This window comes from Microbulbifer sp. HZ11, assembly GCF_000708675.1.
Classification (GTDB): domain Bacteria; phylum Pseudomonadota; class Gammaproteobacteria; order Pseudomonadales; family Cellvibrionaceae; genus Microbulbifer.
In genome coordinates this window covers 1,614,806-1,845,491 of record NZ_JELR01000001.1, presented here as the reverse complement: position 1 = coordinate 1,845,491, position 230,686 = coordinate 1,614,806, and the positions used below count along the sequence as shown (strand labels likewise).

At 57.4% G+C, this 230,686-nt stretch carries 200 protein-coding genes, 2 tRNA genes and 1 riboswitch (1 of these 203 only partly in view); of the genes, 106 read left to right on the top strand and 96 right to left on the bottom strand.

All coding sequences use genetic code 11. The features are described 5' to 3' along the window. The first annotated feature begins 203 nt into the window (after positions 1 to 203). From AU11_RS07915 to AU11_RS07895, 5 genes are read left to right on the top strand one after another with little or no spacing between them, the layout of a single operon-like run. Positions 204 to 1,739: a 2-isopropylmalate synthase gene (locus AU11_RS07915; protein WP_043317736.1), complete on the top strand. Its 1,536-nt coding sequence runs from the start codon at positions 204 to 206 to the stop codon at positions 1,737 to 1,739. A 24-nt stretch (positions 1,740 to 1,763) separates the two neighbouring features. Then, positions 1,764 to 2,561 carry a hypothetical protein gene (locus AU11_RS07910; RefSeq protein WP_043317735.1) on the top strand — a complete coding sequence of 266 codons (798 nt, stop codon included), beginning with the start codon at positions 1,764 to 1,766 and terminating at the stop codon, positions 2,559 to 2,561. 43 nt (positions 2,562 to 2,604) lie between these two features. Further along, complete coding sequence (gene rimI / locus AU11_RS07905) at positions 2,605 to 3,117, top strand: ribosomal protein S18-alanine N-acetyltransferase (protein ID WP_081847987.1); 513 nt, start codon at positions 2,605 to 2,607, stop codon at positions 3,115 to 3,117. A 57-nt stretch (positions 3,118 to 3,174) separates the two neighbouring features. Then, positions 3,175 to 4,548 carry an MATE family efflux transporter gene (locus tag AU11_RS07900; RefSeq protein WP_051687032.1) on the top strand — a complete coding sequence of 458 codons (1,374 nt, stop codon included), beginning with the start codon at positions 3,175 to 3,177 and terminating at the stop codon, positions 4,546 to 4,548. A 16-nt stretch (positions 4,549 to 4,564) separates the two neighbouring features. Next, a complete protein-coding gene (locus tag AU11_RS07895) occupies positions 4,565 to 5,614 on the top strand; it encodes an alpha/beta fold hydrolase (protein ID WP_051687031.1) in 1,050 nt (349 codons plus the stop codon). Between the two features lie 13 nt (positions 5,615 to 5,627). Here the strand turns inward: AU11_RS07895 and AU11_RS07890 are convergent, their stop codons facing one another. After that, positions 5,628 to 7,403, bottom strand: coding sequence for an aminopeptidase P family protein (locus AU11_RS07890; protein WP_043317731.1), 1,776 nt, complete (start codon positions 7,401 to 7,403; stop codon positions 5,628 to 5,630). A gap of 108 nt (positions 7,404 to 7,511) precedes the next feature. Here AU11_RS07890 and prfC point away from each other — a divergent pair, with 108 nt between their 5' ends. The 5 genes from prfC (at position 7,512) to tpx (ending at position 12,489) form a co-directional block, all read left to right on the top strand. After that, a complete protein-coding gene (gene prfC / locus AU11_RS07885) occupies positions 7,512 to 9,095 on the top strand; it encodes a peptide chain release factor 3 (RefSeq protein ID WP_051687094.1) in 1,584 nt (527 codons plus the stop codon). Between the two features lie 41 nt (positions 9,096 to 9,136). Next, on the top strand, positions 9,137 to 9,763 hold the full coding sequence (locus AU11_RS07880) for a lysophospholipid acyltransferase family protein (RefSeq protein WP_231491704.1): 627 nt from the start codon (positions 9,137 to 9,139) through the stop codon (positions 9,761 to 9,763). Positions 9,764 to 9,966: 203 nt separating this feature from the next. Continuing rightward, positions 9,967 to 10,308 carry a hypothetical protein gene (locus tag AU11_RS07875; RefSeq protein WP_043317729.1) on the top strand — a complete coding sequence of 114 codons (342 nt, stop codon included), beginning with the start codon at positions 9,967 to 9,969 and terminating at the stop codon, positions 10,306 to 10,308. A gap of 129 nt (positions 10,309 to 10,437) precedes the next feature. Then, positions 10,438 to 11,808, top strand: a complete 1,371-nt coding sequence (locus tag AU11_RS07870; RefSeq protein WP_231491702.1) for a M20/M25/M40 family metallo-hydrolase — start codon at positions 10,438 to 10,440, stop codon at positions 11,806 to 11,808. A 186-nt stretch (positions 11,809 to 11,994) separates the two neighbouring features. Next, positions 11,995 to 12,489: a thiol peroxidase gene (gene tpx / locus AU11_RS07865; RefSeq protein WP_043317725.1), complete on the top strand. Its 495-nt coding sequence runs from the start codon at positions 11,995 to 11,997 to the stop codon at positions 12,487 to 12,489. 92 nt (positions 12,490 to 12,581) lie between these two features. Here the strand turns inward: tpx and AU11_RS07860 are convergent, their stop codons facing one another. The 3 genes from AU11_RS07860 to AU11_RS07850 form a co-directional block, all read right to left on the bottom strand. After that, complete coding sequence (locus tag AU11_RS07860; protein ID WP_043317723.1) at positions 12,582 to 14,468, bottom strand: MFS transporter; 1,887 nt, start codon at positions 14,466 to 14,468, stop codon at positions 12,582 to 12,584. A 120-nt stretch (positions 14,469 to 14,588) separates the two neighbouring features. Next, entirely contained in the window at positions 14,589 to 16,664 is a 2,076-nt protein-coding gene (locus AU11_RS07855) for a M13 family metallopeptidase (protein ID WP_043317721.1), read from the bottom strand. Between the two features lie 202 nt (positions 16,665 to 16,866). After that, the gene (locus AU11_RS07850) at positions 16,867 to 18,108 is read right to left on the bottom strand and encodes a TonB family protein (protein ID WP_043317720.1); all 1,242 of its coding nucleotides are present in this window, start codon (positions 18,106 to 18,108) and stop codon (positions 16,867 to 16,869) included. Between the two features lie 364 nt (positions 18,109 to 18,472). On the opposite strand from AU11_RS07850, the gene AU11_RS07845 reads away from it, so the two are divergent. The 3 genes from AU11_RS07845 to AU11_RS07835 all read left to right on the top strand — a co-directional run bounded on the left by AU11_RS07845 (position 18,473) and on the right by AU11_RS07835 (position 23,909). After that, the gene (locus tag AU11_RS07845) at positions 18,473 to 19,243 is read left to right on the top strand and encodes a cyclic nucleotide-binding domain-containing protein (protein WP_231491681.1); all 771 of its coding nucleotides are present in this window, start codon (positions 18,473 to 18,475) and stop codon (positions 19,241 to 19,243) included. Positions 19,244 to 19,530: 287 nt separating this feature from the next. Next, positions 19,531 to 20,745, top strand: a complete 1,215-nt coding sequence (locus tag AU11_RS07840; protein WP_081847985.1) for an efflux RND transporter periplasmic adaptor subunit — start codon at positions 19,531 to 19,533, stop codon at positions 20,743 to 20,745. Beyond that, a complete protein-coding gene (locus AU11_RS07835; protein ID WP_043317718.1) occupies positions 20,742 to 23,909 on the top strand; it encodes an efflux RND transporter permease subunit in 3,168 nt (1,055 codons plus the stop codon). Before AU11_RS07840 ends, AU11_RS07835 begins: the two co-directional genes overlap by 4 nt. Positions 23,910 to 23,983: 74 nt before the next feature. On the opposite strand, the gene AU11_RS07830 is transcribed toward AU11_RS07835, so the two are convergent. Continuing rightward, on the bottom strand, positions 23,984 to 24,841 hold the full coding sequence (locus tag AU11_RS07830; protein WP_043317716.1) for a hypothetical protein: 858 nt from the start codon (positions 24,839 to 24,841) through the stop codon (positions 23,984 to 23,986). 123 nt (positions 24,842 to 24,964) lie between these two features. Here AU11_RS07830 and AU11_RS07825 point away from each other — a divergent pair, with 123 nt between their 5' ends. Continuing rightward, positions 24,965 to 25,810: a redoxin domain-containing protein gene (locus AU11_RS07825; RefSeq protein ID WP_043317713.1), complete on the top strand. Its 846-nt coding sequence runs from the start codon at positions 24,965 to 24,967 to the stop codon at positions 25,808 to 25,810. A 119-nt stretch (positions 25,811 to 25,929) separates the two neighbouring features. On the opposite strand, the gene AU11_RS07820 is transcribed toward AU11_RS07825, so the two are convergent. Continuing rightward, entirely contained in the window at positions 25,930 to 26,388 is a 459-nt protein-coding gene (locus AU11_RS07820; RefSeq protein ID WP_043317711.1) for a hypothetical protein, read from the bottom strand. Positions 26,389 to 26,603: 215 nt separating this feature from the next. Between AU11_RS07820 and AU11_RS07815 the strand changes: the two genes are divergently transcribed. After that, positions 26,604 to 27,074, top strand: a complete 471-nt coding sequence (locus tag AU11_RS07815) for a methylglyoxal synthase (protein WP_043317709.1) — start codon at positions 26,604 to 26,606, stop codon at positions 27,072 to 27,074. Between the two features lie 166 nt (positions 27,075 to 27,240). Next, positions 27,241 to 27,663, top strand: coding sequence for a biopolymer transporter ExbD (locus AU11_RS07810; RefSeq protein WP_043317707.1), 423 nt, complete (start codon positions 27,241 to 27,243; stop codon positions 27,661 to 27,663). Positions 27,664 to 27,787: 124 nt separating this feature from the next. On the opposite strand, the gene AU11_RS07805 is transcribed toward AU11_RS07810, so the two are convergent. Then, the gene (locus AU11_RS07805) at positions 27,788 to 28,570 is read right to left on the bottom strand and encodes a tryptophan 2,3-dioxygenase (RefSeq protein WP_043317704.1); all 783 of its coding nucleotides are present in this window, start codon (positions 28,568 to 28,570) and stop codon (positions 27,788 to 27,790) included. Between the two features lie 297 nt (positions 28,571 to 28,867). On the opposite strand from AU11_RS07805, the gene AU11_RS07800 reads away from it, so the two are divergent. Beyond that, positions 28,868 to 29,659: an enoyl-CoA hydratase gene (locus tag AU11_RS07800; RefSeq protein WP_051687030.1), complete on the top strand. Its 792-nt coding sequence runs from the start codon at positions 28,868 to 28,870 to the stop codon at positions 29,657 to 29,659. A 490-nt stretch (positions 29,660 to 30,149) separates the two neighbouring features. Then, on the top strand, positions 30,150 to 31,967 hold the full coding sequence (locus tag AU11_RS07795) for a diguanylate cyclase (RefSeq protein ID WP_231491679.1): 1,818 nt from the start codon (positions 30,150 to 30,152) through the stop codon (positions 31,965 to 31,967). A gap of 9 nt (positions 31,968 to 31,976) precedes the next feature. Here AU11_RS07795 and glpQ read toward each other — a convergent pair whose 3' ends face one another. From glpQ to AU11_RS18570, 15 genes are all read right to left on the bottom strand, one after another. Further along, positions 31,977 to 33,047, bottom strand: a complete 1,071-nt coding sequence (gene glpQ, locus AU11_RS07790; RefSeq protein WP_043317702.1) for a glycerophosphodiester phosphodiesterase — start codon at positions 33,045 to 33,047, stop codon at positions 31,977 to 31,979. A gap of 184 nt (positions 33,048 to 33,231) precedes the next feature. Next, on the bottom strand, positions 33,232 to 34,677 hold the full coding sequence (locus AU11_RS07785; protein ID WP_043318469.1) for a M48 family metalloprotease: 1,446 nt from the start codon (positions 34,675 to 34,677) through the stop codon (positions 33,232 to 33,234). Positions 34,678 to 34,736: 59 nt separating this feature from the next. After that, positions 34,737 to 35,399, bottom strand: a complete 663-nt coding sequence (locus tag AU11_RS07780) for a hypothetical protein (protein ID WP_043317700.1) — start codon at positions 35,397 to 35,399, stop codon at positions 34,737 to 34,739. Positions 35,400 to 35,507: 108 nt separating this feature from the next. Further along, positions 35,508 to 36,164 carry a hypothetical protein gene (locus AU11_RS07775; protein WP_051687028.1) on the bottom strand — a complete coding sequence of 219 codons (657 nt, stop codon included), beginning with the start codon at positions 36,162 to 36,164 and terminating at the stop codon, positions 35,508 to 35,510. Between the two features lie 78 nt (positions 36,165 to 36,242). Next, positions 36,243 to 37,244 carry a vWA domain-containing protein gene (locus tag AU11_RS07770; protein WP_043317698.1) on the bottom strand — a complete coding sequence of 334 codons (1,002 nt, stop codon included), beginning with the start codon at positions 37,242 to 37,244 and terminating at the stop codon, positions 36,243 to 36,245. Continuing rightward, positions 37,241 to 38,323 (bottom strand): vWA domain-containing protein, encoded by a 1,083-nt coding sequence (locus AU11_RS07765; RefSeq protein ID WP_043317696.1) that lies wholly within the window; start codon positions 38,321 to 38,323, stop codon positions 37,241 to 37,243. Before AU11_RS07765 ends, AU11_RS07770 begins: the two co-directional genes overlap by 4 nt. Next, positions 38,313 to 39,617: a hypothetical protein gene (locus AU11_RS07760; RefSeq protein ID WP_043317694.1), complete on the bottom strand. Its 1,305-nt coding sequence runs from the start codon at positions 39,615 to 39,617 to the stop codon at positions 38,313 to 38,315. The genes AU11_RS07765 and AU11_RS07760 overlap by 11 nt, the downstream gene beginning before the upstream one ends. 79 nt (positions 39,618 to 39,696) lie before the next feature. Then, positions 39,697 to 40,491: a MotA/TolQ/ExbB proton channel family protein gene (locus tag AU11_RS07755; protein WP_043317691.1), complete on the bottom strand. Its 795-nt coding sequence runs from the start codon at positions 40,489 to 40,491 to the stop codon at positions 39,697 to 39,699. Positions 40,492 to 40,590: 99 nt separating this feature from the next. Continuing rightward, positions 40,591 to 40,959, bottom strand: coding sequence for a hypothetical protein (locus AU11_RS07750; protein ID WP_043317689.1), 369 nt, complete (start codon positions 40,957 to 40,959; stop codon positions 40,591 to 40,593). 10 nt (positions 40,960 to 40,969) lie between these two features. Further along, positions 40,970 to 43,060: an SUMF1/EgtB/PvdO family nonheme iron enzyme gene (locus tag AU11_RS07745; RefSeq protein ID WP_043317687.1), complete on the bottom strand. Its 2,091-nt coding sequence runs from the start codon at positions 43,058 to 43,060 to the stop codon at positions 40,970 to 40,972. 344 nt (positions 43,061 to 43,404) lie between these two features. Continuing rightward, positions 43,405 to 44,979: a lipopolysaccharide assembly protein LapB gene (locus AU11_RS07740; RefSeq protein ID WP_043317685.1), complete on the bottom strand. Its 1,575-nt coding sequence runs from the start codon at positions 44,977 to 44,979 to the stop codon at positions 43,405 to 43,407. 108 nt (positions 44,980 to 45,087) lie between these two features. Further along, entirely contained in the window at positions 45,088 to 46,284 is a 1,197-nt protein-coding gene (locus tag AU11_RS07735; protein ID WP_051687027.1) for a hypothetical protein, read from the bottom strand. 50 nt (positions 46,285 to 46,334) lie between these two features. Then, positions 46,335 to 47,678, bottom strand: a complete 1,344-nt coding sequence (locus AU11_RS18285; protein WP_156035187.1) for a hypothetical protein — start codon at positions 47,676 to 47,678, stop codon at positions 46,335 to 46,337. Positions 47,679 to 47,870: 192 nt separating this feature from the next. Next, complete coding sequence (locus AU11_RS07720) at positions 47,871 to 49,166, bottom strand: hypothetical protein (RefSeq protein WP_043317679.1); 1,296 nt, start codon at positions 49,164 to 49,166, stop codon at positions 47,871 to 47,873. Beyond that, the gene (locus AU11_RS18570) at positions 49,163 to 49,471 is read right to left on the bottom strand and encodes a hypothetical protein (protein ID WP_156035185.1); all 309 of its coding nucleotides are present in this window, start codon (positions 49,469 to 49,471) and stop codon (positions 49,163 to 49,165) included. Before AU11_RS18570 ends, AU11_RS07720 begins: the two co-directional genes overlap by 4 nt. Positions 49,472 to 50,030: 559 nt before the next feature. Between AU11_RS18570 and AU11_RS07710 the strand changes: the two genes are divergently transcribed. The 4 genes from AU11_RS07710 to AU11_RS07695 all read left to right on the top strand — a co-directional run bounded on the left by AU11_RS07710 (position 50,031) and on the right by AU11_RS07695 (position 55,023). Further along, positions 50,031 to 51,095: a branched-chain amino acid aminotransferase gene (locus AU11_RS07710; RefSeq protein WP_043318463.1), complete on the top strand. Its 1,065-nt coding sequence runs from the start codon at positions 50,031 to 50,033 to the stop codon at positions 51,093 to 51,095. A 496-nt stretch (positions 51,096 to 51,591) separates the two neighbouring features. Continuing rightward, positions 51,592 to 52,194 carry a Yip1 family protein gene (locus AU11_RS07705; protein ID WP_043317675.1) on the top strand — a complete coding sequence of 201 codons (603 nt, stop codon included), beginning with the start codon at positions 51,592 to 51,594 and terminating at the stop codon, positions 52,192 to 52,194. Positions 52,195 to 52,574: 380 nt separating this feature from the next. Then, positions 52,575 to 53,882 carry a parallel beta-helix domain-containing protein gene (locus tag AU11_RS07700; protein ID WP_043318462.1) on the top strand — a complete coding sequence of 436 codons (1,308 nt, stop codon included), beginning with the start codon at positions 52,575 to 52,577 and terminating at the stop codon, positions 53,880 to 53,882. Further along, positions 53,875 to 55,023, top strand: coding sequence for an SO2930 family diheme c-type cytochrome (locus tag AU11_RS07695; protein ID WP_043317673.1), 1,149 nt, complete (start codon positions 53,875 to 53,877; stop codon positions 55,021 to 55,023). The genes AU11_RS07700 and AU11_RS07695 overlap by 8 nt, the downstream gene beginning before the upstream one ends. 43 nt (positions 55,024 to 55,066) lie before the next feature. Here AU11_RS07695 and AU11_RS07690 read toward each other — a convergent pair whose 3' ends face one another. From AU11_RS07690 to rsxA, 8 genes are all read right to left on the bottom strand, one after another. After that, complete coding sequence (locus AU11_RS07690; protein WP_043317671.1) at positions 55,067 to 57,445, bottom strand: transporter substrate-binding domain-containing protein; 2,379 nt, start codon at positions 57,443 to 57,445, stop codon at positions 55,067 to 55,069. 259 nt (positions 57,446 to 57,704) lie between these two features. Next, positions 57,705 to 58,319 (bottom strand): TetR/AcrR family transcriptional regulator, encoded by a 615-nt coding sequence (locus tag AU11_RS07685; RefSeq protein ID WP_231491676.1) that lies wholly within the window; start codon positions 58,317 to 58,319, stop codon positions 57,705 to 57,707. 642 nt (positions 58,320 to 58,961) lie between these two features. Continuing rightward, a complete protein-coding gene (locus tag AU11_RS07680; RefSeq protein WP_043317670.1) occupies positions 58,962 to 59,687 on the bottom strand; it encodes an electron transport complex subunit E in 726 nt (241 codons plus the stop codon). Then, complete coding sequence (gene rsxG / locus AU11_RS07675) at positions 59,687 to 60,370, bottom strand: electron transport complex subunit RsxG (RefSeq protein WP_043317668.1); 684 nt, start codon at positions 60,368 to 60,370, stop codon at positions 59,687 to 59,689. Before rsxG ends, AU11_RS07680 begins: the two co-directional genes overlap by 1 nt. Then, the gene (rsxD, locus tag AU11_RS07670; protein WP_043317666.1) at positions 60,370 to 61,422 is read right to left on the bottom strand and encodes an electron transport complex subunit RsxD; all 1,053 of its coding nucleotides are present in this window, start codon (positions 61,420 to 61,422) and stop codon (positions 60,370 to 60,372) included. Before rsxD ends, rsxG begins: the two co-directional genes overlap by 1 nt. A 4-nt stretch (positions 61,423 to 61,426) precedes the next feature. After that, positions 61,427 to 63,607: an electron transport complex subunit RsxC gene (gene rsxC / locus AU11_RS07665; protein ID WP_081847983.1), complete on the bottom strand. Its 2,181-nt coding sequence runs from the start codon at positions 63,605 to 63,607 to the stop codon at positions 61,427 to 61,429. Next, complete coding sequence (gene rsxB, locus AU11_RS07660; RefSeq protein WP_043317663.1) at positions 63,604 to 64,212, bottom strand: electron transport complex subunit RsxB; 609 nt, start codon at positions 64,210 to 64,212, stop codon at positions 63,604 to 63,606. The genes rsxC and rsxB overlap by 4 nt, the downstream gene beginning before the upstream one ends. A gap of 12 nt (positions 64,213 to 64,224) precedes the next feature. Continuing rightward, the gene (rsxA, locus tag AU11_RS07655) at positions 64,225 to 64,800 is read right to left on the bottom strand and encodes an electron transport complex subunit RsxA (RefSeq protein WP_043317662.1); all 576 of its coding nucleotides are present in this window, start codon (positions 64,798 to 64,800) and stop codon (positions 64,225 to 64,227) included. A 292-nt stretch (positions 64,801 to 65,092) separates the two neighbouring features. On the opposite strand from rsxA, the gene AU11_RS07645 reads away from it, so the two are divergent. The 3 genes from AU11_RS07645 to yghU are packed head-to-tail and all read left to right on the top strand — an operon-like array spanning position 65,093 to position 67,084. Next, a complete protein-coding gene (locus tag AU11_RS07645; RefSeq protein ID WP_043317659.1) occupies positions 65,093 to 65,548 on the top strand; it encodes a GNAT family N-acetyltransferase in 456 nt (151 codons plus the stop codon). A 27-nt stretch (positions 65,549 to 65,575) separates the two neighbouring features. After that, positions 65,576 to 66,148 carry a transglutaminase family protein gene (locus tag AU11_RS07640; protein WP_043317658.1) on the top strand — a complete coding sequence of 191 codons (573 nt, stop codon included), beginning with the start codon at positions 65,576 to 65,578 and terminating at the stop codon, positions 66,146 to 66,148. Between the two features lie 57 nt (positions 66,149 to 66,205). Next, positions 66,206 to 67,084 (top strand): glutathione-dependent disulfide-bond oxidoreductase, encoded by an 879-nt coding sequence (yghU, locus tag AU11_RS07635; protein WP_043317657.1) that lies wholly within the window; start codon positions 66,206 to 66,208, stop codon positions 67,082 to 67,084. A 143-nt stretch (positions 67,085 to 67,227) separates the two neighbouring features. Here yghU and AU11_RS07630 read toward each other — a convergent pair whose 3' ends face one another. The 4 genes from AU11_RS07630 to AU11_RS07615 all read right to left on the bottom strand — a co-directional run bounded on the left by AU11_RS07630 (position 67,228) and on the right by AU11_RS07615 (position 71,399). After that, entirely contained in the window at positions 67,228 to 68,139 is a 912-nt protein-coding gene (locus AU11_RS07630) for an NAD-dependent protein deacetylase (protein WP_051687026.1), read from the bottom strand. Positions 68,140 to 68,270: 131 nt separating this feature from the next. After that, positions 68,271 to 68,720 carry a cyanase gene (gene cynS, locus AU11_RS07625; RefSeq protein ID WP_043317656.1) on the bottom strand — a complete coding sequence of 150 codons (450 nt, stop codon included), beginning with the start codon at positions 68,718 to 68,720 and terminating at the stop codon, positions 68,271 to 68,273. A 39-nt stretch (positions 68,721 to 68,759) separates the two neighbouring features. Then, positions 68,760 to 70,502 (bottom strand): bifunctional protein-serine/threonine kinase/phosphatase, encoded by a 1,743-nt coding sequence (locus AU11_RS07620; RefSeq protein ID WP_156035183.1) that lies wholly within the window; start codon positions 70,500 to 70,502, stop codon positions 68,760 to 68,762. A 48-nt stretch (positions 70,503 to 70,550) separates the two neighbouring features. Next, complete coding sequence (locus tag AU11_RS07615) at positions 70,551 to 71,399, bottom strand: formate/nitrite transporter family protein (RefSeq protein ID WP_043318451.1); 849 nt, start codon at positions 71,397 to 71,399, stop codon at positions 70,551 to 70,553. Between the two features lie 498 nt (positions 71,400 to 71,897). Between AU11_RS07615 and AU11_RS07610 the strand changes: the two genes are divergently transcribed. Continuing rightward, positions 71,898 to 73,256: a nitrate regulatory protein gene (locus AU11_RS07610; protein WP_051687025.1), complete on the top strand. Its 1,359-nt coding sequence runs from the start codon at positions 71,898 to 71,900 to the stop codon at positions 73,254 to 73,256. A 57-nt stretch (positions 73,257 to 73,313) separates the two neighbouring features. Here AU11_RS07610 and AU11_RS18565 read toward each other — a convergent pair whose 3' ends face one another. The 5 genes from AU11_RS18565 to metG all read right to left on the bottom strand — a co-directional run bounded on the left by AU11_RS18565 (position 73,314) and on the right by metG (position 77,765). Next, positions 73,314 to 73,556, bottom strand: coding sequence for a hypothetical protein (locus tag AU11_RS18565; RefSeq protein WP_156035181.1), 243 nt, complete (start codon positions 73,554 to 73,556; stop codon positions 73,314 to 73,316). Beyond that, positions 73,525 to 73,926 (bottom strand): hypothetical protein, encoded by a 402-nt coding sequence (locus AU11_RS07605; protein WP_197023784.1) that lies wholly within the window; start codon positions 73,924 to 73,926, stop codon positions 73,525 to 73,527. Before AU11_RS07605 ends, AU11_RS18565 begins: the two co-directional genes overlap by 32 nt. Positions 73,927 to 74,136: 210 nt before the next feature. After that, positions 74,137 to 74,436, bottom strand: coding sequence for a YqjD family protein (locus AU11_RS07600; protein WP_043317654.1), 300 nt, complete (start codon positions 74,434 to 74,436; stop codon positions 74,137 to 74,139). 184 nt (positions 74,437 to 74,620) lie between these two features. Next, positions 74,621 to 75,553: a D-2-hydroxyacid dehydrogenase gene (locus AU11_RS07595; RefSeq protein ID WP_043317653.1), complete on the bottom strand. Its 933-nt coding sequence runs from the start codon at positions 75,551 to 75,553 to the stop codon at positions 74,621 to 74,623. A gap of 157 nt (positions 75,554 to 75,710) precedes the next feature. After that, the gene (metG, locus tag AU11_RS07590; protein WP_043317651.1) at positions 75,711 to 77,765 is read right to left on the bottom strand and encodes a methionine--tRNA ligase; all 2,055 of its coding nucleotides are present in this window, start codon (positions 77,763 to 77,765) and stop codon (positions 75,711 to 75,713) included. Between the two features lie 183 nt (positions 77,766 to 77,948). Here metG and apbC point away from each other — a divergent pair, with 183 nt between their 5' ends. From apbC to AU11_RS07575, 3 genes are all read left to right on the top strand, one after another. Next, positions 77,949 to 79,130 carry an iron-sulfur cluster carrier protein ApbC gene (apbC, locus tag AU11_RS07585; RefSeq protein ID WP_197023783.1) on the top strand — a complete coding sequence of 394 codons (1,182 nt, stop codon included), beginning with the start codon at positions 77,949 to 77,951 and terminating at the stop codon, positions 79,128 to 79,130. 183 nt (positions 79,131 to 79,313) lie between these two features. Further along, a complete protein-coding gene (locus AU11_RS07580) occupies positions 79,314 to 79,712 on the top strand; it encodes a hypothetical protein (protein WP_043317649.1) in 399 nt (132 codons plus the stop codon). A gap of 421 nt (positions 79,713 to 80,133) precedes the next feature. Continuing rightward, positions 80,134 to 80,517: a hypothetical protein gene (locus tag AU11_RS07575; RefSeq protein WP_043317647.1), complete on the top strand. Its 384-nt coding sequence runs from the start codon at positions 80,134 to 80,136 to the stop codon at positions 80,515 to 80,517. A gap of 30 nt (positions 80,518 to 80,547) precedes the next feature. Here the strand turns inward: AU11_RS07575 and AU11_RS07570 are convergent, their stop codons facing one another. Next, on the bottom strand, positions 80,548 to 81,558 hold the full coding sequence (locus tag AU11_RS07570; RefSeq protein ID WP_043317645.1) for a rhodanese-related sulfurtransferase: 1,011 nt from the start codon (positions 81,556 to 81,558) through the stop codon (positions 80,548 to 80,550). Between the two features lie 208 nt (positions 81,559 to 81,766). On the opposite strand from AU11_RS07570, the gene AU11_RS07565 reads away from it, so the two are divergent. Continuing rightward, positions 81,767 to 82,033, top strand: a complete 267-nt coding sequence (locus AU11_RS07565) for a hypothetical protein (protein ID WP_043317643.1) — start codon at positions 81,767 to 81,769, stop codon at positions 82,031 to 82,033. Positions 82,034 to 82,245: 212 nt separating this feature from the next. Continuing rightward, positions 82,246 to 82,920, top strand: coding sequence for a hypothetical protein (locus tag AU11_RS07560; protein ID WP_156035177.1), 675 nt, complete (start codon positions 82,246 to 82,248; stop codon positions 82,918 to 82,920). A 93-nt stretch (positions 82,921 to 83,013) separates the two neighbouring features. On the opposite strand, the gene AU11_RS07555 is transcribed toward AU11_RS07560, so the two are convergent. Further along, on the bottom strand, positions 83,014 to 83,436 hold the full coding sequence (locus AU11_RS07555; RefSeq protein ID WP_043317640.1) for a 3D domain-containing protein: 423 nt from the start codon (positions 83,434 to 83,436) through the stop codon (positions 83,014 to 83,016). A 320-nt stretch (positions 83,437 to 83,756) separates the two neighbouring features. Between AU11_RS07555 and AU11_RS07550 the strand changes: the two genes are divergently transcribed. Then, a complete protein-coding gene (locus AU11_RS07550; protein ID WP_043317638.1) occupies positions 83,757 to 83,942 on the top strand; it encodes a hypothetical protein in 186 nt (61 codons plus the stop codon). Positions 83,943 to 84,075: 133 nt separating this feature from the next. On the opposite strand, the gene AU11_RS07545 is transcribed toward AU11_RS07550, so the two are convergent. Both AU11_RS07545 and AU11_RS07540 read right to left on the bottom strand, forming a co-directional pair. Further along, complete coding sequence (locus AU11_RS07545; protein WP_051687024.1) at positions 84,076 to 84,807, bottom strand: tetratricopeptide repeat protein; 732 nt, start codon at positions 84,805 to 84,807, stop codon at positions 84,076 to 84,078. A gap of 53 nt (positions 84,808 to 84,860) precedes the next feature. Then, a complete protein-coding gene (locus tag AU11_RS07540) occupies positions 84,861 to 87,938 on the bottom strand; it encodes an FAD-binding and (Fe-S)-binding domain-containing protein (RefSeq protein WP_043317637.1) in 3,078 nt (1,025 codons plus the stop codon). Positions 87,939 to 88,165: 227 nt separating this feature from the next. Between AU11_RS07540 and AU11_RS07535 the strand changes: the two genes are divergently transcribed. The 6 genes from AU11_RS07535 to AU11_RS07510 all read left to right on the top strand — a co-directional run bounded on the left by AU11_RS07535 (position 88,166) and on the right by AU11_RS07510 (position 95,590). After that, positions 88,166 to 89,224 carry a DUF523 and DUF1722 domain-containing protein gene (locus AU11_RS07535; protein ID WP_043317634.1) on the top strand — a complete coding sequence of 353 codons (1,059 nt, stop codon included), beginning with the start codon at positions 88,166 to 88,168 and terminating at the stop codon, positions 89,222 to 89,224. Between the two features lie 24 nt (positions 89,225 to 89,248). Then, on the top strand, positions 89,249 to 90,736 hold the full coding sequence (gene phrB, locus AU11_RS07530) for a deoxyribodipyrimidine photo-lyase (protein WP_043317633.1): 1,488 nt from the start codon (positions 89,249 to 89,251) through the stop codon (positions 90,734 to 90,736). Between the two features lie 92 nt (positions 90,737 to 90,828). Beyond that, the gene (locus AU11_RS07525) at positions 90,829 to 91,341 is read left to right on the top strand and encodes a DUF2878 domain-containing protein (RefSeq protein WP_043317631.1); all 513 of its coding nucleotides are present in this window, start codon (positions 90,829 to 90,831) and stop codon (positions 91,339 to 91,341) included. 81 nt (positions 91,342 to 91,422) lie between these two features. Further along, the gene (locus AU11_RS07520) at positions 91,423 to 93,624 is read left to right on the top strand and encodes an autotransporter outer membrane beta-barrel domain-containing protein (protein ID WP_156035175.1); all 2,202 of its coding nucleotides are present in this window, start codon (positions 91,423 to 91,425) and stop codon (positions 93,622 to 93,624) included. Between the two features lie 196 nt (positions 93,625 to 93,820). Then, positions 93,821 to 95,014: a pyridoxal phosphate-dependent aminotransferase gene (locus AU11_RS07515; protein ID WP_043317626.1), complete on the top strand. Its 1,194-nt coding sequence runs from the start codon at positions 93,821 to 93,823 to the stop codon at positions 95,012 to 95,014. Between the two features lie 99 nt (positions 95,015 to 95,113). Next, complete coding sequence (locus tag AU11_RS07510; protein WP_043317624.1) at positions 95,114 to 95,590, top strand: Lrp/AsnC family transcriptional regulator; 477 nt, start codon at positions 95,114 to 95,116, stop codon at positions 95,588 to 95,590. 43 nt (positions 95,591 to 95,633) lie between these two features. Here AU11_RS07510 and AU11_RS07505 read toward each other — a convergent pair whose 3' ends face one another. Together AU11_RS07505 and AU11_RS07500 are read right to left on the bottom strand one after the other, a co-directional pair. Beyond that, positions 95,634 to 96,647 carry a HupE/UreJ family protein gene (locus AU11_RS07505; protein WP_051687023.1) on the bottom strand — a complete coding sequence of 338 codons (1,014 nt, stop codon included), beginning with the start codon at positions 96,645 to 96,647 and terminating at the stop codon, positions 95,634 to 95,636. Between the two features lie 2 nt (positions 96,648 to 96,649). Continuing rightward, positions 96,650 to 97,546, bottom strand: a complete 897-nt coding sequence (locus AU11_RS07500) for a peptidyl-prolyl cis-trans isomerase (protein ID WP_043317621.1) — start codon at positions 97,544 to 97,546, stop codon at positions 96,650 to 96,652. Positions 97,547 to 97,809: 263 nt separating this feature from the next. Between AU11_RS07500 and AU11_RS07495 the strand changes: the two genes are divergently transcribed. Beyond that, entirely contained in the window at positions 97,810 to 98,115 is a 306-nt protein-coding gene (locus tag AU11_RS07495; protein WP_043317619.1) for a cytochrome c5 family protein, read from the top strand. A gap of 316 nt (positions 98,116 to 98,431) precedes the next feature. Here AU11_RS07495 and AU11_RS07490 read toward each other — a convergent pair whose 3' ends face one another. The 4 genes from AU11_RS07490 to AU11_RS07475 form a co-directional block, all read right to left on the bottom strand. Continuing rightward, positions 98,432 to 99,469, bottom strand: coding sequence for an AraC family transcriptional regulator (locus AU11_RS07490; protein ID WP_043317617.1), 1,038 nt, complete (start codon positions 99,467 to 99,469; stop codon positions 98,432 to 98,434). Positions 99,470 to 99,517: 48 nt separating this feature from the next. After that, positions 99,518 to 100,078 (bottom strand): transglycosylase SLT domain-containing protein, encoded by a 561-nt coding sequence (locus tag AU11_RS07485; RefSeq protein ID WP_043317615.1) that lies wholly within the window; start codon positions 100,076 to 100,078, stop codon positions 99,518 to 99,520. After that, positions 100,075 to 101,805 (bottom strand): proline--tRNA ligase, encoded by a 1,731-nt coding sequence (locus tag AU11_RS07480; protein WP_043317614.1) that lies wholly within the window; start codon positions 101,803 to 101,805, stop codon positions 100,075 to 100,077. Before AU11_RS07480 ends, AU11_RS07485 begins: the two co-directional genes overlap by 4 nt. Positions 101,806 to 101,974: 169 nt before the next feature. Next, positions 101,975 to 102,400 carry an HU family DNA-binding protein gene (locus tag AU11_RS07475; RefSeq protein WP_043317612.1) on the bottom strand — a complete coding sequence of 142 codons (426 nt, stop codon included), beginning with the start codon at positions 102,398 to 102,400 and terminating at the stop codon, positions 101,975 to 101,977. A gap of 302 nt (positions 102,401 to 102,702) precedes the next feature. Between AU11_RS07475 and AU11_RS07470 the strand changes: the two genes are divergently transcribed. The 18 genes from AU11_RS07470 (at position 102,703) to nadA (ending at position 116,937) form a co-directional block, all read left to right on the top strand. Continuing rightward, the gene (locus AU11_RS07470; RefSeq protein WP_043317610.1) at positions 102,703 to 102,960 is read left to right on the top strand and encodes an FmdB family zinc ribbon protein; all 258 of its coding nucleotides are present in this window, start codon (positions 102,703 to 102,705) and stop codon (positions 102,958 to 102,960) included. Between the two features lie 47 nt (positions 102,961 to 103,007). Continuing rightward, on the top strand, positions 103,008 to 104,786 hold the full coding sequence (gene aspS / locus AU11_RS07465) for an aspartate--tRNA ligase (protein ID WP_043317608.1): 1,779 nt from the start codon (positions 103,008 to 103,010) through the stop codon (positions 104,784 to 104,786). Positions 104,787 to 104,934: 148 nt separating this feature from the next. Further along, positions 104,935 to 105,678 (top strand): YebC/PmpR family DNA-binding transcriptional regulator, encoded by a 744-nt coding sequence (locus AU11_RS07460; protein WP_043317606.1) that lies wholly within the window; start codon positions 104,935 to 104,937, stop codon positions 105,676 to 105,678. Between the two features lie 149 nt (positions 105,679 to 105,827). Then, complete coding sequence (gene ruvC / locus AU11_RS07455) at positions 105,828 to 106,358, top strand: crossover junction endodeoxyribonuclease RuvC (RefSeq protein WP_156035173.1); 531 nt, start codon at positions 105,828 to 105,830, stop codon at positions 106,356 to 106,358. A 323-nt stretch (positions 106,359 to 106,681) separates the two neighbouring features. Beyond that, positions 106,682 to 107,293 (top strand): Holliday junction branch migration protein RuvA, encoded by a 612-nt coding sequence (gene ruvA / locus AU11_RS07445; RefSeq protein WP_043317600.1) that lies wholly within the window; start codon positions 106,682 to 106,684, stop codon positions 107,291 to 107,293. 34 nt (positions 107,294 to 107,327) lie between these two features. Then, a complete protein-coding gene (gene ruvB / locus AU11_RS07440; protein ID WP_043317598.1) occupies positions 107,328 to 108,347 on the top strand; it encodes a Holliday junction branch migration DNA helicase RuvB in 1,020 nt (339 codons plus the stop codon). 165 nt (positions 108,348 to 108,512) lie between these two features. Continuing rightward, positions 108,513 to 108,926 carry a tol-pal system-associated acyl-CoA thioesterase gene (gene ybgC / locus AU11_RS07435; protein ID WP_043317597.1) on the top strand — a complete coding sequence of 138 codons (414 nt, stop codon included), beginning with the start codon at positions 108,513 to 108,515 and terminating at the stop codon, positions 108,924 to 108,926. Next, on the top strand, positions 108,923 to 109,615 hold the full coding sequence (tolQ, locus tag AU11_RS07430; RefSeq protein ID WP_043317595.1) for a protein TolQ: 693 nt from the start codon (positions 108,923 to 108,925) through the stop codon (positions 109,613 to 109,615). Before ybgC ends, tolQ begins: the two co-directional genes overlap by 4 nt. A 35-nt stretch (positions 109,616 to 109,650) precedes the next feature. Further along, on the top strand, positions 109,651 to 110,082 hold the full coding sequence (gene tolR / locus AU11_RS07425) for a protein TolR (protein ID WP_043317593.1): 432 nt from the start codon (positions 109,651 to 109,653) through the stop codon (positions 110,080 to 110,082). 19 nt (positions 110,083 to 110,101) lie between these two features. Next, on the top strand, positions 110,102 to 110,848 hold the full coding sequence (tolA, locus tag AU11_RS07420) for a cell envelope integrity protein TolA (RefSeq protein WP_043317591.1): 747 nt from the start codon (positions 110,102 to 110,104) through the stop codon (positions 110,846 to 110,848). Further along, complete coding sequence (gene tolB / locus AU11_RS07415) at positions 110,848 to 112,143, top strand: Tol-Pal system beta propeller repeat protein TolB (protein ID WP_369797801.1); 1,296 nt, start codon at positions 110,848 to 110,850, stop codon at positions 112,141 to 112,143. Before tolA ends, tolB begins: the two co-directional genes overlap by 1 nt. A 134-nt stretch (positions 112,144 to 112,277) precedes the next feature. Beyond that, positions 112,278 to 112,757: an OmpA family protein gene (locus tag AU11_RS07410; protein WP_043317587.1), complete on the top strand. Its 480-nt coding sequence runs from the start codon at positions 112,278 to 112,280 to the stop codon at positions 112,755 to 112,757. A 15-nt stretch (positions 112,758 to 112,772) separates the two neighbouring features. Then, a complete protein-coding gene (gene ybgF, locus AU11_RS07405) occupies positions 112,773 to 113,600 on the top strand; it encodes a tol-pal system protein YbgF (RefSeq protein ID WP_231491673.1) in 828 nt (275 codons plus the stop codon). A 183-nt stretch (positions 113,601 to 113,783) separates the two neighbouring features. Continuing rightward, positions 113,784 to 114,482 carry a 7-carboxy-7-deazaguanine synthase QueE gene (gene queE / locus AU11_RS07400; RefSeq protein WP_081847981.1) on the top strand — a complete coding sequence of 233 codons (699 nt, stop codon included), beginning with the start codon at positions 113,784 to 113,786 and terminating at the stop codon, positions 114,480 to 114,482. Between the two features lie 49 nt (positions 114,483 to 114,531). Then, a complete protein-coding gene (gene queC / locus AU11_RS07395; protein WP_043317585.1) occupies positions 114,532 to 115,206 on the top strand; it encodes a 7-cyano-7-deazaguanine synthase QueC in 675 nt (224 codons plus the stop codon). Positions 115,207 to 115,357: 151 nt separating this feature from the next. Further along, positions 115,358 to 115,433 (top strand) — tRNA-Lys (locus AU11_RS07390). 126 nt (positions 115,434 to 115,559) lie between these two features. After that, a tRNA-Lys gene (locus AU11_RS07385) sits at positions 115,560 to 115,635 on the top strand. A 222-nt stretch (positions 115,636 to 115,857) separates the two neighbouring features. Further along, positions 115,858 to 116,937, top strand: a complete 1,080-nt coding sequence (nadA, locus tag AU11_RS07380; RefSeq protein WP_043317583.1) for a quinolinate synthase NadA — start codon at positions 115,858 to 115,860, stop codon at positions 116,935 to 116,937. Between the two features lie 174 nt (positions 116,938 to 117,111). Here the strand turns inward: nadA and AU11_RS07375 are convergent, their stop codons facing one another. Next, on the bottom strand, positions 117,112 to 118,629 hold the full coding sequence (locus AU11_RS07375; protein WP_051687021.1) for a M48 family metalloprotease: 1,518 nt from the start codon (positions 118,627 to 118,629) through the stop codon (positions 117,112 to 117,114). 164 nt (positions 118,630 to 118,793) lie between these two features. Here AU11_RS07375 and AU11_RS07370 point away from each other — a divergent pair, with 164 nt between their 5' ends. The 5 genes from AU11_RS07370 (at position 118,794) to AU11_RS07350 (ending at position 124,702) form a co-directional block, all read left to right on the top strand. Then, positions 118,794 to 119,066 (top strand): sulfurtransferase TusA family protein, encoded by a 273-nt coding sequence (locus tag AU11_RS07370; protein ID WP_043317581.1) that lies wholly within the window; start codon positions 118,794 to 118,796, stop codon positions 119,064 to 119,066. A gap of 101 nt (positions 119,067 to 119,167) precedes the next feature. Further along, the gene (locus AU11_RS07365) at positions 119,168 to 120,268 is read left to right on the top strand and encodes an AI-2E family transporter (protein WP_043317579.1); all 1,101 of its coding nucleotides are present in this window, start codon (positions 119,168 to 119,170) and stop codon (positions 120,266 to 120,268) included. A gap of 129 nt (positions 120,269 to 120,397) precedes the next feature. Next, on the top strand, positions 120,398 to 121,501 hold the full coding sequence (locus tag AU11_RS07360; RefSeq protein ID WP_043317577.1) for a phosphoribosylaminoimidazolesuccinocarboxamide synthase: 1,104 nt from the start codon (positions 120,398 to 120,400) through the stop codon (positions 121,499 to 121,501). 179 nt (positions 121,502 to 121,680) lie between these two features. After that, complete coding sequence (locus tag AU11_RS07355; protein ID WP_043317575.1) at positions 121,681 to 124,092, top strand: marine proteobacterial sortase target protein; 2,412 nt, start codon at positions 121,681 to 121,683, stop codon at positions 124,090 to 124,092. A gap of 1 nt (position 124,093) precedes the next feature. Continuing rightward, positions 124,094 to 124,702, top strand: a complete 609-nt coding sequence (locus tag AU11_RS07350; RefSeq protein WP_051687020.1) for a class GN sortase — start codon at positions 124,094 to 124,096, stop codon at positions 124,700 to 124,702. A 320-nt stretch (positions 124,703 to 125,022) separates the two neighbouring features. On the opposite strand, the gene AU11_RS07345 is transcribed toward AU11_RS07350, so the two are convergent. Next, positions 125,023 to 130,185 carry a S8 family serine peptidase gene (locus AU11_RS07345; protein WP_043317573.1) on the bottom strand — a complete coding sequence of 1,721 codons (5,163 nt, stop codon included), beginning with the start codon at positions 130,183 to 130,185 and terminating at the stop codon, positions 125,023 to 125,025. A 260-nt stretch (positions 130,186 to 130,445) separates the two neighbouring features. On the opposite strand from AU11_RS07345, the gene AU11_RS07340 reads away from it, so the two are divergent. Further along, positions 130,446 to 131,135: a response regulator transcription factor gene (locus tag AU11_RS07340; protein ID WP_043318434.1), complete on the top strand. Its 690-nt coding sequence runs from the start codon at positions 130,446 to 130,448 to the stop codon at positions 131,133 to 131,135. Between the two features lie 469 nt (positions 131,136 to 131,604). Beyond that, positions 131,605 to 134,355: a LuxR C-terminal-related transcriptional regulator gene (locus AU11_RS07335; protein WP_081847979.1), complete on the top strand. Its 2,751-nt coding sequence runs from the start codon at positions 131,605 to 131,607 to the stop codon at positions 134,353 to 134,355. An 80-nt stretch (positions 134,356 to 134,435) separates the two neighbouring features. Here the strand turns inward: AU11_RS07335 and AU11_RS07330 are convergent, their stop codons facing one another. From AU11_RS07330 to AU11_RS07320, 3 genes are all read right to left on the bottom strand, one after another. Further along, positions 134,436 to 135,380 (bottom strand): transporter, encoded by a 945-nt coding sequence (locus AU11_RS07330; RefSeq protein ID WP_051687018.1) that lies wholly within the window; start codon positions 135,378 to 135,380, stop codon positions 134,436 to 134,438. Between the two features lie 237 nt (positions 135,381 to 135,617). Then, a complete protein-coding gene (locus AU11_RS07325) occupies positions 135,618 to 137,051 on the bottom strand; it encodes a DUF1254 domain-containing protein (RefSeq protein WP_043317570.1) in 1,434 nt (477 codons plus the stop codon). A 211-nt stretch (positions 137,052 to 137,262) separates the two neighbouring features. Beyond that, on the bottom strand, positions 137,263 to 142,404 hold the full coding sequence (locus AU11_RS07320; protein ID WP_197023782.1) for a S8 family serine peptidase: 5,142 nt from the start codon (positions 142,402 to 142,404) through the stop codon (positions 137,263 to 137,265). 289 nt (positions 142,405 to 142,693) lie between these two features. On the opposite strand from AU11_RS07320, the gene AU11_RS07315 reads away from it, so the two are divergent. From AU11_RS07315 to AU11_RS07275, 10 genes are all read left to right on the top strand, one after another. Continuing rightward, positions 142,694 to 143,569, top strand: coding sequence for a MipA/OmpV family protein (locus AU11_RS07315; RefSeq protein ID WP_043317568.1), 876 nt, complete (start codon positions 142,694 to 142,696; stop codon positions 143,567 to 143,569). Between the two features lie 7 nt (positions 143,570 to 143,576). After that, the gene (locus tag AU11_RS18045; protein ID WP_197023781.1) at positions 143,577 to 143,996 is read left to right on the top strand and encodes a DUF3019 domain-containing protein; all 420 of its coding nucleotides are present in this window, start codon (positions 143,577 to 143,579) and stop codon (positions 143,994 to 143,996) included. Continuing rightward, the gene (locus AU11_RS07310; protein ID WP_043317566.1) at positions 143,996 to 144,685 is read left to right on the top strand and encodes a response regulator transcription factor; all 690 of its coding nucleotides are present in this window, start codon (positions 143,996 to 143,998) and stop codon (positions 144,683 to 144,685) included. The genes AU11_RS18045 and AU11_RS07310 overlap by 1 nt, the downstream gene beginning before the upstream one ends. Beyond that, positions 144,682 to 145,962 (top strand): sensor histidine kinase KdpD, encoded by a 1,281-nt coding sequence (locus AU11_RS07305; protein WP_043317564.1) that lies wholly within the window; start codon positions 144,682 to 144,684, stop codon positions 145,960 to 145,962. The genes AU11_RS07310 and AU11_RS07305 overlap by 4 nt, the downstream gene beginning before the upstream one ends. 385 nt (positions 145,963 to 146,347) lie before the next feature. After that, positions 146,348 to 146,542, top strand: coding sequence for a hypothetical protein (locus AU11_RS07300; RefSeq protein ID WP_043317562.1), 195 nt, complete (start codon positions 146,348 to 146,350; stop codon positions 146,540 to 146,542). 48 nt (positions 146,543 to 146,590) lie between these two features. Beyond that, the gene (aceE, locus tag AU11_RS07295; RefSeq protein WP_043317560.1) at positions 146,591 to 149,260 is read left to right on the top strand and encodes a pyruvate dehydrogenase (acetyl-transferring), homodimeric type; all 2,670 of its coding nucleotides are present in this window, start codon (positions 146,591 to 146,593) and stop codon (positions 149,258 to 149,260) included. Between the two features lie 27 nt (positions 149,261 to 149,287). Further along, a complete protein-coding gene (aceF, locus tag AU11_RS07290; protein ID WP_043317559.1) occupies positions 149,288 to 150,946 on the top strand; it encodes a dihydrolipoyllysine-residue acetyltransferase in 1,659 nt (552 codons plus the stop codon). Positions 150,947 to 151,322: 376 nt separating this feature from the next. Then, a complete protein-coding gene (locus AU11_RS07285; protein ID WP_156035171.1) occupies positions 151,323 to 151,532 on the top strand; it encodes a hypothetical protein in 210 nt (69 codons plus the stop codon). Between the two features lie 58 nt (positions 151,533 to 151,590). Continuing rightward, positions 151,591 to 151,851, top strand: coding sequence for a hypothetical protein (locus AU11_RS07280; RefSeq protein ID WP_043317554.1), 261 nt, complete (start codon positions 151,591 to 151,593; stop codon positions 151,849 to 151,851). 64 nt (positions 151,852 to 151,915) lie between these two features. Continuing rightward, positions 151,916 to 152,311 (top strand): hypothetical protein, encoded by a 396-nt coding sequence (locus AU11_RS07275; RefSeq protein ID WP_043317552.1) that lies wholly within the window; start codon positions 151,916 to 151,918, stop codon positions 152,309 to 152,311. A 7-nt stretch (positions 152,312 to 152,318) separates the two neighbouring features. Here AU11_RS07275 and AU11_RS07270 read toward each other — a convergent pair whose 3' ends face one another. Both AU11_RS07270 and AU11_RS07265 read right to left on the bottom strand, forming a co-directional pair. Continuing rightward, a complete protein-coding gene (locus tag AU11_RS07270) occupies positions 152,319 to 155,522 on the bottom strand; it encodes an efflux RND transporter permease subunit (RefSeq protein ID WP_051687016.1) in 3,204 nt (1,067 codons plus the stop codon). A gap of 95 nt (positions 155,523 to 155,617) precedes the next feature. Then, on the bottom strand, positions 155,618 to 156,751 hold the full coding sequence (locus AU11_RS07265; protein WP_043317550.1) for an efflux RND transporter periplasmic adaptor subunit: 1,134 nt from the start codon (positions 156,749 to 156,751) through the stop codon (positions 155,618 to 155,620). 343 nt (positions 156,752 to 157,094) lie between these two features. Between AU11_RS07265 and AU11_RS07260 the strand changes: the two genes are divergently transcribed. Beyond that, positions 157,095 to 158,057 (top strand): AraC family transcriptional regulator, encoded by a 963-nt coding sequence (locus AU11_RS07260; protein ID WP_043317549.1) that lies wholly within the window; start codon positions 157,095 to 157,097, stop codon positions 158,055 to 158,057. A gap of 93 nt (positions 158,058 to 158,150) precedes the next feature. Here AU11_RS07260 and AU11_RS07255 read toward each other — a convergent pair whose 3' ends face one another. The 6 genes from AU11_RS07255 to AU11_RS07230 all read right to left on the bottom strand — a co-directional run bounded on the left by AU11_RS07255 (position 158,151) and on the right by AU11_RS07230 (position 165,694). Continuing rightward, positions 158,151 to 159,494: a PAS domain-containing sensor histidine kinase gene (locus AU11_RS07255; RefSeq protein WP_043317547.1), complete on the bottom strand. Its 1,344-nt coding sequence runs from the start codon at positions 159,492 to 159,494 to the stop codon at positions 158,151 to 158,153. After that, the gene (locus AU11_RS07250) at positions 159,494 to 160,840 is read right to left on the bottom strand and encodes a sigma-54 dependent transcriptional regulator (RefSeq protein ID WP_043317545.1); all 1,347 of its coding nucleotides are present in this window, start codon (positions 160,838 to 160,840) and stop codon (positions 159,494 to 159,496) included. Before AU11_RS07250 ends, AU11_RS07255 begins: the two co-directional genes overlap by 1 nt. An 83-nt stretch (positions 160,841 to 160,923) precedes the next feature. After that, positions 160,924 to 162,132 carry an ABC transporter permease gene (locus tag AU11_RS07245; protein ID WP_043317543.1) on the bottom strand — a complete coding sequence of 403 codons (1,209 nt, stop codon included), beginning with the start codon at positions 162,130 to 162,132 and terminating at the stop codon, positions 160,924 to 160,926. Between the two features lie 21 nt (positions 162,133 to 162,153). Continuing rightward, complete coding sequence (locus AU11_RS07240) at positions 162,154 to 163,476, bottom strand: ABC transporter permease (RefSeq protein WP_043317541.1); 1,323 nt, start codon at positions 163,474 to 163,476, stop codon at positions 162,154 to 162,156. A 40-nt stretch (positions 163,477 to 163,516) separates the two neighbouring features. Next, positions 163,517 to 164,218, bottom strand: a complete 702-nt coding sequence (locus AU11_RS07235; protein ID WP_043317539.1) for an ABC transporter ATP-binding protein — start codon at positions 164,216 to 164,218, stop codon at positions 163,517 to 163,519. 195 nt (positions 164,219 to 164,413) lie between these two features. Continuing rightward, positions 164,414 to 165,694: an efflux RND transporter periplasmic adaptor subunit gene (locus AU11_RS07230; RefSeq protein ID WP_043317537.1), complete on the bottom strand. Its 1,281-nt coding sequence runs from the start codon at positions 165,692 to 165,694 to the stop codon at positions 164,414 to 164,416. Positions 165,695 to 166,261: 567 nt separating this feature from the next. Between AU11_RS07230 and AU11_RS07225 the strand changes: the two genes are divergently transcribed. Then, positions 166,262 to 167,770 (top strand): SulP family inorganic anion transporter, encoded by a 1,509-nt coding sequence (locus tag AU11_RS07225; RefSeq protein WP_043317535.1) that lies wholly within the window; start codon positions 166,262 to 166,264, stop codon positions 167,768 to 167,770. A gap of 235 nt (positions 167,771 to 168,005) precedes the next feature. Next, a complete protein-coding gene (locus AU11_RS07220; RefSeq protein WP_043317533.1) occupies positions 168,006 to 168,863 on the top strand; it encodes a universal stress protein in 858 nt (285 codons plus the stop codon). 78 nt (positions 168,864 to 168,941) lie between these two features. Here AU11_RS07220 and AU11_RS07215 read toward each other — a convergent pair whose 3' ends face one another. After that, a complete protein-coding gene (locus AU11_RS07215) occupies positions 168,942 to 169,355 on the bottom strand; it encodes an acyl-CoA thioesterase (RefSeq protein ID WP_043317531.1) in 414 nt (137 codons plus the stop codon). A gap of 519 nt (positions 169,356 to 169,874) precedes the next feature. Here AU11_RS07215 and fabV point away from each other — a divergent pair. The 9 genes from fabV (at position 169,875) to zntB (ending at position 178,811) form a co-directional block, all read left to right on the top strand. Further along, entirely contained in the window at positions 169,875 to 171,053 is a 1,179-nt protein-coding gene (gene fabV, locus AU11_RS07210) for an enoyl-ACP reductase FabV (protein WP_043317530.1), read from the top strand. A 110-nt stretch (positions 171,054 to 171,163) separates the two neighbouring features. After that, positions 171,164 to 172,207: an NADP(H)-dependent aldo-keto reductase gene (locus tag AU11_RS07205; protein WP_043317528.1), complete on the top strand. Its 1,044-nt coding sequence runs from the start codon at positions 171,164 to 171,166 to the stop codon at positions 172,205 to 172,207. Positions 172,208 to 172,398: 191 nt separating this feature from the next. Next, positions 172,399 to 172,629 carry a DUF2789 domain-containing protein gene (locus AU11_RS07200; RefSeq protein ID WP_043317526.1) on the top strand — a complete coding sequence of 77 codons (231 nt, stop codon included), beginning with the start codon at positions 172,399 to 172,401 and terminating at the stop codon, positions 172,627 to 172,629. A gap of 114 nt (positions 172,630 to 172,743) precedes the next feature. After that, complete coding sequence (lpxL, locus tag AU11_RS07195) at positions 172,744 to 173,769, top strand: LpxL/LpxP family Kdo(2)-lipid IV(A) lauroyl/palmitoleoyl acyltransferase (RefSeq protein ID WP_231491670.1); 1,026 nt, start codon at positions 172,744 to 172,746, stop codon at positions 173,767 to 173,769. 137 nt (positions 173,770 to 173,906) lie between these two features. After that, positions 173,907 to 174,782, top strand: coding sequence for a 4-hydroxy-tetrahydrodipicolinate synthase (gene dapA / locus AU11_RS07190; RefSeq protein WP_043317524.1), 876 nt, complete (start codon positions 173,907 to 173,909; stop codon positions 174,780 to 174,782). 89 nt (positions 174,783 to 174,871) lie between these two features. Further along, complete coding sequence (gene bamC / locus AU11_RS07185) at positions 174,872 to 176,047, top strand: outer membrane protein assembly factor BamC (RefSeq protein ID WP_043317522.1); 1,176 nt, start codon at positions 174,872 to 174,874, stop codon at positions 176,045 to 176,047. Between the two features lie 18 nt (positions 176,048 to 176,065). Further along, positions 176,066 to 176,899 (top strand): MBL fold metallo-hydrolase, encoded by an 834-nt coding sequence (locus AU11_RS07180; protein WP_081847976.1) that lies wholly within the window; start codon positions 176,066 to 176,068, stop codon positions 176,897 to 176,899. Between the two features lie 64 nt (positions 176,900 to 176,963). Then, positions 176,964 to 177,827: a D-hexose-6-phosphate mutarotase gene (locus AU11_RS07175; RefSeq protein WP_051687015.1), complete on the top strand. Its 864-nt coding sequence runs from the start codon at positions 176,964 to 176,966 to the stop codon at positions 177,825 to 177,827. A 15-nt stretch (positions 177,828 to 177,842) separates the two neighbouring features. Then, entirely contained in the window at positions 177,843 to 178,811 is a 969-nt protein-coding gene (gene zntB, locus AU11_RS07170) for a zinc transporter ZntB (RefSeq protein ID WP_043317518.1), read from the top strand. 68 nt (positions 178,812 to 178,879) lie between these two features. Here the strand turns inward: zntB and AU11_RS07165 are convergent, their stop codons facing one another. The 5 genes from AU11_RS07165 to pcnB all read right to left on the bottom strand — a co-directional run bounded on the left by AU11_RS07165 (position 178,880) and on the right by pcnB (position 183,394). Next, positions 178,880 to 179,707 (bottom strand): thioesterase family protein, encoded by an 828-nt coding sequence (locus tag AU11_RS07165; protein WP_043317517.1) that lies wholly within the window; start codon positions 179,705 to 179,707, stop codon positions 178,880 to 178,882. A 30-nt stretch (positions 179,708 to 179,737) separates the two neighbouring features. Beyond that, on the bottom strand, positions 179,738 to 180,553 hold the full coding sequence (gene panB / locus AU11_RS07160; protein ID WP_043317515.1) for a 3-methyl-2-oxobutanoate hydroxymethyltransferase: 816 nt from the start codon (positions 180,551 to 180,553) through the stop codon (positions 179,738 to 179,740). Between the two features lie 98 nt (positions 180,554 to 180,651). After that, positions 180,652 to 181,302, bottom strand: coding sequence for a deoxynucleoside kinase (locus AU11_RS07155; RefSeq protein WP_043318423.1), 651 nt, complete (start codon positions 181,300 to 181,302; stop codon positions 180,652 to 180,654). Between the two features lie 108 nt (positions 181,303 to 181,410). Beyond that, a complete protein-coding gene (folK, locus tag AU11_RS07150; protein ID WP_231491733.1) occupies positions 181,411 to 181,884 on the bottom strand; it encodes a 2-amino-4-hydroxy-6-hydroxymethyldihydropteridine diphosphokinase in 474 nt (157 codons plus the stop codon). A gap of 16 nt (positions 181,885 to 181,900) precedes the next feature. Then, a complete protein-coding gene (gene pcnB / locus AU11_RS07145; RefSeq protein WP_043317511.1) occupies positions 181,901 to 183,394 on the bottom strand; it encodes a polynucleotide adenylyltransferase PcnB in 1,494 nt (497 codons plus the stop codon). A gap of 251 nt (positions 183,395 to 183,645) precedes the next feature. Between pcnB and AU11_RS18275 the strand changes: the two genes are divergently transcribed. Continuing rightward, entirely contained in the window at positions 183,646 to 184,110 is a 465-nt protein-coding gene (locus tag AU11_RS18275; RefSeq protein WP_156035167.1) for a hypothetical protein, read from the top strand. A gap of 270 nt (positions 184,111 to 184,380) precedes the next feature. Here AU11_RS18275 and AU11_RS07140 read toward each other — a convergent pair whose 3' ends face one another. The 5 genes from AU11_RS07140 to dksA form a co-directional block, all read right to left on the bottom strand. Beyond that, positions 184,381 to 185,775, bottom strand: a complete 1,395-nt coding sequence (locus tag AU11_RS07140) for a sigma-54 dependent transcriptional regulator (protein ID WP_043317509.1) — start codon at positions 185,773 to 185,775, stop codon at positions 184,381 to 184,383. Between the two features lie 167 nt (positions 185,776 to 185,942). After that, the gene (locus tag AU11_RS07135) at positions 185,943 to 188,936 is read right to left on the bottom strand and encodes an ATP-binding protein (protein WP_043317507.1); all 2,994 of its coding nucleotides are present in this window, start codon (positions 188,934 to 188,936) and stop codon (positions 185,943 to 185,945) included. Next, the gene (locus AU11_RS18460; protein ID WP_197023780.1) at positions 188,926 to 189,102 is read right to left on the bottom strand and encodes a hypothetical protein; all 177 of its coding nucleotides are present in this window, start codon (positions 189,100 to 189,102) and stop codon (positions 188,926 to 188,928) included. Before AU11_RS18460 ends, AU11_RS07135 begins: the two co-directional genes overlap by 11 nt. A 263-nt stretch (positions 189,103 to 189,365) precedes the next feature. Beyond that, entirely contained in the window at positions 189,366 to 190,238 is an 873-nt protein-coding gene (gene gluQRS, locus AU11_RS07130; RefSeq protein ID WP_043317505.1) for a tRNA glutamyl-Q(34) synthetase GluQRS, read from the bottom strand. A gap of 77 nt (positions 190,239 to 190,315) precedes the next feature. Next, positions 190,316 to 190,753, bottom strand: coding sequence for an RNA polymerase-binding protein DksA (dksA, locus tag AU11_RS07125; protein WP_043317502.1), 438 nt, complete (start codon positions 190,751 to 190,753; stop codon positions 190,316 to 190,318). A gap of 296 nt (positions 190,754 to 191,049) precedes the next feature. On the opposite strand from dksA, the gene sfsA reads away from it, so the two are divergent. After that, positions 191,050 to 191,757: a DNA/RNA nuclease SfsA gene (gene sfsA / locus AU11_RS07120; protein WP_043317500.1), complete on the top strand. Its 708-nt coding sequence runs from the start codon at positions 191,050 to 191,052 to the stop codon at positions 191,755 to 191,757. Between the two features lie 13 nt (positions 191,758 to 191,770). Here sfsA and AU11_RS07115 read toward each other — a convergent pair whose 3' ends face one another. The 4 genes from AU11_RS07115 to AU11_RS07100 form a co-directional block, all read right to left on the bottom strand. Then, a complete protein-coding gene (locus AU11_RS07115) occupies positions 191,771 to 192,115 on the bottom strand; it encodes a Rieske (2Fe-2S) protein (protein ID WP_043317498.1) in 345 nt (114 codons plus the stop codon). A 292-nt stretch (positions 192,116 to 192,407) separates the two neighbouring features. Further along, positions 192,408 to 193,469, bottom strand: coding sequence for a S1C family serine protease (locus AU11_RS07110; RefSeq protein WP_043317496.1), 1,062 nt, complete (start codon positions 193,467 to 193,469; stop codon positions 192,408 to 192,410). 108 nt (positions 193,470 to 193,577) lie between these two features. Then, a complete protein-coding gene (htpX, locus tag AU11_RS07105) occupies positions 193,578 to 194,465 on the bottom strand; it encodes a protease HtpX (RefSeq protein ID WP_043317494.1) in 888 nt (295 codons plus the stop codon). 195 nt (positions 194,466 to 194,660) lie between these two features. Continuing rightward, on the bottom strand, positions 194,661 to 194,945 hold the full coding sequence (locus tag AU11_RS07100; RefSeq protein WP_043317492.1) for a TfoX/Sxy family protein: 285 nt from the start codon (positions 194,943 to 194,945) through the stop codon (positions 194,661 to 194,663). Positions 194,946 to 195,356: 411 nt separating this feature from the next. Here AU11_RS07100 and AU11_RS07095 point away from each other — a divergent pair, with 411 nt between their 5' ends. The 3 genes from AU11_RS07095 to AU11_RS07085 all read left to right on the top strand — a co-directional run bounded on the left by AU11_RS07095 (position 195,357) and on the right by AU11_RS07085 (position 197,568). Continuing rightward, the gene (locus AU11_RS07095; protein ID WP_043317490.1) at positions 195,357 to 196,085 is read left to right on the top strand and encodes a M15 family metallopeptidase; all 729 of its coding nucleotides are present in this window, start codon (positions 195,357 to 195,359) and stop codon (positions 196,083 to 196,085) included. Positions 196,086 to 196,169: 84 nt separating this feature from the next. Continuing rightward, positions 196,170 to 196,928, top strand: a complete 759-nt coding sequence (gene cysE / locus AU11_RS07090) for a serine O-acetyltransferase (RefSeq protein WP_051687088.1) — start codon at positions 196,170 to 196,172, stop codon at positions 196,926 to 196,928. A 100-nt stretch (positions 196,929 to 197,028) separates the two neighbouring features. After that, positions 197,029 to 197,568 (top strand): hypothetical protein, encoded by a 540-nt coding sequence (locus AU11_RS07085; RefSeq protein WP_043317486.1) that lies wholly within the window; start codon positions 197,029 to 197,031, stop codon positions 197,566 to 197,568. On the opposite strand, the gene AU11_RS07080 is transcribed toward AU11_RS07085, so the two are convergent. Beyond that, the gene (locus AU11_RS07080) at positions 197,557 to 198,171 is read right to left on the bottom strand and encodes a DNA-3-methyladenine glycosylase I (protein WP_043317484.1); all 615 of its coding nucleotides are present in this window, start codon (positions 198,169 to 198,171) and stop codon (positions 197,557 to 197,559) included. The genes AU11_RS07085 and AU11_RS07080 overlap by 12 nt on opposite strands. A 228-nt stretch (positions 198,172 to 198,399) precedes the next feature. Continuing rightward, a complete protein-coding gene (gene ppa / locus AU11_RS07075) occupies positions 198,400 to 198,936 on the bottom strand; it encodes an inorganic diphosphatase (protein ID WP_043317483.1) in 537 nt (178 codons plus the stop codon). A gap of 304 nt (positions 198,937 to 199,240) precedes the next feature. On the opposite strand from ppa, the gene AU11_RS07070 reads away from it, so the two are divergent. Genes AU11_RS07070 through AU11_RS07060 form a run of 3 tightly spaced genes read left to right on the top strand, consistent with a single transcriptional unit; the run spans position 199,241 to position 203,317 of the window. After that, a complete protein-coding gene (locus AU11_RS07070) occupies positions 199,241 to 200,707 on the top strand; it encodes a glutamine synthetase family protein (RefSeq protein ID WP_081847975.1) in 1,467 nt (488 codons plus the stop codon). 34 nt (positions 200,708 to 200,741) lie between these two features. Then, positions 200,742 to 202,139 carry an aldehyde dehydrogenase family protein gene (locus tag AU11_RS07065; protein WP_043317481.1) on the top strand — a complete coding sequence of 466 codons (1,398 nt, stop codon included), beginning with the start codon at positions 200,742 to 200,744 and terminating at the stop codon, positions 202,137 to 202,139. Positions 202,140 to 202,147: 8 nt separating this feature from the next. Further along, complete coding sequence (locus tag AU11_RS07060; RefSeq protein ID WP_043317479.1) at positions 202,148 to 203,317, top strand: iron-containing alcohol dehydrogenase; 1,170 nt, start codon at positions 202,148 to 202,150, stop codon at positions 203,315 to 203,317. A 13-nt stretch (positions 203,318 to 203,330) separates the two neighbouring features. Here the strand turns inward: AU11_RS07060 and AU11_RS07055 are convergent, their stop codons facing one another. From AU11_RS07055 to AU11_RS07040, 4 genes are read right to left on the bottom strand one after another with little or no spacing between them, the layout of a single operon-like run. Next, positions 203,331 to 204,194, bottom strand: coding sequence for a choline kinase family protein (locus tag AU11_RS07055; protein ID WP_043317477.1), 864 nt, complete (start codon positions 204,192 to 204,194; stop codon positions 203,331 to 203,333). Next, the gene (pnuC, locus tag AU11_RS07050; protein WP_043317475.1) at positions 204,191 to 204,829 is read right to left on the bottom strand and encodes a nicotinamide riboside transporter PnuC; all 639 of its coding nucleotides are present in this window, start codon (positions 204,827 to 204,829) and stop codon (positions 204,191 to 204,193) included. The genes AU11_RS07055 and pnuC overlap by 4 nt, the downstream gene beginning before the upstream one ends. A 3-nt stretch (positions 204,830 to 204,832) precedes the next feature. Beyond that, complete coding sequence (locus AU11_RS07045) at positions 204,833 to 205,093, bottom strand: YkoF family thiamine/hydroxymethylpyrimidine-binding protein (protein WP_043317474.1); 261 nt, start codon at positions 205,091 to 205,093, stop codon at positions 204,833 to 204,835. Positions 205,094 to 205,107: 14 nt separating this feature from the next. Beyond that, on the bottom strand, positions 205,108 to 207,237 hold the full coding sequence (locus tag AU11_RS07040) for a TonB-dependent receptor (protein ID WP_043317472.1): 2,130 nt from the start codon (positions 207,235 to 207,237) through the stop codon (positions 205,108 to 205,110). Positions 207,238 to 207,288: 51 nt separating this feature from the next. Then, positions 207,289 to 207,419: riboswitch (TPP riboswitch) on the bottom strand. 145 nt (positions 207,420 to 207,564) lie between these two features. Here AU11_RS07040 and AU11_RS07035 point away from each other — a divergent pair. The 8 genes from AU11_RS07035 (at position 207,565) to AU11_RS07000 (ending at position 215,062) form a co-directional block, all read left to right on the top strand. Beyond that, positions 207,565 to 208,563, top strand: a complete 999-nt coding sequence (locus AU11_RS07035) for an LLM class flavin-dependent oxidoreductase (RefSeq protein ID WP_043317470.1) — start codon at positions 207,565 to 207,567, stop codon at positions 208,561 to 208,563. Next, positions 208,556 to 208,969: a hypothetical protein gene (locus AU11_RS07030; RefSeq protein WP_043317468.1), complete on the top strand. Its 414-nt coding sequence runs from the start codon at positions 208,556 to 208,558 to the stop codon at positions 208,967 to 208,969. The genes AU11_RS07035 and AU11_RS07030 overlap by 8 nt, the downstream gene beginning before the upstream one ends. A 15-nt stretch (positions 208,970 to 208,984) precedes the next feature. Beyond that, complete coding sequence (locus AU11_RS07025) at positions 208,985 to 209,917, top strand: aldo/keto reductase (protein WP_043318419.1); 933 nt, start codon at positions 208,985 to 208,987, stop codon at positions 209,915 to 209,917. 41 nt (positions 209,918 to 209,958) lie between these two features. Beyond that, entirely contained in the window at positions 209,959 to 210,642 is a 684-nt protein-coding gene (locus tag AU11_RS07020) for a DUF6064 family protein (RefSeq protein WP_043317466.1), read from the top strand. 170 nt (positions 210,643 to 210,812) lie between these two features. After that, positions 210,813 to 211,451 (top strand): RpiB/LacA/LacB family sugar-phosphate isomerase, encoded by a 639-nt coding sequence (locus AU11_RS07015; protein ID WP_043317464.1) that lies wholly within the window; start codon positions 210,813 to 210,815, stop codon positions 211,449 to 211,451. Positions 211,452 to 211,565: 114 nt separating this feature from the next. Beyond that, positions 211,566 to 212,510, top strand: a complete 945-nt coding sequence (locus tag AU11_RS18040; protein WP_081847974.1) for a GNAT family N-acetyltransferase — start codon at positions 211,566 to 211,568, stop codon at positions 212,508 to 212,510. A gap of 202 nt (positions 212,511 to 212,712) precedes the next feature. After that, on the top strand, positions 212,713 to 213,522 hold the full coding sequence (locus AU11_RS07005; RefSeq protein WP_043317462.1) for a hypothetical protein: 810 nt from the start codon (positions 212,713 to 212,715) through the stop codon (positions 213,520 to 213,522). Between the two features lie 151 nt (positions 213,523 to 213,673). Then, positions 213,674 to 215,062 carry a glutamine synthetase family protein gene (locus AU11_RS07000; RefSeq protein WP_081847973.1) on the top strand — a complete coding sequence of 463 codons (1,389 nt, stop codon included), beginning with the start codon at positions 213,674 to 213,676 and terminating at the stop codon, positions 215,060 to 215,062. Positions 215,063 to 215,158: 96 nt separating this feature from the next. On the opposite strand, the gene AU11_RS06995 is transcribed toward AU11_RS07000, so the two are convergent. Then, positions 215,159 to 216,427, bottom strand: a complete 1,269-nt coding sequence (locus AU11_RS06995; RefSeq protein WP_043317460.1) for a 6-phosphofructokinase — start codon at positions 216,425 to 216,427, stop codon at positions 215,159 to 215,161. Positions 216,428 to 216,801: 374 nt separating this feature from the next. Here AU11_RS06995 and mpl point away from each other — a divergent pair, with 374 nt between their 5' ends. From mpl to AU11_RS06975, 4 genes are all read left to right on the top strand, one after another. Next, positions 216,802 to 218,184, top strand: coding sequence for a UDP-N-acetylmuramate:L-alanyl-gamma-D-glutamyl-meso-diaminopimelate ligase (mpl, locus tag AU11_RS06990; protein ID WP_043317458.1), 1,383 nt, complete (start codon positions 216,802 to 216,804; stop codon positions 218,182 to 218,184). Between the two features lie 30 nt (positions 218,185 to 218,214). Beyond that, complete coding sequence (locus AU11_RS06985) at positions 218,215 to 218,835, top strand: flavin prenyltransferase UbiX (protein ID WP_043317456.1); 621 nt, start codon at positions 218,215 to 218,217, stop codon at positions 218,833 to 218,835. Positions 218,836 to 218,847: 12 nt separating this feature from the next. Then, the gene (locus tag AU11_RS06980) at positions 218,848 to 219,120 is read left to right on the top strand and encodes a SelT/SelW/SelH family protein (RefSeq protein ID WP_043317455.1); all 273 of its coding nucleotides are present in this window, start codon (positions 218,848 to 218,850) and stop codon (positions 219,118 to 219,120) included. 93 nt (positions 219,121 to 219,213) lie between these two features. Beyond that, positions 219,214 to 221,844 carry an RND family transporter gene (locus tag AU11_RS06975; RefSeq protein WP_043317453.1) on the top strand — a complete coding sequence of 877 codons (2,631 nt, stop codon included), beginning with the start codon at positions 219,214 to 219,216 and terminating at the stop codon, positions 221,842 to 221,844. A 212-nt stretch (positions 221,845 to 222,056) separates the two neighbouring features. Here the strand turns inward: AU11_RS06975 and yjgA are convergent, their stop codons facing one another. The 12 genes from yjgA to AU11_RS06915 all read right to left on the bottom strand — a co-directional run. After that, positions 222,057 to 222,587 carry a ribosome biogenesis factor YjgA gene (gene yjgA, locus AU11_RS06970; protein WP_043317451.1) on the bottom strand — a complete coding sequence of 177 codons (531 nt, stop codon included), beginning with the start codon at positions 222,585 to 222,587 and terminating at the stop codon, positions 222,057 to 222,059. A 64-nt stretch (positions 222,588 to 222,651) separates the two neighbouring features. Beyond that, positions 222,652 to 223,995 (bottom strand): magnesium transporter, encoded by a 1,344-nt coding sequence (gene mgtE, locus AU11_RS06965; RefSeq protein WP_043318414.1) that lies wholly within the window; start codon positions 223,993 to 223,995, stop codon positions 222,652 to 222,654. Positions 223,996 to 224,122: 127 nt separating this feature from the next. After that, the gene (locus AU11_RS06960; protein ID WP_043317449.1) at positions 224,123 to 224,392 is read right to left on the bottom strand and encodes an HPr family phosphocarrier protein; all 270 of its coding nucleotides are present in this window, start codon (positions 224,390 to 224,392) and stop codon (positions 224,123 to 224,125) included. Between the two features lie 48 nt (positions 224,393 to 224,440). After that, positions 224,441 to 225,319 carry an RNase adapter RapZ gene (gene rapZ / locus AU11_RS06955; RefSeq protein WP_043317447.1) on the bottom strand — a complete coding sequence of 293 codons (879 nt, stop codon included), beginning with the start codon at positions 225,317 to 225,319 and terminating at the stop codon, positions 224,441 to 224,443. Positions 225,320 to 225,436: 117 nt separating this feature from the next. Continuing rightward, the gene (ptsN, locus tag AU11_RS06950; RefSeq protein ID WP_043317446.1) at positions 225,437 to 225,898 is read right to left on the bottom strand and encodes a PTS IIA-like nitrogen regulatory protein PtsN; all 462 of its coding nucleotides are present in this window, start codon (positions 225,896 to 225,898) and stop codon (positions 225,437 to 225,439) included. 55 nt (positions 225,899 to 225,953) lie between these two features. Beyond that, positions 225,954 to 226,247 carry a ribosome hibernation-promoting factor, HPF/YfiA family gene (hpf, locus tag AU11_RS06945; RefSeq protein WP_043317444.1) on the bottom strand — a complete coding sequence of 98 codons (294 nt, stop codon included), beginning with the start codon at positions 226,245 to 226,247 and terminating at the stop codon, positions 225,954 to 225,956. Positions 226,248 to 226,453: 206 nt separating this feature from the next. Further along, positions 226,454 to 227,914 (bottom strand): RNA polymerase factor sigma-54, encoded by a 1,461-nt coding sequence (locus AU11_RS06940; RefSeq protein WP_043317442.1) that lies wholly within the window; start codon positions 227,912 to 227,914, stop codon positions 226,454 to 226,456. Positions 227,915 to 228,144: 230 nt separating this feature from the next. Next, entirely contained in the window at positions 228,145 to 228,870 is a 726-nt protein-coding gene (gene lptB / locus AU11_RS06935) for an LPS export ABC transporter ATP-binding protein (protein WP_043317440.1), read from the bottom strand. A gap of 85 nt (positions 228,871 to 228,955) precedes the next feature. Further along, positions 228,956 to 229,489: a lipopolysaccharide transport periplasmic protein LptA gene (lptA, locus tag AU11_RS06930; protein WP_043317438.1), complete on the bottom strand. Its 534-nt coding sequence runs from the start codon at positions 229,487 to 229,489 to the stop codon at positions 228,956 to 228,958. Further along, positions 229,476 to 230,039: an LPS export ABC transporter periplasmic protein LptC gene (gene lptC, locus AU11_RS06925; protein WP_043317436.1), complete on the bottom strand. Its 564-nt coding sequence runs from the start codon at positions 230,037 to 230,039 to the stop codon at positions 229,476 to 229,478. Before lptC ends, lptA begins: the two co-directional genes overlap by 14 nt. A 48-nt stretch (positions 230,040 to 230,087) precedes the next feature. Continuing rightward, complete coding sequence (locus AU11_RS06920; RefSeq protein ID WP_043317434.1) at positions 230,088 to 230,636, bottom strand: HAD family hydrolase; 549 nt, start codon at positions 230,634 to 230,636, stop codon at positions 230,088 to 230,090. 42 nt (positions 230,637 to 230,678) lie between these two features. Next, positions 230,679 to 230,686, bottom strand: the 3' portion of a protein-coding gene (locus AU11_RS06915) for a KpsF/GutQ family sugar-phosphate isomerase (RefSeq protein ID WP_043317432.1). The gene runs 964 nt beyond the window's last position; 8 of the gene's 972 nt are visible here — the last part of the coding sequence; its start codon lies off the right edge, out of view — the gene reads right to left on this strand; it ends in the stop codon at positions 230,679 to 230,681.

The window sequence follows — 230,686 nt, the reverse complement described above, 5'->3', positions numbered from 1 at the left end:
GGCGCCATTTACCACCTATTCACGCCATCGCGCTGCGAACTTCACTGCCCTCCTACTACTAGCACGCCTGCTACGACTGCCGCGTCGCGGCATATAATTTTATCCCCATACCTCTCTACAGAATTCCGTACTTAATTTGAGCAGTGCGTAGACAGCGGCGTTACCGCTGTTTAGCCTCGGGCCAGACTAGGAGAAGAGCCCTGATGAACGCTAAAAAAGATAAATTAGTCATTTTCGATACCACCTTGCGGGACGGCGAGCAAAGCCCCGGCGCTTCCATGACCAAGGACGAAAAAATCCGTATTGCCTCCATGCTGGAGCGTATGCGGGTCGACGTCATAGAGGCTGGCTTCGCGATTGCCAGTCAGGGCGATTTTGAAGCTGTGCAGGCGGTGGCTGAAACCGTAAAAGATTCCCGTGTATGTAGCCTGGCCCGCGCCGTGGGGCCCGATATTCTGCGCGCCGGTGAAGCGCTCAAAAAGGCCAATGCGTCCCGTATTCACACCTTTATTGCCACCTCACCCATCCATATGAAGTACAAGCTTCAGATGGAGCCGGAAGATGTATTGCGCCAGGCGGTAGAGGCGGTAAAAACTGCGCGCCAGTTTACCGACGATGTGGAGTTCTCTCTGGAGGACGGCAGCCGCTCTGAGCCAGAATTCATGTATCGGATTATCGAAGCGGTCATCAACGCCGGCGCCGGCACCATCAATATCCCTGATACCGTGGGTTACGGTGAACCGGGAGAGTACGGTGCCATGTTCAAACGGGTCATCGAGAATGTACCCAATTCCGACATGGCCATATTCTCTACCCACTGCCATAACGATTTGGGCCTGGCCGTGGCCAACTCCCTTTCTGCGGTGATGAATGGTGTTCGCCAGGTAGAGTGCACCATCAATGGTCTGGGCGAGCGTGCGGGTAATGCTTCACTGGAAGAAATCGTCATGGCCGTGCGTACCCGTCAGGATCTGTATCCAGTGGAAACTGGTATCGATGCCTCGCATATTGTGCCCACTTCGCGCCTGGTTTCCTCTATCACCGGCTTCCCGGTTCAGCCGAATAAGGCGATTGTGGGGGCTAATGCCTTCGCGCACGAATCCGGTATTCACCAGGACGGCGTGCTCAAGCATCGCGAAACCTACGAAATCATGCGTGCAGAGGATGTGGGTTGGGGGCAGAACCGACTGGTTCTCGGTAAGCATTCCGGCCGCGCCGCGGTGAAGGCACGCTATGAAGAGCTGGGCGTGACCTTCGCCGACCCTGCGGAGTTCAATGTGCTGTTCCAGCGCTTCAAGGATCTCGCGGATAAAAAACACGAAATCTTCGATGAAGATTTACAATCGTTGATTTCCGGTGCCACCGACCCGGTAGAGCACTATCAATTGGCCGACCTCGAAGTGCGCAGTAAAAGCGGCAGTAACCCCCAGGCGCAGTTAGAGCTGGTTATTGATGGGGAGAAAAAAACGTGCAGTGCCGAGGGCAGTGGTCCGGTGGATGCAACTTTCAAGGCCATCGAATCGGTGGTGGGAAGCCAGGCGGATCTGCAGCTTTATTCTGTCAATGCGGTGACCCAGGGTACTGACTCCCAGGGCAGCGTGACGGTTCGGCTGGAACGCGATGGTCAACTGGTGAACGGCGTCGGTGCCGATACCGATATTCTGGTAGCGTCCGCAAAAGCCTACCTGGATGCGTTAAACTTGCTCGCCAGTAAAAGCAGTAAGCCAACCGGCGTTTGATGGAAGGCGCCAGCGGGGAACAGAGTGAACGAATTACAGCGGACGGAGTACCTGACGGCACTGGGTGTAACCAGCTATATGCCGAGATTCCGACTGCCACTCGCAGCAGAGCCTACCCAGGCCCTGCTGCCCCCGCCGCCTCAGTCGGCACAGGCGAACCCTGAAGTTCGCCCCGCTGCGGCTGCGGCATTGATGCAGACAGTTGGTGCCTCCGTATCGCTACCCGTCGAAACACCGGCTAAACCTGCAGCCTCGCGGGCGGCTGCACCTGTGGAGATGGAGCGCGTGGTTGGCAGCCTGGCAGCAGAGGCAAAGGTACCTCCGCCGGCCAGAGTCGTGCCCGTGGCGGCTCCTGAGAAGCCGGTACCGCCCTTTGTGCTCAGCTGCTGGTGGTTGGGAGAAGAGCTGCTGGCGGTGGACAGCCGTGAACCCGGAACCGCGCTACCGGTAGAATCTCTGTTTGGTAATATTGCGCGGGCAATCGGTTGGCATCAATTGCCGAGCGAACGCGACAAGCTCAAGTGGCCACTGGCTGAAAATCCTTTTGCGACCGCTGCGGGTGCCAGTGATGCCCGGGAAACCTGTGGTAGCTGGCTGGAAGCGGCCTGTGGGCGAAAGTCAGTGAAATGGGTCTGGCTTATGGGAGAGCAGGCGCAGGCATTCTGCTCGCCGGTCCCCCTGAAGTCGCCGATCAATGACTGGCAGGGGCGATACGTGGTAGCCATGCCGAGTCTCACTGAGCTGCTGAACGAGCCATGGCGCAAGCGGGAACTCTGGCATTTATTGCGTGACCTTTATCCGGAGCAGACCCGAAGCCAATAGGTGCGCGGGCCGGGTACATTCTTGCTGATTACGGAAATCGCCGTTGAACTCACCAATCCCTGATTCCTCAACGCTTGCCCTGCACAGAGAGTCTCCGTTGCACTTCGAGCGTGCCGGGGAGAAAGATTGCGATAACCTTGCAGCACTTGCCCGCAGCGCCCATAGTCATCCGTGGAGCTCGATTCAATACCACGACAGCCTGAGAGCGGGGCACCACTGCTGGATCCTGCGCCCACCCGAACCTTCAGTACAAAAGCACGGGCAGATTCTCGCCTGCTGTGTGGTGAGCCGCCTGTTTGACGAAGCGGAAATTCTGGATGTCGCTGTGGCGCCGGGCTGCCGCAATCTTGGCGTCGGAGCGCGGTTATTACAGCATATTTTTGCCCAGTTTCCCGAACACGTGGCGCGAGTGTTGCTGGAGGTTCGTGCGTCCAACCGTCCGGCGCGAGCGCTGTACCACAAGCTCGGCTTTACCGAAGATGGTCGCCGCAAAAACTACTACCCGAAACCCGATGGCAGTCGGGAAGACGCCTTGCTTATGAGTCTGGTACTGTAAACGACCATTTGTCTGTGCCCGTCACCCGGCAAAGCACGTATTAACTCCGGAACCTCCATGGCATCCCATCGATCTCAACCGTCACTCCTGGAAGGTGCTGTCGCCGCACATTTACAGCGTCTCGCACTGCCTATGGTCTGGGGTATTCTCGCCACCATGTCCTTCAATGTGGTGGATACCTATTTCGTATCCCAGTTGGGGGACGGCCCCCTGGCGGCCATGAGCTTCACCTTTCCGGTGGTGATGGTGATCAACGCGCTGGCTATCGGGCTCGGGGCTGGCACTTCCTCGGCGGTTGCGCGGGCCTATGGTGCGGGGGACATGTCTCGGGTGCGCCAGCTGGTTACTGACGCAACTCTGTTAGCTTTATTGCTTGCTGTACTCGTCAGTGCAATCGGTCTGCTTACCATAGAACCGCTATTCCGACTGCTGGGCGCGCAGGAACGGTTGTTACCGTTGATTACCGAATACATGGTTCCCTGGTATTACGGCGCTGTGTTCGCAGTGGTGCCAATGGTGTCCCTGTCTGCACTGCGGGCTATTGGCAACAGTGCACTCACCGGACGCATTATGATAGCGGTTGCGGTGTTCAACCTGGTTCTGGACCCACTGCTCATCTTTGGTCTTTTTGGCTTTCCGCGACTGGAACTTCAGGGGGCGGCACTAGCCACGGTGATTGCGCGGGGTGTGAGCTTTTTTATCGCGCTGTATGTGTTGGCCCGCCGTGAACAATTGCTGTCTGCCCCAACCTTGAATTGGCGGCTTGTTAAAGAATCCTGGTCGAGCCTGTTGAGAGTAGGTCTCCCTGCCATCGCGACCAACGTTATTATTCCCGTATCCGGTGGTGTGGTGGTGGCATTGGTCGCCGCGCATGGTGCCGACGCGGTGGCAGGCCTTGGTATTGCCTTGCGAATTGAACCGCTGGCGCTCATTGTGTTCTATGCGCTGTCGTCGGTAGTTGGACCTTTTATGGGGCAGAATGCTGGTGCGGGTAAACAGCAGCGTCTGCATGAAACCATTGCGGTGCTTTCCCGTTTTTGCATTGTTTTTGGGGTGGGACTGGCGATTTTACTGTGGCTCCTGGGGCGGCATATTGCGGCGTTATTCAGCGACTCGCCGCAAGTGCTTGCCGTGGCTGTAGGCTATTTAAGCCTGGTGCCTTTCAGCTACGCCGGTTATGGATTTGTCATGTCTGCCAACGCCGCGTTCAATGGTCTGGGGCACCCATTACCTGGAACCATTATTTCATTCCTGCGCGTACTCGGGCTGTACCTCCCCCTGGCCTGGCTGGGGAATTATGTCTTGGGGATTTACGGTTTGTTTGTGGCCACAGTGATCGCAAACCTGACGATCGGTATATTGGCGTGGTGGTGGTTGCGTCGTTACCTTGCGGAGAATGTGGGAAACCGCGAGGGGTTGTTTGCCAAGTAGGTTCGAGAGGCTGAATATGTTGAAGGCGAATGTGCGGCAACTAGCGTACTGGCCGTTCCTGTTGGTGATCCTGTGTTTGGCGGTGAATGCATATTCTACCGAAAGTCCCTTTGACCGGTATCCGATCCATTTCGTTACGGTGGATGAAACTGCTATTGCGTATCAGGATATGGGTGCCCGGGACGGTGAACCGGTACTGCTGATCATGGGGCTGGGTGCGCAAATGCTGCACTGGGGGGATACCCTGGTACAGGGATTGCTCGATCAAGGCTATCGGGTAGTGTTGATCGATAATCGTGACGCGGGCCTGTCGCAAAAATTTTACCGCCTTGCTGCGCCTCCTGTCTGGTGGACAATGGTGCGCGCAAAGGTCGGGCTTACTCCAGAGCCGGCCTATGGTCTTCAAGATATGGCGGCAGATGCAGTGGGTGTTTTGCAGGCACTTGGCATTGACCGGGCGCATATAGTTGGTGCCTCTATGGGCGGAATGATCGCACAGGTATTGGCTGCGGCTTACCCACTAAGGGCGCTTACATTGACCTCCATCATGTCGAGTTCCGGGGCGCCGAATCTTAGTGAGTCCAGCCCCGAGGCCGTATCCGCGCTGGCATCTGGAGCAAAATCCGGCCTCAGCAGGGAAGAGGAGCTTGCAAACCGGGTCAGTATTGCGCGTACCATTGGCTCACCTGAGTATTTTTCTACTGAGTATGCGCGCCAGCTGGCGGAGCGGGTAATGAACCGCGGCAGCTACGGGCCAGGTACCGTGCGGCAGTTCCAGGCCATTCTGGCGAGTGGGGACCGGACTGATATACTGAAGACGATCGCCGTTCCTACCTTGGTAATTCATGGCGACAAAGACCCATTGCTGCCACTGGATCATGGCCGGGATACCGCAGAAAAGATTCCCGGTGCTGAGTTTGTGGCAATTTCCGGAATGGGGCACGCCCTGGAACCGGAGGTCAGTCGGCGGGTACTCTCTGCAATGTTGCCTTTTTGGCGCGCACAGCTCGGCAGTCAGCCCCTGCGTGAGGGCTTGGGGCCATCTCCGGAAATCGCCCCGTACTGATTCTCGGTACTTGTCAGCAGCCCGTGACCGGTGCTGTCGCTGTCACAAGCCATTCACGAGTGCTGCCGTTTACCAGTGGCATGAGTGTCTCCCGAACCTTCCGGTGATAGTCGTTCAGCCACCGGATTTCATCTTTGTTCAGAAGTGCCGGCTCGATCAGCTGAAGATCGATAGGGGCCAACGTCAGTTCCTCAAACTCCAGAAATCCGGGATGTGCGGAACATTCTTTGATGAAAACCAGGTTTTCAATCCTTATTCCGTATTCGTTCGCCAGATAGAAGCCGGGCTCATTGGATACAATCATTCCCGCCTCCAGAGGTACTTGCGAACTGGCTTTTCCAATACGCTGCGGGCCCTCGTGGACACTCAGGAAGCTCCCCACACCGTGACCAGTGCCATGGGCATAATCGAGACCCGCATCCCACAGGGATTTACGGGCGAAAGCGTCGATCTGCTCACCGAAGGTTCCTGCGGGAAAACGCAGGGTAGCGATGGCGATGTGGCCCTTGAGCACACGGGTAAAGTGCTCCCGTGCCGTCGCTGGAAATTCCCCGAGAGCAAGGGTGCGAGTGACATCGGTGGTGCCATCTGGATACTGACCACCCGAGTCGATCAGGTAGATGCCTTCCGCGTGCATTGTCTGGCTGGACGCCGGTGTGACCCGGTAATGGACGATAGCGCCATTGCCGCGGTAGCCGGAAATGGCGTCGAAGCTGTCGTCGTTAAACCCCTCGCGTTGCTCCCGTTTACTGCGCAGTAGTTGCACGGCTTCCAACTCACCGAAAGATTCCTGCCGCACCGCGTGGGGCAGCTCGGCAAGAAATTCGCACAGCGCTGCGCCGTCCCGAATATGCGCGGCGCGGCTGCCTTTCAGCTCGACAGGATTTTTACGTGCCTTGGCACCGGTAATCGGATCCCGCTGCGGAAAAATCTGTATGTCGCGATCGTCGAATTGTTGCAGGCTCCAGCAGTTACTCAACAGCGGGTCGGCCCAGACGCTTTGAACATGTCGATGCGTAGCGGCCCGGAACAGATCCTCTTTGTTGTGGACCAGCTCGACGCCGTGTCCCAGGTGCTGGCGCAGGGCATCTGTGACCGCCTTTTGAGCGAGATACAACGTAGCGCTGCCGTCCCGATACAATAGCCCCATGCTCAGTGCCACAGGCAGGTGGGGAATATCATCACCGCGGATATTGAACAGCCATGCGCAGACTTCCGGGTTGGCAAGCCATAGGGCATCCTGGTGCCTGTCGGCAAGCTGCCCGGCAATACGTGCGCGTTTTTGCGCGGACTCCTCCCCGGTAAAGACCAAAGGGTGGGGGCGCGCCGGACCACAGGGTGGAGCGGGGCGATCTGACCAGATCGCGTCGATGGGATTGGTGTCCAGAGGGCGTAGTCGTACCCCCTGTTCCTGCAATCGTTTTCTGAGTGGTGCAAGGCCGGGCTCTGTGTGCAGGCGTGGGTCGTAGCCGAGCGTATCGCCCTCTTTCAGGGCGCTGCTGAGCCAATCAGCTATTTCATCCGCGGACAGGCCTTTGAGCGCAATGGCCTGGTCGCCAACCTGTTGCTGTGCCTGGAGCGTGTAGCGGCCATCAACAAAAAGTGCGGCGCGGCGGTGGGCCAGAGCGGCGAGCCCGGCAGAGCCGTCAAAACCGGTGAGCCAGGCGAGGCGCTCATCGCAAGGCGGTACATACTCGTTCTGGTACTCGTCACACCGAGGGACCAGATAGCCCTGTACACCCTGTTCCTGCAGCGCCGAATACAGCGCGTCCAAGCGGTCTTGACTCATTGTTCACCTCGCTCATTTAAATGCTTTTTGCAGTCTAACAGCCCCCAGAGAAGTGCGCTCCCGTGTATAATGCGCGCCTGTTTTTTATCCAGTTCGATTGTGTGCACTATGGGTCAATCCTCTTCTCTGGCGGGCATCAATGGTCGCCGTACTTTTGCAATTATCTCCCACCCGGACGCCGGTAAAACCACGGTGACCGAGAAGTTGCTTCTGTTCGGGAACGCCATTCAGCTGGCGGGCTCGGTCAAAGGCAAAAAGGGACCACACGCGCGTTCAGACTGGATGACGATGGAGCAGGAGCGCGGTATCTCCGTGACATCCTCGGTGATGCAATTCCCATACAAGGAGCGGGTGGTAAACCTGCTCGATACACCCGGGCACGAAGATTTCTCGGAAGATACTTACCGGGTGCTGACTGCGGTTGATTCTGCGCTGATGGTCATCGATGGCGCCAAGGGGGTCGAAGACCGCACCATCAAGCTGATGAATGTGTGCCGCCTGCGCACAACACCGATCCTGTCATTTATCAACAAGCTCGACCGGGATATTCGAGATCCTATCGAAGTGATGGATGAGATTGAGGAGGTGCTGGACATCCAGGCGGCGCCCATCAACTGGCCGCTAGGCTCCGGTAAACTGTTCAAGGGCGTATACAACCTCTATACCGACACCATTCACGTGTTCAAGCAAGGTCAGGGGCACACCATTCCGGAAGATACCCAGATCAAAGGGCTGGACAGCGATGAAGCCACAGCGCTGCTGGGCGATGAGGCAGAAGAGATTCGTGACGAAATCGAGCTTGTGCGTGGGGCTACCCACGAGTTTGATCTGGAGGCCTATCGTGCCGGTAAACTGACACCGGTGTTCTTTGGCACGGCGCTCGGAAATTTCGGTGTGCGGGAAATGCTGGATGGGTTTGTTGAATGGGCGCCGGGTCCGCAGTCGCGGGAAACGAACGAGCGTGAAGTGCAGCCGGGTGAAGAGAAATTTTCCGGATTTGTCTTCAAAATCCAGGCGAACATGGATCCCAAGCACCGAGACCGCATTGCGTTTATGCGGGTCTGTTCTGGCACTTATAGCCGCGGCATGAAAATGAAACATGTGCGGATCGGCAAAGATGTGAAAATTGCTGATGCCGTGACTTTCATGGCTGGTGATCGGACCCACGTGGAGGAGGCGATTGCCGGGGATATCATAGGATTGCACAACCACGGTACCATCCAGATTGGTGATACCTTTACCGAAGGTGAGAGCCTGAAATTCACAGGTATCCCCAACTTCGCCCCGGAGCTCTTTCGCCGTATCCGCCTCAAGGATCCTCTGAAACTGAAGCAGCTGCAGAAAGGCCTGCAGCAACTCTCGGAAGAGGGCTCGACTCAGGTGTTTTTCCCTCTGGACAATAACGACATTATTGTCGGTGCCGTGGGGGTGCTGCAGTTTGAGGTGGTAGCCTACCGCCTGAAAGATGAATACAAGGTGGAAGCCATTTACGAGAACGTGAATGTGAACACTGCCCGTTGGGTCGATAGTGAAAGTGCCAAGGAGCTGGAAAACTTCAAGCGCAAGGCCAGCACTAACCTGGCTCTGGACGGCTCCGGCCACCTCACTTATCTCGCTCCCACCCGGGTGAATCTTCAGCTGGCTGAAGAGCGCTATCCAGAGGTGCGGTTCTACGCGACGCGTGAGCACTGATCCACTAATTTAATTCGCAGACTTTTGAAGAGATTCTTGCAGTGACAGCTGGTAAAAAAACAACGATCCCCACACAACTGCCGGAAGAGATGCCGCGCACCGGCAATTGGCTTACTCAGAAAGTCGGATTGCTGATTGTGAGAATGCTGGGGTGGCATTTTGACGGCGAGTTTCCACCAGAGAAAAAATTGATGGTGGCACTGGCGCCTCACACGTCCAACTGGGATTTTGTGGTGGCGATGCCATTTATCATGGCGCTAAAACTGAAAGCTTCCTGGTTAATGAAAAAGGAAGCTTTCTTCTTCCCTTTCAAAGGTCTGTTTATGTGGCTCGGAGGGATTCCCACCGACCGTCGTGCTGCGGGCGGAATGGCCAAACAGGTGGCGAGTCAGTTTAAGAATCACGAAAAAATGTGGGTCGCCATCACACCCGAGGGCACGCGCAAAAAAGCCACCAAGTGGAAAAACGGATTTTTGCGTATTGCTCATGCGGCTAATGTGCCCGTTCTGCTGGTGGCATGGGATTTCCCCACCAAGCGAATCTGTATCGATTCACTCTACCGGACGACGGGTAACCTGGATGAAGATATGCTCGAAATCCAGCGCCGGTTCAGTAAGTACCGCGGTCGTAACCCGGAAAACCAGACGGATTTGGCGAGTGCGGACTGACAGCTGACCCGATGACAGTCCCCTAGGGGGGAGCCTCCGGCCAAGCCTGTATTGTCGCATTGTGACGTCAAGGCTGTGTTTAGACGCAGCGCGCAGTGAATGGCCCAGCCCTTTACAACAGCTGTAACGTAGCAGATGCTGCCTTCAGGTCGCGCTCTGCGGGGCTTTCAGAGGTTCCCTGGCTGAAGAAGGAGGCATCACCGTTGACGATTTTTCTAACTCTGTGTATTTCCTTTGCGGTTTTTGCGCTGATTGTGTGGGGCTTAATGCATATGCGCACCCCCCGCTTCAGAATGGAACGCGCGCAGTTTCAGCAAGGCCTGGAAGATGTGATTGCCGGGCAAGCAGATGACAATGAATGGCGGGTGCTGACGGGCTACCCGATGCGGCACGACCCGCCTCTGGAGGCGTTGCGGCTGGAGTGCCTGAAAATCGAGGAAGAGGAGTACACCGGGAAAATGCCCTACCTGTTTTCCGCAGCCGGGCTGGAAAAACTGCGTAATGTACGTGAGCGGTTACTCGCTCTCCCCGGCGATGGACGTTAGTGAAATGGGTGTCACAAGACACGGTAGTAACTGCGATCTGACCAACAAAATAAATTCCACGAGTGGTAACTGGAGAAACCAATGATGAATCGAGTGTTGAAGCCTCTCGCGAGCGTAAGCGGGGGCTTGATGGCGGGATTGCTCATGGCCGCTGCACAGGCTGCGCCGCTGAAGCAGGAAGACCTGTCTGTAGCAGAAGTGTTGCGCGACCGGGCACTAGAGTCCTCCGATGCATACAGTCTGGTGGAGTCACTTACCGTCGAGGTAGGACCACGCCGCGCCGGTACTAAAGGCGACGAACGTGCTGTGGCCTGGGCGCAGCAGAAAATGAAAGATCTCGGTTTTGACCGGGTCTATACCGAGCAGATCGACGTGAAGCGCTGGGCGCGCGGTCACGCCCATGCTGAGGTGACAGCGCCTTTCCCGCAGCCGCTGGTGGTATCGTCCCTCGGCTACGGCGCCTCCACGCCAGAGGGCGGGCTCAATGCGGAGATTATCGAGTTTGCGGATGTGGAAGCCCTGATGAAGGCGCCGGCGCGCAAGGTAAAAGGCAAGATCGCTTTTATCAATAAGCGAATGGCGCGCGCCCGCACCGGTGAAGGGTATGGCCCGGCCGTTCAGGGGCGCAGCAAGGGGATGCGTGCGGCGGCCGAAAAGGGCGCCGTAGCTTTATTGTTGCGCTCTGTGGGAACCGATTCTGATCGCTTTGCCCACACTGGAATGATGTCTATCGATGGTGTGGCCAATCCAGTCCCGGCACTGGCTCTGTCTGCGCCGGATGCGAACCTGCTGGAAGCCATGCTTGAGCGGGGGAAACCGGTGGAGGTGAAACTGGATGTGCACAACGAGCCTCTGGCCGATGGCCCCTCGTTTAACGTAATTGGCGAGCTGGTTGGCCGCGAGAAGCCGGAAGAGGTCGTACTGATCGGTGCGCATCTGGATAGTTGGGATGAGGGCACCGGTGCCCTGGACGATGGTGCCGGGGTTGCCATCGTGATGGAGACGGCGCGACTGATTTCCGAGTTGCCGCAGCGCCCCCGTCGTACCCTGCGTGTGGTGTTGTTCGGCGCCGAAGAAATTGGTCTGGTTGGGGCCAGACAGTATGTGGACGTTCACCAGGACGAGCTGGACAAGATCATTATGGTGTCTGAATCTGACTTCGGCGCCGGAAAAATCTGGCGTTTTGATACCCGGATTCCGGAAAGCAAGTTCGCTATCGCGGACCAGATGATGCAATTACTGGCCCCGCTGGGCATTGAGCGCGGCAACAATAAGTCCTCCGGTGGCCCGGACAGCAGTGTATTTGTTGCGCGCGGTGTACCGGCCATAGGCCTGTACCAGGATGGTACCGATTACTTCGACTATCACCACACACCTAATGACACCTTGGACAAGGTAGACCCGGACAATCTGAAGCAGAATGTCGCAGCCTGGGTAGTGATGTCGTTTCTGGCGGCAGAAATGGAAGGGGATTTTGGGCGGGTTCCCACGGAGAATTGAATCTCAGCGGGCATTTCAAGTAAGTAACCACTGCAAATGGTGGACGGACCGCGCCCAGTGGGTGTGGACCGCTGTAGCGAGCCTGCAGGTTTTTATTGTTTACGGTTTGGCGGCGCTCGATTGACAATGTCAAAGTGCGTCGTCATGCTGCCATCACTTTCAACCGGCAAGTCAAGGAATACGAAAATGGCCAATATCACACTGAAAGGAAACCCGATTACCACCGTTGGTGAGCTTCCGTCTGTTGGCAGCGAAGCGCCGGCGTTTACCCTGGTGCAGGGTGACCTGTCCGAAATCACGCTGGACGATCTAGCGGGTAAGCGCGTAGTCCTGAATATTTTCCCGTCTGTAGATACTCCGACCTGTGCAACCTCCGTACGCACGTTCAATGAAAAAGTGTCTTCCCTGGAAAATACCGTGGTGGTTTGTGTCTCCGCGGATCTCCCGTTTGCCATGACCCGTTTCTGTGGCGCCGAGGGCCTGGATAATGTGAAACTGGGTTCTGCGTTCCGCTCCGAGTTTGGCCAGGATTACGGTGTGGCATTTGAAACCGGCCCGCTGAAGGGCCTGTTGTCCCGGGCAGTGGTCGTGATCGATGAAGGCGGTAAGGTCATCTACACCGAACAGGTTGCCGAAACTGCCGACGAACCCAGCTATGAAGGTGCCATCAGCGCTCTGTAACGGGAGCCCGGGTTACCTCCAGAGTAAAAAATGCCGCGGTCATTTCCGCGGCGTTTTTGTTTGTGGTGTGCGCAGTCCCTTTGGTCGATCAACTAGCGCGCTTCTCCCCGTAGGTCCAGTACGGTTTCCTGCAGGGCTTCTGCTTTCACGTCTGCCGCGGCCAGCGGGTCCCCCGCCACCACACTGACTCGCGACCAAAAGCGTCGCGGCAAAGTGCTAAATGCACTGCCATCTTTGTGGCTGAAAAAGCTGCCCCACAAACCGCGCAACGCCATTGGAATGACCGGCACCGGTGTGTGCTGCAGGATTTTCTCGATTCCGGCTTTAAAAGGCTGTAGCTCCCCATCTTTGGTCAGCTGGCCCTCGGGGAAAATACACAGCAGGTCGCCGTCTTTCAGCCCTTGCTCAATAGCTGTAAAGGCCTGTGCGTAACCATCCGGGTCTTGCTGTTTGGAGCAGATCGGAATGGCGCGGCTGGTCTTGAAGATAAAGTGCAGTACCGGAATCTCATAAATCGGTTTGTACATGATAAAGCGAATAGGGCGGCGCACGGCCCCGGCTAATAAAAGGGCGTCCACGTAGCTCACATGGTTGCAGGCAATAATTGCCGGCCCTTCGGCGGGGATCCGTTCCAGTCCTTCGTGATTTACCCGATACATGGTATGCGACAGCAGCCAGATCAGCAGGCGCATGGCGAATTCCGGCACCCGGGTAAACACGAATATGGCGACCGCCGCATTCATCAGTGCGATTACCAGGAAGAATTGCGGAATGGTGGCACCCAGCACATTAAGAAAAACGATGCCTAGGATGGCCGCTACCACCATAAACAGCGCGTTCATCACGTTATTGACCGCGATGATACGTGCGCGGATAGTCGCATCGGAGCGCTCCTGCATCATTGAGTACAGTGGCACGATAAAGAAGCCACCAAAGATGCCAATCAACGTCAGGTTGACCAGAATTCCCAGCGCGCCGTCATTCGCCCAGAAGGCTGCGACGGTGGTTTCCGCCGGTGGTTGGTAGTTGCCGGTGGCCGATGCCAGTAACACGCCGACGATGGTCAAACCTGCGGCACCGATGGGCACCAGACCGAGCTCCACCCTCCCACCGGACAGGCGTCCGCACAGCAGTGAGCCAATGGCGACCCCGATGGTGAAGCAGCACAGCAGCAGGGTAACCAGGGACTCGCCGCCCCCCAGCACATTGCGAGTCAAGCTGGGGATCTGGGTCAGGTAGGCGGCGCCCAATAACCAGAACCAGGAAATACCGACTATCGCGTAAAACACCGCGGGCGTTTTTGCGGCTTCTTTGAGAATACGGCCGGTCTGGGTTACCGGGTTGTAGTTGATCTGCAAGTCTGGCGCGGGTGGCACTGCCTGGGGAATTGCGCGGCTTACCAGGTAACCGGTAATGGCCGTGACCAGTATCACCGCGGAGATCCACAGCAGCCCGGGTTCACCCTCACCGGTAAAGCCCGCCAGCAGGCCGCCGACGATGGTGCCGGTGAGAATCGAAACGAATGTCCCCATCTCCACCAGTGCATTCCCGCCCACCAGTTCTGCTTTTTGCAGGTGCTGGGGCAGGATCGCGTACTTTACCGGCCCGAAAAAGGCGGACTGGACACCTAGTAAAAATAGCACCAGCAGGCACAGGTAATTGTTGCCGCTATACAGGGCACCGATACCAAACAGCACGATACCGATTTCCGCCAGTTTGATGCGGCGAATCAGTACGCTCTTGTCGACCTTGTCTGCCACCTGACCGGCGGTGGCGGAAAACAGAAAAAATGGCAGGATAAACAGGCCTGCGGCCAGGTTGATCAGAAAGTTCGCCTCCGCGGTGGCCAGGCGAAACGCGATCATCACGATCAATGCATTCTTGAATACATTGTCGTTAAACGCGCCCAGAGACTGAGTGCAAAAGAAGGGTAGAAAGCGACGGCTGCCGAGCAGCTGGAACTGGTTCTTGTGGGCCATTTTGGTCTCCCCAAAGTCCTTTGAGAACTATGGTAAGCCATTCAATCAGATAGGGGCAGGCCGAGCCTAAAGAAAAAGCCCCGCAGAGCGGGGCTTCGAAAGAGGCGATGGTGGTACTGATTACCAGATAACCACGCGCTCTTCTTCCGGCAGATACATACCGTCCCCTTCCTTCACGTCAAACGCGGAATAGAAGGCTTCGATATTCGGCAGTACGCCCTGAACACGGTACTCGGCCGGGGAGTGCGGGTCGGTCTTCAGGCGCTCGCTCAGAGCCTCGTCACGCATTTTGCTGCGCCACACCTGTGCCCAGCCCAGGAATACGCGCTGATCGCCAGTGAAACCGTCGATTACCGGTGCTTCTTTACCATCCAAAGACATCTTGTAGGCTTTGTAAGCAATGCCCAGACCAGACAGGTCACCGATATTCTCTCCCAGGGTCAGTTCGCCGTTTACATGCTCGCCTTCCAGGGGTTCAAAGCCGTTGTACTGAGCGACGAGCTTACCGGTCAGGTGCTCGAAGTTTTTCAGGTCGGAATCGGTCCACCAATTGTTCAGGTAGCCCCTGCCGTCAAACTTGGAACCCTTGTCGTCGAAGCCGTGGCCGATTTCATGACCGATCACGCCACCGATACCGCCATAATTTACTGCATCGTCCGCATTCATATTGAAGAAGGGTGGCTGCAGGATTGCGGCGGGGAACACAATTTCATTCATGGCTGGGTTGTAGTAAGCATTAACCGTCTGCGGGCTCATGCCCCACTCACCGCGGTCGAGAGGTTTACCCAGTTTGTCGCGCTCGTGCATGGTTTCAAACAGGGTGGCGGCGATGGCGTTGCCCACCAGGTCATCGGCGTCGACCTGCAGCGCGCTGTAGTCGCGCCACTTGTCCGGGTAACCAATTTTGGTGGTGAAGTTGGCGAGCTTGGTAAGAGCTTCCTTCTTGGTTTCCTCACTCATCCAGGTCAGGGATTCGATGGATTCCTTGTAGGCTGCCTTGAGGTTGTCCACCAGTTTGACCATGCGTGCCTTGGCTTCCGGCGGGAAGTACTTCTCGACGTACCGCTGGCCCACCAGTTCGCCCACTGAACCATTTACGAACTGCACTGCGCGTTTCCAGCGGGGTTCCATCTGCTGAACTCCGCGAATGGTCGTGCTGTAAAAGTCGAAATCGGTTTGTGCAATTTCCCTGTGCAGGTAGGGAGCGGCAGCCGATAGAACTTTAAGCTTCAGGTAGCGTTTCCAGGTCGCCAGATCCGTATCGGCGATGACCTGGTTGGCCGCTTCCAGGTAATCCGGCTGGCCGACCATAAAACTTTCGGCTTTTTCCAGATGCGCCTTGCTCAGGTAGCTTTCCAGATCAATGGCGGGCAGGAGCGCCTGCAGCTCAGCAACACTGAGTTTGTTGTAGTACTTGTCTGGATCGCGGTTTTCCACGCGGGTGCGGTGGTGTTCAGCGAGATTTTTTTCCAACTGGAAAATGCTCTCGGCATTTTCTTCCGGGTTATCCAGACCGGCGATTTTCTGCATTTTTATCAGATAGTCGCGGTAGGCCTGCTGGAGTTTCTGGCCTTTCTCCGAATCATCGAAATAGTAATCGCGATCGGGAAGTCCCAGCCCTCCTTGCCAGATAACGGTAATGTAATTCTCGACTTCTTTCAGGTCCTGCCAGATGCCTGCGCTGAAAGGGGTGCTGTAGCCTACGGTGTCCGCATAGGCGAAGAAGTCGCCCAGGTCTTTGTGTGACTGAATGGCATCAACTTTTGCCAGTTCGCCTTCAATAGCCTTAAGGCCTTTCTCTTCAATCAGCTCTTCATTCATATAGCTGTTGTAGAGGTCGCCAATCTGCTTGGCGGCAGCGCTGTTGGCGTGCTCACCGGCTTCCATGATCAGGGCTTTTACTTCTTCGGTGGCTTTGTCGCGCAGAATGCTGAACCCACCCCAGCGGGATTTGTCTGCGGGAATTTCCGTATTTTTTATCCAGTTGCCATTCACGTAGGAATAAAAATCGTCTTGTGGGCGTACGCTGGTGTCCATGGCGCTCAGGTCAATACCGGAGCTGAGAGCGGTAGTGGAGGCTTGCTCTGTGGACGGCTTGGTATCGGCACCGTCAACGGATGTATTGTCGGATTTGGCACAGCCGCCTGCAGTAGTAATGGCAGTGGCAATCGCCAGCGGTAAAAGCAGTTTTTTCATGGTTGGCCTTTTGGGCTTTTATTGGATTTAGTCCGGCTGGTGAGCCGGGCGAAGTTTGGTGACTCCCATAGTATGCGTGTGCGGGAGATACCGGCAAGCTTTAGTGCGGCGAGTGGTTGCTGTCAGGCGACGGGTATTGGGGCAGGTACCGGGGCATAAAAAAGCCCCGCAGAGCGGGGCTTTTTTGCGAACCGGGTTGAGATCAATCCGGTAGGCGGAAGGTGATGGGTACTGAGAAGCGATACTCTTCCATCTTCAGCTGCGCGGGCGTGGCAGGGTATGGCCCCGCGCGCTCTACGGCTTCGAGTGCCTCACGGTTCAGGCTGGAGTAGCGTGACTCCTGCAAAGTGCTTACGTTGGTGACGTTGCCGTTGCTGTCAATGGTGACATTCAGGCGCACGCTCCCTTCCTGGCCGCGCTCCTGAGCGCGTTTCGGGTAACGGATGTGCTTAAACGTGTGGCGCAGCAGCATGGAGTGATAGATCTGGCGTGCCAGAATCATATCCGCCGTCAGTGGAGCTTCGTCCTCTTCCTCCAGTTCTTCCTCCTCATCTAGTGGCGGGCTTGCTGGGCGGGTGGTGGTCGGCTTCAGCGGTTTCGGCTGCGTTGACGGGGTGGTGGCGGCAACGGCAGGCTTGGGTTCGGCGCGGGCGGAAGCCGGCTGGTCTTGCGCGGGCTCCTCGACGCTGGCAGCAGGCTTCTGGATAGCGGCGGCGCCAATTGCGGCGAGAGTGGGTGGTGGAATGTCCGCGGTCAGTTTGGGTTTCGCGGTAGCTACCTGTGCGGGCTTGGCGGGCTCAGGCTTGGTTTCGGCAACAGCTTCCTGTTCCGCTTCCTGCTCGTCGACCATTGCAGCAATCTGGGCAACCCGGTCCGCGCCCGGCTGCAGAGCTTCGTAGGTAGCCAGCAGGCCGGAATCCACCTGGCCTGCCGCGAGGAGGTTGTCGCGAAATTCGGTAGAGGGTGGGACGGGGCCGACCCAGGCACGCAGCAGGGTGTTGAAAAATTCGCGGTCTTCGATCATGCCGAGCATGATGTCGTTGAGCGAGACTGAGGTAGTGCCGGTATCCGGAGCGTAATCAATGCGCAGGTGGTCACCTGTCATCAGCCTGCCCTTAAACAGGTTGGCGAAGGTCACCATGTTATCCGCCTGGTTGGCGAGCGTGTCGCCAGCGTTATTGATCGCGATACCTTCCATCCACTGGTTACGGAAGCGACGTGCCGAGAGCCGATCAGCAATGATACGTACCTGCATGCTGCGAGGCATATTACTGTCCAGCAGCGTGCTGGCACTATCGGAGAGTTGTTCCGAGTAAACGCCAACGATATAGCGGTCTTTGTTGAATTGTTGCTCCAGAGCCAGTCCGTTCAGGAGCGGTGCCGCTTTGGCTGTCAGGGCCGAAGCGAACAGCAGCAGGGCAATGACGAGTTTTATCGATTTCATTTTTGCGTTGGTATCTTTTTGTCGCCGGATGGGCAGAAACCGGCAGGTAAAGCACTGAGTCCCCTTCCATTACCCCTGAGGATGATCAGTTGCTTCGGTCGCACCTTCCCCCCGAAAGGCGCGGCCCGGGTAAAATGCGCACCATACAGCGATGGAAAATTCATGCCGGGAGTGCCGGTCAGAAAGTGCCCACCAATAGCGCGATTTTGATCCAGGGTCTGCTCAACTCTACTGCAACTGCAATGGAGTTCAACCCTGAAATGGGTAAAATGTCTCGTTTTTTCAATTTCCCGAAATCCCGGGGCAGACACTCGTCACTTTACACCTAGAATGCGTGATCGGATGGTGCACAAAGAAAGCTACGGTGCGCAGAGGCGGTGCCGGGCCATTCCCACCGCTGCAATTGAATGTCGACGCAACAGTCAAGTTTTACATGGATTACAAGCTGCTTAGCGATTACCCGCGTGACGCCGTGGATCGCCTATTAAATGTTATTCACCTCTTCCGCGATATCCGCGCCACCAGTGAGTGGCAGTACGATGTATTGCTGAAACGCTCCCGCCTGGTATCCCTGAATCCGGGGGAGGCCCTGCTGCACGCTGGTGATGTGGACCAATGGGTATATTTTCTATTGCGGGGCGAGCTGCATGTGCATGTCGATGATGCCGCCGCTTCCCAGGACGACCGTCCTCTGGCTGTCATCCGCCCGGGCGAGGTGTTTGGGGATCTTGCCATGCTTCTGGCCGAGCCCCGCAGCGCTACCATTGTGGCCGCTCCGGTAGGACAGGAAATACAGGTGCTAGCGGTGGACTGTACGCTGTTTGGCGATCTGGAAGACTTTTCTCTGCTGCATTTACCGACCAAGCTGGTGTTTTACCGGAATATGGTGCATTCCCTACGTTGGAAACTTGAGGTGTACCGCTCCAAGTATCCCAACCACGAGCTCGCCAACAGTCATCGGCGCCTGAAATTGTACACCGGACCTAAAAACTGCAAGGAAGAACTGATGGCTCTGGCAGACCAGGCGCGGGATCTGGCGCGGATTCTGCTTGATTGGAATGCAGAATTCGGTGCCGGGCAGCTCGCCACTGAAGAGTCGGACATGTCTGATTTTCTGGAATCGATCCTCTCCTGACTTTCGCAAGATTTCTCACCGCTGCCCTCATGGCGGTGAACCTGCAATCTCGGTCCGGCGTATAGTGCCGGACTGGCTGTCTGCGGTGTCCATGTCCACTGCGTCTTTCCAATGCTCTGTGCCGCTTTCCGTCCTTAGGTAACAGCTAGCTGACCTGAATTGACGTGCAGTCGTGGCTTTTGCCTGTGGATTTCGTAATTCGGCAGCTTTGGACGCTGCACCCTTCATGGATTGTGCATAAAATCCACACTTAACAAATTTCAAATATTGCAGTCAGGAATGCGGGTATGAGTTTTCTGTTGGGGCTCTGGCGACAACGCAACTATCGTGCGGCGGTCATTGTTGGGGGAATGGCGGCCATCTGGCTGCTGAGCGGTCTGCTCGTCGAAAGTGACAACGGATCGGTGGACCCAACGAGTAGCAGCCGGTCATCTGTGGCACCCGCCGAGAGGGTTAAGGTTCGGGGGAGGTATATAGAGGCACAACCCTATACCACACGTGTTGTGGTCAATAGCCGTACCGAAGCCAATCGCAGCGTTCAGCTGCGTGCCGAGCTTGATGGTGTGGTGGCGGGGCTGCCGGTCGACGAGGGTGACCGGGTCAGTAAGGGCGATGTGATCTGTGAGCTGGCTGCCGAGGATCGACCTGAAAAGCTGACACGAGCGCGGGCGGCCTTGAAAAAGGCGGAGCTGGATTTCGCCGGTGCGCAAAAACTGAAGGGGCGGGGCCTGCAGTCGGATTCGGCAATGGCGCAGCAGCAGGTGGCTCTGTCCAGTGCACGCGCTGACCTGAAGCGTGCACAACTGGATGTGCAGAACCTGAGCATCCGCGCCCCCTTTGACGGGGTGGTAAATAGTAGAGCTGTCGAACTTGGGGATTTTGTTCGTCGAGGTGAGGAGTGCGCAACCATTCTGGACCTGGACCCGATGCTTCTTGTGGGAGAAGTTTCCGAGTCGCAGGTGGCTAATCTGATGCCTGGCGCACAGGCGAGCGCGCAATTGCAGGGTGGCGCGGTGATGGAGGGCAGTCTTCGCTACGTGAGCCAGCAGGCCCACCCGGTCACCCGCGCATATCGTGTGGAGGTAGCCGTCGCCAATGGCGAAGGCACGTTGCGCAGTGGTGTGAGTGCGCGCATGGCGCTGCCCACCGGCCAGCTGATGGCACACCGTATCAATTCTTCGCTGCTGACGCTCGATGACGCGGGCCTGCTGGGGGTGAAGGTTCTCGATAATGAACACCGGGTGGCATTTCACAGTGTCCGCCTGGTGAGTGATGAAAATGAGGGAGTGTGGGTTGCCGGGCTGCCTGCACGGACACTGTTGATTACCGTGGGGCAGGAATATGTCAGTGTCGGTGAACTGGTGGAACTCGAGCTGGAGAATTCTGCCGGTGACCTGCCTGCACCACTGTCCGGCGATGGTGGTAGTTCAGGCGGTCCCACGGCGGTATCCGCGCAGCAAACTTCCCATCGAGGGCAGCAGCCGGAGGAGTCGCAGCAATGAGACTGTTGGAAGGAGCTGTTGATCGTTTTCGCAGCAGCCTCAGCCTCATGGTTCTCATCGTAATCATGGGGATTGCGGCCCGCGGTGCCATGACGGTGGAGTCCAGCCCGGAGGTCAATCCGCCGATCGTGATTGTTCAGGTCATGCACGAGGGGATATCCCCGGAAGACGGGGTGCGCCTGCTGATTCGGCCATTGGAGCAGGAGATTCGCGCGCTTGAGGGGGTGGAAGAGGTTATGGCCACCGCTCGGGAGTCACTGGTGTATCTCGTTATCGAGTTCGACTCCGCGCTGGATATAGATGCTGCTGTGGATGAAGTACGCAATGCGGTGGACCGGGCAAAGGCGGAGCTGCCCCGCGATGCGGAAGAGCCGATCGTAGAAGAGGCATCCGCTCAGCCATTTCCCGCAATCGTCGTGACCCTTGCGGGCAATGGGGCAAGTGAGCGGGAACTGCTGCGCAGTGCGCAGGTTTTAAAGCGCAAAATTGAAAACGTCAGTGAAGTGCTGAGCGCCGATATCAGTGGCAACCGGGAAGAGGTGGTTGAGGCGATTATTGACCCGGTACGGCTCGAGCACTACCAGATTACCAGCGGTGAGCTGATCAATGCGGTGCTGGGCAATAACCTGCTGATCCCCGCCGGTGAGATGGATGTCAGTAAGGGGCGCTTCTCGGTCAAGGTTCCGGGGCTGATTGAAACGGCCGATGATGTGTACCAGATCCCGTTGAAGCAGTCCGATGACGGGGTCGTTACCCTGGGTCAGGTGACGGATATCCGCCGTACCTTCAAGGACGCGACCAGTTACACCAGTGTGAATGGCCGCCAGGGGCTTTCCATTAACGTGGAGAAGCGCACCGGCGCCAGTGCGGTAGACCTGGCCGACAAGGTGCGCGCGGTAGTCAATGCCGAGCGCGACTACTTGCCGCGAGGGGTGGACGTAGATTTTGTCTTCGACCAGTCTGATTGGGCGCGGGATATGGTCAGTGAAATGGAGGGCAATATCCTTACCGCCATGTTGCTGGTGATGATCATTGTGGTGTCAGCCCTCGGCTTCCGCTCCGGATTATTGGTCGGGCTTGGTATTCCATTCTCGCTATTATTTGGCTCCATCATCACTTGGCTTCTCGGCTACTCGTTTAACTTTATGGTGATGTTCGGGATGCTGCTGGCGCTGGGAATGTTGATCGACGGCTCCATCGTGATTACCGAGTTTGCCGACAGGAAAATGGCAGAGGGGCTCAGCGCACGTGCGGCATACTCCATTGCGGTGCGGCGGATGTTCTGGCCGGTGGTCGCATCCACGGGTACGACACTGGCCGCATTTCTACCCATCATTTTCTGGCCGGGAGTCGTGGGCGACTTTATGCGCTACCTGCCGGTAACTGTATTCGCAGTGCTGGCGGGATCTCTGGTCTACGCGCTGTTTTTTGCTCCGGTACTGGGCTCGGTATTTGGCAAAAGTGATATGGATCTACCAACCCAGCAATACCTCAAGCAGCTGGAAAACGGTAATCCTACCGAGCTTAGCGGCGTTACCGGCTTCTATGCCCGTGCGCTCGCACCGATTGTCCGTCACCCACTGGTTTCTTTCGGCAGTACTATCGCGGTGCTGATCGCCATCTTTATCGCGTTCGGCAAGTTCAACCCCGGGGTGGAATTCTTTACCGAAACTGAGGAGCAGTATGGCAACGTAGAAGTAAGGGCACAGGGGAACCTGTCATTGGAGGAAAAACGGGCGCTGGTCACCCAGGTAGAGGCCGCCGTTATGGATGTGCCGGAGGTGCGTGTGGTGTATACCGCTATTGGCTCCGGTGGTATCTCGGGCAACCAGGAAAAGGCTCCCGATCAGATCGCCAATCTGCTGGTGGAGTTACACTCCACCGAGATGCGCGAGCGCAAAAGTCGGGAGATATTTGCTGATATCCGGGAGCGCACCGTCCATTTCGCCGGGATAAAAACCAGTGCCAAGGCCTTTGAGGGCGGCCCACCGGTTGGCAAGGATATCGTGCTGGAGCTGCGCAGCCGTGATTACGATCGTTTGCTCGCTGAGACCTGGCGGTTGCATCGGGCACTGGAAAACGATTTCGGCGGTGTGCGGGATATCATCAATACAGCGCCACTGCCGGGTATCGAGTGGGAGGTGAACGTCGATCGTGCCAAGGCGGCGCTATATGGCGCGGACCTCACGGGCGTCGGGCGCGCGGTGCAGCTGGTCACTAATGGTGTGTTGATGGCGGAATATCGCCCCGACGACTCCGATGAGGAAGTGGATATCCGTATTCGCTACCCGGATTATGCCCGTGGAATTACTGCGTTGGACGCACTGAAGGTGAATACGCCCGGTGGCGCTGTGCCGGTCAGCAGTTTTGTCTCCACTGTGGCTGGACCTAAAGTCGACAAGATTGAACGTATTGATGGTATTACCCGCATGCAGGTAAAGGCCGATGTCGAAGATGGGGTTCTCGCCGATGACAAAGTGCGGGAGATCCGGAAGTGGCTGGACGCGAACCCGCTGGACGACCGTGTAGAGCTGCTTTACCGGGGGGCTGACGAAGAGCAGAGTGAATCGCTGGTATTCCTGCAGGTCGCCTTCTCTCTGTCACTATTCCTGATGTTTATCTTACTGGTTACCCAGTTCAACAGCTTCTATCAGTCTGCACTGATTCTATCATCGGTGATTATGTCTACGGCCGGGGTCATGCTTGGTCTGACAATTACCCAGAGCACCTTCAGCGTGATAATGACAGGGGTCGGTATTGTGGCGTTGGCGGGGATCGTGGTGAACAACAATATTGTACTGATCGATACCTACAATTATGTGCGTAAATCCGAACCGGAGCTGGATGCCGGGGCTGCTGCGGTAAAGGCCGCTGCACAGCGTTTGCGCCCGGTCTTCTTGACCACAGCGACCACGATTCTCGGTCTCCTGCCCCTCGCGTTGGGGGTGAGTGTGGATATGGTTGGCCGGGATGTGGTGGTAAACGGAGTGATCGCCTCCTTCTGGGTGAAGCTGGCCAGTGCGATTGTGTACGGACTGAGCTTCTCAACCCTGCTAACCCTGATTGTTACACCGGTAATGCTGGCCCTGCCTTCGGTGGTGAAGGATCTGATTCAGGGGCTAATCCGGAAGTTTGGCCCGATTGGTGCGGGAGCGCTTCGTTGAGGAGCGCCTGATTACAGGCAAAAAAAACCCCGGCGAGCCGGGGTTTTTGCATTCTGCTAGCCAGAATTGACCGATCAGGACTTGGCCTTTGGTGGACGGCCACGGCGAGCTGGTGCTTTCTTGGCAGCGGCAGATTTGGCCGGGCGACCGGGCTTCTTCTTGGCAGCACTCTTGGCTGGGCGGCCAGGTTTTTTGGCGGCTGGCTTCTTGGCTGCGCTTTTGGCGGGACGGCCAGGCTTCTTCTTGGCCGCAGATTTGGTCTTGGCTTTTGCTTTCGCAGCCGCTTTTTTGGCAGCAGCGGCAGCCTTTTTCTTGGCGGCAGCAGCTTTCTTCTTCTCAGCGGCAGCCTTTTTCTTAGCGGCGGCAGCGGCTTTCTTCTTCTCAGCAGCGGCTTTCTTTTTGGCAGCAGCAGCAGCCTTCTTGGCAGCAGCGGCGGCTTTCTTCTTGTCTGCAGCGGCTTTCTTCTTGGCAGCGGCAGCGGCCTTCTTGGCAGCAGCAGCGGCTTTTTTCTTCTCTGCAGCGGCCAGCTTCTTGGTGATTGCTGCTTCTTCTTTGGCTACGGCCTTGGCGATCTTGATTGCCAGTTTGTTGTCGGCGGCGATGGTTGCCAGCTTGGCTTTCGCGTCAGCCGCAGCGGCTTTGGCTGCAGTTGCTGCTTTCTTGGCGGTCGCGGCAGCAGCTTGAGCAGTCTTCAGCTGCTTCTGCTGAGCTGCGGATTTCTTCTTCGCGCGTACTGCCTTTACCTTGTCAGCGGCAGCTTGTGCTTTTTTGGCAGCTTTGTCAGCCTCTTTGCTGGCTTTATCCGCTACCTTCTTTGCTTCAGCTTCCTGGCCACTGCGAGCCTTTTCCAGTTGAGCTTTCAGTGCGGAGAGTTCTGCTTCCAGTTTTGCTACGTCACTTACGCGAGAAGCGCTACTTTTACGTACGGCCATAAAATATCCCTGTGTCTAAATTTAGTATTTAGGTGTTATTTTGGATGAGTGGAATTCATCGCGCTAATTGCAGCTTATTTATATACTTGAATGCAAGTGTTTTCAGGGTGTTTTTACTCCGTAATGAATAAAATTAAGGCTTTTTTTACTTTTTTCACCTTCTCATGGCTGTTGGTCTGCGGATTCGGTGCATTGATCCCATTATTGGGGAGTGCAGCTACCACTGAAAAAGTTGCCTGGCTGGGTGTAATAATTAATGCACTGGCGCTGCCGCTCTGGATGCTGATGCGATTTTTACGACCTCAGAAATTAGCGGGGGACTTACGTGAATCCACGGCTTTTTTTGCGGTTTTGGCAGGGCTCGCACTGACTCTGCTGGCGGATACCCAGCGTGGCTTGCCAATCTATCTTGTGCTTTTCAATCTTTTTGCCTTTTTGATTTACCTGTACCACCTCAGTGCGATATCCCACCCACACATGCCCGCTGTAAACGAGGAGTTTCCTGAGTTGAGCGATCGTGAGGGGCGGCAGCATAAAATTGGCGATTTTTGTGCGGTAAATGGCTTGAGTGGTGTCTTTGTAATATTCCTTCGGGGCAGTTATTGTGCCGATAGCCGTCACCAGCTGGTAGCGCTACAGGAATTGCGCCCTGAATTTGAGCGGAAGAAGATTGGCGTGTTGCTGTGGAGTGCTCAGCCCCCTTCTTCCTGGCCGGCTGATTTGTTGAAGCCACTTTCTGACTCGCCTGTGTTTTCTGACGAGGTTTCACCGCTAGCCGGGCCCGCCCAATTTGTCGCCCGCCATGGAGCTCCGCTCCTGGTTTCTCCCTGGTTTGCTGATGCAGTCCGGCCGAGTGCCTGGCTGGTGGATGACGAAGGCACTATTTTGTGGCGAGCGCTTCCTGGCAGCTATCGAACCCTGCCGAGTGCGGAGTTATTGCGATCCCAGTGTTATCGGTTGCTGGACTGAACGCGCGTCGAAGTGGAAACGCCATGTAGCGCATATGAAAAAGGGCGTATCGGTGAAAGCGATGCGCCCTTTTCTAATATTTAGCCTTTATCCTCTAGCCCTTTCGAGCTCGATGCACGTCAGAGTGGGCCATAGGGTAAATAGCGATTGTCGGAATGTTCCCGTATCCACATTAGTTGATCTTTATTCAGGGGCGCCTTGCGTTGGCGCAAAGACTTGGCCAGGGGAATCACCGGTGACTCGGCGCCGCCGGGCCAATCGAGCCTGGATTCCGCGAGCGTGAAAAAGCGGATTAATCCCCAGATTTGCTGTGGCTGCCAGTGTGAGGCTTCTTGTAACCACCGGCTGGCGGGCAGGCCGGCCAGCCAGTGCGCAGGCTTTAGCGCATCGGGCAGCGTCGCGGAATCAAAAGTGGGGGCGCTCATTGCTGCCGGGGCTGCCGCGCAATCTGGATCCACGGCTTTTGCCGGGTCGCAGCCCATTAGCGCCAGAATCTGTTCCAGCAGAGCGCGGTCAATTTCCTGACCGGATTGATCATTGGAAGCCTGATTGGCAGGCTCCCAGGCGCCGACACTCATAGTAACTCCTATATAAAAGCAGGCCCGGGTCAGATTTGCCCGGGTGTCGCAGGCGCGAATTATACATAGATGGAAGGGGGGGAGCCGAGGGTGCCGGTCGTGGTTAAATGGATGTGAGGCAGGGAATTCTGCATAATCCACATATTCCTTTGGTATGCGTCCAGATCCCGCGAGGGCCTGCCGCAAGAGCTGACTAGCTTCCGCTATGGAGTCACATGAAGACCATCGACAAGCCGATCGCCGCGCAAAAGCGCATCGCACTGGTTGCCCACGACAACCGTAAGCAAGGGTTGATAGCCTGGTGTGAGAAGCACCGGGCGATATTGCAGCAGCACCAGCTTCTCGGCACTGGCACCACCGGGACCCAGATTGAGGCCTCCACCGGTATGCCTGTGGAAAAACTGTTCAGCGGCCCAATGGGAGGGGATCAGCAGCTAGGTGCCAAGATTTGCCAGGGGGATGTGGATATCCTGATTTTCTTCTGGGATCCGTTTGAGCCCATGCCCCATGACCCAGACGTAAAGGCGCTACTGCGTATCGCAGCGGTGTGGAATATACCGGTAGCGTGCAACGCCAGCAGTGCGGATATGATGATCCATTCTGCGCTGATGTCGCAGAGTTTCGCCCGTGAAGTACCTGACTATCAGGGCTATCTGGCGGCCAGAACCGGTGAAATTGCTGTTTAATTTGTAGCCTTTTTCTTAGTGGTGACTCTCTAACTTATTGATTTTTAAGGGGATCGCGGCTACGTGGCAGGTTGCACTTGCATTGATGGCCATTTCCCGGCAATCTTCCCCACCTGATTAGACCGGTGAATCCGGCGAATTCGAATCAAAAACTGTACGGTGTTTTATGAGTAGACGACGCGGTAAGGCCGTAGAAGAAGAAAAAGCAGACATCGACCTGACGCCCATGTTGGACGTCGTATTCATCATGTTGATCTTCTTCATCGTGACGGCATCCTTCGTAAAAGAGAAGGCGCTGGACGTGAACGTTCCTGATCCGGATCAGACCGAGCAGACTCCGCCCGATCCAGACAAGCAAAACATCCTGATCAGCGTCAACTCTGCTGACGAGATCTGGATGGGCCCCACCCGTGTTGACAGCCGTGCAGTACGTGCCCGTATCGCTCAGCTCTTCGCGGAGAATCCACAGGCTATCGTGATCATTCGTGCGCACAACAAGTCCAGTGCCGACACCTATGTGACCATCGCCGACGCGGCGAAAGAGGTAAACCCGAATATTCAGGTGTCCCTCGTACCTTACGAAGATTGACCGTCAGGGTTGATCTTCGTCGAGAGCCCGGCTCTCACAGGATGGAAAAGCCAGCATTTGCTGGCTTTTTTTATGCCTGTGATTTCTCGCGTCTGAGCAGGGGGGGGGCAGAAGTCGCGGGGGATCAGAACTCTGCCCGGATAGCCCAAAGATCCGGAAAAACCGGCTTGAACAGGGTGCTCTGCAGGTAGCCGACACCACTGGATCCGCCAGTGCCCATTTTGCTACCAATGGTGCGCTCTACCATTTTTACGTGGCGGTAGCGCCATTGCTGCAGGGAGGTGTCGATATCCACGAGGGCCTCACAGATTTCACTGACCAGTGGATCGTTACGATACACATCGATCAGAACCTTTTGCACGGCGGCCGATGGTTCAGCGACCTGGCTGAAGTCTCGATTCCGTTCAGAGGCGGGAATCTCGTGGCCCTCGTGTGCGAGAAATTGCAGGAATGCGTCCCACAATGTTGGGGCTAGCAATCGCTTCTGAAGGCGCAGGTAGTGCTCGGACCCAGTGGGGTAGTTGTCGAGCTTTCGGGCATCCTTGGCGCCGTAGAGAAACTCCAGCTCACGAAACTGGTAGGACTGGAAACCGCTGGCGGTGGAAAGGCGGTCGCGAAAGGAGTTGAATTCCAGTGGTGTCAGGGTCTCGAGTATGTCGACCTGCTGGATCAGGGTACGATAAATCGCGTCTACCCGTTTCAGCGTATGCAGAGCGCGATTTCGCTCTCCTGCATTGAATAGGCGAACCAGAAAATCCAGCTCGTGCAAGAGTTGTTTGAACCACAGTTCATAGCTCTGGTGAATCACGATAAACAGTAGTTCGTCGTGTTCCGGGCCCTCTGAAAGTGGTCGCTGGCATTGCAGCAGCTCGTCGACCTTAAGGTAAGAGCTGTATGTCACCGTCATATTCGAATATCCCCTCTCACCGAACGTCAGTTTCATAGCGTTTTGTGCAATGAAAATAACGCAATTTGGTGTGCTTCAGTTGTATTATTGCGCAGTCGCGCTATTTATTGGTCGCATTATAAGGTCAGACGCGCTAATTTTGGAAAAATCCTACCTGCGTCTCTCTCTCTATTTGCCACCTGAGCCGCGTATTTGGAATCGGTAACTCAAACTGGTCGAATTGGACCTCGTGTGCCAGTCCTCAGTGGCTAAACTAGGTCCAAATCCCTATAACGACGCCAGACTATTGGAGCCCGTATGCCAAGCCACTTGCAGAGCCCCTGTGCGGAAATAGACGCCCAGCTAATTGACCGCGTACTGGAGATCACGATCAACCGACCAGAGCGTAAAAACGCTCTGACCCAGGCCATGTACGCGGCGATGGCCCAGCTACTCAATGTGGCTGCGTCAGATCCTCAGGTACGTGTGGTGATACTTACCGGGGCTGGTGGCGCTTTTACCAGTGGCAATGATCTTGCGGACTTCCTGGGGGGCTCTGCGAGCAGCGAAGACTCCCCGGTCTTCCAGTTCATGATGGCTCTTTATCAGTTCCCGAAACCGGTTATAGCGGCGGTCAGCGGCGTGGCAGTGGGTATTGGAACCACTCTGTTATTGCACTGTGACCTGTCGATTGCGGAAGATGATGCCGTTTTTCAAATGCCCTTCGTAAACTTGGGGCTCTGCCCCGAGTACGCCTCCAGCCTGATTTTGCCGCGTATCATGGGGCACGCCAAAGCCGCTGAACTTTTGCTATTAGGCAACAAATTTGATGCGCAAACCGCTGCCGATGTAAATATCTGCAATGAGGTCGTATATTCAGGGGAGGCTCTGGAACGGGCCAGAAAGCATGCTGCCGATCTCGCCACGAAGGCGCCTGAGGCCGTACGCTTGAGTAAAAAACTGTTGCGGCAGGGGACCTATGAAGCGGGCCTGACAGCAATTCGAGAAGAGGCGGGGCACTTCCAGAAGCGGCTGCAGTCGGACGAATTCCGCGAGGCGGCGACCGCCTTTATGGAAAAGCGCCCGGCGGATTTTTCCCGGTTCGAGTGACGCTACTGCCGGTATCTGGGGTGGTGAAGGGGGCAAATACCCCCCATCTGGAGATTTCGGCATATTTAGCGGGCTGCCGTCTATAAAAGGGTCGTCATTGGCGGCCTTTTTTTTGTTCTGACATTTTTTGTGGAGTATTTTTCTTTTTAGTTTTTATTGTTTGGTTTTTATTTCTGTTTATAAGCTTTATTTTAGGTTTTATTTCCGGTGGTTTGCGGGGTCGGAAAAGATCGCCGAGTGATTCTGAGCCCGGGAGCCGGTAAACTTCTCCGTTAGACATGGCTCACGCTCGCGGGAATCCGTCCATCCCGTACTGAGCCGATACAGGATTCTTGTCCCGGTTTAACAAAAACGCACGCCGGGTGCATACATCAGGCGCTCTATGACAGCTCCACGAATACACAAAGTGGCCTCTACAGCAGATTCCCACCGGTGGCATCATCGGTACTGGTTGCGTGTGCCTGCCGTTGTCTTGCTGTTGGTGTTCTTGGTGTCAGGCCCTGCGGTATACGCAGTTTCGGCTGTTGAGGTCGGTGCGGGAGAAGAGGGTTCGCAACGTACCGGACAGGGTTCTGTCTGGCACGATCCCAGCGGCAAAGCCGATTTGTCGGCTGCGGTGGATGCGCTGCGTTCCGGTGAGTTCACGCCTTTGACTAGTGCAGGGTCCACGGGGCTGAAGAAGGGCAGTTACTGGTCCTATTTCGAGCTGCAAAACACAGAGGCCCACAACTTACCCCTGCGACTCGAATATGTGGATCACCAATTGATTCGCTTACGTGCCTACTCCCGGGGTGAAGGCGACGGTTCTGAGTTTCAGAAGATTGCGGACCAGGCCATGGGTGAGCCTTTTGCCCGACGCCCAGTGTTCCACAATCGTTTTGTGGTGCCTGTCGAGCTGGCGGCAGGAGCAAGCCGCGGGTTTCTCGCGCGTTTTGATTCTGAAGAGGCCGGTTTTGTCTTCCCGTCCATGCGAATCTGGAGCCCGGACGCGTTGAGCAAGTCCCACACCGGTGAAACCGCCGTGCTGGCGTTCCTGTTCGGCGGAATTGCTCTGATATCACTGTTTTCACTGATTGTCGGGGTAACCACCGGCGATTCCAGCTTTTTTGCCTATTTTGTTTACGGAATCTCCAAGATCATTGCCTGGGGCACTATTCTCGGCTTTACCCATCAGTACGTAGTGCAGAATCACTTCCACTGGAGCTATATGTCTGCTGCGGGTGCGATCAGTATCTTCTGCGGCGTGGTCTTCGATCGCCTGTTTTTGCAGACCCGGAAGTGCACCCCGCGCCTGGATTACATCCTGCTGTTGATGATGCTCAACGCTGCAGTGCTGTTGGTCAGCGCCTTACTGCAAATAAAGCAGGTTGCGCTTATCAGTATTACGCTGGCCCTGCTGTTCTACCCGGTAATGACGTTCATTGCGCTGGTGCGTTGGCGTCAGGGTTCCAGTGAAGCGGCTGTTTTTGCCATTGGCTGGACACTCTTGCTCAGCGGACTTTTCTACCAGGCATTGCGAGACCTGGGGCTGGTCGAGCACAACCTTCTGAATTACTACTTGCCGCCACTGAGCTCATTTGTGGAAATGGTCACGATCATGGCGGCAATGGGCATCAAGTTGCGCCGGGTCCGTTTGCAGGGGCTGGAGTCGGAGCGACAGTATCGCCGTCACCTGGAGCAATCCAAGGTGAAGCTGGAAGGCCTGGTGCGTGCGCGCACCGAAGAGCTGGAGAAGGCCAAGCAGCAGGCAGAGATGGAAGCCCGTACCGATCCCCTCACCGGAATCCGTAACCGCCGTAGCTTTCTCGCTGAGGCCGAACTCTGTATCAAGCGTGCTTATCGGAAAGGTGAGCCGGTCAGCCTGCTGATGTTTGATATTGACCACTTCAAATCCATCAATGATAACCACGGTCACGGGATTGGCGACGAAGCGTTGCGCCAGTTCAGCTACACCATTCAGGACAAAATCCGCGAGACAGATATATTTGGTCGTCTCGGCGGGGAAGAGTTTGCCCTGTTGATTACCGAAACCAAGCCGGATGCCCTGCACACTGCAGAGCGGCTGCGCGACAATATCGCGGGTATTCGCCTGCCCTGTCCCGAAGGCACTGTTCAGTTCACTTCGAGTATTGGGGTTGCCTGTGCACACCAGGCGCAGACCCTCGAGCAGCTGATGCGTGAAGCAGATGAGGCCCTTTATTCCGCCAAGCAACGGGGCAGAGACCAGGTGGTAGAGTACCGACAGTCGCTTTCCGGCGAATTGGTCACGCCGGATGTTTCGACGGAGCCGGGAATGGAGCCCGCCTGAGGTAGAGGCCTACGGGTTTTTCTGGTGATTGGCTTGTTTTCGCAGCGCGCGAACTTTATCCGGGTGGTCGGTAAATATCCCGTCGACGTGCACCTCTTCGAAGTAAAACAGCACAAATTCCTCGAAGCTGCGAAAATCTTCGGGTACCTGATCCGGGTCGGCCCGAAATGTGTACGGGTGAACCCTGAGGCCCAGACGGTGCGCGTCCGCTACCAGTGAATTTACCTTGCCACGTTCATCCAGCAACATCGGGTGCCATGGCCCGATACCCGCGGCGTAGCGTGAAATCTTCTCAAGTCCTTCAGGCGTCCGCATCCAGTTATAATCGTATTGGATCCACTCCCCCGCGTGCCGTACCAGTTTCTCTCCCCAGTCGGACTCCGCAATCAGCTGAATTAGTGGCAGTTCCATTTCCAGCTGCGGCATAAGTTCCGTATGGATACGCTGCAACTCTTCGGCATCAAACGCCTGTAAGAATACTTTGTCAGCACCAGTGGTGTAACCGTGATGCTTTAGCGCCTGAAGCACTTTACGGGAAATATCCTTACCTTCACGGTGGTGGAACCACGGCTTCTTGATCTCAGGATAAATTCCCACGTTGTAGCCGAGAGACTGGTTCAACCCCCGGATCAATTCCAGCTCTTCTGCGAAGGTCGCCAGTTGAAAGTGTGATTGCCAGAGCGGAAAGCGGCCCTGAAATTGCGGGCGAGTTTGCCCCATACCGGACAAAAAGGGCCCGGTGACCTCTAGTCGCTTTAATTCCTCGAGTGTGAAGTCGATGACGTAAAAGTGGCCGTCCTGCCGTGCCCGCTGGGGAAAGACATCCCGAATATTGGTGACTTTATCCAGGTAGATATCGTGCATCACGATCAGGTGGTCGTCTTTGCTGAGCACCAGATCCTGTTCGATATAGTCTGCACGCATCGCGTACGCCAGCGTCTTCGCTTCCAGAGTATGCTCTGGCAAATAGCCGGAGGCGCCTCGGTGCGCGATAACCACGGGTTCGGAAGTCTGGCCGGGGGAAACTGTCGGAGTAACGCTGACTAGCGCGATGAGCAGGGCGGTTAAAATTGAGGGCATGGCAAATTATGGAAGTAAAAATTTGCCTAAAGATATCGCGACTTGGCGATCAGTAATATTAACAAATGATGATAGTGTCACCAGTGAGGCTGCTATCGTCCTCCTGTCGACGGCCAGGTAATGCTCCTTCACCTGGCCGTCGTGAGCTGGCAATGTAGCCGAGTTGGGATTGTGGCCGGTCGGATCATTGGACTATCTTGATCCACTCACCCGGCTTCGGCTCACCGCGGGGATAATATCCATTGAGCAGGCGAAGCTGCTCTTCAGCGTACTCCCCGATCTCCATATGCCGTGCCAGAGAGGAGAAAGTCGTCTTGTCGTTTGCCTGAACATAGCGAACCCGCTTGATGTCCGGCTTCACTACATCCGTTTTGCGTAGTGGCCGAAAGCTGCGAATACTGGTCATAAACAGATCGTCATACTCGGCTACGGTTTTCTCGTCATCGGTGGGTGTGGCGACTTTGCCCTCAAGGATATATTGACGGCTGCCGTAAAACAGCACGGCCACACGATCCGGTGATTCCGCATTGCGCTCCGGAAGTTTGCCTGTGTGTCCTTCAAGGCGGTATTGACTCAGAGCTTCATCCTGCTCCAGGCTGCGCACGTCGTAGACACCACGCAGTGCCATATCCGCCGGCTGATTTCCGTCTCGCTTGGCCACCTTAATGGTAATGGTGGCTGACTTATCCGGGGCAGTACCGACGATTGCACTGCGCTGATTTTCCACATTCCATCCCTCTGGGAACAGCAGTGAAAATCCGAGGCTCTGGTGATTGAAACGGTTTTTTTCGCTCTCCTGAGCGTTTTGTCCGTACACAATACCTTCGGTCTTCTCTCGGTAGTATTCAACTTTGGTGATTTTCTTGTCTTCTGGTAACTGACCGGCGGCCTCGACCACTTCACGCAGGCGGATATCATTGCGAGGATGTGAGGAAAAAACGCCGTGATAAGTCTGTTGTTTCTTACCTTCGACCCGCGCGCGCCGGCGCGCAAAGGTTTCCTGATCTTTCAGGAGAGCGATGACATTGATCATCGATTGCGGGTCGTAACCGGCGTTGTACATATACTGGGCACCAAAGCGATCCGCTTCAAGTTCCATATCTCGACCGTATCCTTTAACCGCTGCGGTGCTCCAGAGATTTGCCACATCGCCCACGACCCCACTGCCGGTGACGAGAACAGACAGTACCGAGGCGACACCGGCGCCGGTGGCTGCGGTTTTCTGTCGTACTGCGTGACGGGCAGTAATGTGACCTACTTCATGGGCAAGTACCGCGGCCATCTCTGCTTCTGACTGCAAGTAGGTCAAAAGCCCGCGATTGATGTACACATAGCCGCCCGGTAACGCAAAAGCATTGATATCCTGGCTGTCGATAATGGTGAAGTGGTAGGTGAGGTCGGGCCGGTCACTGGCCCTGGCAATTTTCTGACCCACGTGCTCGACGTAAGCATTCAGGATCGGGTCGTTGTATATTGGCGTACTGGCGACCAGCTTTTCATGCATTTCGCGACCGATCTTGATTTCTTTCTCTTCCGACATCAGGACCAGATCCGGGCGATTTGTCGCCGGATTAAAGGCGCAGCCCACCGCGGTGGTCAGTAGAACAGCCGCTATGATTTTGTTGAGCATGTGCATGAGGGGCTCCTGTTTTATTCTCTCCGATCAGTAAAAATACCAGCCGTATTCCCTCAGCGACTGGCGGATTGTGGGGGCAGTAAAAACTCTTTCAGCTGTGCGGCCATACCTTTACAGGCGTTGTTCTGTACGCGGGCTATCAGTGGAATGGGAACCACAATCGCCGGCATGTACGAAGTGCCCTGTGCATCTGCGCTGATCTTTCCGGACAACTCCTGGTCGCGGAAATCCCATACCGAGGCTTCGTAATCGGATTCCTTATCCCAGGTGCCGAAACCAAAGCAGCCGGCGCCAGCGGTACCGATGGAGCAGCCAATGGAACCGGCGCTGGACGTGGTTTCAGTGGAACCGTCAATCCAGACAATGTATTTGACGCCATACTGTTCCATGCGGTTGCGCACATCGGGAATATCCATCAACTTGCTCAATGATTTGATGTGCATGGGTGCTTTACGGGGCTCAAACCACGGGTAAAGGGCGTCGACGAACTGTTGCTCCGGGATCACGTTTACACCGGACTCGGGGTTGTGCAGCGTGTCACCGACACAGTTAATCAGGTCGGGTTCCGTTTCGTATTCGCTGGAGTGCCGGCGGCCAAGAATGACAACGGAGTCGCCTACTGCCAGCTCGCCGGTACTACGGCGGTACTCATCAATGACCACGGTGGTGCAGCCTCCGCTGGTAAGCACCATAGATGACAGTGCCAATGTGGACATGAATGCGCTCAGTTTCCTCACCGAACTTCCTCCTTGATTGGTGCGCTCGGGTTTTGGCGCGACCAGAATCCTGTTTCCCGGGGCCAGTTTGTTGCTGGCCAGACGTATTTAGTCGGCGTCGTTTGCCGTTTTCATTGTGAGTGCCCGTTGCTTGTTGGCAATGAATGCCTGGAGCTCTGGCACCCGGTCAAAGCCTGTGTACAACGTGGCGCCCGCGTCCCGCAGTGCAACGTTGATGGCTTGCGCTAGAGCGGCTTCCTGAGACTTCAAGAATGCTGTGGGTGTTTTCCCGTAGGCGGTGATGACCCACTCCGCGACGGAGTCCCCGCGCTGGTTATAAGCGTGCATGTCGTACTTGATCCACACCTCAAAAATATTCACTCGCGTTTCCCGCGGCATGGTGAATTGCAGTTCACGTACTTCTGGCACTATGACAAGATCCAACCCCTGGGGCAGGTTGCTCGGATACTGAGCGACGCTGATGGTTTCGCGAAACATGGAGCCAAGCACGGTTTCGAACAGATTTTTCTGAGCGCGCCCGGTGTTGATATTCCACTCATCCCGGTCGTCCCGGTTTTCGCTATAAGTAAACTTTCGGAAGTCGTCACTCAAGTAGACACCCACCGTCAGAGGGTGCTGGTTCCCGACCGGTGTGGGAAATTCGCCATCCACGGAGACCGTATGTGCACATGCGGTGAGCAGGGCGATCGCGGTAAGCGAACCAAGCTTTCGCAGTGACTTAAATCCATTTCGCCAGATACTCATGTGCTGCTCCCGGGCTATCCGTGCCCCTCGTAAAGTCTCGCTTAAAATGTGGCTGGTGAACGGGGTTCACCAGGTCATCTAACGGAAGTCATTCAACCCGACAAAAGTGCCTCCGTTGCGGTAAGTCAGTTCGCGCATCAACGCCGCGAAACGCAGACCGGTGGTCTGAAGATGAAGAGGGCGCGAGAACTGAATGGGGAAACCAATCGCATGAATGCGTACCATGCGTTCGTTCTCCCCGCGCTGCGCATTCACCCGGTCCACAGCCATCATTACATTGCGAATGGACTTGCCAGTGAATTCATCTCCCAATACGTAAATACTGATTTTTTTGTTGGGGTCGTAGAAAGTGCGAACGGCCTTTTGAATGCCCTCTACCGGGCTGGAATTACTGAATGGATTCCAGGAACGCAATCGGTCCAACACCGCCTTGCGGCGCCCCGGTGTATCCGGAATCCAGCGATTGCGATAATTGGAGAACATGTAGTCCCCCATATCGTTCATTACCTGGATGCCCTTTACATTGGGGTAGAGATTGAGAGTATTTACCATCTCATCAATCATGCGGTCCCAGCCGTAATTGAACATACTGCCCGAGGTGTCGATGATGAACAGGATGTACTCGCTATCGACGGGAATGCCCCCGATGACATTGTTCTTACGCTGATAGTTCTCGCCGAGCAGCCGCTTCATTTCATCGGTCATGCTTTGTAGGGCAATGGTCAGCTCACCCTTGAGTTTGCCCTCTTCAGATTCGCCTTCGGTTTTACGCGCATACATGGCCTGCAGGGTTTCCAGTTCACCTTTCAGTTTGGCGATGCGCTTGGTTTCGATATCCAGCTGCTCTTTTTTGGCATTGAGATCACGGTTGAGGATGGTGGTTTCACCGCGAATTTCTGCGAGTTGCTCCTGCAGTTCCTGTACCTGGCCATCCAGATCCAGTTCCGCTTCTTCCAGGACGATGGGTTCCACGGTTTTGGCGATCATCAGAAGCAGAACAATGGCGCCAAAGCCGCAACAGATCACATCCAGAAAAGAAATGCTGAACTCTTCCTGTTGCCGTTTAGTTCGCTTGCTCATGGCCAGTCCTTAGAAGGTGCGAGGAAAGAACCCTGGGTCTCCATAGCCAGCTTCCAGAATTCGCTGGCGGCGAAGGGATCGCCTTCCATGGGGGCCAGGACCACATTGACGGGGATACTCTTCGGTAGTGCGTCAACCGCCTTGCGAAACAACTTGATGCGCTCCTTGCCGGATACGGTATTGCCGCGAGGTGCTTTCATTCCCTGCGTAGGCAGACCATCGGTAATCAGGATGATATTGTCTGGAAGCGGTGACATGCTGTTGACTGCATTGAAAATCCGCTCGAGGCTCGTTCCGTTTTGCGGCACTACCTTATCCAGAGCTTTCATCGCGTCATCCATCTGATCGCGGTCATCCACGTTCAGCCAGCGGTCTTCGGTTCCCACAATTGCCGCCTGGAAGCCTGTATTGAAGGTATAGATCTGGTACTGGCTGTCTTGGGGGAACTGGGAAACCAGCCAGCTTACGGTCTGTTTGGCGCGCCGCCACTTCTCCGTATCTCGTTTCACGGAGTCGGACATGTTGCGGGTTCGGATTACCTTGATAAGTTCGTCTCCCAGCATACTGGCGGAGGAATCCAGTAGTATCAGGATACGGTCGCCGCCAAGACGCAAACCCGTGAGATACTGGCGGTCGCCATCGCCAACGAACTTGCGCACGTTGTTGCCGAGTTTGCGATTTTCCTCTTCCAGCTGTTTTTTCGCCTGCTCCAGCTTTTTCAACTTTTCCTGAAGGCGCGCGATGTCCATTTCATCGGTACTGCTGTCGACTTCTGCGATATTGCCTTTGACTTCTTCAATCTGCTCCATGATCCGTCGCGCGAGACCTTGCGCGGTAGCGAGATCATCGCTAGTGCTATCCAGTGTATTACGCGCGAGTACCATATGTTCACGGCCGAACTGTACCTCTTCCTGTAGCAAGTTCACCTCCGCTTTCAGGTCCAGGTTTTCCGCCTCAATATCGTGATCGGAGCCATGTTTGATGATCAGAAAGATCAAAGCCACGGCGCCAAATCCACAGGACATGATGTCCAGAAAGGAAAGACTGAAGGTATTAAACCGCCGGTTTTTACGCGCCATATTGGTCCACACTGATCGCTGTAATTACGCCGTCGAAATCCGCCACACCGATGCGGTCACCGGCGGTCAGATTGACCGGGGCGGAAATGGTTTCACCGTTTAACATCAGTTTTGCACCTGCATCCACGCGCAGTGCCAGGCGCCCGGCGTGGTTGGTAATGGTAGCGGCGGGGTGCGTGGGTGGTGTAGGGGTAATATCCAGCTTGCCGTTCAGCCAACTTACAAATAGCGGCTGGTGTGCGGCGAGCGCCCGATGACCGTGCAGTAAATGTGTAGCGGCAGCCTCTGCGGCTGCATTTACCTGTACCGCGACTTCTGTGGCCGGTGCCGCGCTGAGATTTGTAATCAGGCGCAGGTTGCCACTCTCACTGTGGATTTCCTGCCAGTGCTTTTCCACCGCTTGGGCCACGGCATTGTGGGGAAGCAGGTGGATGCGCTCTGCCAGTTGGGCCCCACCGGGGATTTCCGCCCAGCGGTGGGAAACAAAAACCACGCTATTGGCATCGCTCAGGTTGTCGATCATGGCTCGTACACGGGAGAGAATGGGTGTGCTGGCGTCCTGCAACTGCCGCAGGCTCACTTTGGCGGTGCGGTCGTCAAGTTCCGCCATGACCTCTCCCTGACGCATGGCGCGAGCTATCCACTGGGGCAGCAGGTCATAGAGTTGCTGTTCAGCCTCCGCAGAATGGAATGGGTCGAAGCGGCACTGCATGATAAAGGCGTCTGTAAAGATACGCGCCCAGGCTTCCTGAAAATGCTGCAGGCCGGCATCGGTTACGGTCTCCGCAATATCCAGTTCAGTCTGTTCGTGAACGCCGATACGGCTGACCAGTGTCTGGTGCCTGTGTAGTTCAACATGCAGATGCACACCGCGAGGCGCACAGCTGCTGATACACGCACTGGCACTATCAACTAATGCAACAGCATTGAAGGCGCTTTCTTTGACCACTCCCAGTAGAAGTGCCAGTTGCTCGTGTGTGAAATTACCTGGTACCGCAAGAGCTACCTCATCTGGCAGATCACACAAGCCGGCAATTTCTTTCAGCTGACAGAACGCCAGGTCTGCGTGATGGCGGCAGCCGGGGTTGTCAGACTTTACCGATTCGAGGCTGAGACGGCGCCAGAACTGATGATTGACCTGGGTGGGGTGACTGCGCGCGCGCATCAGTGCAGCGGTGCCGGTTACAATTTCCCGGCTATTGATTATGGCCACTCCGGGGCTTTCGATAACTTCATTGGTGCCGTCGAATACACGCAGCCCGCAATCGTTGATTTCCAGTACACCTTTGCTCATGGTCTTTCCTGTGTCTTTCGAGGGTGACCCTGTCCGTGGTCACCCGGTGTTGCCGGGATTTTTGTCAATCGAGTCGTGCTCAGCTTACCTTGAGGAAACGCAGCAGCTTGTTGTCACAGTAATTCTGTGTGTCCAGTACAAGGCGCTCCTGCATCAACTGCAGCTGGTGCGTGAAGAACATGATGACAATGCTGATAACCAGAGCGACGAAGGTAGAGTTGAAAGCCACACCGAGGCTGACGGTCACTCCAGCGATGTCGCCTTCTACGGCTCGGTGCGCCTGAGCAAGTGCCTCGCCAATGCCCCGCACAGTGCCGATAAATCCAATGGAGGGGATGGCCCAGGTGATATAGCGCACCATGGCGAGCTCACTGTCGAGACGATCACCTTCTGTTTCACACACTTCTTTTACGGAGTTTGATACCGCCGCGACATTGCGCGTGGAGCCGAAACGCTGTAAAGCGGTGAGCAATGCGCGTGGTAGGAGGAAATTCCGCTCGTCTTCTGGCAGCGCCTGAATGGGGCGCGACAGATCGCGGGCGTCTTCTGGTAGAATTGGTGTGCCTTCACTTACGTTGAGCAGTGCCTGGTCCAGCAATTTGCGCTCACGCATGGAACGTCGTGCCTTGAGTCCCATAATCGCCATTGCCCACAACATCAGGACAAAGCACGCTTCCTGTTCGTAGTCGCGCATTACGATGTAGAGTGATCGCTGCTGCGCATAGGTTTCACCAGCTTCTTCTCGTGCCATCTGCTCCTGGATCAGCGCATCCGCGTTGGGGCGGATAATGGCCACATAGATGGCGTGAACCAGAATAATGGCGCCGAGAAGGGCGAACAGCTGGAACATAAAATCTGAAGACTTGAATTTCATGGGGTTTCCCGCTTATTTGTGGGGCCATTCCATTGGCATCCGGCCCGGTATTACGTGTGGCTGTGTTCGAATGTTTTCTGCGGTATCGTTAAATACCGGCTAAATATCCACTGGATAAGAGACGGAAAGGTCTTCGGAGATTTCCTCTGTCGCCTCGTAGCTATCTGCATTTCGCGCACTTTGTGCTTTGATACTGGTTTTCGCTTTTTTTGCCGGTACTTCCGTAGACTGCTTGACCGTTACCGGCTTCGCAGCAACTGCTTTGGCCTCCGGTACCGGCGTCTCCTTGGATTCCTGGTTGTTGTTGTCACCGGTCGACTGCGCCTGAATACCCAGAGACTGCACACTGAGAGCGGCGGCAAAACCGAGAGCCAATACGACGACCACAAATCGTCGGCTGAACAGGGGCGCTGCGGGAATGGCCTTTGCTCTCCCAGCCTCCTGGGCTGGTGAAGATCGCTGTTGCATCTGAAGTTCCTCAGTTCACCCAGCGGGCGATACGGAAGCCGATATCATTACGTGCCTCTGCACCGTAATCCCGGTATGAAAGTCGCAGCTCGGTAAGGCCGGCATGCTTCCAACTGGAGCCGCGCACCACGTGGTAATCCCCTTCCTGGGGGCCAACGGGGTTTTCCTCGCGCTTGAGGGATAGGCCAGTACCGATGGTGTACAGGTCGTGAATCCACTCGGAGACGTTGCCACCCATGTCGTATAGTCCAAGGTGATTGGCTGGAAAGCTGGCAACGGGTGCGGTGGCGGCGTAGCGGTCGTTATAGGTGCGCAGTACGGCGGGAACAATCTGGCCGGCACTGCTATCGGCATAGTTGCCCGAATTTTTGCCCACTGGCAGGGCGTCACCCCAGGGGAATTTGCGCATGGCACCCCGTTCATAGCGGGATGCCCAGGCCCACTCGGCCTCGGTTGGCATGCGGTAACCATTCGCGCTCGCATCGAAGCCCACTACGCGACCGCGCTCGGTGCGGTAGACCTCTTTCAATCCATCGCGGGCGCTGAGCCAGTTGCAGAAAAGTGCGGCATCATTCCAGCTGATATTCACCACCGGCAGACTGTCGTTATCCAGGCTGACACCGTTGGTATGGCTGGAACTGTGCATGCGCTGGTAGCGCCGGTATTCGCGATTGGTCACTTCCGTAGTGCCAATATAGAAAGGACGGTCCAGAGCGATTTTGCGCAGAACCTCATTGGCGCGGCGACCCTGTTCGCGTCGAGAGGAGCCCATGGTGAATTCCGCATTCGGACGCATCAGCAGCATCTTGCCGCCGGCACCGTGGGTAATTTGTGCGGGGACATTGCTCCAGCGCGCTTGTTCTCCTGTCAGCAATACGGCGCGCACGGACTGCTTCAGCTTGCTGGAGGGAACGATAGTGGTCTGGTAGTCCTCGTAACCGGCTTTGCGTACCACAATGCTGTGGCTGCGGGTCGGCAGCGTGAAGGTCTGACCGGCGGTGCCCGCCAGTTTGCCATCGATAAATACCTGGGCATCGGCAGGACTACTGGTGATTGCAACCTTGCCAAATACAGGGACTAACTGCACGGTCATATCCCGCAGGTCTCCGGCGCGGACATCTACAGCGCGTTCGACGGTACTATAGCCGTCTAAAAAGAATCGCAGTTGATGGCGGCTGTTGGAGGCCAGATCCAGATCCATGGGCGTCTGGCCGCGGTACTCGCCGTTTACGGTGATACTGGCACCTGGCGGGGTGCTGACCACCCGCAAAGTGCCATCAGCTGCTGAGAGGTCGACGGTTTGCAGCGTCTGGTCGACACCCGCCGTGACCGGTACCGGCACTTGGACGGTTTTGTGTTGTGGCAGGGAGATATCCACCAGGCGATCCCCTTGAACCAGTTCTGCGGTGAGCGGGGTAGTGCCGAGGATTTTTCCCTCCACACTGACGGTAGCGCCTGCGGGGTTACTGGTAATGTGCACATTCGCCCAGGCAGGGCGCAGGCTGGCCTTCAGGGTTTGAGTGTTATCCAGTCCTTCGATTTCCACTTCCTTGCTGAAGGGGAGGTAGCGCTCGGTCAGCACGGTGATACGTTTGCGGCCAGCGGGAATAGCGGCGGCCAGACCGGCTTCGCTTTCTACCTCAGCACCATTGACCAGAATGCGCACGGGCACGTTGGGTTCGGTAACAACCTGCAAATGCCCCGGTAGCCGCTGCAGTTTCACTGCGTGGCGGCTGTTGCGGTCACTGCTGACCTCGACTTCACCACTTTGAGAAACGTAACCTGTTGCACTGACGGTGTAGCTGTAGTGGCCAGGCAGCACCAGATGCCCGTCGCCCAAAGGCAGCGCCAGGCCGCTGACGGTGACCTTGGCATCGCTGGGCTGTGTTTCGAAGATCAGTGAGCGGGCAACCAACAGGTACACCAGCATCAGTACGCCTAGGAGCAGGCAGCCCACGACAGCGATTGCTTTGGGAGAAAGCAACAGCTTCCTGCCGCCAGAGGAAACCGGAGCGGGGGTGAAGCCTATTGGCTGGATGACGGATACTTCTTCGTTGGCCGGCTCGCTATCGCGTGCGGGGACCGCTTCCTTGGCTGTCATTAATGATTCCCTGTTACTGCGCACTTATTGATTTTCCGTGGCGGCGATGGTCGCTATTTCCGCATTCAGGTCGGCGGGGCATCCTTGGTGGAGAGATACAGAGCCGCGCATTTCAGCTTAGTCTGCTCTCGCCATTGCGGGCCGAGCCGCTGGATGATTGGCGCACCTTTCTCTGTTTAGGCGATACCGAGGCGACAATTTTGTCCACGGCTTCCTATCGGTAATAGGCGTAGAAATTTGCGGCCAATGAGTCAGCTTGGACTGCGGGATGTGCCGGCGAATCGGGTGCACAACATGAAAAATCTGTGCATTTTGATCCGATCGCCGAGGCAGGGTTTCCGGTTTCAGGAATTATTGGCGCTGTTGATCTTTTCCGCGCACTGAATGGTGACTACCGGGGATTCAGACTGAGGTTGCACCACAAATTCCTGGCGTACATCGCGGTATCCCTGTCGGGTGCCAACGGCGGTGTAACGCCCGGGTTTCAGCGCAATCTGACGCTGTGAGAAGTTGCCCAGCTTGCCCACGTGGTAGATGGTGACCTGGGTGCTCGCATCGGACTGCAGGACAACGGTTACTGGTATTAACGCCTGGGTCAGCGCGGTTTCCAGTGCCTCCACCTGTGCGGTCAGCCGAGGGGTGCCCGCCTTGAGTGCACGGGCATCCGCCAATACTTTGCGCGCGTACTGATTGCGTTTGGACTGGCTTAACTTGAGTGGGTCCTGCAGTAGTTCCTGCAGCTGGTCGTCAAGTTTGGCGCGGGCCTGACTGCGTGCCTTGCCGGTCGCCGCCTCAACAAGGCTGCTGTCGGTCTCAAGTAGCGCGGAATATTGTTCCACGGCTTTGTGCCATTGCTCCTTGCGTTCATGTTTTGACGCACTGGCAAAGAGTCGGTCGATACGCCCTTGCGCCGCACCATTGGCTGCTTGGCGAAGCCCGGCATCCGGGTCGGTGGCGTTTGGCTTGAGTTTTTTCGCCGCACTGAATCGGGATTTGGCTTCTTCGAAATCGCCGTTCCCGATCGCCGCGTACCCCGCAGACATTGCCTCGCTGTAGTCCCGTTCAAGGATTGCTGCATTTACTTCAGGGAGCAGCGCTTTGGCCGGCACCGTATCCCCGTCCAGGGTCAGCGCTTTTTCCAGTTCTGCTTTCGCAGTATCCAGATTGTTTTCGGTAAATGCGTCCTTGCCAGCGGTAACGTGTGGCCAAACCTCATGCAGCTTTTGCGCGCGGTTTTTACCGTTCATCCCGCGGGGGTGATCTTCCGAAATTGTCAGAACCAGATCGAAGGATTTGTTCGCAGCGTCCTGGTCGCCCGTGTCCAGTGCCGCATGACCCGAAGCCAGGTGTTGCTCGATACGCTCAGGGATGCTGTCACGCAATGCCTGCATACCAGCGAGCGCTTCGCGGTACTGTTCCAGGGCCTGCATAAATTTGCGCTGGCGATAAATGGTATCTGCGCCCTCAGCGAGAGCTCGGGCAGCAAAATACTCCTCCGCTGCCCAAGTTTCTACCCGGCGCTCCAGCAGCTCTTCCTGAAGTTGCAGAATATCCTGCAGTATCTTCTGTACATCCCGGCGCTGTTGCATGATCTCCGCTTCTGTGTACGGAGACTCCTGGATTTTGGGTTGTGCCTGTTTACTGCTATCGGTCGCTGCTGTACTGATTATCACCGGTGGCGCTGGTGTATCTACCATTTGCGGCAGCACCCAGAACACACCGACCAGTGCGCCGAGCATTCCGGTACCGAGCGCTATCGGCAGCCAGTTCACTTTGCTTTTTCGACTGTCATTGGATCGGGACGATTTGAGACGATTGGTATTTGCATCGCCTGACGCAGTATCGCCCGCTCCACCAAACGAAAAATCTGCCGGTTGAATAAATGATGGGTCTTTGGGGTCTGAATCGCGGTGTTGCATGGTAATTCCGCTCTGGCCGTCGTTATTGTCCGGAGGCCGCAACCGGATATCGTGTCCGCTCGCGGCCGTCCTCGATTACCTCATTTGGCGCAGTTCGCTGCCGCAGTGTCAGATATCCTGCAGGCCGCCGGTTTCCGCCTGATAGATTTCTTTCAGCAGTTCGCGCCATTGCTGGTACTGGTTCTCCACCGAGCCGGATAGAGTCACGGTACGATCTTCCAGTTCCACAATCTGGGGTTCCACTTCCGCTTCAATGGAATCTCCCAGCTCTTGCAGTGCTTCGATGTGCATCTTGGCTTCGGAGCGACGGTCAAAGCCACTTTTTACCAGGTAGCCGCCACCAGCAACGGCGACGTTTGCCGCCTGACGTGCAGCTCCGCCGCCGGCACCGGCGGTGGCGATACCACCGACGATTGCGGCTACGCCCATAATCGTGTTGTTGCGTGCCTTGCGTTTCATTTCACGCATCTGCTTCACTTCTTCGTAGCTCATGGCGCGCCACTCCTGATAGGGGGTTTCCATGGTTTTTACGAAGGTGTCGTAGTAGCCCTGAAGGGTGTCCACAAAAAGATAGTCCCGCTCGCGGATCTGGCGCACACGCATAAGCATCGGGTCGTTGTCTGCGGGCAGGGAGGTCAGTTGGTAGAGTCCTTCTTCATCCTGGACCAGGTAGCGATCAAAGGCACTGGGTGAAAAGCTCCGCGCAAACTTGATTTCTGAAATGGTCCGCAGTTCGGCAATGTACTGGTCCGAGAGGCGCTGACGGTACATCAGCATGTCATTGGATACTCGGTTGTAGATACCCTGAAATGCGTCGCCTTCTGTTGGATGTTTACGATCATAGGCATAGTGTGAGGCCTGCTCGGTGTACTCTTTGGTAAACCAAAGTTGCCCACGGGAGTCGCGCACAGTGACGGACACCGTGAGCGTTTCACCATCGGACTGGACAATGGTCCCGGTTACCGTCACATCGATATTGGTGCGCTCACTGGGAATCACCCGCACGGCACCCCATCCCTGACTGGATTGCAAAGCGTCGGCCAGGGTTACCGCGATATAGCGGGATTCTGCGCGGCGCAACTCCGGAAATACCAGCTCGTCTTCGTCCAGTTCTTCGCCCTGATCAAGGCCTGCATTGAACTGGACAATACCGACATCCAGCAGGCGGTTTTCCGCAATGGTTTTGTCTTCCACCGTAAGCGGTGTATAGGCCGTGGTGCGCACTTCTGTGGTGGTGCAGCCGGCAATGATCAGGAAACCTGATGCAAGGCTGGCCAGGGCGCTGCGTGCATGCGAGAAAAACATGTCAGTACTCTCTCCCTAGTGTTCGTATATTCCCTGATGACTATTCATCGCTATTTCTGTGATTTTTTATATTTTCTGTATTCTTCCCAGAGTCGTTCGCGCAATTCCGGGTCTGACTCGCGCGTGGCCGCTTCACGAATCTGCCGGGCTACCACATCATCATCGTCGCCGGTGGGTACATCGGCCGGTACCACCGTGGCGCTGCCGCGATGATCAAACTCGCCCTGCCGCCCCTTGGTGGGCAAGCCGGGACCCGTGGCTTGCCCGCTGGAGTTACTCTGCTCAGGGCCCGCGCCACCTTCACCCTGGCCACCTGGCGGAGGTGGGGCGGGCAGTTCGGCTTCTGCGGATTGAATCAGGTCCTCGAGAGATTCACCCGCGGGAACCTCATCTTCGATGGCTTCCTGTTCTTCGGCGGATGCCGGTCGGTTGCGTACATAATCACGCTCGCGCAGGATCATGCCGTCGTAGCTCGCCATGGTGGACTCAAACTGACCTTCCAGTTCCGCCACGCGTTCGGCGCTGCTCATCGGTGCTTCATTCGGCGCGCTGCTGCCACCTGCGGGGCCGCCTGCGCTGGCGGTGGTAGATGACGGCTGGCCGCCGCTCTGTCCGCCGCTCTGTCCACCACTCTGGCTTGCACTTTGTGCGGAGGCCGGGGCAGCACTCGAGGCGCTGCTCGGCGAACCGGATGCACTGGCGCTCGCGGCACTGCTAGAGGCACTGCTAGAAGCGCTTGCGCTGGACGATGACGCACTGGATGAGGCGCTCGAAGATGAACTGCTGGAGACGCTGCTAGCAGTGTTCTGCTCTTCGGAAAAATCGATCTCATCCGGTGGCTCGCCTTCACTGTTGGAGGACGGGTCCGGTGGCATGCGTGACTCATCTGGCCGGCGATCGGAGTCACTGTAAACTGGCGTCGATGGATTGCTGCTCGCTGTGGGGTCGGCATCGCTGCTACTCGAACGAGAGCGACGCTGGGATTCCTGGCCCTGATCTGACGCGGTTGATGCCTGCTTACTGGAGCGCTCACCCGATTCGATACTGGGGAGGGATGTATTCGGCTGCGCCTGACTGCTCGATGTGGAGACGCTCGGACTGCTGCGGCTACTACTGGGCGAACTCGGTGAAGGCATACTGCTCGCCGTGGACGGGCTCGATTGCGAGGACTGGCTGCTCGACGAACTGGATGACTGAGACTGCGACTGCGAAGAACTGGATGAGCTCGACTGTGACTGCTGCGGCTGCGCAGGTGGCTGTTGCTGAGTCTGCTGGTTTTTACAGCCGCTGATCACAGCTGCAAGTACAACCACGGACGCGAGTGCCTTCCAGTTTACGTGGTGTACTTCTTCGGTTGCCGGATTAAAACGGCGCGCAAACTTCCGTAGTGTCATGTGTTATCTCCTGATGCGTTCACGGGCCGCAACGAAATCGTTGCGGCCCGCTTGTTCCATGTCAGTTCGACAGTTTTCCTTTCACTAGGTTTGGGAGTCAGGCGTTATTCGCTGCCAGTTTTCCACTTACCGCGTTTGTCAGGCCAACTTACCTCGATACATCAGTCGAACACTGTCTTAATCATAGATGCTTTAGTCGAATACAAATCGTTGCACGATACCGGTTGTTTCCACCGGTTCGCCGTTCTCGAAGCGGGGGCGGAATTTCGCACGTTTAAGGACGTTGCGTACCCGCGACCGGATACTTACTTTCCCCTCTGGCTGCGCGCTGATAATCCGGATATTGCGCGCCTTGCCAAATGCGGTCACATCGTAGGAAACCGTGACGTAGGAATCCGCCAGGGCTTCACGGTCCTCGTCCAGTAGCGGCAGGCTTGGAAGTGCCGCAGGGTGTCCGAAGATTTCATCAATTTCCTGGTTGGTTGCGCCGTTATCCCAAAGGGCACGGTAGGCTTCGCCATATGTTTCGCGCGCGGAATGCCACTTGTTGAACAGCATGTACCAGTCACCCAGCTCCACTTTTGCCTTGGCCGAGGCCGCTGGCGGTGATGCCGGATTTTTCTGATAAACATCCATAATCTTGGTGATCGCGGTTTTACCAGAGCTGAAACTGTTCATCCGGTAGTGGTCCAGCTGAGCGCGACGCTCATTGGGTACGCTACCGCCACCGAAACCGGTGTTTATCACGATGGCTTCCTGGGGCTCACCGGAATAGGTCGCCAGGTAATAGTTGGTGGCTTTGAGACCGCGCAGTGCTTCTACCAGGCGAAGGTCATTGGCGCCAAAATTCTGTGAAATAATATCTACCGCCAACGCGTAAAGATTGGTGGCGTTGATCAGATGCTCGAATAATGTCGCACCCTTTTCATCAATATAGGCCTGCAGGTGCCAACTGCTTAGCTGGTCGATGATCGGCAACATTCGCGGGTCTTTCTCCCCGTAGTTTTTCGCGTGCAGCCAGAACAGATATTCGTGGTTGTCGTTGGCGTCTTCCCATGCATTCAGCGCGATCTGGCTTTCGATCATCCGCTCGATCATCGGTACCTGATTAAGAGAATAGAGCCCTTCATTGACCCGGTTGATCAGCATGGCGCGGCGGAATTGAGAGATGGCTTCCTCGTGTGCGCCCCGGCGCTGCAATGCATGGCCCAGGCCCAACAGCTGCTCATCAATACCCGCACCGTAGGCGCCGTATTCGGCTTCCATATCTTCAATACGCTGGCGATATTCATCGATCGCCACAGACGGCCGAAGCTGTCGTTTTGGTTTCTCCAGTGGTTTGGATGCGGCTTCTATATATGCCGCGGGTGGAGCCTTGGCATTGTCGGGGGCAGAAAGATTTTCTGCCGCAACAGTGCCACACAGCAGAGCTGAGGCTGTAAACATCAAGCCGATAGCAATTGCGTTGCTGGTATCTGTCTGTGTCACGATTGAACCACTTCCATTTCATGTTGTTCCTGACCTGCCAATTTCCACCTGGGGCGAAATTTGTCAGGCTCGATTTCCTCGCGGCGGTTGATATCCGGGGTAGCCACATAAGTGCCTGCCGCAAAATACGCCGCGCGGAATCTCTCTCCCTGAAGTGTGGTTCGTTCACTTTCCTGCCGGTTGCCCGGTGTGCTGTCGATATCGACGCTGGACTCTGGTGTCGCCGGAAAATCTTTGGCCAACAGATTGGCACTTGCTTCCCTTGCAATTGGCGTTCGCCGTCCATGTATTTTGAGTATAGCCAACGAAATTTCGCGCCTTGCCTCCTCGCGTAGGCAGGCGCGCCACTGACTACCGGGGTACATCTGTTCAGCGCTGCCAGCTCCCCGTTCGTCCCGGGATTCTGAGGAATCCCGCTGGAAGGATGGCTGATGCTTCATGGCTGAATATCGGTCGAGGTACGTGATGTTTATGCCCGCTGGGTTGTTACTGTTCGGGGTTTGCACTCCGGTCCCAACAGTCTGGCAGTCTGTGACCGGGTGGGGGGAAGCTCTCAATTATCCCGGTGCCAAAAATGTCGCCCGCTGGAGGATTCTGTCGGCTGCATACACTTCCTGTGTGCAAGGGGCGCTAGCTTGTCGAGAGTGACCACCGGCCGGCGTCTGAAGAGGGGGCGGCGCTGTGCTATTTGTCTATTTAGTGTCGTGCTGGCGTTGCTCGGAAAAGGTTTGTCCTATTTGTTGCGCTTTAATATTGTGTGTTTTGCTCAGTATTACTTCATAGTATTCTGAGTATTTGGAAAAACTTGGTAATCCGGCCATAATTCGCTGGATTGACCGCATCAGAAATCAGTGGGAGAGCTTTGTGACGATAAAAATACAACCGGAAGCCATCGCCAGCCTGCGTGGTTTCGAACTCCCCGAGCGGCTCGGGTTTGGCACCGTTATGGCCCCAGTCATGTTTCGTGCCCGGTATCAGGATGGCCGCTGGAGCGATGGTGAGCTGATTCCGTATGGCCCTCTGGCGATGGATCCCGCCGCGAAGGTGCTGCACTATGCACAGTCCTGTTTTGAAGGCATGAAGGCCTACCGCTGCGGCAGCCGTGTCGGCCTGTTTCGCCCCGAGCGCAATGCCCAGCGTATGGCCCACTCCGCCCGCCGCCTGTGCATGCCGCCGGTGCCGGAAGCCCTGTTTCTGGACGCGGTTGAGACGGTGGTTGCCCACTGTGCGAACCTGATCCCCGGCAGCAGCGGCGAGTCCCTTTATATCCGTCCATTCCTCATGGGCACCCAGCCTGATCTCGCCGTAACCGCGAGTAAGGCTTACGAGTTTTACGTGATCGCGAGCCCTTCGGAGGCCTATCACGCGGGTAACATGCGTCTGTGGGTTGAGCGGGAAGATAGTCGCGCCGCGGTGGGCGGGACTGGTGATGCCAAAGTGGGCGGTAACTACGCCGCATCACTGCTTAGCATCGCACAGCTCAAGGAGCGTGGTTACGACCAGTCCTTGTGGTTGAACCCGGGAAACCGTCACACGGTAGATGAACTGTCGGGAATGAACTTTTTTGCGGTCATGGATGGGGCTCTGCACACCCCGGCACTAAACGGCTCAATTCTTGAGGGGATAACCCGGGATTCCATGCTCACTCTGGCACGGGATCTGGATATCGAAGTTCACGAGCGAGAAATTGATATCGACGATTTACTGGCGCTCGTGGCCTCCGGCACCTGCAGCGAAGCATTCGCCTGTGGCACCGCGGCTATTGTCAGCCCGATCAGCGAGCTCGGTGATAGCACGCAGCGTTACCGTCTCGCCAGGGCCCCTGGCCCGGTCGCCGAAAAATTACGTGCGGCGTTACTGGATATTCAGGAGGGGCGTGCGGAAGACAGGTTTGGCTGGATGCAAACGGTGCAAATAGCGGATATCTGACGCTTTGCACGTCTTTGTATCCCCATTTTCGGCGCGGACCATGTGGCGGGAGATAAGAAATGCGCCGAAAAAGCGTGCGGAGCTAATTTCGAGTGCTTCCGTAGCACTCTAATACATGCGGTTGTTTCCAGGGGAAACGGCCGCATTTTTATTTGCGCCATTTGTTGCCCCTGCGTTGACTTGCATGACGGAGGTGTTACAAATCTAGGGTGCCTCTGATTAAGCCCCTAACCCATCGGGCTTTCGTAGGCTCCCTAGAGTGCCCCTGATGTATGGGTGCTGGCAATCCATCAAGAGTTTCGCCAATGGGCGATCGCTTGATGAGACAAATAAGAAACTGGAACTTTTGGGAAAAGCCTTTGGCGGTATCCCTCACTTTGACAAGTAGTATCCAGATCAAATTGAGACAGCAGAGTCGAATTGCGCTGTGACTCATTAAAAAGGTTTTCCCCGCGGTTACAAGCCGTGTAGTTCCTCGCGAGTGAGGAGAACGGGAATGCTGAATCATCTCTACGGCCTGATGGTACAACCGCGCAGGCAGTGGCAGGAAATTGCCGGGTTGTCCGAAAAGAGCGTAAATCGCCAGGTCCCTTACGTCATCGTTCTGGCGCTGGTACCCGCGTTGTGCTGGTATTTCGGAACTACGGAAATTGGCTGGAATATCGGTCGTGGTGATCAGGTCCGCACCCTGACAAACAATAGTGCACTGTCTCTGGTTGCGGTGTTCTACGTCACCATGATTCTCGCAGTGGTCGCGGTGGGTTACTTTATCCACTGGATGGCGAAAACCTACGGTGCGAAAACTCACCCGATGAAAGGCATCGTGATTGCGGGGTTTACTGCGACGCCTATCTTTATCGCTGGTGCTGCCGGACTTTATCCCATCTTATGGCTGGACATCCTACTCGCCACCGTGGCGGTCGCCTATGCGGTGTATCTGCTGTACGTGGGAATCCCGATAGTGATGAACGTTTCCGAAGAGCGGGGCTTTCTGTTCGCCAGTGCGGTGGTCACTGTGTGCCTGGTGATGGCGGTCGTGGTGATGGTGGGCACCGTGTTGTTCTGGAGTTTTGTGGCCGGCCCTGTGTTCCAGCACTAGTCGCGGCGGTCTGATATTCAGGTCCCGGGTGCCGGTTCCGCTCGGGACTTGTTCCTTTCTCTTGTCCTATTCCAATCTCCCTGATGCGCCGGTCCCCGAGTGTGCGGGCCGGCTGTCTAGGGGAGCCCTTCCGACCATCCGGTCAAGTTATCTCTGGTTAAAATGAGACAAAGTTCCTTCTGGTGAATTGCCGAGCCCCCGGGGAGGCGATACTATCGGGCTGCTGGCAGTTACGATTTCTGCCTGTTGAAATTGGTACAGTCGTACCATTTAAGAATGGTTGGTTAAAAATGGTCACCATTTCGGGTCTTTCGGACGTTAGTGGCCGCTGCGAACGCACGGATATCACCTCAAATACCAATAAAAAATTTGGAGAAAAAATGAAAACATCGGCGAAATTGGGCGCTCTCTTACTGGCGGCACTGGTCACGGCCTGTACTCCGGAAGAAGAAGCTGCTACCGCAAACAGTGCGGACAGTGCTGATGCTGCGGAATTCCAGAAGCAATTGCTCAAACAATTGATCCAGGCGCAGCCGGGTGATGTCATTGAAATTCCCGAAGGCCGTTTCCAGCTCAATCGCAGTCTGTCACTTAACGTTGATGGTGTGACAATCCGTGGTGCGGGAATGGATAAAACCATTCTTTCCTTCAAGAATCAGATTCAGGGGGCTGAAGGTCTGCTGGTGAATGCCAGTGATTTCACCATTGAAGACCTGGCGATCGAAGACACCATTGGTGATGCCCTCAAGGTCAATGAAGGCAAAAACATTGTCATTCGAGACATCCGTGTTGAGTGGACCAATGGCCCGGCGACCGAAAACGGCGCTTACGGAATTTATCCGGTCCAGACGGAAAATACTCTGGTGGAAGGCACTGTCGCCATTGGCGCATCTGATGCCGGTATTTACGTGGGGCAGTCGCGCAATGTCATCGTGCGCAACAACCGCGCAGAATATAATGTTGCTGGTATTGAAATCGAGAACACTATTGGTGCTGATGTTTACGACAATGTCGCCACGAACAATACCGGTGGCATTCTAGTGTTTAATATGCCGAACCTACCGCAGCCGGGTCACAGTACCCGGGTCTACAACAACAAAGTTTTCAAAAACAACTACGAAAACTTCGGTCACGAAGGGACACCGGTTGCTGCGGTTCCTGCGGGTTCCGGCGTAGTGATCAATTCCAATGATTTTGTGGAAATTTTCAATAACGAAATTTCCGATAATGACACCGCTAATGTCATCGTGAGTAGCTATTTTGCCGCAGGCTATTACAGTGACAAATCCACGCAGGAAAATTTCGACCCCTATCCGGAAGGTATTTATATCTATGACAATACCTTTTCCGGTGGCGGCAAGTCTCCGGATGACCTGGAGCTCAAAGCGTTGAAGATTGCCAAGTTCGGTCTTACTGGCAGTCTGCCGGATGTGTTGTGGGATGGTGCGGTCGACAAGGAAAAAATGGTGGATGGCAAACTTCCGGAAAACCTGAAACTGTGCATTCAGAATGAAGGTGTCGGTATCATCAATGTGGATCTCCAGGGTGGCTACAAGAACATCACCACCGATATCAGTGCACATCAATGCAACCTGAAAAAACTGCCGCAGGTGGTTCTTGATTTCGACAGCAACCAGGAAGAGCCTCAGGAGGAGCAACACGCAATCAATGAGGTAACCGATGCGTAAGTCTGCTTCAATCAGATGGTTCGGGGGGGCGGTACTGGCCCTACTGCTCGCTGGGTGCGGTGCACCCCGTGAGCAGGTCACGGTACATGAACGCAATGCCGTGCCGGACAATCTGAGTCAGTGGCATGTGGTTGAGGCCATCGACGGAAAGCTGTCGCTGAATGCGCGAGTCGTTCCCTACGATCTGAATACCGCACTGTTTACTGATTACGCGCACAAGCTACGCACAGTCTGGATGCCGGAGGGCAGCAGTGCGGAGTACGGTGATGCGGATTTCGATTATCCGGTAGGAACGATCATCAGCAAAACGTTCTATTATCCGCGGGGTGAAGACGGCACCGTCGTGCGTACCGATGATTACAGCGGGGATTTCGCCGGTTCCGGTCTGGACCTGTCGAAGGTGAAGCTGATTGAAACCCGCTTGCTGGTGAAGCGAAGTGATGGTTGGCAGGCGTTGCCCTACGTGTGGAATGATGCCCAGACTGACGCGGTGCTGGAGATCGCAGGAGACGCGAAACGTCTGCAATTGGTCAGTGCCGATGGCAGTGCTGAGGCGTTTACCTACGTCGTGCCTGACTCGAATCAGTGTGCCGGCTGCCACGCCGATAATCACGCGCAGAAAGCCGTACGTCCGATTGGCCCTCGTGCACGTCATCTGAACAAGACGTTCGACTACCGCGATAGTGGCGGGCAGGATGGCGAGCAAAACCAGTTGTTATATTGGCAGCAGGTAGGGTACCTCACCGGTGTGCCGGACCTGGCGGAAGTGCCCCGCAACGTCGACTATGAAGATGCCACTGCATCACTGGAAGATCGCGCTCGTTCCTACCTGGATATCAATTGTGGCCATTGCCACAACCCCAGTGGGCCTGCGGATACCTCCGGCCTGATGTTATACGGGGCTGAGCAGGATCGGCGTAAGCTGGGAGTTTGCAAGCCGCCGGTTGCCGCGGGTACTGGCTCCGGTGACCGACTGTTTGCGATCGTGCCGGGAAGCCCGGACGAATCCATTCTCAATTTCCGCGTGGAGTCCACCGATCCGGGGGCAATGATGCCGGAGCTCGGACGTAGCCTTGCCCATGAAGAAGGCGCCGAGTTGTTGAAAGAGTGGATTGCCTCCTTACCCGGTAACTGCTCCTGACAGTCTCAGCAGGTGGCGGTCAATGACTTCCGCCTGCTGCGAGTCAGTGATGGGAAGCATGGACGAGCGGTGTGTCGGGGGGTATTGTTCTAGCCAATTTTTCCGTGGCCAGATATTCGGGATAAAGGAAGTCCAGTAGCCGGCCAGTTTCGTTGTTTCTCCGCTCATAGTCTTCCAGTAACGCGACATAGGTGCGGAATCGCTCCTGAATCTTGCGCACATAGTCGTAGGGCTCCTGCCCGCGCGCGTAGCCGTAGCGCGCCTTTTCATAGTATTTTTTGTCTGACAGAAGCAGCATTGCGTTCTCGACATTGTTGAACCAGACATTGCGGTCCCAGCCTTTTTCTTCTGCCAGGTCCTGTGCGTCGTAAACATGACCGAGTCCGGCATTGTAGGAGGCCAGGGTGAACCACATCATATTTTCCGGGCTGATTCCCTTGTCTTCGAATTTACGGTGTAGCCACTCCAGGTATTTAAGACCTGCACGCACACTGCTTTCAGGATCAAACAGATTCCTTTCCCCGACCTGCTTTCCTGTGTCCGGCATTACCTGCATCAGGCCGCGAGCGCCCACCCAGGATTTTGCCTTGGGGTTGAATGTGCTCTCCTGAAACATTTGTGCGACTACGAGTCGCCAGTCAAAGTTATATTCATCGGCGTATTTTTTTACGTAATCGTCATAGGGGGAAATCGTTCCATTGGCATTGAGCTCGTCAATCTCAGGGCGGGTGCGCTTGGGGGAATCAAAATATTTGGTATACAGAATGCGCATTTTCTTCTGTGTGCTTTTCTTTGCGAAAAATTTATTGATCGCCTTGAGTAGCTGTGGATTGTTTTCGCGAACCATCCAGCCATAAACGTTATCGTCGATTTCCAGATCAATGAGTTCATCGACATTGGTTCGCCAGGCATGCTCCAGTTTTACGGAGAGGCGATCTGCGATTGCGAGGTCATAGTCGCCATCTGCGACCCGATCGATAATTTCCTGGATGTTGAGCTCTTCCGGTGCCAGTTCGATAATCACTCCCGGAACTTTTTTCTTGAGCTGCCTGGCAACCTCGTAATGGTTGCTGGACTTACGCACGTGGATTGTGCGCCCTTCAAGTTGATCAAGTGACTCAATCTTGTCGCTGTCCTCACCTACAAGAATCACGCGCTCTTTCATATAGGGCGTTGAGAAATCCATACCGCTGTTGTCCCGCTTCTCTGTGGCCGAGAGCAGGGCTGCGGCGATGTCGGCTTTGCCATCTCGCAACATGGTCAAAAGATCGGCATGTGTGGGTGCGACGATAATCTCCAGTCGCAATTTATGCTTTTTCGCGAACGCCTGAGCGAGCTCGAACTCGTAGCCCATAATGCGGCCCTTCCACATGTAGTAGGTGCCAGGGTGGTTGCGAGTTAGTATGCGGATATAGCCTCGCTCACGGATCTCGTCCAGATCCCCAATGGATCGGTTGACAGTCCGGGTGAGTTTGCTGTGCCGGATAAAATCATCCATCGCCTGCAACAGCTCAGGTGAATTTTTTCGAATGGCCCAGCCCACCTCAAATTCCCCGGGGAAGGTATAGTTCTCGATAATATTTTCTTTAAACTGGGAAACCTGCTTGAAAATATGGTTTTCTGCGATGGTGAGGTCGATGTGCCCCTCTGCAACGTCAATCACCAGTTCCACATAGTTTTTCTCGGCGACTTTGAGTTTAAGCCCGGGATACTTCTCTACAAATTTTTGTGCGGCGGTTTCGAAAACGGTGCCTTTGGTTACAGTCAGTGTTTTACCTGAAAGGTCGGTGGAGTCTGAGATAGGTTTTACGTCATCACGTGAAATCAGTACCAGCTGTGTGCTCGCGGTTGGGATTGAGAAGTCGACCTTTTTCTTGCGGGCTTCGTTGATCACCATGTAATTGGCGATAAGGTCGCCTTTCCCTTCATTCAGCAACGGAATCAGCTGATCAAAGTTATTGGCGTACAGAACCACCGGTTCCAGCCCCAACCTGGTGGCCATGCGCTTGGCTTCGCTCAGTTCCAGGTCTTGAATGGTGGCCTCCCTGTGCAGCGAATCACTATTGGAAATGTCTACGAGGATTCGTAGCTTGCCCTGCTTCAGCAGGCCTGGAAGGTCGCCGGTCTCGGTGTAATTGTCATAGGCGTGGATTGGGTATTCACCACTGGTTTCCTGTGGCCATTCGGCTTCGCGACGGAGGTCTTCACGGGACGCGGGGTGCATGTGCGGATCGTCAACCGCTGCGGTGGAAGGGGAACCAGCCGACTCAGCTTCGCCTGCTTCGACTTCTTCGTTATTTTCCGTTTCTGTGTCCGCCTCAGCGGGGGCGGAGGGGCCACCTTCTTCCCGCTGGCAGGCGCCAATAGCGAGAAGGATAACCAAGAGGCAGAAAAACTTACGCCCAAGCACAAACAATCCCATGGTACTTCTGCAGATACATCCGATGTAGTTGTTAAAATTCTAGCTTGCGCGGGGCCTGTCCGTAGTTGGAATGCTTTTTTATCCCGGATATTCGTGCCGGTGACTGGGAAGCCGTAGGCTGAATCGCTGGCGCAGCTATGGTGTATCGTGGGGTGTATCGCGCCGGGCTGGGCGCAAAAATTATTGCAAGTTGAGAGGCGCACCCTGGCCAGTCGTTGGTCAGGGTGGCGCAGGTGATGCAGGGTGGGAGAGTCTTGGCTTATGCGCTCTGGGTATGGAGGCTATTGCTATTGTGCAGCGCAGTGGCATCAGACGCCGGAATCACGCCTTTTACCATCAGGGTGACGGTGCGCTCTAGGAGTGGAGAGTCCACAGATATTGCGCCACTGAGAATCTGGAACTCCAGGTTCAGAATTGTACCGTGCACAATTTGGGCGGCGGCCAGTGGGTCGGCCAGCTGAAGCAGTTCAAAGAACTCAACGATCAGATTCTCGGTGGATTGGTTGGCCATACGCACCGCACGGGTGAGTTGTGGATTGCGTAGCGCTTCATTTTTGAATGCAAGCTCAATAATCCGGTTATCGCGGCTGCCCGCCTGCGAGCGAATGTGGTTTAGCACGAAGCGGGTCAACTGTTGGATAAGCTGGCGGCGTCCGGTGGCTGAATGCATCTGCTCCGGTGTGAGCTGTCGAACGGCGGAAAAGCTTTCTTCCTGCAGGTGGCGAGTCTGGTCAATATTCTGTTCTACAAAATATGTGAACGCATCGCTTATCAGGTCGTCCAGTTGTTTGAAGTAGTAAGTGGTGGCTGCCAGTGGTACTGCGGCCTCTTTTGCCACGGCGCGATGGCGGATGCCGCGAATGCCCTCTTTCACAATCAGGCGAAGGGTAGCCTCTAAAATAGCTTTGCGACGCTGTCGGCTGTCGGCTGTCGGCGCGTTGGGCGCGACGGCCTTGATAGACCAGTTCAGACTTTCCGTTGTCTAACGTCATGGTTGCGAGAATTCCTTTGCAATTTGGGGCGAACAGCTATCGGGAATCGGGAAATACTCGTTCCAGATGAAAATAGCGCGGTTAAAAGGTTGTCGGCAATAGAGCCCGTTCATGTTTTCCGCTCCCGTCGTTTATTGGTCTTATCGTTTGTATCCAGTCTACCGAATGTCACACGTTCATGGCCATGCGTACTTATGACTGACAAGACAGCTTGGGACGGTCGCTCTATTTTATCGATATGAGTCAGGTTAGCCAGCGAGGAATCGCGGATTGTGAGGAAAATCCCATTACGTTTTATTACACGCGGAATTAGTTGAAGTATGCTTCGGGAAACTGGTGAATTTACAGTCTGAATTAACAGAGTCTGTTCATTGTGCTGGTGGAACAGGTTTGAACCGTTAGCGGATACGGGTCTCAAAATCAGGCAAAAAAATACCGGCGCAGGGCCGGTATTTTTTTGCCTGTGGCGAAGATTTATTAGCGAAATACCGGTGGCCGTTATTCCTCGGGCTCTTTCGTTGAATTCACGAAATCTTTCCTGTGGTGCGCACGCGTTTACTCCCGGTGACAACGCTGGCATTGGCTTTTTTGCGGCCCTCGATTCCGGCGTCGATGGCATTTTTGGCTGCGATCAGTAACCCCGCCACGAGAAAAGCACCGGGGGGCAATACGGCAACCAGAAATCCGGAATAATCCTGTCCCAATACCGGCAGCGTCCAGTCCGCCGCCATGGGGCCCAGTAACAGGTCCATATCGCCGAACAGGGTTCCGCGGCCAATGACCTCGCGCACTGCGCCGATCACGATCAGCACCGCACTGAACCCGACGCCCATCATCAGTCCATCCAGCAGCGACGGCAACACCGGGTTTTTACTGGCAAACGCATCTGCGCGACCCAGGATCGCGCAGTTGGTCACAATCAGCGGAATGAAAATACCCAGTACCAGATACAGCTCGTAAGTGAATGCTTTCATCAGCAGTTCGGCACAGGTCACGAAGGTGGCGATGATCATCACCGACGCCGGTAGGCGCACGGTTTCCGGCATCTGGTGGCGCACCAGGGACACCGCCAGGTTGGAGCAAGTGAGTACCGCGGTGGTGGCGAGACCGAGACCGATCGCATTGACTACGGAGCCGGTGACCGCGAGTAGCGGGCACAGACCGAGTAATTGCACCAGTGCGGGATTGTTCTTCCACAGGCCGTTGTGGGTAATCTCGCCATAGTTGTGCGAAGAGTCAGGTGTGGTCATCAGTTGTTCTCCCCCTGGTTGTCCTGGGGCTGTTCGACTTCTACCGCGCGCTTGGACACCGGCGCACTGAAGATTTCCTGTTGGTGCTCGGCGACAAAGTCGAGCACGGTGCGCACCTGGTTTACCACCGCCCGCGGGGTAATGGTGGCACCGGTGAACTGATCGAAGGCACCGCCGTCTTTTTCCACCTTCCACATATCGCGGCCCGGGTCTTGAAGGGAAGTGCCGTTAAACGAAAGTACCCAGTCGCTCTTCTTCACTTCCACCTTGTCGCCGAGACCGGGGGTTTCCGCGTGGCTGGTCACCCGCACGCCGGCCACGGTGCCGTCGCGGTTTACACCTACCAGCATTTGAATGGGCCCTGAGTAACCGTCCGGTGCCACGGTGGGGATGATGACCGCATCAATGGTGCCGTCACCTTCCCGTGCCAGATTGATATCGCCCCCCTGTCTCAGTCCGAGCATGGCCCAGTACTGTTTGGGAATGGGGTAGGTATCCACCAGCAGGTCGTTGCTGTGACGCTCGATGGGGATGATCTCCAGCAGGGCCTTGGCAGCGGCCTCGCGGATGGCGCGCTCGATGGGCTCACGGGTGGTGATCTGGGTTACGGCGAGAGTGCCGGCGGTAACCAGGGCGAACAGGGCAAGAATGGCGGCATTGCTACCGATGGAGCGCTTCAGCATTACTGTTCCTCCAGGTCGGTGGCCTTGCGCGGGGCCTTGTGGCCGTATGTGCGCGGCAGTGTGTAGTTGTCGATAAAGGGTGCGGCGAAGTTCATCAGCAGTACCGCAAAGGCCACCGCATCCGGGTAGGCGCCCCAGGCGCGGATCACAAAGACCAGCAGGCCCACGCCGGCGCCAAAGATCAGCCGGCCCTTGTTGCTGGTGCAGCCGCTCACCGGGTCGGTGACGATAAAGAAGGCGCCGAGCATGGTGGCACCGGAGAACAGGTGCAGCAGGGGTGAGCCCTCACTCAGGGAGCTGCCGCCATCGTAGAACACGATGGAGAGAACCGTCAGGGTGGCGAGCATCGCCACCGGGCCGTGCCAGGTAATTAGGCCGCGGAACAGCAGGAACAGGCCGCCCAGCAGGAAGCCGAAGTTGGCCATTTCCCAACCGAGCCCGGCCACAGAACCCTGATTGAACACCGGTTCCATCTGATACAGCTGGGCGAGGATCGTGGACTCATTGTGGCGCACGATTTCCAGCGGCGTGGCGCGGGTAAAACCGTCCACATTCATATTGCCGAAGATCAGCGCAAAGGTCTCATCCAGCCCCGGCGCACCCTGGATCAGGTCCGCGGCGCCGGCCCAGCGGGTCATTTCCACCGGAAAGCTGATCAGCAGCACCACGTAGCCCACCATCGCCGGGTTGAACGGGTTGTACCCCATGCCGCCGTAGAGCTGTTTGGCCAGCAGTATCGCACTCACGCTGCCGATCACCGGAATCCACCAGGGGCAGTAGGGTGGCAGGGCGATACCCAGCAGCAGGGCGGTGACCAGGGCGCTGTAGTCTTTCAGATAGAAGGCAATCGGGCGATTGCGCAGTTTCATCACCGCGGCTTCTGTGGCCAGCGCGGTGGCGATACACAGGGCGATATTGATCAGGACGCCGGGGCCAAAGTAGATCACCAGGGCCAGAACGCCGGGAATGGTGGCGGCGGCTACCTGCAGCATCACTTTTGAGGTGCTCTGACCGGAGTGGGCGTGGGGGGAGGTGATTCGCATCAGGGACATGGGGTTACTCTCCGCTCCCGTTTCCGTTCTGGCTCTGTTGAGTCAGTTTTTCCTGCAGCTTGCCCTGCATTTTTTCCAGTGCGGTCTCAAAAGCGCCGGTGTTCGGGTCGTCTTCCTCACGGGCCTTGATCAGGCGCGCTTCGGCTTTCTCGACCCGTTTTTTAAGTGCGTCGATTTCCGTGGCGAGTTTTTCTTGCGGGCTCATGCTGGCGCGGGCGGCCGCGGCGGCCTTGGCCTTTTCGATGGCGGCGCCGGCGGCGGACGACGATGCCCCCGCTACGGTCAGCTTGTCCTGGGTAACGGTCGGCTCCGATTGTTCGGCGCTGGGCGTTTGTTGCACCGGTGCTGATGCGGCCAACTTTTCCGCTTCCGCGAGTTTTTCCCGCGCTTCCTTCAGCTTCAGCTCGGCAGTTTTCAGCTGGGCTTCCAGCTGCGGCTTCTGTGCCTCTCCGGCTTCATTCAGCTTGCTCTGCATCCGCTCTACCCGGTGCTCGGCACTGGTGAGGGTGCGCTGGGCGCGGGCCAGTTGCTGTTCCGGGGTGGCCTGCTTGGCTTTTACCCGGGCCAGGGCCGCGGCCACCACGTCGGACTCTTCCTTGGCGGCTTTGGCTTCTGGAGTGTCGGCGTTCTGCTCGCGTTGCCTGCGCGCCTCTTCGGCGGCTTTCTTGCGCGCCAGGCGCTTGGCTTCTTTTTCCTGCTCCGCCTTTTCCAGGCGCAGCTTGCGGTATTCGAAGCGCTCGCGGGCGCGGTCGGCTTTTTCTTTTTCCAGTCGCGCTTCGCGAATATCGCCTTTGGCGGCGCGGTAGTACTGCACCAGCGGAATGCTGGATGGGCACACGTAGGAGCAGGCACCGCACTCGATGCAATCAAACAGGTTGTAGGCCTGCAGCTTCTCGCGGTCTTCCGCGCGCGCGTACCAGTAAAGCTGTTGTGGCAGCAGGCTCGCCGGGCAGACCTCGGCACAAAGGCCGCAGCGGATACAGGCCTGGGCCGGTGGTGGTGGCGGCAGCTCATTATTGGTGGGCGCGAGGATACAGTTGGTGGTTTTTACCACTGGCGCGTTTTCGTCTTCGATGGTGTAACCCATCATGGGCCCGCCAATGACAATACGTTGGAGCTGTTTACGGTCGAGACCGTGATGTTTCAGGATATGACGGATGGGGGTGCCCAGCGGCACCTCGATGTTGCGCTGGCGCTCCAGGGATTCGCCCACCACGGTGGTGACACGGCTGATCAGTGGTTCGCCCAGGGTGACCGCGCGGAATACGGCGCGCGCGGTGCCCACGTTCTGGCACACAATGCCCACATTGGCCGGCAGGCCCTCGTTGGGCACTTCGCGCCCGGTAAGGATTTCGATCAGCTGTTTTTCGCCCCCAGAAGGATATTTGGTGGGGAACACCACCACATGGAAGCGGGTGCCCACGGCGGCCTGCTTCATGGCCTTGATGGCTTCCGGCTTGTTGTCCTCGATACCGATCAATACCCGCTCCGGCTGGTCCAGCAGGTGCGCGAGTATTTCCACACCACCGATGATCTCGCTGGCGCGCTCACGCATCAGCATATCGTCGGCGGTGATATAGGGCTCACACTCGGTGCCGTTGATGATCAGGGTGTCAATCTCCGCACCACCGCGGGGGTTCAGCTTTACCGCGGTGGGGAAGCCGGCGCCGCCCATGCCGGCGATGCCGCAATCGCGGATCTGTTCCAGCACCTCGTCGATCTCTCGGTGTGCGTAGTCTGCAAGCGGAGTGAGTGCACACCACTCGTCGCGGCCGTCGGTGCGGATCTGGATACAGTCCGCCACCATGCCGGAGGGGTGGGGCACGGAAAAAGGCTCGATGGCGACCACCTTGCCGGATGACGGCGCGTGCACCGGGCAGCTTACCGGGCCGTCGGCTTCAGCGATCTTCTGGCCTTTCTTAACCAGATCTCCCAGCTTGACCAGGGGAATGGCGGTGCCGCCGATATGCTGGTTCAACGGCACGATCAGATCTTCTGCCAAGGGGATGCTGCCGATGGGTTCGCCGGTGGACTGGTGCTTGTTTTCCGGCGGGTGAATGCCGCCGTGGAAATCATTGATCTTCAGCTCGCGGGACAGATCCCTTGCCTTTTCACTGGCAATCAGATGGGCTTCGCGGGCCGCGCGATGCTCGTTCGCGTTCTGTCGATGGTCTACCTGGCTCATGCTGCACTCCGGTCGTTGGTGTGCAGGTCGGGTCTGTCACTGGCGATCAATTGGATACCGTCTTTGGGTTTGTTCGGATGCCACTGTTGCAGGCTGGTCTCCAGCGGAACCATATCGATGCAGTCCACCGGGCAGGGCTCGACGCACAGGTCACAGCCGGTGCACTCGTCCACTATCACCGTGTGCATCTGTTTGGCGGCGCCGACAATGGCATCCACCGGGCAGGCCTGGATGCACTTGGTGCAGCCGATACATTCCGCCTCGCGAATAAATGCCACCTTCTTGACGTCTTCCACCCCGTGTTCGGCATCCAGGGGTGTCGGCTCGACATCCAGCAGGTTGGCCAGTTCGTTGATGGTGGCCTGGCCGCCGGGAGGGCACTTGTTGATGGCCTCGCCGTTGGCGATGGCTTCGGCGTAGGGGCGGCAGCCCGGGTGGCCGCACTGGCCACACTGGGTCTGCGGAAGTATGGCGTCGATCTGATCCACAATGGGATCGCCCTCGACCTTGAAGCGCACTGCGGCAAAGCCCAGCAGGGCGCCGAAGACGAGAGCCATACCGCCGAGAATCAGCAGCGGCGTGGATACTTCCGATAACCATTCCATCGTCGCTCCTCCTTATACCAACCCGCTAAAGCCCATAAAGGCCAGGGACATCAACCCTGCGGTCATCATGCCAATAGCCGCGCCCTTGAAAGGCCTGGGCACGTCCGCCACGGCCAGGCGCTCGCGCATCGCCGAAAACAGGATCAGTACCAGAGAGAAGCCCACAGCGGCGCCAAAGCCGTAGAGGGTGGACTGGAAGAAGTTGTTTGCCTTCAGGGTATTTTGCAGCGCAACCCCAAGCACCGCGCAGTTGGTGGTGATAAGCGGCAGGAAGACCCCGAGCACCCGGTGCAGTAGAGGGCTGGTCTTCTCGATAAACATGCGCGCGAATTGCACCACCACCGCGATCACCAGAATGAAGGAAATGGTGCGCAGGTACTCCATGCCGAAGGGCTCGAGTAAGTAGGTGTTCACCAGGTAAGAGCAGATGGCTGCCAGGGTCAGCACAAAGGTGGTGGCGCCGGCCATGCCGATGGCAGTCTCCAGCTTGTTGGATACCCCCATAAACGGGCACAGGCCGAGGAACTGTACCAGCACGTAGTTGTTCACCAGGATGGTGCTGAGAAGAATGACGGTAAATTCGGTCATAGAGATTCCATTCTGCCCACTGGCCGGGCCGCGGTTTGAGCAACAGGCTGGCTCGGGAATGATGTGCTGGGCTGGCGTCGAAATTGCCGTGCTGGCGCAAAGTTTGCAGGCGCTTACTGACACCGCCGGTCTCAGCACAAATCTGTGTTGCCTGATCAGGGGGCGGTATTATGGGCGAGAGGGTAGGGGCGTTCAACTTGCCCGGCCCGTCGCTGTGGCTACTGCCCTGTGAAACCCGTGTATACCTGACCGCAGGCTCCAGCCAGGCTGCACCTCGAAAGAAGAACGTTCAATGAAAATAGCGACCGACGACCTCAGCGGCCCCACCATCGCGGCCTTTCTACAGGAACATATCGATGATATGCGCGCCACATCGCCTCCGGAGAGCGTGCACGCCCTGGGCCTCGAGGGCCTGCGCCAACCGGATATTACCTTTTGGACACTCTATGACGGCGACCAGCTGCTGGGGTGTGGGGCACTCAAAGAGCTTGCACCCGATCACGGTGAGATCAAATCCATGCGCACCGGCGCCTCCGCTCGGGGAAAAGGGGTTGGCAGCGCGATGCTGGCGCATATAATTGATGAATCTCGCGCCAGGGGCTATACCCGACTCAGCCTGGAAACCGGCTCGATGACCTTTTTTCACCCTGCTCACCGGCTTTACCAGCGTCATGGGTTCACAGAGTGTCCTCCCTTCGCCGCATATACAGATGATCCAAATAGCATATATATGAGTCTGGACCTCTGACCCGCCTTCCATACTAACGACCCGAGCATGCAAGCGTACCTACAATCCACTCCAATCATCGACTGGCAGCACCCGGACATCCTCGACGCCGCCAGCGATCTCAAATGCCGTTCCGGAGCCAAATTTGGCACCGCCCGCAATACCTTTGAATTCGTGCGCGATGAAATCCGCCACAGCGGCGATTTCGCCCTGAACCCGGTCACCTGCAAAGCGTCTGATGTGTTGATCGCCGGCACCGGCTTCTGTTTTGCCAAAAGCCATCTGCTGGCCGCACTGCTGCGGGCCAATCAGATTCCCGCGGGCTTCCGCTATCAGAGGCTCTTGCTGGATAAGGCGGCAGGCCGCTATTGCCTGCATGGCCTCAACAGCATTTACCTTGAGCGTTATGGCTGGTTCCGCATCGACGCCCGCGGCAATAAACCGGCGGCAGGAATCGTTGCGGAATTTATCCCACCACAGGAGCGCCTTGCCTATACCCCGATGGAAGACGGTGAACAAGATCTGCCGCAAAATTATGTGGAACCCCTGCCGCAGGTTATCCAGTTGCTGGAAACCAGCGACAGCTACCAGGCCGTGATCGAAAACCTGCCAGACATTTGAATTTCACCGCCACCGGCTTACTCTTACGCATCCATTAAAGTGCGAAGAGGAGTCATCATGTCGGACGCAAGCTACACCCCGCCCAAAGTGTGGAAATGGGATTCCGAAAGCGGCGGCCAGTTCGCCAACATCAACCGCCCCATCGCCGGCGCCACCCATGACAAAGATCTGCCCGTGGGCAAACACCCCATGCAGCTCTACTCCCTCGCCACACCCAACGGCGTCAAAGCCACCATCATGCTCGAAGAGCTGCTGGCGCTGGGCCATGACGGCGCCGAGTACGACGCCCACCTGATCCGCATCACCGAAGGCGACCAGTTCAGCAGTGGCTTCGTCGACATCAACCCCAACTCCAAAATCCCCGCCCTCGTCGACCACAGCACCACCCCGCCCATTCGAGTATTCGAATCCGGCTCCATACTGCTGTACCTCGCAGAAAAATTCGGCGCCTTCCTCCCGCATACCCCCGAGCAGCGCACCGAAACCCTCAACTGGCTCTTCTGGCAAATGGGCGCCGCCCCCTTCCTCGGCGGCGGCTTCGGTCACTTCTACGCCTACGCCCCGGAAAAATACGAATACCCCATCAACCGCTACACCATGGAAGTCAAACGCCAGCTCGATGTCCTCGACCGCCAGCTCGCCGAACACGAATTTATCGCCGGCAAGGAATACACCATCGCCGACATGGCCATCTGGCCCTGGTATGGCGCGGTGGTAAAAAACAAAGCCTACGATGCTGCGGAATTCCTCGAAGCCCACACGTACAAAAATGTAAACCGCTGGGTAGACGAGATTGGCGAGCGCCCGGCAGTGAAGCGCGGAAGTATGGTCAACCGCACCTGGGGCGAGCCTTCAGAGCAGTTGCATGAGCGGCACGATGCCAGTGATTTTGAATTGCGTACGCAGGATAAAATTGGGGACCCTAGCGGCGATTAAGAATTGTGGAGCCCGACGAGAAGGTCGGGCGCTGGGCCGGGTATTTCAAAACTGTCGGAAACAGGGATGTTTCCGACAGAGCGTACAGGGATGTATTCACAGCGGTTTTGAAATACCCGGCCCAGTGACCGGCCACCACAAAATCACCTTACGAAGGGGACGGGACCTTGGAGGAGCGATAGGGTTTCCGCGAGGGTTTCCCCAATCCCCGCATTCAATTTCAGATCAATCAAATCGTCAGCCCGGGTCTTTCCCAGGTTAAGCGCCGCCATCGGCTTGCCCCATTCCTTCGCATAGCGACAGAAACGAAACCCCGAATACACCATCAACGAAGAACCCACCACCAGCAGAGCATCACTCTCCCGCAACGTATCCATCGCCAACTGCACCCGCTCCCGCGGCACATTATCCCCAAAGAACACCACATCCGGCTTCAGAATCCCCGCACAGTCCGGACAATCCGCCACCTGAAAGCTGGAAAAATCTACCTCCAGATCCGCATCCCCATCCGGCGCCACCTCCGCCGTGTAATGGCGGAAGGTAGGGTTCAGCGCGTAACTCCGATCGTGCACCAGCTGCCGAACCGCCCGGTAGTCGCAGCTCATACAGCGAATCTCATCCGCCCGCCCGTGCAAATCCATCACCCGCTCACTGCCTGCCCGCTGGTGCAGCCGATCCACATTCTGGGTAATCAACAGGTTGATATGCCCGCGCCGCTCCAGCTCCGCCAGATGAAAATGCGCCGGGTTCGGCGCAGAATTGCGGATTACCGGCCAGCCGATCAACGCCCGTCCCCAGTAGCGCTGTCTTGTCGCCGCACACTTCATGAACTCGCGATGATCCACCGGCGGCTTGCGCTTCCACTGGCCGTTGCGGTCGCGGTAGTCGGGAATGCCGGAATCCGTACTCACCCCGGCACCGGTCAGCACCGTCAATCGCGGATAGCGACGAATAAACGCCGCCAGCTGCTCCGCCGCCTCCGTGCTCGGTAACGGCGAATCCGCAACAACGTCGCTTTCTGAATGAGAAGGGGAGGAAAGTGTGCTCAAACTCATGGCGCTGATCGCTTGGGCTCGCAAAAAATGGGATCGGAACCGCTATTGTAACGAGTCTGGCAGTAGAAGGTTGCACCGGGATTACGCCGGCGAGACTGTTCCCGCCAGCGTAGTGATTCAGGCAGAGTAAATCAGTAGGTCTTGTAGGGCAGGAACTTGCCGGACATCACCATATTCACCCGATCGCCCTTCGGGTCTTCTTCCCGCTGAATATCCATGGAAAAGTCGATGGCGCTCATGATGCCATCACCGAACTCCTCGTGGATCAGCTCCTTGATGGTGGTGCCATACACACTTACCAGTTCGTACAGGCGGTAAATCAGTGGATCTGTCGGCACCGCAGTGGGCAGGGAGCCCTTGTAAGGGGCAATCTGCAGCCAGGCCACCGCCTCATCGCTGAGGTCAAACAGTTCGCCGACTACGGCCGCCTGCTGTTTGGTAAACGTCATCTGGCCAAGACAGGCCGCGGTGGTCCACTCCTTCGATTGGCCGATGGCATCCGCCACCTGCGTCCATTTCAAATCTTTCTGTACCTTGGCGACCAGAATGAGGTCGGTAACCTGTTGGCGGTTGCTGATCATGTTTGCTCTCCATTTGCGATGGTTGGGTCGATTTGATAATCAGGTTGCCTGGGAAATCAGGCTCAATAGATAAAAAATAACAAGCAGTAGAACACCGCTCACCGACTGCCAGAAACGCACCGGGTAGCGCTCCATCAGTGGCGGCCGGGTACTGTTTACGTAATCCGGGTTGGGATGGCGCAGCTCAAAAATAAATTCCGACAGCGCCTCGTGGCGGCGCAGTGGATTGGGTTGTAGCGCTTTTTTCAGAGTGGCATCAATCCACGCGGGAATTGCACGGGACTCGCTCAATACACTGCGATAGCGCAACTTGTGTTGCGCCGCTACCGTATTGCTGCGCGGGACCTGTGTGCCGTAGGGAAATTCGCCGGAAAGCAGGTGGTAGGTGAGAACCGCCAGGGAAAACAGATCCGAGCGTGGCGTGCCGCCGTCGCCGAGAAAATATTCCGGTGCGCTGTACAGGGCGGTGCCCAGGATCAATTGGCCATTTTCCTGTGCGGTTTCCGCAATCCCCGCCACTTTCGCCGAGCCCAGATCAATCAGCGTAACGGTACCCGCATCGCTGATCATGATATTTTCCGGGCGCAGATCCTGGTGCAGTATTTCGGCGCGATGCAGGGCCTGCAGCCCGCGCGCGATTTGCTCGACGATGCCGCGTACGGTTTCCACGCTCGGCGCGGGGTTGTCGGTCATCCACTGGCGCAATGTCCGCCCCTCCACCACTTCCAGCGTGGTGTAGAGAAAATTGCGCGGGCGATGGGTTGCCGCTGCCCGCACCACATGGACGCTGTCCACCCGTCGCGCCAGCCATTCCTCCATCAACAGCCGCTCCAGATGTGCGGGATCTTCACTCTGGTCGACGGAGGGCGCCTTGAGGATTACCCGGTTACCAGTAGCCAGGTCGGTAGCCAGATAGACATGGCTGCGGTGGCTCGCGTGAATATCCCGCTCGATGGTGAAGCCGTCGAAGCTGTCGCCGGATTTGAGAATGGGGGGCAATGGCAATTTGCCGGCCTGGTCGATCAGTGCCGGGGTTGTGTGGGGGAGTTTGTCCACTCGCACCAGTTGCACCGTAAGGTTGTCGCTACTGCCGTTGGCCAGTGCCGCGGCCACCAGGTTTTTTGCTGCGCGATCGAGACACGCGCTTTCCTGTTGCAGGTGCTCAATCAGCGTGCGTTGCGACAGGGAATCGTGCACCCCATCGGTACTCAGAATAAACAGATCGCCGGCCTGCAGGGAAAGTCGTCGGTAATCAATTTCTGTTTGTGCGTCCGCGCCCAGCGCGCGACTCAGATAACTGTGGTGCTCCCCTTGCCACAGACGGTGGTCGTGGGTGAGTTGTTCCAGAGAGTCACCGCGCAGGCGGTAGATACGGGAGTCTCCGAGGTGAAACAGGTGCGCCTCGCTACCTCGGAAAACGGCCGCGCTGAAGGTACATACGTAGCCCTTGTCTTTATCGAAGCGGTACGGGCTCTGGCGGGTCTGCTCGAATAGCCAGGCGTTGGTGGCCTTGATCACCTGTTCGGCAGCGTTCTGTACACTCCAGCCGTCGGACGTGCAGTAGTAGTCGTCGAGAAAACTTTTCACTGCCGTTTCACTGGCCACAGCACTGACCGTACTGGAGCTGATGCCATCGGCAATGGCAAAGGCGGCGCCCTTGATGGCCAGCTGCGGTTCCGCCGGCAAAAAGGCGCCGCAACTGTCCTGGTTTTCCGGTTTTAGGCCGGCGCTACTGTGCTGGCCCGCCTCCAGGGTGAGGGAACTATTTATGGAGCCCGTCATAGAAACAGCCATAAAAATAGCCCCGCGGAGTGCGGGGCTGTATTGCGATCAGGCCAGAGCCTCTTTACCGGCAGCGCCGTTTTCCGTTTTCAGCTGACGCTTGGGTGCCGTTTTGTAGTGGGTGCTGTAGAGCGTCAGGCCAGTAAAGGCCAGACCGCCAACCAGGTTACCCAGTGCGGTGGGAATCTCATTCCAGATCAGGTAATCCATCACCGAGAAGTCACCACCCATCATGATCGCAGTGGGGAACAGGAACATGTTTACCACCGAGTGCTCGAACGCCATAAAGAAGAACAGCATGATGGGCATCCACATGGCGATCACCTTGCCGCTCACATTGGTGGAAATCATTGCGCCCACTACACCCATGGAAACCATCCAGTTGCACAGCATGCCGCGGATAAAAATAGTAAACCAACCGGCGGCACCGTACTCCGCGTAACCCAGAGTGCGCGCTTCACCGATTGAGGAAAGCTTGGCACCCACCGCACCGGGTTCGGTGTTGAAGCCCATCGTGAAGACAAACGCCATCATGACCGCGACGGTGAGGGCGCCGGCAAAATTGCCCAGGAAGACCAGCCCCCAGTTCCGCAGGATCCCGCCCCAGGTCACTCCCGGTCGACGGTCCAGCCAGGCCAGCGGCGCCAGCACGAATACACCGGTCAGCAGGTCAAACCCCATCAGGTAAAGCATGCAGAAGCCCACCGGGAACAGGATCGAACCGATCAGATGGGAGCCGGTCATGGTGCCGACGGTTACCGCAAACACCGCGGCCAGCGCGAGAATGGCGCCGGCCATATAGGCGCGCACCAGGGTGTCCCGCGTGGACATGTATATTTTCGATTCCCCGGCATCGACCATTTTGGTCACAAATTCGGTAGGAGCGAGATAAGCCATAATCGTTTCCTTTATTAAGTGCTGGAGGCTAAACCATTTCTGCGGTCTTCCGCGGGCCGGCGGATTTTGGGCACAAAAAAAGCGCCCACACAGACCGATACGCATCGGAAAGTGGTGGACGCCTTTATCCAGAGTGTTCTGATTGTTCGGGTAAACCCGTGAGTGCAGCATTGCACCTGCTCGCACGGGTTATATGTAGCAAACTCAATGCCAGTTTTAACGGGAGTCAGCCGCAGCATTTCCTGTGTACGGGCCCCCGATATCTTTACGTGTAGCGCTGAGTCTCACACTTGGGCGCCACAAGAGGCTGGCGGGGTGCGCCAATTTGGTGCTTTTAGTTGGCGGTGATCAAGTCTGGTGCATTGTGTAGGGGAGGTTTGGCCGGACCGTGGATTTAACTGTCTCCCGGTGTCGTGTGGAATATAAATTGCTGGGTTAACTGCATATTCGTTGACTCGATATTTCACTCCCCCAGCAGTGGCATGCGGAGGCGCTACCATGCACAACCACAGTGAAGATGCGGAAAAATTCCTGCTTGCTGCCAAGCGTGCGGAAATTCAGGCGCTGGAGCGACTCGCCGGGAGTTGTGAGCTGGTAACTACCGTTTCGGACCTCGTTCATCAACTGCAGCGCGAGCGCGGTATCAGCAATATCTATCTGGTATCGGCAGGTTTTCGTTTCCATGAACAGCGCGATACCCAGGTTCGGAACTGTCAGTGCAGTGAAGGGCGTTTTCGCGCACTGTTGCACAATCGCTATCTGCAGAATGGGCCCAATGATGCATCGGCCGATATGCGGCTACTGAACAGTATCGCCTATTCATTGCATGGACTGGATGAACTGATGGAACTGCGCAGGCATATCGATGCGTTTGAAGTCAGCGCGCTGGAATCTACCGACGCCTACTGTCGCCTGATTGCCGGGCTGCTTAGCGTGGTTTTTGAAGCGGCGGATGTCGCTGACGACCCGGAAGTGACACGTCTACTGGTTGCCCTGTTCAATTTCATGCAAGCGAAAGAGTTTTCCGGTCAGGAGCGAGCCTGGGGGGCCATCGGGTTTGCCAGTAGCCAGTTTGATGCGAAGGTGCATGAGCGCTTACAGCGGCTACAAGACTGCCAGACAAGAAGCCTGGCTGTGTTTGCGGAATACGCCGGGGAGAGCGAATCCTTGCGCTGGCAATCGATCGAAAACAGTCAGGAGTCACGAGATTTGCGGCGACTCAGGCTGGTGATTGCGGGGCTGAAAAATGGTGAGCCGATTGCTTCAGAAATCAGTGAGGTCTGGTATCAGCTGGCCACCGCACGTATTGATGCCATGCACCGTCTTGAGGATGCCATGGCCGCGCGCCTGTTGCATGTGAGCCGCCAGCGGGTCTCCGATGCACAATCCGAACTTGGCCATCACTACGCACAGCTACAGCAGATGAAAGCCGCGCAATGGCATAAACTGCCGGCGCTGACGGTATTGTTTGACCCGGAAGTGCCGGGCTTATATGGCAGTGTCGGAGCCAGTGATTTTGGTACCCTGCGCGGTCAGCCGCTGGCGCATTCCCTGTACGACCTGATTCGCTCCCAGGTGGCGCATATCCAAAGGGTGAGTGCCGAACTGGAAGAGACCCGAAAATCCCTGACCGAGCGCAAGCTGGTAGAGCGGGCAAAAGGAATACTGATGAAAAGTCTGAGAATGAGTGAAGACGCCGCTTATCGCACCCTGCAACAGAGAGCGATGGATATGAATCTGAAGCTGGCAGATGTGGCCGAACGGATTATTGCCGCCAGCGCGGCGCAGCGCCTGCCCACTGGAGCGCCGGGGAAAGCTATAGGGGCCCGCCGAGATGCGGTACTGCTGGAACCTTGACACAAATCATCGGTGTCCAGGCAGTGCAGTGCGACCCGTTTGAGCGACTTGTATCTGTTAAATAGCCCGTAGCATGAGGTACCAGTTCACCAGAGTGTGGGTAGTGGGGCGATTTAAAAACCGCTGAATGGCAAAGCCCGCAGCGAAAGCGCCGAGCATGGCTGCGGGCAGGGGAACACGCTGGGCCTGTGCTAGCGCTTGAGCCCGCTGTTGCTGCATGAGTGCGAGCGCACAATGACGTTGCTTCTGCATCGTCTGGCGGCGTTGTTCAATCTGGTTGTTTAAAGAGCGCAGTGACATCTTCCAGAGCCTCTTTAGCCTGCCTGCGGGATTCATCAAATCCCAGTAGCTTTTTCAGGTTGTTTGCCGTGAGCAGCAGCCCGCCTATGATCAGGATTTGCGAAAACAAAAATATGCCAAAGGCGACATAGATTGATTGAAAGTAGTAATAACCCAGAAGGCCCAGCCCGCCACACAGGCTGACAATCACTGAGATCACCAGAAAAAAAAGAATCAGCAGCATTACGAAAATGCGTGAGCCCGCCTGTAACGAACGTCTGAATTCCAGCTGTACCAGATTGGTAAAGTTTTCCGCCCAGGCGGATGCCAGCGTCAGGGTCGCCTCGGCTCGATCGCGTATCGCATTGAACTCCTGCGTCAGGCTTTCCATCTGATCGAAACTATTGTGTGCGTGGTCTGTCTGACGCTTGTCGTCATCTGCCTGATGATCCCGCCATTGTGGTCTCTCTGAATCGTGCGGACCCGCCATGTAATTACCCCAATGTTCGATGCCACGTTATCTGACCGGAAATAGAAACACCCGGCCATCGTTGCCGGGTATTGTTCATTGCATCTTCGCAACAAAACTGCGACGGAAATGCTACTTCAGGATTTTCGCGATCAGCCAGCCCGCCGCAAACGCGCAACCGACACTGACCAATGGGTGTGCCTTGATAGAGTTTTCCGCTTTTTCGGCCACATCCTGCGCGCGCTGCTTGCCTTTTTCCATGCCATGCCGGGTACGTGCTTTGACGGTATCGGCAGTTTCCCGCGCGCGCATTTTGACGTTGGAGGCGGTATCGTGCGCGGCCTCACCGGCGAGATGATATGCCTGATGCAGTTTGTCCCGGGTACTACCCGTGTTGGCGGTGCCTGAGTTTGGGGCTTTTGCGGTTGCCATGGTTTAACCCTCCGATAGCAATCAAGGTGAGCCAGAAGGATAGGGCGAGGATCGGGGATATCGAAGCGCAAAGCGCGCTTTGAGAAAAAACGGTATGAGCAGCTATGGCGACAGAACAGTCAGGTCTTAGTGAGACCGCGGGAGACCATCCCAGAGTCGGTTGGAATAAGTCAGTTGGAATAGATCAATTCGTGAATGCGGTGATAATGTTTCTGACCACGCCGTCCAGCAGTCGCTGGCGACTCTCGCGACTGATCCAGGCATTGTGCGGTGTGATAATAAGGTTGGGAATTTCTCCAGCAAGCAACGGGTGATCTGCGGGTGGTGGTTCCACACTCAACACATCCAGCGCAGCACCGGCAATCTCGCCCTTTCTGAGTGCCTGTACCAGAGCATTCTCGTCTACCAGCCCACCGCGAGCGGTATTGATAAGAAATGCGGAGTTTTTCATGGTCGCAAGAAATGCACCGTTCACCAGTCGATCCGTCTGTTCCGTCAGCGGGCAATGCAGGCTGACAATATCGGATTCCGCCAGTAGCTGATCCAGCGGCACACGGCCAGGCTTTGTCTCACCGGTAAACGAATCCGCCACCAGAACACGCATCCCCAGCGCCTCACCCAGCCGCGCGACTTTCTTGCCCAGATCCCCGTAACCGATGATTCCCAGAGACTTCCCATCCAGTTCCATTACCGGGTAATCCAGGCGACAGAAAACCGGCGATTGGCTCCAGAGGCCATCGCGCACATCGTTGTTGTATTGGTGCCAGCGAGTGGCCAGGGCGAGAATCAGCGCGAGAGTATGCTGTGCGAGAGAGGTACCGGTATAGCCGGCCACATTCTTGACCGGGATGTTTCGAGCAGCTGCCGCATCCAGATCAATGTTATTGGTGCCGGTGGCACACACACAAATCAACTTCAGATTAGCAGCGCCTTCAATCAGATTCCGATCAAGCACCACCTTGTTGGTAATCACTACATCTGCTTCAGCGATACGCTGCGCCGTCTGTTCCGGCGAAGTCGTGTCAAAAAACGCCCACTGTTCCAGCGAACTTTCCAGCGCGGACGTATCCAGTTCGTCCAGCTTCATCGTCAACGCATCAAGAAAAACCCCACGCATAACAAAGTCCTTTTAAACCAAATTAAGTCGAAGATAGGCCCTCTGGGGCCATTTCCTGTGGAGCGATTGCCCATGAGGTTGCGGAGCAGGGAATGGCCCCGGACGGCCGCCCGGGACTTAGACCTGGGACTTAAACAAGCCCCGGGAGAAAGTGGAATTACATCACCCGCATACCAGGCTGAGCACCTTCGTGGGGTTCCAGAATCCAAAGGTCCTTGCCGCCGGGGCCCGCCGCCAGCACCATACCTTCACTAACACCAAAACGCATCTTGCGCGGCGCCAGGTTGGCCACCATCACCGTGTGCTTACCGATCAGGTCTTCCGGACTGTAAGCGCTTTTGATTCCGGCAAACACATTGCGGGTCTCACCACCCAGATCCAGAGTCAGGCGCAACAGCTTGCCCGCACCTTCCACATGTTCCGCATTGGCAATCAATGCGATACGCAGATCCACCTTGGCAAAATCATCAAACTCAATCTGCTCCGCCAACGGATCGTCTGCGAGTGGCCCTGAGGCAGCCTTGGTCTCCGCCTGCAGTTGCGCCAGAGATTCCTTCGCCGCTTCCTGCATTGCTTCCACCTGAGCCTTCTCAACACGCTGCATCAACGGTTTGAACTTGTTAATGGTGTGGCCCGCCAGCGGTACCGTTGCCGACTTCCAGTCCAGCGACACACCGAGGAACTCCTCGGCTTTTTTCGCGGTTTCCGGCAGCACCGGCGCCAGCCAGGTAATCAGCGCGCGGAACATATTCACGCCCTGAGAACAGATCGCCAGCACCTCATCCTCCTTGCCTTCCTCTTTCGCCAGAGACCAGGGCGCCTTTTCCGCAATCCAGGCATTGGCCGCATCCGCCAGCGCCATGATCTCGCGGGTCGCGCGGCTGTATTCGCGCGCTTCAAAAAATTCGGTAATACGCGGCGCTGCTTCCACAAACTGGCTCCACAGGGCCTCGTCGGCGAGTTCACTGGCCAGTGCGCCACCGGACTTGCTCACAAACTTTGCGGTGCGGGAGGCAATGTTCACCACTTTACCCACCAGGTCTGAATTCACCTTGGCAATAAAGTCTTCCAGGTTAAGATCCAGATCGTCCACACCTGCGGTCAGCTTGGCGGCGAAGTAGTAGCGCAGATATTCCGGGTTCAGGTTGTCCAGGTAATTGCGCGCGTTAATAAAAGTACCGCGGGATTTGGACATCTTCTTGCCGTTCACGGTCAGGAAGCCGTGCACACACACCTTGGTAGGAGTGCGGAACTCGGCGGAGTCCAGCATCGCCGGCCAGAACAGCGCGTGGAAGTTGACGATGTCCTTGCCGATAAAGTGATACACCTCGGCGGTACTGTCTTTTTTCCAGTATTCCTGCCAGTCCTGGCTATTCGCGTCGCACTTCTTGTCAAAATAGTTTTTCAGGCTGGCCATATAGCCGATGGGTGCATCCAGCCACACATAGAAATACTTGCCCGGCGCATCGGGAATCTCGAAGCCAAAGTAGGGCGCATCGCGGGAGATGTCCCATTCCTGCAGGCCGTCATCCAGCCACTCGGACAGCTTGTTCGCCACCTCGCTCTGCAGGGTGCCGGAGCGGGTCCACTGTTTCAGGAAATCGGTGAATGCCGGCAGGGTAAAGAAGAAGTGCTCGGACTCTTTCTCGATTGGCGTGGCGCCGGAGATGGCGGAGACCGGGTTGATCAACTCTGTTGGGCTGTAGGTCGCGCCGCAGACTTCACAGTTGTCACCGTACTGATCCTCGGCTTTACATTTCGGGCAGGTGCCTTTGATGTAGCGGTCCGCCAGAAACAGTTCTTTCTCTGGGTCAAACGCCTGGGTAATGGTACGCGAGGCGATATGGCCATTTTCTCGCAGGCGTTTGTAGATCATCGCCGAAAGCTCGCGGTTTTCGGCGGAATGGGTGGAGTGGTAGTTGTCCACACCAATCAGAAAGTCTGCAAAATCCCGTTCGTGCTCCGCCTGCATATTGGCGATGTGCTGCTCCGGGGTCAGGCCCAGCTGCTCGGCTTTCAACATGATGGCGGTGCCGTGGGCGTCGTCCGCGCACATATACAGGCACTGGTTGCCGCGGGCGCGCTGGAAACGGGCCCAGATGTCGGTCTGGATATACTCGAGGATATGGCCCAGGTGCAGGGAGCCGTTGGCGTAGGGCAGGGCACTGGTGACGAGGATGTTTCTGGGCTGACTGTCGGTGTGAGACATCATGGATTCCAAAAGCTGCGAGATTAGTCTGTGTGGCTGCTTCGAACGAAGCCGGCCGGGGCCGAAAAGAGCGCGGAATATAGCAGAAATGGGGGCTGTAAGGCACCCGGCCCGATGACAGGGACCCGCAGGTGGGCGGCTTGTCATCTGTGCGAAGCTTGACCACAATGCCGCCCCAGCTTCCGAATGCCCATCTATTCTAGTGAGGACTCCGCCGTGACCGATGACCATCATGACCACAACGACCTTTCCCCCGATGTTCAGGCCGGTCTCGAACGAATTGCGGAGACCATTGGTGCTCTGGAAGACCCGTCTACCGGCGTCGTCCTGGACGCCCTGGATGCGGATATTGAAGTGGGTTTTGACGATAACACCGTTTATGTCGGTGTGACCCTTGGATACCCCTGTGCCAGCCAGCAGTCCCATTGGGCGAAGCGGGTGCAGGCGGTCTGTGAGCCGCTGCTACAGGGAGCTCTGGCCGACAGTGAAATTCAGTTTGATCTGTTTTTTGATATCCAGCGTACAGCTGCAGGAGAGGTTCCGGACTCCCTCCGGGCGGTGAAGAATATCATCGCCGTGGCGTCCGGAAAGGGTGGTGTGGGCAAGTCCACCACAGCGGTGAACCTGGCCCTCGCACTGGCCGCTGAAGGTGCGGCGGTGGGGCTGCTGGATGCGGATATTTACGGTCCCAGCCTGCCCACCATGCTCGGCACCGAAGGGTTGCGTCCAGAGGTCCAGGGCGGCAAGTTTTTTGTGCCGATTCCGGCGCAGGGCCTGCAGACCATGTCCCTGGGGTATCTGCTGACCGAAGATACACCGGTTGTGTGGCGGGGACCCATGGCCAGTGGCGCATTGAACCAGATGCTCACGCAAACCCTGTGGGGTGCCGGCAGTGAACACGGCGCGCTGGATTATCTGGTGGTGGATATGCCTCCGGGCACCGGTGATATCCAGCTGACCCTGTCCCAGAAAGTGGCTCTGGCCGGCGCGGTCATCGTCACTACGCCGCAGGATCTGGCACTGGTCGATGCCATCAAGGGCGTAGAGATGTTCCGTAAGGTATCTGTACCGGTGCTGGGGATTGTGGAAAACATGGCGCTGCATACCTGCTCCAAGTGTGGTCACCAGGAGCCGATCTTCGGCGCCGGTGGTGGTGACAGAATGGCGGCGGACTACCAAACCCGGGTGCTGGGTCAACTGCCACTGGCAATGTCGATCCGTCAGCAGACAGATGGCGGATGTCCGACCGTAGCAGCGGAGCCTGAGGGCGAGGTGGCAGCAGTTTACCGGGACATTGCTCGCGCAGCAGCGGCCCAGGTGTGGCTTGGTGCCAGTGATGGCGGTATGCCGGAGATTGAACTGGGTTGATCGCGGCAACCGGCGTCGTTGCCAACATCAACCGGGTGGATCGCGGCGTGGGGCTATACTCAGTGGCCGCAAGTTATCGGTAGGCACTGGGATTCCCGACCAGAGGTCGGGTAAACGGTGGTCGGCAGTGTTTCGCCTTGGGAAGCACCTCCGCCCTGAATGTATTGGCTCAGGAGATTGCAGTTGGGCTTTCAGGTTCGATTTAACGCAACGACGCGTGTGGTCAGTGCCATCTTTTTCGATCGTGTGGATGCGGCGGAAAAGCGTGCCGCGGCTCGCCAGATGGCGGAGAAATATGGGCACTTGCACCCACTGAATGTGCTGGTGGATGTGCGCCAGGCTGATATTGAAATGTCCGTGGCCGAGCGCGAGGCGTTTGGTACCTACGTGGCCCACCTGCAGGGAGTCAAACACGGGCGTATCGCAGTGCTGCATGCGCCGGATTACAACGCCAACGTGGTGATCGACGGCGTGGCCCGTGCGGAAGGGTTGAACGTACTGGAGTTTGTTACCGAACAGGCTGCTCTGCAATGGCTGGCTGAGGGTGAAAAGTCCAAGTCCGCCCTTGGCGAGGTGCGCTGATACCCTCTGAGCTGCTCAGCCAATCCCGCCACAGGACTCCTGCCTTTCACTTTTTTTGCCGAATCGTTCAGCGCTGGTGCTGAATCGGCAGCCGTCTGATGTCTGTCCTTATATCGCGAACCCCGTCGCATTCTCCAGCACGGCACCTACCCGTGCGCCAGACTTGGTATGCGCCGTGCACGGATCAACGATCAACCGGCCGCAGTGGGTCCGCGCAAGCGGGCGCTGCAATTGTTGCTGGCAGAAAAGTTTCAGGGCGGGAAGGTTTTCCGGATTGATTTCACATATTTACCATGAAACCTGGATTTTTGTGCCAATCGAGGCGCTTTGGCCGTAACATCTGGCCATGCTCGATGGGGCCGAATAAATGAAGTGATTTTGCGGTGGAGTAGTTCCGCCGGAACGGATGCGAGTAGTAGCTGTGAGTTTTCAAATCCGGTATGACAATCAGAATCGAGTGGTCTTTTTGCTGCTGTATGGAGAGGCCACCTATGAAAATCGACTGCAGGCCGCACGTCAGCTGGTGGCCAAGTACGGGCATCTCAAGCCGCTGCGCATACTCGCGGATGTCCGCAAGGTCGTCAAACTGTCCATGACGCTGGAGGAACAGCAGCGCTACGGCAGGTTTGTCGCCAGTGTGCCGGAGCTGCGCGCGGCGCGTATTGCGATCCTCAATAATCCCAGCCTGAATACCACCGCGGTGATGCGCAACCAGGCGCGGCAGGATGGCCTGGAGTTTTTTTCATTTCTCACAGAAGCGGAAGCACTGCAATGGCTCACCAGCACCGCCGAAGTTCCCAGTTGACTCCGGCTTAACTGCTGAGCGATTGCCATATCAGGCTTTGCGTGCCTGTTTTGCCTGCTGCCGACGTAGCGCCTGCTTGTGCTGCCTGCGATTGAGTGTGGCAGTTTTGGCATCTTCACCCAGGTGTTGCTCACCGCGGATCTTCGCCAGTTGAATCTGCTTTTCCCGCTCGCGGAAGCGGGATTTATCGGCCTCGGACACCTTGTCGTGGCAGTGTGGGCAGCTGACTCCCTGCTCAAACAGTTCGGAAGCCATCTCCTCTTCGGTAATTGGCATACGGCAGGCATTGCACTGGGCGTAGGAGCCTGGTTCCAGGTCGTGATTGACGGTCACACGGTCATCGAAGACGAAACACTCCCCTTTCCACAGAGTCTCCTCTTTGGGCACTTCCTCGAGATATTTGAGAATGCCGCCCTGCAGGTGGTATACCTCATCGAAACCCTGTTCTTTCAGGTAGGCGGTGGACTTTTCACAACGGATACCACCGGTGCAGAACATCGCCACTTTCTTGTGCTTGTTTGGGTCCAGGTGCTGCTTCACGTAGTCCGGAAACTCGCGGAAGGAGGTGGTGTTAGGATTCACCGCGTGTTCGAAGGTACCCACCTGGTACTCGTAATCATTGCGGGTATCAATCAGGAGCACCTCCGGGTCGGAAATCAGCGTGTTCCAGTCCTCAGGTTTCACATATGTGCCTACGGTGCGGCGCGGATCGATACCTTCCACACCCATGGTTACGATCTCGCGCTTCAACTTGACTTTGCTGCGCAGGAACGGCATTTCATCGGCGTAGGACTCTTTGTAATCCAGCGTGGCGAGGCGCGCGTCGGATTTCAGGTGTCCGAGCAGGGCATCGATACCTTTCCGGTCGCCAGCAACGGTGCCGTTGATTCCCTCGGCGGCGAGCAGCAGTGTGCCGCGAACCTCGTTGTCGAGCATTACCTTGAGCAGGGGCTCACGCAGGGATTCAAAGTCTTCGAGGCTGACAAATTTGTACAGCGCACAGACCACAACGGTTGTGCTTTCGGTGGAGGAAGCAGTCATTTTGGTGTCCTTTTGCAGGCCGGAGCGTAAATCCGGGGCATTCAGGGGAAAAGCGGTAAAAATTCGCCGCGCATTTTAACAAAATTCTTCCCACGGAGCGTACACTTTTTCGACAGTGAAGGACGCTGCTTGACGAAGGCATTCCTGCGCGGGTGTCGCTGCCAATCGGCTACTTATTTTTACTTCCCTAAGCCAGCGAGGTTACCCCATGGCCGAAGACTTCACTTCCCAGGACTCCCCCCTGAGTCGCGCTTACAGTGACGGAAACCATACGGTCAGCATCGATATCTACGAAGACGGCGAGGGAGGCTGGCTTCTGGAGATTGTTGATGAGCACAACAACTCCACCGTGTGGGAAGACATATTCGATACGGATGAGGAAGCCCTGCGGGAAGCGCTGGATGCGTTGAAGGAAGAGGGGGTGGGCGCCTTTATTGGCCCGGCTGAGGAAAGCGGTAGCTGGGAAGCGCCTTAGCTGCCAGGTCTGGCAGCCTGAGGGTTCAGGAGTAAATAATAACCGGCGGAGCCAGCAGGAACGGGTTGCTCTGCTATGGTTATACATAGAAGGGAATCGCGACAGTGTAACAGCACTACCCAATCGTGGTGCCGCCAAGGGCAGCAAGGAAAGTTGCCCTGGCGGTGCCAACTGGTCGCGGTCTGCAGATGTATTAAATGTGGTTGCTCTGCATGAAAATATTCCCTTACTGTCTTTTACTTCCCCTGCTCTGTTTCTCGTCTGTGATGCCGGCATTTTCCGGTATCGAGCTGAAGCTGTCCGACGATCGAGTCATCGATGTGGATCTTGCAGAAGCGGAACTGATTTCTGAGCTTAAGGGCTACGCCATTATTGCTGGTCGCACATGTATTGATTGCGATGAGAACACGGCAATATTTCTCGAAAAAATTGAGCGTTCCGGTGGTGAGCGTCCGCTGCGTGATGAAGACAGCGACGAACCACCGGAGCCTGAGAAATTCCCTGCACCGGAGAATCGCGATCTGCCTCCCGCTGAGCGGCGCGATCGCTCCCAGGCACAATTGGAAGGGAATGAGGATGGCGTGCTGAATAGCGACCTGTCCGGTGAGCGCTTTACTTATCCGGGGAAATACCGCGACTATCTCACCAAGCAGTTAGTGGAAAAGACCCGGATGTTCTATGGGAAGTGCCACGAAGATGGCCCGGCACTGCTCTGGTTGAGTGAATATCTCACTGACAAGGGGTGGGTAAAGGAAGAGTATCTGCTGGTGTTTCGCGATGAGGGGATCGAGCACCGGTATAACCAGGCCTACCAGCCGAGTGTCTACAATATTGAAAATGAGGGGTGTCGAGAGGTGCCCGGTATCGAGGTCACCACGGAGCCGTGAGAAAACCGGATGCACAAAAAAACCCGCGTGAGCGGGTTTTTTTGTGGGATGGTATTGGTAATACCCAGGGGGTTTCTGTCAATCACTGGCACATTACTTCTTGTGGTTCCAGATGATCTTCAGCTTTTTCTTACCCCATTTACGGGCCTTCTTGATGTCTTCTTCCATCCATACGTCGATGCGGTTTTTATACCGCTTGTTCATGCGGTCGCGCACGGTGTAGGTGCCGGGCAAACCTTCAATTTTCACTTTGGCGCCGTTGGTCAGGCCATGTTTTTCCAGGTCGCGAGATACGGCGATAATTTTGTCGCCGGGGCGCAGACGGTTATTCCAGGCCGCAGTCCAGGGGTCGTCATCGGTCTGGCCTTCAACAGAGTTGTAGGCGGTCGCGGTGACGGTCATGGACTTCTTTTTCTTGTCCGGGGACTCCTTGATTGCGGCAAAGGCATCGCCACCGGCCAGGGCCGCAAGGGAAGCTGCAAGCACGATGATGTACTGTTTAAGACTCTGTCGCATGGGTTCTATACCTCCGGAAGCACTCTGGTCACAAACAGAAGCTGTCTGTGTGGCTCCAAGTTGATTTCGTCATAAGTGATCAATGTTTGATCAGGGAGGGCAATATTAGAGGGCGGGGGATTTCGCGCAAGCCTATCCAGAGAACCGGGCAGTCCTCGTAAAGATTCTCGTATTCCCGAAGTCAAATAGTCCAATCGCTGCGTGTAGTGCCCTAAGCTTGGGATGCTGTCTCTGAATGTGACTGATTGATGACGGGGCGCGAAACAAACGTTTGAATTTATTGGTAAGGAATTCCTGACCAGAAGAACAGGTTGACAGCGATGTCATCTAGGATTGGTGAAAAAATCGGCGATATGGGCGTCAAGACCGGTAGTTCGCTGGAACAAAATTTTTTTGCGATTATTTGTGACTCGCTGTCCGAAAAGGGCGAAAAGTTTTGGTGGCGGCGCGAAAAAGGGGGTGTCAGCGGGAAAATGTACGATCGCGGGCAAGGTTTAGCCTATTAGCGTGATAGATAATCCCGATTTTTAGGCTATGTCGTTTTTGTGAGGACGTTGGGTCGCCCTGGAAAGTTGTACCAATGTCTAATTAAGTTTTCGCCGGTCGCCGGCCACGTAAGGTAGGTAAAGTGACCAGTATTCAAATTGCGGTATTCCCTGTCGGTTGCTGTGGGTTGACCAGCTCTCTAAGTGCGGTCAGGTAAGCTTGGTCTTCCTCCAGGTCGGGAAAACCGTGCTGGCGGTCCAGCGCTACCGCCTGCTCCAGCCATTGAATGGCCTCTTCCAGGTTCCCCTGCCACTCGCACACCTGGCCGATATTGAATGAGGTAATGGCAAGGTTTTGCCAGTCTTGCTCTGCGCGCAGTTGTTCGATGGCACCTGCATACAACTGATAGGCAAGGCGTAGCATCACCGCCCGGCGGCCGGGGTGTTCCTGCAGCGCGGATTCCTGATGGAAGGTGTGTGCAATGGCCGAGCGTACCCGCGCGGCAGAGTGCTCAAAGGGAATACCGGGAGAGGATTCGATGTAATCGAGTACGGCTTCGAACTGCCCTCGCGCCAGGGGGTAGAGGTCCGGGCGTTGCCCGCCGAGAGCGTTGAGGATGATGCCGTAGCGGTAGCGCAGCTGATTCTGTGGATGAGGGTCAGATTTCAGTTCCGCAATGGCGCGTTCATAGAGGGGAAGTGCCCGATCGTAATTACCCTCCAGGGCGTACTCTTCGGCCTCGCTGATCAATAATGCGACATCACGATTCGTCCGGTCTGCGGCCGCCTGCGCCATTACCGGTGCGGAGTTCGGTAAATAGAGCGCCGCCAGCAGGACGGCGAGGGAAAAGAACGGGCGGGTGCGGTGTCGGCCGAAGGGCAGCATGGTCAGTCTATCTCAGTCGCTGCTTGCGGCGGACGGCGCCCGCCGCAAGCAAGTTAGTGATTACTGACAGTAAACCCTGAATCTTGGATTTGTGCCAGTAGAGCCTGCAACGGATGGCGCAAATTTGTGTCCGCAAAGCGCTTGCTCTGGCAGCGACAGGAGTAGCCGGTGGCCAGGGTTGTGCTGGTGTCGCCACTCAGCTTTGGCGCCCAGGACTGCTGGAAGATGGTCCGGGAGGTCTCACGGTTGGCCATTTCGTGTCCGTAGGTGCCTGCCATACCGCAGCAGCCAGCTGCCTGACTGGTAAGCTCCATCCCCAGAGCGCGGAACACCTGCTGCCACTGGCGGGTAGAAGCCGCGGCGTTGGATTGCTCGGTACAGTGGGGCAGCAGGGTAAAACTGCCGGCCTGTAATCGGTTTCTATTGCCGGCGAGATGCTCGGTGTGTCGGGATAACCACTCCTGTAACAGGAGTACCTGCGGTGCCTTTTCTCCCAGCAGCTTCTGGTATTCCCCCCGGTAAGTCATGGTCATGGATGGGTCTATCCCGACCAGGGGCACGCCGCTTTCCGCCAGGCTGTTGAGCATGGCGCTGTTACTGGCAGCAGTCTGCGCAAACTGGCGTAGGAAGCCGTGGACATGCAGGGGTTTGCCGTTGGCGTGAAATGGCGCAACCAGTGGGTTGAAGTCCAGCAGTTTGAGCAGGCGCAGCGTATCGGCCACCACATCTGCGTCAAAATAGCTGGTAAAGGCGTCCTGTACGATCACCACAGATTTGGCCCGCTGGGCCGGCCCCAAGGCCCGCAGGCTTTCGCGCGTGGCGTAGGGAACGCCCAGCTCGCGCATCACCTTGTCGAGGCGAGTGGCGGAGATACTGGGGGAATCTACCAGGCCCAGACCGCGCTCCATCAGCCAGCGCACGGGTTTCAGTTTCAGAGGCAGATTGTAGAGTAATGGCACCCGCGCCAGGTGTGGCATGACAAACTCGAGGCCGCCCACAAAGTAGTCTTTCAGAGGGCGCAGGTAGCGGCTGTAGTAGAGTTCTAGGAACTTGGCGCGGAAGGTGGGTACATCCACCTTGATCGGGCACTGGCCGGCGCAGGATTTGCATGCGAGGCAGGCCTGCATGGAGTCGTTCACCTCGTGACTGAAGTCATATTCACCACGGGCGCGGGCCAGTGAATTCTTGATGCGCCCGGGCAGGCCGATCAGGAATGACTGTTCGCGATTTTTGCGGGCGACGGCTTCGGGGTCTACGGCGCGGTCCGCCAGCAGGCGCAGCCATTCGCGGATCAGGGAGGCGCGGCCCTTGGGCGAATGGATGCGATTGCGGGTGCCTTTATAGGAGGGGCACATAGCATCGTCCGGGTTCCAGTTGAAGCAGGCGCCGTTGCCATTGCAGTAAACTCCCTCGGAATAGCCTTCCCAAACCTGTGCCGGGATCTGGCGGTCGTGCTCACCGCGGGTGGGTACCTCATCAATCTTGAGCAGTCCTGAGGCAGCGCTGGGGGTGGCGATCTTGCCCGGATTCAGCTGGTTGCGGGGGTCGAAGGCAGCCTTGATCTTTTGCAGTTCCGGATACAGCTCGCCGAAGAACTCCGGCGCAAACTCCGAGCGCACGCCCTTGCCGTGCTCGCCCCACAGCAGGCCGTTGTACTTCTGCGCCAGGCCCACCACTTTCTCGGTGATGATGCGTACCTGTTTGGCCTGTTCCGGGTCTTTCATATCGATGGCGGGGCGCACGTGCAGTACGCCGGCATCCACATGGCCGAACATGCCGTACGCAAAACCGGCTTCGTCAAGTGCTGCGCGGAACTCGGCGATAAAGTCGGCGAGGTTTTCTGGTGGCACCGCGCAGTCTTCCACAAACGGGATCGGACGCTGCTCGCCCTTGGCGTTGCCCAGCAGCCCCACGGCGCGCTTGCGCATACCCCAGATTTTGTTTACCTGGGCGTGTCCGCGGGCGATGGTGTAAGCAAAGCTCTTACCGGGCTGGCCGATCAGGCTGTCTACGTGGGCGGTAAACCTATTCAGTGCGGCGTCGAGCTCCTCTTCGGAGTCCGCCGTGTATTCCACCAGGTTGATGCCCTGCACCGGCCGGTCATCCTGGGGAAAAAATTCGCTCACGCTCTCCCACACGATGTCGCCCATGGCCAGCTGCAATACCTTGCTGTCTACCGTTTCGATGGAGGTAGGGCCGGCCTTCATCAGATCGGTGGCGTCCTTGAGGGCATCCTGGAAGTGGTCGTAGTTCAGGTTGACCAGTGCCGCACACTTGGGAATCTTGAGCAGGTTGAGTTTTGCCTCGGCAATAAAGCCGAGGGTGCCCTCGGAACCACAAAGTATATTGTTGAGGTTGAATCGCCCATCCTTGCCGTTCTCGCGATCCCGGATATGCGCCAGATCGTAGCCCGTCAGGCAGCGGTTCAGCTTGGGGAATTTGGCCTCAATCAGATCGCGCTTGTCGCGTTCGACGCGGTCCACCGCCTGGTGCACCCTGCCGACACGGCTGTCGCCGGTCGTGATTTCCGCCAGTTCTTCATCATCGATGGCCAAGGAGTGCCAGAGTTCGCCTCCCATCAGTACCGTCGTCAGCTCCAGCACGTGGTCGCGGGTTTTGCCATACAGGCAGGAGCCCTGGCCCGAGGCGTCAGTGTTAATCATGCCGCCGATGGTGGCGCGGTTACTGGTGGATAGTTCCGGGGCAAAAAACAGGCCGTAGGGTTTCAGCGCGGCGTTCAGCTGGTCTTTGACGACACCGGTCTGCACCCGCACCCAGCCCTCCTCGGCATTGATCTCGAGAATCCGGTTCATGTGCCGGGAAATGTCCACTACGATTCCGTCGGTCAGGGACTGGCCATTGGTGCCGGTACCGCCGCCGCGGGGGGAGAGCACCACCTTGTGGAACTCTTCCCGGTCCGCCAGTTCCATCAGCAGTTGCAGATCGTGAATGTCCCGCGGGTACACCACCGCCTGGGGCAGCACCTGGTAGATAGAGTTGTCCGTGGAAAGCACCGTGCGGCTGGCGTAGCTGGGGCTCGCATCGCCGTGAAAGCCCCCCTGTCTGAGTGCTTTCAGGAACTGCAGGTAGAGCGCCTGTACATCGTTGATTTCGCGCAGTGCTGGAATCATTGCGGGCCCCGGGATTTGGTAGGACTGGTATATATAAGAAGGACCCGCATTTTAGCGGCGGTGGCGAGCTGCGCAACAATTACCGGAAAATTTGCCGGTTCGCGTCGGATTATTGCGGTAGTGCTGCGGTATTTCCCTGTGGCCGCTCTCCCAGTCATCCAGAAAACCTTTCGGGTCGTAGAGTAGACTTAGAGAGAAAGAGCAATGTGACCCGGGCCAGAGATCTGATGAAAATACAGCGACAGAGTCGAAAAATCCCCATTGGTATCAGCCAGTGCGCCATGGGCGACCCGGTACGATTCAACGGCGGTCACAAGCACAGCAAGGTGTGCACCGAACTGCTCGGTCAGTGTTTTGACTATCTGCCCCTATGCCCTGAAGTGGCGATCGGCATGGGAGTGCCGCGCAAACCGATACACCTGCTGGTGGAGCACGCAAGCGCCCCAGTAGATGCGGTGCGTGTGGTTGGGGTGGAAGATCCGGATGTGGATGTGACCGAGCTCTTGCGGGAGTATGCGGATTCCGTCGTGCCACAACTGGCAAAAATCCGCGGCTACATCTTTATGCAGAACTCCCCCAGTTGTGGTCTGCGTGGAGTGCGTCGGTATCTCGACAATGGTCATGGTATCGACAGTGAGGGGGTTGGGGTTTTTGCTCGCCGGTTACAACAGCAGTTCCCTCATCTTCCCATGGAGGAAGTCGGCCGACTGAACAACAGCGAGTTAAGAGAGAATTTTCTCACACGGGTCTTTGCCTACGATGCCTGGTTCCGCTACGTCCAGCTAGAGGCGGAAGAGGAAGTGCAAAGTGAACCTGCAACGTCGCAGACGGCAGAGCCCGGGGGCGCCACCCCGGCAAAGCCTGCATCCCAGCTTGCCCGGATCATTGAATTTTACACCGCTTACAAGTACCTGCTGCTGGCACACCATCAGGATAAAACCCGCGCATTGGGGCGGTTGCTGGCAAATGCCAAATCCATGGCCGTGGATGAACTGGCGTTTGAGGTACGCGGGCGCATCATGGATATTCTCGCACGCCCCGCTTCTCGGAAAGATCGCACCAATGCGCTTATGCACAGCGCCGGGCACCTGCGCGAGTTTTTGGGCAAAGACGAAAAAGCCGAGCTCAGCGAGCTGATCGAAGAGTATCGGTTGGGGCGCAAGCCGTTATCGGCGGTGCTCACACTGCTTCGTCATTTTCTGCCGCGGAGTCCCCACAGTTTTATTCACAATCAGGTATTACTTGCCGCCGAGCCCGCCGAGCTCGGTCTTTGTGATTTCCATTGATCGATTTGACCTTGAGCAGATTGCATGGCTGAAAAAACGTATCAGCGAGGTCTGGTGTGGTTTCGCAACGATTTACGGGTGAAAGATAATACCGCGCTGTATCGTGCGGCGAAAAACTGTGAGTGTGTCGCCGGCATTTTTATCGCCTGCCCGGATACCTGGCGGGCGCACGGGGATGGCGACAATGTGATTGCGCTACGTCTGCGTAGTCTTGCTCGATTACAAGCGGCGCTCGAGAGAAAAAATATACCCCTGTATTTTATCGAAGTGGCGGGTTTCTCCGAGGTGCCAGCAGCTCTGGTTCAGATTGTTGAAAAATTGAAGGTCGATGCACTGTTCGGCAATGCTGAGTACCCGGTGAATGAGCTGAAACGAGACCAGAACGTCCGCGCGCAGCTGAAAAAGTGTCAGGTATCGGTGGAGCTTTTGACCGATCGCACGCTGGTTCCCCCGGGCAGTATTACCACAGGGGAGGGGGATGGCTATAAGGTGTTTACCCCGTTCAAACGTGCATTTATTGCCGCCCATGACAACAGTGGGGATGCCTTTGCGTCTGTGCCCGCCCCCCGATCGCGTAGCAGTGCACATGCAGAGCAGTGGCCTGAGTGGATAGCCGTCGATGGCGACAGCAATCTGGTGCGGCGCATCCCCGAAACCGTAGGTGACTACGGTGTGGCGCCCGGCGGCGATAGCCACGTACTTGACTGGCCCACGGGAGAGGTGGCCGGCGCCAAGGCACTGGCGTCATTTGCAGAAATCATTGATGACTACCACCGCTGGCGTGACTTTCCGGCGAGGAAAAATACCTCGCGCCTTTCGCCCTATCTCAATTGCGGCGCTGTTTCCATTCGTCAGTGTGTGCAGATGGCGACGCAAGCCAATGGTGGCCGTTGGGCCGGAGGTAGTGAAGGTGCCACGACCTGGCTAAGCGAATTGCTGTGGCGGGAGTTTTACCAGCACCTTGTGGTGAATTACCCGAGAGTGTGTCGGAACAAACCTTTCAAGCCCGAAACCGAGTCCGTACCCTGGGCGAACCGGGAAAAGAACTTTTCGGCCTGGTGTAAGGGTAAAACCGGCGTTCCAATCGTGGATGCCGCCATGCGACAGTTGAATCAGACTGGCTGGATGCACAACCGGCTGCGGATGATTGTTGCCTCATTCCTTACGAAAAACCTGCTGACCGATTGGCGCAAGGGAGAGCGTTACTTCATGCAGATGCTTGTGGATGCGGATTTTGCGGCCAATAACGGTGGTTGGCAGTGGGCGGCGTCAACCGGCACCGACGCCGCCCCCTATTTCCGAGTTTTCAATCCTTACAGCCAGTCCAGGCGCTACGATCCAGATGGCGCATTCATTCGTAAATACGTTCCTGAACTCGCAGAATTGAGCGATCGCGATGTGCACTGCCCCCCCCGGGACCTCTTCGCTGACCACGATTACCCTGCACCCATATGTGATGTGACTGAATCCCGCAAAACTGCAATTGAAGCCTTTGCAAACTTGAAGAAATAGCGATCCTCTGATTTATTTCTTGTATCCCTACGGATGTATTCCGGGGAAATTGCGCTCGCGGTACAGAATCCTTCTGATAAATGAGTCGCCCAATGCATTATAAAAAACTGGTCAATTTTGCCCTGTTCGTCATCGGGTGGTGGACAGCGTTACTGTATGGCAATGCCATGGCCTTGATCGCATTGTTTCTGGTGCTGATGCTGCACTTTTTGATGTGGCGTGACATTCAGGACATTTTTGTGGTCCTCGGGTTTATATTTTGCGGGTTTGGGGTTGAATGGGCCTTTATGGCCAGTGGCGTTCTGGATTACGGCTCCAACCTGCCACCGGCGTGGTCCATCTGTATCTGGGCGATGTTGTCGATCACGGTTCGGCACTCACTTGCCTGGCTGGTGGGAGCTCCTCTCTGGTGTGTATTGGCAGGTCTGTTGCTGGCACCGGCTTTTTACGCCAACAGTATTTATTTCGGCCCCGCGAACTGGGGGCTCCCCACCTGGCAATGCCTGCTCGTTATTTCCCTCGTCTGGGGGCTGTTTGCTGCTTGTGTCAGCCGGATAATGCTCACGTTGATGAGGACGATGGAGCCTGTCCGGAATGAGGTCTGATTGATTCCTTCGGTGGAAAAATCCAGTCGCCGCAACTGACCTATACTTGCCACGGAATTTTGCCAAGGCAAGGAGAGCCCAGTGTTGCGAGATACGGAAAAACGTCAGGGTCTATGCGGAAAGGTGGCGCGGCTACCAACGGCGATCGCGCTGGCACTGATGGGGAGTTTTTACGCGCCCGCCGCCTTGACGGAAGAGCCGCTCTACGGCTCTCTGATAGTCTTTGGTGATAGCCTATCTGATAACGGTAATGCCGGAGTCTTTACTTCTGACGACCCCGACGGTCTCTACCCTCGCCAGCCTGCGGTCTCTTTCCTCGCCGATCGTCTGGGGCTTGCGAAACTCAATTCCTGTTATGGCCTCGGGCCTGCCTTTGGCGGCGCTATTCCCTGTGCCCCCGCCGCGGGCTCGCTCGAGCAACAGCTGCAGCAGATCACCCAGTCGGTGCTGGCTAACGGCCCCAATTGGGCGGTCGGTGGCAATCGCACAGCGGATGTATTGCTGGATCTGGTTGGCCCCCAGCGTTTCCGTCAATTGTTCCCGGATACCACCGTGGCCGACCACAATACACTGAGCACGATATTGCCGGATTCCACCCGTTGCGGTGCCGATGGGGTGTGCGATCCGTTGATGGGGGAAAGCCCTTACCTGAGTGAAGCGGAGGTTATCGCCGCCACCAGCGCTTTCAATGACCCGGCTGCGTTGCAGGCCTTAGTGGATGATCCGAACAACAATATCACTTTGACCGGCGTGCCCTTCGCTACGGGGCAGGGCTACCTGCCACAGAATACCGTTCGCTCGAAAGATCTCTTTTTCCTCAATGGGGGTGGAAACAACATCCTCGATGGTGTGCGCAATGGCAGTATCTCCCGCGACTCAATGGCGCGGGCTGCCGGATTTCTTTCCGCCGCAGGCCGGGAGTTACGTTACGCCGGTGCCAGATATATCGCCATGACAAACGCGCCGCGGATCGGTAACACGCCGGCTGTCTATGCACAGGGCCCTGCGGCGGTTCGTTACGCCAATATGGGTACCGAGTATTTCAACAACCAGTTGCGCCGCCAGGTCAATGACATCGGCAATATTCTCTTGCTGGATATGGAAGGGATTCTCGAGTTGGCGGTTGACGATCCGGCTGCATTCGGCTTTGCCGCGATCAATCAGCGTGCAACCTGCTACACCGGTTGTGCCAATCCACACCCGGTCTACGGGGCCAATGGCACCAACCCCGATGCGGATATGCTGATTTTTTACGACAGTATTCACCCCACACTGGCGGGCCAGCAATTACTGGGGGATTACTACTACGAAACCCTCACCGCCGCAGTGAACTTTGGGGTGCTGCCTGACCTGGCGTATGAAAACACTCGTCAGCACCGTATTAACATTGATCATCACCTGATTTCTCAGCGTTACCACGACCCTTATACCACGGTGTTTTTTGGTGCCAGTGTCGGGCATACCGAACTGGGTGTGGCACCAGCAATCAACGATGAGTATCCGGCCTGGGATGGTTTTCTGGGAATGAGCTTCGCGGGCTTTGAGCACTTGGAGTGGGGGCTCGGAATGTCCTACGGGGGCAGTGAATACGAGCCTACGGATATATTTTTCAAGGCGCGTAATTTCAATCTCAGTGCCTTCGCCCGTTGGGACGATGATTTCTGGTTTGTCGATGGGGCCGCGACCTACTCGAACATTCAGTACGATGATGTCCAGCGTACCATTCGGCTTGGCAGTCACTTTACTCATCGCCTCGATGGCAGCACCGATGGCGACGGGTACAGCGCGTTCCTGCGTGGTGGCTATGACGCGACCCCCAATCTAAGCAGCCGGATGGGACCTTTTGCGGCGATCGAGTGGACCCGAATTGATGTGGAGGGCTTCCACGAGAGAACCGCGGATCGTTATACCTACGCTGGTGCCTGGGGGCAGCCACTTGATCCGCTAGGGTTGTGGGTTCGCGGGCAGGATCGGGACTATCGGCGCTGCAAAGCGGGGTTCTTTTACAATAGCCCCGAGGATCGAGAGCATCAGTGGTTTGGGGAGGTCTGGCTCGAGCACACCGACGGTGACGACTACCAGGACCTTGGAATCGGGGTGAATTCCATCTACCTCAATTGGGCGCGTCTGCCGTCTTATCGCAGTAAGAATGAAGGGATATTCCAGAACGGTGTCGGGGCCATGGTGGGCGTGAGCATTAACGAGAAGTTGAGGGTGGCGGCAGATGTGCTGGTTCGCCCGGACGATGCGGTGGGCGGGTTAAGCCTCAATTACCGGTTCTGAGCCGTGACTGTCGCCGAATTTTCTGCGGCGAAGGGTGCTAAATAATCGGTCTACTGCGAAATCATCAGGGTGTAAGCCCGATGGATTGCTCCACCGGTTGTTACCTTATGGATATAGGGAGCTTGCGCACGTCTGGTGTATTCCGGGCTCGTGCAAAGGCTCCTACCCATAACAACCACCAATCATGGACCCGACGATGTACACCCCGCGATTCAGTAATCAGAGCCAGGCCCTTCACTCCGCGGATGCCGATGTATGGGCGGTGAGTGACCGTGCCCATGCCCTGGCCGACAAAGGCGAAGATGTCATCTTTCTGTGTGTGGGGGATCCGAACTTTGATACACCGGAGCCCATTCTGGACTTTGCCCGAGCCCGTCTGGGCGTAGGGCGTACCCACTATTCACCGGCGGCTGGTGAGCTGATGTTGCGCCGTGCCATTGCGGATATCGAGAGCAAAGTCAGTCCTCACCCCTGCAATCCCAATGACGTGGTGGTCTTTCCCGGCGGCACCAACGCGATTTATGCGGTGCTTTCCTGCCTGCTCAATCCCGGTGAGCAGATTGTCATTCCCGAGCCCATGTACATTGGCTATGTGCCTATTGCCGACGCCCTGCAGCTGGAGGTCAGGAAAGTGTCCTGCCCCGCGGACCAGGGATTTGCATTTGATGTTGAATCAATCAAGCAGGCAATTTCCGACGATACCCGTGTGGTGATGATCAATACGCCGGTGAACCCCACCGGCGCGATGGCGACCCCGGAGCAATTGCGTGAGCTGGCGGCGTATTGTCGCGCGCGTGACATCTGGCTTATCTCCGATGAAATGTATTCGATGATCACTTTCGCCCGCCGCCATACCTCGCTGCGTACCGCGGCTGAACATCTCGACAATGTGATCGTGATTGATGGACTGTCCAAATCCCATGCCATGAGCGGCTGGCGACTTGGCTGGGCCGTGGCTCAGGGAGAGCTCGTCGAACGCCTGATCGAATACGCCGGTGCCACGATTTTCGGCGTACCTCAGTTTATTCAGGAAGCTGCGGCCTTCGCCCTTGAATTTGATACCTATTTCGTAAAACAAATGCGCGATGCCTATGAAAAGCGCCGAGACCTGATCGTCGAACGTATCGGAAAAATTCCGGGGCTCAACTGTTACTCCCCGGAAGCGGGTATGTTTGTGATGGTGGATGTATCCGCTGTTGCGGATGATGGGGAAGCATTTGCCAGCGCTTTGCTGGACGCGGAACGGGTTTCGGTATTGCCAGGAAAACCTTTTGGTCCCAGTGCCATCAACCATGTGCGTTTGACTCTGGCGGCTGATGAGGTGGAGCTGACCCGTGCGCTGGACCGGATCGAGCGGTTTGTAGTGGGCGGCTGCCTGAAGGCGGGTTAGTGATAGATCAGAAAGGTTGCGTGTTCCCGCGCGGCGGGTTTCCCGTTATGCTGTTTTAAAAATGACCCTGTTAAACCATTCAGTCGATAAAAATTAGCCGTGAAAATAGATCGCCACAACCTGAAAATTCTGGAAGTTCTGCAGACAAATGCGCGTATTAGTAACCTGAATCTGGCGGATCAGATTGGTCTGTCGGAAAGTGCCTGCCTGGCGCGGGTGAAAAAGTTGACCAGCGAGAAGTTTATCCGCGAATACCAGGCGGAAGTAAACCTGGACAAAGTGCGTCACGCCGAGTTCTACGTCAATGTGGCGCTGAAACGGCAGGACGCGCGTACCAGCGAAAGCTTCCGGCGCGCTATCAACAAAATAGAGCAGATTGTTTCCTGTGTGAAAATGTCCGGGGAATTTGACTATATGCTGCGCTTTGTATGCCCGGATGCGGGCGATTTCAATCGTGTCTCCGAACAGTTACTGGCGGACGAAGATGCGGCGATTACCCGAATGACCTCGCACCTGGTCATTGAAAAGACCAAGCCGTTTAACGGTTATCCGCTGGAACTGTTGTTTCAGGATTAGGCGAAACGCTCCCGCCCTGCGTCGCTGCCCAGGGTGCAGCTCCTCAGACAACCAGGGCAATTGTTCTGTCTACCAGCCACAGTGCGGCCACGCCGCCCACCAGGTAGGCCACAGGTAGCGCGCTGGCCATTGTTGCGGTGTGGCCGGTACGCAGTTCCCAACGGTGCACACCGGGAAGCTTCCTGAGTGTCAGCATCACCAGACTGACCGCGGTAATAAACGCCAGTTGACCGGCCTCGACCCCCAAATTGAACACCGCAAGAGAAAGCGGGACTTCGTGCGCAGGGACGCCGATATCCGACAATGCGCCGGCAAAACCGAAACCGTGCAGAAGGCCAAAGCCGAAAGCCACCAGCCAGGGTTTGCGGATGGCCAAGGTGGTGCGGCCTTCCAGCTTGTGCAGTATCTCGACGGCGACAAATACGATGCTCAGTGCGATCACCGCCTCCACCGGTCCCTGTGGCAATTTAACTGCTCCCAGTACCGCTGCAGCCAGGGTGATGCTGTGTGCGAGGGTGAATGCGGTGATGGTGATCATCAGCTGGCGCACGCCGCTTACCAGCACCATCAGTGCCAGTACAAACAGCAGGTGGTCGATACCCAAAAGAATATGCTCAACCCCCAAAACAAAGTACATGTTGGCAATCTCCTTTTTGCCCGCTTTGTTTTCTACCCGCATCTGCGGTTGATCCGGCAACAGACGGGTTATCTGCTCCCGCCCGTCGAGCCATCGCACCGTTACCAGTGTATCGGTCAGGGTATTTTCCAGACCTTTTATGACGATGCGGCTACCCAGGAAAGCGTCCGGGTGGCTGGTTTTCCAGCGTTCCACATAATATCCACCTGCGAACAGCCCCGTGGGCATGGTCAAAGCGCGTGTCTGCTGGTCAAACCCTATATCCAGTGAGAGTCGCAGGTCGCCTTTTGCCGGTACCCGCCAGATTACCTCAAATTCCCCCGGCGCGCTCTCTTCCAGGGAAAGAGATGCCGGGCGTAGCTCGTGGGTGTGTGCAAACGACGAGAGACACAGGGTAATGAGCAGGAGGATGAATCTCACGGTTACTCGGCCTCCCCGGATAGCCGCGGGCTATCGCCCGGTTCGACACTTTCCGTTTTGACGTTGCTCTCGGGGGAGAGTTCAGCGACCGAGATTCTGTATTTGCTACGCAGGGTCTCGTATTGGGTCTGCAGTACCTTGCGACGCTCCTGTTCCTGCCAGTCGCGCAGGACCTCTGCGCGGACCTCGCCAAACTCTGGCTGCTGCTGCGGATCCAGGTGGCGAATGCGTACCAGGTGCTCGCCGTAGGAGGAGGTCAGTGGGCCAGTCCACTCGTTGAGGGGGAGGTCAACCAGTTGCTGGGAAAAATCGCTGCCAAAAACCCGGTCGATACGTGCCGGTGTAACCGAATCAAATCGGTGTTGCAGCAATGAATGATCGCCCTGCTTGCGGGGATCTCTGCCTGCGGTCAGGCGGGTTAGCACGATGCGCGCATCCTCAGCTACTTCTTTGCGTTTATTGCTGTCGAGGAATATCTGCTCGAAAGTGTAACGGGCTGGATGGGTGTAGCGGTCCAGGTGTGTTTGGTGGTACTGCTCTAGCAGCGAGTCCGGAGGGTCAATAGCATCGACCAGATCTTTGGCCAGAAACTCCATTTTTGTTCGCAGGCGCCGGCGAATTACCGCATCTCCCTGGTCGAGGCCCATATTCAGGGCTTCACGGTAAAGCACTTCTTCCCGAATATAGTCGTCGATCAGTCCCTGCAGCTCCTGCGCACTGGGTGGTCGCTGCCAACCTCGGGCAAAAATGGCAGAAATATGCTGGATCCGTGACTCGGAGATGACGATGTCGCCGGAACTGGCGGATTGTCTATCCTGAAAGAGGCTGTGGATACCAAATAGAAGGGCCCCGATCAGGGCAAACTGAACACTGGGATCTTTGATCCAATGCAGCTTCATCTGCGAGCTCCGGCTTATGGGTGTTATTGCTGGGGACAGGTAAAGCACATGAGAAAATGTTCTCACCCCACTCAGGGTAGTTCATGATCCTGTGTTCGACCTGTATTGCGAGAAGCGGGCAAGCCCGACAGGCAATATAGTCGCGCTGCGAAGGGCGCGGGTGTTGATGTGAGCAAGAAGTGTAGTAATCCGCGGCAATGTGAAACTACACTGAGCGGTGAATTTTGTGACGGGACAAAACTGAGAAACAGAAAGGTGGCTATATGAAATCAGTAATCATGTTCGCGCTCGGACTGACCGGTATGCTCGCAAGTGGCGCTTCGGTGGCTGATGCGGTCACTGAGCGGTACCAGAAAAGTTGCCATATCTGCCACGATACCGGGGTCGCCAACGCGCCCAAAGTGCACGATGTGGAGGCCTGGAAGCCGCGCCTGGATAAAGGGATGGATACGCTGCTGAACTCTGTGAAAAACGGGCTCGGAGCCATGCCGCCCGGAGGTATGTGCCCGGACTGCAGCGATGAGGAATACAAGGCGCTGATCAAATTTATGTCGGCTCCCAAGCAGTAGGCATAGGCCGGCTAGGGCGGACTGGATCGGTGTGTGAAATCGCCGCGCAATAGCTTTGGGTGGTGTTTGGTCGGAAGAGGCCGGTCGGCGGGAGACGGTTTGGTGGGAAAAGGTTTGCAGGAGCCTGAACTACAAGCGAGGTGGTGACTGGGCTAATTGCCTGCAGAGCAGGTCCTGCAAGATCTAGTTTGGTTCACGAGGCGTAATTTGGCTTGCTCCATGTAAAAAATTATGACGTCTAATTGCTCGAACTGGGGCGTCAGTTCATTTTACAAATGTCTGTTTTTCGACTTGTGCCGCCGCAGGCGGTCAATTATTAGTGTGATGGCAACTGCTCGCGGCGATATTCTGTGGGCGTTTTATCGTGCCGGCGTTTGAATGCCGCATTGAACGGGCTGACGGACCCATAGCCGATATCCAGAGCGATACTCAGCACCGGCAGGTGGGCCTCATCCGGGTCGGCGAGCCGACGGCTGGCCTCGTCGATGCGGTACTGGTTCAAATACTCATTGAAATTGCGAAACCCCAAGTGCTTGTTGATCAGTGCTCGCAGCACGTGTTCTTTTGCGTCCAATTGCGCCGCCAGTTCCCGAATCGTCAATCCAGTATGCCGGTAACCTCCCGTCGCCATATGTTGCTGAAGTTGTGACAACAGCGCGCTTTGTGTCGCACCTAATGGTGGCGGGCTCGTCTGTTCCGGATTTGCTGGAGGTTCCTCCCGGGTACACTGGGGGAGTGAGTCTTCCAGTGCATTCGGCGAAAGTGCCAACAGCCAAAAACAGGCGCCAAAGGCCAGCAGGCTGGCGGTAATGGCATGCAGTGTCGGAACACCGCTAGGTGTCGGCAGGAAGGTAAATAGAAACTCCGCGCATACGACAACCACCATATACCCACCGATGGCGATGAACAGGCTGACGCGCAATTGGCGACGCTCGGCGACCAGGTCCGACTGAAATTGTCGCAGTAGTGTTGCCAGTCCCGCGCCGATGATTCCTACCTTGAAAGGTTGGGCCAATAGATAGAAAAAAGGGTGCAGGTGCAATTGGCTGGCAAAGTCGACAGCAATTTCACCGCCTATGAGCCACCAGCCCCAGCGAGGGAAAGGCGCCTGATCATTACACAATTGGTGACAGAACAGCCAGAAAGCACCGGGTATCAGGATCGTGGGAAAGTCGATCAGGAGATCCAGCAGCGAATCCTGGTCCTGTAATAAGGGGCGTAATAAGTAGATAAACACCCCCGCCAGTAGAACGATCAACCACCGGCTGTCTTTGCGCTTGGGGCCCAGCGCAATTCTGGTTGCGGCGAGTAAAAGTAATCCACAGGCTGCGCCGGTAAAAAAGCTGTAATCCATGGTTTGGCTACCCCTGGGAAAATTGCTGTTGCCCGGAAATACGGGCAATCAGCGCCAGCGCTCTACCCACGCATCCAGCACCTTGCGGCTGTATGTGTGGCGGCCGTAGCTGCCGTTGTAGTAGGCCAGCGCATTGGGCATATTGCCCTTGGCCTTTTTGATGTAGTGCTTGAGGATGGTGCAGCCGTAACGGAGATTGGTTTCCATATCGATGAGGTTGTCTTCCGGACGACCGATCTCGTTTTTCCAGAAGGGCATAACCTGCATCATGCCTTGGGCCCCTACACGGGAGACCGCATAAGGGTCAAAGGCACTTTCGATCTGTATCACTGCCAGTACGATTTCCGGCTGTAATCCCGCGCGGGTCGCTTCCCGGTGAATCGCCTTGAGCACGTACAGGCGCTCTTCCGGGTCTTTGATGTAGCGCGCCAGCGGCTGGGACTTCGCCATCAACCACACTTCTGCATCGAAGCGGTCCACAAAGGAGTCCGCCTCGGTGACAGCGTCCTTCAGAGCCAACAATAGCTGCGGATCCGCTTCAATGGCCTGAGCGGATACCGGGTTGCTGAGTATTGCCAGCAGGACGGAGGTGATGGCTGCCCGGATCAATGTGGGATTTTCTCGAGCAGGATGTCCAGAATCTGATCCGCGGAAAATTCCTGGTTTTCGGAATCCCGTCGGCCTTTATATTCAATATTGCCTTTTTCAAGGCCGCGGTCGCCCACCACTATACGATGCGGGATGCCCAGCAGCTCCACGTCCGCGAGCATGGCACCCAGGCGTGCCTTGGGCTCATCCATCAGTAACACGTCGATGCCCCTGGCGGTCAGTGCCTCGTAGATATGCTCACATTTCTGCTGCACCGCCGCACTTTTCTGCATGTTGATCGGCACAATAGCCAGTTGGAAAGGGGCGATGGCCTCAGGCCAGATAATGCCTGCATCGTCGTGATTTTGCTCGATGGCCGCCGCCACCACGCGGGATACGCCGATACCATAGCAGCCCATGGTCATGACCTGTTCTTTGCCATTCTCGTCCAGCACTGTCGCGTTCATCGCTTCGCTGTACTTGGTGCCAAGCTGGAAGATGTGGCCGACCTCGATGCCGCGCTTGATTTCCAGGGTGCCCTGGCCATCGGGGCTGGCATCACCCGGAACCACATTGCGCAGGTCCTCGACGCGAGTGATGGCCACGTCCCGCTCCCAGTTCACACCGGTGAGGTGGTAGTCGTCTTTGTTGGCGCCGCACACGAAGTCCGCAAGGTGCGCCGCGGCGCGATCCACGATCACATCGATTTTCATACCGACCGGGCCGAGGGAGCCGATACCACAGCCCAGTTCTTCGGCAATACGCGCTTCCGGCGCAAACTGCAGCGGGCTGGCAACCCCCGCCAGTTTTTCCGCCTTCAGTTCGTTCAGGTCGTGATCGCCACGCAGTACGAGCGCCACCAGTGGTGCGGTCTCGCCCTCTTCTTCGGTCTCGCCCAGCACGATCAGGGTTTTCACCGAAGTGTTTGCGGCGATGCCGAAAGTCTCTTCAAGAGCAGCAATGGTCTTCTGGCCGGGGGTGTGCAGCTCGGCCATTTCTTTGGATGGGGCGGGGCGCTCGCCTGTCGGAGCGACCGCTTCCGCCAGTTCTACGTTTGCGGCGTAACGACTCTCGGTAGAGAAGGCGATATCGTCCTCGCCGCTCTGGGCCAGCACGTGGAATTCGTGGGAGTGCGAACCGCCGATAGATCCGGTATCCGCCAGTACCGGGCGGTAGTCGAGGCCGATGCGATCGAAGATGCGGCAGTAGGCATCGTGCATCACATCGTAGGTTTCCTGCAGGGAATCAGCGCCCAGATGGAATGAGTAGGCGTCCTTCATGGTGAACTCGCGCGCGCGCATGACACCGAAGCGGGGGCGGATCTCATCGCGGAATTTGGTCTGGATCTGGTAGAAATTTGCCGGCAGCTGCTTGTAGCTGTTGACCTCGGTGCGAATCAGATCGGTGATCACTTCCTCGTGGGTGGGGCCCAGGCAGAAGGCATTGTCGTGACGATCCTGAATTCGCAGCAGCTCGGGACCGTATTGCTGCCAGCGGCCGGATTCGTCCCACAGCTCGGCGGGCTGTACCACCGGCATAAGCACTTCCAGTGCGCCGGCATTGTTCATCTCTTCGCGCACAATGCGCTCCACCTTGCGCAGTACGCGCAGGCCGGTAGGCAGCCAGGTGTAGAGCCCGGAAGACAGGCGGCGGATCATGCCCGCGCGCAGCATCAGCTGATGGCTGATGACCACTGCGTCATTAGGGGTTTCTTTCTGGGTGGCAATCAGGTAGCGGGATGCGCGCATAGTGCTTTCTTAATTCTGTCCAGGAAATTTTTAGGGCGGTCATTTTACGCTGCCGAGGGCCCGTTTTGGTAGAGGAGCTGCCGGCAGTGGCTTTATATAGGGGATAAACAGGAGCTTATAAACAGAAAACCCCGCAAAAGCGGGGTTTTCGTGGCAGAAGGGGCGAGAATCAGGACTCAGCCATTTCCTTCAGCTTCTTCAGCGGGCGGATCTTAACCTGAATGCTCGCAGGCTTGGCCTTGAACATGGTCTCTTCGCCGGTGAAGGGGTTGATGCCTTTGCGCGCTTTCTTGGCCGGCTTCTTCACGGTGGTGATTTTCAGCAGGCCCGGCAGTGCGAATTCGCCCACGCCGCGCTTCTTAACGTGACCTTCGATCACATCGGTCAGCTCGTCCAGAACAGACTGAACCTGCTTGCGAGACAGTTCGGTCTTCTCGGCGATCTGGTTCAGGATCTGGGTTTTGGTGTATTTCTCTTTGATTGCAGTCACTTTCTTGGCCGGAGCGGCCTTGGCTGCTGCTTTCTTGGCTGGAGCCTTTTTGGCTGCAGTCTTCTTGGCGGGTGCTTTCTTAGCTGCTTTCTTCTTTGCGGCCATGTTAGCTTCCTTCCTTATGTAAGTGTTTTTTCCAGTGAAAGTGGGTGTACATCAAGGTTTGTCCAGCGGCGCCGCCGCGGCATACCCAAGTACTGAGCTGAAGTATATCCAGTTTTTTTCCGCGCGCACGGGGTTAAAACAGAAAAAAAGTGCTTTTTTTTAGGGTTTTGGCCGAAAAATGGCCCGGAAACCTCAGGCTCTGGGGGCACCGCGAGCACCGGGTTGCTTCAGTGAACAGGCTCCTTCTTCCGTCGCAAGTGCTCATGTATAATCTGCGCCCCTTTATATTCCGGGTATTAGCCATGCCTATATATGAATACCAATGCAAGGCCTGTGGGCACCAGATGGAAGCCCTGCAGCGTATGAGCGACGCTCCGCTGACCGACTGCCCCGCGTGCAACAAGGCGGAATTGAGCAAGAAAATCAGTGCCGCCGGGTTCCGCCTCAAGGGTGGGGGTTGGTACGAAACCGACTTCAAAACCGGCAGCAAGAAAAATCTCGCCGGCGATGCTGCCAAGCCCTCCGGCAAATCCGGTGGCTCGGAAGCCAAAGCCAGCTAAGCTGCAAAAGCTGAACAAAGACGATACTACTAAGGGAATAAGACTCCATGCGCACCGACTACTGTGGCGCCCTGCGATCCGCCGATATTGACCGCGAAGTAACTCTGTGTGGCTGGGTAGACCGCCGCCGTGATCACGGTGGGGTGATCTTTATCGACCTGCGCGATCGCGACGGCATCGCCCAGGTGGTCTTCGATCCTGACGCCGCAGAGCACTTTGAACTCGCCGACCGCGTGCGCAGTGAATACGTCCTGAAGGTGACCGGCCGTGTGCGCGCTCGCGCCCCGGAAGCGGTCAATCCGAACATGCAGACCGGTGAAATCGAGGTTTACGGCCTGCAGTTGGAGATCCTCAATAGCGCGGAAACCCCGCCGTTCCAGCTGGATGAGCACACTGCGGTGGGCGAAGACGTGCGCCTGAAGTACCGCTACCTGGATCTGCGCCGCAATGAAATGCAGCGCAACCTGCGTTTCCGCTCCCAAATCACCAACGCCATCCGTAACTATCTGGACGGTGAAGGTTTCTTGGATATCGAAACCCCGATCCTGACCCGTGCAACTCCGGAAGGCGCCCGTGATTATCTGGTGCCGAGCCGCACTCATGCCGGCAAGTTTTTCGCGCTGCCGCAGTCCCCGCAGCTGTTCAAGCAGCTGCTGATGGTGTCCGGCTTCGATCGCTACTACCAGATCGCCAAGTGCTTCCGCGACGAAGACCTGCGCGCAGACCGTCAGCCGGAATTTACCCAGATCGACATCGAGACCGCATTCCTCGATGAAAACGCCATCATGTCCATCACCGAGAACATGATTCGCAAGCTGTTCAAAGAGCTGAAAGGCGTCGAGTTGGGCGAGTTCCCACGCATGCCGTTCAGTGAGGCGATGGCGAAATTCGGTTCTGACAAGCCGGATCTGCGCATCCCGCTGGAGCTGGTGGACATCAAGGATCTGATGACACAAGTGGACTTCAAGGTGTTCTCCGGCCCGGCCAACGATCCGAAAGGCCGTGTGACCGCGCTGAAACTGCCCGGTGGCAACGACATGCTGACCCGCAAGCAGATCGACGACTACACCAAGTACGTGTCTATCTACGGCGCCAAGGGCCTGGCCTACATCAAGGTCAATGATAAGTCTGACCTGGAAGGTGGCCTGCAGTCCCCGATCGTCAAGTTCCTGCCCAACGACGTGCGCGCGGCGATCCTCGACCGTGTACAGGCAGAGAATGGCGACCTGATCTTCTTCGGCTCCGACAAGGCCAAGGTGGTTTCCGAAGCTCTCGGCGCACTGCGCTGCAAGCTGGGTGAAGACCTGAATCTGTACGTGTCCGAGTGGGCACCCCTGTGGGTTGTGGACTTCCCGATGTTTGAAGAGAACGACGACGGCAGTGTTACCGCGCTGCACCACCCGTTCACCGCGCCCTCCTGTTCCGCAGAGGAGCTGGAAAAGAACCCGCTGGAAGCTCTGTCCCGCGCCTACGACATGGTGCTAAACGGCACCGAGCTGGGCGGTGGCTCCATCCGTATCCACAACCAGGATATGCAACAGACCGTATTCCGCGCTCTCGGCATCGACGCCGAAGAGCAGCGCGAAAAGTTCGGCTTCCTGCTGGACGCACTGAAGTACGGTGCTCCGCCCCACGGCGGCCTGGCCTTCGGTCTCGACCGTCTGGTGATGCTGATGACCGACAGCGACTCCATCCGCGACGTCATCGCCTTCCCGAAAACCCAGAGCGCCGCCTGTGTGATGACTGACGCTCCGGGAGCGGTTGACGCCAAGCAGCTGCGCGAGCTGAGCATCCGCCTGCGCCAGAAAGAAGAGCAGGTAGGTTAAAGGCTAAGTTTTCTTCATCGTCATTCCGGCGCCTTTGCGTCATGCCGGACTCGATCCGGTAGGGAGTCCAGTGCGCAGGACCTCGGCCTGCGCCGGGGTGACGAACTTTGCAATAGCCAGAAATAGTAGAAAGACCGGAGATTTATCGATGGCAGGACACAGTAAATGGGCCAACATCAAGCACCGCAAGGCCGCCCAGGACGCCAAGCGCGGTAAGGTTTTCACCAAGATCATTCGCGAGCTCACCGTAGCCGCGAAAGGCGGTGCCAACCCGGATGACAACCCCACACTGCGCGCCACCATTGATAAAGCTCTGGGCGCGAACATGAAGCGCGACACCATCGACAAGGCCATCGCCCGCGGCGCTGGTAATACCGATGGGGAAAACTACGAGGCGGTGACCTACGAGGGGTACGGTGTCGGAGGTGTGGCAATTCTGGTGGAGTGTCTCACCGACAACCGCAATCGCACAGTTGCGGAGGTCCGCCACGCGTTCACCAAGCGCGGTGGCAATCTGGGAACCGATGGTTCGGTGGCCTATCTGTTTTCGCGCAAGGGGCAGATGTACTACGAGCCAGGCGTAGATGAAGATGCTCTGATGGAAGCGGCTCTGGAAGCAGGGGCGGAAGATATTCAGAGCAACGATGATGGCAGTATCGAGGTTACTACCGAATTCACCGATTATATGTCGGTGAAAGATGCACTGACCGAAGCGGGTTTCAAGCCGGACAATGCCGAAATCGCCATGATTCCGTCTACTACTGTGCCCATGGATAAAGACGGTGCGGAAAAGGTGATGGCACTGGTGGATATGCTGGAGGACCTGGACGACGTACAGAATGTGTACTCCAATGCGGAGATCCCGGAAGAGGTGATGGCAGAGCTGGGCTGAACCTTGACCGACTTTCTCCCAGAATGCCCCGCCACCGCGGGGCATTTTTGTATCTGACCGGGCATATCCTCTTCCCGCCTTGACGCCCAGTCCTCACCTTGGGAAACTTCCCGTCAACAATTGTATAAATGTACAGGGGGCAGCCCGCCGTGACCCGCATTCTGGGCATCGATCCCGGCTCACGCAAAACCGGTTACGGCCTGATCGACGTGGAGCGCTCCAATGCCCGCTATGTCGCCAGCGGTGTGATCAAACTCCCCGACGGCCCGCTGCCCGAGCGCCTGAAGCTCATATTTGACGCCGTCAGCCAGATTGCCCAGCAGTACCAGCCGCAGCAGATGGCGATCGAAAACGTGTTTATGTCGAAAAGCGCCGGCTCTGCGTTAAAGTTGGGCCAGGCCAGAGGCGCCGCCATCGTCGCCGCCACCCACGCGGATCTACCGGTTTCGGAATACGAAGCGCGCAAGGTGAAGCAGGCGGTGGTAGGTAATGGTGGCGCCGACAAGCTGCAGGTGCAGCATATGGTCAAAACCCTGCTCAAGCTGCCCGCTTCTCCGCAGGAGGATGCTGCAGACGCGCTGGCCGTTGCCTTGTGTCATATGCATACCATGCAGACGTTGATTCAAACCTCTGCCGGGAGTCGCACTCGGTTTCGGCGAGGGCGGCTTAGTGTTACTTGAGTTTGGCTTCGGTGGTGCGGCGGGTTTCGTGGCGCGCAGTCGGGGCGTTTGGTGGCGGCTCCGCTACCGGTGACACCTTCGCATTAGAGTTCAGCGTGCTTGATGCTTGCGGGGCTTACCCAGCTGTTGGGCAATGTACTGAAGTTAGAAATTAAGGTGCTGCTACCGATATTTGTTCGCGAGACCTTCCGCGAGAGGGACCTCGCGGAAGAGCCCCCATGGATGGGTTCACGGCGTGTCTCGCGAACAAATATCGGTAGCAGTGCCGCCCCGGAGCCTGAATTAAATGGGCCCGGGAACTGGAACTGAACCTCGGAATAACAATGATAGGAAGACTCACCGGCAAGCTGGCCGCAGTACAGCCCCCGCAACTCCTCGTCGACGTGCAGGGCGTGGGCTACGAAGTGTTGGCCCCCATGACCACCATTTTCGAACTGCCTCAACTGGGCGGCAATGTGCAATTGCATACCCACCTGGCGGTATCGGAAACCTCCCAGCAGCTGTTCGGCTTTATCCGCGAATCAGACCGCCAACTGTTCCGCACCCTCATCAAGGTCAACGGCGTCGGCCCCAAAATGGCCCTCGCCATCCTCTCCGGCCTCGACGGCGCCGCACTCGCCCGCTGTGTGGCCGACGACAACGTCGGCGCCCTGGTAAAAGTCCCCGGTGTCGGCAAGAAAACTGCCGAACGCCTGATTATCGAACTGCGCGGCAAGCTCACCCCGCAAACCGGCGATCTGGGCGACATCCCGCTGATGTCCACCAACGCCGAACCCAAAGTTGACCACGCCGGTGAAGCCGAAAGCGCCCTCGCCGCGCTGGGCTACAAGCCTACAGACGCCACCAAAATGGTCGCCCGCGCCGCCAAGGAACAGCCCGATGCCGACAGTGCCACCCTTATCCGCCTGGCGCTGAAAAGCATGGCTCCGGCCTGATCCTAAATAGTTGGCAAGAGATAGAGAGCATCCCGTGATTGAAGCCGACCGCCTGATCGCCCCCGAACCCCAGGGGCCCACCGGCCAGGAAGAACAGTACGACCGCGCCGTGCGCCCCAAAACCCTGTCCGACTATGTAGGTCAGCCGGTGGTGCGCGAGCAGATGGAAATCTTTATCCAGGCCGCCAAGCTGCGCAAAGAAGCGCTCGACCACACCCTGGTATTTGGTCCGCCCGGTCTCGGTAAAACCACTCTGGCGAATATCATTGCCGCGGAAATGGGGGTGGCAATCAAGACCACTTCCGGCCCGGTGCTGGAGAAGGCCGGTGATCTCGCCGCCATCATGACCAACCTCGAACCCGGGGACGTGCTGTTTATCGACGAGATCCACCGTCTCAGTCCTCATGTGGAAGAGGTGCTGTATCCAGCCATGGAAGACTATCAGCTGGATATCATGATCGGAGAGGGGCCGGCGGCGCGTTCCATCAAGCTGGATTTGCCGCCCTTTACCCTCGTGGGGGCCACCACACGAGCCGGGCTGCTCACCTCGCCATTGCGCGACCGTTTCGGCATCGTGCAGCGCCTCGAGTTTTACTCGGTGGAAGATCTCACCAGTATTGTCGCCCGCTCCGCCGGATTGATGGGTGTGGCGATGGATGAGGGGGGTGCCCACGAAGTGGCGCGCCGTGCCCGTGGCACCCCGCGTATCGCCAACCGTCTGCTGCGCCGGGTACGGGATTACGCCGAAGTGAAAAGCGACGGTCATGTGTGTGCGGAAACCGCGGACCTGGCATTGAACATGCTGAACGTGGATGCCAGCGGCTTCGATCAGCTCGACCGCCGCATGCTGCTCACCATGATCGAGAAGTTTGACGGCGGTCCGGTGGGGGTCGACAGCCTGGCGGCTGCGGTCAGCGAGGAGCGCGATACCATCGAGGATGTGCTGGAACCTTACCTGATTCAGCAGGGCTACCTGACCCGCACTCCCCGCGGCCGGGTGGTGACTGCACTGGCCTACCAGCACTTTGGTATTCCCAAGCCCGACCGAATCTGACTCGCAATTGTCGCTGGCCACACCTGACGAAGCGGTCTAGTTCCTGTAGCATGTCCGTCTAATATCGCCAGGAGGGCTCCACTTGAGTTGAAATCCTCCCGGTGTGACCCAAACCGCTATCAACAAGAAAAAGTCAGTTCGCGGTCGGCGAATTAAGGACGGTGCGTGTCAGAGCCCTTCAGTATTCCCATTCGTGTCTATATCGAGGATACAGACGCTGGCGGAATTGTTTATTACGTCAATTATTTAAAGTATATGGAGCGCGCGCGCACAGAATTGGTCCGTGCGCTCGGCTATGATAAACCCGCGATGCCGCAGCAGGGTTTGTTGCTCGTGGTGCATTCAGCGGAGGTTCAGTACCGTCGCTCTGCAATACTCGACGACGAACTCAGGGCCAGCGCCGCGGTGGCCAAGGTCGGCCGCGCCGCCGTGACCTTTGAGCAGAAAATCTGGCGCGGTAATGAAATTATTTGTGAGGGCGTGGTCAAAGTGGCCTGCGTGGATGACGCAAGCCGAAAGCCCTGCGCACTCCCAGAATCCATCCATCAAGCTTTGAAGGCAGCGAGTCAACATTCATGAATGCCGGTGAACAACTTTCTCTGTGGGGCCTGATTTCCAGTGCCAGCCTGCTGGTGCAGCTGGTCATGCTGATGCTGTTACTGGCCTCGGTCATTTCCTGGGTAATGATCATTCAGCGCGGAACCTATCTGTCCCGCGCACGCAAGTCCATGATCAACTTTGAGCGCAAGTTCTGGTCAGGTGCGGATCTGAACCAGCTGTTCCGCGACGGCAACGCCGCTGCCGAGAAAGGCAAGATCGACGGTGTTGAATCCCTGTTCCGCGCCGGCTTCACCGAATTTACCCGCCTGCGCCAGCAGGGCAAGAGTAGCCCTGCGGCGGTTATGGAAGGCACCGAGCGCGCCATGCGCGTGGCCATGTCCCGGGAGCAGGAAAAGGTGGAAATGAACCTGCCATTCCTCGCCACGGTCGGCTCCGTCAGTCCCTACATTGGCCTGTTTGGCACCGTGTGGGGGATCATGAATTCCTTCCGTGGTCTTGCCACCATGCATCAGGCCACCATTGCGACGGTCGCGCCGGGTATCTCCGAGGCGCTGGTCGCCACCGCCATGGGCCTGTTTGCGGCGATACCAGCGGTGATGGCATACAACCGGTATTCCGCTAAAGCGGAGTGGCTGCTATCCAGCTACGAGACGTTTGCCGAAGAGTTCTCTTCCATTCTGCACCGCAAAGTGCATGCCGCCGGTTAAGGCGCTGAACGCAACGCTGTGCAAAGAGCTGAATCATGAGCAATTTTCGCAAAGCCCCGAAGCGCAAGCTGGTCTCCGAGATCAACGTGGTGCCCTACATCGATGTGATGCTGGTGCTGCTGATCGTATTTATGGTGACCGCGCCGCTGTTGATGCAGGGCGTAAAGGTGGATCTCCCGGATGCACCGTCGGCCCCGATTGATGATACCGATGACGAGCCGTTGATCGTGTCGGTGAGGGCCGACGGCACTTATTATCTGAATCTCGGTGACGATGAGAAAGTCGCCAAACCGTTGAAAGAGATCAAGGAAACCGTGGCCAAGGTGCTGCGCCAGAAGCCGAAAACACCGGTGCTGGTATGGGGTGACACCGATGCCAAATACGGTCTGATCGTGGGCGCCATGACCCACCTGCAGCAGGCTGGCGCCCCCAGTGTGGGCCTGGTCACCGAGCCACCGTCGGAATGACCTGGAGCCAGTTGCAAGTATGAATCGCTCCTACGGCCCGGCCATTGTTATCAGTGTCGCACTGCACGCGTTGTTGATCGCGGTGCTGACTTTTGGCTGGGAGGCGGAACACAAGCGCGAACTGAAGCCAATGCCCAAGTTTGTGCAGGCCAAGCTGGTACAGCTGGAATCCAAGTCTGACAAACCCAAGGCGCCGCCCAAGGTAGATCTGCGCGAGAAGCGCCGCCAGCAGGAGCTGGAGCGTCAGCGTAGGGCCGAGGCGGAGAAAAAACGCAAGGCTGCAGCCGAGCGCAAGAAAAAGGAAGAAGCGGAGAAAAAGCGCAAGGCCGAAGAGGCGCGCAAGGAGAAAGAGCGCAAAGAGGCCGAGCGTAAAGAGCAGCTCAAGCAGGAGCGCAAAAGTGCGTTTGAGGACGCGCTTGAGGATGAGGAAGCGCTTCAGGACGCCAGCGACGACTCCGCGGCCGTAATGTCTGTAGCCCAGGCGATCCGCCAGCGTATTGTGCAGGTGTGGAGTCGCCCGCCCAGTGCCCGCAATGGCATGGTGGTCGAAGTGCAGATCAATTTTGTGCCCACCGGACGCGTGGTGGCCTCTACCATTACCAAAGGCAGTGGTAACCCCGCGGTGGATAGATCCGTACTGACTGCGGTCAAGAAGGTAGAAGTCTTCCCGGAAGTGGAAAAGGTGGCGCGCGAGGAGCCGTCACTGTTCGAGCGCCAGATTAGAACAACCAAACTGATATTCAGAGTCGAAGGCCTGCGCCAATGATGAAAAAAACAGTCTCTCTTCTCTTCGCCTCACTGCTTGGCTGCGTGCTGGCGGTTTCCGCCCGCGCCCAGCTGGTGGTGGAAATTGATGATGGCAATGACAATCCTACCCCGGTAGCGGTGGTGCCCTTTGATTGGGCGGGCAGCGGAGTGTTGCCGGAAGATGTGTCTTCCATAATCTCGGCCGACCTGCGTCGCAGTGGTCTGATCGCCCCGGTACCGCGGGAAGACATGCTGTCATTCCCGAAGAACCCGGAGGAGGTCAGTTTTCGTGACTGGCGCATGCTCGGCACCGAATATGTGGTCACCGGCCGTATGCAGCCTCAGGCGAATGGCTATCTGCTGAGTTTTGATCTCACCAATATCTTTGGTCAGCGCAAGGTCTTCACCAAGCAGGTCACCGGCGGCGCACAGCAGTTGCGGGATATCGCCCACCGTGCCGCCGACGAGATCTTTGAAGCGATCACCGGTATTCGCGGAGCTTTCGGTACCCAGATGGTGTACGTGCAGGAAACGCAGCGCGGTGGTCAACCCAGTTATGCGCTGATGCTGTCGGATATCGATGGGGCCCGCGCTCGACAGATTCGTCGCTTCAGTGCACCGGTGATGTCACCAAGCTGGTCACCCAATGGGCAGGAAGTGGCCTATGTGTCATTTGAGACAGGTCGTCCGGCTATTTTCCGCGAAAATATCCGCACCGGCGCCCGTCAGCAGCTGACGAACTTCAAGGGGCTGAACAGCTCTCCAACCTGGTCTCCCGATGGCTCCAAGCTGGCCATGGTGCTGTCGAAAGATGGCAATCCGGAGATTTATGTACTCGACCTGGCGTCCGGCCGTTTCACTCGCATGACCCGCCACTTCTCCATTGATACCGAACCGAACTGGATGCCAGACGGAAAATCGCTGGTTTTCACTTCTGACAGGGGAGGTAAGCCACAAATTTATCAATTGACTCTTGCCACGGGTCAAGTAGACCGCTTAACCTTCGACGGCGACTACAACGCGCGTCCGCGGGTATCTCCCGATGGCAAAACGCTGGTTATGGTGCATCGTAGCAGGGGGGTTTTTACTATCGCTACGATGGACATCGTATCCGGTCAAATGCGTGTCCTTACGGAGACGCGCCTGGACGAATCCCCGAGTATTGCGCCCAATGGCGCGATGCTGATGTACGCCACCAAGCGGGGGAGCAAGGGTATTCTAGCTGCGGTGTCGCTGGATGCCGGAGTGAAATACAGCCTGCCCTCTCAGCAGGGGAATGTCCGCGAGCCGGCGTGGTCGCCTTACTTTGATTGATGCAGTACCTGGCGCATTTCTTATTTTTTTGCGGCAAGTGTGAGATCAAACAAATAAGAAGAAGCGAAACCCTGATTTAATCCTGGGTTTTACCCCTTACAGGATTTCTCGATAACACTAAAGCGGAGTTGTTTATGTTCAAATCAGTAAAAACCGGCTTGGGCCTGGCGTGTGTACTGGCAGTAATGGCCGGTTGTTCCAGCACCGATACCGACGATAGCGCGAACCAGCAAGTAGTTGATCAGACCCCACCTCCTGTGGTTGAAGACACCACTGCTACCGAAACCGCAGTTCCGCTGGACAACGTCGTTTACTTCGACTTCGACCAGAGCCTGTTGAAGCCTTCCACCCGTGAGCTGCTGATCAAGCACGCTGACCGTATGCGCGGCGCCGCTGGCACCGTTCGCCTGGAAGGCCACGCTGACGAGCTGGGTACCCGTGAATACAACCTGGCACTGGGTGAGCGTCGCGCCAACGCGGTTCGCGACTTCCTGGTACTTCAAGGCGTAAACGCTGCCAACCTGGAAGTGATCAGCTACGGTGAAGAGCGCCCGGCTCAGGAAGGTTCCAGCGAGAGCGCACGTGCAATGAACCGTCGCGTGGTAATCAACTAATCTAGAAGCATGCAATTGTCTTTTTTGATTAGAAGTATCGCGATAGCCGCAGCCAGTTTGGCTGCGGCTTCGTCCGTATTCGCGCAGGCGCCGGTGGTGGATCTGTCCAGTGGCAGCTCCGTCAACCAGGGCACTGCAACCCCTCCTCCCCCCAGTTATCCACAGCTGGCGGCACGTACCAATACCTCGGCAGGTAACCTGCAGGCGAACCCGCAGGCGGATGCCTACTACCAGATGCAGGTACTGCAGCAGGAAGTTCAGGAATTGCGTGGCGCGGTGGAGGAGCTCAGGCACGAGGTCAAGCGGTTGCGCCAGCAGCGCACCGAAGACTACATGAACCTTGACCGCCGTATATCCAAGCTCGACGGTGCAGCGCCGGCGGATGGTGCGCCATCCGGGAGTGAATCCGGTACCAGTGCGTCAAGCAGCGGGCCTGCCCCAACCGCTGGCGGTGGTTCAGCCCCAGAGGCGAGCGAAAGTGAGCGCGACCGCTACCAGGCGAGTTTCGGCCTTGCCCGCAATGGTGATTACGCAGGGGCCAGTAAAGCGTTCAAGAGTCTGCTGGAGGATTATCCGAACGGGCAATACGCCCCGAATGCCAACTACTGGCTGGGTGAAATCGCTCTGGTGCAGGGGAATATAGAAGAGGCCCGCACCTGGTTTGTGGCGCTTCTGGACGGTTACCCCAACTCAAGCAAAGTATGGGATGGCCGCTATAAGCTCGGTACCGTATATCACCAGCTGGGCGACAATGCGAAAGCCAAGGAGTTGCTGGAGCAGGTGGCAGCGAGCGATCAGCGCGCCTCCAATCTGGCGAAGCAGTACCTCAAAGAAAATTTCTAAGGCCGCTTTCTCTGTGGCCTGACACCTCGCCGGCAGAGGGAGGTTAAACCAGCGGTGCTGGTTTTGTGATCAAAAAAACTCTATGATCCCGCGCCCGGAGGGTACTAACCCTCCGGGCGTTTTTGTTTGTGCCGGCGCGCGCGTTATCGCCTGTCCGGACAAGTTTTACGATCTGAGCGGTATATGGCCGAGTTGAAGACTGAATTAAGCCGAAGTGAAAAAGCTGTGGACCTGACCGCAGAGTCTCTGCGTATCAGTGAGCTTTTCTATTCGCTGCAGGGGGAGGCCCGGGATAGCGGTCTGCTCACGGTGTTCGTGCGTCTGACCGGCTGTCCATTGCGCTGTACCTACTGTGACTCTGAGTACGCCTTTTACGGTGGCGAGCGCATGACGCTGGCCGAGATCTTGCAAAAAGTGCAGTCTTATCCGGCGCGCCATGTGTGTGTTACCGGTGGCGAGCCACTTGCGCAGCCCAACTGCATCCCGCTGATGGAAGCCCTGTGCAATGCCGGCTACCAGGTTTCCCTGGAAACCAGTGGCGCCATGCCGGTGGATCTAGTGGATGAGCGGGTATCTCGTGTGGTCGACCTCAAGACACCGGCCTCGGGCGAGCAGGGGCGAAACCGCATGGAAAACATCCCGTTGCTGGGCCGAAAGGACCAGATCAAGTTTGTGATCTGTGATCGTGGCGATTACGACTGGGCGCGCTTTACCCTGGACCAGTACCAGCTTGCCGAGCGCGTGGGCGAAGTGCTTTTCTCCCCCAGTTACGAACAGCTGGCCCCGCGCCAGCTGGCGGAGTGGATTTTGGAGGACGGGCTGCCGGTGCGTATGCAGATGCAGCTTCACAAGCTGCTGTGGGGCGATATCCCGGGCGTTTGATTCCTGTTTCAACTTCTTCCCTATTAAACCGAACCCAATTGGCAGAACTATGAGCAGCAAAAAAGCAGTCGTACTACTCTCCGGCGGTCTGGATTCCGCCACCGTCCTGGCCATGGCCCGGGCAGAGGGCTACGAGTGTTTTGCCCTGGGGTTTGATTACGGCCAGCGCCACAGCGCCGAATTGATGGCTGCCCAGCGTGTAGCCGCCGATCTGGACGCCCGCGAGCACAAGGTTGTGAAGCTGGACCTGCGAGTCATAGGTGGCTCCGCGTTAACTGACGATAGTATCGATGTGCCGGAAGAAGAGACTTCCGGTATTCCCGTTACCTATGTGCCGGCCCGCAATACTGTGTTCCTGTCAATTGCCCTTGGTTGGGCGGAAGTGCTGGGAGCGCAGGATATTTTTGTGGGTGTGAATGCGGTTGACTACTCTGGGTATCCGGATTGTCGCCCAGATTACATCGATGCCTTTGAGAAAATGGCCAATCTGGCCACCCGCGCCGGGGTCGAGGGCAATAGGCTGAGCATCCATGCACCGCTGATGAAGATGAGCAAGGCGGATATCGTCAAGCGTGGGAGTGAGTTGGGTGTGGATTACAGCCTGACGGTAAGCTGTTATCAGGCACTACCGAATGGTGCGGCCTGCGGGCGTTGTGACAGCTGTCGCCTGCGCGCGGCCGGATTTGCCGAGGCAGGCCTGGCGGATCCCACGGTCTACGCCTGAACTGGTGGATTTTCGCGGAAGGCGCGGGTGCCTCAGTTGGCGCCAACGGGGGATCTAAGCCCTTATATTTGCTAGAAATTTTTTTGTAACCGGGACTTGTGTTTTCGAATTAGATCCGTAAGATACGCAGCTCCTCAGGTAGAGGGGTCAAGGGTCGTTAGCTCAGTTGGTAGAGCAGTTGGCTTTTAACCAATTGGTCGCTGGTTCGAATCCAGCACGACCCACCATCTTCCCTCCTGTGCCGGTACTCCGATTCGCTGTCGAGCCGGTGCTTATTATAAGGCTCGTAGCAAGTACGGGTTATTTATATACAAGCAGTTTTGCCTTACTCCATGAGTGATGGGCAGTCTTAAGGGTCGTTAGCTCAGTTGGTAGAGCAGTTGGCTTTTAACCAATTGGTCGCTGGTTCGAGTCCAGCACGACCCACCATTTCCTTAAGTCCCCTCAGCTGATCTCTTTACGTCCGCGCGCTGTATCACGCCGTCGTACCCGCTTCTGCGCCACCCTAAAATGCTTGTGAAACGAAAGCAGGAGTGGTGGTTGTGGCGCGAAGATCGGCGAATTGATTCTGGACCGGTATAATGCCGGCCTTCCCGTGAGCACCCTGAAAACTTACGCAGATACTCCACGTACTAACCCACGTAAAAAACTATGACAGACAGCAGCGAGAAAATTGCTTCCAACGCCCCGGCCCCCAACGCGATTGATGCCCGTGATTTTGTGCAGGATCACCTGACGCACCCGGCTGCACATGAATACAGTGCGGAAGAGCTGGACCTTTGGCGCGAGCGAATCAAGCGCCTGCTGAAGGAGCAGAATGCGGTACTGGTTGCACATTACTATACCGACCCGCTGATTCAGGCTCTGGCGGAAGAGACGGGGGGCTGCGTTTCGGACTCTCTGGAAATGGCCCGTTTTGGCGCCCAGCACCAGGCGGATACCCTGATCGTTGCCGGGGTAAAGTTTATGGGAGAGACCGCTAAGATCCTGACTCCGAACAAGCGTGTACTGATGCCGACTCTGGAGGCGACCTGCTCGCTGGATCTCGGCTGCCCGATCGATGAATTTTCCGCGTTTTGCGACCAGCACCCTGATCGCACCGTGGTGGTGTACGCGAATACCTCGGCGGCGGTAAAAGCCCGTGCCGACTGGGTAGTGACCTCGAGTATCGCGCTGGACGTGGTCGATCACCTGGATAGTCAGGGCGAAAAAATTCTGTGGGCACCGGACAAACATCTCGGCAGTTACGTGCAAAAGCAGACCGGTGCCGACGTGTTGTTGTGGGATGCTGCCTGTATCGTGCATGAGGAATTCAAGGCGAAGGGCGTTGCAGATCTGAAAGCCATGTACCCGGAAGCGCTGGTGCTGGTACACCCGGAATCCCCGGCGGCTGTGGTTGAATTGGCGGATGTAGTGGGTTCCACCTCGCAGATCATCAACGCCGCGAAAACCCGTCCCAACAAACAGTTTATCGTCGCCACCGACCAGGGCATTTTCTACAAAATGCAGCAGCAGTGTCCGGACAAGGAGCTGATCATCGCGCCGACCGCGGGCTCCGGTGCCACCTGCCGCAGCTGTGCAAATTGCCCGTGGATGGCGATGAACTCGCTTGAGAATCTGTGTGGTGTACTGGAGCGCGGCGATAACGAAATCTTTGTGGATCCGGAGCTGGGCAAGCGGGCGATGATTCCGCTGCAGCGGATGCTGGATTTCCGCAAGCCCCTGGATTGAGGCTTGCCTGGTGGTTTTAAAGCTGGTCCGGTGGCGGCAAAGCACCGGGTATCTGTTTTTGAAACCGCTGTGAATACATCCATGTACGCTGCGTCGGCGACGTCCCTGTCGCCGACGCTTTCAAAAACAGATCCCCGCCACTCTGCCTTCAGTCAAAACTATTGAGCTTCGAACTTAAAGCTCCTTAGCTTTCTCCTGCATCTTGATCACATCTTTCATGCGCTGTTCCAGAATCGCGTGGGTCTGGTAATCGTTTTTCGCCAGGCGCACCCCGTGGCGCAGGTGCTGCAGTGCCTTGTCGAACACGCCATTGAGTATGTAATACTCCGCGCGCGCCTCGTGCACACCCACGATATCCCCAGCGAGACCGTGGGTCTCCGCCAGTAAATACCACACCGCTGGATCCTTGCGGCGCACACGGCTGTGCTTTTTCAGTATCCGTTCCGCTGCCAGGTAGTTGCCCGCTTTAAAGTGAGCGTTAGCCAGGCCCATGATCAGCGCATGGTTTTTCGGGCTTTCATTTACCGCTTTTTGCAGCCGACTGGTGGCGCTGGTGTAATCCTGGCGTGCCAGGTCGATATCCGCGCGGGCCAGAATAAAAGCATCCTTATCGGGCTCTTTGTCCAGCAGTGGCTGCAGGGTGTCGATGGCGGAGTCGGGTTTGCCGGCGGCGGTCTGGGCCAGGGCCAGGCCGTAGCGGGCGGCGTCTTCGTTGTCGTTGATGCCGCGCAATTCCGCCTGGAAGCGTTTGACCGCCTGCTGCGGGGTGGCCTCGGCGGCGACACGGATGCGGGCGCGCATCAGATGGTATTCGCGGCTGTCCCGCAGGGGCACTTTTTCCATGCGGTTGGCGCGCAGCTTGGCGTCGGCAATCCGCTTTTCCGTCACCGGGTGCGTCAGCAGGAATTCCGGCGGGCGGCGGTAGTAGCGGGTGGCCTTGAGCATCTGCTCGAACATTTCACCGGCGGCCTGTGGGTCCATCCCGGCCTTGGCCAGGGTTTCGATGCCCACCCGGTCGGCTTCCTGTTCGTTCTGGCGGGAAAAACGCAGTTGATTGTCGAGGGCAGCCGCCTGGGTGGCTGTCATTGCGGCGAGTCCCGCATCACCGCCGGCGGTGGCCGCGAGTACCAGGGCGCCGAGCATACCGGCGAGGGTGGGCAGGGTGCTGTTGCGTTGGGCCTCAAGAGAGCGCGCGTAGTGGCGCTGGCTCAAGTGCGCCAGTTCGTGGGCAAGCACCGAGGCGAACTGATCTTCGTTCTCGGCAAACAGAAACAGGCCGGTGTGTACACCGACCACACCGCCGGGTACGGCGAAGGCGTTCATGGTGTCGTTGTTGACCACCACCACATCCAGGGATTTGTCTTCCAGCGGGCTGTACTCCGCCAGTGATTTGAGCGAGTTTTCCACATACTGCTGGAGCAGGGCGTCGCTGGAGGTGCGCACCTGGCTGCGGAACATCCGCAGCCACATGCTGCCCAGCTCCTTCTCGCGTGCACGGGATACCAGGCCACTGCTGGAGTCGCCCAGCATGGGCAGCTGGATATGGTGGTCGTCTTGCGCCGTGGCCGCGATAGGCGCGGCGGTCAATAACAGGCCGGTAGCCAGGCTGGTGGCGAAGCCGCGCGCGCGCCGGCGCAGGCGCGCGCAGCCGAAGCGGATTCGGTGTCGGAATGCTGTGAGGTTCTCGGTCATAATCTAACTGCGCCTGCCGGGTTTCCTACGGCTAACACTATACGTAACCCTGTGAGACTGTCGAGGTTTTGATCAATTCTGGGGCAAAAGCTTCTGCCTCATGACCCATTGACCAGACGTGGCCGGTATAATTCGCGGCATTAACGGTTCTTTACCGCATTTTTATGACCACGACCACACAACAGGCCGCACAACGCCAGGATGTCCATTGGGAGGATGCCTTAAGGGTAGATGCCAGTGGGCTTCCTTGCCCGCAGCCGCTGCTCGCCATGCGGCGAGCACTCAAGCAATTGGCGCCGGGGGAACTGCTGCACCTGATCGCCACAGATCCTGCATCCCAGCGGGATATTCGCAGCTTTTGCGACCTGAGTGGTGTACCTTTGGCGCGTGTCGAAACGGACGGCGAGGCTTTCCACTTCTGGTTGCAGCAGATTTAATGCGCTGAATCGCCGGTCATGCGGCTGGGGCGTTGGCGCCCCACGCTGTGTCATCAAATAACCGAACACACTTCAATCGGAGTCTCGAGAGAACAGCTTTTATGTATGCGATTGTAAAGGGGTGGGTAAATCGCTATTTCGGTCAGGAAGAGGTGGTACTGCTGGTACTGCTGTTGCTGGCGGCCATGATTGTCCTTGCCACACTGGGTGGTGTGCTGGCACCGGTGCTTGCGGCACTGGTGATCGCCTTCCTGATGCAGGGCATGGTGCAGCGGCTGGAGTCGTGGAAGGTTCCGCACTGGCTGTCGGTGACCATTGCCTGCCTGGTGCTGGTGGGCACCATCGTCGGCCTGTTGTTTGTGGTGATGCCGATTATCTGGCGCCAGACCGCGCGCCTGTTCGCCGAGCTTCCGAATATGATTGCCAGTGGTCAGGACCTGCTGATCCTGCTGCCGGAACAGTACCCGCGCCTGGTTACCGCCGAGCAGATTGACGAGATCTTCAGCACGATCGGGAGCGAGCTGGGCAATTTTGGCCAGACAGTGCTGACCTTTTCCCTTGCGAATATCCCGGTACTGGCGGCGGTGCTGATCTACCTGGTGGTGGTGCCGATTCTGGTATTTTTCTTTCTTAAGGACTCCAACAAGCTGCTGCGCTGGTGCGCCTCTTTTCTGCCACACCAGCGCCCGATGCTGCGTCAGATCTGGTACGAGATGAACGACCAGGTAGCCAACTACGTGCGCGGCAAGGTGATAGAGATCGCCATTGTTGCGGTGGTGAGTTATGTGGCCTTCCTGCTGCTCGGCGTGAATTACGCCCTGCTGCTGGCGGTGGCGGTGGGACTGTCGGTGTTGATTCCCTATATCGGCGCGGCGGTGGTCACCATCCCGGTAGCGGCCATCGGCCTGTTCCAGTGGGGCTGGAGCAGTGAGTTTTTCTGGTTGATGTTCGCCTACGGCATCATCCAGCTGCTGGACGGTAACGTGCTGGTGCCTATCCTGTTCTCCGAGGCGGTCAACCTGCACCCGGTGGCGATTATCCTCGCGGTACTGGTATTTGGTGGTATCTGGGGCTTCTGGGGCGTTTTCTTCGCCATCCCTCTGGCAACCCTGGCCAAAGCCATTCTCAACGCCTGGCCCACCAGTGAGCACCAGGCGGAATGGGCGCGGGAAGCCGCCACCACCGGTGGCGAAGAGCGCTAAACCGGCGCGCTCATTACTGTTTCAAGAATCCGCGGTTTGCTAGAATCCCGCGCCTGACATTCCGGCCCCGCTTTCGCGGGGCTGTTATCTACTATCTGTCTGTACCCGTATTACGGCATAGGAAAGCCCATGAGCCTTGCTGACAAAGTCCTGGCGGTGAATAACGACCTCCCCATCCGCACCGACAAGCCCGTGCACAGCGGCAAGGTCCGCTCGGTCTACTGGCTGACCGAAGCCGACAGCGCGCGCCTAATCAAAGAAAAAGGCTACCCGGTAGCGGCGGATGCGCCCCTGGCGGTGATGGTGATCTCCGATCGCATGTCCGCGTTCGACTGCATCTGGAAGGGCGAAAATGGCCTGCGCGGTGTGCCCGGCAAGGGTGCGGCACTGAATGCGGTGGCCAACCACTGGTTCAAGCTGTTCAAGGAGCAGGGCCTGGCGGACAGCCATATTCTGGATATCCCGCACCCGGCGGTGTGGATCGTGCAGAAAGCCCGCCCGGTGATGATCGAAGCCATCGCCCGCCAGTACATCACCGGCTCCATGTGGCGCGCCTACAGCACGGGTGAGCGGGAGTTCTGTGGCATACAGCTGCCCGATGGACTGCAGAAAGACCAGAAGCTCCCCGAGCTGCTGATCACTCCGTCCACCAAAGGCATTCTCAAGGGCATCCCCGGTGTGCCGGAAGCGGACGATGTGAACATCACCCGCAACAACATCGAAGAAAACTTTGCCGCATTCAATTTCAACTGCGCCGGTGACATCGACCGTTACGAGACACTGCTGAAAGAAGGTTTCGATGTGATCTCCTCCGCGTTGGAAAAGCTGGATCAGGTTTTCGTCGACACCAAGTTCGAGTTTGGTTACGTGACCGATGCCGAAGGCAATGAGAAGCTGATCTATATGGACGAGGTGGGCACGCCGGATTCCTCCCGTATCTGGGACGGCGCCGAGTACCGCAATGGCAAGGTTGTGGAAAACTCCAAAGAGGGCTTCCGCCAGGCCCTGCTGAACCACTTCCCGGATCCGGATATCCTGTTGAACAAAGATCGCATGGACGAGCGCAGCGCACTCGCCCGGGATAACGAGCTGCCGGAATCCATGCTGATGGAGGTCTCCAATACCTACGTGGGTATCGCCGAGAAAATCATTGGCGCGAAACTGGTGATTTCCGACAACCCGAAGGCAGAGATCGTTCAGGTACTGCGCGACCAGTACGGTTTGATCGACTGAAGCCCGTGACTACTCGGCATTTTGAAACCGGCCTTCGCGCCGGTTTTTTATTTTTATGCGGCACTAAAATACACCCCGCCACAATTCGCCATATTTGACCCGCAGTCGGCCCGATTTCACCCCGGGCTCTGCCCGATTACCTGTGTTTAATGCCTCCATCAACCAATCTGGAGGCTCCCGTGAAGCGACCGTTTTTCCACCCGCCGCGCATCGAGCGCGATCTGCTGATTCTCCCCACCGATGAATACTACCGGCGCCGCTACCGCAAAAATCGCACCGGCAGCTGGATGTTGCTGGTGGTTACCGCACTTGCGGTGTTGCTCGCGGCGGTGGGAGCCAAGGCAACAGAGGGAACCAAGGCAACAGAGGGTGTGAATACAGAATACGAACCGGTAACGCTGGACGATGCCGGCAGCGGCGACCTTCTGTTTTCTGGCGATGTGCCCGGTCAGTATGTGCCGGCGATTCACCTGGGTACCGAAGTGGATATTCGCGTGCGCGGGCTGGTGGCCGAGGTGCATATCCAGCAGTCCTTTTCCAATACCAGCAACGACTGGCAGGAAGCGGTGTACGTGTTGCCGCTGCCGGAAAATGCCGCGGTCAACGGAATGGAAATCGTCGTCGGCGAGCGCCGTATTGTGGGTAAGGTGCGCGAACGGGAAGCCGCGAAAAAGGTCTACAAGCAGGCGAAGGCGGAGGGCAAACGCGCCGCCCTTCTGGAGCAGCAGCGCCCCAATCTGTTTACCAGCCGAGTGGCGAATATTGCACCGGGTGAGAAGGTGGCGGTGGAAATCCGCTATTTACAGAACCTGCGTTTTGACGGCGGCCAGTTCAGCCTGCGCCTGCCCAGTACACTGACCCCGCGCTATATGCCCGGCACGCCTTTGGCCTCACAACAGGATTTGGCATTAAATGCGCACGGCTGGTCGCTGCCCACCGATCAGGTCCCTGATGCGGATCTGATTTCCCCCACCATGGTGACCATGCCCGAGCTGCAAGCGCGCGGCAGCCACCAAATGTCCATTGCCATTGATCTCGGTATGGGACTGCCTCTGGCGGATATTTTCAGTCCCTACCATGAAGTCAATTTTCGTCGCCAGAGCGACCACCAGTATCAAATTGAATTGAAAGAGGGTTCCGTTCCGATGGATCGGGACTTTGCCCTGCACTGGCGGCCACAAACATCCGCCATGCCATCTGCGGCAGTGTTTGCGGAGCAGTCTGCAGGTGCTTCCGCGCAATATCTCCAGTTGTTGCTGCTGCCTCCACGCCAGTCTGCGGCCACACAAAAACTGCCGCGTGAGGTGGTTTATGTGGTGGACACCTCAGGTTCCATGAGCGGCGTTTCCATTCGGCAGGCAAAGGAGAGCCTGTTGTTGGCACTGTCTCGGCTTGACGCTGCGGATCGCTTTAATGTGATTGAATTCAACAGTCACCACCGCTCTTTTTATCCGCGCCCGGTCAGCGCAACGCCGGACAATATTCAGCGAGCGCGGGACTGGGTGGAATCCCTGGAGGCTACCGGCGGTACGGAAATGGCCCCGGCATTGAAGGAAGCACTTTCCCAGCAGCTGGACGAACAGACCGGCGAGCTGGTGCGGCAGGTCATTTTTATTACCGATGGCGCTGTAGGCAATGAGCGCGCGCTGTTTGAAATTGTGCGCCAGCGACTTGGTCAGGTGCGCCTGTTTACCGTAGGCATAGGTTCCGCGCCCAACAGTTTCTTTATGACCAAGGCTGCGGAGTTTGGCCGCGGCAGTTTTGTGCAGATTGGCGATCTCGGTGAAGTGCAGACCAAAATGGGCCAGCTGTTTGAAAAGCTGGAAAATCCATTGGTCACCGATCTCCAGGTGGAATGGCCGCAGGGCATCAAGGTAGAAACCTATCCAAAGCAGCTGCCGGACCTGTATCGCGGCGAACCGGTACGGCTGGTGGCGCGCGTCGAAGGGCAGCAACTGGGTAAACCTTCCAGTGGTGAAGTCGTGGTTAGCGGCCGCCTGGCAGGCAAGCGATTTTCCCGCACCATTTCTCTGGGCCAATTGGCGGTCGATAGCGGCGGGCGTGAAATTGGCAGCCTGTGGGCGCGCTCGAAAATTGGCGCGCTGCGTGATGAGCAGCAACAGCGCGGCCCGCTGACGTCGTTAACCAGTGAGGGCGAAAAAGCCGAAGACCCGATCAGACAGGAAATTATCGGCCTCGCGCTGGCCTATCAACTGGCCAGCCCTTACACCAGCTTTGTGGCGGTGGAGGAAACGCCCGTGCGTCCGGCTTCAGAGCGCTTGAAGTCTCACGGTGTGCCTAACGCCGTAGCGCAGGGACAGGTGCTGCAGCGTATGACCTATCCCTCAACGGCGACCGGCGTTTACGGTCAGTTGGTGATGGCATTGCTGCTACTGGGGCTGGGCGGTGCGCTGCGTGTTCGCGCACAAGTGGTGCGCGCTGCTCGCCGCATACTGCGTCGGTGCATACCGGATGTGCGTTGCTGCCGGACTCGCCTCGATCAGTTTCTGGCGCGACGCCTGACGGTTACTGCTTTGAAATACCGCGAAGCGCCGCTGCGCAGTGTTCAGCGTGATTATGCGGAGGCTTGAGATGTTGGTGCTGCGAATTTTGCGACACTGGTTGCCGGTGCTATTGATGGGCGCCGGTATCTGGCAGCTGGGGAACAGTGGCTGGATTCTGGCGAAGGCGGAGCTGGCTCAGTACCTGATCAGCGATGCGTGGCAGCGTCAGTTGGCCAGTGGGGAAGTGCAAAAACCCTGGCCCTGGGCGGATACCTGGCCGGTGGCACAATTAAAAATGGGTGAGGAGAAGCCGCTGGTGGTATTGCGCGGTACCAGTGGACAGGCGCTGGCGTTTGGCCCCGGTATACTGGATGGTGCGGGCGAACCCGGGCAGTTTTCGACACCGCGCACGACCGTGATTGCGGCGCATCGGGATACCCACTTCAAAAATCTCGACAAGTTGCAGCCGGGCCATGTGATCCAGCTTCAGGATCAAACCGGACGCTGGCACAGCTTTCGGGTCAATGGGGCAAAAGTGGTTGATAGCGAAAAAGAACGCTTGCCTATCGTTGCCGCGCCGGACCTGCTGCTGGTGACCTGTTATCCGTTTAACGCGATGCGCGCTGGTGGGCCGCTGCGCTATCTGGTCCACGCGGAATATGTGGAGCCAGATCAGGTGTCGAGCGTATATTTATAGCCACACATATATATCGCTCAAACTTGTGGTGCCGCCGTTATACAAAAAAGCCCCGGTTAGGGGCCGCAATGCCGTTCACTTATGTAATTTTGTGGCGGCGCCGCTACCGGGTGCGGCCTTGTGAGACACGCCGTAAACCCGTCCCTGGGGGCTCTGCACCGCCATCCCTGGCGGTGAAGGTCTCACAAGACCGAACCCGGTATCGGCACCTTCGCCCTTAGCTACGGTAAATGAACAGTATTCCGACCAGGGGCCGGGGCTCGATTGGGCTGAACGGAAAAAGTGTTCAGCACTATCTGATCGATGCTAGATCCACGGGATTAGCGCGTGGCGCGGAAGCGGCGAGCCAGCCCGAGCAGGGCCAGCAAACCAAGCAGGAAAGTACCGGCGGAACCGCCTTTCCGTTTCTTCTTGGGTTCTTCTGGCTTGGGTTCTGGTTCCGGCTGAGGCGCCGGCTCAGGATAGATACAGCTGCCGTCGTCGACATTGGCGTTTTCATCATAGTTGTCGGCGTTGAGATCGGTACAGCCCGGTTCCTCGCCGTCTGACTCCACCGACATCATAAACGACTGGCTCGACTTGTCGGCCGGGACCTGCTCGTCGGCAACTGTTACCGTCACTTCGGTCTCACCATACCAGTTGGCCTCCGGAGTGATGGTAATGAAGGAGCCGGAAGCGTGACCGGAAACCGTCGCGGAAATATGTTCGCCGCTTACGGAAATCAGGTTTGGCGCCTGGTCCTTATCGATATAGATCACTTCAACTTCCACCGGGGTATTTTCCGCAGTGGTCTGGTCGGCGATCTCCACCAGGGTCAGGTTGCCCGGCACCACAATGATCTGGGATTTCACTTCCTGGGCCATGCCGTCGATATCACTGACGAAGGCCAGGTCCAGATCCTGTCCGGCAGCGGTCTCCGCCACGCGCACCTGGAAGCTGAGATCAAATTGGGTGGATTCCGGGCCCACGTAATCGTAGCAGACCACGAGATCTTTCTTCAGTTTGGTGTCCAGGTCGTTGAAGGCGAAGCTCTTGCCGACCTCCTGCCCGAAATAGAACGGGTAACCCTGTACATCCAGCGGGCCGTAGTGACCGTGAAGACCTATAGAACCACTACCCGGCTCGCCGGCAAAATCCATATCGCCGTAGGCCATGGTGAATTCATATTCACCCTCACCATAGCGATAGCCTTTGTGCACGATCAGGTTGAAATTGTAACGGTCCGCCTTTTCGCTGTTCAGGGTGCCGCCAGACCAGCCGACATCGAGGTTCTGGGTGCGGGCGTTTACCCATTCGATAATAATATCGTCAATATTATTTTCCGGGTCCTGGGCCCAGGCCAGTGCGATACCGGAACCTTCGGTCTTGTTTTGCGTCTGGTTCAGAGGGGTGCCAAGTGCATCGACGTTAGCACCGAACCAGCTCTGAGAATTTACCGTACCTCTCCAGAATGCGCCGATAAACGGCGTATACGGTGCGGAGTAGTAGGGGAATTCCCAATGCGCAATATGCGCAGCACTATCGTACTGGGCTTCCAGCGCGACGTAGCCCTGGGGCGATAGCACCAGCGAGGGATAGGAGCGGTATTCCTTGTTGTTAAACAGGTTGATGCTCGCGTTCTCACCCCAGAAGCGGCTTAGTTGAATCTGGAATTCCGGATTCACAAAGTCGGTGGCATTACCGCCGAGCTCTGGAATGAAACCGTAGTTCTGGAACAGGCCAATAAAGCCACCGTTGCTGGTGCCGCCGTAATTGGGTGTACGGCACATCTGGTCGGTTTCACTGGTGGTGATTTGGTAGTCGGGTTTCCAGTCGCCGGAGTTTTCCTGCACTCCGTTTACGCGGATGAGGTTGCCATCTACGGTGAGGTTGTCGCGCATGCGCGGATTGTTGATCTGCACCGAGCCTTCCACCAGGGTCAGGCCTTCCGGCAGTTGGCCGATCAGATCAATTTCCCGGTCGATACCGGAATTATTTTCCAGTACGTGCACGGAGACATCGACAATATCGCCACCGATGGCCTGAGTCTGACTGGTGGCGATACTGACATCGTCTTTGCCGCGGGTAAGTTTGACCGGCACAAAGCCGACATTACCCGGTGCATTGGCGGTGCCGATATCGAAGCCGGAGTAGGCAACGTCACCTTCCTTGAGGTCACTCAGAGCCCAGCTCAGATCCACGCCTACGGCTTTGCTGCCGTCGGTGCTGGCCGGCCCGTCGACCTGCAGGCCTCCCGTATTGGCGGGCACAATGGCAGTGGCGACCTTGTAGGTGTCTACCAGCTCGAAGCCTTCATACTCCGTGTTGTCTGCTGCCTTCATGCGGACGTTTTCGACCATTACCCAGTAGCTGCCCGCGTCCGGATTAGTGATGCTGCAGTAATTGAGCTCGATCTGGGTAGAGGAGGCGCACAGTAGTTCGGTGTCCATATCCACTTCGCCATCAGCGTCCGCATCGCGGCCGATGAACACGGTGGCCCACCCGTCAAGGTAGCGTCGCTTGGCCTCGTTCCAGCCGGGTCCACTGATGTTTTCCAGTACTTCAACGACGAGGCGTGCAGTATTTTCCGGGACCTCGAGCATGGTCACGCGGGTGTGGCCCGGCCCGTGGTCTCCATCCATGTAAATGGGGTAGTGGTTGTTATCCTGGGGCAGGGTAACGTCCTCGACCTCGGCTTTTACCGGGGTATAGCCGCGGTAGGCGATGCTGTTCATCGCCGGCAGCGGCAGATCCTTCACGTGGTAACCGCCATTGTCGCGATGAACTTCAACATTCACCATGCTGGGCAGGCCAGCGCGGTCGAAGTTGATCGAAACCGGCCAGTGGGCATCGGGGATACTGCTATCGGTGGATTCGAGGCGCACTTCACTCCACATCTCCACTTCCGGCTGATCCTCGACATCGAGCACACCGTTCCATTCCCACTGTGCGTCGGTGAGATCAGCGCGGAATACGATGGTCTGGGTCTCACCCGCTTTTAAGCTGAAGCTCGACGGGAAGGCGGCGATTTTTGCGCCCTGAACAGGCCTTTCTCCCTCACCGGAATTCCACACATCGTAGGTCCAGTCGCCGTTGCTCACGGTCCAGCTGCCGTCGCGGGTGGCGCGCACGGTGCGGATCCAGGAACAGTTGCGACGGCAGTTGTTATCAACCAGTTGTGGAAGGTTCAACTGCTTCACATCGCCGCCATTTTTGGGGTTGGCAACTTCGAAGTTGGTTGCGGTTTCGTTCATTACGAGTCCGGCGTCGACGGCGGCGGCCACGTCTATACGACCGCTACCGGCGCGGTAGGTGTGCGCCGGACGAGGGTCGTTATATGCATCGATGGGTTCGCGCACCGTCTGTGCGGCGGTCATCAGCAGCGCCGACTGGACTTCGGCGGCTGTCCAGTCCGGATGTGCCTGGCGTACCAGGGCCATGGCACCGGCAACATGGGGGCTGGCCATGGAGGTACCACTGATCATGGTCCAGTCTTTGGAGAGGCCACCGGTAAACGGTTGCTCGTCAGCGTAGGCGGCGAGAATATTTACACCCGGCGCGCTGATATGCGGTGCCAGGCTGCCGGTGAAGTGGGTAGCCGGGCCGCGGGAGGAGAAGTCTGCGAGCATGTCGCCGGCGCTTTCATTCAGAGTGCGGGAAATACTGCCACCAGTAATAGTAACGCTGTGGTCGCTGCCACCATCGTTTACCCAGTTCACCAACTTGGTGCCCGGGTAGTTTTTGATATGCAAGCCTGGCAGCGGGTAGATATCGTCGTAGACTTGGGTCTCTTCAAATGTCATTCCGGCGTACGAATCGTTGTACAGGATGAAGCCGCCGGCGCCGCCGGCCTGTACATTGAACGCCTTGTCCACGCGGGCATTCTGGCCGCGCTTGCAGATCACGATCTGATCGCTGGTAAAGGTATCGGCGGCAAACTCGCTCAGGCACATTTCATCGCCGAAATCCGCAGCGAGTACCGGTGTGCCGGTGACGCTGTCCTGAGAGAAACCGGCGATGTCGTCGCTGGACGGATCGCTCTCATTGACCCAGAACGACGGCGGTGTAGTGGCGCCGCCACTCATCTCGATACTATTGGCGGTAACGTCCATTACGCGGTCAGTGGTACTGGCGGCCACCACGGTGTACCAGGGTGCGGTGTGCGACAGCGTATAAAAACCCTTACCCGCGTTGCCGGCGGAAGCCGCCACGGAAATACCCGCTTCGCGCGCAGACAGGAAGGCCATGGCCGTGGCGTCTTCCCATGGGAAGCGGTCACCGCCACCGATGGAGAAGTTGATGACGTCCACTCCGTCTTCAATGGCCTGGTCGATAGCCTTGAGCATTACCTCACTGGGACAGCCGCGCTGATCCGGGAAGCAGACCTGGTAGGAAATAATATTTGCGTGGGGGGCGACACCGGCCGCCTGTTCGAATTCAAAGCCGGTGGGGATACCGTCCCCTTCACCCGGCGTGCCACCCAGGTAGGGCACATTGTGCACCACGTTACCCGCTGCGGTACTGGCGGTGTGGCTGCCATGACCGTTGTAGTCTTCACCACTGGCAGGGCGCACACCCGCGTAGGTATCGGTGATAAACGGCCAGCTCCACACGCCGATCAGCTTGTCGTTACAGGCGGCGGCACCGGTTGCACAATCGCCCACGTAGTTGCCTGCACCCCAGGGGTTGGTGTGATCGTAACCGTCGTCGCCAATGTCGGCGAAAGAAACGTGGTCGGTGTTGATACCGGTATCCAGGATACCCACGATCATGCCTTCGCCTTTCTGCGCCAGGCTGCTTGTTGCGGTGGTGCCATTCCAGATGTTGTCTGCGCCGATAAACTCCGGGCCGCGGTCTGTGTGCAATTGCAGTACATCAGAACGCTGTACAAAGGCCACCTGTGGCAGCTTGGCCACCTCTTGTGCCTGAGCCTGGGTCATCTTCATGGTGAAGCCATTGATGGCGTCGGTGAACTGCAGGCGCGGGGAGTGTTTTATTCCCAGTGCGCGCGCTTCCTGTACCACGGCCTGCTGCTTGCCCATCAGATAGTTTTTGTAGCTGGCGGCGCGGCTCTGCTGAACGCTCTGCAGTCCACGAGGCCCTCGTGGCAGTGCCAGCAGGCCCTGTTCTGCTTCCGCACGCAGTGCGCTTCTGGCGGTAGCGGCATAGCCTGTGACGCGGCCGTCATACGTTGCTACTGGGAGATCCTGCAGCCGGATGATATAGACATCCTCGCCGCTGCGGGGCGGTTCATGGGCGAACTTGTCTTCCCCGGAAGCCGGGCGGATCTGCTGATTCACACCGCCGGGTCGGCGCTGCTGTGGCAACAGTTGGTTTTGTTGCTGTTGCGGGGTAGAGGTGCGGTTGGAGGGCTGGGTGAATTCCGTGAGCTGTTCGGCTCGAATTTGCTGCATGCCGGGGGGCGCGTGGCTACTGACCGCCGCCGCCACACTGCTGGCGCAGATCGCGGAGGCGATGACCGTTGCAAGAGTTTTAACTTTCAACGTGGTACTCCCGATGAATGGTTGTTTATCGTTATTGGCTCCATGGACCCGATTGGGATACACGGAGGGGCCAACATGAGTATCACGGTCTGAAGGTGCCATCTGTCCTAAATTGTCCCGCTTTGCGCGTATGTAGCCATCAAGACTGTATGTGTCGCGAAATGAATAGTTCGTGACGTGAAATGAAAAATGGTCGATAAACCGTTTGGATAGAATCCGGGGCGGTGGGCATTGAGCCTGTAGGTTTCGGGTTATTGGATATGCGCGCTCATCGGATTCTATTGGTCGAAAGCAATCAGCGCCTTGCGCGGCGGATTTTTGACTGCCTGCAGGAGAAGGGGTACAGCGTCTGGCACGATGAGCGCGGGGAGGACATCGTTCGCACCCTTGAACATCAGGTGTTTGACGTTGTCCTGAGCAGCGCAAATACGCCGGATGATTTCGAGCGAGTCAGGTCAATTCGGCAGGTTTTCCCCGGTCCCCTGTTGGCCATGTCCGACTTCGACAGCCTCCATACGCAGTTGCGCGCCTTCGAGCTGGGGGTGGATGACTTTATTGTAAGGCCCGTTGACCGGCGGATCTTGCTGGCCAGAATCCGCGCTATTCTGCGCAGATACCTTCCGGAGGCATCCCCGCAAAAAGTCGCCAGTGCCATCCGGGTTAAAAACCTGACCATCGACCGCAAAAACCGACGTGTCCTTATCAAAGATACGCCGGTGGCCTTTTCTTCCGGTGAGTTTGAATTGTTGTGGACCCTCGCCGCGCACCCGCAGCGGGCCTTGTCCCGTGAGTACCTGTTCACACACACGCTCGGGCGCCCCTATGACGGACTGGACCGCACCATCGACCGGCGTGTGAGCCGCCTGCGCAAAAAACTCAACGCGCGCAGCGATGTGTCACTCACCGTGCGCACGGTATGGGGCAAGGGGTATATGCTCGCGGGGAAATAATTCTGGTTTGATGCTGCGACCCCCAAGAAGGGTGCTCTACGGAATGTTCACTGCGTCAACACTGCTTCAACGCGCTCGATGGTGAGTTGGTCACTGAGGCTGACGCGAGATAGGACCTATCGCTGATACTGGCGCCATATGTCAGTGAGTGATCCACTGCGGATAATGGGCCCAACTTCCTGTTGGCTTTCACGTGCTTTGCGCAGTATCCATGACAGCCTCGATTTGTCGCACTACCTTGCGAGAATCCCATCGCAGTGGCTTTGACAGCGAGGCTCAGGGCTGGATGGGTCCATAATATGGAAACGGCCCACGGGTCGGTATTGAGCACACACGTCCTACAGGGTATGCAGGCCAGGGAGTTCTCTCCGCTGCTCTTCACCGTTTGTTGTGATTTTGGTGAAGGGGCGCGCCTCCTGATTAAATACCGGCAGGCCAATATCTGACGCAGCGCCCAACGGAGTACGGCATGGTTTCGGGCCCTGGAAATAGTTTCTGTCCCCCGGCACTGATTGCCACGCGCATGGCTCCGCCGCGACTGGCAGAGGGCAGCGTGCAACGGGATCGGCTGCTGCGGCGTGTCTGCAGCCGGAAGGGGCCGGTAGCGCCTTTGTGCCTGGTTACCGCGCCTGCCGGGTATGGCAAGTCGACGTTTATGGCCCAGTGTCTGCACCACCTGGAAGGCCTGGGAGTGATCACCGCCTGGTTGACACTGGATTCGGATGACAACGAAGGGGAGCAGTTCTTCTACTATCTGGCAGCGGCTTTTCGCCAGCTGAACCCATCTTTTACCCGCAACCTGTCGGAACCGCACCGCAATCTCGATACCCCCGCAGGCGTTCGGCGGCTGGTAACCGGGTTCCTCGGATCACTGGATGCCACCAGACGCTACACGCTGTTTCTGGATGACTACCAGCATATTGAAAACCCCCGTGTGCACGAACTGGTGCAATACCTCCTAAAGCATTTGCCGGATAACCTGTGCCTGTTTATCGGGTCGCGCAGCCTACCTCCGATCCGGTTGTCGCGCCTGCGTGCAGCGGGAGAGCTGTTAGAAATCGACAGTGGCGCGCTCGGATTTGATGGTGACGAGACCGGTGCGCTTTTGCGCGAGGTCAATCAACTACAGGTGAGCGACGACGAAGTGGCGTTGCTGCAGTCCCGAACCAGTGGCTGGGCTGCGGTGTTGCAACTGGCGGCTCTGTCGATGCGGGGCTCTGTGGATCGCGGTCATTTTGCCCGCGCCTTTTCCGGTAACCATGGTTCGGTCGCCGACTTTCTCGCCGAAGAGGTCGTGGCGCAGATGCCGCAATCGCTGGCGTATTTTCTGCGCCGTGTATCTGTTCTTGAGCGCTTCAGTGCACCCCTGTGCGAAGCGGTCACCGGAGACCGGCAACACAGTGTCGATCTGGCGCTTCTGCGCGATGCGCGGCTGCTGATACAGAGCCTGGATGACGTCGGATACTGGTATCGACTGCATCCGCTATTTCGCGATTTTCTGTTGCGGCAGCTGGAATCTGCGGGTGCCGACGAGCGGGTCGAGTTACATCGCAGGGCCAGCGCCTGGTTTGAGGACGAGGGGCTGATTCCCGAAGCGATCCAGCATGCCATCAGCGCAGGAGACCACGGTCGAGCCCTGGATCTGCTCGACGAGCAGGGTGTCAGCCAGATTGCGCAGGGGCATATTTCCCAATTGCTTGGCCTGATCCGCCGTCTGCCAGAAACGCTGCTGGGGGAAAGCCAGAAGGTGTTGGTTCAATTGACCTGGCTGCAGGTGTTGAGCAATCAGTTACGTCCGGGGCGATGTATGCTGGATGAATTGAAAGCGCGGAGCGCCACCTTCGAGCTGGCGCAGCAAGTAGAGGTGCACCTGATTGAGGCCAACCTCTATACCATCGACGATCAGGTGGAAACAGCCGGTCAATTGGCCGAGCAGTGGCTGCCACAGGCCCCCGAGGATCCGGTATATCTACGGCCTACTTTTCGCCTGATACAGGGGTTTGTGTGTTATCACCGGCGGGATTTCGCGGGCGCACAGACGGTGGCACAAGAATTACTGGCAATCCCGACAGAGGTCGACCTGGTCTACAACAAGGCCTACGCGAGCTGTCTTGACGCTCTGGTTTGCCTGGTAGGTGCCAGGCTCAAGCAGGGCGTGGATGCGATGGAAGTGCAGTTGCGTAACTTACTGCGCTTCGTATTGCCCAGCTCGCAATTGATTGCTTTGATGGAATCCATGCTGGGGGTGCTGTATTACTATCGCGGCGATCTGCAGCGGGCGGAGAGCTCCTTTCAGCGTGGCCTGGATGCGCAGCGTGTCATCGCTACGGTAGACCTGGTTATTGCCGTCACCCGCGCACGTGTTCAGCTGCTTTTCAGGCAGCAGAAACACGAGGCCTTGCTGGACTACCTGCGGGAGACAGAGCAGCTGGCGCAAGCGCGAGGCTGGAAGCGGCTGCTGGCGTGCCTGATTCACGAGCGGGTGCGCATTCTACTGGCGCTGGGCGAACAGTCTCAGGCACGAAGCCGATTTGATCAGTGGCAGCGCGAGCGGGCCACGTTTAGCGGACTTCCCGGGCATGCCAGGGATAGCCTGGATTACTGGTCAAGCGTTGCAGATACGCGCCTGCGCCTGGCAGAGGGCGATATCGAGGGCGCGGAGATTCAGCTGCAACCGGTTTTGCGTGAGTTTCTCAACGGCGAGAACCGGTTTCGCGCCATGGAGCTGCATTTACTACTCGCCCGCATTCGCCTGGCGGCCAAACGCGACATGCTGGCGAAGCAGTCACTGGAAAATGCCCTCGCTCTGGATACCGATCACAGTACGGTGCAGCTCTTTCGCGATGAAGGCGAGGAAATTATTGACGCGCTGCACTCCCTGAAAGTGGACTTGCGACAAGCCCCGGATAACGCGCGTCACCAGATCTGGCAACGACAGATCGAAACGATCATCACCCCTTTCGAGGGTGCGCCCTCCACAGGTGTTCCGGGGCGTCCCAGCGAGCTTTCTGAGACCACTTCGGTCAATGAACTGACCAAAAAAGAGCTGGCTACACTTGCGCTATTGGTGGAGGGACTTTCGAATAAAGAGATTTCAGATCAGTTGTGCGTTTCCATTAATACGGTGAAAACCCATCTGAAATCCGCCTACGGAAAGCTTGGTGTTTCCCGGCGCACACAGGCGGTACGCACGTTGAAACGTCTGGGTGTATTTGAGTGAAGTCACTGCCTTCCCCTAGTTGCTCGTATGCGAGGAGTGTATGATCAACTACCGTTTCTCTCAACGCGTTGCTGTTGTCATTAGCTTCTGCTCAACGGAATGTTTATCGTGATAAAAATGTCACCACCTTCCGGGCGATGCTTTGTAGAGAATTCGCCATATCCCCGCAAATTCAAAAAAATCGACCGACTTCCGGCCTTGAAGGTATATCCGAGCTGAGGTCCGACCGCAGAGGTCCGGCTTTTAAAATCCCCCAGCGCAGGAGGCTGTCCACTGTCCGGTGTGAGCTGCACATAGGCGTAGCCGACAAGACCGACAAAAAACTGCTCGGTGAGTGAACGTGACAAGCCAAGGTCGAGATGGGAGTCGATACCACTTTGGTATTGCGTGTCAGAGTTTTCTAAATTGTAAGTAAACCCCGCGGTGGCGGAAAGCTCCCACCCGCTTTTCGTATCCATATAGGTGTAGCCACCTCCGATATCCACAGCACCGTGGCCAATACCCAGGTTGGAAAGACGGTTGGGATTGTATGAGCCAACCGGAATATTGCCCGTAATGTATGCCATCCAGTTGTGCATATCGTGATTCCAGAACAATTGGAAGGTAGGGTATAGGTCGCCGAAACCCGTTATCGAGTCACTCTGTTTTTGGGGGAAAAGTTCTGTGGCTGCCTTTGCCGAGGTTTCCGCGTAACCCGGGAGTAGAGTGAGGGAGAGCCCGGGGCGCGCGCCCAGAATCTGCTTGTCAGGAGAATAGGTAGGTACGAAGAATTGGGCGGCAAAATTCGTATCCAGGCCGAAGGAAAGGAGGTTTCCGCGAGTGAGAGCGCGTGTCGACTCGGCGCTGCCGGAGTAGTAATAGGTTTGCATGGGCAGTGACCACTCCGAGGTCGGTGCAATAGCGGCAAAACTTCCATATTGCCCTGGTAGCCAGAAGCTGACGCCACCTTCGTCAGCGTGAGTGGGGGTAAGCGCGAAAGTGATGAACAGGATAAATATCGAGAGTGCTCTGGCCATTATTTTCATCGGGATTACCCCTCAGTCTGTCTGGACGTAAAGGATCTGCATAATCGGAGTTCATATCCAACGGAAAATAAGTATTGGAAGCAGAGTGTACTTTTTCTTACGCGCCGGCGCCGGATTATCAACGTATTCACACCTTAGTGAACAGAAACGTCTTGCAGCGCCAGATTGGCATAGGGTAGCTAGTGAAAAAAGCCCCGGCAGAGCCGGGGCTGAGACGAAATAACCCTATGCGCGTGTCTAGGGAGCGCCGTTTTTCTCGATCACCGGTGGCCACCAGCTGCCATCGAGAACCGAAGGCGGGTTTTCCTTCGGCCAATACAGGCGGAACATTGGAATAAACTTCGCGTCTGGTGCGGGCAACCAGTTGGATTCTTTTTCCGGGCCGGGATTTTCTTTTTGCAGGTACAGACTGATGGAGCCATCGTCATTCTTCTTCAGGTTGTTCCGCTCACTGAGGGTGTATCGATTGAGCGGGTTTTCGATAAAGAAGTAACCTTCGTCATACATGGTCAGTGACCAGAAGCCATTGGCCGGTGGCAGGTCTTTTTCTGACTTGAAGTGAGTGACGTAATTGTGCTTTGAGGTATCCAGCGGGTCGCCATCGGCGTCGGTCTGGCCCACCGGATAAACGGCATCTTTCGGTGGATTGGCGGGGATGCCAAAAGCAGACAGCCAGGCGCGGGCCATATAGTCGGTGCCGTAATGGCCGACTTTCATGTTGATCAGCCAACCATTATTGATTTTGCCCGAATCTTTGGTGTAGGCAACGATCTGTTCCCAGGCGGCTTTCGGCGCCTGCTTGATGGCATCGGCAATTGCAGGGTTCATTTTGCTCAGGTCAAATGGTTTGCCTGGTTCCAGTCCGATTTTTTTCATCTTCGCCACCATTGGCGCATCTTCTGCAATCGGTGGGTTGTTTTTCATCAGTGACGCCATCCAGCCAAAATACTGTTGGGCATCGAGGGCGTTGACCTGATTGCGCACCGCAGTTTTCATATCGACTTTGGGATCCACTTTGCCTACCGGCGGAGTGTACTCCTTGCCCCAGTAACTGAGCGGGTACAGCTTGTACTGGTCCTGCAGCGCCCAGACCTCTTTGTAGTCCTCGGGGGTACCGGTGGAATAGGTCCGCGCGAGAATCCATACGGTGTCGGTGGGGGATTTCAGTTCCTTCACACCATCTGGCAGCTTGCCGCTCCAGCCCGGGCCGGTAATCGCATAGGTCTGGGCTTTCTGGCCGGTGGTACGCGAACCGGGGCTCATGATCACCGGAACCCAGGCGTCATAAAATTCCCACACGTAGTAGCGGTCGCTCATATCCGGCCAGCTGACGACCCAGGGCTCTTTGGCGAGATCTACAAATGCGTTGGAATAAAGGGTGTCGGCATTGGGCGCAGTGACGTCGCGAAATTTCGCTGTCGGGTATTCCCGCAAATTGGCGAACTGGCCCATGGGGGCGTGTTTAGAGGTCGGCTTTGCCACATTGGTCATGACCTTGCGGGTCATTTCCACCGACATTAGCGAGTAACCAAAAATATAGGCGTCGATGGCGATTTGTTTCGCCTCGTCTGCGCTCAGCGTCGACTGTGCGGACACGTTGGCTGTAGAAAAACTGACAGAGAGCGTCATTATGGCGCTGATAAGCGTGCGCCAGGTCATCGATCGTCTCATGGGGACTCCTCGGTCGTACATTGACTGATGCCGTTGAGAGGTTTGGTGAAGACTTGCCGGGAGGGTTATGGCGCCGGGCCGTCACTGTTCGCAATTGAAAGTCTAGACAGTGAATTCATTGCCGTATAAAAAAGCCCCGACCGATTGGCCAGGGCTCCGAATGACGAAAATCAGCTTCGTCTTATTGTTGGCAAATGGCTACACCGGGGTGTCAGATAGCTGCCGAAACCCGGCGCCAACGACGCGCGAGGCCCAGTGCGATCAACAGGCCCAGCAGAAGGGTGCCGGTAGAGCCACCTTTTCTCTTTTTCTTCTTTTCCGGTTCTGGCTGAATCTCCGGGTAGACACAAGTGCCGTCATCCACGGTAGCGTCTTCATCGTAGTTGTTGGCCGCCATATCGGCACAACCCGGCTCTTCACCGTCCGAGGCGACTGTCAGCATAAAACTAGTGCTGGCCGTATCGGAGGGCACCTGCTCGTCGGCAACGGTTATGGTGACCTCCGTTTCGCCGTGCCAGTTGGTGTCCGGGGTGATGGTGACTGTGGAATTGGAGGTGTGGCCGGATACTTCCGCAGTGAAATTCTTGCCGCTCACCGAGATGAGGTTGGGCGCTGCGTCTTTATCCAGGTAGACCACTTCCAGCTCCAGCGCGGTGTTTTCCGCGGTGGTTTGGTCACCAATTTCCGTGAGCAGCAGATTGCCGGGAACGACGATGATCTGAGCCACTGCTTCCTGCGCCATGCCATCGATGTCACTGACGAAAGACAGTTCCAGGTCCTGACCTGCTGCGGTTTCCGCCACACGTACCTGGAAGTTCAGGGCGAATTGGGTGGATTCCGGGCCTACGTAGTCATAGCAGACCACCAGATCACGTTTGAGCTTACGGTCCAGGTTGTCGAAGGCAAAACTCTTTCCGACTTCCTGATCGTAGTAATACGGGTAGCCGAAAATATCCTGTGGTCCGTAGTGGCCGTGGATACCTACCGAGCCCGCGCCACTTTCGCCGGCAAAATCGAGATCGCCATAGGCCATGGTGAATTCATATTCACCCTCGCCAAAGCGATAGCCTTTGTGCACGATGAGGTTGAAGCTGTAGCGGTCGGACTTTTCACTCATCACCGAGCCGCCGGACCAGGAAACCTCTACGTTCTGGGTACGCGCGTTGTGCCACTCGACAATAATATCGTCGATATTGTTGGCGGGGTCATAGGCGTAACCAACCACCATGCCGGAGGTCACCGCCGAATCGAAATCCAGGTTAAGTGGTGTACCGAGTGCATCCACATTGGCACTGAACCAACCGCCGGTATTGAATACCCCTTTCCAGAGCACGCCGATAAACGGTGCGTAAGGATCGGAGTAGTAAGGGAACTCGTGGTGCACGATATGCTGTGACGGATCCCATTTCTGTTCGACGGTTGCGTAGCCCTGGGGCGATACCACCAGATCCGGGTAGGTTTTAAACGCGTCATTGTGGAACAGGCTCATGCTCGCATCAGGACCCCAGAAGCGACTGAGTGGGATCTTGAATTCCGGGTTGAGCCAATCGGCGGCAGAGCCTCCAATATCCGGCAGCAATCCGAACCGCTCGTACAGGCCGACAAAGCCACCTTCACTGGCGGTGCTGCCCGCGGTGTAGATCGGCGTGCGACACATCTGGTCGGTTTCGCTACTGGTGATTTTGTAGTCCCGTTTCCAGTGCTCGGAATTCTCCTGAATGCCGCTGACCTGGATGACATCTCCAAGTACCTGCAGGTGGTCGCGCATTCTGGGGTTGTTCACACTGACGGAGCCTTCCACCAGGGTAAGTCCTTCAGGTAGTTGACCCAGCAGATCGATCTGGCGGTCAATGCCCGAGTTGTTTTCCACCATGTGTACTGTCACATCAACAATATCGCCACCCTTGGCCTGGGTCTGGCTGGTGGTGAGGCTGATATCATCGACGCCGCGCGTCAGTTTGACCGGTATAAAACCGACGCTACCCGGTGCATTGCCGGTACCAATATCGAATCCAGCGTAGGCAACATCGCCCACTTCGAAGTCGCTGAGGTTCCAGTTCAGATCGACACCGACTCTTTTTCCATCGGTGGTTGCCGGTCCTTCAACCTGAAAGCCGCCAGCGATGGCCGGTACCAGAGCGGTGGCCACCTTGTAGGTATCTTTCAGCTCCACGCCATCAATGACGGTGTGATCGGTGACATTGATACGATGGTTGTCGACAACCACCCAGTAGCTGCCCGCATCGGGGTTGGTGATGCTGCAGTAGTTCAGCTCGATTTCCGTGGTGGATGCACACAGCAGCTCATTCTCGAAATCCGCTTCGCCATTGCCGTCGCTATCGCGACCGATGTAGACGGTCATCCAGCCGTGCATCGGACCGTAAAAATCACTCCAGCCGGGGCTCTGCAGATTTTCCAGAACTTCAACCACGAAGCGGGCGGTATTTTCCGGCACCGTCATCAGTGTGACGCGGGCATGACCGGGCTCGTAGTCGTTGTCATAGCGCACCGGGATATGGTCGATATCCTGATTCAGCGTGACCTCTTCCACGCTCGCCTTGACCGGGCCGTACGAACGATACTGAACACTGTTCATCGCCGGTAACGGCAGGTCCTTCAGGTGGTAGCTACCGTTGTCACGGTGCACATCCACGTTGACCGTACTTGGAAGTCCGCCGCGGTCAAAGTTGATGGAAACGGGCCAGTGCGAATCCGGGATGGTTTCATCTTCTGCGGTGATACGTACCTCGCTCCACAGTTCCAGTTGTGGCAGATCTTTGACGCCGCCGAGCATGGAATTGTGTTCGAACTGCACGTCGGTGAGATCCGCAGTGAAAACGATGGTCTGGGTTTCGCCGGCGTCCAGGCTGAAGCTGTTCGGGAAGGCTTCGATCTTGGCGCCGTTAATCGGTGTTTCCCCCTGACCGGTATTCCATACGTCGTATGTCCAGTCGCCGTTGGTCACCGTCCACTGACCGCTGCGCGTGGCACGCACGGTACGCATCCAGGAGCAGGTGCGGCGGCAGTGGTTGTTCACCAGTTGCGGCAGGTTCAGCTGTTTTACGTCGCCACCGTTGTTCGGGTTGGCGTATTCGAAGTTCGCGGCGGTTTCATCCATCACCAGACCGGCGTCTACTGCGGCGGCCACGTCCACGCGGCCTGAGCCCGCGCGATAGGTGTGTGCCGGGCGTGTGTCATCGCTCCAGGTATTGGATTTTTCACGCACGGTTTGCGCGGAGGTCATCAACAGGGCGGACTGGATTTCTGCAGCGGTCCAGTCCGGGTGTGCCTGCTTTACCAGAGTCATGGCACCGGCCACATGGGGGCTGGCCATGGAGGTACCGCTGATCATGGTCCAGTCCTGGGATGCCGCGGAATCCGGGTGGAAGGGATGCTCATCGGCATAGGCTGCGAGAATGTCGACACCCGGGGCGCTGATGTGTGGCGCCAGGCTGCCGATAAAGTGCTGCGCGGGTCCTCGTGACGAGAAGTCCGCCAGCAGGTCACCTTTATCCGCATCAATGGTGCGGCTGATCTCGGCAGCAGTAATAGAAATACTGTGGTCCGTGCCTCCGTCCTGAATCCAGTCCAGCAATTGCGAGCCGCGGTAACTGCCAATGTGCAGGCCGGGAATCGGGAAAATGTCGTCAACCAGCTTGGAGTCGGCCTCGTCACCGGCGTTGTACAGAATGAACCCGCCAGCACCGCCGGACTGCACGTTATACGCCTTTGCGACACGGGCATTTACGCCGCGTTTACAGATGACGATATGGTGTGGCTCGAAAGTGCCGGCAGCAAATTCGCTCGCGCACAGCTCATCGCCGTAGTCAGCCGCACTCACTGGTGTGCCGACAATGCCGGAAGCCGAGATACCGGCGATATCGTCCCACTCGTCAGCGTGGTTAACGTAAAAGCTGGGTGCAGCCGTGGCACCACCGCTCAGCTCAATCCCATTGCCCACTGTGTCCATTACGCGGTCAGAGGTAGTGGCCGCCACCACCGTGTACCAGGGTGCGGTGTGCGAGAGCGTGTAAAAGCCGGGACCGGCGTTGCCAGCGGATGCTGCGACGGAAATGCCCGCTTCGCGCGCCGACAAAAAGGCGAGGGCCATGGCGTCGTCCCAGGGGTAACGATCGCCGCCGCCGATGGAGAAGTTGATCACGTCGACACCATCGGCAATGGCCTGGTCGACGGCTTTCAGCATCACCTCAGAAGGACAGCCCCGCTCATCCGGGTAACACACCTGATAAGAAATAATGTTGGCGTGGGGCGCTACACCTGCGGCCTGCTCGAATTCGAACCCGGTAGGAATCCCGTCGCCGTCACCCAGTGATCCACCGAGCAGAGGTACATTGTGAACGACGTTACCGGCCGCGGTACTGGCGGTGTGACTCCCGTGTCCGTTGTAGTCTTCACCGCTGGCCGGGCGTACACCTTTGTAGGTGTCGGTGATCATTGGCCAGCTCCACACACCGATCAGCTTGTCGTTACAGGTGGAGGCGCCGGTCGCACAGTCGCCCACGTAATTGCCTTCGCCCCAGGGGTTGGTGTGGTCGTAGCCATCATCGCCCACATCGGCGAAAGATTCGTGATCGGTGTTGATACCGGTATCCAGAATACCCACGATCATGCCTTCACCCTTCAGGTCCAGGCTGCCTGTTTCGGTATTTCCGTTCCAGATTTTATCGGCACCAATAAATTCCGGGCCGCGATCTGTATGTAATTGCATTGTGTCGGAGCGCTGGACGAAGGCGACCTGGGGCAGCTCGGCGAGCTGCTTTGCCTGCGCCTGGGTCATCTCCATGGTGAAGCCGTTGATGGCATCGGTAAATTGCAGGCGCGGCGCGCGTGATACGCCGAAGGCGCGAGCCTGTTGCACGACCGTTTGATGCTTTTGCATCAGATAGTTTTTGTAGCTGTCGGCCCGGTTTCGCTGAATCGCCTTGAGGCCGCGGGTGCCATGTGGTGCTGCCAGGGTGCCACTGGCGACCTCGTTGCGCAGCGCGCTTAATGCCGTGGCTTCAAATCCTTTGACCCGTCCATCGTAGGTAGTCACTGGCAGGTCGTGCAGGCGAACAATGTAAACATCTTCGCCACTGCGCTCCGGTTCGTGGGCAAACTTGTCCGCGGCGGAGGCCGGGCGAATTTGCTGATTGAGACCGCCGGGGCGGCGATTCTGAATCGTCTGGCCACTGGTTTGTTGTTGGGATGCCGCCGTTGACTGCACAACTTTGGCGATCTGTGGGGCTTTGATCTGATGCAGACCCGGTCCGGGGTGATTGGTCACGGATGCCGTCACACTGCTGGTACACAGCGCGGAGGCGATCACCGTTGCTAGGGTTTTTATTTTCAAGTTTCTTCTCCCTCGGAAGGAACAATTATTGGTATGACTGCGGCGAAATACCGCAATAGCCCTTTTCATATATCAAAGGTGGGTAGGAGAAACTGTGCAAATTTGTGGAAAGACTGGCCAACACCCCCGTAGTACGGCGCTTTGGGATTTGTACAAATTTGTACAAATCACCCGAAAGGGTCTTTCGCCACCGCGAGCGCTTCGATAGATTGCAGAGAATATCGGGTCAGTGATTTATAAAAGGTCGAAGTGATTGTGAGCAGCGGTGGATTTAAACAGGACCTGCGCCATGGGTGAGCAGGAAACTTATTTCCATAAGTTGGTCACGGCCATTCTGTGCCTGGGAAGCGCAGCGGCCTTTCAGATGATTCCGATCGCTGAAGCGGCGGAAACCGCCGCCCAGTATTCCGAATATACGGAGACAGGTAGCTGGCAACTGGCACTGGCAGTGGGGCGCGGGGTGTTACAGAGCCCGCTGGGCGATGGGCAAGACCTTGAGGTTGTCGCCATGCCGAGGGTGCGTTATTACGGAAAGCGGTTTTACCTGGAAGATACTGCCGTAGGCTACAGCCTGTACGAAACCCCCAGCTTTGCCTTCGACATCGCCGGGCGCCTGAATACCGATGGCTTTTATTTCCCGCGCAGTGGTAGTGAACTCAGTCGGGGCTTTGTACTGGCGGGGAGGCTGATGGGGGCCGACGAACCCGCGATGAAGCTGGAACCTCCCAAGCGTCATCTCTCCTATCTCGGTGGTTTCGCCGCACAATGGTTGGGGCCGGTGACCATTGGTCTCGGCGCCTACCGGGATGTGACCGACGTACACGGTGGAGACGAGATTCCTCTGAGTCTGAGCAAGCAGTTTGCTCTTGGTTCGTTGCTACTGGGGGTTGAGCTGGGGGCAACCTATCAGAGCCGTAAGCTGGTGGATTATTACTATGGTGTGGAAATACCCGGGCCGGGAACGTCCAGCTTTCCGCTGTATCAGCCTGATGCGGCGCTCAATACCCATGCGACCCTGGAAGCCAAGTATCCGCTTTCCAGCAATCTGGATATGGTACTGGCGGGTCGGATCGACTGGATGGATGATGCGATTGCCAATAGCCCCTATGTGACTGATGCGAGCCCCAAAGCATTTTTTGCCGGCGTGCAATATAGCTGGAAGTAATCCGCGTATGACAGGTCACAGCGTATTAGCAGGCGTTTTACTGGTGATCGGTTCAAAATCTGCTGCGGCAGTGCCAGATGGGAACGCAGCAAAACAGGTCGAAGGTTTTTCTGTGTCACCGCGTAGTTGCATCGTAAAGCAGGGTGAGTTGTGCCGCGCGAAATTTGTGTTTTCCTGGGCGCTTCCAGAATCTGGAGAAGTCTGCATTTTCCGTGCGGGTAATGGTGACCCGCTCTTTTGTTCCAATTCGGCGGTTTCAGGCCAGGTCGCGCTGGAACTTACCTTGGAAAAAACGACCCGCTTTGATATTTCCGTGGATCGAGGACCCATGTCTACTACTACCTCGTTGGCGACAGCTTCGGTAAAAGTACTGGCCGTTGGGCATCACGTCCGCGTCAGGCGTCGGCACCTCTGGAGCTTTCTCTGATGAATGGCAAACGCATTCTGTTGATCGAAGACGATCAGCGATTAGCACGGTCGGTTGTACAATTTCTTGAAAAACAACAGTTTGTCGTACGTCACCTTGCCGACGGTATTGGCGTTTCCCAATTGCTCCGCAATGAAGTCATCGACCTTGTGTTATGCGACATCATGTTGCCCGGCCGCGATGGCTTTGAGATTATTGAAGAGGTGCGAAGGGAATTTAACGGTCCCTGCCTTTTTCTGACTGCTTCCTGTGATGTACCGATCCAATTGAAAGCCTTTGATGCCGGCGCGGACGACTTTATCGTCAAGCCGGTTCACCCGGATATCCTTCTCGCCAGAATTCACGCCTGCCTGCGTCGAAACTTTCCACCCAACCAGCAAAAATCGGCGATTCAGATAGACAATCTGCGCATTGACCGGAGTGGACGCAAGGCGTGGGTCAATGATGAGCTGATTGTACTGTCTCCGGGTGAGTTCGATCTGCTCTGGTTACTGGTAAGTAATCCGCAGCAGCCGTTGAGTCGCGAATTCCTGTTTATCAATTCACTCGGGCGTCGCTACGATGGCCTGGATAGAACCATTGATGGTCGTATCAGCCGGTTGCGTAAGAAAATGGAGCGGCACGCCTCACTGCTTCTGACTGTAAGGACCGTGTGGGGGAAAGGCTATATGCTGGCGGAGCGGCTGTGAATCGGTATTACCTGCGTTACCTGCTGTTGGTTTTGCTGGGTTTGTCTGCGGCCGTGTGGACTGCGGATCAGGTGTATCTCGGTCAGCAGCAGAAGACAACCGCTCAGGAGCCGGTGGAAATTTCACTGCGGCAATTACTCGACGCACATTGCGAAAAAAATACCTGTACACCAACCGCAGCGAATCACCGTGGGCACTTCAGTATTCTGTCGAAAGATCAGTTGCTATTGCCCGCCTCCGAGGTCGATCTTCTCAATCGCGGCGGACTGGTGCGCGCTGAAAATGAAGCCGGAAGCCAGCTGTTGTATTTACAGGCCGGAGATCATATGGCCCAGTTCGGTCCTTTTGAGGATGAGTTGGTCGGGATACATCGGTGGTATACGCGGTTTTTTTATCTGCTTCTCGGGGTGGCCATCGTGGTTTGCCTGTGGCCGTTGATTCGCGATCTACAGAAGCTCAAGGATGCGGCGGCGCGATTTGCCAGAGACAGAAACCCCGCGCACTTTCATTTTTCCCACAGTAGCTTTTTTACTCCGGTATCGGATGCCATGGTGTGGATGAGTCAGCGTCTTGCGCGCGCGGTTGCCCTTCAGCAGGAGCTTTCCGCAACCTTGTCTCACGAGTTGCGAACACCGATAACCCGCCTTAGATTTTTGGTGGCCTCTCTCCCTCACGAAAGTGACGCAGATCTGAAGCGGGAAATCCAGGAAGATCTGGATGAGCTGGACGCACTGGTCGATGAGTATCTGACCTTCGCTCGCCAGGAGCACGAGCGGCCGCTGCTCGACTTCGGGCCGGTAAACCTGCTTGACCTGATATCTCCGCGTTTTCAGCAGGTGGCCCATATCAGCGGCCGCCGCGCGCAACTGGATGTCGCCAGCCTGGTAGTGGCGGAAGCCGACCGTCGCTCGCTGGTTCGCGTATTCAATAACCTGATCGATAACGGGGTCAAATATTCCGCCAGTGTGGTGCACATCCGGCTGTACCTGGAAGACGGCGACGCGGTATTTGTGATTGAAGATGATGGACCGGGTCTCGCGGGCATCGATTTCGAAGACCTTTTTCTACCCTATGCGCGGGAAAGCGGGGTTCAGGAGCTGCCCGGCTACGGGCTCGGGCTTGCCATTGTGCGCAAGGTGGTCGATTGGCACAGTGGGTCTATTTCCGCAGGTGCATCTACGGCATTGGGGGGCGCGCGATTTGAACTGCGCCTGCCAGCGGCAGCGGCTCGAGAAGCCGATGGCGAGCCGCTGGCCACCGGTACAGCTCCCCGATAACGGCATGCAGCGGGATACTATTTGATGGTACACACGTTCGGTATCCGTTACCTGAAATGGGCCGGGCGTGGAATTTTCGTGACCAGAAATGATTTTCTGGACTCAATTATGTAATAAAATTATACGATAAGGCCACAATTTATTTCGGTAATCGCGCCAACTGGCAAATAATTGTTTTACATATTGGTTTTATTTGTTACTAATCGTCCTGTCTGGAAAAACGCTTGTAGTAATACTACAATCGCCCCCGCTTACGCACTTGCAGCCGGTTAATTGAGGGCATTTGAATACGCCACACGGCGTCCGCTCTACAGTTGACGGGCCGAGAATTCAACGCCGAATTCAAAGTCGAGCCGGTATTAACGAGCCCTGCAACAGGCTCTTTATGGCCGGCGGTATTCAGGTCGCACAGTACTCTCTGTTTCAAGCTGTTTCACGCCGCACCTTCTGTTGTGCTGCTGAAATATTGAGCAGGGTTCGCTGCTTTTCCGCCACTTCAGGCGGTGATCTGGCGAACCAGACGGCAGAATCCGGGGAAATCCCGGTGATTGCGGTACTGTTGCGCAGCAAAAAATTCTGACCATAAAAAACACCGACTCGACGTCGTATATTCGCCGAGGAGCATTTGATGCACGAAGAAACCGACATTCAGGAAACGCAGGAATGGCTGGACGCGCTGCAGGCGGTTATCCGCCACAGCGGCAAGGAACGCGCTGCGTTCCTGATCAAGCAGCTGTCTGACCGCGCCACCAATACCGGCGTACAGCTGCCGGCTGCCATCACCACCCCGTACCGCAACACCATTCCGCCGGAAGCGGAAAAGCGTATGCCGGGTGACCTGTTCATGGAGCGTCGAATTCGCTCTCTGATCCGCTGGAACGCGCTGGCCATGGTGGTTCGCGCCAACTCCAACAGCGACAGCCTCGGCGGCCACATCGCCAGCTTCTCGTCTGCCGCGACCCTGTACGATGTTGCCTTCAACTACTTCTTCCGCGGTAACGAGGGTGAAGAGCGCGGCGACCTGATTTTCTTCCAGGGCCACAGCGCGCCGGGTATCTACGCCCGTTCCTACCTGGAAGGCCGCTTCGATGAAGAGCAGCTGGACAACTTCCGCCGCGAAGTAAACGGCAACGGCCTGTCCTCCTACCCACACCCCTGGCTGATGCCGGACTACTGGCAGTTCCCCACCGTATCCATGGGCCTGGGCCCCATCCAGGCGATCTACCAGGCGCACATCATGCGCTACCTGTCTGCCCGCGGCCTGTCTCCGCGCGGCGATCGCAAGGTGTGGGCATTCCTCGGTGACGGTGAGTGTGACGAGCCGGAATCCCTCGGCGCCATCGCCCTGGCGGGCCGCGAAAAGCTGGAAAACCTGGTGTTCGTGGTCAACTGTAACCTGCAGCGTCTGGACGGCCCGGTACGTGGCAACGGCAAGATCGTGCAGGAGCTGGAAGGCGTATTCCGCGGTGCCGGCTGGAATGTGATCAAGGTCTTGTGGGGCCGCCTGTGGGATCCGCTGTTCGAGAAAGACGAAAAAGGTCTGCTGCAGAAAGTCATGGACGAGACCGTCGATGGCGAGATGCAGAACTTCAAGGCCAACGGCGGCGCTTACACCCGCGAGCACTTCTTCGGTAAATACCCGGAGCTGGCGGAGATGGTCAAAGACTTCTCCGACGAAGAGATCATGAAGCTGAACCGCGGTGGCCACGATCCGTACAAGGTCTACGCCGCCTACGCCGAAGCCATGGCCCACAAAGGCCAGCCCACCGTGATCCTGGCGCAGACCGTGAAAGGCTACGGCCTGGGTGCTGCCGGTGAAGCGGCGATGGATACCCACAACGTCAAGAAAATGGACACCGAAGCGCTGAAACGCTTCCGCGACCGCTTCGCGATCCCGATTACCGACAAGGAAATCGAGGAAGTTCCGTATTACCGTCCGGCGCCGGACAGCCCCGAGATGAAGTACATGGCCGAGCGCCGCAAGGCACTGGGTGGTCCGGTACCGTCCCGCAGCACCGAGGTGGCCAAGCTGGAAATCCCGGAACTGGACGCGTTCAGCGCCCTGACCAAGGGCTCCGGCGACCGCGAAATCTCCACCACCATGGCGTTCGTACGCGCACTGTCCGTGCTGGTGAAAGACAAGAAAATGGGCAAAAACGTCGCGCCGATTGTGCCGGACGAAGCCCGTACCTTCGGTATGGAAGGTCTGTTCCGTCAGCTGGGTATCTACTCTTCCCAGGGCCAGAAATACACCCCGGTCGACCACGGCCAGATCATGTATTACAAGGAAGACAAGAAGGGCCAGGTGCTGGAAGAAGGCATCAACGAAGCCGGTGCCATGTCCGCATGGATGGCTCTGGCGACAGCCTACAGCAACCACGGCGTGCCGATGGTGCCTTTCTACATCTACTACTCCATGTTCGGTTTCCAGCGCATTGGCGACCTGGCATGGGCCGCCGGCGACATGCAGGCGCGCGGCTTCCTCGTTGGCGCCACCGCTGGCCGTACCACCCTGAACGGCGAAGGTCTGCAGCACCAGGACGGCCACAGCCATGTGCTGTCTGCCACCATCCCGAACTGTAAGAGCTACGACCCGGCCTACGGTTATGATCTGGCAGTGATCATGCGTCACGGCCTGAAGGAAATGTACGAAGAACAGAAGAACCTGTTCTACTACATCACCATCGAGAACGAGAACTACCTGCAGCCGGAAATGCCGCAGGGCGTGGAAGAAGGCATCATCCGCGGTATCTACAAGCTGGACAACAATTCCCGCAAGCCCGGCAAGGGCAAAGCGGCGAAGAAGCACGTTCAGCTGATCGGTGCCGGCTCTATCCTGCGCGAAGTGCTTGCCGCAGCGGACATTCTGGCGGATCAGTTTGGGGTGACCTCCGACGTGTGGAACCTGACCTCCGCCACCGAGGCTTCCCGTGAAGCCCAGGACGTGGCCCGTTGGAACATGCTGCACCCGACCGAAGAAGCCCGTAAATCCTGGATTGGCGAGCAGTTCGAAGGCAACGAGACGCCGGTGGTGATCTCCACCGACTACATCCGCGCCTACGTCGAGCCGCTGCGCGAGTTTATCGATGGCAATGTGATTGCGCTGGGCACCGACGGCTTCGGTCGTTCCGACAGCCGCGAGCAGCTGCGTCGCTTCTTTGAAGTGAACCGTAACTACGTTGCTGTTGCCGCGCTGAAAGGCCTGGCGGACCAGGGTGTGATCGAAGCGAGTGAAGTGGCCGACGCCATCAAGAAGCTCAATATCGACCCGGAAAAAGTAAACCCACGCCTGGTTTAATCACCGCTGAGTAAGGAAGGTAGAGACATGGCAAAACAAGTCATTAAAGTGCCTGATCTCGGCGGCGCCGATCAGGTAGATGTAATTGAAATCGCCGTTGCCGTGGGTGACACGGTGGCGGAAGAGGACGCGCTGATTGTAGTGGAGGGCGACAAGGCCTCCATGGACGTCCCCGCGCCGGTGGCCGGCAAGATCCTGAGCATCTCCGTCAAGGAAGGTGACAAGGTATCTGAGGGCGATGTTATCGGTGAAATGGAAACGGACGCTGGTGACGATGCCGGTAGCGACGCGTCAGAAGAACCAGCGCCTGCTCCGGCAGCGGAGCAGGCTCCGGCCCCCGCCGCGGAAGAAGCGCCGGCTCCGGCCGCTGCCGCAGGCGTTGAGAAGGAAGAGGAAATCGTGGTTCCGGATCTCGGGGGGGCCGAGTCTGTGGACGTGATCGAAATCTCCGTCTCCGCCGGTGATGAAATCGAAGAGGGCGACGCCCTGATCGTGGTGGAAGGCGACAAGGCGTCCATGGACGTACCGTCTGCGGCAACTGGTACCATCGTTTCCATCTCCGTGAAGGAAGGCGACAAGGTGTCTACCGGTGATGTGATCGGCGTGATCAAGACCCGGTCTGGAGGCGACAGTGGCGGCGGTGGCGCGAGCGCGGCTCCTGCTCCGGCAGCTGCAGCGCCAGCCCCTGTTCCCGCGCCGACCAGTGAAGCCGAGGCTCCGCAGGAAGCGCCGAAACGCGATCCGCACGTAGAGCGCGACCACACCCCGTCCGCCGAAGTTTACGCCGGCCCCGCCGTGCGCAAACTGGGCCGCGAACTGGGCGTGACCCTGAACAAGGTCAAGCCTACCGGTCCGCGCGGTCGTGTGACCAAAGACGACCTGCACGCCTATATCAAGGAGCAGGTGAAAAAAGCCGAAAGCGGTGCTGCTGCTGGTATCGGCGGCAATATCGGCATTGCGCCCATGCCGGAAATTGACTTCAGTCAGTTCGGCCCGGTACGTGTAGAGCCGATGAGCAAGATCCACAAGCTCACCGCGGCGAATATGGTGCGGAACTCGCTGACCGTGCCCCACGTCACTCAGTTCGACGATGCGGACATTACCGATCTGGAAGATTTCCGTAAGGCAATGAAGGCTGAAGCGGAAAAACGCGGCGTGAAAATTACGCCAGTGCCGTTCCTGCTGAAGGCTGCCGCTGCCGCACTGCGTGAAGTGCCGAGCTTCAATGTATCCCTGCATAACGATGGCGAGCACATCGTCAAGAAAGACTATGTGCACATTGGCATGGCGGTGGATACACCGAAAGGCCTAGTGGTCCCGGTGATTCGGGATGTGGATAAAAAAGGCCTTTACGAGCTGGCAGAGGAAGCCACCGCCATGGCGGTGGCTGCCCGCGACGGCAAGCTGAAGCCCCGCGATATGCAGGGTGCCTGTTTCACCATCTCCAGTCTCGGTGCTATTGGTGGCACCGGATTTACCCCCATCGTGAATGCGCCGGAAGTGGGTATCCTCGGTGTATCCAAGCTGGCGATTCGACCGGAATGGAACGGCAGTGAGTTTGTGCCGCGCAAGATGCTGCCCCTGGCACTGTCTTACGACCACCGTGCGGTAAACGGCGGTGATGCGGGCCGTTTCCTGACCTATCTGGCGGGCGTGCTGGCTGACGTGCGCAAGCTGCTGCTGTAATTTTTGATCGCAAGATCAATGCAGCGTTAGAAAAAGCGCCAGAGGGTTTTCCCTCTGGCGCTTTTTTTGTGTGCTCTTTTTGCTTAGTTGTTGCGGCTTGCTTCGCGGTTTTTGAAGGTTTTGCCCGCCATGACGTGATCGCCGTCGCCTCATTCCCTTGTGCGTTGAATCCCGCGTATTTAATTTTGTTTAAAACGTGAACAGCGTCGTCGAACGCTTCCTGCGCGCTAAACTGAAATTAACAGAGAGTGGATGTCGGGAAAGTGGAGTTCCCGGCTGTGGTCAGGTAGTGATCAAGTTGCGAGGTAGGTGAGTCATGAAGCGCACAGGGATTACAGCTGTGGCAATGGGCGCCACACTGTGTATGCAGGGTTGTATGTTCGTACCGTATGGAAACGAAAATAGCTACGATCCATTTTTCTTCAACCCGGACGACCAGAGTCAGAGTGCAGACTTTGTCGAAGTGGGAAATTATCTACCAAACGCCGCGGCTCCCCCTGCGGCAAGCCGGCAGTGCTCGACCGATGCGGAAAATAGTCGCGTAGGCTCTGCTTGCTGGTTTTTCCCGGTGATGCGGGTGTATTGAGTTGGCGGCGGGTTGTCGATCTATTGCCGCTATGTGAAATGAAAGTTAAGGAGACACCATGCGCAAACCAGTGATGATTTTATCGGTGATGGCGGCGGCGACGCTACTGTCAGCCTGTGGTACCAGCAGCGTGCGCGATCAGGTGGTCTACCCTAACAGTGCGCCCATTCCCCGCGCGCCGGTACATGCGGAACAGAAGACCAACTATGACGGTTGCCCGGGGGACGCGGAAGAGCTGGCGCCGGGTTCTATTTGCCCGGCCACCGCCCAGTGTTACGAGATTTCCGGCGGGCGCCGCTGTATCGTTTACGAGAAGTAAGCCCACGACATTGGCGGGGCTTTGGGGGGCGGAAAGCCCCTCTCATACGCACAGAGGATGTGAAATGAAATTGCGCCTGATTGCCCCGTTCGCCGCCGCATTTTTCGCCGGCTGTGCCGGTACTGCCAGCAACATTGACAATATCAAAAGCCTCGACGGATTCTGGTGCGACCTGACAGGCTCTCCCGCAACCTATTATCAGGGGCGCCTGCCGGAAAATCTGACGCCGCTGTATCCCCGCGACTGCTTTTCCGGTGACACCCAGATTCCGACAGCGAATGCTTGCCTCACCGGTGACAGCGTCTGTTATCAACTGGATACCGGCAACTGGTGTACCGCCGGTATCGCGCCCCAGTGCCCCGTCGGCAGTGCACCGTTGACCATGGACGCACCCTGTCCGGAAGGCGGGCAATGCAGGATTTACAGTGAAGGCCTGCGTTGCTATTCCTCAGGTGCCTGATCGATTGTTACTGCCCGGATAGCTCGACCGCGGCCGGCCGTTCCCGGGCTGTTTCCCGCGGCGGCACCCCTTCGTTCTGGGGGTTGTGTTGCCCGGAGAGCGAACGCAGGGCCACGTAAAACACCGGCGTCAGCAGCAATCCGAACAGCGTTACACCAATCATGCCGGTAAATACGGTGACCCCCATGGCGTTGCGTACTTCGGCGCCGGCGCCGCCGGCCAGTACCAGTGGTACCACGCCGGCAATAAAGGCGACCGAGGTCATGATGATTGGCCTCAGCCGCAGGCGACAGGCCTCGAGCGCGGCGCGCATTGGATCCAGCCCTTTTTCCATTTCCAGCTCGCGGGCGAACTCGACGATCAGAATGGCGTTTTTACACGCCAGGCCCATCAGTACCACCAGACCCACCTGTACGAACACATTGTTGTCGCCCCCCGTCAGCCAGACGCCGAAAAGGGCGGCCAGCAGGCACATGGGTACGATCAGGATCACGGCCAACGGCAGCACCCAGCTCTCGTAAAGCGCCGCCAGCACCAGGAACACCAGTAGCAGGGCCAGTGGGAACACCAGCATGGAAGCATTGCTGCGGTTGACCTGCTCGAAACTCAGATCTGTCCACTCAATCGTCATACCCGGTGGTAATGCCTGCGCTGCCACCCGCTCCACCGTTGCCAGCGCCTCGCTGGAGGACAGCATCGAGGGGTTGGACTGGCCGAGCAGGTCCGCGGCGGGATAGCCGTTGTAACGGATCACCGGATCGGGCCCGTAACTTTGCTTCAGCTGCACCATGGTGTTGATTGGCACCATCTCGCCGCGATTGTTACGGGTGTAGAGGTGGTCGATGTCTGCAACTTCATTGCGGAAAGGGGCGTCCGCCTGGGCCATGACCCGGTAGGTGCGGCCGAACAGGTTGAAATCGTTGATATACAGCGAGCCGAAATACAGCTGCAGCGTGCCGAACAGATCATCCAGGCGCACGCCCTGAGCCTTGGCCTGCAGGCGATCCACTTCCGCATCCAGTTGCGGGACATTGGCCTGATAGGAACTGAAGGGGTAACTGAGTCCCGGTGTTTGGCTGAGTGCACCGGCGAGTTCGTTGGTGGCAGTCTGCAGGGCGCCATAGCCGGCCCCGGAGCGGTCCTGAACATACAGCGAGTAGCCGGAGCCAGCGCCTAGGCCGAAAATCGGCGGCGGCATAAAGCTGATCGCGAATCCTTCTTTGATATTTGCCAGCTTGCCATTCAGCTCAGCGGCAATTTCACCCGCGCTGCGATCGCGCTCGCTGAAATCGTCGAAGAGCACGAACACGGTTCCCACGTTCGGGGTGTTGGTGCGTTGCAGGGCATTGAAGCCGACAAAAGCCGCAGCGTGAGATACGCCCTCCGTGTCCAGTGCCAGTTCACTCACCCGGCGCGCGACAGCTTCGGTTCTATCCAGCGAGGCGCCCTCTGGCAGGCGGATACTGCCCACCAGGTAAGTTTTGTCCTGGGTGGGGATAAATCCCCCCGGAACCTGGTTGAACATGAACACGGTACCGACCAGAAGCAGGCTATAGACGGCAAATACGAGGCCGCGCCGATTCAGACTGCGACCGACAAATCCCTGATAGCGGTTGGCACTTCGATTGAAGAAACGGTTGAACGGGCGGAACACCCAGCCGAACAACCGATTGATAATTCGCGCTGGCAGATCCGGTGCGGCGCCGTGGGGCTTCAGTAGCGTCGCCGATAGTGCCGGTGACAGGGTCAGCGAATTAACCGCAGAAATTACCGTGGCGATCGCGATGGTCATTGCGAACTGGCGATAGAACTGCCCGGTGATACCGTCGAGGAACGCCATAGGCACGAACACCGCACACAGCACAAGGCTGATGGCGACAATCGGGCCACTCACTTCCCGCATGGCCTGGTGGGCGGCCGCCAGCGGGCTCAACCCCTCCTCGATATTGCGCTCCACGTTCTCCACTACCACGATCGCATCGTCCACCACGATACCAATTGCCAGCACCATGCCAAATAATGTGAGCGTATTGATGGAAAAACCCAGCAGGTGCAGAACCGCGAAGGTACCGATAATCGAGACCGGAACCGCCAGCAGCGGAATCAGAGATGCGCGCCAGGTCTGCAGGAACAGGATCACCACCAGTACCACCAGCAGCACTGCTTCCAGCAGTGTTTTTATCACCGCTTTGATGGAGGTGCTGACAAACACCGTCGGATCATAGGCGATCTCCCACTCCAGCCCGTCGGGAAACCGATCGTCCAGTTCCGCCATTTTTTCCCGAATTGCCTGCGAGACTTCCAGTGAGTTGGAGCCGGGTGCCTGGAAGATCGGCAGGGCAACGGCCTGGCGTCCGTTCAGCAGTGCGCGCAGGGTATCTTCGGAGGCGGCCAACTCAATACGCGCGACGTCGCTCAGGCGGGTGATTTCGCCGTCGTTGCCGGTTTTGATCACTACATCACCGAACTCCTCCACACTCGTCAGTCGCCCCTTGGCGTTGATGGAGATCAGAAAGTCGTTCTCCCCGGGCATCGGCTGGGCGCCGATCTGACCGGCGGACACCTGTACATTCTGTTCGCGCACGGAATCGACAATATCGGCGGCGGTGATATCGAGGGCTGCGGCTTTCTGCGGGTCCACCCACACGCGCATGGCGTAGTCGCCGGCGCCAAACAATCCGGCCTGACCGACCCCGGGAATACGGGCAAGTTCGTCGCGGATATGCAACACCGCGTAGTTGCGGATATACGTTGCGTCGAAACGATCACCCGGCGAAGTCAGGTGTACCGCCATCATCAGGTTGGGCGACTGTTTCTGTGTGGTGACACCCTGGCGGCGCACATCCTCCGGCAGCCGTGGCAGTGCCTGGGAAACCCGGTTCTGTACCTGAACCTGAGCCTGATCGGGATCGGTTCCCAATTTGAAAGTGACGGTCAGTGACAGAGTGCCATCGCTGCCGGCGACGGATTTCATGTAGATCATGTCCTCCACACCATTGATGGCTTCTTCCAGTGGCGTGGCGACGGTTTCGGAGATGGTCTTGGGATTGGCGCCCGGGTAGCGCGCTGTTACCGCGACACTCGGTGGCACTACATCGGGATATTCACTTACCGGCAGCACCGGGATACTGATCAGCCCGACCACGAAAATGATGATCGACAGCACCGAGGCAAAGATGGGTCTGTCGACAAAAAAACGGGAAAAATTCATACGCTGCTACCCCGTGTGCGATGGTGATCATCACACCAGAAACTCAAACTGAAGAAATAACCGAATTGGAACTGGGTGGGCGTAACGGAGCCTGTTCAGCGCCCGGCGAGTTGTGGTGTGGTTGCGTCCACACGCTTCTGTACTGGCTGTGGTACTACCGGCATGCCGGGGAACAGGATTTTTTGCAGGCCATTGACCACCACCTGTTCTCCAGGCTCGAGGCCCTTGCGGATCAGTATCATTCCTCGCTGTTGCGGGCCGGTTTCCACGTCGCGGCGCTCGGTAATATTTTCCGCGTTTACCACGTACACATAGCGCCGATCCTGATCGGTGAGTACCGCCTTGCGGTTGAGGAGCAGCGCGTTATCCAGTTGTTCGGTGGGCATCTGCACGCGCGCGAACTGCCCCGGCTTTAAATGTCCTTCCGGGTTGGCGACGACCGCACGGAACTGAATGGTGCCGGTGTGGCTGTTGAGGCGGTTGTCAACGAAGTCGAGCTTTCCGATGTGTGGAAATCCGTCCTCGCCAGCAAGCCCGACGTTGACCTGCGGGCGCTGCTCGGGCGTAAAGAAACCGCGGTTGCCGGCGAAGCTGACCTGATCACTTTCGAAATAGACGTACATGGGGTCCACGGAAACCAGCGTCGTGAGCAGCGTCTGATCGGCGCTGGCCAGGTTGCCTCGGGTGATTTCTGCGCGTCCCACGCGACCGTCGATAGGGGATCTGACCTGGGTAAACTGCAGGTCGAGCCGTGCACTCTCCAGTGCTGCCTGGGCCGCGTTTACCGCAGCGCGGTCGGATTCCAGCGCTGCCTGTCGTTGGTCGTGGTCCTCGCGGGATATCGCGTGGCTCGCCAGTAGCTGACGGGCCCGTTGCGCGCGGCTTTCACTCAGTGCCAGCTGGCTCTGCGCACGTGCCAGTGCAGCCTGTGCGGCGCGCTCGCGGGCCCGGTAGGGGCGCGGATCTATCTGGAATAACAGATCCCCGCGCTTGACCAGCTCGCCCTCGGTGAACGCCACCTTGTCGATGTAGCCACTCACCCGTGCGCGCAGTGCTACCGTTTCCGGAGCCGCAACCCGGCCGGTAAAGTCGCCCCACAGGGTTGCCGGCTCGCTGGTCACTTGCACAATCTCCACTGGTATGGGCGGCGGTCTCTGGCCATCGGTGTTGCCGGTATTGCAGCCTGCGAGTATCAGGGTTGCCAGACCGATCAGAAATTTTTTTGTCATTGGGTACTTGCTCCTCTGCTCGGGCGAGTAAACCTCGACCCATCGGGGGCGTACCTTAGCCGAGCGCAACCGGAAGACGGTATTCGGTTACTGTGCTCTGCTTGCCTGATTCTACTTTCGTTAAAGAGGAGGGTGGTTGAGCGGAAATCTGCGGCGGACGGGCCGTACATCCATTTGTCATCTGTCTGTAGCTTCCGAATTGCCTGCACTGTTATGTTGCGTTGCCCCCGCGTGAGTCGATTGCATATTCCTGTCGGGTGCTTGCCCAATTCTGCAAAGTTCTAATTGCCTTGCCCAAAACTCCGTATACTGGCCGACTGTTAAGCCGGTAACTGGAGGGCACATGTCGCAGGACCCAAACCGCAGTGATATTTCCCGAGAAATGGAATCTGTCCGCAAAAAGCTTGTGCGCACTGTTTTGCGATGGGCACCCAAGGAAGGCATGCGGGAGTTCTCCCAGAGCGGGGTCGGCCTGATCCGCTCCGACATGGCCACTGCCAGCTGTGTTTCAGGTGTGTACGAGCCTTCGCTCGGTTTTATCGTGCAGGGCGAGAAAGTCTTACAGTTGGGTGATCGGGAAATCTCTTACGGCCCGTTGAGCTACCTGGCGTCCTCGGTGCACCTGCCAGTACAGGCCCAGGTGGTAAACGCCTCACCGCAACAGCCGTATCTGGCCATCAAACTGGTGCTGGACCCCCAGGAAGTGACCGATCTGGTTCTGGAGCAGGGCGGGCAGGTGCGGTCTCCGGTCGTGGAAAACTGTTCCAGCCAGGAAACCAATTGTGGGCTTTGTATGGCGCGCATGGACATGGGGTTGCTGAATGCAGTGAGCCGTCTCGTCGAACTGCTCGACAGCCCGGCGGACATACCGGTACTGGCGCCGCTGGTGCGCAAGGAGATTCTCTACCGGGTGCTGAGGGGGGAAATGGGGCCCCGGATCCGCAAATTTGCCGTCGCCGATAGCCAGGCAAACCGCATATCCCAGGTTATTGCTCTGCTTCAGGATCGCTTTGCGGAACCACTGCGGATTAGCGAGCTGGCGGAGCGGGCCAACATGAGTGAGTCGGCCCTGTTTCACAGCTTTAAACAGGTTACGCGCATGTCTCCATTGCAGTTTCAAAAAAAACTGCGACTGCACGAGGCACGCCGTCTGATGCTGAGTGAAGGGTTGGAGGCCGCCTCCGCCAGCTACCGAGTGGGTTATGAAAGCCCGTCACATTTCAGCCGTGAATATAGCCGTATGTTTGGTGCGCCGCCCCGTGCGGACGTGAACAAGCTACGCGGTGATCAACGGGTGCCGGCGTAAGGCACTGGCTGGTTGTTGTATCGGACACCGGCGGTGAGGACGCACATACTGCGTCCCTGTCGTACGCCGTCTGTGTTCCGCTGCGCCGTGAGATTATTCCTGCGGATTATGATGTCCCGGCCACGGTAGCCAGAGGCTCACCTGTAAACCGCCCTCGGCGCGGTTGTGCAGTTGTATTTGTCCGTTGTGCGCGTCGATGATTTCCCGGCATAGGGCCAGACCGAGGCCGACGCCCTGCGGCTTGGTAGAGTAGAACGGCAAAAGCGCCTGTTGCAGCACCTTATCGCTCATACCGGTGCCGCGGTCTCTGACCGTCAGCAACTGACCGTGCGCATCCGTGGCTACCTGGAGAGAAATGTCTTCTACCGCGCTACCGGACTCACCGGCATTCTTGAGCAGGTTCAGCAGCGCCTGTTCCAGTTGCGTTGGATCGAAATAGCCGGGGCGCGAGGGTAAGCTCCCGTGGATTTTAAAAGGATGCAGGGGCTGCAATCTTGTGATCAGTCCGGACCAGGGCACCTCCTCACACACCGGTGGTGGCAGCTTGGCGAAGCGCGCGTAGCCTTGGGTAAAATCCGTCAGATGGCGGCAGCGTTCTGCGATGACATCAAACACGCTGGCCAGTTGCCGGGAATCGATTTTTTCCGACAGTAATTTTCCACTGTGGGCCATGGATGAAATGGGGGCAAGGGAATTGTTCAGTTCGTGGCTGATCAGCCGGATCACTTTTTTCCACACCTGAACTTCCGCTCGGGTCAGCTCCCGGGTCATTTCTCTGAGCAGTATCAGGCGGTGTTTCTGTGCATTCAGTACAAAGGTACTGTTGCTGATATGCAGGGTGTGGTTGCGCTCGCCGTCAAGGTAGCGGATGAGGCCATCCTGTTTTCCCTCGATGGCTTCCGACAGTTCCGGCGGGCAATGGGGGAGAATCTGCTTAAGCAGATGCCCTTGTAGTGCTTTGCCGTCGTGTAAAAGATGTCGCGCACTGGTATTGGCGTAGATGATGTGGTTGCTTTGATCGATCAGTAGCAGGGCCAGTGGTGAGCTCTGGATCACTGTATCCAGCAGCAGTTCGCGTTGGTGAATATGAGCTCTTTCCCGCCGCAGTATTTCCCCCACCTCGTTATACAGTTCTGCCAGCTGCCCCAGCTGGTCGTCGCGGTTCAGTGCCAGGGATATGGAAAAATCCCCATCGCGGAAATTCAGCAGGCCGCCTTCGAGGCTCTGCAGTGCGCGATTCAGGTTGCGGGTCACGGGGCGCAGCAAGGCGAAGGCCAGTAGTAGTGCCAGTAGCAACCCTGCACTCCAGGCAAGCAGCGGCTGGGCATCCAGTCGCAACAGGGCAAATGGAATACCGGAGCCGAGCGCCACCGACAGCAGAACGGTGGCGAACAACTTTCCTTCGATAGAGGTTTTCGGATTTGCGCCGCTAGGCATCAGTAGGGAATTCCGTATTTATCCAGCCTGCGATACAGGGCCTGTCGACTCAGTCCCAGTTCACGGGCGGCCTGGGCGATGATGCCGTTGCAGTTGGTGAGGGTCTGCTCCAGCAGTTCGCGGCTCGGTTCAAAGCTGTGCTCCGGTACCTTGAGTCGGGTGTCTTCCGGCAATGCCAGGGTCGCCTCGTCGATGGTGTCGCCTTTGGTCAGTACCGCAGCACGCTGCATCACATTCTGCAGTTCGCGCACGTTACCGGGCCAACTGTAGCGCATCAGGCATTGTTGTGCCTGTGGACTCAGTTGCTTGTCTGTCTTGGCGAGGAAGTTGCGGGCCAGCGGCAGAATGTCTTCCGGGCGCTCACTCAGCGGCGGCAGTTTCAGTTCGATCACATTCAGCCGGTAAAACAGGTCCTGACGGAAACTGCCATCTTCAATCATCTGTTGCAGGTTGCTGTTGGTGGCGCTGATTACACGCACCCGCACCTTGCGGGTCTGGCTGCTGCCGAGGCGCTGGAATTCTCCGGTCTGTAATACCCGCAACAGTTTGACCTGACCGCTGGCGGAGAGCTCGCCGATTTCGTCAAGAAACAGGGTGCCGCCGTCGGCTGCTTCAAACCGGCCCTGACGTACCTTATTGCCGGAGCCAGTGTAGGCGCCGGCCTCGGCGCCAAACAGTTCCGCTTCCATTAGCTCTTCCGGCAGGGCGCCCACATTGACCTTGATGTAGGGGCCATCCTTCACACTGGAGTTGGCCTGGACTATATCGGCAATTTTTTCCTTGCCCGCGCCGTTGGGCCCGGTAATCAATATCGGGACATCGGAGTGGGCCACCTGGGTGGCCATTTCCAGCAGCGTCTGCACACTCTGGCTGCGGTAGACAATCTCCTGCAGGTCGAACTGTTGCCGCAGCTGTTCCCGCGCCTGCTGCGCACGGCTCTGGGACTGCCGCTGCTGTTGTTGCAGATCGTGCAGCTCCAGCAGGTTTTTAATGGTGGCGATCAGTTTGTTGTCGTCCCAGGGTTTACCGACATAATCGGCGGCACCGGCCTTGACCAGCTCCACCGCCATTTCCAGCTGGGTCCAGGCAGTGAGCAGGATGACGGGAATATCGGGCTGTATTTCACGTAAGGCAAAAAACAGTGCGCGACCTTCTTCACCGGATGTGGTGTCCGCTGTGAAGTTCATGTCCTGGATGACGAGGCCAACATCCGGGTTTTCCCGCAACAGTTGCAGGCCCGCCTGTGGGGTAATGGCTGAGAGGGTCTGGATATCGTGCAGGGACAACAACAGGGATAGGGCCGAGATGATGCCGGTGTTGTCGTCGATGATTAGGACCTTATCCAATTAACTGTCCTTTGTAGTCAATTTTGTAGCGGTCCTGCCGGCAGCAGGACCTTCTCATCGCAAATTGAACTTCGAACCCGCGATTACACGCTACGTGTTGCCATTGCCGGTGAAATATTCGCAGCGCGCATGGCCGGCATCAACGCGGCAGCAATACTCACGAGCAACAATACTATCGCACACACGGCAAGCAGCGGTAATGTAAGAGCAGGTTGTGAAAATTCGCTCACCATCAGCTGATTGATGATCAGTGCGCCCGCGGTGCCCAGCCCCAGGCCGGTACCGGCAATCAGGGCGTTTTCAACCAGAAAATAGCGGCTGATATTGGCGCGGGTGGCACCCAATGCACGGCGGATACCGATCTGTTTGGTGCGCTGGTTGATCCAGAAAATGGTCAAACCGATGATACCGAGAGCGACAATGAAGGTAAGCAGGGCCATGACCAGAGACAGCACTTTGATCATTATGTTGTCGCTGATGTAGGTACGCTGCACATTTTCACTCAGGGTTTCCACATGCACGACACGCTGGGGATCACGCTCGTTGAGTAAATCCTCCACTTTTTTGAACACCTCGTCCCGTTGCCCTGGTTCGGTTCGGATCAGGTAGCGTTTGTGGTTGCCAGTGACCAGCAAGGGGAAGAAAACCACGTTGCCGGCGCGGGACCAGCCCGGCCAGGCACCCAGGTGCTGCTCGACCACGCCGATGATTTCCACCGGGTTGTCATTGGCTCCGCTATAAAAAAACTTTCCGATAGCCGATTCGCCAGGATACAGCTTTTCGGCAAACTGCTTGCTGACCACGGCCATTTTGCTGTGATACTGGTCATTTGGGCCGATAACGTGTTCATCGGCAGGAACAAAACTGCGACCTTCGATCAGATTGAGACCAAGGGTGTTAATAAAGTGTGAGTCCACCTGATAGTAGTTGGCGTTTTCGCCACCGATCTCCTGATTGGGCTCAGTGAAATAGGTGCCCGCAGAACCGGATCCGGACAGTGGAATCTGGTTGGTTACCGAGGCGTCCACAACACCAGGTGTACTGCGCAGTAGATCGAGGTCAGCTACGACGGCTCCTGCCATATCGTATTCCGTAGGGATGGGCATATAGGTTGCGGCGATAATATTTTCCACATCCATGCCGGTGGGGCGTGCCACCTGTTCCATACGATCTTTTACGATCACGCTGGCATTACTCACAATGGCAAGAGTGAGTGCAAGCTGCAGGGCGATCAGCAACGCGGATACCTTGTTGCGCCAGAGGGCGGACAACATGGGTTTTAGCTCGAACATGTTCTTTTCCTCTTCTCTGGGTTACTGGGTCTTCAGGTAAACGGATGGGTTGGTGCGGCTGATGCGCCAGGCCGGGTAAAGGCCGGCGAGAATACTCGCGAAGATGGCGAGGCCGACAGCGGCCAGCATCATTTCCCAGTTCATGGTGGCGATCTGGTCTACCTGGCCCATCGCCAGTGCGCGAATACCGGTCAAGCCGGCCAGCGCGAGGATAATGCCCAGCAACCCGCCAAGCACACCGATACAGCTGCTTTCAATCAGGTGCTGGGTGAATATGGCGTTACGACTTGCGCCTAGGGCCCGGCGCACGCCGGCCTCCGGTGCTTTGCGCAAAAATTTTGCCAGCAGCAGGGCAACGGCATTGACCACGCACACTAACAGGAAGGCTAGCGATGCCCAGCCCAGTACCCGGTTGTCGTTGCCCAGTACTTCATTCAGAACCAGCCATTCAGACGGGTGCGACAGGGCGAACTTCAGTGGGCGCTCAAAGCGGCCCTGTTCTTTCTGCTCACGGATATAGCCGGTGAGGAACTGCTCGTACGCTTCTTTCTGCTCGGCGCTATCCAGCTCTACCCAAAATTGAATCCACACGTGTTCTCCGAGCAGGAATCGCTCGTAGCCTTCGGCGCCCTCCGGTGCGCTGCTTGTCCAGCCATTGGTGTTGCCCCAACTGTAAATTTCATACTTGCGGTGCAAGCCGAAGGGGATATACAGCTCTTCGGAGTCTGCGAAGGGGTTGTTGTTCAGGTCGTAAATTTTTGGCGACGGATTCCAGTGCTTGAGCACACCGACGACGGTAAAGGGCTCGCCGTTCAGTTGTACAACTTTCCCGACACTGTTTTCACCACCAAACAGTTTTTCGTTGGTTTCTTTACTGAGCACCACAGATTGAACGGCAGCGCTATCCGCCTCCTTGTTCCAGGTGCCGCCGTATTCAAATGGTACGTCGAACAGTGAAAAGAAATCCCGGGTGGTTACGCGGGTATTGGCGGTAAACGGGCGCATGTCGGATTCGTCGAGATTGACGGTAAATCCAAAGCGGTGCATGGCCACCTGACGGGTGGGAATATCCGAGCGCAGTAGGGCAACGGCGTCGGGGTAGGTGAGCTGCCAGGGAATTTCATTGGCGGTATCCGCAGCCTGGTTCGGATCCCAGCTATCCAGCTGTACGGCATAGAGGACCTTGTCTTTATGCTCCAGGGCGTTCTGCGACATCATATAGTTCAATGTCAGTACGGTCATGGATGCACCCACGCCAACGGCGATGGCGGCGATCATAAGCGCGCTCAGGATAGGTGTTCCCCGCAAGCTGCGTATGGCGAGGCTGATGTAGTAGCCGATCATTTCGGTGTCCTTTTCTCTAATTCAGCGGTGCGATTTCAGCTTATGCACTGGCGATTTCTGGCTGCGCGATACTCTGGCGCAGGTCGGAGACCTGACCGTCCACGATCTGGATGTTGCGTTGCGCACGGCGCGCGAGATCCGGGTCGTGGGTGACCATGACGATGGTGGTGCCCCATTCGTTGATAAATTCCAGCAGTTCCATGACTTGACGTGCCATTAAGGAGTCGAGGTTGCCTGTGGGTTCGTCCGCGAGCAGGAAGCGGGGCTCGCCGGCGAGGGCACGGGCGATGGCGACGCGCTGTTGCTGACCGCCGGATAGTTGCGCAGGCAGGTGTTTGGCTCGGGCGGAGAGACCGACCTGTTCGAGGGATTTTTCGATACGGCGACGGCGCTCTTTGGCGTTGAAGCCGCGATAGCGCAGGGGAACGTCGATGTTATCGAACAGGTTGAGGTCGGGAATCAGGTTGAAGCCCTGAAAAATAAAGCCGATTTTTTCATTGCGCAGTCGCGAGCGGTCGCGGTCAGACAGGTTGCCGACTTCCTGTCCATCGAGCAGGTACTGGCCGCCGGTCGGGGTTTCGAGCAGGCCGGCGATATTGAGGAAGGTGGTTTTACCGGAACCGCTGGGGCCGGTAACGGAGACAAATTCCCCTTCATTGACTTCGAGGCTGAAGTCACGCAGTGCGTGCGTTTCAATGGTATCGGTGCGATAGCTTTTGCGGATATTGTGCATTTTGAGCATGGTGGATTTCCTTGTCTTCGCAGTTTTTAGTTTGTTATGTCTTTAAAATTTCGTGGCGGCGCTGCTACCGATTGTTGTTCGCGAGACACGCCGTGAACCCATCCATGGGGGCTCTTCTGCGAGGTCCCTCTCGCAGAAGGTCTCGCGAACAACAATCGGTAGCAGCGCCTGCACATCTGAGTTCAGTGCAAGCCGTTAATCTTTAAGCGCAACCAGCTGCGCCTTATCCAGCTCCTCCGCAGAGGAAGTAATGATCTGGTCCCCTTCCTCCAGGCCGGAAACAATCTCAACCTGGTTCAGTCCCAGCGCGCCAATGGTGATGGGCACCTTTACTGCCTGCTGCTGATCGTTCAGTTTCCACGCGAAGCGGCCGCCGGTCTGATCGAGAAAGGCGCCTCGCTTGACCAGCATGACGTCGTTGCGATTTTCCAGCAGCACGCGGGCGGTTAGGCGTAGGTTCTGGCGGAGGTTTTCAGGCTGGCCGTTGGTGAAGCGCACGCGGGCGGTGACCTGGTTGTTGATAACTTCCGGGGCGATCGCGGTGATTTCGCCGGGCAGCTTTTTACCACCGATATTGATTTCCACAGCCATGGCGAGGCCCAGATCGTCGGCGTAGTTTTCCGGGACCGCGGCTTCCAGCTCGAAGCTGGTGAGGTCCACCACGGTGAGCAATGGCGCATTGGCGGCGACAGCGGAGCGCTGGGTGGCCGTCAGGCTGCCGATGGTGCCGTCGACCGGAGAGACGATTTGCAGTTCATTGACCTTGCGCTGCAGTTCCTCTACCTGAAGCTGCTGCTGGTCCACCTGCAGTTGCAGGGTCTGGGTCTCGAAGGCAAGGGCTTCGTTTTCCAGTTGGGAATTCTGTACCGCCTGCTTGTACTCCAACTCCGCCCGGGCCAGATCGTCGCTGGCCTTCTCAAAGTCCAGCTGGGAGATGATCTGTTTCTCCATGGAAATTTCCGCACGCTTCAGCTCCCGCTGTGCCGCGGTCAGGTCCACCCTGGCGAGATCCGCCTTCTGGGTATTCTCCAGACGCTGGCGTTTGGCCTGGATCTTCTGCCGTGCAAGTTCCACACTCAGCTTGTTATACAGGGCGCTTTCCTGGGCCAGCTGGTTCTGCAACTGCGGACTGTCGACTTCTGCCAGCAGCTGCCCCTTTGCAACCGCATCACCGGCCTTCACCGCAAACTTCACAATCCCCTGCGCCGGGCTGAACAGGGTAGGGCTATTGGCCGCAACCACCTTCCCCTGAACCACCAGATCCCGCACCAGATCCCCTCGCTCCACCGCCGCGATATTGATCCGCGACAGCGACACGCTCGCATCCACCGCATTCGTGCTCTGCCAGCTCATCAGCCCCCAAACCACAAAAGCGGCCGCGCCGATGCCGAGACCGGCGCGCTTCAACAGGCGCGGGTTCTTCCACGGGCTCTGTGGAGTGAGTTGGACGTCCTGCCCGGAGGTATCTCTGATCATGTTGTTCCCAAGTTCTTAGAATCTGTTCTTCAGCCACTTTGATGCGCGTCTTCCTGCGTCCGGATGCAAAGCGGAATTTCTGGATGCTGCGGCCTTATCGCAATTGCCGTGCCAAGGCGGGTTTTGCGTTTAAGTGTTTGATATATAAGGGAAATAAATTTTCAGAAAGCTTTTGGATGACGGATGAGGTGTCCGCAAAAAGTGTCCGGACAGGCTGTGTCCGTGGGGGCGGACAGGAGTGGGAAAGCGCGACACGAGACCTGGGGAAGTTGTGACCGAGGCTGATGTTAAGGCGGCGATGCCGGGTACAGCTATGCAAGACCTTCCGCGAGAGGGACCTCGCGGAAGAGCCCCCATGGATGAGTTAAGGGGGGGCGCCTAGCTCGTGTCTCACCAAACTACACCCGGTAGCGTCGCCGCCGCTGAGCCATATCCGTGCCTCAAACCACTTGCCTGTTCTTTAGCCAGATCCCCCAAGATGCTAGAATCCGCGCCCGAATTTATGGCTCAAAAAGCCGGGCTCGAATAAGACCCTCAAGTCAGCATCCCAGACAGGCTCCCCTGATTATGCAGTTCTCCAACACCCTGTTGTCGTCAACCAGAAACGACTGGTTCGGCAACATCCGCCGCGACGTGCTCGCCGGCCTCGTCGTCGCCCTGGCCCTCATCCCCGAGGCCATCGCCTTCTCCATCATCGCCGGTGTCGACCCCCGGGTAGGCCTCTACGCCTCCTTCTGTATCGCCGTCGTCATCGCCTTCGTCGGTGGCCGCCCCGGCATGATCTCCGCAGCCACCGGCGCCATGGCCCTGCTCATGGTCACGCTGGTCAAAGAGCACGGCCTCCAGTACCTGCTTGCGGCGACACTATTAACTGGGGTGCTGCAGATCATCGCCGGCTACCTCAAGCTCGGCAGCCTGATGAGTTTTGTCTCGAGGGCTGTGGTCACGGGGTTTGTGAATGCGCTGGCGATCCTGATCTTTATGGCCCAGCTGCCAGAGCTCACCGATGTCACCTGGCACGTGTACGCCATGACCGCCGCCGGCCTCGGCATCATCTACCTGTTCCCCTATGTGCCGGTGATCGGCAAGATCCTGCCGTCACCGCTAGTGTGCATCCTGGTACTGACCGCGGTCGCGGTAACCCTGGGCATGGATATCCGCACCGTGGGGGATATGGGTGATCTGCCGGACACTCTGCCGGTGTTCCTGTGGCCGGACGTTCCGCTGAACTTCGAGACTCTGAAGATCATTTTCCCGTACTCCGCCGGCCTCGCCGTGGTGGGCCTGCTGGAATCTCTGATGACCGCCACCATCGTGGACGATCTGACCGATACCAACAGCGACAAGAACCGCGAGTGTAAGGGCCAGGGCATCGCCAACATCGGTGCGGGTATGCTCGGCGGTATGGCGGGCTGTGCGATGATTGGACAGTCCGTGATCAATGTGAAGTCTGGTGGCCGTGGCCGCCTGTCTACCCTCATCGCTGGTGTGGGGCTGTTGACCCTGGTGGTGTTCCTGAGCGATTGGGTGGCGGTGATCCCGATGGCGGCGCTGGTGGCGGTGATGATCATGGTGTCCATCGGTACCTTTGACTGGAGCTCGATCCGCAATCTGAACAAGTTGCCGTTGTCCACCAATCTGGTGATGCTGTCCACGGTGATTGTGGTAGTGTTTACCCATAATCTGGCGTTTGGCGTGTTTGTGGGTGTGCTGCTGGCGTCGCTGTTCTTCGCCAATAAGGTGAGCCACTTTATGTATGTGAGCTCAGAGTTGGATGAGGAGAAGAATTGCCGTACCTACACTGTGGTGGGGCAAGTGTTCTTCAATTCGGCGGACAAGTTTGTGGCGGCCTTTGATTTTAAAGAGGCGCTGGACAAGGTGGTGATTGACCTGAGCCGGGCGCACTTCTGGGATGTGTCGGCGGTATATTCCCTCGACAAGGCGGTAGTGAAGTTCCGCCGTGAGGGCGCCGAGGTCGAGCTGATTGGCCTGAACGAAGCCAGCTCTACCATCGTTGACCGCTTCGGTGTTCACGACAAGCCGGAAGAAATTGAGAAGGTATTGGGGGGACACTAGGCCCGGAGCTTCACATCGGGAGCTCTGTTTGGGCCCCGGTGGTGCCGAAACACTGGGTGGAAGTTTTTGAAATCGCACAAGTACATCCCTGTATGCTCCGGCGGCGACGTCCATGTCGCCGACGGTTTCAAAAACTTCCACCCAGCATTTCGGCTTCTCCCCTATCTCTATACTTCGTAAGTAGCCTGTATTACGTGGTTTATTCAGTTGGATAGCGATAGAGAGAAAATAATAAATGGCCGATCAGAAAGACCCCCTCGTACTTACCTGCATCGATGGCTCCCGCTACAGCGGTGCCGTCTGCGACTACGCCGCCTGGATCGCCAGCCGCGCATCAGCTCCCATCAAACTTCTTCACAATATTGAGCGTGTAACCACGCCAGCCGTCGCAGACCTGTCCGGCAGTATCGGCCTGGGTAGCCAGGAAGAGCTGCTGGAAGAGCTGACCAATCTGGAACAGCAGCGTTCAAAACTGTTGCTGGAGCAGGGCCGGCAGATGCTGGAGAGCGCGCGGGAGCGGGCGGTGAAGGCGGGGGCTGAGCGGGTGGTTACCTGTCAGCGCCACGGGTCTCTGATCGAATCGCTGGTGGAGCTGGAAGATCATATCCGCGTGCTGGTGCTCGGGATTCGCGGTGAGGAGCACGGGGAGTCGAACAAGGGGTTGGGTGCGCAGCTGGAGTCGATTGTGCGCTCGCTGCACAAGCCGATTCTGGTGGTGAATCGTGAGTTCAAGGTGCCGCACTCCATCATGCTCGCTTACGATGGCAGCGAGTCTGCCCGCAAGGCACTGGATATGGTGGCAACGAGCCCTGTGTTTAAAGGCGTGGACTGTCATCTTGTGTATGTGGGCGACGGTGGCGATTCGGTGTTGACCGAGGGGGCGGAAGCGTTGAGTAATGGTGGCGTTTATGTAGTTAGCGCCAGTCTCGAGGGCCGCACGGTGGAATCATTGATCGCCTACCAGCAGGAACACAATATCGATCTGACTGTGATGGGGGCCTTCAGCCACAGCAAGTTGCGCGATCTTCTGCTGGGTAGTGTTACCGCAAAAATGCTACTGGAAACCAACCAGCCGTTATTGTTGCTGCGCTAATTTCTGATGCCACTTAAATTCAAAAGCCTGTGGCAGGGGGCTGCCACAGGCTTTTTTTATTTTGCTTGAGTTCCAGAGCTAGCCCGCGAGCTTGCTGGCCTCCGCGGTTGAATTGGCTGCCTCGGCTACCGTCATCCCGGCCTTTTTATGAGGCGTCGGCTTGCCCTCCGCATCCAGCGCTACAAACACAATCCGCTCAACCCTGACGATCAACTCCCGCGTCTGCTTATTGCGCATCTCGCAATGCACCGTCAGCGACGTGCGGCCGATATCCGTAACCTCAAAACCGAATTCCACAATATCCCCGCAAACCGCCGAGCTGACGAAATCAATCTCTGACATCAGCTTGGTCACAATATTTGCCGTGCCCATCTGGCACCCCGCGAAAATGGCGGCCTCCTCATCTATCCACGCCAGAGCCTGGCCGCCGAACAGACGTTGGGCTGGGTTCAGGTCGCCGGGTTTTACAAAATGACGTGAGTAGTACTTCATGAGTGTTTACCTCGCTGGTTACCCCTTGATTGGGAATATGCTTACCGCTTTCCATGGCGGTCCCACAATATGAAGTGCATTAAGTGTGCCAAGGGTTTGCGCGATCTAACGAACGGGGGTACAGAAATTCGAAGGTAAGGAAAGGCGCCGGGTATAAGGTTTCAGAAGCGTCGGCAACAGGGATGTTGCCGACGCAGCGTACAGGGACGTATTCACAGCGGTTCTGAAACCTTATACCCGGTGCCTTGCCGCCACAGGAGGTAAAGCGCGAGACCGCTGGATCTGAAGTAGTCATTTATGCTTAATAATTAAGCGTTGCGCACCAGGAAAGGGCAAGTCAAAAATCGATCATTGGCTAAACTGGCCGCCACCCCCGAAATTCTGGCCACTAATCTCCCCAACCGTGACCTGTCACTATGGGAGTTACCCCTAAAGGCCATTAGAATGTCCCGCTTTATGGCTGCTCAGTCGGCCACTTTTGACTGAAAAGACCGAAGAATCACCAACGGAGAGCCCGGCATGATCATCCAGCCGAAAGTTCGCGGATTCATCTGCACCAACGCCCATCCGCAGGGCTGCGCCGCCAACGTGCGCGAACAGATCGAATACATCAAATCCCAGCCCGCCATCGAAGACGGCCCCAAAAACGTTCTCGTTGTCGGCGCCTCCACCGGCTATGGCCTCGCCTCCCGCATTACCGCCGCCTTCGGCTGTGGCGCCAGCACCCTCGGTGTATTCTTCGAAAAACCGCCCACAGAAAAACGTACCGCTTCTGCCGGTTACTACAACTCTGCTGCCTTCGAGGAAGAAGCCCACAAAGCCGGCCTGTATGCCAAAAGCATCAACGGCGACGCCTTCTCCAACGAAATCAAAGCCCAGGCCATCGACCTGATCAAACAGGATCTCGGCAAGATTGACCTGGTCATCTACAGTCTCGCCTCTCCGCGCCGTACCGACCCGGAAACCGGTGAACTGTACAACTCCGTATTGAAGCCCATCGGCAAGTCCTACACCGCCAAAAACCTCAACACCGACAAGCTGGAAATCTCCGACATCAGTGTTGACCCGGCGAGCGAAGAAGAAATCGCAGCCACGGTCAAAGTCATGGGTGGTGAAGACTGGGAACTGTGGATGAAAGCCCTCGGCGATGCGGGCGTACTGGCAGACGGCTGCAAAACCGTCGCCTACACCTATATCGGCGAAAAACTCACCTGGCCGATCTACGGCCACGCCACTATCGGCAAAGCCAAAGAAGATCTGGACCGCGCCGCCAAAGCCATCAGTGACAGTGGCAATGCCAGTGCCAACGTTGCGGTTCTGAAAGCCCTGGTTACCCAGTCCAGCTCCGCCATTCCGGTAATGCCCCTGTACATTTCCCTCGTCTACAAAGTGATGAAGGAAGAGGGCACCCACGAAGGTTGTATCGAGCAGCTGTACCGTCTGTACACCGAAGGCCTGTACACCGACAGCCCGCGCCTCGACGATACCAACCGCTTCCGTATGGACGAAAAGGAACTACGCCCGGAAACCCAGGCCAAGATAGAGAAACTCTGGCCGGAGGTGACCGAGGAAAACCTGTTTGAGCTGACCGACTACAAAGGTTATGCAGACGATTTCCTCAAACTGTTTGGGTTTGGTGTAAAAGGTGTCGATTACGAAGCCGACACCAGCCCGCTGGTGGAAGCGGACTTCAAATAAGCCGTTTTTCCCATCCGATGAAAACGCCGGGCAATTGCCCGGCGTTTTTGTTTTTGCGAACGGGCGAGCCAAATCGGCATAATGCGGCCACAAGATTTCAGGAGAAGAAAATGGAAACTCGCACACTGGGCAAGACGGATCTCCAGGTCAGCAAGATTTGCCTCGGCACCATGACATTTGGCGAACAGAACAGTGAGACTGAAGCGTTCGAGCAATTGGACTATGCCACTGCAAACGGCGTAAATTTTATCGACTGTGCGGAGATGTACCCGGTGCCGCCCAAGCCGGAAACTTACGGCCGTACCGAGGAAATAATCGGTAATTGGCTGCATAAAACCGGCCGCCGTAACGATGTGGTGTTGGCAACCAAAGTGACCGGGCGAAGTGCAGCAAACTCCGGTGTCGGCCATGTTCGCGGCGGCCCGCGATTGGATCGTGATCAGATACTCAAGGCCTGTGATGATTCCCTGGTGCGCCTCAGGACTGACTGTATCGATCTCTATCAGGTGCACTGGCCAGAGCGCCAGGCCAACTTCTTTGGCAGGCTCGGCTATCAACACGGCGATGATGATGGTGTGGACATCAGCGAAACCCTCGCCGCCCTCGAAGAGTTGGTCAAGGCGGGTAAGGTTCGCCATATTGGCCTGTCCAACGAGACTCCCTGGGGCGTGCACCGTTACCTGCGTCTGGCCGCCCATGGCAACCGGCCGCGGGTAGCGTCGATCCAGAATCCTTACAGTCTGCTGAACCGTACCTTTGAAGTAGGTCTGGCGGAAATGGCGATTCGAGAGCAGTGCGGGCTGCTGGCATATTCTCCGCTTGCGTTTGGTACCCTGAGCGGAAAGTACCTTAATGGCGCCCGACCGGAAGGGGCTCGCCTGACCCTGTTCGAGCGCTTCCAGCGCTATACCGGCGAACGGGCGGTTGCCGCAACGGAGGCCTACGCCGCCTTGGCCAGGGAGTTTGGTCTGGATGCTGCGCAAATGGCTCTGGCGTTCGTAAACCAGCAACCTTTTGTCACCAGTAACATCATTGGCGCGACAACCATGGCGCAGTTGAAGTCCAATATTGCCAGCGCCGAATTGACCCTGAGCGATGAACTGCTGGCGGCCATTGACGAAATACACACCCGTAACCCTAACCCCGCCCCTTGAAATTGACGGCTTGCGCCGGCACCCACTGTTAGTGAGACGGCAGCCAGGGGGTGCGGTAGCTGACCGTGAAGCCAGGTCGGTTTGGCGCATGGTTATCTATACTGGATAACATCTGTCGGCTGATCTGGCGCTGCCATGCGCTGATCCTGCGGGCTGCTCAACAACGGCAACTCACACCAAGGGGAAAGGTTATGGAAACCGGACATCACACGCTGAATGATCTCTTTGCCCAGTTAGGGCTTGGTTCTGATAACGATGCCATCGAGGATTTCTTGAGTCGCCATCACTTGGCGGGGGAAGAAAAACTGGCCGGGGCGACCTTCTGGAGTGACAGCCAGCGCAAGTTTCTGCGGGAGGCGATCCTTGAAGACTCTGATTGGTGTGAAATCGTGGACGAACTGGACGTCTTGCTTCGGCATTGAACACTTACCAGGCAGCAAAGCACGGTTGTCTGGATAGACTTGCGGGGCTAATTTGTGATGGCCTGGGCGTTGCCCGGTGCCGGCTATATCCGGCGATGGGGCTGCGGCGCTATAATGCGCCGCTTTGTTTCGGCCGTAGTGATGGCCGGAATTCCTGTTCCCGATCGCAGTTATCCGCATTTTATGGAAAAACCCCACTTTCGCGCCGCTTTGCTGCACCCCCGTTACTGGCTGACCTGGTTCCTCTTCGGGACCTGGTATCTGGTGGCCCAGCTGCCATATCGCTGGCAGATATCGCTGGGGCGGCTGATTGGTCGCCTGATGCTGCGCTTTGCCAATAGCCGCCGCCTGATCGCCGAGCGCAACCTCGCCCTGTGCTTTCCTGAACTTTCCCCGATGAAACGCGAGCAGCTGCTGCGTCGTAATTTTGCCTCCAACGGTATCGCGCTGATGGAAACCGGCATGGCCTGGTTTCGATCCAGTCGCTGGCTGCGTCGCCGCTTCACGATCGAGGGACTCGAGCATCTGCAGCAGCCGCACGAGCAGGGGCAAGGTGTGGTTTTGATGGCCATGCACTTTACTACCCTAGAGATTGGTGCCGCTTTTATGAGCATGAGCCACCCGGTGGATGGCATGTACAGGCCGCACAAAAACCCGGTGTACGATTACATGCAACGCAAGGGGCGTGAGCGCCACGGGGAAAGTTCCAACGTGCTGCAGCGCAAAGATGTGCGCGGCATGTTGCGCGCCCTACAGCGTGGCCGCGCGGTCTGGTACGCCCCGGATCAGGATTACGGTATCAAGCAGGGGGTGTTCGCGCCGCTGTTCGGTATTCAGACGGCGACGGTGACCGGCACCTCCCGTTTTGCCCGGGTCGGCCGAGCCAAGGTGGTGCCCTACACCGTCACCCGCCTGGAAGAAAAGGGAATCTATCTGGTCCGGGTGCACCCACCGCTCGAGGAGATACCCTCTGGCGACGAGTACAGAGATGCGGTCCTGGTGAATCAATTTGTGGAAGCGCGCATGCGGGAAAACCCCTCTCAATACATGTGGGTGCACCGCCGCTTCAAAACCCGTCCGGAAGGGGAGGACAGCTTCTACCCCCCGCGCAAAAAAAGGCGGAAAAAGCGCAAAATTTAACCGATTTTGTTGCGGTGAGTTTCTCCGCAGCGGGATGACTTTTTTGCGCTGGCATCGAACTGGCACGCTCAGTAACATACCGCATTCATTTTTAGGTGGTATCAGCCGGCCCCCGGCCGGTTAGAGAAGGAGTTGCAATGATTTCCGGCAGTATGGTGGCGCTTGCCACACCCATGTTTGCAGATGGTGGCCTGGATTGGGACAAGCTGCACGATCTGGTGGAGTGGCATATCGAGCAGGGCACCCGCGCCCTGGTAGCGGTGGGTACTACCGGTGAATCCGCGACCCTGGATGTGCACGAACACCTGGAAGTCATCCGCCGCGTTGTGGATCAGGTTGCGGGCCGTATTCCGGTGATTGCCGGTACCGGCGCCAATTCCACTACCGAAGCCATCGAGCTCACCACCACCGCAGCCAAGTGCGGCGCGGATGCCTGCCTGCTGGTGACCCCTTACTACAACAAGCCTACCCAGGAAGGCCTGTATCAGCACTTCAAGGCAGTGGCCAAGGCCGTTGCCATCCCACAGATCCTCTACAATGTGCCGGGGCGAACAGCGGTGGACATGCTGCCGGATACCGTGGCCCGTTTGAGCGCCATCAGTAATATTGTCGGTATCAAGGAAGCGACAGGTGACCTGGAGCGCGCCCGTGCAGTGATCGATCTGGTGCCCGAGGACTTCGCCGTCTACTCTGGTGACGATGCTACTGCGGTGGAGCTGATGCTATTGGGCGGCCACGGTAACATCAGTGTGACCGCGAACGTGGCCCCTGCGGCCGTCGCGCAAATGTGTGAAGCGGCCTTGGCGGGTGACGCCGAAACTGCCCGCGCTATCAACCAGCGCATCGAAATATTGCACAAAACGCTGTTTGTGGAGTCCAACCCGATACCGGTGAAGTGGGCATTGAAGGAAATGGGCCGTATTGACGGCGGAATTCGCCTGCCCCTCACTGGTCTGTCTTCCGAGTATCACGGTGTAGTGCGTGACGCACTGCGCAGCGCCGGGGTGCTCTGACAGTCGAGCGTGGGTGTGCACACCCGAGGTGGCGTGCACCGCCGTAACTGGACTAACGTGATCGCGATTGATTCGACAAGGTACGAATAATGACAAAATTGACTGCCGGAGCCCTGCTGTGCACCGTGGTTTCTACCCTCAGCGGCTGTGGCATCTTCGGTGACGACGGCTATTTCCGCGACCGCGGTGACGACTACCAGCTGGCCAACAGTCTGCCTCCGCTGCAGATGCCGGATGGGGTTACCGCCAAACATCAGGAAGAACTCTACGAGGTTCCGCACATCAGCGCCGATGTGGATCGGGGCGAATTTGTAGTACCCCGCCCGCAGGCGCTTTCGGTCAATGTGGGGCTCGACCGGGTAAAAATCCAAAAATTGGGCAACCGCCGCTGGGTGCTGGTCAATCAGCCACCAGATGAAGTCTGGCCGCAGCTGCATTACTTCCTGCGTACCACCGGCCTGCAGCTCGCCATGTCGGATGCTGGCGCCGGTACCATGGAAACCACCTGGCTGACCTTCGGGGAAAACCCGGATACCAAAGACAAGTACCGCCTGCAGGTAGAGTCCGGCGTGCAGCCGGACACCACCGAAATTCACGTGCGTCACCTGTCGGTACCTATGGAGTCACCGGCCAGTGTTGCGGTCGAATGGCCTGCGCAGTCCAGCAGTGATGAGCGCGAAGGTTGGATGATCGATGAGATGTCTTCCGCCCTGGCGGCAGATTCCAGCGGAGCGGCAGCTTCTCTAGTGGCCCAGGCCATCGGTGGAGGCAAGGTGAAAGTGCAGGTGATGGAGCCGGCGGGCAAAGAGCCGTTCGTGTCCCTTGGCCTCGCCATGAACCGCGCCTGGGCAACGGTATCCCATGCACTGAACACCGGCGCATACCGCCTGCACAAGGAAGACTCTGATATCGGCATCTTCTATGTGACCTACGATGTGGACCGCGAGTTGTCCGATGAAGAAGATGGCTGGTTCTCCAGCTGGCGCTCTGGTAAGGGCGAGGACAAGCTGGCAAAACAGGCGGATGCCTACAGCCTGCAACAGGTCCTGGCGAACATCGACCTGAATGCCAAGGTACAGCCCGCGCTGTTCAGCAATCTTCAGGGCCTTGGTGGTGCACCGAATGCCGATATTCCCGGGTATCTGGTTGTGCTGCGAGGTGTAGATGAGGCCATTGAAGTGCGCGTGCGGGACACCCGCGGCCTGCCGCTGCCGCGAGCAAAAGCCTCCGAACTGCTGATGGCAATCCGTCAGAACCTGATCTGACGGCGGGTACCCTCGATTATGGCGATCAGATTTGCCTCCCTGGGAAGTGGCAGTAAGGGCAATGGCACTCTGGTCGCCTGTGGTGATCACTGTCTGCTGGTGGACTGCGGTTTCACCATCAAGGAAACCGAGCGGCGCATGGCGCGGCTCGGTATCTCTCCCGCGGACCTCTCCGCAATCCTCGTAACTCATGAACACAGCGATCATATGGGCGGTGTCGGCCCCCTGGCGCGCAAATACCGGCTGCCGGTTTATCTGACCCCGGGCACGCTGCGCGCGAGGGATATTGGCTCGTTGCCGGCAATCCAGCTCATAGAAGGGCATCAGCCATTTGCGATTGGCGATATCCAGATTACCCCGGTTGCGGTTCCCCATGACGCGCGTGAGGCGGCGCAGTTTGTGTTCCGCAGCCGCGGCAGCAGCCTGGGACTGCTCACCGACCTCGGTACCATCACCCCGCATGTGGAGGCTCACTTCGGTGACTGCGATGCCCTGGTATTGGAGGCGAATCACGATCCCCAGATGCTCGCCCAGGGACCTTACCCGCCCTCCCTGAAGCGGCGCGTAGGCGGAGCTTACGGGCACCTCAGCAATCAGCAGGCTGCCGGATTCCTGCAGCGGGTCGGAAGTGAGAGGCTGCAGCACCTTGTGGTCGCGCACATCAGTGAAAAGAACAACAGTCTGGAGCTGGCCCGCGCGGCACTGTCAGAAGCCGCCGCCAAAGCGGCAAACTGTATTTACGCTTGCCAGCAAGAGGGGTTCGACTGGCTTCAGGTTGAGGCCCGCGGCACTCATCCTTCGGCCTCCGCAGCTGCGTCGATAGAAAATACCCTGCTGGAAACGCTAGACTAGCCATTCACCATAAGCCGCTCCGACGGCGGCGATCTGCCCTCCCCTCGCGAAAAGGAGTTTCCCCGTGGCCGCACTCGATTACCTCACCCGCACCGATAGTGGCGCCCTGTACGGCAAGCCTGGCCTCGATCTGTTATTGGTGGAGACCGGACAATGCCGCGCAGTAATTGCGCTGCAAGGGGCCCAGGTACTGGAATTTACCGCCCAGGGACGCGCGCCGTTGTTGTGGCTGAGCCCTTCCGCGTCATTTGCTCCAGAATCCGCGGTACGTGGTGGTGTGCCCCTGTGCCTGCCTTGGTTTGGCGAAAACCGCAGTGACCCATCCAAGCCCAAGCACGGTCTGGTGCGCTCGCGCCTTTGGACCCTGGACACTAGTGAGGAGCGCGCCGATGGCGAGGTGCAGCTGAAATTATCATTCGAGCATACTGGAGATGCGCTGTTTGCGGACAGCTTTGCCTGCGCGCTGACCATTGGCCTGGGCCAGTCACTGACCTTTGAGCTGGAGCTGACCAATACCGCTGATCGCACCGTGGAGTTTAGCTGGGCGCTGCATAGCTATTTCGCGGTTGCCGATGTCAATCAGGTCCAGGTGGAGGGGTTGTCCGGTGTAGAGTATCTGGATAAAACCCGGGACTTCGCCCGCGACCGACTTGAAGGGAAGCAGACTTTTTCCGGCGAGGTGGATCGGGTGTTCGAGCATGCATCGGCAGAACAGACCATTATCACACCCAACCCGATCAAGGCCCGCAGTGAAAACTGCCACACAGTGATCACCTGGAATCCGGGAGCCGAGCTGGCGGCCACCATTGGCGATATTGGCGCGGACTATGCTGGCTTCGTATGTGTCGAGCACGGCAACGCCTTTGCCAATAGCTGGCGGCTGGGCGCCGGTGAATCCGCCAGCGCGCGTCTCCAGTTGAGCCGCTAAGGCGGGAGCTATCCCATGCAGACGGGCCTTATTCACGCCTATTTACTCGATGGCAACGGGCGCGGCCGTCGCCTGAGCTGGGCCGAGGTCGAGACCTGGAACGCGGCACAAGGTCGCCTGTGGGTGCACCTGGATTATACGGATACTGATGCTCGCGCCTGGATCAGCGGCCGCGCCAGGCTGGACTCCCTGGTGGCCGAAGCACTGCTCACCGAGGAAACCCGCCCGCGCACCACCTCCATGGGCGAGGGTCTGTTGATCGCCCTGCGCGGGGTCAATCTCAATCCGGAGTCGCAACCGGAAGACATGGTATCCATTCGCCTGTGGGCCGAGGAGTCTCGGGTCATCAGCACCCGCAAGCGTCAACTGCTTTCCATTAACGACCTTTGCCAGCAGCTCGAAAGTGGCCGCGGCCCGTGCACTATCGCTGGACTGGTAGTGGAGCTTGCGGATCTGCTGGTGTGGCGGATGAGCGACACCGTGGATACCTTTGAAGACACCATCGACGATCTGGAAGACCGGGTCGTGACCGGCGCCAGTGGCAGTCTGCGCCTGGATCTCGCTGTACTGCGCAAGCAGACCATCACTCTGCGGCGCTATCTGTCCCCGCAGCGGGAGGCTCTGGCGCGGCTGATGGTGGAGAAACTGGACTGGATTGAGGAACAGGATCGACTGCAGCTGCGGGAAGTGAGCGATCGCCTGCTTCGCCATATCGAAGACATCGATGCGGTGCGCGAGCGCGCAGCGGTGACCCAGGAAGAACTGATGAGCCGTATTTCCGAGCAACTCAACAGCCGCATGTATGTTCTGTCGATTATCGCCGCGATCTTCCTGCCGCTTGGCTTTTTAACCGGCCTGTTGGGGGTGAACGTCGGAGGGATCCCGGGTTCCGAGAACCCCCAGGCGTTTGTGATTTTCAGCGCGTTACTGGTCGTTACGGTGGCTATCCAACTGGTGGTATTTCGCTGGAAAAAGTGGCTTTAAACCTACTGCGCTGGCGGCGTCCGGCGGCCACCACCAGCCGCCCGCTTACAACGGTTTAAGATATCTGCTTACCCGAAAATAGTGGCCGTCTGGCGGGAGAGTGCAATCAGTTGCCCATTTGAATCCCACAGGCGTGCCGCAATGACCGCGTAACCGTCTTTTGCCTGTTCCACTTCCGCCAGGTATTGCCACCAGTCGCTCGGGCCGGCAGAGATCGTGTGGGCCACAGGCATCCACTCCACCGTCCAGGTCAAAGAGCTGGCGGGGGCCAGGGTCTTCAGCATCGATAGCGCCGCCGGGGGCCATGCATCGATCAGCGCCAGGAGGTGACTGATACTGGCGGGCCTGCCTGTGGGCTCCTCGTCGTCTGTTTTAAACCGGATCCAGCCACCGATACGCCCTTCATCACTACCGGTAAAAGGCAGGGCACCGGCGCCCAGCCGATAATCAAACTTCTGGGTAAACTCCGGCACCAGTCCCTCGATATAGGGTAGTGCCTGGCAGTCATCAGGCGGCGGAAAGTCCGGCGCCTTGCCCGCGCCCACCGAAATCGTAGATTCTCTGGGCTTGCCAAAACTGGCGAGGGCGGCGGTGGTTACCTGGTCGCCCTGGGCCCCATGAGCCTCGATCTGCACCGCTGAGCGACCGGCGCGCAAAACGCGCGCCGAGGTGTTCAACGGGCCCGCTTCTGCGGGGGCAACAAAAGAGAGGGTCAGGGAGCGCAGCGGTGTATTTTGTGCATCTTCACCGGTGGCTTTTTCCAGGGCTGCTTCGATGGGTTGGTACAGCATGGCGGCCACCAGGCCACCAAAAGTGGCGCGCCCCTGGCTCCAGCCTGGAGGAATCTCCCATTGATCGCTATTGCGCGCATGTTGGATAGTGGTCTCGAAATCCATGCTGCCTACCTGTTATCGGGAATCTTGTTGTTAGCTGAAGCTGTGGTCTGTGTCTGGGAAAACACCGTTTTTCACGTCTTCGGCATATTTGCGCAGCGCGCCGGGAATATCACCGGCCTCCACCAGGAAATTTTTGGAAAATTTCGGCGGCTTTTCGGTAAGTCCCAGAATGTCGTTGATTACCAGGACCTGGGCATCGGTGTGTGGGCCCGCACCAATACCGATGGTGGGCATGGTGACGGTTTCGGTGATCCGTTTGCCGAGGTCTGAGGGCACACACTCCAGTACCAGCAGGTCCGCCCCGGCTTCATCCAGCTGCACCGCATCATCGAGAATCTCGCCAGCGCGTTCGTCGTCCCGTCCTTGCACGCGGAAGCCTCCCAGCTTGTGAACAGACTGCGGTGTGAGCCCCAGGTGTGCACACACGGGAATTCCGCGTTCGGTCAGCATTTTTACTGTGGGCGCCAGCCAGGCGCCGCCTTCGATTTTCACCATGTGCGCGCCCGCCTGCATGATCCGGGTGGCGTTGGTGAGTGCCTGCTCCGGGGTGGCGTAAGTCATAAAGGGCAGATCGCCCATAATCAGCGACTTTTTATTGCCTCGCGCCACCGCTTCCACGTGGTAGATCATCTGCTCCATGGTGACAGGTATGGTGCTGTCGTAACCGAGCACTGTCATACCGAGAGAGTCGCCAATGAGTAAGGTTTCCACGCCGGTTTTCTGGGCCATTGCCGCCATGGGCGCGTCATACAGGGCGACGCAGATAAATTTCTCGCCGTCTGCTTTCATCTTTCGCAGAGTCTGTACCGTAACGGGTTTACTCAGCTCGCTGGATCCATAGGGCATGGTGTTTTCTCGCGTTGCGGGCATTCGGCCCTGACTTTGTAGGTTAACGGCTGCAACGCCTTGTGGGCGTCGCGCTTCGAGCGCGCCGGGTCAGAGGTTTATTTCCCGGGATTGTAGTAGTGACGGCCGCTTTTTACGTTCAACAGGTATTCCACCAGCTGCAAGTAGTCACTTTGCTGATCGACGATATCGATTTCCGCACAGTTGACGATCAACAATGGGGCCTGATCGTAGTAGTGGAAAAAATTGGTATAGGCCTCGTTTAGTGTGGCCAGGTAATCGTTGCTGATGCTGCGCTCGGCTGCGATACCGCGCTTGTGAATACGTTCCTGTAGTACGTTTAACGGTGCCTGCAGGTAGATCACCAGGTCTGGCTTCGGAGCCTCCAGGGTGAGGTGCTGATACACCTGGCGGTAGAGCAGTAATTCGTCGCTGTCGAGGGTGACCTCGGCAAACAGGTGATCTTTTTCAATCAAAAAGTCCGCTACCCGCACCGGTTTGAACATATCGTCCTGGCGCAGAGCCTGAATCTGTTGCGAGCGCTGCAGCAGGAAGTGAAGCTGAGTGGGAAGGGCGGTGCTTTTCGGGTCGCGGTAAAAGCGCTCCAGGAAGGGGTTGTCTTCCGGGAGCTCGAGCAGCGTATCGTAATTGAAGGTGGCAGCGAGCTTTTTGGCCAGCGTGGTTTTACCTACGCCGATGTTGCCTTCCACGGCAATAAAGCGCGGCAGTTCGCGGCCATTGAGTTCCAGTTCGTGTGAAAGGTTTTCTGCTCGGTAGTCTTCGCCTGCAGGGGCGTCTGGGGCGGAAATCGGGGGCACCGAGATTACTCCTTATTGTTCCCTGGTTACAAATAAGCGTTACAGTCGGTGTAACCTGTTCTCTGGGCACTGCTGCAGCAGTGATTGCAATGGTGTGCCATCGGGCATGACCAGGTCCGGGGCCAGGTCGGCCAGCGGAACCAGTACAAAATTGCGTTCCGGAATACGCGGGTGCGGCACAGTCAGTCGCTTTGTGGATAGTTTTTCGCTGCCAAACAGCAGTATATCCAGGTCCAGCGTGCGTGCTCCCCAGCGCACGGTGCGTTCGCGGCCGTGATCGTTCTCGATGGCCTGAAGCGCATCCAGCAGTGATTCTGCGGGCAGCTCCGTGTCGAGCGCAGCCACGGCATTGACGTAATCCGGCTGTTCGCCGGGGCCGACCGGCGCACTGCTGTAGAACGGTGAGCTGGCTACCACACGGGTCACTGGAATCCGGTCAATAGACTCCAGTGCGCTGTGCAACTGCGCGAGCGGGTTGGCCAGGTTGCTGCCGAGGCCAATATAACAGCGAATCACTTGGGAATTCCGCTCAATCTGCCGGGCGTTCCGTGCCGCTGCCAGGGCGCTTACTGCGATTTCGGTTGCGTCCGCCACGACTGCGGCGCCCGCGGTTTTTATTTCCACGGGGACCGTTGCGGGGTACCTCGCGCACCATCAGCTGGCGCTGTTCCTCATCAGCCTGCTGGAAATCTGTCCACCACTGGCCGAGGCCCGCGGGAATTTCGCCGCTGTCTTCCCGTAACAGCAGGAAATCGTAAGCGGCGCGGAAACGCGGCATTTCCATCAGGCGGAAGGCGCGCTCGCCACCGCGGCGGGGCAGGCGCGACTGCATGTCCCAGATCTCCCGCATGGGCATGGAGAAGCGCTTGGGGATGGCTGTGTGCGCCAACTGCGCACTGGTAATTTTCTGTGCGGATTGCGCCAGCGCCGGTACCGGCGGAATCCCTTTACTTTCCAGAAACTGCTGCTCGCTGTTGACCGCGGGCCATAAAAGCGCCGCATACAGGAATGCAGGCGTAACACGCTGATCCGAGCGGATGCGGGTGTCGGTATTGCGCAACGCCTGGCGGGTGAGGGCCAGGGCCTCCGGATGCTCCAGCATGCGCGCGTTGTCGGGGAACAGGTGGGGCCACAGCTCGTATTCACGCAGAAGCTCGAAGGTGCGCTCACCGTGACCGCTCATCAACAGCTTCAATACCTCATCGAACAGGCGTGCAGGGGCGATGTTGCGCAGCAGTGGTGCCAGCTCTCGCAATGGGGCCGCAGTGTTGGGTTCGATGTCGAAATCCAGTTTGGCCGCAAAGCGTACCGCACGGAGCATGCGCACTGGGTCTTCTTTGTAGCGGGTTTCGGGATCGCCGATCATACGGATCAGGCGTTGTTCGATATCCTGGATACCCCCGGTGTAATCGTGAATCTCGAAACCGTTGGTGGTGTAGTAAAGGGCGTTGACGGTGAAGTCCCTGCGCACAGCATCACTTTCCAGATCACCGTAGACATTGTCCCGCAGCAGCATGCCGTGCTCTGACTGTTGCGCTTCGTGCGCTTCGCCATCGCTGTGGTGGCCGCGGAAGGTCGTGACCTCGATAACCTCGCGGCCGATGCGAGCGTGCAGGATCCGGAAGCGGCGGCCGACAATACGCGCCCCGCGAAACAGTTGCTTGGCCTGTTCCGGTGTGGCATCTGTGGCTACGTCAAAATCTTTCGGGTGACCGCCCAACAGCAGATCGCGCACACCGCCGCCAACGATATAGGCCTCGAAACCCGCTTCCTGTAACCGCTTCATTACGGTCAATGCGGCGCGACTGACATCCCGGCGCGACAGGCAGTGGTCGCTGCGGGAAACCACGGTGCGGGAATGGCTGGAAGAATTTGCGGGCTTGCCGCTGGAGCGCGGGGGGCGGGATGAGGAAGTAGGGGGCTGACCGGAACCGGATTGGCCTGAGTCCCCATGGGCTTCGCCTTCGGCGGCTTTGGATTTGTTGTGCCAGCGCTTGATGCTGCTGATCAGGGTATTGAGCATACGTCTATCTGTGTTGTCCGCGCCCTCTGCATGGGGCCGCTGTATCTATATCGGTGTACCTTCTCTCAGCATCCCGCTCGGTGAGCGCGTAGCGTCGGGTGCGTATTGGTCAAAGATACCTGATTGGGAACCGGTGTGCTCCGCAGGCTGGTTATCGGGAACCGGGCGACGGATGCGGTATGAGGGCGGATTCTAACACATGCAGCACAATGCACAGCTGCCGGACCCACTCCTGTGGGGACCAGCATCCAATGTGCATCGATGAAAAGAAGAAAAGAAGGGAATTATTCTTATTCGGTATGAAGGCAGCGGCTTCCTTGCGCTATCAATTTGCTTCTCAGCAAACCCTCTCCCAGGCACAATCAGTCAGTTTGTCACGTGCTTGTCGTTATTTTTGTTGTCTTCTACAAATTATTGTTTTTGTTATTTCTCTTTATTCTTATTGTTTATTTTTATTATTAGCTTTTGTTCGCTACCCGAAGGTAACCTTTCTTAGTTTATTTTTATTGTTGTCCTGGGCCTTATTATTGTTATTGGCCCTGTTTTGCTCCGGAATCGATCACTTTGGCTTTTATTATCGATCTGCCCGTTATTATTTTTATTGTGTGGCGCCCGCTTATTGTCAGTTGTTATTAGGGCTTAAACAGTCATTTATTTTTATTCTTGGCTGTTCTTGTTGTTTGACCTATACAAAGCAGATAGCGTGCCAACTTTAAAAAACCCTTTAAAATCAATTGCTTAACTTTTTGGGGAACTTTTATCTGGCGCCGGAACACAGTATTCCGTTACACATGGTGCGGTAGTTGTTACTTGTTCGCGGCGGGGGGTAACACTTTCAGTTGTTACCAATTTTTTCTTGGGCGACTGTCTTGTCACAGCTTCCGGAGCGGCTTATGGTTTCGCTAACTTATTGAAAATCATGAGTTTTTTGGGCACAAAAAAGCCCGGGAGTTTCCTGCCGGGCTTTCTGCGTGCAGCGGTGTATCTCAGGCTTCTGCCAGTCGCTTGGCCTTTTTGCGGGGTATTCCCAACTTCTGGCGGCGCTCCCACAGGCACTTGCGGCTGACCCCCAGCTTTTTGGCCAGTTCTGTCTCACTCATGGTTTCCTGGTGCTCGAGAACGAAACGGGCAAAGTAGTCTTCAAGAGAGAGGTCTTCACGCGGGTCCTCCCGCAGGCTGTTGCGCGGGCGCCGCTCTGGGTCTGCTTCATCAATGGGCACCAGGTCCAGGTCGATATCCAGTGTGCGGTGGTCGATCTCGGTGGTGTCGTCGGTGAGGATCACTGCCCGCTGAATCGCGTTCTCCAGTTCCCGCACGTTACCGGGCCAGGTGTAAGTCGTTACCGCCTGTATCGCTTCCGGTGACAGTTTCAGGGTGGCGCGACTGACCTTGGCGCAGAACTTCTCCAGCAGCTTTTCCGCGATCGTCAGAACATCTTTACCGCGTTCGCGCAGCGGGGGCAGAGTCATCTGTACCACATTGATGCGGTAGTAAAGGTCCTCCCGGAACTTGTGCTCCGCTGCCAGCTGGCGCAGGTTGCGGTGAGTGGCCGCCACCAGGCGTACGTTCACTTTGCGCGATTCGATGGCGCCGATGGGGCGAACCTCGCCTTCCTGCAGTACTCGCAGCAGGCGGGCCTGGGCTTCCAGGGGAAGCTCGCCGATTTCATCCAGGAACAGGGTGCCTCCATCGGCAGCGGCAATCAGCCCCTCGCGGGCAGTCTGTGCACCGGTAAAGGCCCCCTTCTCGTGACCGAACAACTCGGCTTCGATCAGGGTTTCCGGGATGGCGGCACAGTTTACCGAGATCAGTGGTTTGCCATTGCGTTTACTCTCTTCGTGGATCGCGCGCGCCACCAGTTCTTTACCGGTGCCGGTTTCGCCATGCACCAGTACGGTGGCATCGGTAGGCGCCACTTTGTGAATACGTGCATAGAGCTCGCGCATCACCGGGCTGTCGCCGATCATGCCGGAGATTGCACGGCCCTCGGCCTTGCTGTCTGCGGCAGCGGCACCGGCGGCACGATTCTGCTCAGCCTTGCCGATGACCCGGCGCACGGTGGCGAGCATCTCATCGTGATCAAAGGGTTTGGCGATATAGTCGGCAGCACCCATACGCATGGAGTCCACCGCCGAGCGAAGGCTCGCATAGCTGGTCATGATCAACACCGGTACATCGCCGGCGAGTTTGAGCAGGTCGGTACCGGGGGCGCCGGGCAGGCGCAGATCTGAAATGATCAGGTCCATATCCGCGAGGCGGTATTTTGTGGTGGCCTCGCGGACCGAGCCAGCTTCACTGATCTTGTAGCGGTGCCGCTCCAGCAGTTTGCGCAGGGCAGTGCGGATAATGGCTTCATCTTCTACGATCAGAATGTGGCTCATGTGTTACGCCTGGTTACAAAGTGTGCAGGGGGAGCTAAGTTTTACCTTTTGGGCGTTTCGATGCAACCCAGAGTCGCTTGCATGGTCAAAAAATATCCAAAAATTGATGTCTATTGGTAACCATTTGGTCATTGTTGTGCCTTCCATTGGGCCCTGTGACTCACTGTTCACGCCTGTGCCAGGGGTATTTGCACGATAAAGCGCGCGCCTCGCCCTGTCTCGATGTGGGCGGGGCTTACCAGCTCCAGTTGTCCGCCGTGCTCTTCCACAATGCTGTATACCATGGCGAGGCCAAGGCCTGTGCCTTCTCCCGGTTCTTTGGTGGTAAAGAAGGGCTCGAGAATGCGCTCTCGGTGCGCGGGCGAGATGCCGGGGCCATTGTCGGTGACGGCGATACAGGCGAGGCCCGCACGGGTGTAGCCGTCTACTTCAATGTGTCCCCCGTCCGGACTGGCGTCGCGAGCGTTACTCAGCAGGTTGATAAAAACCTGGATCAGACGCTGATTATCCCCCAGGCCAATCAAACCCTCGGGGACCTGGTTGGCGAAGGTGACCTCGGTCTTATCTCGCTGCAGGGAAAGTAGTTGCACCGCCTCTTCCACGCATGCGCGCATATCCACCGGTGCCTTCTCGGTGTCCTGGTTACCGCTGTGAGAGAAGCTCACCAGCGAATGCACAATGCGGCTGATGCGCTGTGTCTGGCTCAGGATCTGATCTGCGGTTTCCAGTACCTCCGGATTGTCGGAGTCGAACTGGAGGTTCTGCGCCAGGCAGGCGATCCCGGTAACCGGGTTGCCGACTTCGTGGGCGACGCCTGCGGCGAGGCGGCCGACCGATGCCAGTCGCTCGCTGTGCATCAACTCTTGTTCCAGCAGCTGGGTTTCAGTGATGTCTTCCACCAGTAGCATCTGTCCATCGCCGCGGTTGTCCCTGTTGCGGCTTTCTTTATTGCGGCCGGCATTGTCGCGTCCGTACTTCCCAACGCGCTGCTTGAGTCGCGTCTTGTGCAGGTTCAGCCAGTGGCTGGCACCGTCAATATCCACCTGTTGTTTGAATTGGCTGCCTTCTTCTGAGCGGGCGAACTCGGTCAGCAGGTCACGCCAGGGCGCCGGAAGATACTCGGGCTTGGAGCCGATAACTTCGCTGGCGGCGATACCGGTGAGATCGGCCATGGCGTAATTCCACAGCAGTATTTCCCCATCGCGGCCGAGCGAGCAGGCCGCCATGGGCAGTTCTTCCAGCATCTGTCGGTGATACAGGCGCAGGTTGTTCAGCTCCGCCGCGAGGCCGGTTAACTGGTTTTTATACCGGCTGAGGCGGGTTTCGATCAGGTTGATGTCCTTATTGGCGGGCTGATCGCCGGTCACAAACGGCAGGTGGCGGTCCAGAATCTGGCCGGCGAGTACTCGTCCAAGTAATCCGGAGAGGTTGGCTTCGAGACGGTCGCGCAACTGGCGCAGGGCATAGGGACGCCGCTCCTCTTCGGTCAGATTTAACTGGCGCAGGGCGCGCCCGACTTCCTGGCTGGCGGTGGCCGCACCGAGGCTTTCCGACAGGCGCAGGCGGAATTCAGCCGCGGTCTGTACGTCCAGTTCCAGGCGCAGGGCCTGGCTGATGGAGTCGTCGCTGCACAGGTCGGCAGCGTAGCGCTCCAGGCTGGAGGTGCGGGTGAAAATCGACAGGCAGACAAACAGCAGAATGTTCGCGGACAGGGACAGGGTGGTGATCTGAGGCCAGATCTCCATACCCAGCGGAACCCGATAGCTGCCGATGGCGATCCCGCTGTTTCCGACTATGGCGGGGAACAGCAGCCCCGCTGCCCAGATCAGCATGCCGGCCAGCAGGCCGCCGATAAACCCCCGCCGATTGCCCTGGGGCCAGTGGATCACTGCGAAAATGCCCGGCAGAAATTGGAGCGAGGCGATAAACGCGATAATTGCAAGATCGGACAGGGACAGGCGATTGTTCAATAGCAGGTAAAAAGCGAAGCCGGCCAGGAACAGCGCGGCCACCAGGGCCCGGCGCAGCCACAGCAGCTGACGGTACATGTTGTCGTCCGACTGCCAGCGGGTGCCGGGCAGCAGCCAGTGGTTCATCACCATGGTGGCCAGCGCCAGGGTAATCATGATTAATGCACCCGTGGCTGCGGACAGACCGCCGACAAACGCGAGAATGGTCAGCGTCGCAGAGCCGCTGGCGCGAGGCACTGCCAGTGTGAAGTACTGCACCGGCTCTGTCACATCCAGCGCGAAGCCTGCCCACATGATCGGGAAAATCGGCAGTGCCATCAGCAGCATAAACAGGGGGAAGCCCCAGCTGGCCGTGCGCAACCCCTGCGTGGCGGGGCGCTCGGCAATACTCAGGTAAAAAATGTGCGGCATGGCGACGGCGGTCGCGATAAACACCAGCAGCAGGGTGTGTGAAGACCCTTGTTTGATGGGGGAATACAGCAATTGCTGCATATCGCTATTGTCTGCCAGCCAGTTGTCCAGCCCGCCAAGTCCGCCAAAGACGCCGTATACGGCGTAGAGACCTACCGCGAGCAGGGCCACCAGTTTGACGACAGATTCCAGCGCCATGGCACTGGCGAGGCCGGCCCGCCGTTTGCGCGAGGCGCCGTAAGTACTGGTAAACACCGCTAGCAGAACACAGTAGAAGAAGGCAATGAGGTCTTTACTGGTGACTCCGGTATCGGGCAGAGCCATGGCGGCGACGTTGTCGCGGGAGAGCAGTGCGAGGGTTTCGGCGACGGCCTGAATCTGCAGGGCGATCAGCGGTAATAGCCCGAGCAACATAAACAGGGTTGCGAGCGTTCCGGCCTCGCGGCTGTGGTAGCGGAATACCAGCAGGTCGGCGGGGGAGGTGAGCTGATAGCGCTGTGCGAGCCGCGCGAGGGGCTCCATGGCGACGGGGGCAAACAGGAACATGGCGCCGGTGCCGAGGTAGTACGCGAGTACGCCATATCCGTGTTGCCAGGCGAGGTCGATGATGCCGTAGTAGGTCCAGGCGCTGAGAGAGACGCCGAGGGACAGTACATAGAAAAACGGGTGGCGTACCCAGTTGGTCGGCAGCCAGCCTTTGGAGGTGGCGAAGGCGACGAAGAAGAGGGCGAATATGTAGGCGACACCGATCAGCGCGATATTGACGATCTCAAAGGTCATCGGGTTTGCGCCTCCGCTGTATAAATATGGCCAGCAGGATCAGGACGAACCAGAGGATAAAAGGGCGATACCAGGCGCCGGTGGGGTTGATCATCCAGGTGAATACGGTGGGGCTGAATACGTAGCCCACCAGTACCAGCAGGATTAACAGGGTGCGGTTGCTCATTGATGGCCTGTTGGGGGTGTCCTGCGGTGAGGCAGATCGATCTCGGGAAAACTGGCGCAAAATGTTAATGCGCGGTTGGGGTGGAGTTCAACTTTTGTGAATCTTTTGGGTGTAGTGGCGGCGCCGCTACCGGGTATGTCTTTGCAAGACACGCCGTGAACCCGTCCCTGGGGGCTCTGCCCCGCCATCCATGGCGGTGAAGGGCTTGCAAAGACATACCCGGTATCGCCACCTTATCCCTGACCACGTTAAGCCATTGATTGCTAGTTGAGCAATCGGTTGCGAATATCAACGGCTTTTCTATGCCAGTGCGCACTGGCCCACGAAAGCACACGCGCCGGCGTTTCGGATTCGAGTCCCGGTGGCGGGTGAAACCCGAGAAAACCCAGCGCCAGAACAAGGTTTTCCGATGCCCTGTCGTCATCCAGCGGTGCGGCGTGGTTCTGTTTGCTGAGCTTCTGACCGCCCTCGTTCATCACCAGCGGCAGGTGGCCGAACTCGGGTGGCTCGGCGCCGAGGGCGCGGAAGAGTTGGCGTTGCACTCCGGAGCAATCCAGCAGGTCGGCGCCGCGCACCACGCAGTTCACACCCTGTGCGATATCGTCGACGACAACTGCGAGCTGATAGGCGTAGAGGCCGTCTTTGCGTTTGAGGATGGGGTCCTCGGTAACCGTCTGGATCTGCTCGCCCTGCCAGATATCGTGAAACTTTTCGGTAGCGCCGGCGCAGTGAAAGCGTAGGGCGTATGGGCCCTGCTCACCGATGCAGTTGGCGCGGCGGTGGCCGCCGGCCTTGCGTACCTGTTCCCGAGTGCAGGAGCAGGGGTACACAAGATCCTGTGCGCGCAGCCCGTCGAGCGCCTGTTGATACAGGGCGTGGCGTCGGCTTTGCCAGACAATGGGGCTGTGGCTGTGCAGGCCGTGGGCGTGCAGGGATTTGAGGATGCGCTCGGCGGCGCCGGGCATTTCACGGGGTGGGTCAAGGTCTTCCATGCGTACCAGCCAGTGTCCGCCGTGGGCAATAGCATCGAGGTAGCTGCCGAGGGCGCAAACCAGCGAGCCGAAATGCAGAGGGCCGGTGGGGGAGGGCGCGAAGCGTCCGGCGTAGTGTGCTGGCTGTGAAGCGGGTACAGACACGGGAAAGGTTGGAGTGTGTTTGATGCAGGAAGGGGGAGCCGGGCAGCGCCGTTGGACGCTACCCGAAGAGTGTTCGATCAGCCCGAGATCTGCTTCTCTTTGATTTCCGCCAGGGTTTTGCAGTCCACACACAGGGTTGCGGTGGGACGGGCTTCCAAGCGGCGGATGCCGATTTCGACGCCGCAGGCTTCACAGAAGCCGTAGTCGTCCTGATCGATCAGCTCGATGGTGGAATCGATTTTTTTGATCAGCTTGCGCTCGCGGTCGCGGGTGCGCAGTTCCAGGCTGAATTCTTCCTCCTGGCTGGCGCGATCCGCTGGGTCCGGAAAGTTCGCAGCTTCATCTTTCATATGAGTTACGGTGCGATCCACCTCTGCCATCAATTCGGCCTTCCAGGCCAGAAGCAGCTTGCGGAAATGCTCCTGCTGCTTCTCATTCATGTACTCCTCGCCCTTCTGTTCCTGATAGGGCTCAAAGCCGTGCAGAGAATCGGATTTCGCAGCAGTATTGGGCATAGTCATTGCCTCTCTCGTAAATCGGGCCCTACTTAATAGGGGCACTACAACCAAATTCAAGCCTAGCAGGCGAAAGCCTGGACCTCAGGCTGTATTAAAGCCGCTATCGCGACCAAGCCGTGGAAACTATCAAATCTCTCCCGACAGCGCCACAAAATGTTGCCGTACCCGCGTGCCGGCGACGATCCTCCCACAACGGATGACCCGATTGGTGTATTCTGGCGGCCAAAATTTCCCCAACTTGTCGTCCACATCTACAAGTGATGACTTTTTGAGCAAAAAAGCGAGAAGTCCCCGTGAAACTCAGCCCGCCACTGGCCCAGGGCAAACTCCTGCGCCGCTACAAGCGTTTTTTGGCCGATATTGAATTACCGAATGGTGAAATTATAACCATCCACTGTCCCAATACCGGCTCGATGAAAAATTGTTGGGAAGAAAACACCCCCTGTTGGTACTCCGACTCCGGCAACCCCAAACGCAAGTACCGCCATACCCTCGAGATCAGTACCACTTCTGAAGGCGCTCTCGCCGGCGTCAACACCGGCCGTGCCAACCACCTGGTGGAAGAAGCCATCAACAATGGTGCGGTGGAAGAATTACAGGGGTACAACAGTCTGCGCCGGGAAGTGAAATACGGAGAGGAAAACAGCCGCATCGACTTCCTGCTCAGCGGCGAGCAGGGCGACTGCTATGTGGAAGTGAAAAATGTCACTCTCGCGGAAGGTAACCGGGGACTCTTTCCCGATGCCGTCAGTGCACGGGGCAGCAAACACCTGCGCGAGTTGCAGAAACTCGCCCAGAGCGGTACCCGCGCGGTACTGTTTTATTGCGTCCAGCACAGCGCCATCGAAACCGTAGAAGCTGCCGCCGAAATTGACCCGGCTTACGCCACCGCTTTGAAAGAAGCCGTCGCCGCGGGCGTAGAAGTCATTGCCTACCGGGCCAAGCTCGACGCAGAAGAAATCTGCCTCACCGAGCCGGTACCCTATCGGCCCGTCGAATAATCGAGCGGATTAATCAGTCCGCCAGCAACACATAGAGCCCGTCCTGCGCGTACTCCACCGGCACTGGCGTCAGCGCATCCCCTGCACAGGGACCGGCAATGCATTCCCCGGTGCTGATCTCAAACAAGGCACCGTGGGAAGCACACTGAATCAACGCCTTCTCCGAATCCAGAAACTGATCCGGCTGCCACTCAAGATTGATCCCACGGTGCGGACACACGTTCTTGTAGGCGTAGACCTCGCCATCTTTCTTTACCGCAAAAACATTGTCCATCCCCGCGCTTTTCTCACCCAGAGAAAAGCCTTTGGAATCGCCTTCGTTTAGGTCTTCGTAGCCGCAGAGGAAATGTTTTTGCATGGGGATAACTAACGCTTAATAAGTGATAACTGAGCACGCAGTGTAGCGAAAAGGTGGCAGGGAAAACTACCTGGAGAGTCGGGGCGAAGGTCTCGATGCCGGGAATGGCTTTGCGAGACGTTGATTCGGGCAGTTCCTGCCCTCACCCTGCGGGCGCCTTTGGCGTCCAAAACGGATTACCGTTTTGTCAAAAACAGGGTGTTTTGCAGAGCCCCCAGGGATGGGTGCACGGCGTGTCTCACAAGGCCTTACCCGGTAGCGGCGCCGCCACCGGAGATTGAATCGAAGCTGATTAGGGAGCCGCTAGAATCAGAGAAGTCTGATAAGCTTCCCCATCCCGCAAATAATCCACCCGCACCCGATCCCCAGGCTGCCGGTTTTCCAGCAAATTCATCAGATCGTCGTAATTATTCACCGGCTGACCATCGATCCCCACAATCACATCTCCCAATTGCCAGCCACCACGACTACCGCGATAAACCCCACGCAGCCCAGCCTTCTCCGCCGGCAACCCAGGCGCCGTGCGCAACACCGCCACACCCTCAAAATCGTAGCGACTCGCCCATTGGTCCGGCGCCGACTCAATCCCCAGAATCGGCCGCACCAAACGACCGTGGGCAATCAACTCCGGCACGATTTTCTTCACCGTATCCACCGGAATCGCAAAGCCAATACCAACACTCGCACCACTCGGGCTGTAAATCGCCGTATTCACTCCAATCAGCCGCCCACTGCTATCCAGCAGCGGGCCACCGGAATTGCCTGGATTGATCGCCGCATCCGTTTGGATCACATTGCGAATGGTCCGGTTTCCCGCGGCCTCAATTTCCCGCCCCAGCGCGCTCACCACTCCCGTGGTCAGAGTGGTATCCAGCCCGAATGGATTGCCAATCGCCAGCACCTTACGGCCAACGGAAAGGCCCGCAGATTCACCCGCCACCAGCGGCTTCAGCAGTTCCCGAGGGGCATTGATCTTCAGCACCGCCAGATCTTTCTCCGGCGCCGAACCCACCAACTGCGCGGGCCACTCACTGCGATCCTGCAGGGTAATGGTGATCTTGCGCGCCTTCTCGATCACGTGGAAGTTGGTCACCACATGGCCCTGGTCATCCCAGATAAACCCACTGCCGGAACCCTTGGGTACCGAGTGCAGGCGCAGGGTCCAGCGGTCCCGCACCAGGGTCTCATTGGTAACAAAGACCACCGACGGACTGGCGAAGTTGAACACCTGCATGGTGTTGGTTTCATCGTCGGTAGCGAACTGGGGAACGCGGGAATCGGCAGTCGCGCCGATGGCGAGGCAGGTAAGAACAGTGGCGAAAACGAAACGCGATAAGAGTCTGGTCAGGTACATGGTGTGGGCGGTTTCCTGCGTGGGCTATTTATACGACCGCAGATTACGTGGCCACAGGGCCGGAGCAAACAGAGCGCCCACACCAGGGACGCTCTGCAAAAGATACGGTCAGCGAGCAGAATTTTGCAGCGCCAGGATACGATCCTCAAGCGGCGGGTGGCTGGCCAGGAGGGCGGCCATACTGTTGCCGTAAATACCGAACGCCTTCATGTTGGCCGGCAGCGGCTCCTCGCGGCCCGCTTCCGATTCGGCCTTGATGCGCGCCAGTGCCGCAATCATCGCATCCGGGCTAGCCAGGTGTGCACCGGCGGCATCCGCGCGGTATTCGCGGCGACGGCTGAACCAGGCGACCACCATCATGGCGAAGAATCCGAAAACAATGTCCATCACGATGGAAGTGATGTAGTAGCCAATACCCAGGCCCTGTTCGTTGCGCAGCAGCACACGGTCGACAAAAAAGCCTACCAGGCGCGCGAAGAACATGACAAAGGTGTTCACTACCCCCTGAATCAGGGCCAGCGTGATCATATCTCCGTTGGCCACGTGGCCGATTTCGTGACCAATCACCGCGCGGGCCTCATCCCGATTGAAGCGTTGCAGAAGGCCTGCGCTTACTGCCACCAAGGCGTTGTTGCGGTTCCAGCCTGTGGCAAACGCATTGGCCTGTGGCATGGGAAAAATACCCACGTCTGGCATGCCGATGCCCGCTTTCTGTGACAATTCGCGTACGGTTTCCACCAGCCAGCGCTCGTCTGCAGTTTGCGGCTGGTCGATGATCTGAGTGCGGGTGGACATGCGCGCGAGGGTTTTCGACAGCAGCAGGGAAATCAGAGAGCCGCCGATGCCGAAAATGGCGCACATCAGCAGTAGTCCGGGCAGGTTCAGGTTGACGCCGTTGGCATCGAGAATTCCCTGGATGCCCAGCAGGTTAAAGATGATGCCAACCAGCACCATCACCGCCAGGTTGGTTAGCAGGAAAAGCCCTATTCGCAGCATGTGCATTCTCCGAAGGGTAAGCAGAAACCGAATAATAATAAGGTGAGACCACCGGCCCCACCGGGCGCATAAGACCTCAGTGTGGGGAAAGTGGTTCCGAAATGACCCCGCGATAGGATCTCGCACTAGATAGGGTCGGGTCGGGTCATTTACAAGTGGAAAGGGCGCAAAATTGACCGGAGGGCGCGCAGGAGGTCAGGCGCTGTCTTTGCGTGCCAGCAGCTGCTCAGCTTCACTGACCAGATTGGCTTTCAGGTCTGGGTCGAGATCGTTCCAGTGTATGTCGAGTATCGCCCCTTGCAGCGCGTATAGTAGAACCCGCGAGGCATTGATACCCCGGCGGCGAATGCTGGCAAAGGCTTCGGCTGGGCCGACGCGATGCAAATCATCCAGAGTGCGGATGCCGATAGAATGCAGGATGTTTACGGAGGCAAGTCCCAGGTTTTTCAGTTTCAACAACTCTGACTGACTTGGGTGCATAAAATTCTTCCCTGAACTTTTTGACAGTACGACAACCGCGATTCCTTTTGCGCCTGCCTGAGTGAACCCGGAGAACCTTGGATACGAGTGTTCCTACCAGCTCAACTGTAACGGGCGTTCAACATAGCACAAAAAAATAAAAGGCCAAACCGCCACAGGTTGTGGATGCATTGTCCTGCTTCCGGCTATCGGGCGTGGCCCTGAGCGGTGCCTGACGAACGTTATCAATTACAGTACAGTGACGATACCTCGACATTGGTCGAAACCATTGTTGAGTAAAATTGTGCTATTTAGTCAGGCCTGTTGAAAAAGCCTAGTCTGCATTTTGGTTTTTTGCAGGGCACCCGTTTCGGATTGGAGCCGTCAGTTAGGTGAGGCTCCGGGTTCTGGAGTCTGGAGATTGGGAATTCGATGCACCGATTAATTCGTGACATGTTGTTCGGACTCACGGATGCGCATGTCATCCTGGAACCCGAATCCGGGCAGCTGATGCACCCGGAAGCGCTCAGCGCATTTGACCAGCTGCGACGCGACGCGCGCAATGCGGGCTTCGAGCCCAGAGTGGTTTCCGGGTTTCGTGGATTTGAGCGTCAGAGAATGATCTGGAATGCCAAGGCGTGCGGGCAACGGCCGCTACTCGACAGTTCAGGAAAGCCTCTGGATGTGGCGCAGATGTCGCCGGACGACATTCTCTTCGCTATATTGCGCTGGTCCGCGCTACCGGGCGCGTCGCGTCACCACTGGGGGACCGATTTCGACGTGATCGACGCCGCCGCGGTGGAGGAAGGTTACCGGGTTCAGCTAACCCCCGAGGAGGTTGCAGACGACGGCGTTTTTGGTCCTTTCCACCGCTGGCTGGACGAAAGAATTGCCGCCGGTGAAAGTCGCGGGCTGTTTCGCCCCTATGCCGTAGACCGCGGTGGAGTGGCGCCAGAGCGCTGGCACTTGAGTTACGCCCCGCGCGCGCGGGAATTCCAGGATCTGCTGACCGAGCAGGCTCTGGTAGAAATGATTCTCAGTTGTGAATCCGACCAGGGGCTGTCGCTGTCGGAGTGCATCTGCGAGCGGATGCCGGAAATCTATCCGCGGTTTATCGCCATCCCCGACTCTGCTTATCCCACAAATATCACCCGGCTGTGACATAGAGTGTGTAAAGGAGTGAATACCATTTCTCTTAACGACGTGAATAGCAGTGCGCTAAAAGGGCGTGATATCTGGACTGCAATGCGAGCGGAAGCGGCAGCGGCCGCTTCTGGGGAACCGGTGCTGGCCAGCTATTTCCATAATACGGTGCTGCGTCACAACAGTATCGATCGAGCTCTGGCCTACCAGTTGGCGTCGGTCCTGGATCACGCAGCACTGACCGCCACCGCACTGCAGGAAGTGATCGCCGCAGCGCTTGCGGATGACCCCACTATTTCTCAGTGCATGCAGGCGGATATCTGCGCCTGGTTCGACCGCGACCCCGCGTGCGATCAGTACCTAATGCCGTTTCTGTATTTCAAGGGGTTTCACGCCCTGCAGTCTCACCGTATTGCGCACTGGTTGTGGAAAAAAGGGCGCCATACCCTGGCGCTGTATTTTCAGAGTCAGGTGTCGGAGCAGTTTGCGGTGGATATCCACCCGGCGGCGCGGTTTGGTTGCGGCATCATGATTGATCACGCCACGGGCTTTGTCGTGGGGGAAACCTGCGTGGTAGAGGATGATGTATCCATTCTGCACTCGGTGACCCTGGGTGGCACCGGCAGCGGCGGCGGGGATCGCCACCCGAAAATTGGCCGTGGCGTGATGATCGGTGCTGGCGCCAAGGTACTGGGGCCCGTGCAGATCGGTGAAGGCGTAAAGATCGCCGCGGGCAGCCTGGTGTTGCGAGACGTGCCGGCCCATTCCACCGTCGCCGGTGTGCCGGCGCGAGTAGTGGGAGGCAAGTGTGAAGGCGCTCCCGCTTACACCATGGATCAGACACTGGATTCTGACAATTAAATTGGTTTGAATAGTTGTTGCTCGCGCCAGCGACGCCAGCACAATAAGCAGGCCCCACTACGAGCGGCATTACTATCGAGATTACCAGTGAGGTAAGGCAATGACCGAATCAACGTACAGTGTGATTTTCCGCGGCGACCTGGAGCCGGGGTACACGGTGGCGGACGTGAAAGCCAACTTCGCACGCCTGTTCAAGGCCGGCCCGGACACCGTGGAAAAACTGTTCAGCGGTCGTCCGCTCGCCATCAAGAAAGGGCTGAGCCAGGCGCAGGCCGAGCAGCTGCAGGCCACCCTGTCCCGTCATGGCGCGCTGTCTTCCCTCAAACCGGAAGGTGAGCCGCAGCAAGCTGCCCCGGCGCCCAGCCCCGCACCGCAGCTCCAGCCGCCAGCAGCCGAGAAGGTGGATTCCGAAACCGGTCTCTCTCTGGCCCCGATGGAGGGGTATCTGCTCAAGGACCACGAGCGCGCCAAGGTGGATCCGGTTCAGGTGCCGGTGAGCCACCTGAGCCTGAAGCCCGCCGGTGGAAATCTGGTTGAGGCCAGTGAGCAGCAGGCGCCCCCACCTGTACAGGTGCAGGTGCCCAACTGGCAGCTGGGTAGCCATATCACTGGCAAGGCGTCGTTCAAGCTACCGGACTGAAGGCCGTTTAAAGCGTTTTCTCGCCTTGTCGACCGCGCTGCGGGTCACGCAACCTTCCACATGGTCGTTGATCAGTCCCATTGCCTGCATAAAAGCGTAAACGGTGGTGGGGCCGACGAACTTCCAGCCGCGTTCTTTCAGGTCTTTGGAAATGGCCTTGGAGACATCGGAAGTGGAAACACTTTGCGGCACGGTAGTTTCCGACTCCTCTGGCTCAAAGCGCCAGAAATAGGCCGCCAGTGACCCTTCCTCTTTCACCATTTCCCGGGCGCGCTGGGCGTTATTGATGACCGCCTCTATTTTCCCCCGGTGTCTCACTATCCCCGCATCCAGTAGCAGTCGTTCCACGTCCCTCTCGGAAAACCTTGCCACCTTGTTGAAGTCGAACTGCTTGAACGCTTTGCGAAAATTTTCCCGCTTGGCGAGGATGGTTCGCCAGCTCAGCCCCGATTGAAACCCTTCCAGGCAGATCTTCTCGAACAGGCGCTTGTCGTCGTCCACCGGGAAACCCCATTCATTGTCGTGGTAGGGGAGGAAGTCGTCGGTGGCGGCGCACCAGCCGCAACGGGGCTTGCCGTCGGGACCATTGATGGTGGTTGGCATGAAAGCTGCTCCGAATAAATAGACCCGGCTATTTAATGGGCACAAAAAAGCCGGCGCAAGGCCGGCTTCTTGTAATCGAGGAGATTACCCAACCGGTAAACGGTGCGGGTAACAGCCGCTCGACAGCCATCCATGGCGAGACTCAAGAATGTTCGATCTGGCCCCGGCCCCGCCATCCTTGGCGGGTCGCTAAACCGCGCGCAAAGCGATGCTTTGCAAGCGCGCGGTTTAGCCCTCTTCTTTCAGGTAGCGCTCGCGGGAAGCCATGACTTCCTTGCGCGCTGCTTCCGCGTCGGCCCAGCCGTCTACTTTTACCCACTTGCCCGCTTCCAGGGCTTTGTAGTTTTCGAAGTAGTGCTCGATCTGCTTGATCAGCAGCTCCGGCAGGTCGCCGATTTCGTTAACGTGGTCGTACAGCTTGGTCAGCTTGGTGTGCGGTACCGCCAGCAGTTTGGCGTCTACACCGGATTCGTCGGTCATGTTCAGCACGCCGATCACGCGGGAGCGGATGACGGAGCCAACCATTACCGGGTAAGGGGCTACAACCAGCACGTCCAGGGGGTCGCCGTCTTCGGACAGGGTCTGGGGCACGTAGCCATAGTTGGCCGGGTAGAACATGGGGGTAGCTACGAAACGGTCTACGAATACCGCGTCGGCGTCCTTGTCGACTTCGTATTTGATCGGATCGTGGTTGGCCGGGATCTCGATGATTACGTTGATATCGTTGGGCAGGTCTTTGCCTGGAGAAACCTTGTCGAAGCTCATTGCTGGTCCTGACTAATGTGTGATCGGAAAATTTGGAGGCCGGATTATATACCCTGAGCGGTCGCTAACATAGTCACTAGTATTAGATCCTGTGGCGCCTCCGCTCCCGGGTACAACCTTGCGAGACACGCCGTAGACCCGTCCATGGGGGCTCTGCACCGCCATCCATGGCGGTGAAGGTCTCGCAAGGTTGTACCCGGGATCGGCGGCTTCGCACGGTAGATCGCTGCGTTGACTATGCTTGAGGGCAAGAATCCACCTGCCTTGATCGCATGACGCGGTGGTCACAATAACGGAGCTTCTCATGGACGAGTCCACCGAACTGCCGCCATCCTCGCCGGCATCTGTCACCACCTCTGTATCTTCCCCGTCCCCCGCGGCCAATGGCACTCCCCGGGCGCTGAATCCCCGTGAGGTGCGCACGGTGGCCGACGCCCGGCGAATCGTGGAGGCGCGCAACCTGACCCATGTGAAGGTGGGCCTGTTCGATAACGACGGGGTGATGCGCGGCAAGTACATGAGCCGGGAGAAGTTCTTCTCCGCTCTCGACAAGGGCTTTGCTTTCTGTGATGTGGTGCTGGGCTGGGATATCCAGGACCAGTTGTACGACAACGCCCGCTATACCGGTTGGCATACAGGCTACCCGGATGCGCCGGTGCGGATTCTGCCCCATACCTGCCGTGAATTGCCGTTTGAAGACGGTATGTTGCTGTTTCTCGCGGAATTTGAGGGGGCGGCGGAGGCGGTGTGTCCGCGGGCTCTGTTGCGCAGGGTTATCGAGCGCTGCGAGAAGGCGGGGTTTGTGCCGTTTGCGGCGCTGGAATACGAGTTTTTCCTGTTTGATGAGACGCCGGATTCTGCCCGCGCCAAGGGATATCGGGATCTGAAGCCGTTTACACCTGGCTGGTTCGGCTATTCCATGATTCGCAATTCGGTGCACGCGGACCTGTACCACGAGATTCTGGCGTTTGCCGAGGAGATGGATTTTCCCATCGAGGGGCTGCACACAGAAACCGGTCCCGGGGTGCTGGAGGCGGCGATCACGGTGGATCACGCGGAGGCGGCCGGCGACAAGGCGGCGCTGTTCAAAACCTTTATCAAGGTGCTGGCGGAACGGCGCGGGCTGATGGCGACCTTTATGGCCAAGTGGTCCAACGACTATCCGGGCCAAAGCGGGCATATTCATCTGTCGTTGCGGAATAAAAAAGACAACGCTTCGGCGTTTTATGCTGACGGCCAGCCCCACTCCATGAGCGAAACCCAACGGCACTTTCTCGCCGGTCAGCAGCGGTTGATGCCGGAGTTGCTGTGTATGGTGGCACCCACCATCAACAGTTACCGCCGCATGATCCCCGGTTTCTGGGCGCCCACCGATGCCACCTGGGGGGTGGAAAACCGCACCGCCGCGCTGCGGGTAATTCCGGGTAGCGACAAGTCTCAGCGCCAGGAATACCGGCTCGGCGCCGCCGATGCCAATCCCTATCTCGCGCTGGCGGTTGCACTGGGTTCTGGTCTTTACGGTATCGAGCAGAGTTGGGAACCGGGCAAGGCCGTGGAGGGAAATGCCTACGAGGCGGAGCACCCCGGGGAGCTGGCACTACCGCGTACACTGTGGGATGCGGCGCAAAGACTAAAGCAATCCAAGGCGGCGCGAGATCTGTTTGGCGATGCGTTTGTAGAACACTTTGCCGCGAGTCGCGAGTGGGAAGAGCGGGAATACCGCAAGCATATCGGTGACTGGGAACTGCAGCGTTACTTCGAGATTATTTAATTCGTTCGATTGAGGCAGGAAGCCAGGCAAACACATGCAAAAACTCCAATGTATTTCCCCCATCGACAACAGCGTCTATGTCGAGCGCCCACTGGCAACAGAATACGAAATCCAGAATGCGCTGAGCAACGCGCACGGCGCCCAGCCCAGCTGGAAGCAGGTGCCGGTTGCTGAGCGCGCGGCACTGGTACGGGCAGCGGTAAAAATACTGCAGCAGAAAAAAGCACAATTGGCCGAAGAAATTTGCTGGCAGATGGGGCGGCCGATTCAATACGCCGGTGGTGAAATCGACGGCCTGGCCGAGCGCGCGCTGATGATGGCAGATCTGGCCGAAACAAAAGGCGGGCCACTGGCCGATATACAGTTACCAGAGAAACCGGGTTTTACCCGCTTTATTCGCCGGGAGCCACTGGGCACCAGCTTTGTGATCGCTCCCTGGAATTACCCCTATCTCACCGCCGTCAATGCCGTAGTGCCGGCAATACTGGCCGGCAACAGCGTGATACTCAAACACTCCGCGCAAACACCGCTTTGTGCGGAGCGCCTGGTGGAAGCCTTCATTGAGGCGGGATTGCCGCACGGTGTCTTCGAGTTCCTGCATCTGGATCACCGGGATGCCGAGCAGATTATTATCAACGGCGGCGTTCAGCATGTGGCCTTTACCGGGTCCGTCGCCGGTGGGGCTGCGGTGGAAAGTGCGGCAGCCGGACGTTTTCTCTCTGTTGGTCTGGAGCTTGGCGGAAAAGATCCGGCCTACGTGCGCGCGGATGCGGACCTCGAATATGCGGTAGCCTCGGTTGTGGACGGGGCCTTTTTCAACTCCGGTCAGTCCTGCTGTGGCATCGAGCGGGCTTACGTGCACGAGTCACTTTTTGACGATTTTGTGCGGCGTGCGACGGCGCTGATTCGCGAATATCGCCTCGGCCGCCCGGATGAGCAGTCTACAACACTGGGTCCGCTGGTACGCGCCAGTGCGGCGGACTTCGTGCGCGACCAGATTGATGAGGCCGTGGAACAGGGCGCACAGGCGCATATTGATGGCGGAGATTTTGAACTGGACCAGCGCGGCAGTGCCTATATGGCTCCGCAGCTGCTTACCAACGTCAATCACAATATGCGGGTGATGAGTGAGGAATCTTTTGGCCCGGTGTTGGGAGTGATGCCGGTGTCCGATGACGCCGAAGCCGTAGCGCTGATGAACGACAGCGAATACGGACTCACCGCAGCCATCTATTCTGCAGACCCAGAGGCCGCACTGGCACTGGGAGATAAGCTGCAGACCGGCACGGTATTCCTGAACCGCTGCGACTATCTCGACCCTGCACTGGCCTGGACCGGAGTCAAAAATTCCGGCCGCGGCTGCACCCTATCCGGTGTCGGCTTCGAACATCTCACCCGCCCGAAATCTTTCCACTTCAAACTAGAGCCCTGAGTCAGACCATGTCCGACAATCATTTTTTTACCAACTGGAATTACCCGACCGCCATGCGTGTCGGCCCCGGGCGGGTTGGCGAACTGCCGCAACTTTGCCGGGAAATGGGCATGGCGACCCCCATGCTGGTCACCGACCCGGGCCTTGCAGCGCTGCCAATGATTCAAAGTCTTGTGGAAAACTGCCTGGTGGCAGGTGTGCCGCTTACGGTATTCAGTGAGATCAAAGGCAATCCCACCGGCAAAAATGTGAGCGACGGTGTTGCGGTGTTCAAGGCCCACGGTTGCGACGGTGTGATTGCCTTTGGTGGTGGCTCTGCACTGGATGCGGGAAAAGCGATTGCGCTGATGGTGGGGCAGACTCATCCCATCTGGGAATTCGAGGATGTGGGGGATAACTATCTCAAGGTAAATACTCGCGGCATGGTGCCGGTGATTGCGGTACCCACCACCGCAGGAACCGGTTCAGAAGTGGGGCGCTCGTCGGTAATCACCGACGAGGAAGCCAAGCTTAAAAAAATTATTTTCCACCCGCGTATGCTGCCGGAAATCGTTGTCCTCGATCCCGAACTTACATTGGGACTGCCAGCGCCGATTACCGCAGCGACCGGAATGGACGCACTGTCCCATAATCTGGAAGCCTTCTGTGCGAGCAATTTTCACCCCATGGCGGAAGGGATTGCCCTGGAGGCCATGCGCTTGATCAATGTGTACTTGCCCCGCGCGGTGGCCGATGGCAATGATCTGGAAGCACGCATGCAGATGCTGGTGGCGTCCAGTATGGGCGCTACGGCTTTCCAGCGTGGTCTGGGTGCCATGCACGCGCTGGCCCATCCGCTCGGAGCGCTCTATGACAAACACCACGGTCTGTTGAACGCGATTCTGATGCCCTATGTGCTGACTGCCAACCGGGTGGCCATCGAGGAGCCCATGAGCCGATTGTCCCGCTATCTGGCGCTGCCAGGTGCGGGTTTTGCGGGGGTGCTGGACTGGGTATTGTTTTTGCGGCGGGACTTCGGCATCCCGAATACCCTGGTGGAAATCGGTATTGGTGAGGAAGACGCGGATCGGATCGCAAATATGGCTGCGGTGGATCCTTCGGCACCGGGGAATCCGCTGCCACTGTCTGTGGACGACTACCGGGGCGTTTTTCTCGATGCCTGCCGTGGGAATCTTTAACGGGTCGAGGGCATCAAGCCAGTTCCGCCAAAAGGGCATTAATTTCAGACTTGAGCGCTGCCCGTGACATTGGCGGCGTTTCTTTATTGTGAATCTGAATTGTGTACCAGAGTATCGCCAGATAGCGGTAAACCTGCTGCCACCGCTTGAGCTTTTCCAGATCCCCGTCCGTGACCGGGCGTTGTAAATACCCCTCGAGCAGCGCCTGCTGCTGATCATTCTCCATTTCAAACCCGAGAGTTACCGTGGCCAGATCGAAATAGGGGTGGCCGCAGGCCGCGTATTCCCAGTCGATTGCGCGCAGCCCCGCAAATTCACCCACGAGCAGGTTCGCGGGCAGCAGGTCGTTGTGGCACAGGCAGTAATTGTTCGTGATCTGGCTGCATTCTATTAGCCGCGGCCGGAGTTTTTCCCGCAGTAATTTCAGCGACGGGGACAGAGGATCATTTATGTTGATTGACTGCCAGTAGGTTGCGTCTTTGTCGGCGTAGTCGAGGTGTTTTGAGATTGGCGGGAGCTGATGTATTCGTCGCAGCATCCGCGACAGTTCAGCGATCGCGTCCGGCGCGGTCAACTCTAGTGGCCCGCCGTCAATGTAGCGGGTGACCAGGTAACGGTGGGCGGGGTCGACGTACACCAGCGGGGTACTCAGGCCCGCGGCACTGGCGAGTGTCAGGGCTTCCGCTTCTGTGGCTCGGTTCAGGTCCAGCGCACCGGAATTCTTCGCATTGATGCGCAGTACCAGTCTGTCGCTGCCGGCCTGAACAAGAAAGCTTTGGTTGGTTAGCCCGCCGCCAAGCAGGCGAACGATTACCGGTTGCTGGTCGCTCCAGTGTCGCCATTCATCGGCGAGCAGTTTGTCGACCTGTGCATTCATACCGCGACCGGTTGCTGCGGCTCGGAATGTTGCTGGCGATACAGCGCATACCACTGGAAGAAGCCAATGATCACAAGCACGACATACAGTAGGAACAGCAGGGCTGTGAGATACATGCCGCGGTCGATATACAGATAAATGGCTGCGCCATCAATCACGATCCAGTAAAGCCAGTTTTCCAGTACCTTGCGGGTGACCATATAGGTGGTTACCACTGCGCCCCAGGTGGTGAAGGAATCCAGGTAGGGCAGCGCGGCACTGGTGTAGTTATCCAGCACGTAGCCAAATATCAAAGTGAGTACGCCAACGCCTGTAAAAGCGTAGAGGTGCGTGGCTGCAGACCAGCGGTGAATATGCAGTTTTTCACCTTCTCTATTGCGATGCCGCCACTGCCACCAGCCGTACACGGCGATCACCAGATAAAAAATCTGCAGCGCCGATTCCATCAACAGGCTGACATCCCAGAACAGGAACAGGTAGATGGCGGTGCTGGCAAAGGCGGCGTACCAGCATAGGATATTTTCCCGCATGGCGAGCAGCAGATAGGTCAGTGCCAGCACTACCGCCGCCACTTCCCACAGGGTCATGGCGGCGTAGGCGGAGGCAATGGCTTCGCGGATTTCCGGGGAGAACATGGATCAGAGCCCGATATTGGGGTTCAGGTCGCCGTCGATAAATTTGCACACGAAAATGGCGCGCCCGAACTGCTCCCAGGACTTGCGCATTTCCGCTTTGAGCACATCCATCACTACATCGTATTCACCGAATACCTGAGTGCTCATGGTATTGGAGATGACCTGCAGTTGCGGTTGCTCGTTCAGGCGCTGGATAAAATCCTTGATCGCCGGGATGTACTCGTCTTTCAGTGGGTACATGCTGATTTCTACGGAGAGTTGCATATCAAGACTCCCAATTAAAAGGTGTAGCTGCCGGAGATACCCGCGGTGCGCGGTTCACCCAGCTGGTAGTAAGCCTCCGGCGCGTAGCCGTTGGCCGGATTGTTGCCGAACTGGTTGCTGAAGTAGAAACCGCGCGTGTAGATCACTTCGTCGGTCAGGTTTCTGCCCCAAAGGGAAAGGTCCCAGTTGTCGCCGCGGTAGGTGAGGCGTGCGTTGACCAGTTCGTAGGCGGTGGACTTCTCATTGTGGCTGTTGGAGAAGTAAAAGTCGTCTTTGCCTTCCAGTTCCACGCGCGCGCTTAGGTTATTGGTCAGCGCGTATTCCGCTCCGGTGAAATACTGATAGTTGGGCGCGTGGGCCAGGTCGCGGCCGCCGAGGTCTACCGGTGAAGTCTCGCCGGTGTTGTCATCGCGGCCGTCGACGTGGGTGCTGCTGACAAAGTCTTCGAATTCCGCATTCAGCCAACCGAAGGTGGCGAAGAGTTGCAGGCTATCGCTGGCCTGGAAGTTGATCTCCGCTTCGATACCGGTGCTGTGACCGCCAGCGGCATTGGCCAGGTAGTCATCGAAGGAAAAGTCTTCCGGGTTGAAAATGGATTGTTTGGCCTGAACGTCGCTGCGGTCCTGGTAGAAGGCGGCGACCTGGGCCTGCAGGCGGCTTTCCAGCCAGTCACCTTTTACCCCGAATTCGTAGTTCAGCATGCTCTCGGTATCGAACAGGAAGGTCTCGCTGCCGATGGCCGGATTGTTTTCTGAGGCGGAAATAATACGGCCGTTGACGCCGCCCGCCTTGTAGCCCCGGGACAGGGTGCCGTACAGCATGGTGTTGTCCGTGGCGCTGAACTGCAGGGTGATATTGCCGCCCCACAGGTCTTCGCTGGTGTCGCTGGTGACTGCGAGCGAGTCACTGTAATCCGCGCGGCGCTGCTCCAGGCGCAGGCCAGTAATCAATTCAAAACGCGCGCCAAGGGCGGTATTCAGCTGCCCGTACACGGCAGCGTTATCGGTATCAAACTGACTGGCAAAGCTGGCGTTGCGCTCCAGCGCTTCTTCTTCCGTGCGAAGGTAGACACCGGCTACCCAGCCAGTGCTGCCGCCAAACAGGCGACTTTCCTCGGTGGAGACCAGGCGTACATCGGCGCTCAGGTTGTCGCGGTTGCGCAGGTAGTTGTCGGTGGATACGTACTCCCAGGGGTGGAAGCCTACGTGGGTCCAGTCTTCGTCGTAGCCGTATTCGGTATCGGAGCTGGCGGCGCTCAGTACGGAATTGATGGTGAATAGTTCGCTGGCGCTCCACTGTGCACTAACCGCACCGGCGAGAGTCTCCTGGCGATCCCAGCCCGGCTGATCGGACAGGGTGTTGCGGGAGTTATCCAGGGTAAAGGCGTCGTAGCCGTTGTCCGCGTCCAGATAGAAGAGGGTGAAATCCAGCTGCAGGTCGTCGCTGGCCTGATAGCGCAGCTTGCCGCGGGCCACGGTCTCGTCAATATTGTTGGTGTCTTTGCGATCCAGGTAACGGTTGCAAACATAGCCGTCGGACTGCTGATTCTGTACCGCAAAGCGGTAGCTCAGCTGTTCTGAAAGCGGGCCGCTGGTCACGGCTGACAGAGTGCTGGAGCCGTAGCGGGCGGCTTCGGCGGATACCTTTGCAAAGGTTTCCGCGGTCGGCGCGTTGCTGGTCATGCTCACCAGACCGGCCAACGCGTTGGCGCCGTACACGGTGCCCTGAGGGCCGCGCAGGATCTCAACCTGCTGCATATCCAGGGTGCTGGCGGCGAGGCCCAGACCGGTAAAGTCGATACCGTCGACGATCAGGCCGACAGAGGGATTGACCGGGTCGATAAACTGGCTGCGCTCACCGATACCGCGGATCTGTATGAAACGGCCGCGAGATGCGCCGCTGGAGAAATTCACGTTGGGGGTCAGATTCAGCAGTTGCTCAAGGTTGGTAGCACCGCGGGTTTCGATGGCGGCTGCATCCAGTACGGATACACTGGTGGGGGTGTCGAGCGGGCTGGTGGCGCGCAGTTGGCTGGTGACCACCACTTCCTCGATGGCGGTGTCTGCGAGCGCGGCAGTGCTGATCAGCGCGGTTGCAGCGGCAATAGCGCGGGCGAGTGGTTTGAAAACGTTATTGGTATTCATGGCTCTCTCGTACAAATCAGTGAGAGACCCGGAGCGCGACGTGAAGAGGGGAGCTGGTGGACTACCTATTCCTACGCCGGTATTAGCCGGATCAGGTTTCAGGGAGACTCTGATTTCGCCAGAGGCTCCCAAGGGTTTGCCGATGAAGGCATCTCAGGCTTTCGCCACCCCTTAGGTTGTGCATGAGTTTTTTGCGGGCGCGATCCTATCAGATAAGCGAAGTGTCAGGAACTGTGGTGTGCACGGAGAACAGCTTCGATAGGATGGTCATATCTGAATCGCCTACTGTGCTTTTTCGCGCAAGGCCAAACGCGTACAGGAGTTGATATGCGCGCTTTTTCACTACTGGATCTCTCGCCCATCACCGAGGGAAGTGACGCCCGTACGGCGTTGATGAACTCCCTGGATCTGGCACAGCACGCGGAACGTTTCGGTTACCGGCGCTACTGGATGGCGGAGCACCACAATATGACCGGTGTAGCCAGTGCAGCGACGGCAGTGGCGCTGGGCCATATCGCCGCGGGCACCAACAAGATTCGCGTTGCCGCCGGTGGTGTCATGCTCCCCAATCACGCGCCACTGGTGATTGCCGAGCAGTTCGGCACCCTGGCCGCGCTTTACCCGGACCGGGTAGATCTGGGGCTGGGCAGGGCGCCTGGTACCGATGGCGCCACCATGACCGCACTGCGCCGGGATCCGCTGCACGCCGCCGATCAGTTCCCGGAAGATGTACGCGAGTTGTTGCACTACTTTGCCCCGGAGAAGCCGGGGCAGCGGGTGCGCGCAGTGCCGGGGGCAGGGCTTCAGGTGCCGATCTGGCTGCTGGGCTCCAGTCTCTACAGCGCGCAGCTGGCTGCGGCCATGGGACTGCCGTTTGCCTTTGCCTCTCACTTTGCCCCAGCGATGCTGGATCAGGCGTTGCATCTCTACCGGACTCAGTTTCAACCGTCGGAATCGCTTGCTGAACCCTATGCCGCTGCAGCGATCAATGTGTTTGCCGCGGACAACGCGGTTGAGGCGCGCAAGCTGATGACCTCCATCGAGCAGCAATTTGTCGCCCTGCGCCGGGGCACCCCCGGGAAAATCAAACCGCCGGTGGACGATCCGGAATCCATCGCCGGCCCCGCCGAACGCATGCAGGTGGCCCAGGCACTGGCGGAGAGCGCGGTGGGTACGAGGGATACCGTCGCCGAGTGGATTGATCGTTTTGTGGCGCGGACCCGGGTGGACGAGCTGATCGTCACCGGTGCTATCTATGATCACAGTGCGCGCCTGCGCTCCTTCGAACTGGCAGCCGATGTATTGCGGGAGCGAGTGGATGGCTGAAACTGCCCAGATCGATCGACAGATGCACTGGCGATGGTTCCTCGCCCACTTTCTGTTTGTGCTGGTGGCCTGGACGCTGTTTATCAAGTACCTGTTCCCCATCGCGGTTGCGCATTCCAGCGGTGCGCCCTGGGACAGTCATGTGTACTGGGACCTTTGGCCGGTGGCGCATCTGTGGCTGGGCTGGGCGCTACTCAGGCAGCCGGGTTACCTGCGCACTCTGGCTATCGTAATGTCCGTGGTGGAGATTGTGATTATCGTCACCAAGTTTGCGCTGTTTCTGGCCGAGCCCGATTGGGATATCTGGCGAACCAACTGGTTCGTTAACAAGGTTTTTGTGCTCACCTGTTTTATTCTTGTTCTCGCGACTGCACTGGCGGGACCGCGCGCGTTAAGTGCCCAATAAATGGAGGAAGCCACCATGGAAGGTAAGTTGCTACGCCGTCAATTTCTCAAAATGCTCGGGGCGGGTGTGGTCAGTGCCTGGGGCTTTCCGGGGTTGGCCAGTGCTCAGTCGCCGGTATTGCTGTCCAAGCCAATCCCCAGCAGTGGCGAATCATTACCGGTGATCGGTATGGGTACCTGGCGCACGTTTAATGTGGGCAACGATCCGGAGTTGCTGGCCGCGCGCACTCAGGTACTGAAGGCATTTTTTGCCAGCGGTGGTGGCCTGGTCGATTCGTCTCCCATGTATGGCTCCGCAGCCGATACCCTCGGCTTTGCACTGAAACAACTGGGCATTCCGAGAACACTGTTCAGTGCGGAAAAGGTCTGGAGCCCTGCCGGTGGCACCACCCGTGAACAGGTGACAAGCCTCGCCGAACGCTGGGGCCTGAAAACCTTTGATCTGGTGCAGGTGCACAACCTGGACGATTGGCAGGAACACCTGGCAGTGCTGCGTGAACTGAAGGCGAGTGGTGTTATCCGCTATCTCGGTATCACCACCTCCCACGGCCGCCGTCACCAGGAGTTTGAACAGGTGGTGGCGAGCACGGAAATCGATTTCGCCCAGATGACCTACAACATCACCCACCGCGAGGTGGAGGCGCGGCTGCTGCCGCTGGCGAAGGAGAGAGGAGTTGCTGTTATCGCCAATCGCCCCTACGACGGAGGGAGCCTGATCAAGGGGTTGAAGCGCAGGGAAAAAGTGCCCGCCTGGGCAGCGGAGGAATTTGGCTGTCGCACCTGGGCGGATTTCCTGCTCAAATTTATTGTCAGTCATCCTGCGGTGAACTGTGCCATTCCGGCAACCTCGCGGGTGGAGCACATGAACGAAAATATGGCGGCGGGCGCTGCGCCGCTGCCGGATGCAAAGACACGACAGAAAATGGTCGCGTATATCGAATCTCTGTAAATCCATTCTCCCCAGAAAAGTACCGAATAAGTGGGCGCACCATGAGCGAGTGGAATAGCTACCAGATCCAGGATTTTGTTCCCTTCAGTGCGGACGTGTACTTCCGCATGCTGGAACGAATGGGGGAAACCTTCTGGCCGCTGCAGCTGTTCACTCTGGCGGTAGGGGTTGCGGCGCTGCTACTCGCATTGCGCGGAAAATCCCGCGTAGCGCTTCTACTTCTTGCGCCGGTATGGGTATTTGTCGGCGTGGCTTTTTTCGCACAGCGATATGCGAATCTGAACTGGATTGGGCAAATTCTCGGTTGGGTCTGGATTGCGCAGGCGGCGCTGTTGGTTTTGCTTGCGGCGACAGGGCGCGGCACTGCGGGTCCCGTGGAGTCCCATTCAGCAAACAACATCACCGGTGTGCTGATTTCCTTGGTTGGTTTACTGATGTTTCCGTTGCTGGCGCCGGTGCTTGATACCAGCTGGACACAGGCGGAAGTCTTTGGGTTGCATCCGGACCCCACAGGGGTGGTGAGCCTGGGTATTTTTATGATCGCCCTGCGCGGCTGGGCTCAGTGGTTGACCTGCCTGGTCCCCCTGCTGTGGATCACGCTATCTGCACTCACCCTGCAGGTACTCGAGGCACCCTGGTGGGGAGCTCTGTTTGCGGTAGCTGCCGTGGCTGTTGGCAGCCTGATTGGGCAGTCTCGCGTCGTGTTAGCCCGGTCTGGGCGATAGATTGCCCTTCCCCCTCGATTATTCTGTCAGGCCGGTTTTTAATTTTTGGTCAGGCACGTATAATCCTGCCCCAATAAACAAACCGCATCGATTTGGTCTGTTCGTTTTTCGAGCGGGTCGGTCGCGATGCGCACTTCGCTGCACAGGCGGGAATAACAGGAGATCGATTGATGAAAATCGCATTGATGAACGAATTCAGCCAGGCATCCAAAAACGCCGTGGTTCTAAAAGAGCTGCAGGACGTTGCCGGCGAACTGGGCCACACCGTGTACAACACCGGTATGAGCGACGACAACGATCACCGCCTGACCTACATCCACCTAGGCATCATGGGCAGCCTGCTGCTTAACTCCAAAGCCGTGGACTTCGTGGTAAGCGGCTGTGGCACCGGCCAGGGCGCGCTCATGTCGTTGAACGCCTATCCTGGCGTAACCTGTGGCTACTGCATTGACCCGGCAGATGCCTTCCTGTTTGCCCAGATCAACAACGGCAACGCGCTGGCCATTCCCTTCGCCAAGGGCTTCGGCTGGGGTGCGGAGCTGAATATTCGCTACATGTTCGAAAAAGCCTTCACCGGCGTAAAAGGCCAGGGCTACCCGCCGGAGCGTAAAGAATCCCAGGTGGCCAACGCCGGTATCCTGAACCACATCAAGGAAGCCACCGGCAAAGCTTACCTGGACGGCCTCAAAGCCATCGATCCGGAGCTGGTGAAAACCGCCGTAACCGGCGAGCGCTTCCAGGCCTGTTTCTTTGAAAACAGCCAGGACCAGGAGCTGACCGACTTCGTACGCAGTGTGCTGGATTCCTGAGTGAAGCCGCGCTAAACAGGCGCAGCTTTCAAAAGGCCGCTCCGGAAACTCCGGAGCGGCCTTTTTTGTTATAGTCGTTTATTACTTCTAGATTCTGGCGAGGGACCTGCGCAGATGTCCAAGGGAAAACGGAACGCTACCGTGCCCTATCTTCAGGAAGGCGAACGCGTGGTCCTGTTCGATGGGGTTTGCCGGCTGTGTTCCTTCTGGGCGCGCTTTCTGCTGAAGTTCGATCGCCATCGCCGCCTGAAACTCGCCACTGTGCAATCGGAAGAGGGGCAGGCGATCCTGTCGTTTTTCGCTATGCCCCTCGATGAATACGAAACCCTGCTTCTGGTTGAAAGTGGCCAGATGTATGTAAAATCGGATGCGATACTGCGTATTCTAAAACTGCTCCCTTTTCCCTGGCCGGCACTCAGCTGCTTTCGACTGATACCACCCTCGGTGCGCGACTGGATATACGACCGGGTCGCGCGCAACCGGTATCGTTTGTTCGGAAAACAATTGGAGTGTGCCCTGCCTCGCGCAGAAGATCGAGCGCGTTTTATCAGTAAAAAGAAGTCCCCTGAAATGGAAATACGCAAAGCATTGCCAACGGATTTCGAACAAATCTGGCCAATTTTTTTCCAGGTGGTCAGCGCCGGGGATACCTACGCCTATGCGCCGGACACTTCACGGGATCAAGCCTACAAAATCTGGATGGACGTGCCGCGCAAGACTTACGTGTGCGAAGAGGCCGGGGAGATTCTGGGTACCTACTACCTGAAAACCAATCAGGCCGGTCCGGGATCCCATGTGTGTAACTGTGGCTACATGGTGGCAGCCTCTGCCCGCGGCAGGGGACTGGCCTCCGCCATGTGTGAACACTCCCAAGATGTAGCACGTGAGCTGGGGTACCGGGCGATGCAGTTCAACTTTGTTGCCTCCACTAATCAGGGCGCGGTGCGCCTGTGGAAGAAGTTGGGTTTTGACGAGGTGGGTCGCCTGCCCGGCGCTTTCAATCATCCCACTGCTGGATTTGTGGATGCGCTGGTGATGTACAAGACACTCGTCGATTGAAATGAGCAAGTAATGCCAAAGGAGCTGGTGACGGTAAATGGAGTTTACGAACGATAAAGATCGGTTGCGGGGCGGCACGGATAAACGTTGCTGTGTCTGCGAAGAACCTATTCCGGTTCACTTGCGGCAAACCATGGCCTCGAGAGACTGGCCTCACTGTGGTGCCCACGAATGCGCCCGATTTCTTTCGCAGCGGGAAAGCATGCCGGAACCGCTGTTTCTCGCCCAATTGACCGGGTTAAAGTCGCGGATTCGAGACCGCAAGGTTTACCAGCAGGACCGTGAGCGGAGGATTCTGGCGCGGGTCGAGGGGGAGGCGGACGAGAATCGACGCCAGCTGGATTCCTTTTTGGCCATGCGCACAGACCTGGATCGTCGTGATGTTCATCCGATGGTGATTCCCGTAGGGCGCAGTAAAGTGGTGCCACTATCCAGTGCGCGTATCGAAAAGTATCGCGAGCACCTGTTGGCCGTGGCCGCGGAAGCCGAAACTTACCTGTCGGTGGCGGAAGTTTGTGAGGACCAGAACCTGCGCCCATCCGTCAACCGGGCCCTACATGAGGAGCGCTTCACGCAGGATTCCCGGGTTCAGAAAATCAGCGATCGCCTGTGCGCTGCCTGCCGGGGGGCATGCTGTTCTTCGGGAGGCGAGACCGCGTATCTGTCCCCACTGAGTTTACGCAAGGCGAGTGACGCTTACCCGGCGCTCGATACCGCCGAAATAGTCTCCTTGTACCTATCCCGCCTACCGTCCGAGTCTATCGAACATGCCTGCATCAACCAGACGGCCAGTGGATGCAGCCTGCCGAAAACCTTGCGCTCGGATATTTGCAACGCTTACTTTTGCGACCCGCTGCTGGAATATCATCGCGAAAGCTCGAGTGTGGAACCCAAGCCGGCGGTATTTGCCATTCAGCGGGAAGCCACGTTTGTCGGTACTCTCGATCCCGATACACCCAACGGAATTATCGATACGGTTCTGGTAACCGAAGACGGGGTCGAGCGGATATAAGGGTGCTTGGGTTGGGCCAGTGAATGTTTTATCGGGTCAGCATCTTTAACCGAAAATTTGCATTACACTGCGTGCTTTGATCCTATCGAATGATTCTATCCATTAACGCTATTCATTAACCATATCCCTTGGCTAATGTCCTGGAGCCTGTATGAGTCAGCCCGATGTGAGTAACTGGCTGGATAATCTCCCCGAAGCTTTTCTCGCCTATCTGAACGGCCGTCGCCTGGATGAGGTGGAGTGCATTGTCCCGGATCTGAACGGCATGTCCCGGGGCAAGGCGATGCCGCTGAATAAGTTCTCTCCGGAAACGCCAATCTTCCTGCCGATTTCCATCTTCTACCAGACCATCACCGGTCAGGATGTGGAGATGGATATCGAAAACCAGTGGGCGGAAAGCGATATGGCGCTGGTGCCGGATATGTCCACCGCCATGGCGGTGCCCTGGGCGAAAACACCGGCACTGCAGATTATTCATGACCTGCAGGACCTGGACGGCAACCCCATCCCCTGTGCGCCGCGCAATGTTCTGAAACGGGTGATTGGCATGTACCGGGAGCGGGGCTGGCAGCCGATTGTGGCGCCGGAGCTGGAGTTCTATCTGACCCGCCCGAACGTGGACCCCAATGAGCCTATCCAGCCGCCCATCGGTCGCAACGGACGCTCGGGAACTTCCCTGCAGTCCTATTCGATGACCGCCATCGATGAGTATGGCCCGGTCATCGATACCATTTACGAGTTCGCCGAGGCCGCGGGCCTGCATATCGACTCGGTGATTCAGGAAGACGGTGCCGGCCAGGTGGAGTTCAACCTCACCCACGGCGACCCGCTTTTACTGGCGGACCAGGTGTTCTACTTCAAGCGTATTATCCGTGAAGCGGCGCTCAAGAATGGTATGTTTGCGACCTTTATGGCCAAGCCCATGCGCGACCAGCCGGGCAGCGCCATGCATATTCACCAGAGTGTGGTGGATATCGATACCGGCAAAAATGTGTTTTCCTCCGAAGACGGTAGTGCCTCGGATCTGTTCCGCTACTTTATCGGCGGAACCCAGAAGCACCTGCGGGAAATCATGCCGTTTATCGCGCCTAACGTGAATTCCTACCGCCGCTACGTGCTGTCGGACAATTCCAGTGCGCCCACCAACATCGGCTGGGGCTACGACAACCGTGCCACCGGCCTGCGGGTACCCAACTCCGGCGCCCAGGATCGCCGCCTGGAAAACCGTGTGGTTGGCGTGGATGCGAATCCCTATCTGGCGATTGCGGCAAGTCTGGTGTGTGGTTATCTCGGCATGATCAACGGTATCGAGCCGAGTGCGCCGGCCGCGTCGGAACTGGATGAGGCGCAGGAAGAAAACTTTTATATCCCGCTGACTTTTGATGAGGCGTTGCGCATCTTTGACGATGCCGATGAGTTGCGCCAGGCAATGGGGGAGGACTTCTGCCAGCTCTACGCGGCGGTAAAGTACGAGGAGATGCGCCTGTTCCACCGGGAGATTTCCCCGTGGGAGCGGCAACACCTTTTGCTGAACGTCTAGTTACTGAAGGTATAGTTACTGCACGTAGAGTCGCCATCAAAAAAGGCCCCATCCGTTTCCGGTTGGGGCCTTTTTCATTAGCAAAGCCTGTGACGATTAAACGTCAAAGCCTTCCTTCAGTTTTTTATCCACCAGGGCCTTTTTCAGGCGCGCATATTGCGGAATGCCATTTTTGTAAGGCGGGTAGTCCTCGCCCTGGATCAGTGGTTCCAGGTAGTCGCGGCCGGCCTGGGTGATGCCGAAGCCGTCATCGGAAATAAATTCCTTGGGCATGAACTTCTCGACGTTGGCCACCTCGGAAAGCGGAGCCTCGCCAATGGTCCAGCTGTAGTCGGCGGCACTGGTGCCGTTGCGTTCAATGGTCGGCATGATGGCATTCTTGCCGGCCACCGCCGCTTCCACCGCCGCCTTGCCCACAGCGTATGCCTGCTCTACGTCGGTGGCGGAAGCGATATGGCGCGCAGCGCGCTGCAGGTAGTCCGCCAGGGCCCAGTGGTATTTGAGGCCCAGTTCGTCTTTGACCATTTTGGCCAGAGTGGGTGCTACGCCACCCAGCTGTTTATGGCCGAAGGCATCCACACTGCCGGCGTCGGCCAGGAAGGTGCCGTCTTCGTACTGGGCACCTTCGGAGGCGACGATCACGCAGTAGCCCTTTTCATTGACGGTCTGTTGCACCTTGGCGAGGAACTTTTCTTTATCAAAAGCCACTTCTGGCAACAGGATAATGTGCGGGGCATCGCCTTCCTGTTCCTGGGCGAGGGCGCCGGCGGCGGCAATCCAGCCCGCGTGACGGCCCATCACTTCAACGATGAAAACTTTGGTGGAGGTGGCGCACATGGAGGCCACATCTAATGCCGCTTCCTTGGTGGAGACGGCGACGTACTTGGCCACGGAGCCAAAGCCCGGGCAGTTGTCGGTAAACGGCAGGTCATTATCCACCGTCTTGGGAATGTGGATTGCCTGGATGGGGTAGCCCATCTTTTCCGACAGCTGGGAAATCTTGAGGCAGGTATCGGCGGAATCGCCACCGCCGTTATAGAAGAAGTAACCGATGTTGTGGGCTTTGAACACTTCGATCAGGCGCTCGTACTCCGCGCGGTTCTGCTCCAGGCTCTTCAGTTTATAGCGGCAGGAACCAAAGGCACCGGACGGGGTGTGGCGCAGGGCTGCGATAGTCTCGGTGGATTCCTGGCTGACGTCGATGAGTTCTTCCTTGAGGGCGCCGACGATGCCATTGAGGCCGGCGTAGACATTGCCGATCTTGTCGCTGTGCTGGCGGGCGGTCTCGATGACTCCGCAGGCGGAGGCGTTGATAACGGCGGTCACACCGCCAGATTGCGCGTAAAAAGCGTTCTTCTTCGACATGTCTATCCTATGGCTTCTCGTCAAAAGTCACCCGTAGCGTGGGGTGGGAGCGGCGGGCGGCTCTTGGCGGCTACCTCACGCGGCGCGAAGTCTAATGTATTCATATGGCAATTGCATGGAATTGCGGGCATTCGACACTTACTGTGGTAAAAGGCCGTGATAAGCTTGCGCGTCGTCGATTTTTCGAGCACTGCTGATACTTCCTGCCGTTGACCAAAGCAGAAGCAAAAAGCGCGCCGGGCCGCAGATGGCCTCGGATATTCCCGCAAATATGGGGAATGATTGCGTGAACGCGCAGTCTCAGGCGGCGCCACGTGTGGCCTATGGGCCCCGGAGGTGGCGCGCATCCGTATTGAACAGAGTGAACAACTGGCATGCATATTCATATTCTAGGCATTTGCGGCACCTTTATGGGTAGCCTTGCGCAACTGGCGGTGGCTGAGGGGCACACCGTCACCGGCTCCGATGCCAATGTGTATCCGCCCATGAGTACCCAACTTGAAAATGCCGGGATCGTGCTGACCGAAGGGTATGACCCGGCCCAGCTGGAGCCGGCCCCGGACCTGGTGATTATCGGCAACGCCCTGTCCCGCGGTAATCCGGCGGTGGAAGCGGTGCTGGAAAAGGGCCTGCCCTATACCTCCGGCGCTCAGTGGCTGTGCGATCATTTCCTCGGCGGGCGCTGGGTACTGGCGGTCTCCGGTACCCACGGCAAGACCACCACTGCCAGTATGCTGGCGTGGGTGCTCGACTATGCGGGCATGGACCCCGGTTTTCTGATCGGCGGAGTGCCGCAGAATTTTGATGTATCGGCGCGCCTCGGCCGTACGCCGTTTTTTGTGGTGGAGGCCGATGAGTACGACACGGCCTTTTTCGACAAGCGTTCCAAGTTTGTCCACTACCGCCCACGCACCCTGATAATCAACAACCTTGAGTTTGACCACGCGGACATCTTTGACGACCTGGCGGCCATCCAGAAGCAGTTCCATCACCTGGTGCGCACCGTGCCCGCCAGCGGGCTGGTGATCGCGGCGCAGGAAGACACCGTATCCCAAGTGCTCGACAAAGGCTGCTGGAGTGAGGTGCAGCGCTTCGACGTGGAGCAGGCCGACGGGGTGCGATTCGGTGACTGGTGTGCGGTGAACGTGTCGGCGGACGGCAGCCACTTCGATGTCCAGCTGGAAGGCGTAACCGTGGCCAGCGTGCAGTGGCAGCAGACCGGCCTGCACAGTGTGAAAAACGGCCTCGCGGTGATCGCCGCCGCCCGCCACGTGGGGGTCGAGCCGGCAACCGCAGCGGAAGCTCTGGGCAAATTTGGCGGTGTCAAGCGACGCATGGAGTGTCTTGGAGATATCCAGGGGATTCGCGTGTACGATGATTTTGCCCATCACCCCACGGCGATAGAGACCACATTGAATGGCCTGCGCGCAAAGGTCGGGAGTGACAAAGTCATCGCCCTGATTGAACCGCGTTCCAACACCATGCGTATGGGACACCATCAGAATCAGCTGGCGCGTGCCTGCTCGGGCGCCGATCTGGTGCTCTGGTACCAGCCGGAAGGGATGAATTGGTCCCTGGATGAGGTGGTTCACCATTCCACCGTGCCGGCAAAGGTTCTCCACACTATCGACGCTGCGGTAGAATCCGTGCTCGAACTGTCCGGCCCTGGCAGTCACATTATCGTGATGAGCAACGGCGGCTTTGGCGGAGTACACCAGCGACTGCTCCACGCGCTGGAGCAGAGATACGGCAAATAGCCCCGCACCGGGGCGGAGACGGATACCTCATTGGCTGAGCCCACTTTTCCCAAAACAGTAACCCTGGCAATTACCGGCGCGTCCGGCGCCCAGTACGGCCTGCGCCTGTTGCAATGCCTGCTGGCGGCGCGGGTGCGGGTATGGCTGCTGCTGTCGGATGCGGCGCGCATCGTGATCGATACCGAAACCGACGTTTCCCTGCCGGAAGACGAAGGTCGCACGGAAGATTTTCTGCGTGCACTGTATGCTGCGGAAGCAGGACAGTTAACCCTGTTCGGCAAGCGCGACTGGTTTTCCCCGGTCGCCTCGGGCACCGGTGCCGCCAGCAGTCTGGTGATTTGCCCGGCCAGCGGTGGCACCCTGTCTGCCATCGCCACGGGCGCGTCCAATAATCTGATTGAACGCGCAGCGGATGTGGCCCTGAAAGAGCGCCGGCAGTTGATTCTGGTTCCGCGGGAAGCGCCGTATTCAGAAATTCACCTGGAAAATATGCTGAAGCTCACCCGCATGGGAGCGGTCATTCTGCCGGCGAGCCCGGGGTTTTATCAGAAGCCGCAAACCATCGAGGATCTGGTGGACTTTGTGGTGGCCAGAATCCTGAGTCAGCTGCAGATCGAACAAACCCTGTTGCCCCCCTGGGGAAACTGCTGAGAGCCTTGCGCTATGCAAAAGACCGTCACCATCCATTACTGCGTGCAGTGCAACTGGATGCTGCGCGCCACCTGGATGACCCAGGAGCTGCTGTACACCTTCGCCGAAGACCTGGACCAGGTTGCACTGAAGCCGGGCAGTGGGGGTGTGTTCGAAATTCACGTAGGCGACCAGCTGATCTGGGAACGTAAACGCGATGGCGGCTTTCCCGGGCCGAAAGAACTGAAGCAGAAAGTGCGGGACCTACTGTTTCCCGAGCGCGACCTCGGTCACGTGGACAAGTAAACAGACTTTTAGATGACTCTCGAATATTCGGCAACGCGCACAATGGAAACATCACGCGCTGCCTGATTCCGATCAGAACAAAGCGAATTGATTATGCTGTTGGGCTTGAAAACCTGGTACGAAAAGTTGGTTCTCGGACATCCGAAAACCGTTCTGACACTGGTGGCACTGCTCACCATCGCCGCTGCGGCCGGGCTGCCGAAATTCAAACTGGATGCCTCGGCAGATTCCCTGACGCTGGAAACTGACGACTCGCTGGACTATTTCCGCGAGATTTCCGAGCGCTACAACTCCGGTGACTTTTTGGTGGTTACCTACCGCTACAACAACGGAGATCTGTTCAGCGATGAATCCCTCGCTACCATGCGTCGCCTGCAGGACGAGCTTGCCATGGTGGACGGTGTCACCGGGGTGCAGTCGATCCTCAACGTACCGCTGTTGTACAGTCCCAAGCTTTCCATTACCGAGGTGGCCGGTGGTATTCGCACCCTGTCGAGCCCTGGTGTCGACAAGAGCCTGGCCCGTAAAGAATTCCTTGAAAGTCCGATTTACAAAGAACTGATATTGAGCCCCGATGGTGAGACCACCGCAATGATGCTCAATCTGGAACTGGACAAGGAAGGGCTTGACCTGGTGCGCGAGCGCGATGCGCTCCGTCGCCTGCGTAATGAGCAGGGTCTGGATGCAGAACAGGCAAGCCGCCTGGAAGCGGTAAGTGCAGAATACCTGAAACATCGCACCGCCCAGGAAGCCGCCGCGCGGAATCGCGTAGACGAGGTGCGGCAGATCCTCGCCCATTACGACGACAACGCCGAGCTGTTCCTCGGCGGTCTCACCATGATCACCTCGGATATGATCGCGTTTATCCAGAGTGACCTGATGGTATTCGGCGCTGGTATTCTGATTTTCATCGTGGTCACCCTACTGCTGATTTTCCGCCAGCCGCGCTGGGTACTGCTGCCGCTGATTACCTGTGTGACCACCGCGGTGATGATGCTGGGGCTGCTGTCCTGGCTCGACTGGCGCATGACGGTGATCTCCGCCAACTTTGTCGCCCTGCTACTGATCATTACACTGGCCATCACCATTCACCTGGCGGTGCGTTACCGCGAGTATTTCTCCGAGCACCCGGAGTGGGATCGCTTCCAGCTGGCGTCTGCCACCGTTGCGTTTATGGCCAAACCCTGCCTGTACACCGGCCTCACCACCATGGTCGCGTTCATCTCCCTGGTCGTGAGCGGTATTCGCCCGGTGATCGACTTCGGCTGGATGATGACCATTGGTGTGACCATGGCACTGGTACTGTCTTTTCTGATTATTCCCGCCAGCCTTATGCTGCTGAAAAAACGCGATGGCGGCCAGGGCGCGGACAACTCTCACGCATTCACTCAGGTGTTTTCCCGCTTTGCGGAAAACCACAAAGGCATCGTGCTCGGTGTTGCGGTGGTGGCGGCCATCATCAGTGCCGTGGGTATCTCGCGCCTGAAAGTGGAAAACCGTTTTATCGATTACTTTGATGACTCCACCGAGATACACCAGGGCATGCTGGTCATCGATCAGCGTCTTGGCGGCACCATCAACCTGGATGTGATACTCAATAAACCGGAAGACACGGTACCGGCTTTTGATGGAGCGGATGCTGGGGAAGAAGACCCGTTCGGCGCTGACTTTGGCGGCGATCAGATTGCAGAGGAGGGCGCGGATGAGGAGGCGGATCCGTTTGCCACCGAAGACCCCTTCGCTGCGGACGATCCTTTCGCCGCAGACGGCGGTGAGAGCCAGGCCCCGGATGCCTACTGGTTTACCGTAGCCGGCCTCAACCAGATTGAGCAACTGCACGACTTCCTCGAGGCCCAGCCGGAAATAGGCAAGGTGCAGTCTCTCGCCACCCTGTACAAAGTGGCTCAGGACCTGAACGACGGCGGCCTCAACGACTTCGAGCTGGCCGTTGCCCGCCAGAGCCTGCCGGAGGAAATCAATCAGGTACTGATCAACCCTTACTGGTCGCCGCAAGAGCAACAGGCGCGTATCACCATGCGCGTGATGGAAACCGACCCCAACCTGCGCCGGGACGAACTGATCCAGCGTATCTACACCTATGCAGAAAATGAAATGGGCATCGCCCCGGAAAACATCCGCCAGACCGGTATGCTGGTGCTGTACAACAATATGCTGCAGAGCCTGTTTAAATCCCAGATCCTCACATTGGGCGCCGTCTTCGCCGGCATCCTGCTGATGTTCCTGGTGCTGTTCCGCTCACTGCCCATCGCAATTATCGCCCTGGTGCCGAATATGCTCGCCGCCTGCGTGGTCCTCGGCGGCATGGGCCTGGCAAACATCCCGCTGGACATGATGACCATCACCATTGCCGCCATCACCGTCGGCATCGGGGTCGACCACGCCATCCACTACCTGTACCGGTTCCGCGAAGAATTCGCCAAAGACGGCGACTACATCGCCACCATGCACCGCAGCCACGCCACCATTGGCCGCGCCATGTTCTACACCGCCATAACGATTATCGCCGGCTTCTCGATACTGGCACTGTCCAAATTCGTGCCCTCGATTTACTTCGGATTGCTGACCGCACTGGCCATGTCGGCGGCCCTGCTGGGCTCATTGACACTGCTGCCATTGCTGCTGGTCTTGTTCAAGCCGCTGAAGAATCCAGCGGAGGGGAATGAGCCGGGAAAGCCGCTAACGGCTGAAACCTGCCCGGGTTGAAGTCGGGATAGATAAGTTGGAAATCGCTTAATCGCAGCTGAAGTTCGAATCGAAGGCACGCTGCCGGGGAAGGGTTTTCAGGAGCGTCGCAAACAGGACGTTTGCGCCGCAACGCCCAAGGAAGGGTTTACAGTGGTCCTGAAAACCCTTCCCCGGTGGCTTGCCGCCACTGGGCGCGAAAAGAAGGTGCGAATTGAGCTTTGAAGTCCCGCTCAGTCCACCTGCATAAAAAAGTCCCGCAAGTAGCGAAACAGTTTTCGCTGGTTGGTTGGGGCTTTTTTATTGGCGATCTCTTTATTGGACTCGCGAATCAGCGTGCGCAATTGCTGGATATCCACACCGGGGAACGCATCAAAAAATGCACTCTGGCCTTCCTTGCCCTCGGTCAGCAAGCGCTCCCGCCACTCCTCCGCCATCCGGTCAAAGCGCAAATGGTGGTGGTCCTGCTCCTTGTGCTTCTCCAGCACCGCCTCAATCGCCTCCACATCCGCCTTGCGCATCAACTTACCAATGTACTGAAGCTGGCGCCGCCGCGCCTCCCGCGACTTTATCCGGTGAAAGGTCGCAATCCCTTCCTCAAGCGTCGCATCCATCGGCACCTCCGCCAACTTCGCCGCATTCAGCTCCGTCAGTTTTTTGCCGAGCGCCTGCAGCTCGTGCATCTCCTCCTTGATTTGAGTTTTGCTTTTCGGAAGGTCCTCATCAAACTCATCATACGGAGTGTGTTCATCAGAATTGTGCATAGAAAATCTCGAGATCTGAATTCAACCAATAATGGCAGTACCCGGTAATTTGGGTACCCAATCATCAGGCAAAAAATATTGTGGCCAGTCCAAGGAAAGACATAAAGCCCACCACATCCGTCACCGTCGTCAGTGCCACACCACCCGCCAGCGCCGGATCGATCCGCATCGCCCGCAGCGCCACCGGCAGAATTGCCCCCGCCAGCGCCGCCGTAATCAGATTGATGACCATGGCCGCAATGATAATCCAGGCGATACGCGGATCCCCAAACCAGAGTGCCGCAATGACTCCCATTACCGCCGACCACAGGATCGCGTTTAACGCACCGCTACCCAGCTCTCTTGACAACAGCCAGCCCAGGTTGCTGCGGCCCACCTGGCCCAGTGCCATACCGCGAATGACCACCGTCAGTGTCTGACTGCCGGCAACACCGCCCATGCTCGCCACAATTGGCATCAGAACCGCCAGCGCCACCACCTTGTCGATGGTGCCCTGAAACAGATTGATCACCCAGGACGCCAGCAGTGCGGTGAGCAGGTTGATGCCCAGCCAGATGGCGCGGCGCGGCGCCGTGCGTCTGACCGTGGCAAAGGTATCCTCCTCCTCGTCGAGACCCGCCAGGCTCATCAGCGAGTGATCCGCATCCTCGCGGATAACATCCACCACGTCATCGATGGTGATGCGGCCCAACAGGTGACGTTCCTCATCGACAACCGGCGCGGTAATCCAGTCGTACTTGGCGAACAGTCGCGCCACTTCATCGTCCGGCATATCCGCGGGAATCGGCTCGATATCGGTCACCATAATCTCGCGCACCGTAACCGACGGGTCTGTGGTCAGCAGCTTGGTCAGAGGCAGCAGGCCGATAAAACGGTCCTTGCGGTTGACTACAAAGATGTTATCGGTGGATTCCGGCAGTTGTTCGTGGCGGCGCAGGTAACGCAGTACCACATCCAGGTGCAGGTTCGGGCGCACGGAGACAATCTCCGTGTCCATCAGGCCGCCGGCGGTTTCCTCATCGTAAGAGAGGACGCTCTCTACCCGCTGGCGATCGCGTTCGCTCATCGCCGACAGCACCTCCGCCATCACCCGATCCGGCAGCTGTTGCAGGATGTCCGCCACATCGTCCGCGTCCAGCCCCTCCATCACCGCCACCATTTCCTCGGTGTCCATGGTGGAGAGAATCTGGCTCTGAACCTCGTCCGGGAGTTCCTGCAGAACCTCACCCTCGATCTGGCGATCGATCAGTTTCCACAGCACCTGACGGATACGTGGCGGGGAGCTTTCCAGTAGCTGGGCGATGCTGGGGGGGGAGAGGGATGCCAGCATGCGCTGGACTTCGCGCCCGGTACCGCTATCCAGTGCCGCATACAGCTCACCGAGCTGGTTTTGGGCGCGGAAATTGATGTCGGCGTTGACGGGTTTGGGCACGGAGGGTCCTGATTCTGGATAGAGTGGCGGGTGCCGGCATTATAGTGCGAAACCGGCAAATGGCAGCTTGTTTGCCTCTTGGTTCTCTGGGCTATTTCGCTTTTTATTCGCCTTCGCCAAACCGGTCATTGATCAGGGTGCAAATCGCCTCGTGTGCCGCATCTTCGTCTCGACCTGTCACTTCCAGTTCGAGTTCCACGCCTTTGCCAGCGGCGAGTAGCATCAGTGCCATTACGCTCTTACCGTCTACGGCTTTGCCATGACAGTGCACTTTTACATCTGAGGAATAGCGTGCGCAGGTCTGCGCGAGCTTGCTGGCGGCGCGGGCGTGTAGTCCGAGTTTATTAATGATGGTGATACGACTTTTCGGCATGCTCGATGGTCTTTGATCTGATTTTTAGCTGGCGCCGGTGTGGAGCGGTCAGCTGCGTTTTTTTTGTTGCTCGCGGTGGCGAACCTGGATGTTTTCAAAGGTGTCGGCAAAGTGCTTCGCCAATTGTTCCACCATGTAGACCGAGCGGTGTCGGCCTCCGGTACACCCGATCGACACCGAGGTGTAGCTGCGGTTGCTCTGCTGGTACGACGGTAGCCAGCGCTCGAGGAAGGCCGTGATGTCCCGCTGCATATCTTCCGTTTCCTGGTGGGAGCGCAGGAAGTCTGCCACCTCCGGATCCAGCCCGGTTTTTTCCCGCAGCTCCGCGACCCAGTAGGGGTTGGGCAGGCAGCGCAGATCAAAGACCAGGTCCGCATCTACCGGTACACCGTGTTTGAACCCAAAGGACTGGAACAACACCGCCATGCCGGGAGAGTCCTTCCCTACGACCCGGGTTTTAATTTGATCCCGCAACTGATGCAGGCTGAGGCTGCTGGTATCGATGACCAGATCGGCCATGGCCGCAAGAGGGGCAAGGACTTCCTTCTCCCGATTCAGGGCTTCCAGCAGGTGGGTGCGGCTGTCGCTGAGGGGGTGTTTGCGGCGGGTCTCGCTAAAGCGCTGAACCAGCACCGGCGAGCGCGCATCCAGATAGACCACATCGCACTCGATACCGCTGTCGCGCAGGTTATTGATAACCTGGGGGGCGTGGCGGACATCCTGCCACAGGTTGCGGGCATCGATACCGAGGGCCAGCTGGGTATTTTCACTGGGTTCCTGGGGCGTCTGCTCACTGACCCGACGGACAAGCTCCGGCAGCAGGCTGGCGGGCAGGTTGTCGATACAGTTGAAGCCGACGTCTTCCAGCAATTGCAGGGCAGAACTTTTGCCCGAGCCGGAACGACCACTGATGATGACCAATCGCATTGCACTCGCGCTCCTTGCAGGTTGAGCAGGCTCTGTTGAATCGTCGGGCCAGTATAAATCAGTCGCCCCGATCGGCGGGGTCGAAAACTGCGCCATTGAGCGCTAGCTCAACAAAAATCAGGCTGCCGCGGCACTGTTGATCGCCAGTGCGTAGAGTTCATCGCTGGTGGTGGCTTCACGCAGTTTTTCACGGACCCGGCTGTCGCTGAACAGAGCGGCAATTTCCGCCAGAGTATCCAGGTGCTCCTGGTCGGAATCCTCCGGTACCAGTAGGGCGAACAGCAGGTCTACCGGTTGGCGGTCGATCGCATCAAAATCCACCGCGGGTGAAGTGGTGCAGAGCACGCCGATTGGCTTTTCACTGCCAGGCAGGCGGCAGTGGGGAATGGCGACACCTTCGCCAATGCCGGTAGAGCCCAGGCGCTCCCGGGCGACCAGCTGGTTGAACACTGTGTCGGTGTCCAGTTCGGGGTATTGATCCGAGATCGCCTGGGCGATATTGAGCAACAGCTTCTTCTTGCTACTCCCCGCCAGGTGGCAAAGGCTCAGGCGGGGAGAGAGTAATGCTTCCAATGTCATAACGTACAGATGATCTAGCGGTGCGAATCAGCCGTTGGCTCGTATGGGTATGAGCCTAGCGGTGACCGCGTAACTTCTCTTTGTGTTTCAGCAGCTGCCGGTCGAGTTTGTCCGTGAGCGAGTCGATCGCTGCGTACATATCCTCAGATTCCGAATCGGCAAAAATATCCTTATTGCCGTTCACGTGAACGCGGGCTTCGGCTTTCTGGATCAGTTTGTCGACGGACAGGATAACCTGCGTTGTGGTGATCAGGTCATTATGGCGGGAGAGCTTGTCCAGTTTGGTCAGGCAGTAATCGCGAATGGCCGGAGTAACGTCTACGTGGTGGCCACTGATATTGATCTGCATGGATTTCTCCTCATCGGGTACAACACAATCTGGTGCACCCCCGCACAGGGCGGCAACCCTACTAGGAAGTGCGTCAGAATGGAAGGATACACTCGCCGCAAGGCTATTGGTTGCCTGGAAATTGATCAAAAAAGGGGCGCAAACCGCAGCTGTGAGGACTGGGGTGACATCAGAGGTGCGTCACAGGCATTCTGTGACCGGAGTCGTTAAACCAGTCGCTTGCGTTCGCTGGAAGAGGGGATGCCCATGGACTCTCGGTATTTGGCCACGGTACGGCGTGCGACCTTGATGCCTTGGGCGTCCAGCTCCTGGGTGATTTTGTTGTCTGATAGCGGCTTGCGCGGCTGTTCCCCGTCGATCAGCTTGCGGATCAGTGCCCGGATGGCGGTGGAGGAGGCGTCTTCGCCGGAATCGGTGCTGACGTGACTGGAGAAGAAGTACTTGAGTTCGAACACACCGCGAGGGGTGAGCATGTACTTCTGGGTGGTTACCCGTGAGATGGTGGATTCGTGCATGCCAATGGTCTCGGCGATATTTGCCAGCACCATGGGCTTCATGGCTTCAGGGCCCTGTTCGAAAAAGCCCTGCTGCTTTTCCACAATACTGCTTGCCACCTTCAGTAGTGTCTCGTGGCGGCTTTGCAGACTCTTCAGAAACCAGCGGGCCTCCTGCAGATTGTCGCGCAGGTAATTGTTTTCGCTGGAATTGTCAGCCCGTTTGATCATTGCCGCGTAGGCGTCGTTGATGCGCAGCTTGGGCGTGGTCTCGGGGTTCAGTTCTACTACCCAGCGGTCGTGTTTGCGGCTGACGATTACATCCGGCACTACATACTGGGGCTCTTCACCGCCAAACGCTTCGCCGGGGTAGGGGGTAAGGGTCTGGATCAGGCGCATTACCTCGCCCAGCTGCGATTCACTGAGACGTGTGCGGCGGCTCAGTTGGCGGAAATCCCTTTTGCCTAGCAGATCCAGGTGCTGACTGACAACGGTCACGGCCTGGGGCAGCCAGGGAGTGTGTTCTGGCAGCTGGTGAAGTTGCAGCAGCAGGCTTTCCCGCAGGTCCCGCGCACCACAGCCCACGGGTTCCAACTGCTGGATGGTCTTGAGCACCGCCATTACTTCATCCAACTCAAGCTCCATGGATTCCGCCAGTTCTTCGATGGGGGTATCCAGAAAACCATTGGGTGCAATGGCGTCAATCAGGGCTTCGCCGATCAGCTTGTCCTCAATGGTCAGCGGTGTAAGGTTGAGTTGCCACATCAGGTGATCCTGCAGGCTCTCCGAGGCGGCATTGCGCTGTTCCAGCGCATATTCGTCACCTTCACCGCCACTGTGGCTGCCGCTGGAGTAGATGTCATCCCAGCGCGTGTCTACCGGCAGGTCGTCGGGAATGTCGCTGTTCCAGTCTCCGTCTGCGGCGGATTCACTCTGCGCCTCAGTGGACCGTTCCGGGGCTTCCTCTTTGCGCTCGGCGGGAGTGTTTTGATCCTGATGGGATTCGCCGGCGTGTTCGTCAAAGTCCGATTCCAGCAGCGGGTTGCTGTCGAGTGCGGACTGGATTTCCTGTTGCAGGTCCAGGGTCGACAGTTGCAGAAGACGGATGGCCTGCTGCAGCTGTGGCGTCATCGTCAGCTGAGTGCCGAGTTTTAACTGGAGTGACTGCTTCATAGGGGTATGCCGGCAGAAAAGTCTGGCGTGGATCCGCTGCGGAGAATTTTATGTTCCCTGCGGCGGGGTAAAGCTCATTTCATGCAGACTACCCCGGGGCGGGGCGGAAGACAAGGGGGCGGTTAAGCAATAAGTGTGCCGAAAAAATGCAAGCATTTGGTCATGGGCAAAATCCTGTGACTTACGTCCGCTCCATAGCGCAAAACGGGGAAATTTTTCCGCTTTCAGGGTTAGATGGTGAACTCATGTCCCAGGTAGACGTCTTTTACCTGTTTGTTTTCGGCGACGTCGCGGGGGTCACCAGAAGCGATGATATGGCCCTCGCTGACAATAAAGGCGGTCTCACAGATATCCAGGGTCTCGCGCACATTGTGGTCGGTAATCAATACGCCAATGCCGCGGTCTTTGAGGTGGCGAATGATCTGCTTGATGTCGTTGACGGATATCGGGTCTACACCGGCAAATGGTTCATCGAGTAGGACGAAGGCCGGGTTGGTCGCCAGGGCGCGGGCAATCTCCACCCGTCGCCGCTCACCCCCGGACAGGGCCATGCCGAGGCTCTCGCGGATATGGGTAATATGGAATTCTTCCAGCAGGGCTTCCAGCTGCTCTTTGCGCTGGGTATTACTCAGGTCCTTGCGCGTCTGCAGGATCGCAAGAATGTTGTCCTGGACTGACAGGCGGCGAAAGACCGAGGCCTCCTGGGGCAGGTAGCCGATACCCTTGCGTGCGCGGCCGTGCATCGACAGGCCGGTAATATCCTCGCTGTCGATCATCACCTGGCCTGCATCCGCCTGCACCAGGCCGGCAATCATGTAGAAACAGGTGGTTTTACCGGCGCCGTTGGGGCCGAGCAGGCCGACAACCTGGCCGCTGGAGACACTGACGGACACGTCCTGCACGACTTTGCGCTTTTTGTACTGCTTGGCGAGGTGAAGCGCCTTGAGCGTTGCCATTATTCAATTCCGGCTGAGGGGCGGCTGGAGGCCGCGCCTGAAAATTCTGCTTTGGGGGGGGCTGGCAAGGTGCCGGTCTACCCCGCTACTCGTCGTTACTTCCGGACTGCCCTTCGGGTTTCCAGATCATTTCCACACGTTTTTTCTCGGACTGGCCGCGGGCCTTCATCTGCTCGCTGTTGAGGTCGTAGTCAATGCGCTCTGCGGACAGGGTGTTGCCATCGCGATCGACAAAGGCTTCGCCGGTTAATTGCAGGGCATCGCTGGCTACCAGAAACTCGATGCGCGCGGCGCGGGCCTTTACCGGCGAGGTGCTCTCTTCCACCTGTTGCTGAAAGTGCGCAGGTTTACCGGTGGCGATCACCTTGTTGATCTCCCCCTTGCTGTTGCCGTGCACTTCAACCCGGTCGGCGCGAATCTGCAGCGAGCCCTGGCTAATCACCACGTTGCCGCTGTACACGGACAGATTCTTGTTGCGATTGGCCTCGAGATTATCGGCGGAGACTTTCACGGGCTGCTGGCGGTCATCGGGCAGCGCCTGGGCCAACGTGCCCGGCAGTGCGCAGGCCAGGGCAAGTGCCAGTGCGGACAGACGACGGCGGGTACTAACGGATTTCATAGCGGCTTTCCACATCGGACAGTATTTCTACCTTGTCTTTTTTAAGATCGGCGCGCAGACCCTTGCCGGTGGTCAGGTTGGGGCCATCGGTAATGGTAACAACTTTGTCGGTCTCGGCGAATTCTTCTCGGGGTTTGATGACAATTTTCGGGGTGCGCAGGGTAATTCCGGGCTGCGGCAGTTCCATCACCGAGACATCGCCCTCGAGTACGACTTTCTGACCGTTGTCGTAGGCCACACCGGTGCGCGACTCGGTGCGCCACTTGGTATCGTCGCCCTGGTAAAACATCATGCGCGGTTCGGTAAGGTCTGCCCGGTCGCGCCGGGCAAACTGGAAGAAGGTGATGCGTTTGGCGTCGACTTCATAGGCCAGATCGCCGTCGATACTGTAGTGACGCGTACGCGCATCGCGGATGATCAGGTCCGCCGCGCGGCTGTGTTCTTGCTGGGTGGGGCGTTTGCCCAGCAACTGTTCCGGTGGGCTCTCGGTAAACCAGAGCCCCAGGGAGACCAGTGTTACCACGATCACCAGGGGAAACCAGGTGCGCATCCGATATCTCTTCCTTTTCCTGTGTCAGAGGCCTGACTCGTAAAATGGTTACTGGGCTATATAGGGAGCCAGAGCGGCTTCAAAGGTTCCCTGGGCGTGCATAATGCGATCACAAACTTCCCGCACCGCTCCCATTCCGCCACCGCGCTCGGTGACGAACAGTGCGCGCTCCAATACCGGCTGTGCGGCGTTGGGGACCGCAATAGGACAACCCACGCGGGTCATGAGCTGTAGGTCAGGATAGTCGTCACCTACATAGGCGATCTGTTCCAGGCTGTAGGGTTCGCGGTCAAACAACTCCAGAAAGGCCGTGTATTTGTCCTCGCGCCCCTGAATCAGTCGCGTGATACCAAGGTCATGCGCGCGCTTTTCGACCAGGGCGCTGCGCCGGCCGGTGATTATGGCGACAGCGACACCGGACCGCTGCAGCATTTTAATACCCTGGCCATCCAGGGTGTGGAAGGTTTTCTGTTCGTTGCCCTGGTTGTCAAAGTACAGGCGGCCGTCGGTGAGTACGCCGTCCACATCGAGAATCAGGTGGCGTACCCGGCTCAGCTTGTCCTGAATCTGCTGGTCGCTGACGGATGTCTGGCTCAAGGTTTTTTTTCCTTTTGGTGGTGGCATTCTTCGGTTGTGGGATCAGATTA

Excerpts from the sequence above, each read along its gene's own strand:
- AU11_RS07260 (WP_043317549.1), top strand. The coding sequence starts at position 157,095 with ATGTCGCAGGACCCAAACCGCAGTGATATTTCCCGAGAAATGGAATCT.
- AU11_RS07200 (WP_043317526.1), top strand. The coding sequence starts at position 172,399 with ATGGAAACCGGACATCACACGCTGAATGATCTCTTTGCCCAGTTAGGG.
- AU11_RS06940 (WP_043317442.1), bottom strand. The coding sequence starts at position 227,914 with ATGAAGCAGTCACTCCAGTTAAAACTCGGCACTCAGCTGACGATGACG.
- AU11_RS07025 (WP_043318419.1), top strand. The coding sequence starts at position 208,985 with ATGGAAGGTAAGTTGCTACGCCGTCAATTTCTCAAAATGCTCGGGGCG.
- queC (WP_043317585.1), top strand. The coding sequence starts at position 114,532 with ATGAGCAGCAAAAAAGCAGTCGTACTACTCTCCGGCGGTCTGGATTCC.
- AU11_RS07035 (WP_043317470.1), top strand. The coding sequence starts at position 207,565 with ATGCGCGCTTTTTCACTACTGGATCTCTCGCCCATCACCGAGGGAAGT.
- AU11_RS07805 (WP_043317704.1), bottom strand. The coding sequence starts at position 28,570 with ATGACGGTGACATACAGCTCTTACCTTAAGGTCGACGAGCTGCTGCAA.
- AU11_RS07760 (WP_043317694.1), bottom strand. The coding sequence starts at position 39,617 with ATGAGCAAAGGTGTACTGGAAATCAACGATTGCGGGCTGCGTGTATTC.
- aceE (WP_043317560.1), top strand. The coding sequence starts at position 146,591 with ATGCACGAAGAAACCGACATTCAGGAAACGCAGGAATGGCTGGACGCG.
- AU11_RS07265 (WP_043317550.1), bottom strand. The coding sequence starts at position 156,751 with ATGACAAAAAAATTTCTGATCGGTCTGGCAACCCTGATACTCGCAGGC.
- AU11_RS18285 (WP_156035187.1), bottom strand. The coding sequence starts at position 47,678 with ATGACACTACGGAAGTTTGCGCGCCGTTTTAATCCGGCAACCGAAGAA.
- AU11_RS07540 (WP_043317637.1), bottom strand. The coding sequence starts at position 87,938 with ATGATTCCAGCACTGCGCGAAATCAACGATGTACAGGCGCTCTACCTG.
- AU11_RS07370 (WP_043317581.1), top strand. The coding sequence starts at position 118,794 with ATGACCACGACCACACAACAGGCCGCACAACGCCAGGATGTCCATTGG.
- lptB (WP_043317440.1), bottom strand. The coding sequence starts at position 228,870 with ATGGCAACGCTCAAGGCGCTTCACCTCGCCAAGCAGTACAAAAAGCGC.
- AU11_RS07840 (WP_081847985.1), top strand. The coding sequence starts at position 19,531 with ATGAGTTTTCTGTTGGGGCTCTGGCGACAACGCAACTATCGTGCGGCG.
- aspS (WP_043317608.1), top strand. The coding sequence starts at position 103,008 with ATGCGCACCGACTACTGTGGCGCCCTGCGATCCGCCGATATTGACCGC.
- AU11_RS07700 (WP_043318462.1), top strand. The coding sequence starts at position 52,575 with ATGAAAACATCGGCGAAATTGGGCGCTCTCTTACTGGCGGCACTGGTC.
- AU11_RS07215 (WP_043317531.1), bottom strand. The coding sequence starts at position 169,355 with ATGAAGTACTACTCACGTCATTTTGTAAAACCCGGCGACCTGAACCCA.
- AU11_RS07815 (WP_043317709.1), top strand. The coding sequence starts at position 26,604 with ATGAAGACCATCGACAAGCCGATCGCCGCGCAAAAGCGCATCGCACTG.
- AU11_RS07055 (WP_043317477.1), bottom strand. The coding sequence starts at position 204,194 with ATGAATGCACAGGTCGACAAACTGCTCGCCGATGAATGGCGACACTGG.
- rsxB (WP_043317663.1), bottom strand. The coding sequence starts at position 64,212 with ATGGAATGGTTATCGGAAGTATCCACGCCGCTGCTGATTCTCGGCGGT.
- AU11_RS07755 (WP_043317691.1), bottom strand. The coding sequence starts at position 40,491 with ATGAAATTCAAGTCTTCAGATTTTATGTTCCAGCTGTTCGCCCTTCTC.
- AU11_RS07020 (WP_043317466.1), top strand. The coding sequence starts at position 209,959 with ATGAGCGAGTGGAATAGCTACCAGATCCAGGATTTTGTTCCCTTCAGT.
- nadA (WP_043317583.1), top strand. The coding sequence starts at position 115,858 with ATGACAGACAGCAGCGAGAAAATTGCTTCCAACGCCCCGGCCCCCAAC.
- tpx (WP_043317725.1), top strand. The coding sequence starts at position 11,995 with ATGGCCAATATCACACTGAAAGGAAACCCGATTACCACCGTTGGTGAG.
- AU11_RS07680 (WP_043317670.1), bottom strand. The coding sequence starts at position 59,687 with ATGACCACACCTGACTCTTCGCACAACTATGGCGAGATTACCCACAAC.
- AU11_RS07800 (WP_051687030.1), top strand. The coding sequence starts at position 28,868 with ATGCCAAGCCACTTGCAGAGCCCCTGTGCGGAAATAGACGCCCAGCTA.
- AU11_RS07095 (WP_043317490.1), top strand. The coding sequence starts at position 195,357 with ATGCACCGATTAATTCGTGACATGTTGTTCGGACTCACGGATGCGCAT.
- AU11_RS07735 (WP_051687027.1), bottom strand. The coding sequence starts at position 46,284 with ATGTTTTTCTCGCATGCACGCAGCGCCCTGGCCAGCCTTGCATCAGGT.
- AU11_RS07500 (WP_043317621.1), bottom strand. The coding sequence starts at position 97,546 with ATGAAGCTGCATTGGATCAAAGATCCCAGTGTTCAGTTTGCCCTGATC.
- mpl (WP_043317458.1), top strand. The coding sequence starts at position 216,802 with ATGCATATTCATATTCTAGGCATTTGCGGCACCTTTATGGGTAGCCTT.
- AU11_RS07135 (WP_043317507.1), bottom strand. The coding sequence starts at position 188,936 with ATGACCTTTGAGATCGTCAATATCGCGCTGATCGGTGTCGCCTACATA.
- AU11_RS07280 (WP_043317554.1), top strand. The coding sequence starts at position 151,591 with ATGCGCAAACCAGTGATGATTTTATCGGTGATGGCGGCGGCGACGCTA.
- AU11_RS07205 (WP_043317528.1), top strand. The coding sequence starts at position 171,164 with ATGGAAACTCGCACACTGGGCAAGACGGATCTCCAGGTCAGCAAGATT.
- AU11_RS18045 (WP_197023781.1), top strand. The coding sequence starts at position 143,577 with ATGACAGGTCACAGCGTATTAGCAGGCGTTTTACTGGTGATCGGTTCA.
- AU11_RS07310 (WP_043317566.1), top strand. The coding sequence starts at position 143,996 with ATGAATGGCAAACGCATTCTGTTGATCGAAGACGATCAGCGATTAGCA.
- AU11_RS06995 (WP_043317460.1), bottom strand. The coding sequence starts at position 216,427 with ATGTCGAAGAAGAACGCTTTTTACGCGCAATCTGGCGGTGTGACCGCC.
- AU11_RS07620 (WP_156035183.1), bottom strand. The coding sequence starts at position 70,502 with ATGACGGGCTCCATAAATAGTTCCCTCACCCTGGAGGCGGGCCAGCAC.
- AU11_RS07630 (WP_051687026.1), bottom strand. The coding sequence starts at position 68,139 with ATGAGTTTGAGCACACTTTCCTCCCCTTCTCATTCAGAAAGCGACGTT.
- htpX (WP_043317494.1), bottom strand. The coding sequence starts at position 194,465 with ATGCTGCGAATAGGGCTTTTCCTGCTAACCAACCTGGCGGTGATGGTG.
- AU11_RS07610 (WP_051687025.1), top strand. The coding sequence starts at position 71,898 with ATGCACAACCACAGTGAAGATGCGGAAAAATTCCTGCTTGCTGCCAAG.
- cysE (WP_051687088.1), top strand. The coding sequence starts at position 196,170 with ATGCGAGCGGAAGCGGCAGCGGCCGCTTCTGGGGAACCGGTGCTGGCC.
- AU11_RS07410 (WP_043317587.1), top strand. The coding sequence starts at position 112,278 with ATGTTCAAATCAGTAAAAACCGGCTTGGGCCTGGCGTGTGTACTGGCA.
- AU11_RS07040 (WP_043317472.1), bottom strand. The coding sequence starts at position 207,237 with ATGAATACCAATAACGTTTTCAAACCACTCGCCCGCGCTATTGCCGCT.
- panB (WP_043317515.1), bottom strand. The coding sequence starts at position 180,553 with ATGCCCTATGGATCCAGCGAGCTGAGTAAACCCGTTACGGTACAGACT.
- AU11_RS07360 (WP_043317577.1), top strand. The coding sequence starts at position 120,398 with ATGAGCCTTGCTGACAAAGTCCTGGCGGTGAATAACGACCTCCCCATC.
- AU11_RS07870 (WP_231491702.1), top strand. The coding sequence starts at position 10,438 with ATGGCGGGATTGCTCATGGCCGCTGCACAGGCTGCGCCGCTGAAGCAG.
- ppa (WP_043317483.1), bottom strand. The coding sequence starts at position 198,936 with ATGAGCTTCGACAAGGTTTCTCCAGGCAAAGACCTGCCCAACGATATC.
- yghU (WP_043317657.1), top strand. The coding sequence starts at position 66,206 with ATGTCGGACGCAAGCTACACCCCGCCCAAAGTGTGGAAATGGGATTCC.
- glpQ (WP_043317702.1), bottom strand. The coding sequence starts at position 33,047 with ATGCCCTCAATTTTAACCGCCCTGCTCATCGCGCTAGTCAGCGTTACT.
- AU11_RS07605 (WP_197023784.1), bottom strand. The coding sequence starts at position 73,926 with ATGGAAAGCCTGACGCAGGAGTTCAATGCGATACGCGATCGAGCCGAG.
- AU11_RS07770 (WP_043317698.1), bottom strand. The coding sequence starts at position 37,244 with ATGAGCAAGCGAACTAAACGGCAACAGGAAGAGTTCAGCATTTCTTTT.
- AU11_RS07810 (WP_043317707.1), top strand. The coding sequence starts at position 27,241 with ATGAGTAGACGACGCGGTAAGGCCGTAGAAGAAGAAAAAGCAGACATC.
- AU11_RS07490 (WP_043317617.1), bottom strand. The coding sequence starts at position 99,469 with ATGGATTACAGCTTTTTTACCGGCGCAGCCTGTGGATTACTTTTACTC.
- AU11_RS07695 (WP_043317673.1), top strand. The coding sequence starts at position 53,875 with ATGCGTAAGTCTGCTTCAATCAGATGGTTCGGGGGGGCGGTACTGGCC.
- bamC (WP_043317522.1), top strand. The coding sequence starts at position 174,872 with ATGACAAAATTGACTGCCGGAGCCCTGCTGTGCACCGTGGTTTCTACC.
- AU11_RS07555 (WP_043317640.1), bottom strand. The coding sequence starts at position 83,436 with ATGCGACAGAGTCTTAAACAGTACATCATCGTGCTTGCAGCTTCCCTT.
- AU11_RS07230 (WP_043317537.1), bottom strand. The coding sequence starts at position 165,694 with ATGATCAGAGATACCTCCGGGCAGGACGTCCAACTCACTCCACAGAGC.
- lptC (WP_043317436.1), bottom strand. The coding sequence starts at position 230,039 with ATGCGCACCTGGTTTCCCCTGGTGATCGTGGTAACACTGGTCTCCCTG.
- prfC (WP_051687094.1), top strand. The coding sequence starts at position 7,512 with ATGGGTCAATCCTCTTCTCTGGCGGGCATCAATGGTCGCCGTACTTTT.
- AU11_RS07895 (WP_051687031.1), top strand. The coding sequence starts at position 4,565 with ATGTTGAAGGCGAATGTGCGGCAACTAGCGTACTGGCCGTTCCTGTTG.
- AU11_RS07745 (WP_043317687.1), bottom strand. The coding sequence starts at position 43,060 with ATGACAGCCAAGGAAGCGGTCCCCGCACGCGATAGCGAGCCGGCCAAC.
- AU11_RS07820 (WP_043317711.1), bottom strand. The coding sequence starts at position 26,388 with ATGAGTGTCGGCGCCTGGGAGCCTGCCAATCAGGCTTCCAATGATCAA.
- AU11_RS07270 (WP_051687016.1), bottom strand. The coding sequence starts at position 155,522 with ATGAATTTTTCCCGTTTTTTTGTCGACAGACCCATCTTTGCCTCGGTG.
- AU11_RS07110 (WP_043317496.1), bottom strand. The coding sequence starts at position 193,469 with ATGTACCTGACCAGACTCTTATCGCGTTTCGTTTTCGCCACTGTTCTT.
- lpxL (WP_231491670.1), top strand. The coding sequence starts at position 172,744 with ATGCGCCGCTTTGTTTCGGCCGTAGTGATGGCCGGAATTCCTGTTCCC.
- dksA (WP_043317502.1), bottom strand. The coding sequence starts at position 190,753 with ATGCCCAATACTGCTGCGAAATCCGATTCTCTGCACGGCTTTGAGCCC.
- AU11_RS07850 (WP_043317720.1), bottom strand. The coding sequence starts at position 18,108 with ATGAAATCGATAAAACTCGTCATTGCCCTGCTGCTGTTCGCTTCGGCC.
- AU11_RS07350 (WP_051687020.1), top strand. The coding sequence starts at position 124,094 with ATGTTGGTGCTGCGAATTTTGCGACACTGGTTGCCGGTGCTATTGATG.
- rsxD (WP_043317666.1), bottom strand. The coding sequence starts at position 61,422 with ATGTCCCTGATGCGAATCACCTCCCCCCACGCCCACTCCGGTCAGAGC.
- AU11_RS18275 (WP_156035167.1), top strand. The coding sequence starts at position 183,646 with ATGTGCATCGATGAAAAGAAGAAAAGAAGGGAATTATTCTTATTCGGT.
- AU11_RS07565 (WP_043317643.1), top strand. The coding sequence starts at position 81,767 with ATGGCCGAAGACTTCACTTCCCAGGACTCCCCCCTGAGTCGCGCTTAC.
- AU11_RS07275 (WP_043317552.1), top strand. The coding sequence starts at position 151,916 with ATGAAATTGCGCCTGATTGCCCCGTTCGCCGCCGCATTTTTCGCCGGC.
- fabV (WP_043317530.1), top strand. The coding sequence starts at position 169,875 with ATGATCATCCAGCCGAAAGTTCGCGGATTCATCTGCACCAACGCCCAT.
- AU11_RS07775 (WP_051687028.1), bottom strand. The coding sequence starts at position 36,164 with ATGAGTATCTGGCGAAATGGATTTAAGTCACTGCGAAAGCTTGGTTCG.
- AU11_RS07705 (WP_043317675.1), top strand. The coding sequence starts at position 51,592 with ATGCTGAATCATCTCTACGGCCTGATGGTACAACCGCGCAGGCAGTGG.
- AU11_RS07645 (WP_043317659.1), top strand. The coding sequence starts at position 65,093 with ATGAAAATAGCGACCGACGACCTCAGCGGCCCCACCATCGCGGCCTTT.
- AU11_RS07640 (WP_043317658.1), top strand. The coding sequence starts at position 65,576 with ATGCAAGCGTACCTACAATCCACTCCAATCATCGACTGGCAGCACCCG.
- AU11_RS07780 (WP_043317700.1), bottom strand. The coding sequence starts at position 35,399 with ATGTCCACATTGGCACTGTCATCTATGGTGCTTACCAGCGGAGGCTGC.
- metG (WP_043317651.1), bottom strand. The coding sequence starts at position 77,765 with ATGATGTCTCACACCGACAGTCAGCCCAGAAACATCCTCGTCACCAGT.
- zntB (WP_043317518.1), top strand. The coding sequence starts at position 177,843 with ATGCAGACGGGCCTTATTCACGCCTATTTACTCGATGGCAACGGGCGC.
- cynS (WP_043317656.1), bottom strand. The coding sequence starts at position 68,720 with ATGATCAGCAACCGCCAACAGGTTACCGACCTCATTCTGGTCGCCAAG.
- AU11_RS07315 (WP_043317568.1), top strand. The coding sequence starts at position 142,694 with ATGGGTGAGCAGGAAACTTATTTCCATAAGTTGGTCACGGCCATTCTG.
- dapA (WP_043317524.1), top strand. The coding sequence starts at position 173,907 with ATGATTTCCGGCAGTATGGTGGCGCTTGCCACACCCATGTTTGCAGAT.
- AU11_RS06960 (WP_043317449.1), bottom strand. The coding sequence starts at position 224,392 with ATGCCGAAAAGTCGTATCACCATCATTAATAAACTCGGACTACACGCC.
- AU11_RS07365 (WP_043317579.1), top strand. The coding sequence starts at position 119,168 with ATGTATGCGATTGTAAAGGGGTGGGTAAATCGCTATTTCGGTCAGGAA.
- ptsN (WP_043317446.1), bottom strand. The coding sequence starts at position 225,898 with ATGACATTGGAAGCATTACTCTCTCCCCGCCTGAGCCTTTGCCACCTG.
- AU11_RS07005 (WP_043317462.1), top strand. The coding sequence starts at position 212,713 with ATGCCGGAACCGCTGTTTCTCGCCCAATTGACCGGGTTAAAGTCGCGG.
- pnuC (WP_043317475.1), bottom strand. The coding sequence starts at position 204,829 with ATGTTCTCCCCGGAAATCCGCGAAGCCATTGCCTCCGCCTACGCCGCC.
- AU11_RS07255 (WP_043317547.1), bottom strand. The coding sequence starts at position 159,494 with ATGCCTAGCGGCGCAAATCCGAAAACCTCTATCGAAGGAAAGTTGTTC.
- rsxG (WP_043317668.1), bottom strand. The coding sequence starts at position 60,370 with ATGCTGAAGCGCTCCATCGGTAGCAATGCCGCCATTCTTGCCCTGTTC.
- AU11_RS07245 (WP_043317543.1), bottom strand. The coding sequence starts at position 162,132 with ATGTTCGAGCTAAAACCCATGTTGTCCGCCCTCTGGCGCAACAAGGTA.
- AU11_RS07545 (WP_051687024.1), bottom strand. The coding sequence starts at position 84,807 with ATGCTGCCCTTCGGCCGACACCGCACCCGCCCGTTCTTTTCCCTCGCC.
- AU11_RS07855 (WP_043317721.1), bottom strand. The coding sequence starts at position 16,664 with ATGAAAAAACTGCTTTTACCGCTGGCGATTGCCACTGCCATTACTACT.
- AU11_RS07285 (WP_156035171.1), top strand. The coding sequence starts at position 151,323 with ATGTTCGTACCGTATGGAAACGAAAATAGCTACGATCCATTTTTCTTC.
- AU11_RS07375 (WP_051687021.1), bottom strand. The coding sequence starts at position 118,629 with ATGACCGAGAACCTCACAGCATTCCGACACCGAATCCGCTTCGGCTGC.
- tolB (WP_369797801.1), top strand. The coding sequence starts at position 110,848 with ATGAAAAAAACAGTCTCTCTTCTCTTCGCCTCACTGCTTGGCTGCGTG.
- AU11_RS06980 (WP_043317455.1), top strand. The coding sequence starts at position 218,848 with ATGCAAAAGACCGTCACCATCCATTACTGCGTGCAGTGCAACTGGATG.
- AU11_RS07825 (WP_043317713.1), top strand. The coding sequence starts at position 24,965 with ATGAATAAAATTAAGGCTTTTTTTACTTTTTTCACCTTCTCATGGCTG.
- AU11_RS18565 (WP_156035181.1), bottom strand. The coding sequence starts at position 73,556 with ATGTCACTGCGCTCTTTAAACAACCAGATTGAACAACGCCGCCAGACG.
- pcnB (WP_043317511.1), bottom strand. The coding sequence starts at position 183,394 with ATGCTCAATACCCTGATCAGCAGCATCAAGCGCTGGCACAACAAATCC.
- aceF (WP_043317559.1), top strand. The coding sequence starts at position 149,288 with ATGGCAAAACAAGTCATTAAAGTGCCTGATCTCGGCGGCGCCGATCAG.
- yjgA (WP_043317451.1), bottom strand. The coding sequence starts at position 222,587 with ATGCACAATTCTGATGAACACACTCCGTATGATGAGTTTGATGAGGAC.
- AU11_RS07000 (WP_081847973.1), top strand. The coding sequence starts at position 213,674 with ATGAGTCAGCCCGATGTGAGTAACTGGCTGGATAATCTCCCCGAAGCT.
- AU11_RS07835 (WP_043317718.1), top strand. The coding sequence starts at position 20,742 with ATGAGACTGTTGGAAGGAGCTGTTGATCGTTTTCGCAGCAGCCTCAGC.
- AU11_RS07235 (WP_043317539.1), bottom strand. The coding sequence starts at position 164,218 with ATGCTCAAAATGCACAATATCCGCAAAAGCTATCGCACCGATACCATT.
- AU11_RS07495 (WP_043317619.1), top strand. The coding sequence starts at position 97,810 with ATGAAATCAGTAATCATGTTCGCGCTCGGACTGACCGGTATGCTCGCA.
- AU11_RS07550 (WP_043317638.1), top strand. The coding sequence starts at position 83,757 with ATGTCATCTAGGATTGGTGAAAAAATCGGCGATATGGGCGTCAAGACC.
- AU11_RS07340 (WP_043318434.1), top strand. The coding sequence starts at position 130,446 with ATGCGCGCTCATCGGATTCTATTGGTCGAAAGCAATCAGCGCCTTGCG.
- apbC (WP_197023783.1), top strand. The coding sequence starts at position 77,949 with ATGCCCATCTATTCTAGTGAGGACTCCGCCGTGACCGATGACCATCAT.
- AU11_RS07690 (WP_043317671.1), bottom strand. The coding sequence starts at position 57,445 with ATGGGATTGTTTGTGCTTGGGCGTAAGTTTTTCTGCCTCTTGGTTATC.
- AU11_RS07140 (WP_043317509.1), bottom strand. The coding sequence starts at position 185,775 with ATGAGCCACATTCTGATCGTAGAAGATGAAGCCATTATCCGCACTGCC.
- AU11_RS07830 (WP_043317716.1), bottom strand. The coding sequence starts at position 24,841 with ATGGCCGTACGTAAAAGTAGCGCTTCTCGCGTAAGTGACGTAGCAAAA.
- AU11_RS07750 (WP_043317689.1), bottom strand. The coding sequence starts at position 40,959 with ATGCAACAGCGATCTTCACCAGCCCAGGAGGCTGGGAGAGCAAAGGCC.
- AU11_RS07915 (WP_043317736.1), top strand. The coding sequence starts at position 204 with ATGAACGCTAAAAAAGATAAATTAGTCATTTTCGATACCACCTTGCGG.
- AU11_RS06975 (WP_043317453.1), top strand. The coding sequence starts at position 219,214 with ATGCTGTTGGGCTTGAAAACCTGGTACGAAAAGTTGGTTCTCGGACAT.
- AU11_RS07615 (WP_043318451.1), bottom strand. The coding sequence starts at position 71,399 with ATGGCTTATCTCGCTCCTACCGAATTTGTGACCAAAATGGTCGATGCC.
- AU11_RS07220 (WP_043317533.1), top strand. The coding sequence starts at position 168,006 with ATGGCCGATCAGAAAGACCCCCTCGTACTTACCTGCATCGATGGCTCC.
- phrB (WP_043317633.1), top strand. The coding sequence starts at position 89,249 with ATGGCTGAAAAAACGTATCAGCGAGGTCTGGTGTGGTTTCGCAACGAT.
- lptA (WP_043317438.1), bottom strand. The coding sequence starts at position 229,489 with ATGAAATCCGTTAGTACCCGCCGTCGTCTGTCCGCACTGGCACTTGCC.
- rapZ (WP_043317447.1), bottom strand. The coding sequence starts at position 225,319 with ATGCGATTGGTCATCATCAGTGGTCGTTCCGGCTCGGGCAAAAGTTCT.
- tolA (WP_043317591.1), top strand. The coding sequence starts at position 110,102 with ATGAATCGCTCCTACGGCCCGGCCATTGTTATCAGTGTCGCACTGCAC.
- AU11_RS07900 (WP_051687032.1), top strand. The coding sequence starts at position 3,175 with ATGGCATCCCATCGATCTCAACCGTCACTCCTGGAAGGTGCTGTCGCC.
- AU11_RS07330 (WP_051687018.1), bottom strand. The coding sequence starts at position 135,380 with ATGAAAATAATGGCCAGAGCACTCTCGATATTTATCCTGTTCATCACT.
- AU11_RS07785 (WP_043318469.1), bottom strand. The coding sequence starts at position 34,677 with ATGCTCAACAAAATCATAGCGGCTGTTCTACTGACCACCGCGGTGGGC.
- AU11_RS07065 (WP_043317481.1), top strand. The coding sequence starts at position 200,742 with ATGCAAAAACTCCAATGTATTTCCCCCATCGACAACAGCGTCTATGTC.
- AU11_RS07085 (WP_043317486.1), top strand. The coding sequence starts at position 197,029 with ATGACCGAATCAACGTACAGTGTGATTTTCCGCGGCGACCTGGAGCCG.
- AU11_RS07180 (WP_081847976.1), top strand. The coding sequence starts at position 176,066 with ATGGCGATCAGATTTGCCTCCCTGGGAAGTGGCAGTAAGGGCAATGGC.
- AU11_RS07480 (WP_043317614.1), bottom strand. The coding sequence starts at position 101,805 with ATGCGCGCATCCCGCTACCTGATTGCCACCCAGAAAGAAACCCCTAAT.
- AU11_RS07335 (WP_081847979.1), top strand. The coding sequence starts at position 131,605 with ATGGTTTCGGGCCCTGGAAATAGTTTCTGTCCCCCGGCACTGATTGCC.
- AU11_RS07225 (WP_043317535.1), top strand. The coding sequence starts at position 166,262 with ATGCAGTTCTCCAACACCCTGTTGTCGTCAACCAGAAACGACTGGTTC.
- rsxA (WP_043317662.1), bottom strand. The coding sequence starts at position 64,800 with ATGACCGAATTTACCGTCATTCTTCTCAGCACCATCCTGGTGAACAAC.
- AU11_RS07470 (WP_043317610.1), top strand. The coding sequence starts at position 102,703 with ATGCCTATATATGAATACCAATGCAAGGCCTGTGGGCACCAGATGGAA.
- tolR (WP_043317593.1), top strand. The coding sequence starts at position 109,651 with ATGAGCAATTTTCGCAAAGCCCCGAAGCGCAAGCTGGTCTCCGAGATC.
- AU11_RS07600 (WP_043317654.1), bottom strand. The coding sequence starts at position 74,436 with ATGGCAACCGCAAAAGCCCCAAACTCAGGCACCGCCAACACGGGTAGT.
- AU11_RS07525 (WP_043317631.1), top strand. The coding sequence starts at position 90,829 with ATGCATTATAAAAAACTGGTCAATTTTGCCCTGTTCGTCATCGGGTGG.
- AU11_RS07570 (WP_043317645.1), bottom strand. The coding sequence starts at position 81,558 with ATGACTGCTTCCTCCACCGAAAGCACAACCGTTGTGGTCTGTGCGCTG.
- ruvA (WP_043317600.1), top strand. The coding sequence starts at position 106,682 with ATGATAGGAAGACTCACCGGCAAGCTGGCCGCAGTACAGCCCCCGCAA.
- tolQ (WP_043317595.1), top strand. The coding sequence starts at position 108,923 with ATGAATGCCGGTGAACAACTTTCTCTGTGGGGCCTGATTTCCAGTGCC.
- AU11_RS07015 (WP_043317464.1), top strand. The coding sequence starts at position 210,813 with ATGAAAATCGCATTGATGAACGAATTCAGCCAGGCATCCAAAAACGCC.
- AU11_RS07535 (WP_043317634.1), top strand. The coding sequence starts at position 88,166 with ATGAAAATACAGCGACAGAGTCGAAAAATCCCCATTGGTATCAGCCAG.
- AU11_RS07115 (WP_043317498.1), bottom strand. The coding sequence starts at position 192,115 with ATGCAAAAACATTTCCTCTGCGGCTACGAAGACCTAAACGAAGGCGAT.
- AU11_RS07030 (WP_043317468.1), top strand. The coding sequence starts at position 208,556 with ATGGCTGAAACTGCCCAGATCGATCGACAGATGCACTGGCGATGGTTC.
- AU11_RS07045 (WP_043317474.1), bottom strand. The coding sequence starts at position 205,093 with ATGCAACTCTCCGTAGAAATCAGCATGTACCCACTGAAAGACGAGTAC.
- queE (WP_081847981.1), top strand. The coding sequence starts at position 113,784 with ATGGCCGAGTTGAAGACTGAATTAAGCCGAAGTGAAAAAGCTGTGGAC.
- AU11_RS07070 (WP_081847975.1), top strand. The coding sequence starts at position 199,241 with ATGGACGAGTCCACCGAACTGCCGCCATCCTCGCCGGCATCTGTCACC.
- AU11_RS07765 (WP_043317696.1), bottom strand. The coding sequence starts at position 38,323 with ATGGCGCGTAAAAACCGGCGGTTTAATACCTTCAGTCTTTCCTTTCTG.
- AU11_RS07515 (WP_043317626.1), top strand. The coding sequence starts at position 93,821 with ATGTACACCCCGCGATTCAGTAATCAGAGCCAGGCCCTTCACTCCGCG.
- AU11_RS07860 (WP_043317723.1), bottom strand. The coding sequence starts at position 14,468 with ATGGCCCACAAGAACCAGTTCCAGCTGCTCGGCAGCCGTCGCTTTCTA.
- AU11_RS07475 (WP_043317612.1), bottom strand. The coding sequence starts at position 102,400 with ATGGCCGCAAAGAAGAAAGCAGCTAAGAAAGCACCCGCCAAGAAGACT.
- AU11_RS07080 (WP_043317484.1), bottom strand. The coding sequence starts at position 198,171 with ATGCCAACCACCATCAATGGTCCCGACGGCAAGCCCCGTTGCGGCTGG.
- AU11_RS18460 (WP_197023780.1), bottom strand. The coding sequence starts at position 189,102 with ATGAGCAACCGCACCCTGTTAATCCTGCTGGTACTGGTGGGCTACGTA.
- AU11_RS07240 (WP_043317541.1), bottom strand. The coding sequence starts at position 163,476 with ATGATCGGCTACTACATCAGCCTCGCCATACGCAGCTTGCGGGGAACA.
- AU11_RS07325 (WP_043317570.1), bottom strand. The coding sequence starts at position 137,051 with ATGAGACGATCGATGACCTGGCGCACGCTTATCAGCGCCATAATGACG.
- AU11_RS07460 (WP_043317606.1), top strand. The coding sequence starts at position 104,935 with ATGGCAGGACACAGTAAATGGGCCAACATCAAGCACCGCAAGGCCGCC.
- AU11_RS07890 (WP_043317731.1), bottom strand. The coding sequence starts at position 7,403 with ATGAGTCAAGACCGCTTGGACGCGCTGTATTCGGCGCTGCAGGAACAG.
- AU11_RS07100 (WP_043317492.1), bottom strand. The coding sequence starts at position 194,945 with ATGCACCCAAGTCAGTCAGAGTTGTTGAAACTGAAAAACCTGGGACTT.
- AU11_RS07595 (WP_043317653.1), bottom strand. The coding sequence starts at position 75,553 with ATGCGTGGGGTTTTTCTTGATGCGTTGACGATGAAGCTGGACGAACTG.
- AU11_RS07740 (WP_043317685.1), bottom strand. The coding sequence starts at position 44,979 with ATGCAACACCGCGATTCAGACCCCAAAGACCCATCATTTATTCAACCG.
- AU11_RS07060 (WP_043317479.1), top strand. The coding sequence starts at position 202,148 with ATGTCCGACAATCATTTTTTTACCAACTGGAATTACCCGACCGCCATG.
- AU11_RS18040 (WP_081847974.1), top strand. The coding sequence starts at position 211,566 with ATGTCCAAGGGAAAACGGAACGCTACCGTGCCCTATCTTCAGGAAGGC.
- AU11_RS07165 (WP_043317517.1), bottom strand. The coding sequence starts at position 179,707 with ATGGATTTCGAGACCACTATCCAACATGCGCGCAATAGCGATCAATGG.
- AU11_RS07560 (WP_156035177.1), top strand. The coding sequence starts at position 82,246 with ATGAAAATATTCCCTTACTGTCTTTTACTTCCCCTGCTCTGTTTCTCG.
- hpf (WP_043317444.1), bottom strand. The coding sequence starts at position 226,247 with ATGCAGATCAATATCAGTGGCCACCACGTAGACGTTACTCCGGCCATT.
- AU11_RS07300 (WP_043317562.1), top strand. The coding sequence starts at position 146,348 with ATGGCCGGCGGTATTCAGGTCGCACAGTACTCTCTGTTTCAAGCTGTT.
- rsxC (WP_081847983.1), bottom strand. The coding sequence starts at position 63,607 with ATGAGCCAGGTAGACCATCGACAGAACGCGAACGAGCATCGCGCGGCC.